Origin of the sequence: Achromobacter sp. ACM02 (assembly GCF_014851605.1) — a bacterium.
In the GTDB taxonomy this organism is placed as follows: domain Bacteria; phylum Pseudomonadota; class Gammaproteobacteria; order Burkholderiales; family Burkholderiaceae_B; genus Achromobacter; species Achromobacter aegrifaciens.
Window position 1 is genome coordinate 1 of the sequence record NZ_JACUZY010000010.1, and the last position, 227547, is coordinate 227547.

Below are 227547 nucleotides of genomic sequence, written 5' to 3' on the forward strand. Positions count from 1 at the left end.
GATTGGTGGGCGGCGTGAACGTGGCGGCTGGCGCGGGCGCCGGTGCGGGCGCGGGCGCCTCCGCCGGCGCGCCTCCCGCCACGGGAGGATCGGGCGGCACGAGCGGCGGCGCGGCCAACGGCGGACTGCTCGGTGGTTTGCTGGGCGGGGTGACGGGCAGCCTGACGGGCGGCACGGCGGCGGGCGGGTCTTCCGGCGGGACCGCCAACGGCGGCCTGCTGGGCGGACTGCTCGGCGGCCTGGCCGGCAAGAAGTAATCCATCGCAACCGCCAGGAACCCACATCATGCTGCAACAACAGACCTACTTTCACCACGAGCATGTGACCGGCATGGCTGAATCAGCAGTAAGCAACCGGCGGTCCGGCATGCTGGACGAAATCGTCCTGCTGCTGGGCCGGCAGTTCGCCGCCTACAACGCGGCATGCCAGTCGGCCCTGGCGGAGAAGCTGGGCATTCCCCTGGCGGATCTGAAGGCGCTGGAGCTGGTCATGGAGTTCGATGCCCTTCCAACCGGCCATCTGGCCCAGTTGATGGGCATCAGCTCCGGCGGCGCGACCGCCTTGATCAACCGGCTGGAGGCGGCCGGTTATGTCCAGCGCGGCCGCCACCCGCTGGACCGCCGGATGATCGTGATCCGGCCGGTCGAGGAATCGTGCCAGGCGCTGGCGCAGGAACGGCAGTGGATCGCCGAGGCCATCGCCACGACGGCGCGCGGGTATGACACCGCGGAACTGGAGGCAGTGCATGCGTTCCTGACGCGTTGCGGCCGCAGCCTGAAGCGCGACACCCTGGCCTGGCTGGAGACAGGCAGCGCGCATCAGGCCGGGTAGCAAGACGGCGGGGGCCTCCGCCCCCGCTGCTTCGAACGCCCGATCAGGCCGCTTCGCGCGGCCCGAAGTGCAGGCGCGGCACCGCGGCCAGCAACCTGCGCGTCATGTCCTGGCGCGGTTCGTGCAGAACCGCATCGGCCTGTCCCAATTCGATGATGCGCCCGCCGTCCATGACGGCGATGCGGTCCGCCAGATATTCGACCACGCCGAAGTTGTGCGTGATGAACAGGTAGGCGATGCCCAACTCTGCCTGCAGCTCGCGCAGCAGGTCCAGGATCTGGGCCTGCACGGAAACGTCCAGCGCCGATGTGGGCTCATCGCAGATCAACACTTTGGGCTCGACCGCCAGCGCCCGCGCAATGGCGATCCGTTGACGCTGGCCGCCCGAGAATTCATGCGGATAGCGCGCCAGGGTATTGGACGGCAGGCCCACACGCTCGATCAGCCTTGCGGCGTGCGTGCGGCGCGATTCCTTGTCCATGCCGCTGCGCAGGGACGCCAGCCCCTCATCCAGGATGTCGCCCACCCGCATGCGCGGGTCGAGCGAGGCATAGGGATCCTGGAACACGATCTGGATGTCCTGCCTCAGGCGCTGCAGCGTGCGCCGGTCCGCGGACAGCACGTCCTGCCCTTGCAGCATGGCCCGGCCTGAAACGCGTGCGCCGTCGATCAGGCGCAGCAGCGCCTTGCCCGTGGTGGTCTTGCCGCAGCCGGACTCGCCCAGCAAGGCCAGCGTCTCGCCCGCCTTCAGGGTGAAGGTCACGCCATCCACGGCCTTGACCCAGCTTGCGATGCGCCGCAGCGGCCCCTTGCGCACGGGGTAATGGACCTTCAGGTCCTGCACGTCCAGCACCACTGCCGCTTCGCCCGCCTGGGCGCTGGCGGCCAGCCGGGCCTCGTCGCGCGCCATGGCCTCGCGGCCGCTTGCCGTGAGCGGCGTGCCGCGCTTTTCAAACGTGGGGATCGCTTCGAACAACTGCCGCGCATAGGGATGTTTGGGTGCGCGGAAGAATTCCTCGGCGTCGGCGCTTTCAACGATCTCGCCGCCGCGCATCAGCGCCACATGATGGGCGACGTTCTTCACCACCGCGAGGTCGTGGGTGATCAGCAGCACCGCCATGCCCATTTCCCGCTGGATGTCGGCCAGCAGGTCCAGCACCTGCGCCTGCACCGTCACGTCCAGCGCGGTGGTGGGCTCGTCGGCGATGAGCAGCACAGGCTCGGCCGCCAGCGCGATGGCGATCATGACGCGCTGCTTCTGGCCGCCCGAGAACTGGAAGGGATAGTCGTCGATGCGCCGCTCGGGCTCCGGGATGCCTACCCGCCGCAGCCAGTCCACGGCTCGGGCGCGCGCCGCCGCGCCACGCAAGGGAGTATGGGCGATCAGCGTTTCGATGATCTGGTCGCCCACCCGCATGACCGGGTTCAGGCTGGTGGACGGCTCCTGGAAGATGATGCCGATGCGCCCGCCGCGCACGCCGCGCATGGCGCTTTCCGGCAGGCGGTTGAGGTCTTCTCCGTCCAGGTCGATCTGTCCGCCCACGATGCGGCCGGCGTCGGGCAGCAGGCGCAGGAGCGCCAGCGCCGTCATGCTCTTGCCGCACCCCGATTCGCCGACCAGCGCAAAGGTCTGGCGTCTGGAGATCGCCAGCTGCAGGCGCTTGACCGCATGCGTCATGCCGCTTTCGCCGGCGATATCGACGTCCAGGCCGTGCACTTCAAGCAAGGGAGCCTGGCTCATGGCGCATCTCCCGTACGGGACTGGCGCGTATCGGTCGCCAGGGCCGTGCGCGGTGCGCGGCCGAACAGGCCGAAGCGCGCCATGCGGCCGGGCTTGTAGCGGCGCGTACGCGGATCGAAGGCATCGCGCACCGCGTCGGCGAACAGGTTGGCGGCCAGCACCAGCGCCAGCATGAACAGGAATGCGGTCAAGAGGTTCCACCAGATCATCGGGTCTCGGGACATTTCCAGACGGGCGCCATCGATCATGGAGCCGAAGGAGTTCATGCTGGGATCCACGCCTATGCCCAGATAGGACAGCACCGCCTCGTACAGGACCAGCCCGGAAAATTCCAGCACCACGGTGATCAGGACCAGATGCGCCACATTGGGCAGCAGATGGCGGGTCATGATGCGCCAGTGCGAGACACCGAAGGCCCGCGCCGCCTGCACGTATTCCAGCTCGCGCAGCTTGAGGGTTTCGGCGCGCAGCAGGCGGCACAGCCCGGCCCAGCCCGTGAAACCCAGGATCATGCAGAGCAGGAACAGCCGCAGGTCGGCGCGCGCGGCCGAGGTGTCGAACAGGTCGGCGTGATTGTCGATGTACACCTGCATCATCAACGCGCAGGCGGCCACCAGCAGCACGCCCGGAATCGAGGTGATGGTGGTGTAGAGATACTGGATGCCGTCGTCGACCTTGCCCTTGAAATAACCGGCGGCGATGCCGAAGACGATGGCCGGCGGCAGCATGGCTATGGTGGTGAGGCTGCCGATGACCAGCGCGGTGCGGATGCTCTTGAGCGCCTGCCACAACACGTCGTTGCCGATGCGGTCGGTGCCCAGCGCGTGATAGCCGCTGGACAGGCCGGCCAAGGCGCCTGCCGTCAGGCACAGCAGCGTGAAGGTGACGGCCATGGCGCGCCAGGGCACGTCCGAAGCCGCCTCGTCGGCGGGCCTTGCGGCGCGCCGCCTGGCCAAGCCCGCATACATCAGCCCGATCACGACGGCGGACACCGCAAGCCCTGCGGCCAGGCCCAGCCCTAGCCGCTTGGCGACATCGCCCAGGTGGTCGCGATCGGCGTCCTCCAGATGCACGCCGGCCCCTCGCAGCCGGGGAAAGTCGCGCACCGGCTTGTCGTTGACGAGCATGGTTTCCTTGGTGAACTGCCGTATCGCCAAGGGCTCGGAATAGGTCTTTTCCGGCGTCGTCAGCACCGAGCCGGTGAGCAGCCCGTCCAGCGCCGAGCGCACCGCGGGCGCATAGGCCGGCGGTGCGTCGGCGGCCGCGCCGGGGGCCGGCGGCAGCAGCGGCCGGTAATGCACCGAGTCCAGCAGACCCACCACCACGAACGCGGCCAGGATCACCGCCGAGCACATGGCGGGCGTGTCGCGCGCCACGCGCGCCCAGGTCGCGCGCAGGTTCGGGCTGCGCCGCACGTGCCAGACATAGGCAAGCGCGCCCAGCACCATGAGCCACAGCGCGATATCGGTCCAGAGGAAGACGAACTTGGGCATGGCGGCTACTCGAATCGGACGCGGGGATCGGCCAGCGTGTAGGAAATGTCGGCCAGGATCAGCCCCACGATATAGAGGGCGGCGCCCAGGAACACCATGGCGCGCACGATGGAGAAGTCCTGCGCGTTGATGGCGTCGATGGTGTAGCTGCCCAGGCCGGGAATGCCGAAGAAGGACTCCGCGATCAGGCTGCCCATGAAGAGCAGCGGCAGCGCGGCCACCGTGCTGGTCAGGATGGGCAGCATGGCGTTGCGCAGCACGTGCCGGAACAGCACGATGCGTTCAGCCAGGCCCTTGGAGCGCGCGGTGCGCACATAGTCCTTGCCGATCTCCTCCAGGAACAGGGTGCGGTAGAAGCGCGCCTCCGGACCCAGCCGCGACACGATCGCGACCAGCACCGGCAACGCCAGGAACTTGACCACGTCCAGCCCGCCCGAAAAGCCCGAGAACGGCACCAGCCGCAGCAGCTTCGCAAAGACCCATTGGCCGGCGATGATGTAGAACAGGCTGGAGATGGACAGCAGCAGCACGCAGACCACCACGCCCCAGAAATCGAGCCGCGTGGCGCGGAAATACACCAGCGTCAGGGAAAAGACGATGCTGACGAAGAGCCCCAGGAAAAACGTAGGCACCGCCAGCGCCAGGCTGGGCCCCATGCGCGTCTTGATCTCGCGGCCGATGTCGCGTCCACCGTCCGACGCGCCGAAGTCCATGACCAGCAGAGGCACCGAACGCTGGTAGAACACCGTGTCGGTCAGCTGCGCCGCGCCTTGCGCCTTGGCGTTGAAGAACAGCGGTTTGTCGTAGCCGCGCTCGACCTTCCATTTCTCCACGGCTTCCTGGTTGGCGCGCTGCCCGCCGATGGCCAGCCGCGCCATGTCGTCGGGCGTATTCACGGCGAAGAACAGGATGAAGGTGAAAAGATTCACGCCGATCAGGATCAGCACGCCGTACAGCAACCGGCGGATCACGTAGCCGATCATGATTGATGCTCCTTGCCCAGGGCCGGCGCGAATGCCGTCTGCCGTTCACGCCGCTTCAGCGCCACATACGACGGCCATATCGCCAGCGCCAGCAACAGCGCGAACAGGCCTATGGGCCACCACCTCGGATAGTTCCACTCGTCGATCTTCTGCTGCCGCAGGACCGGGTCTATCTTCATGTACTGCAGCGTATTGCGCACCATCTGGGTCGGCTTGGCGTTGCCAACCCATTGCTGGTAGGCGCCGCCCGACATCGGAAAATAGCCGAACATCCAGGGCGCGTCGCGCTGCACGATGGCGGTCATCTTGGCGATGAGCTGTTCCTTTTCAGGGCCATCGTCCAGGAACTTCATCTGCTCGAAGAGGCGGTCGTATTCGGGGCTGGCGTAGTTGGCCGCGTTCTCGCCGCCGCCCTTGGCCTTGGCGTTGGGACCGTACAGCAGGAACAGGAAGTTCTCGGCGTCGGGATAGTCGGCGTTCCAGCCCCACAGGAAGATCTGCGCGGACCCGCGCATCATCTTGTCCTGGAAGCGGTTGTAGTCGGTGGCGCGCACGTCCAGCTGCACGCCGATCTTGGCCATCTGACGCCGCATCCAGTCGAACTGCGGATTGGAGCCGCCGCCCTGCATCGAGTCGTAATAGAGCACCAGCGGCGCACCGGTCTTGGCGTTGCGGCCGTCTGGGTAGCCGGCTTCGGCCAGCAGGCGGCGGGCCACGTCCACGGACTTGCGCACGGGCTTGCCGTCGACCAGGTTGTAGACCACGGGGTTCACGCCCTCGGGCGGTTCGCGGTAGCCGAGCACGCCCGGCGGCACCGGGCCGTAGGCCACTGAAGCCTGGCTGTTTTCGAACACCGCGACGTACTCTTCCCAGTCGAAGGCGATGCTGATGGCCTGGCGCAGCTTGCGGTTCCGTTCTTCCTGCTCCGGCGTGTCGCCCTTGCCCACCACTGGGTCCAGCCAGTTGAAGCCCATGTACCAGTTGGCGGTCTCGACGGTCGTGGGCAGCTTGATGCCGTGTTCGTTGTACAGGCGCGCCTTGTCCTGGCTGTCGCCCGCCGCGACCAGCATGGCCACGCCGTACTCGCCGCGCTCGATCTGCGGCACGTCGTAATAGCCCTGCAGGAACTTGCCGGTCAGCGGGATGGCTTCCTTTTCGACGCTGAATTCCGCGCGGTCGATGAAGGGCGTGGGCTTGCCGCAGTCGGCCAGCAGCCCCGCGGCCGCGTCGCCGGGCTCGCCTTCGCAGGGATAGGGTTCGCCGTGGAAGTTGGGGTTGCGGCCCAGCACGTGGCGGCGGTTCTGCAGCGACTCCACCAGCATGTAGGGGCCGGTGCCGACTGGCCAGGTATTGAACGACAGGTCGTGCGCCGCCATGCCGGGCTGGCTGTAGAAGCGGTCCGCTTCCCAGGGGATGGGCGCGGTGAAGGTCATGGCCAGCCAGTACTTGAACTGCGGGTACTTGCCGTTCACGCGGATGCGCAGCGTGTGCGGATCCAGCGCCTGCACGCCCGTAAAGCCGTCGGCCTCGCGCAGGTCCAGCCAGGGCGCACCGGCACCGCCCGGCATGTCTTGCCGCAGCGCCTGGTCGCGCTGGCGCAGCCGGTCCGCATACTCCTTCAGGCCCGTCACGTGCTCGGTCATGAGGCTGGAGATCGGCGACACCACGCGCGGGCTGACCAGGCGCCGGAACGCGTAGACGTAATCGTCGGCCGTCAGTTCGCGCGTGCCGGTGCGCGGGAAATCGGGAATGTAGAACTTGTCGTCCAGTTCGCCCGGCGCAAGCGGAAAGTAGTCGTAGCTGCCATCGGTCTTGCGGGCGAATGCCGGGTGCGGCGCGTAGCGCGCCCCCGGCCGGATCTTGATGTCGTAGATGCTTTGCGCGATCTGCTCGCCGGGCGCGTCGGCGGGCAACGTATTGCCCTGCGCATCCAGGTAGACGGGCGGGTCGATCGACGCCGCCGCGCGCGGCACCAGTTCGTAGGGCCGCTTCAGGTAGTGGTAGCCGTACAGCGTCTCATAGATGTTGTACGTATAAGGGGTCTCGTCGCCGGAATAAGAGCTGGCCGGATCCAGGTACTTCGGAGATCGCTTGACGAAGGCGGAAAACAGCGTGTTCTGGCTTTCGGCGCCGGACGGATAGGGGCTGTTGATGGGGCTTTCTTGCGAGCAGCCCGCCAACGCCAGCGACAGCAGCATGGCCGCCGCCCAGAGCCGCTTCAATGCACGCATGGAAACCTTCCCTTCGAATCGTTGCGACAGAGGATAGCAAACACGGGCCGGGGACCATACCCAGGCATCCCCCAGGGCTGGCGGCGCTCGGGCGCGGCGTTCCGGGCCGGCCCGCGCGGGTTCAACCGCACTGGCGCTGCCGCCAGCAGTCGTAGCGCCACTTCCAGGGTTGCATGGCGCCGGGCTGCGCCCACAGGCCGCGCCCGGCCGCCTTGGCCTGGCGCTGCAGGTCCGGCATGGCCCTGTCGCGCAGGTAGTCGCCCTGGCGCGCCGTATAGGCCCAGGCGTAGCCGGCCTCCACCTGCAGGCGGTTGGCCGAACGGCCGTCATCCAGGATCAGGGCGCAGACTTCCCGGCCGTACTGGTCCTTCTCGTAGCATTGCGCGCTTAGCGTCTTGCCCGCGACCAGGCCGGCCAGGTTCTTGCGCGCGGCCTCGGCATAGGGTTGCCCGGGCTGGTCGGACCCGTGGCCCTCTTCGGGCGCATCGATACTGTCCATGCGGATGCGGTGCTGACCGTCGGACGCGCGCAGCGTCACGGTGTCGCCGTCGGCCACGTTGACGATCATGCCGGTAAGCGTATAGCTGCCCTGCGGAATGCCGCCAGCCAGCGTCGCGCCGGGCCGGCCCTGGGCTGAAGGCGCCTGCCGTTCAGCCCGGTCCTGCCCCTCTCTTCCCGAAGGCTGCAGCCAGTTGACGATGGCGCCTGCCGCCGCAAGGATCACGGCGACGATCAGGGCGGTCAGCTTGCTGCCGCCGCGTAAAGGGGATTTGCCACGCACCAGCCAGGCTCCAGGAAGGAAAACGCAGGCAGTTTGCCATAAAGGCGAGGCGTGGAGTCGCCCGCTACAGCCACCCCGACTTGCGGAAGCGCCAATACAGGACCGAACAGATCGACACGATGACGCCCAGCGTGATCGGATAGCCCCAGGGCGATTTCAGTTCGGGCATGAATTCAAAGTTCATGCCGTAGATGCCGGCAATGGCCGTGGGCACCGCCAGGATGGCGGCCCAGGACGCCAGCTTGCGGGTGGTGTCGTTCTGCGCGGCCTGGCCTATCATCAGGCTGGCTTCAAAGGCGAAGGCCAGGGATTCGCGCAGCGAGTTGAAAAGTTCATCCACGCGCAGCACGCGGTCGGCGACTTCGCCGAAATACGGACGGGCATGCTCGTCCACCGCGGACATCTCGACCCGCGCCAGGCGTCGGCAGATTTCGGCCAGCGGCGACACCACGGTATGGATGCGCAGCAGGTCGCGGCGTTGCCGGTACAGCCTGCGGATGTCCGAGTCCTTGGCGCCTCGGATCAGCAGCTTCTGTTCGGCGCCTTCGACCACGGATTCGATCTTGCCGGCGGCGGCTACATAGCGATCCACCAGCCAGTCAAGCAGTTCGGAAGCCACATAGTCGCTGCCGCGCTTGAGCAGGTCGGGCGAGGCTTCCAGCCGTTCGCGCAAGGGGCTATGGCCGGCGGTGGCGCCGCGCCGCACCGTGACCAAAAAGCCATCGCCGATCAGGAACTGGGTCTCGCCGAAGATGGGGCGCTCGGCCTCGACCTCGACCGTGATGGCGACGATGAGGATCATGTTGCCGTAGTCGATGATCTTCGGCCGCCGGTGGGATTCCAGCATTTCTTCCTGGTTCTTGTCGCAGGCGCCAAGTTCGCTGGCGACCTTCGCCAGCACTTCCGGGCGCGGATTGCGCAGGCCGATCCACAGCATGCCGTGGTCCTGGCTGACGTACTGGGCGACTTCGTCGATGGGAACCTCGCGTTCCCGCCGTCCGTTCACATAGGCGATCGATGCGACGACCTCTCGTTTCGAGTCGTCGGCGGTATGTTCTTCAGTAGACATAAACACCCTTTTGCAATGCGATCCCTGCCGGACAGCTTATGCGTATCGGCCGATGATAGCCCAGCCTACGAGAACAGGTTCCGCACCCGCTTGGCCACGTCCACGCTGGGCGCTTGAGGCTCCTTCGGCGCGGCGCGCCCGGCGGGCAGGTCCGGCAGCTTGGGCAGGTGGTCGAACAGCGGCAGCATCGCATTGGTGATGTAGCGCGTGCGCGATCCGTAGACGTGCCGGTCGCCCATGCCGGTCTGCTGGTGCACGTAGAAGCGCTGCGGCACGATGAGCTGCAGGCGTTCCTTGGCGCGTGTCATCGCCACATACAACAGGCGGCGCTCTTCCTCGATTTCCTCGGCCGTGCCGGTGCTCATGTCCGACGGGATGCAGCCGTCCACCACGTTCAGGACATAGACCGCCTTCCATTCCTGTCCCTTGGCGGAATGGATGGTGGAAAGGATCATGTAGTCCTCGTCGCGATGCGGCGCGCCGGACTCGTCGCTGGTGGCGTCCGGCGGATCCAGCGTCAGTTCGGTCAGGAAGCGTTCGCGCGAGCCGTAGCCCGCGGCGATGCGCCCCAGCTGGTCCAGGTCGGCGCGGCGCACGCGCGCATCGTCATACAGGCGTTCCAGCTGCGCGCCATACCAGCGCAGGGCCAGGTCCACGTCGGCGGGCCATTTCAGCGCGGGGTCGCACAAGGCCGCATACGTATCGGCGAAAGCGCCCCACTCTTCCTGCGCCGCCGCGCCCGGCTTGAATTCGCGCAGCGCGCGCAGCGGTTCGGCGGAGGCGGACATGGCGTCCATCAGCTTGCCCGCCGTGGCCGGGCCGATGCCGGGCAGCAACTGCGCCACGCGAAAGCCCGCCATGCGGCCGCGCGGATTCTCCGCCCAGCGCAATAGCGACAACAGGTCCTTCACGTGCGCGGCCTCCAGGAAGCGCAGCCCGCCGAACTTCACGAAGGGAATGTTGCGGCGGGTCAGTTCGAGTTCCAGCGCGGCGCTGTGGCTGGCGGTGCGGAACAGCGCCGCCTGCGACTTGAGCGTGGCCCCGCCTTCGCGCTGCGCCAGCACCTGGTCGGCCACCCAGCGCGCCTGGCCGGCTTCGTCGCTGACCGTCACCAGTTCGGGCAGCTGGGACGACTGGCGATCGGTCCACAGGTCCTTGGCGTAACGTTCCGTGGCCAGGCCGATCACGGCATTGGACGCGTTCAGGATGGGCTGGGTGGAACGGTAGTTGCGGTCCAGCGTGATGACCCTGGCCGGGTTGGGAAACTGGTTCGGAAAGTCCAGGATGTTGCGCACCGTGGCCGCGCGGAACGAATAGATGGATTGGGCATCGTCGCCCACCACCGTCAGGCCGCGGCCGTCGGGCTTCATCGCCAGCAGGATGGCGGATTGCAAGCGGTTGGTGTCCTGGTATTCGTCCACCAGTACGTGGTCGAAGCGCGCGCCCACGTCGGCCGCGATGCCGGGGTCGCCCATCATCTCGGCCCAGTACAGCAGCAGGTCGTCGTAGTCCAGCACCTGCTGGTCCTGCTTGGCCGCGACGTAGGCGCGGAACAGGTTCTTGAGTTCCTCTTCCCATTGGGCGCACCAGGGGAAGGAGGTCTTCAGCACGTCGGCCACCGGGGTCTGGCTGTTGACCACGCGCGAATAGATGGCGAGGCAGGTGCCCTTGAGCGGAAAGCGCGACTTGGTGGACGACAGGCCCAGTTCGTGGCGCACCATGCCCATCAGGTCCTCGGCGTCGCCGCGGTCGTGGATGGTGAAGGCCTCGGACAGGCCGATGCGTTGCGCGCAATCGCGCAGCAGGCGCGCGCCGATGGCGTGGAAGGTGCCGGCCCAGGGCAGCGACGGCGCCTGCTGCGTGGCGCGCAGCCTCATCACCCGCTGCAGCACCGAGCCTACGCGCCGCTCCATTTCCAGCGCCGCGCGGCGCGAGAAGGTCAACAGCAGCATGCGCTGGGGATCGGCGCCGTTCAGAATCAGGTGCGCGACCCGGTGGGCCAGCGTATTGGTCTTGCCCGAGCCTGCCCCGGCGATCACCAGCAGGGGGCCGTCGTCTCCCGGCGCGCCGGCCACGCCGAATTCGGCGGCCTCGCGTTGGGCGGGGTTGAGATCGGCCAGGGGATCGGGGCGTTCGGCGGACGGGTTGGACGTATCGGTTTGGTCGGACATGGGGCGGGGCCGCAGCAAGGCAGCCGCTGAAAACGGCGAGCCCGGACATTGCCGGGCTTCGGATGAACACTGTATATTTATACAGAATTTTTTCAATAAAGTCTGATTCGCCTGTGGCCATGCGCCTCTTGACCGGCACCGCCTCCTGGACCGATCCCACCCTGCTGGCCTGCGGCCGCTTCTACCCGCCGGAGGTCCGCAGCGCCGAAGCGCGGCTGCGCTTCTATGCCTCGCGCTTTCCCATGGCCGAGGTCGATTCCAGCTATTACGCCATGCCCACGGCCGAAAACGCCTACTTGTGGGCGCAGCGCACGCCGGACGATTTCGTCTTCAACATCAAGGCCTTCCGGCTGTTCACCGGCCATCAGACGCCGCTATCCGCGCTGCCCGCGGACATCCGGCGCGAACTGCCCGATTGGCCGGAACCCGTCATTTACCACGACCGCATGCCCGCCGACCTGCGCGATGAACTCTGGCGCCGCTACCAGCTTGCGCTGGAACCCTTGCGCATGACGGGCAAGCTGGGCGCGGTGCATTTCCAGTTCCCGCCCTGGATCCGGCGCGACGCGCGCGGTCGGGCGCGGGTGGCCGACTGCGCGCGTCGCATGGAAGAACACCTGGTGTCGGTGGAATTCCGCCACCGCAGCTGGTTCGAGTCGCCCTCCGCCACCACGGACACCCTGGCCTTCGAACGCGATCTCGGCGTGGTCCATACGGTGGTCGATAGCCCCCAAGGCTTCGACAACACCGTGCCCGCGGTCTGGGAGTGCACCCATCCGGAGCTGACGCTGCTGCGCCTGCACGGACGCAATACGGCCGCCTGGAACGTGTCCGGCGCCGCGTCCTCGGGCCGCTTCCAATACGAATACTCGGAACAGGAGCTGGCCGAACTGGCCGAGCGCTTCGCGCGGCTGGCGGCGCAAAGCGCCCAGGCGCACGCGGTGTTCAACACCAACTTCGAAGACCAGGGCATGCGCAACGCCGCGGCCTTCGCGGCGGCGCTAGCGCCCGCCTGACGCCGCCAGCGCGACGGACGCGCGCGCCACTTCGTTCAGGCTGTCCAGCAGCACCTCGAATTTGCGCGCAATGTCGTGCTCCGGCACGCAGGCATAGCCCAGCAGCAGGCCCGGCCGGCGGCCCTCGTCGTTGACGTAGTAGCGCGACAGCGCGCGCGTAAGCACGCCCTTGCTGCGCGCCACATCCACCACGCGCAGATCGTCCATGTCCTCGGGCAGCGTCAGCACCAGATGCAGCCCCGCCATGCTGGCGTCGCGATGCAGCCAATCCGGCCCCAGCCTGCGTTCAATCAGATTGACCAGCATGGCGCGGCGGCGTCCGTACAGCATGCGCATGCGGCGGATGTGGGCGGCGTAGTGGCCTTCCGAGATGAACGTGGCCAGGGCCGCGTGCGTCATCAGGTGGCCCTCGCGGTAGAGCTCGGCGTGCGCTGCCTGGAACGCGGCGGTCAGGGTCTTGGGCAGCACCAGGTAGCCCACGCGCAGGCCCGGATACAAGGTCTTGCTGAAGGTTCCCATGTAGATCACGGGCGCGTCGGGTTCCAAGCCCAACAGCGAAGCGATGGGCCGGCCGGAGAAGCGGAATTCGCTGTCGTAGTCGTCTTCGATGATCCAGCTGCCGCTTTGCCGCGCCACCGCCAGCAACTGGCGCCGGCGCGTCAGCGACATGACCGGCCCCAGCGGATACTGGTGCGAGGGCGTGACGAAGATGAAACGCGGCGGCGTGCCCACGGTCTCCGGCAGGCGCATGCCCTCCTCGTCCACCGGCAGGTGCACGGTGTGCAGGCCGTTGGCCTGCAGCACGGTGCGCGCGCCCCAGTAGCCAGGATCCTCGACCCAGGCGGTCTCGCCGGCTTCGCCCAGGATGCGGGTGGTCAGGTCGATGGCCTGATGCGAGCCCTCGGTGATGATGATCTGCTCGGGATCGCAATCGATCGAGCGCGTCAGCGCCAGGTGCTGCGCCAGCGCCTCGCGCAGGGCCGGCAGCCCGCCGCCGTAGGCGTAGGTCAGCAGGTCGGGCGAGGGATTGCGCCACAGGGCGCTGAAAATGCGGCCGAACTTCTTGTGCGGGAATTCGGTCAGGTCGGGCACGCCGGGCATGAAGGCGCCCCACTGGTAGGGCGAGGCCGAGACGCCGTCGACGATGGCGGCGCCGCGCGGCGACAGCGCCGGGCGCGGCTGCGCGGGCGGCGGCTGGCGCTTGCGCCGGCCGCTGGCCAGGTAGGAATCCGGCACCGAGGCGTTGACGAAGGTGCCGTTGCCCTGGCGACTGCGGGTGTAGCCTTCAGCCAGCAGTTGGCTATAGACGTGGACCACGGTGTTGCGGGCGATGCCGAGCTCTGCCGCCAGGTCCCGCGAGGCGGGCAGGCGCGAGTCCGCGGCAATGGCTCCATCCAGGATGGCTTCGCGGATGCCGCGGTACAGCCGCTTGTTCATGGGCTCGCTGGAGCCGTCCGCCAGCCGCAGCTGCAGCAAGTCACCGACTATGGACCGCAATTGGTTCTACCCGATTTATAAAAGTGGTTCCCACAAATGGGGCCATCGTAGCATTAAATAAGGTTTTCCCGCCCCATCATGCTCGCAGAGGCTGAGATGAAGAATCAGGACCTGAATACCCGCCGTTCCCTGGCCACGCCCCGCGGCGTCGGCGTCATGTGCGACTTCTACGCGGTGCGCGCCGAAAACGCCACCCTGTGGGACACCAATGGCAAGGAATATATCGATTTCGCAGGCGGCATCGCCGTCCTGAACACGGGCCACCTGCACCCGAAGATCAAGGCCGCGGTCTCCGCGCAGCTGGACAACTTCACGCACACGGCCTACCAGATCGTGCCGTACGAAGGCTATGTCTCGCTGGCCGAGCGCATCAACCGCCTCGCCCCCATCGACGGCCTGAAGAAGAGCGCCTTCTTCACCACCGGCGTCGAAGCCGTCGAAAACGCCATCAAGATCGCGCGCTCGGCCACCGGCCGCTCGGGCGTCATCGCCTTCTCGGGTTCGTTCCACGGCCGCACCATGCTGGGCATGGCGCTGACCGGCAAGGTCGCCCCGTACAAGCTGTCGTTCGGTCCGATGCCGGGCGACATCTATCACGTGCCCTTCCCCAACGCCACCCAGTCCATCACCGTGGCGGACTCGCTCAAGGGGCTGGACCTGCTGTTCAAGTGCGACATCGATCCCAAGCGCGTCGCGGCCATCATTCTGGAACCTGTCCAGGGCGAAGGCGGCTTCAACATCACCCCGCCGGAACTGATGACGGCGCTGCGCAAGATCTGCGACGAACACGGCATCCTGCTGATCGCCGACGAAGTCCAGACCGGCTTCGGCCGCACCGGCAAGCTGTTCGCCATGGAACACCACTCGGTCCAGGCCGACCTGATCACCATGGCCAAGAGCCTGGGCGGCGGCTTCCCGATCTCGGGCGTGGTCGGCCGCGCCGACGTCATGGACGCGCCTGCGGCCGGCGGCCTGGGCGGCACCTACGCCGGCAACCCGCTGGCGGTCGCCGCGGCGCATGCCGTGCTGGACGTGATCGCCGAGGAAAAGCTGTGCGAACGCGCCGTCACCCTGGGCGACAAGCTGCGCGCGCACCTGGAAGGCCTGCGCGCCAAGGTGCCGGGCATCGCCGACGTGCGCGGCCTGGGCTCCATGGTCGCCCTGGAACTGAACGATCCCGCCACCGGCAAGCCGGACGCGGAAGCGGTCAAGCGTGTGCAAGCCCGCGCCATCGAAAAGGGCCTGATTTTGCTAAGCTGCGGTGTGTACGGCAACGTCCTGCGCTTCCTGTACCCCTTGACCATCCCCGACGCCCAGTTCGATCGCGCGCTGGCCATCCTGTCCGAGGCGCTCGCCGCCTGACGCACAGGACCTGAACTACCGGTATTCCGGCGGGCAGGCACAAGTTTTGCGGGCGTAGCGGATCTGCCGCCACGCCCGCAAGCGTTTCCTGGCCCACCGCTTCCCTTCAAGGAGACTCCAACAATGACCGCACTGACCCATCCCCTGGCGCGCCCCGATCTGCTGCGCGACGCCTGCTACATCGACGGCAAGTGGGTAGCCGCCGGCAACGGCCCGTCCATCCCCGTGGACAATCCCTCCACCGGCAAGACCATCGTGTCCGTGCCCAAGCTGGGCCGCAAGGAAGCCGAACAAGCCATCGCCAGCGCCGAGGCCGCCCTGCCCGCCTGGAGCGCCAAGACCGGCAAGGAACGCGCCGCGATCCTGCTGAAGTGGGCACAGCTCATGATGCAGAACCAGCAGGACCTGGCCGCCATCATGACGTCCGAACAGGGCAAGCCCGTGACCGAAGCCGCCGGCGAAATCGCCTATGCCGCCTCGTTCCTGGAGTGGTTCGGCGAAGAAGCCAAGCGCATCGACGGCGACATCCTGCAAAGCCCCAAGGCCGGCCAGCGCCTGATGGCGCTCAAGCAGCCCATCGGCGTCACCGCCGCCATCACGCCGTGGAACTTCCCGGCCGCCATGATCACCCGCAAGGTCGGCCCGGCCCTGGCCGCCGGCTGCACCATGGTGGTCAAGCCCGCGCAACAGACCCCGCTGACCGCGCTGGCGCTGGCCGTGCTGGCTGAAGAAGCCGGCGTGCCCGCTGGCGTGTTCCATGTCATCACCGGCAGCTCGCGCGAAATCGGCGCGGCCCTGTGCGAAAGCGACGTGGTGCGCAAGCTGAGCTTCACCGGCTCCACCGAAGTCGGCCGCACGCTGATGGAGCAGTGCGCGCCCACCATCAAGAAGCTGTCGCTGGAGCTGGGCGGCAACGCGCCCTTCATCGTGTTCGACGACGCCGACCTGGACCGCGCGGTCGACGGCATCCTGGCTTCCAAGTACCGCAATGCCGGCCAGACCTGCGTCTGCGCCAACCGCATCTACGTGCAGGCCGGCGTGTACGAAGAAATCGCCAAGCGCCTGGTCGCCAAGGTCGAAGCCATGAAGGTCGGCGACGGCTTCGCCGACGGCGTGACCCAGGGTCCGCTGATCGACAGCAGCGCCGTGGAAAAGGTACAGGAGCACATCGCCGACGCGACCGCGCACGGCGCCAAGGTCATCGCCGGCGGCAAGCCCCACGCGCTGGGCAGCACCTTCTTCGAACCGACCGTGGTGCGCGACGTGACCCAGTCGATGCGCTTCGCGACCGAGGAAACCTTCGGCCCGGTGGCCCCGCTGTTCCGCTTCGAAACCGAAGCGGAAGTCATCGGCATGGCCAACGACACCATCTTCGGCCTGGCCGCCTACTTCTTCACCCGCGACTACGCCCGCATCTGGCGCGTGTCCGAAGCGCTGGAGTACGGCATCGTCGGCATCAACACCGGCATCATCTCCAATGAAGTCGGCCCGTTCGGCGGCGTCAAGCAATCCGGCCTGGGCCGCGAAGGCTCGAAGTACGGCATCGAAGAGTACCTGGAGATCAAATACCTCTGCGTGGACCTGGGCGCCTGACGGCCCCTTGCGCGCCGCGGCCCCCGCAGGCTTCTGCCGGCGGGGGCCGCGCGCATTTGGCGCGCGGGTTTCCGGGAGTCCGATATGTGGCATCCCGCCCCGCGTCCGGCATGGTAGATTTGCGCGTTCCCTGACCGAACGAGTCCGTATGAGCAGAACCTTCACCCGCGAGGACACTCGCCGGCTTGCCGCCATCCTGGCCGAAACCGCGCAGACGGAAGTCATGCCGCGCTTTCGCAATCTGCCGGAAGGCGCTGTGCGCGGCAAAAGCTCCGCCCGCGACCTCGTGACCGACGCGGACGAAGCCGCCGAACGCCTGATCGCCGCGCGCCTGGCCAAGCTGCATCCGGGCGCCGTGCTGATCGGCGAAGAGGCCTCGGCCCGCAATCCCGCGCTGCTGAACATGCTGGTCGACGCCGACCTGGCCTTCCTGATCGACCCCATCGACGGCACCCGCAACTACGTCGCGGGCCTGCCTCTCTTCGGCATGATGATCGCCGCCTGCCATCGCGGCGACGTGATCGCGGGCGTCATCTACGACCCGGTCAGCCGAGACAGCGCGCTCGCCGTGCGCGGCGAAGGCGCCTGGATGGAATATGAAAACGGCAAGCAGGCCCAGCTCGCGGTGGCCAGCCCCGCGCCGCCCGAAGACATGGACGGCCTGATCTCGACCGGCGCCCTGCCCGAGCCGATGCGTACCACCGTCAACAGCAACCTGTCGCGCCTGGGCAGCACCGCCTCGCTGCGTTGCGCCGCGCATGAGTACCGCATGCTGGCCGCCGGGCACTGCCACATCGCGTTCTACAACCAATTGACGGCCTGGGACCACGCAGCCGGCTGGCTGCTGCACCGCGAAGCCGGCGGCTACGCGGCCCACTTCGACGGTTCTCCCTACAAGCCCACGCATCGCACCGGCGGCCTGCTGTATGCGCCGGACGCCGGCAGTTGGCACGCGGCCCGCAAGGCGCTAATGGGGGACATGGCGGACGCCCCCGAGACTTGACAAACGCTGCTCTAAAAAGGTCGAAAACTCGGGGTTATCCCTAGGAGTTATCCCCAGTTCCTGTGGACAACCCTATGGAAAGGTCTGTAACAGCCGAAAAAAACCTTTGCAGGGCAAGTACTTGCTTAGACCGGTCAAAAACCGGCCGGCCCCGGGGTGTGTTACAGCGCGTCCAGCGCCACGGCGCAAGGCAGTTCCACTTTCAGCGTCAGCATGCTGTCGGCGCGGGTGCGCCCCAGGTTGATGGCAGCTACCGGCATGCCGTTGCGCGACGCGGCGCTGACGAAGCGGTAGCCGGAATACACCATCAACGATGACCCCACCACCAGCACCGCGTCGGCGTTCATGAGGCCGGCGTTGGCGCGGTCCACGCGTTCGCGCGGCACGGTTTCACCAAAAAAGACCACGTCCGGCTTGACGATGCCGCGGCAGCGCGGACAGGGCGGCACCTGAAATTGCGCAAAGTCCTCGCCTTCCAGGTCGGCGTCGCCGTCAGGCGCATCCGTGGCATCCAGCAGCGTCCATTCCGGGTTGCCGTCCTGCAACGCCTCTTGCCATGCCTGGCGGCCGCCGCGCCAGTCGCAGGCCATGCAACGCACCTCGTCCAGCCGGCCGTGCAAGTCGACGACGTCGCGGCTGCCGGCGGCCTCGTGCAGGCCGTCGACGTTCTGCGTCACCAGCACCGAGACGCGGCCGCGCGATTCCAGCCGCGCCAGCGCCCGGTGCGAGGCATTGGGCTGCACATGGCCGAAACGGCGCCAGCCCACCATGCTGCGCGCCCAATAGCGCGCCCGCGCCAGTTCGCCGCCCATGAAGGTCTGCAGCGTCATGGGCGGCTTGCGCTTCCATTCGCCTTCGGTGTCGCGGTAGTCGGGGATGCCGGAATCGGTGCTGACGCCCGCCCCCGTCAGCACAAACAGCCGCGGGTGGCGGTCGACAAAGCCGCGCAGCGCGGCCAGATCAGAGACTCGTGTGTCCATCCAGGCTCCTCAGGGCCGGCCGTTACGCGGGCGCGCATCGGCGCCCGCGCGAAAAGGCGGCCGCTGCGCGAAAAGCTGCGGCCTCAAGCTGCTCAGCCGCCCAGGCCGCAGTCGGGCATGTCGCTGACCAGGCTGGCCTGCGTCACGTTGCTGCCCGGCGGCACGCTGCGGGTCAGCCAGACGTTGCCGCCGATGGTCGAACCCTTGCCGATGGTGACGCGGCCGAGAATCGTCGCGCCAGCGTAGATCACCACGTCGTCCTCGATCAAGGGGTGACGCGCCAGGCCTTTCTTGAGTTCGCCGTTTTCACCCGGCGGGAAGCGCTTGGCGCCCAGCGTGACCATCTGATAGAGGCGCACGCGGTCGCCGATGATGGCGGTCTCGCCGATCACGACGCCGGTGCCGTGGTCGATGAAGAAGCTGCGGCCAATGGTCGCGCCCGGGTGGATGTCTATGCCCGTATCCGCATGCGCGATTTCCGCCACGATGCGCGCCAGCATCGGCGCGCCCAGGCGGTACAGCACGTTGGCCAGACGGTGGTGGATCATCGCCGCCACGCCCGGATAGCACAGCAGGACCTCGTCCACATTGTGCGCGGCCGGGTCGCCCTGATAGGCGGCGGTCACGTCCAGGTCCAGCGCGGCGCGCACGCGCGGCAGCTCCGCGCCGAACTGGCGCACGATCTCGATGGCGCGCTGGCGCGCATCCGCGGGCTCGGTCTGTTCGGGCCGGCCCACGTACTGCAATTCAAGACAGACCTGGTGCAGCAGCGCGTCCAGCGCCGCGCCGATGGTATGGCCGACGTAGAAGTCCTCGACCTCTTCGCGCAGGTCGATGGGACCCAGGCGCATCGGGAACAGCGCGCCACAGAGATCCTTGACGATCTGGCGCAGGCTTTCCTGCGACGGGAATTCGCGCAGGCCGGCGTCTTCGCGCAGGCGGCCGCGGGGACCGCGCCAGGCCACGCGCGCTTCGCGCAGGCCGGACACGATGCTGTCCAGGTTCCAGTGGGCCGGCGCGCTGTAGGTCGGCCCGCTCATGACTGCAGCTCCTGCAGGAGGCCGGTAGAGGGATTGAATTCAAACATGGGTGCGCCTCGTTGACGGTGCACGGCCGCGGCGGCCAGGCCGCCGGGCAATGCTGCTTCGCAATATTTCCGTCAACTGTAACCGCTCGCGCCGGTTTCGAGGAATCCATCCGATACGGCGCAGGGGTTATGTCCCTGTGCCGAGGTCGTAGCCCTGAGGGTTGCCCTGCTGCCAGCGCCAGCCGTCCGCGCACATCGCATCCACGTCATGCGTGCTATGCCAGCCGAACAAGGAAGCCGCCAGCGTGGGATCGGTCCACATCTTTTCGACGTCGCCGGGACGCCTGGCCTGCGCCTGCACGGGAATGCGGCAGCCGTTGACCCGTTCGAACGCATGCACCAGCTCCAGCACGCTGGTGCCCTGCCCGGTACCCAGGTTGACCGCCACGAATCCGGGGTGGCGCTCCGAATAGGCCAGCGCCTGCACATGCCCCTGCGCCAGGTCCATCACGTGCAGATAGTCGCGCACGCCGGTGCCGTCGGCCGTCTCGTAGTCGTCGCCGAACACCCGCAGGAAAGGCTGGCGACCTACCGCCACCTGGGTGATGTACGGGAACAGGTTGTTCGGAATGTCGCGCGGACTTTCCCCGATCTGGCCGCTCGGATGCGCGCCGATGGGATTGAAGTAGCGCAACGTCACCGCGCTGAACGCGGGATCGGCCGTGCAGACATCGCGCAGCGCTTCCTCCACCATCAGCTTGGTGCGGCCGTAGGGGTTGGTTGGCGCCAGCGGATGCGCCTCGGTCAGCGGCAGGTAGCGGGGCTCGCCGTAGACTGTGGCCGAAGAACTGAACACCATGCGCGTCACGCCCGCCTCGCGCATGGCGCGCAGTAGCGTCACCGAGCCGCCGACGTTGTTGTCGTAGTACTTGAGCGGATCGGCAACCGACTCGCCCACCGCTTTGCTGCCGGCCAGATGCAGCACCGCCTGCACCGGCGCGCCGCGCGCTGCCGTCTCGGCCAGCACCGATTCGACCAGTCCAGGGCTGCGGATGTCCCCTTCCACCAGAGGAATCTCCACGCCGCAGAGGCGCTCGACGCGGCGCACGGCCTCGCGGCTGCCGTTGCTGAAGTTATCCAGCACCAGCGGCCGCTGGCCCGCCGCCAACATCGCGACCAGCGTGTGCGTGCCGATATAGCCGGCGCCGCCCGTCACCAACACATGCAGATCCGGCATGGTCTCCCTCACAGATGCGCCGCCACGCCAGGCACCCAGGCATGGCGCGGCCGCGGCGCCTGCGCATGGCTGCGGTAGCGGTCGATCCAGTACGAGGTGGACGCGTCGTGGCCCCAGTCCACCACGCCGGCCGACACCGGCACCGCCAGCTCGCGCTCGATGCCGGTGGCCAGGCGCTTGCCCAGTTCCACGCCCCACTGGTCGAAGGGATTGATGCCCCAGACCACGCTCTGCACGAACACCTTGTGCTCGTACAACGCCAGCAGCGCGCCCAGGCCGCGAGGATCCAGCTGGCGCAACACGATCAGGGTCGAAGGGCGCCCGCCCGGATGGACCATGTGCTGCGCCAGGCTCAGCGCACGCTCCTGGTCGTCGATGTGCGCCACGTCCATCAGCGCCTGCTCCAGGCATTTGCCGCGCAGCAACGCCTGGCGCTGCGCCAGGCAGTTGGCCAGCAGCATGCGGTGCGCATCGGGACTATCCGCATGGCCTTGCAGACTGGCGATGAAGTCCACCGGCGCGCCCTCTTCGCTTTGATGCAGCCACTGGAAGAAGGTGTGCTGGCCATCGGTGCCCGGCATGCCCCAGATGATGGGAGCCGTCGGCACGCCGACCGCCGCGCCGTCGCCCGCGACCCGTTTGCCCAGCGATTCCATTTCCAGCTGCTGCAAATAGGTGACCAGGTGCAGCAGCCGCGCGCTGTAGGCCGCGATGTTCAGCGAGTTGTGGCCCAGCACGCTGCAGTTGACCAGGCCCGCCAGCGCCAGCTGGATCGGCGCATTCGAGGCGAACGGCGCTTGCTGGAAATGCTGGTCCATGGCCTCGGCGCCCGCCCGCATGCCGATCAGCACGTCGGCGCCGACCGTCAGCGCGATCGACAGGCCGGCGACCGACCAGACCGAATAGCGCCCGCCCACCCAGTCGCACATCTTGAAGATCTGGCTGGACGGCACGCCCAGCGCGCGCGCCGCCGACACGTTGGCGGTGACCGCGGCCAGATGTTCCGACACGTCGGCCACGCCGCCCTGCTTGAGCCAGGCGATGGCCGCGCGCGCGTTGTGCAGCGTCTCGGCGGTGGTGAAGGACTTGGAAGACACCACCACCAGGCAGCGGCGCGGGTCCAGCCCGGCCACCGCATCATGGAACGCGTGTCCGTCGATGTTGGACACGAAGCGGATCTGACGGCGCTGCTGCGCCCCGCCAAACGCCTGGACCGCCAGGCGCGGTCCCCAATCGCTGCCGCCGATGCCGATATGCAGCACCGTGTTGAAATCGGCCGTCTGGTCCACCCGCCGCACGAAGTCCGTCATGCGCGAATGCTCGCAGACGGAGTCAGCGTCCTGGCCGTCAGGCTGTTCCCGCGTGCGCCCGGCGCGCAGCGCCGTATGCCATGCCGGTTTGCCTTCGGTCCAGTTGACCGGCTCGCCCGCGAACAATGCCTGGCGCGCATCCGCCACGCCGCGCGCCTGCAGCAGCGACATGGCCGCCGCTTCCAGCGCCGGCGACTGCCGTTGCATGCTCAGGTCCACGCAAAGACCCGCCGCCTCGATGACCTTCAGCGCCGCGCCGTCCAATTCCGCGCCGTGCGCGGCCTGCGCGAACGCCTGCCACTCCGGGCTGTCCGCCAGGCCCGAATTCGCCCTTAGCGCCTCAATCGCATACTTGGCCTTTCCCATCGCGTGATGCTCCTTAAAACGGTAAACGAACATGAGGGGCAATGCGTCGGAACGCGTTGCGGAAATCCTCCTCGATACGGGCCAATGCGGCCACGGTGTCCCCTTCAAAACGCAATACCACCGTCGGCGTGGTGTTGGACGGACGCGCCAGGCCGAAGCCGTCGGCGTAATCCACCCTGATGCCGTCCAGGTCGTTGATGGACTGCGCGCCGGGAAACTGTCCCTGCGCACGCAGCGCTTCCACCAGGTCGAACTGCTCGCCTTCGGCGGTTTCCAGCTTGATTTCGGGCGTAGCGCAGGACTGCGGCAGGCTTTCCAGCAGGGCCGAGGGATCCGGCGCGCCGGACAGGATCTCCAGCAGCCGGGCGGCGGCGTAGATGCCGTCGTCAAAGCCGTACCAGCGCTCCTTGAAAAAGATGTGGCCGCTCATCTCGCCGGCCAGCAGCGCGCCGGTCTCGCGCATCTTGGCCTTGATCAGCGAGTGCCCCGTCTTCCACATGGTGGCCTTGCCGCCCGCCTCGGTGATGGCGCGCGCCACGTGGCGGCTGCACTTGACGTCATAGAGGATCTCGGCGCCCGGATTGCGCGACAGCACGTCGCGCGCGAACAGGATCAGCTGGCGATCGGGCCAGATGATCTGCCCCGTCTTGGTCACCACGCCGAGCCGGTCGCCGTCGCCGTCGAACGCCAGGCCGACCTCGCAGTCGGAATAGCGCAGGCAATAGATCAGGTCCTGCAGGTTCTGCGGATCGGCCGGATCCGGGTGATGGCCCGGGAACGAGCCGTCGACCTCGCAGAACAGCTCGACCACTTCGCAGCCCAGGGCGCGGAACAGCGCCGGCGCCGCGGCGCCCGCCACGCCGTTGCCGCAATCGATGGCGATCTTCATCGGACGCGCCATGCGGATATCGCCCATCAGGCGCGCCGTGTAGCACGGCATGATCTGCATCTGCGTGCGTCCGCCCGAGGCGCTGGCCGATTCGATGGGCAGGCGCATCGCATCGCGCAGCGCGGTGATGCCTTCGCCATATAGCGAGGCGCCGTCCAGCACGATCTTGAAGCCGTTGTGTGCGGGCGGGTTGTGGCTGCCCGTGACCGCGATGCCCGCGCCCGTGTCCATCAGGCGCGTCGCGAAGTACACCATCGGCGTGGTCGCCATGCCGATGTCGATGACGTGCATGCCCGCCGAGCGCAGGCCCGCCTGCAAGGCGGCCGCCAGCTCGACGCTGCTCAGCCTGCCGTCCCTCCCCACCACGATGGACCGCGCTCCCTGTTCGCGGGCCTGGGTTCCCGCCGCCATCCCCAGGCTGTGCGCGAACCTCGCATCGATTTCTTCCGGCACCGTGCCGCGTATGTCATAAGCCTTGAAAACCGCATCCAGAATTTGCGGCGTGTCCCAGCCAAAAGTTCCGTGCATGCCAGTTTCTCCGGGTGGCGTTATTTAGGGCCGTTCTGTTTGAAATCGCCGTAATACGCCGCACGGGAGTAGCGGTAACTGCCGTACTTGGACCGGAAGCCGAAGCGTTCCGGCAGGAGCTTGAGGCCGTTGAAGAGCACGCCGTCCACCGGCGCGCCCGCCTGGATCAGGCGCTTGGCCGTCTCGCGGATCTCGCCCACGGTGTTCATGCCCGAACGCACCACCACCATCACCGCCGCCGCATGCGTGCCGACCACGGCCGCGTCCGGAGACGACAGCACGGGCGCCGTGTCCAGGATCACCATGTCGTACTGCGAGGCCAGTTCGCGCAGGGTTTCGCCGAACACCGGCGAGGCCAGCAACTCGGACGGGTCGAAGGTGACCGCGCCGGTGGCGATGAAGTCCACGCCCTCGGACACGCTGTGCTTGCGGACCTGGGTCAGCGGTATCGTGCCCGACAGCACTTCGAACAGGCCGTCTTCCTTGGGCACGCCAAAGTAGCGGTTGAGCTGGCCCTTGCGAAAGTCAGCGTCGATCAGCAGCACGCGCTTGCCCACGCCGCCCTGGATGAAGGCGAAGTTGGCCGACAGGAAGGACTTCCCCACGCCTGCCACGGGGCCGGTGAACATGACCATGTTGTTGGCCGACTGGCGCAGCGACGCCTGCAGCACGTTGCGGAACGACCTCAGGCTTTCGATGGGCGGCGCGTTGCCCTGGCTCTGCGCCAGCAGCGCAGGCACGCTGGCGTTCTTGCGCCGGCTGCGCCGCCACAGCTTGTCCTGCATGTCGCTATAGGGAATGGCGGCCAACACCGGCAGGCCGGTATGGCGTTCGACGTCGTCGGGTTCCGACAGTCCGCCGAACAGCGCATTGCGCACGAACGCGCACAGCATGCCGAAGATCAGGCCGAAGGCGGTCGCCACGCCGATGATGATGGCGGCCTTGGGACGCACCGGCTTGTCCGGCTGCACCGCCGAGTCCAGGATGCGCACGTTGCCCACCTTGCCGGCGCGGATCAGGCGCAGCTGCTGGGCGTTGTTGAGCAATGCCGTGTAGAGCTCGGTGTTGACGCGCACGTCGCGCACCAGGCGCACCACGTCCTGCTCCAGGTCAGGCAACTGGCGGATGTTGTTGCCGATGCGGTTGACGTCCCCGGTCAGCCCGGCGATCTGGCGGTCCAGCGCCACGATGCTGGGGTGGGTTGGCGCGAAGCGGGTGATCATCTCCTGGCGCTTGGAGCGCAGTTCCATAACCTTGGTCTGCGCATCCACCGATTGCGCAAGGATCAGCTTGGCTTCTTCGCTCAGGTCGATGGTGCCGCGCTTGTTGCGCAGGGAGTTGTACTTGGTCTCGGCCGCGTCCAGCTCGCCCTTGAGCACCGGCAGCTGCTGTTCAAGGAATACCAGCGACTTCTCGGCCTGCGCCGACTTGCGGTTCACGTTCTGCTGCACGTACTCCTGGCCGATCTGGTTGAGCACGGCAGTCGTCAGCGCGGGATCATTGCCTTCCAGCGTGACGCCGATCACCCCCGACGTGCGGCCGCGCTCGAAGATCCCCAGGCGCGCCTGCACATCCTCGATGGCTGCAAGGCGCGAGCTGCGCGACACCGTGAACTCGGTCCCGGGGCGTCCCGTCAGCGCGTCGATATGCACGTCCATCGCGCCGCCGCCAGGCAGCCGGAAATGCTCGGGCTTGCCCACGGTGCCGTTGAAGGTCGCGCCCGTGAACTTGTCGCTCAGCGTGTAGCGCCCTTCGCCCAGCGTGGTCACGCGAAAGGGCTTGCCCAGCCATTCGTTGGGCACGTCCAGCTGCGAGATCGCGATGGCTTCGCCGCCCCATGCATAACCGCCGCGCGGCAGGCTCGACGGATACGGCAGGCTTTCGTAGCGCTGCGCCAGCCATTCGCCGATCACGGGGAAATAGCGCGGCTTGGCCTGGATGTACAGCAGGAACTTGTCGACTGCGGGTCCAACCACCATGCGCGAACGCAGCACTTCCATTTCGCCCGAGGTCTCCGCCTTGGTATCGAACATGGAGGACACATCGCCGAGCAGGCTGCGGCTCTGCCCCTGCGGCATTTCCTCTTCCACCTGCACGATGATGTCGGCCGAGTACACCTTGGGCGTGATCATCACATAGGTAAGCGCCCCCAGTAATGCAAGCAGAGTGATCGCGATGATCATCCACCGGTTGGAGAAGATGGCGTCCACATGGGACGACAACGGAGTTTCCTGCTGGCGAGCCGGCACGGACGGCTCGAACGATTCGATGGGCAACGACATGCAGCTCTCCAAGAGAAGACGCCGCCGCGGTCGCGGCGTCCCCAGGCGTGGTTTAAGGCGGACTAATCTATGGACTTCACGGTCTGTACGGTCTGGGCGCTCGGGAACAGATTGCTGATGAAGCGGTTCCACCGCACCAGGGCCGCCGTATCCACGAACACCACGTCTTTGGGTTGCAACTCGAACTTCTCCGCCACCGCAAGAGTCTGCGGCGATCCGGCGTTCAGGTGGAACACCAGCGGCGTCGCTTGCTCAGTGCTGCGCACAACGAATATTTGAGACGGATTCGAGGTCAGCTGGTTCGGTCCTCCGGCCAAGCCCAGCGCCTCGGTCAACGACATGCGTCCGTCACGCATCACTGCCGCGGTGGGCAAGGTCACCTCGCCCATCACGAACACCTTGCTGTCATCGCGCGGCGTGACCCTGACGATGTCGCCGGACTTCAGCAGCACCTGGTTCAGGTCTTGGCCACGCTCGATCAGCGCAGGCACGTTCACGCGAGTACGGCGTCCGTCACGGATCACGTAGACTGCGCTGCGATCGCCCGTGGGCAGAATGCCTCCGGCCCTGTTGATCGCTTCCAACAGGGTCATCGGGATATCGTTGATCGCGATTGCGCCCGGCGTCTTCACTTCGCCATCGACGTAAACACGCTTGCTGCGATATCCCAGAACGCGTACGGTGATCTGCGGATCCTGGATGTACTTGCTCGAACTATTCACTATGAGATTGCGCGCCTGAAGTTCCGTCAACCCGGCCACTTTCAGCAATCCCGCATAGGGAAATTGGATATATCCAGTGGATGAAACCGTATAGCCCGGAATGCCCGAGGCGGTGTCTCCAATGGCTAGTTCCGTTACCCCAGTCCCGATGGCGTAGGTTTGCGTCGGAAGGACGAGTTCAGGGTGATCCCACACTACGATCGAGAGGATGTCTCCGGGCCCGATCAGGTACGGCCCGGACTTGCCGTAGAGCTTGTCGACGCCTTCGTTGTCGAGCAATGCCTGGCGCGCGCGCTGGTCTTCAAGCACCAGCGACGGCGTGATTTCCTTGATTACAGCCTTGGAGTTCGGATCCAGCGGATCCGCAAGTTGATTGGCGTCAAAGGTCATACCGGGAGACAAGGCGCAAGCGCCCAGCGAGGACACGAGCGCGATAGCTGCTATGCCTCGGCTCAACGTTCCGAAAAATGTCGTCATGGCAAATCCACTTGTGAATGACTTCGTTGCTTGGAGTGAGCCCGATGCGTAACGGGTTGCGACATTCCACTCTCTTTTCCTAGCCCCGCACATTCGACGGATGTCCTAAGCCTTCTCCTACATCGTTTGGAGGTTTCGGGTGCCTTGCGCACTCAATAAGATTTTGTCGGTAGCCACAAGCTTTGCGGCGGTGCACTGTCTTTGCCTTTCGCACGGCGGCTCCCCACGAACAGGAGTGCGCGATGGACCCGTCCCAAACGGACACGTCGTCTAGATTCAGCGGAGCAAGCTATCTCTATCGCTTGCTCGATGCCGCGATCGTGATCGCCTGCGGCCTGACTGCCACCGGCTTGAAATTCTCGGACGATGCCTTGGCGGATCCTCCGCAGATCCATCTGTTCCTTGTGTATCTGTGCGGCCTGGGCGTGGTCGCCATATTCCCGGCCTTCCGCCTCTATGTATCCTGGCGCGGCCGCCTGCTGACCGACCTGGTCGTGCGCAGCCTGGCGGCCTGGGCGCTGGTGTTCGCGCTGGGCATCTGCATCAGTTTTCTCATGCACCAGACCGCGGCGATATCGCGCATATGGGCGGCTACGTGGTTCGGCATGTCGGCGCTGACGCTGGCCGGCTTACGCATTGCGGTCTACGCGATCCTGGGCGCGGCGCGCGACCGCGGGCTGGACCGCAAGCGCGTACTGCTGGTGGGCTTTGGCGCGCTGGGCCATGACCTGTGGCGCCGCGTCGAGCAATACCGCGGCGCGGGCTACGAAGTGGCGGGCATCTATGCCGAGCCCCATGAGAACCTGCCGCCGCAAGTCCGCCGCCTGCATGACCTGGACGAGCTGCATGGCTTCGTGCATGAGCACAACGTCCGCGAGATCTGGATCGTGCTGCCGATGGAAGCGGGCCAGGAACTGCGCGAAGTCCTCTATCACCTGCGCAACGACCTGGTGGATATCCGCTGGATTCCCGATGTCATGTCGATCCAGCTGCTGGGGCACCGCATCGGCGAATTCCTGGGTCTGCCGGCCATACAGCTCAACAGCCTGCCGGCCGCCGGCGTGCGAGGCTGGGCCAAGGAACTCTTCGACCGCGGCTTCGCCTTCTGCGCGCTGATCGGGCTGTCGCCCGTGATGCTGACGGTGGCGATCCTGGTGAAGGCGACTTCGCGCGGCCCGGTGTTCTTCACCCAGCCTCGGCTGGGCGTGGACGGCAAGGTCTTCCATGTCTACAAGTTCCGCACCATGACAGTGCATCAGGAGCATGGCGTGGTCACCCAGGCCACGCGCAACGATGCCCGCGTCACGCGCATCGGCGGCTTCCTCAGGCGCACCAGCCTGGACGAACTGCCGCAGTTCCTGAATGTGCTGATGGGCGACATGTCGGTGGTGGGTCCGCGTCCGCACGCGCTGGAACACAACGAAATGTACAAGGACCTGGTGCAGCGCTACATGATGCGCCACCGCGTCAAGCCGGGCATCACGGGCTGGGCGCAGGTCAACGGCCTGCGCGGGCAGACGGACACGCTGCGCAAGATGAGCGACCGGGTCGAGTACGACATCTACTACATCCAGCACTGGACGTTCAGGATGGACCTGCAGATCATCGCCCGCACGGCGTTGTCGGGATGGACGGGCCGCAATGTCTACTAAACCCTTGGGATGGCCCGAGCAACGCAAGGCCGCGGCCCGCGACGGCTTGCTGGCGCAGGCGGAGTTCCGCCAGGCGGTAGAGATGTTGCCGCTGGTTTCCATCGACCTGCTGCTGCGCGATGCCGCGGGCCGCTACCTGACCGGCCTGCGGGCCAATCCCCCGGCCCAGGGCGCCTGGTTCGTGCCGGGCGGACGGATCCGCAAGAACGAGACCCTGCACGCCGCGCTGCGGCGCATCGCCCGCGACGAACTGGGCATCCCGGTCAGCGAGCTGGCCTGGACCCCGCGCGGCGTGTACGAACACTTCTATGGCACCAATTTTGCGGGTGAAGCCGGACGCTCCACCCACTACGTCGTCCTCGCCTATGAGGCCGAGCTTTCTTTGGACATTTCCAGCCTGCCCCAGGCCCAGCACCGCAGCTACCGCTGGCTGCCCGCGAAGGCCCTCGCCGCCGATCCCGGCGTGCACCCCTACACCCAGGCCTACTTCAAGGAGTGAGCGCCATGACCAATCCCCCTCCCCCGTACCGGGCAGTCATACTCTGCGGCGGTTCAGGCTCGCGCCTGTGGCCGCTGTCGCGCGAGCTGCTGCCCAAGCAGTTCATCCGTTTGACCGATGACCGCAGCCTGCTGCAGAACACCCTGCTGCGGCTCGGTTCGGCGGATGCGCAGGCCCGGCCCACCCTGGTCTGCAACGACGCGCACCGCTATATCGCGGCGGAGCAGGCGCTGGAGCTGGGCATCAAGGACGTGGAAGTGATCCTGGAGCCTTTCGCGCGCAACACGGCGCCGGCAATCGCCGCGGCCACCCTGCGCGCCATGCGCGACGGCGAGGACCCGGTCATGCTGATCATGCCGTCGGACCACGTGCTGGAAGACGGCGAGGTACTGCGCGCCGCCTTCGCCGAAGCCTACAAGGCCGCCTTGCAAGGCGCCCTGGTGACCTTCGGCATCACGCCCACCGCGCCGCTCAGCGGCTACGGCTACATCCAGGCGGACGAGCCCGGGGTCATGGCCCCCGCCCGCCGCGTGCGCCGTTTCGTTGAAAAGCCCTCGCCCGAGGTGGCGCAGCGCTTCATCGACGATGGCGGCTATTACTGGAACAGCGGCATGTTCGCCTTCCAGGCCTCGGTATTCCTGTCGGAAATGGCGCGCCTGGCGCCCAAGATGCTGGAACAGGTGCAGGCGGCGGTGGCCATCGGACATGGCGAGAATTCGCTTTTCCACCTGGACGGCCCGTCCTTCGAGGCCTGCCCCAGCGATTCCATGGACTACGCCATCATGGAGCGCACCGACAGCGCCGTGGTCATCCCGCTGGCCGCCTCGTGGAGCGATGTGGGCGCCTGGGACGCGGTCTGGGGTATCGCCCAGAAGACGGTGGAAGGCAACTCCACCACCGGCGACGTCATGGTGGAGGATTCGCGCAACTGCCTGATCCACTCCACCAGCCGGCTGGTGGCCTCGGTGGGCCTGGACGACATCGTCGTGATCGAAACCGCCGACGCCGTGCTGGTGGCGCACAAATCGCGCTCGCAGGACGTCAAGCGGCTGGTCGAGATCTTCAAGACGCAGCACCGCTCGGAACTGAACCATCACCGCGAAGTGCAGCGGCCCTGGGGATCCTACGACTCGGTCGGCCAGGGTCCGCGCTACCAGGTCAAGCGGATCACGGTGAAGCCCGGCGCGCGCCTGTCCTCGCAGATGCACCATCACCGGGCCGAGCATTGGATCGTGGTTTCCGGCACGGCGCGCATCTACAACGGCGACAAGCAATACCTGCTGACCGAGAACCAGTCGACCTACATCCCGCTGGGCGAGATCCACAGCCTGGAGAACCCGGGAAAGATCCCGCTGGAAATCATCGAGGTGCAATCGGGCGCCTACCTGGGTGAAGACGACATCGTCAGATTCCAGGACATGTATGGCCGGGTTTGAAAAAGAGGTGCCCCCGCCCTTCTTCAGACCGGGCATGGCCCGGATCTGCCTGCCTCTTGCCGGGCTGTTCTTCGCCGTACTGGTAACGATAGGCAACCTGCCGGGCCTGGCCGCCGAGATGTCGGACGCCTTTGGGGACAAGCGTCTGCATCTTGCGGCTTACGCCTTCCTGACCACGTTGATCTATTTCTCGGTCAACCGGCGCCCGGCGCTGACGGCCTTGGTGGCGATTGCCATGCTGGGTGCGCTGGATGAAGCAATCCAGTCCCTTTTTCCCTATCGACAGGCTGAATTATTAGACCTTTTGGCCGATATCTCAGCGGCTGGTGCAACAGTAATCTCATTGCACATTGGTACCGCAGCCTTCGGCTCCTTTCGTGCAGTCACTAAGTCTTAAGGATACAACCATGCCAAAACGGGCACTGATTACCGGCGTTACTGGCCAAGACGGGGCCTATCTGGCGGAGTTTCTGCTGGCCAAGGGCTATGAGGTCCACGGCATCAAGCGGCGTGCTTCGCTGTTCAATACCGCCCGGATCGACCATCTGTACCAGGATCCGCATGACCAGCCCCGCAATTTCGTGCTGCATCACGGCGACATGACCGACTCTTGCAGCCTGATCCGCATCGTGCAGTCGGTGCAGCCCGACGAGATCTACAACCTGGCCGCCCAAAGCCATGTCGGCGTCTCGTTCGAGGAACCCGAATACACGGCCAACGCCGACGGCCTGGGCACCCTGCGTCTCCTGGAAGCCATCCGCATCCTGAAACTGGAGAACAAGGCCCGCTTCTACCAGGCCTCCACCTCCGAGCTGTATGGCCTGGTGCAAGAGACGCCGCAAAAGGAAACCACGCCGTTCTATCCGCGCAGCCCGTATGCGGCGGCCAAGCTGTACGCCTACTGGATCAGCGTGAATTACCGCGAAGCCTATGGCATGTATGCCTGCAACGGCATCCTGTTCAACCACGAATCGCCCAAGCGCGGCGAGACCTTCGTCACGCGCAAGATCACCCGCGGCCTGGCCCGCATCGTGCTCGGCCTGCAGGAATGCCTGTACCTGGGCAACCTGTCCGCCCTGCGCGACTGGGGCCACGCCCGCGACTACGTCGAAATGCAATGGCTGATGCTGCAGCAGGACACGCCCGAGGACTACGTCATCGCGACCGGCATGCAATACAGCGTGCGCGAATTCATCAATACCGCCGCGCGCGAGCTGGGCATCCTGCTGGCCTGGGAAGGCGAAGGACTGGAAGAGACCGCCACCGTGCTGTTCTCGCCGGTCCATGACGTCAAGCCCGGCCAGGTCATCGTCCGGGTGGATCCGCGCTACTTCCGCCCGACGGAAGTGGAGACCCTGCTGGGCGATCCGACCAAGGCGCGCGAAAAGCTGGGATGGTCGCCCCGCACCTCCTTCGCGCAACTGGTCAAGGAAATGGTCGAGAGCGATCTGCGCGACGCCCGGCGCGATGCGCTGGTCGAGCAGAACGGCTACGAAATCTACGCCTACAAGGAGTAGCACGACATGACGAACCTGGAGCAACGCGTCTTCGTCGCCGGCCACCGCGGCATGGTGGGCGCCGCGATCACCCGCGAGCTGCAACGCCGCGGGTACCGCAACGTGCTGACCCGCGGCCGGGAAGAGCTGGATCTGGAAAACCAGAATCAGGTCAACCGCTTCTTCTCGACCACGCCGGTCGACGTGGTGTACCTGGCCGCGGCCAAGGTGGGCGGCATCCTCGCCAACCAGACGCATCCGGTGGAGTTCCTGTACAAGAACCTGATGATCCAGTGCAACGTGATCCGCGCCGCGTATGCGGCCGGCGTGCGCAAGCTGCTGTTTCTGGGTTCGTCATGCATCTATCCGCGCGAAGCTCCTCAGCCGATCCGCGAGGACGCCTTGCTGACGGGGCCGCTGGAGGCGACCAACGAGCCCTACGCCATCGCCAAGATCGCGGGCCTGAAGCTGTGCGAGGCCTATCAGCGCGAATTCGGCGCGCGCTTCATCTGCGCCATGCCGACCAATCTGTATGGCCAGCATGACAACTACGACCTGCAAAGCAGCCACGTGCTGCCCGCGCTGATCCGCAAATTCCACGAAGGGCGGGAATCTGGCCAGGAAAGCGTGAGCATCTGGGGCACCGGCGCGCCGCTGCGGGAGTTCCTGTACGTGGACGACCTGGCGCAGGCCTGCGTCATGCTGATGGAGCATCCGCAGGCGGAAGGCATCTACAACATCGGCGCCGGGCAGGACATCTCGATCGCCGACCTGGCCAGGCTGGTGGCCCGCGTTGTCGGCTACGAGGGCAACATCGTCTACGACAGCAGCAAGCCCGACGGCACGCCGCGCAAGCTGATGGACTCGGCCCGCATGCAGGCGCTGGGCTGGAAACCGGAGATCTCACTGACGCATGGCATCACGCTGGCCTACGGGCACTTCCTGCGTGAACGCACCCAGCATGCGCTGCCCGTGGCCTGACGGCCTCGCCAGAACCCCTATGCCCACAGGCCCCAGCCATGTTCGGATTCCTGAGGAAACACATCGCCGGCAATGCCTCCTTCTGGGGGCTGGTGGAGTATGGCATCGGCCCCGTCGCGGCGCTGGTGGCCTTGCCCATCCTGTTCCGGCAGCTGGGAACGGTGGGCTTCGGCCAGTACTCGATGATCATCGCCCTGGCCGGCTTCGGCAATGCCGCCAACCTGGGCGCGGCGGTGACGGCGACCAAGCTGGTTTCCGAGCGCATGCACGAACCGGGCGGCGCCTATCGCGCAGCCGGCGTAAGCATGTCGCTGATCGGCTGCGCGCTGGGGGTCGTGACCCTGGCCGCAGTGCTGCTGTGGGGAGTGGTGGGCCTGGGCTGGCCGGCGGCCACCTTCGGCGGCGTGGCGGTGACGATGCTTGCCATGCCCGCCCTGGCCATCTACCTGACGCAGCAATATGACCAACTGTTTTCCGGATGCCTGAAAGGGCGTGAAGACTTCCGCGCCACGGCGCTGTGCGAGGTCTTCAGCCGCACCGGCACGATGGGGCTGGCTTGCGCCACGGCCTGGCTGACGGCCTCCCCCACCTGGACCGGCCTGGCGCAGGCGCTGGGACTCCTGATCGCGGGCAGCGTGAAGATGCGCGTATTCGCGCGCACCTATGGACGCGTCCTGGTGCGCCCGGTGCGCGACCGCGCCGCCATGATGGACGCCTTCCGTTTCTCCCGCTGGTCCTGGCTGAACAGCCTGAGCGCCCTGGCCTTCGGTTCGGTGGACAGGGTGCTGGTCGGCAGTCTCATGGGCCCGGCGGCGCTGGCCATCTACACGGTCGGCGTGCAGGTCGGCCAGATCATCCATACCGCGTCGGTCGCGATCTTCCAGAAGGCCATGCCGCGCGTCACCCGCCTGTCGGTTTCGCCGCCCTATCCGGGCGCCGTCGAACGCGAGATCCGCCGCATGATGCTGTGGAACCTGGCTCTGTCGGCCAGCGCCACGCTGGCGGTGCTGGCGGTCAGTCATCCGCTTCTGAACCTGCTGCTGGGGGACAACGTCGCCAGCGGCCATCTGGGCACCTTCCAGTTGCTGATCGTGGCCTCCGGGCTGCTGTCCTTGAACGCCGCTGCGCACTTTTCCCTGCTGGGCCTGGGCAATTCACGCGCCGTCGCCATCCTGAACGGCCTGGGCGGCCTGGCGATGCTGTGCGTCATGGCGGGACTGGTACACGCGGCGGGGGAACACGCCGCGGCATGGGGCCGCATGGCCTACGCGGCGATCACGCTGGCCGGCGTGGCCCTCGCCATCCGTCAATCCCGCCCAGAATTTCCGGGCGCCTTGCCTGCGGCCACCCGTTAACTCATATGCTGAGGTCCTACATGCGCAAGCGTCATAACGAGTATTCACGTCAGCTCATCGACTTCGTCCGCGAGTTGCGGCCGCCGGCGCCGATTGCCGGCAGCCTGTTGCCGAAAGTGACCATCGTTACCCCCTCGTTCAACCAGGCCCGCTTCCTGGAGCGCACCATCCTGTCCGTGCTGAACCAGGGCTATCCGCGGCTGGAGTACATCATCATCGACGGCGGCTCCACCGACGGCAGCGTGGACATCATCCGCAAGTATGAGCGCTACCTGACGTACTGGGAGAGCACGCCCGACCGCGGCCAGTCGCATGCCATCAACAAGGGCTTCGAACGCGCCACCGGCGACTATGTGGGCTGGCAAAACTCCGACGACCTGTACTTCCCCGGCGCCTTGCGCAAGCTGGGCGCGGCCGCCTCCAAGGGACGCGCGCCCATCGTCAGCGGCAACCTGTTCGTGGCGGACGCCGACAACAAGATCTTCCGCAAGATCCATTACACGCCGGTCAACCGCGGCACGCTGACGGTGGTGAAGGCGTCCATCCCGAACCAGTCCGCGATCTTCCGCCGCGACCTGCTGCAGAAGTACGGGCTCCTGCAGGAGAGCATGCGCTACTGCATGGACCTGGAGCTGTGGAGCCGGCTGCTGCGCGAAGGCAAGAACCTGATCGTCCCGGACGCAATGGGCGTGTACACCGCCCATGACGAAACCAAGACGGCGCTGATGCAGGACGTGCTGCTCGAAGAGCGCGAGCAGATCGTCTCGCGCATCCGCCGCACGGAGCCGGGCCTGGGAAAGCTGTTCGAACTGTCGTGCCGGGCGTCCAAGGTGGCCGCCCACGCACGGCAGGGCGACCTGTCCTATCTGTTCGAAAAGCTGACCACCAGGATTTTCGGACGAGACGACTGGGCTTCGCACTAGCGCCTGTCCATACCGGGAAGAGCCACAATGACCACGCACCGCCGCTTATCGACCCTGCATCTGCTGGGCATGTTCGCCTTCACGGCGCTGGCCCTGAACGACGATCACTTCGTCCTGGGCGTCGGCAGCTTCAAGCTGTCGCCCTTCGATTTCCTGTTCGTCGCCATGCTGGTGGTCAAGATGCTGCGGCTCGCGGATCCCGCGGCCTATGCGCTGCCCCGCGGCATGCTGGGCATGCTGCTGGGAATCCAGTGCGTGTCGGTGATCTATCTGCTTCTGGTGTCGCTGCATCATCCCGGCATCGAGACCGGCGATGTCGCGCGGGACCTGCGCATCGTGTTCTATTTTCTGTGCACGCCCTTTCTTTGCTACAAGGACATCGACAGCCCGGCCGCCTACGCGGTGCTGCAGAAGTACATCGTGGCGGCCTGCCTGGCCGTGGCCACGCTGATGTTGGCCGAACAGCTGCAAGGCTTCAGCGTGGCGAATCCGCTGCGCAACGTGCGGCTGGGCGTATGGGCCATTCCGTTCGGCGTGGTGTCTCTGCTGTACTTCCGGCGCACGCTCAACGTTTCCGGACCCAAGGCTTACGCGCTGACGGTCTATATGCTGCTGGCCCTGGTGTTCTCGCTGAACCGCAGCCAATACCTGCAGCTGGCGATCTCGGTCTTCATCGCCGTGCTGTTGGGCGCGGGTCCCGAGATCCGGCGCCGCGCCGTGCTGGTCTTTGCGCCGGCGGCAGTCGCCGGGGTGCTGGTCTTCGCCGCGATCGGCTACCTGGACGTGCTCACCAATCGCATCTTCAGCGTCGAGCGCCTGGACGAGGACTCCAGCTACGGCGCGCGCGTCCAGGAAATGCAGGGGCAAATGGACTTCTTCGCGGAGAGTCCGGTGTTCGGCAAGGGCGCGGGCTTTCGCAGCTGGGTCATGGGCGAGAACGGCTTCGAGCTGAGCACCTTCGCCCACAACTCCTGGGCCTTCTACCTGATGAAATTCGGGGTGGTCGGCACCATCATGATCATGCTTCCGCCCGTGCTCATTCTGCTGCTCACGCTGTTGCGACGATATGCGCATCCGGGCCTGGAGCTGCACCGGCGATACCTGCTTGCCACCGCGCCTATCTATATCTTCATCGACTCGCTTTCCGGCGGCCTGGCCTATGCGCCCAAGACCGCCTTCACCGGGTTCCTGCTGTGCTATTGCCTGTCGCTCATGCGCAATGCCCAGATCATGCCCGTGCCAGAACAAAGAACGACATCCGCCCCCAGCCACCGCCCGGACGTTGCGCGCCGGACGCCAACTAGAGTGATCCCACATGCCTGATGTCTTGTTTGTCGCGCCAGACCTGCACGGCGGCGTAGGAAGATGTGTCGCCTTCATCGTGGATGCCTTGCCGGAACAAGGGGTGGATTCCGCCTTGTTCCTGCTGCGTTCGCGCATCCGCGAGTATCCCGTATCCAATCCGAAGGTGACCCGGGCGCTCCCTGTCAACGAATCCCCGACCGCGCTGCGGCTGATGCTGCCCGTGGCCTTTTTCAAGCTGCTCATGCAGATCCGGCGCGACAAGCCCGCCATCGTCTGCTCGCACGGCCTCTTGTGCAACATGCTGGTCGTGGCGGCCAAGAAGCTGCTGCGCGGCAAGTTCGCCACCGTCGCCTTCGAACACAGCAGCCCGGCCATCCACTACGGAGCCTCGCGCATGCGGCGCCTGAAATGCTGGCTGGTCAGCCAGACCTACCGGCGCCACGATGCGGTGGTGGGCGTGTCGCGCGGCGTCAAGGAAGACCTGGTCAGCATGTTTCCGCCGCTGCGCGGCAAGGTCCACACCATCTACAACGGCGTGCCGCTGGAAAATGTGCGCGCGCAGGGCGGCCGCGGCGGCGACGACCCCGCGCAGCCCGCCCCCTACCATGTGGTGGCCGTGGGCCGGCTCGAAGCAGTGAAGGATTACGCGACGCTGATCGACGCGGCCGCATTGCTGGATGACCCCGGCATCCGCTTCACCATCCTGGGCGAAGGATCCGAGCATGCCGCCCTGCAAAAACGCATCGATGAGCGCGGCTCGCGCAGCCCGGTCACCCTGGCGGGCCATATCGACAACCCGTTCCCGGTGATTGCGGGCGCCGGCGCATTCGCCCTGACCTCGCTGCGCGAGAGCTTCGGCAATGTGCTGGTGGAAGCGCTGTGCCTGGGCGTGCCAGTCATTTCCACCGACTGTCCCCATGGCCCGGCTGAAATCCTGGATTCCGGCCGCTACGGCCTGCTGGTTCCGGTGGGCGACGCCGCGGCCCTGGCCGAGGCGGTGCGCCGCCTGGCCTATGACGCGGAGATGCGTGAACGGTTTGCCGAGCAAGGCCCGGAACGCGCCGACGCCTTTTCCCTGGAACGGCACTGCCGCAACGTCATCGCCCTCTTCCGCCCGCTGATGCAGCGCGGCACGCCCTGAACAGGACAGCATCATGCAGAAGATACCGGTATCGGTCGTCGTCATGACGAAGAACGAGGAACGCAACATCAACAAGTGCCTGAAGGCGCTGGTCGAATTCGACGAAGTATTCGTGGTGGACTCCAACAGCACCGACGCGACCTGCGCGATGGCGACGGCGCTGGGTGCCAAGGTCTCGAACTTCCAGTGGAACGGCAAGTATCCCAAGAAGAAGCAGTGGTGCCTGGAACAGCTGCCGTTTTCGCACCCCGTGGTGCTGTACGTGGACGCGGACGAAGAGATGACGCCCGGCCTGGCCGCGGAAATACGCAAAGCCCTGCCGCGCTTCGCGGCGGGCGCGGGCGGCGCCTTCGTGCCGTTCGATTACGTCTTCTGCGGCAAGAAGCTGGAACACGGCCACCGCGTGTACAAGCTGGCCCTGTTGGCGCGCGACCGCTCGCGCTTCCTGGACTACGACGATCTCGACGTGGCGCATATGTGGGAGGTCGAAGGCCATTACCAGCCGCAGGTCGAAGGCGAAACCTTCGCCCTGCGCCAGCGCATGGTGCACAACGACCATGATTCGCTGTTCCACTACTTCGACAAGCACAACCGCTATTCCGATTGGGAAGCGAACCTGCGCACCAAGGGCCTGATGAACGATCCGCGCGAGGCCAACGTGGGCGCGCGCGCCCTGCTCAAGCGCATCTTCCAGGCCATGCCGTTCAAGGCGCCCATCTCGTTCCTGCATTCCTACGTGTTCCGCCTGGGCTTCCTGGACGGCAAGGCGGGCTACGACTACGCGGTGGCGCGCGCCATGTACTACTGGCAGATCCGCATCAAGACCGAAGAGATCCAGAAGGCGCGGCAGGCCAGCGCCGCCGCGGCGCGTGACGACGCCGTGGCGGGAGCCGCCAAATGAGCGCCCTGCAACAGCTCGACCGTTTTGCGCTGGCGCCCGGCCAGCGCGGCCGCTCCGCCCTGACGGTGCAGCTCTGGTGGACGGTGCAGGCGACGCTGTTCCGCTGGTCGCCGCAAGTTGCCTATGGCTTTCGCCGCTGGCTGCTGCGGTGCTTTGGCGCACGGGTCGGCCGCAAGGTGCTGATCCGGCCCACAGCCACCGTGACTTATCCATGGAAGGTCGAAATCGGCGACTACGCCTGGATTGGGGACGACGCGGTCATCTACAGCCTGGGTCCCATCCACATCGGCGCCCACGCCGTGGTGTCGCAGCGCAGCTACCTCTGCGCAGCAGACCACGATGCGGCGCAACCCGACTTTCCCTTGCGCGAACGCGCCGTGCGCATCGAGGACGGCGCGTGGGTGGCGACCGACGTGTTCATCGGCCCCGGCGTGACCGTCGGGCGTGAAGCCGTGATCGGCGCACGCAGCTCGGTGTTCCGCAACATGCCGCCCGCCATGGTGTGCCACGGCAACCCATGCCGTCCGATCCGCCCGCGCCAGGCTGGCCCGGCATGAAGATCCTCATCTACGGCATCAACTACGCGCCCGAACTCACCGGCATCGGCAAATACAGCGCCGAACTGGCCGAATGGCTGGCCGCGCGCGGCCACGAAGTCAGCGTGGTGACGGCCCCGCCCTACTATCCGCAGTGGCAGGTGCACGAAGGCTATCGCGCCAGCCGTTACCGCAAGGAAACCCTGCGCGGCGTCACCGTACGCCGCGCGCCGCTCTGGGTTCCCGGACGGCCGGGCGGCCTCAAGCGCCTGATCCACCTGGCCAGCTTCGCCCTGTCCAGCCTGCCCTCGCTGTTGCGCGCGGCCGCCGGGCGGCCGGACATCATCCTGGTGGTGGAGCCCGCGCTCTTCTGCGCGCCCGCCGCCTGGCTGGCGGCGCGGCTTTGCGGCGCCCGCGCCTGGCTGCACATCCAGGACTATGAAGTGGACGCCGCGTTCGAGCTGGGGCTGCTCAAGGGCGCCGGCCTGCGCGCCATGGTGCTCAGGGCCGAACGCTGGCTGATGCGCCGCTTCGACCGCGTGTCGACCATATCCAGCCGCATGCTGGACCTGGCGCGGGCCAAGGGCGTGGACCCGGGCCGCGCGGTGCTGCTGCCCAACTGGATCGATGTCGATGCGATTGCGCCGCGCGCCGGCGGCGGCAACTACCGCGCCGAACTGGGCATTCCGCACGACGCGATCGTTGCGCTTTATTCAGGCAACATGGGCGGCAAGCAGGGCCTGCAGACCCTGGCCGACGTGGCCCGCAGGCTCAGCCGCGAGACGCGCCTGTGGTTCGTCTTCTGCGGCCAGGGTCCTGAACGCGCGCCGCTGCAGCAGCAATGCGAGGGCCTGGCCCGCGTCGTCTTCCTGGACCTGCAGCCTGCCGAACGCCTGGGCGAATTGCTCAATACCGCCGACATCCATCTGCTGCCCCAACGCGCCGGCGCCGCCGACCTGGTGATGCCGTCCAAGCTGACTGGCATGCTGGCCAGCGGCCGGCCCGTGGTGTGCGGTGCCTCGCCCGGCACCGAGCTGGCCGGCGTGGTCGCGCGCTGCGGCCTGCTGACGCCGCCGGAAGACGGAGCGGCCATGGCCGAGGCGGTGCGCAAGCTCAGCTACAACGCGCAGATCCGCGAAACCCTGGGCGCCGCGGCGCGCCAGTATGCGCAGACGCATCTGCACGTGGACAGCGTGCTGGCTGCCGCGGAACAGGAATTCGAAGCGCTGATAGCGGCCAAGGGCAAACATGCGGCCCGCGGCGCGGGCGTTTGAACGTCCGCACGGCGCCGCACAAGCCTGCCGCATCTGCTGCGCGCAGGCCGTCAACGTTGCGATGAGTTCAATTTTCTCTTGGCGGTTGGCGACGGGTTACGCGCACTCGAGACCGATGCTCTTGCATCAAGTCTCTCGCGCTTGACCCATCCTACGCGTCTGGGTCGTGCTTGGCGGGCGCTGCGCCGTTGCCGCTTCTGACCAGTCCCATCTGCACCGCGATGTAGGCTGCCTCGGCCTGGTTACGCGCGTTCAGCTTCCAGTACAGCGTGCGCGCGTGGCTCTTCACGGTGGCCACCGAGATGCCGACCTGCTGGCCGATCTCCCGCATGGTCTTGCCCTGCACCAGCAATTGCAGGATCTCTTCCTGCCGTTGGGTCAGCTCCCTCAGCTCCTGGGTTGGCGGATGCGAGGCGCCCTGAGGTCGGGCCGCGGGCTGCGGATAGCATTCGCCGCCCGCCATGACGAGGCTGACCGCCGCCGCCAGCGCATCGGGGCTGGAGGCCTTGGGCATGTAGCCCGCGACGCCTGCCCGCGCACACGCCGCCATGACGCCCGGGTCCAGCACCGAATAAAGCACCAGCACCAGCCGCGGCATGAAGAACGCCATCGATTGGGACAGGAGTCCGACGTCCTGCTCGGCCAGGCCGCTGCAACCCATCACCAGCAACTCCACCGGGCGGTTGATCGAACTGGACATGGTGAGCAATTGGGCTGGCGAGATGGCCAGAATGTCGTCGGTGTTCCGCGCACGCTCCAGCACATGCTGGATCGCGACACGGAGCAGAGCGTAGTCTTCGATCAGTACGGTTGTCATCCCGGGGGGAACCTTGTGACGCATGGCCCATACACGGTTCCCATGACGCTGGCGCATCATTGCTGCAACGGCAGGCTGCTGGCGTCACCGACCTCACGGGAATCTCGTCCGCGGCACGGAATCGCGATGGCGAGGCGGAGTTGTTCGCCTTCTCGATCCAGTCTTGCGGACACAACCCATGCTATCAGCGGCTACGTTCGCTGAATCTCGTTCAGGAGGATGATTGGTGGAGGAATGCAGCAGCACTGCGACCGCGGATACTGCTGTGTATGAATTAGCCATGATGGCTATGCGCGCTCCCGGCAGCAACGGAACGCCTTCGTTCCAGGCTGCCGGGCAGGCCGCGCAAACCAATCCCGGCTACCCGAGCTTGCGCCCATAAAGCTGCCCGGCATCCACATCCCTGCCGTTCGGTTCATGCCATTCCAAGGTCGCGCCACGCTGCAGCGCCGCGTATACGGCTTCGCCCTTGTTCTTCACATGCAAGCGCTGGTAAAGCGTGCACGCATGCGTTTTGGCCGTGGCCACCGAAATGTTCAACATCCTGCTGACCGTCTTGATCGGATAGCCGCGCGCCAGCAACACCAGGACTTCGTATTGCCGCGGCGTGATCTGCAGCAGCTGCGCGCCGGCGCTGACGGGCATGGAACCCTTGCTGGCAGCGGCATCGTCGGCATCCCTGGCCGGCAAGGCGCAGACCGTTTGCGCGGGAGCCTGCAATGCCTGTTCGCTGGGGAAGCACTGCCCTCCCGCCATGACCAGGCGGATGGCCGCTTCAAGGATTTCCACCGATGCCGTCTTCATGAGGCAACCGTAGACGCTTGCCCCGGGCAACCCTTGTACCGGCATGGGCAGGGGCATGACGTCCGTCAGCAGCAGGATCCGCTTGGGCGTGAGCACGCGCTGGATTTCATGCAGCGCGCTCCACGCTTCGTCGGTATCCACCGGCAATCCATAGATCAACAGGTCGGCGCCCGCGTGCACGCCGTCCGCCTTGGAGATGTCAGCCAAACCCATCCCCTCGATTTCCCACACATCATCCAACTTGCTCAGAATCTGCCACAACCCCAACCGCAGGAGCGGATGGGCTTCAATCAGGACCATCTTGGCCATGGTGTCCTCCCGGTTTTTCGACGGGCCTAGAAGGGATCTTCGCTGTGCTGAAGACTATTTTTTTTCCAACCCTGCGATGCGAGTCCGCAATATTCCGGAATATCTAATGAAGCTGAACCGGAGCATTTGGGCTGGGAGACTTTGGTAGCCAACATAACGGATGGCATGGACCCATCTTATGGTTCGAAATTGTCAAAATCAAGACGTTTCGACTCGATATAATCCGACAAAAACAGAAATCATTCGTTAGCCTTAATCATCATCGTAAATCTGGACGAGACGCGCATCTCATCCATTCCGGCGCTAGGGTTTTCACCAGGAATTCCCCATGAGGAGCTTGCGCTTTCCCTATGGAAGATGCAGGTCCGGCGCGGGTCGCAGGCTAAGGCAGGCCGCTGTTACAGGCGTAAAAAAGCCGCGCCGCGGCATCCGCCGGGCGCGGCCTGGAAGTTCCGGAATCAGGACAATAACTGTCTATATGTTTCCGCGGACACATCAAGCCCGTGCGTCTTTCTCGTAATCGAAATATAGGTAACATTTTTATTTTTGCGTTTCCGGCACGATTTACTCCATATAGGCGAAGTCAAATACCGTATGCCCGCCCTGATGATGCCAATGGTGCATCGAAGCATGACGTTTTCTCAGGAAGCTCGCGTAGTGGATTTCGCCGTCCGTTTCCACATAGGTGGACGGCGTTAGTTCCTCTATCCGGTTCAACGACACGCCCTTGCCGTAGTGGCAGAAGCCCTGGTACTGGGCGCAGCGGATCACCTCTCCGCCAGGCGACACAACGATTCCGGCGTTGCGGGCCCGCATCGGGTTGCGCACGATGGGGTTGCAGGCATGCGGCGTCCACTCGGTCGAGCGCGGCGAATCCGAAAAGAAAGCGAATAATTCGTCGCAATGGCTTTGGCCGTCGGTCCGATCGATATTGGTTAATAACCACCAATATTCGCCGTGTTTGAAAATAATGGTATCGACGGCGGATATATTAGTCATCAAATTTACATCAAGCTCCCATTTGAGCGGAAAATCGGTGCATTTCCAGAGCTCTATACTGCGATTGCCGCAGGTCTCCGGCACCATGTAGGTGACGCCTTCGTGCTCGAATATATATGGGAATGACAGATGGTAGGGCAGGTTCAGGGCCGTGCCCAGCAGGCGGAAAGCCCCGTCGGAGTAGGTCGCAACCGAGATCGTGCCCTTGCGCGAGGTAAAATCGTAATCCTCGAAAAATATATACGGCTTTTTATCCTGGGTATATACAAACGGATCCGCGAAGAATCTTCCCTTGGGCGGCTGCAATACCATGGCCTCGGATACCACCGCCTGCTGCCGGGCAGAAGGAAACATGCCTATCCGCCAGCGCACATTGCGTTTCATGACGCGCCGCACAATCAAATCCGACATTAACCAGGCCTGACGCGCAATATATGCGGCGCTATCCCACTCCACCGGATCCTCGCGCCGCAAGCCGCTCATGATCTGCATGCCCGGCGGCGCAACGCCTTGCTTGACGCGGGCCAGCGCCTGCAGCGCGTCGTACACCATGAAATTGCCCAGGCTGAACGCGCGCGCCTGATTCTTCAACCAGAACACTTCGGTGTTGAAACTGCGCTGGTCCAGCAATTCGTCCTGGTCCTCCCGCGGCCCCACGCGCCAGAGCTTCACCGTGGTGTGATCTTCACGCTGATAGACCTCCCAGAAGCCGGCATAGCGGCTGGTCGCCACCGCAATATCCGAATAACTCAGCTGCCATACGCCCAGCCGCGCCCAGCCCGCCGTTTGTTCGCGGGTGGCAGGCGATGCGCCCAGCGTGATGACCAGGTCCAGGCCCAGCGCCGCAACCTGGCTTTGCACCTCGGCCGCGGGCATGCCAGGCGTCAACGACAGGACGGCAGCCGTATCCGATGACACGCTTTCCCGCATGTCGCGGCACGCAAGCGCCTGCCGCTGCTTTGCCGGCAGCAGCCGCGCTTCCAGGCGCGACAAGGCGCCAAACAACGCGCGCGCACCCAACCGGGGCGCTTTCTCGCCGCCCTCCTCACTCATCACCAGCAAAGCAGCGACTTCAAAATCCTGGCTATGCGTGAGCCAATCCACCATCTCATGCATCCAGCCGGGTTGCTCGTACCCGTCGACCAGCAGTCCCACTCTGTAGGTTTTCATTTCTCCTGCTCCTGTGCCAGGGCTTGTCGGCCTTCCGTCCGTTACGGCGAACGGACTAGGGCCTGTCATTGCGTATTCAGGGGCGCGACAGATTCAACTCCTCGCGCTGATACTGCGGGGTTTTGCGCCTCCCTTCCAGACCACATTCATCCTAGGTCGGCAGTCCGAGGACGAAAGGCTCAAGGTCATGCGCAAACACTAGGAAATCGTTACTCCCTCCGCATGAGTTTCGTCATCCCTCTGGTGGAGATTGGCGAGAATCCGGCCGGTCCTGAACGCGGGACTTGCGGCCCGCTAGTGGTAAACCCTATTGGGGATAGCCGAGGCTCGCGTCTCAGCCATCTCTCACGCATAATTGTTTTTAAACGAACGTTTGAATTCAACCTTATGCAAGAAATCAGACCGTCCCTCACCCGTGAATCCATCCTGGACACCGCCGAGGCCTTGTTTGCCCAACAAGGACACGATGGCACCTCGATGCGCCAGATCACCACGGCCGCCGGCGTCAATCTGGCGTCGGTGAACTATCACTTCGGCTCCAAGGAGTCACTCGTGCAGGCGGTGCTCAAACGTCGCCTTGAAGTGCTGAACCGCGAACGCTTGCGACTTTTGGATGAGCTGGAGGCGCAAGCCGAAGGCAGGCCCCTGAAGCCGTCGCAGATCGTGGACGCCTTTTTCGGCACGCTGCTGCGCCTGGCGGCCGATCCCGCGCAGGCCGGCAGCACCTTCCTGCCGCTGCTCGAACGCACCATGACGGATCCCTCCGACTTCATCCGCGCGCTGTTCGCGGAGGAGTACGCGGATGTGCTGGAGCGCTACCGCAACGCGCTGTTCGCAGCCCTGCCCGACGTGCCCCGCGCGGAAATCATGTGGCGCTTCCAGTTCATGCTGGGCGCCACCTCGTACGCCATCATCGGCACCGACCTGTTGCGCTCGGTCACGGGCTGGACCATCGACGACGCCGAACAACCGGATAACCCCAACCTGCTGCTGCCGCGCCTGATGAGCTTTCTGCTCGGCGGCCTGCGCTCGCCCCTGCCGCACGTGCCCTGAACGCCAAGCGCCCGCAGACGGAACAGAACCTCCACGGAGACAAGAAAATGAACGCAGTCATCTACGCTCTGGTCATCGTCGCGCTCCTGGCGGCGGTCTTGCTGGGCGTACGTCCGATCCGCCGCGCCCTTTTGTCGGCGCCGATCTTCAACCTGTACCGCAAGGTGCTGCCGCAGATGTCGGACACCGAGCGCGATGCGCTGGAGGCCGGTACGGTGTGGTGGGAAGGCGAACTGTTCCGCGGCCGGCCCGACTGGAGCCGCCTGCTGGCCTATCCCCGCCCGCGCCTGAACGATGACGAGCAGCGTTTCCTCGACGTCCAGGCCGAAGAGGCCTGCCGCATGGTCAACGACTGGCATGTCACGCAGGAAAGCCACGACCTGCCGACCGAGGTCTGGAGCTACCTGAAGACCCAGGGCTTCCTGGGCATGATCATTCCCAAGGAATACGGCGGCCTGGGGTTCTCGGCCTATGCCCATTCCGAAATCGTGACCAAGCTGTCCACGCGCTCGTCGGCGCTGGCGGTTTCAGTCATGGTGCCCAACTCGCTCGGCCCCGCCGAACTGCTGCTGCACTACGGCACCGACGACCAGAAGAACCACTACCTGCCGCGCCTGGCGCGCGGCGAGGAAGTGCCCGCCTTCGCGTTGACCAGCCCCTGGGCCGGCTCCGACGCCGCCGCCATCCCCGACAGCGGCATCGTCTGCAAGGGCGAATGGCAGGGCCGCGAAGTGATAGGCATGAGGGTCACCTGGGACAAGCGCTACATCACGCTGGCGCCTGTGTGCACCCTGCTGGGCCTGGCGTTCCGCCTGTACGATCCCGACGGCCTGCTGGGCGGCGCGAAAGACCTCGGCATCACTTGCGCGCTGGTGCCGCACGACCATCCGGGCGTGGACACCGGCCGCCGCCATTTCCCGCTGAACGCCATGTTCATGAACGGCCCCACGCGCGGCGCGGACGTCTTCATGCCGCTGGATTTCATCATCGGTGGTCCTGCCATGGCCGGCCAGGGCTGGCGCATGCTGATGGAATGCCTGGCGGCGGGACGCTCGATCTCGCTGCCCTCCTCCAACACCGGCATGTCCAAGCTGACGACCCGGGCGGTGGGCGGCTATGCGCGCGTGCGCAGCCAGTTCCGCACGCCCGTCGGCAAGTTCGAAGGCGTGGAGGAAGCGCTGGCGCGCATCGGCGGCAACACCTACATGATGGACGCCGCGCGCAGCATGACGGCAGGCGCGGTGGACCTGGGCGAAAAGCCATCGGTGGTGTCCGCCATCGTCAAGTACCACGTGACCGAACGCGCGCGCCAGGTCGTCAACGACGGCATGGACGTCATCGGCGGCAAGGGCATCTGCCTGGGCCCGTCCAACTTCCTGGGCCGCGCCTACCAGCAGATTCCGATCGGCATCACGGTGGAAGGGGCCAACATCCTCACGCGCAGCCTGATCATCTTCGGCCAGGGCGCGATCCGCTGCCATCCCTACGTGCTGGCTGAAATGCAGGCCGCGCAATCGTCCGACCGCAAGCAGGGCCTGGACGATTTCGACCGCGCCTTCTGGGGCCACGTGGGCTTCGTCGCGAAGAACAAGCTGCGCGCGCTGGGCACGGCGCTCACGGGCGCGCGCTGGGTCGGCGTCAACGCCGATGTCGCTCCCGAGATGAAGCGCTACTACCAGCTGCTCAGCCGCTACAGTGCCGCCTTCGCGCTGCTGGCGGACACCTCGATGCTGGTGCTGGGCGGCAGCCTCAAGCGCCGCGAGCGCCTGTCGGCGCGCCTGGGCGATGTGCTGTCGCAGATGTACCTGATCAGCGCCACGCTCAAGCGCTTCGAAGACGAAGGCCGCCAGGCGGCCGACGCGCCGCTGGCGCACTGGTCCATCCAGGACGCGCTGTACAAGCTGCAGGAAGCCGTCGAAGGCGTGCTGGACAACTACCCCAACCGTTTCGTGGCCTGGAGCCTGCGCCGCCTGGTCTTCCCCTGGGGCCGCACGCAAGCCCTGCCCTCGGACCAGTTGGGCCAGGACGTGGCGCGATTGCTGATCAATCCCAGCGCGACGCGCGACCGCCTGACCGCCGGCTGCCACCTGCCCGCGACCGAGGCCGAGCCGGTGGGCGCGATCGAGCTGGCGCTGGCCGCCACACTGGATGCCGAGCCCATCGAAGCCAAGATCCGCGAACTCGAAAAGCGCGGCGCGCTTGACGGCAATCCACAGGCCAACGTGCGCGATATCGCCGATGCCGCCTTCGCCATCGGCGGCATCACCGCCGAAGAATATGCAGTGGTGAAACGCCGCAACCGCTTGCGCGACACGGTGGTGAAAGTGGATGATTTCCCCTTTGATTTGCGCGCCGCGGACCAGGGCAGCCCCGCCGCCGAACGCAGGGCCGCCTGAACAGGAGGAATCGGATGGCATTCAAACCGGTTTACGTCGTCGACGGCGCCCGCACGCCTTTCCTGAAGGCGCGCACCGGCCCGGGCCCCTACTCCGCCGGCGATCTCGCAGTGCAGGCGGGACGCGCCCTGCTGCTGCGCCAGCCCTATGCGCCCACCGACCTGGACGAGGTCATCGTGGGTTGCGCCGCGCCTTCGCCCGACGAAGTGAACATCGGCCGCGTGATCGCGCTGCGCCTGGGCTGCGGCAACAAGGTGCCAGGCTGGACCGTCATGCGCAATTGCGCCTCGGGCATGCAAGCGCTGGATTCGGCGGTGGCCAACATCCAGTCCGGCCGTTCGGAGCTGGTGCTGGCCGGCGGCACGGATGCGCTGTCGCGCGCGCCGGTGCTGTATTCGGACGAGATGGTACGTTGGCTGGCCAGCTGGTATGCCGCGCGCGGCGCGCGCGCCAAGCTCGCGGCGCTGGGCCGTTTCCGGCTGCGCAATCTTGCGCCCGTCATCGGTCTGCTCAAGGGTCTGACCGATCCGGTGGTCGGCCTGTCCATGGGGCAGACTGCCGAGAACGTCGCGACCCGCTTCGGCATCGACCGCGCCGCGATGGACGCCTACGCGGCGCAGAGCCATGCTCGCGCGCGGGCGGCCCGCGCGGCCGGCGCCCTTGGCGAGATCTCGCCGCTGATCGACACGCAGGGCAAGCTGTATCCCGATGACGACGGCGTGCGCGACGACTCCACTCCCGAGAAGCTCGCCAAGCTCAAACCCGTCTTCGACAAGCCCTGGGGCAACATCACCGCGGGCAACAGCTCGCAAGTCACCGACGGCGCCGCCATGCTGGCCCTCGCTTCAGAGGAAGCGGTGCGCAAATGGAACCTGCGGCCGCTGGGCCGCATCCTCGACAGCCAATGGGCCGGCCTCGATCCCGCGCAGATGGGCCTGGGGCCGGTGCATGCGGCCACGCCCATCCTGCAGCGCCACGGGCTGGGCCTCAATGACCTGGACTTGTGGGAAATCAACGAGGCCTTCGCCGCCCAGGTGTTAGGCTGCCTGGCGGCCTGGCGCGACGATGCCTATTGCCAGGAACACTTCGGCACGCCGGCCTGGGGCGACCTCGACCCGGCCCGGCTCAACGTCGATGGCGGCGCGATCGCCATCGGGCATCCCGTGGGCGCTTCCGGCGCCCGCATCGTGCTGCACCTGCTGGCGGCCCTCAAGCGCCGCGGCGACAGGCGCGGCATGGCGGCCATCTGCATCGGCGGCGGCCAAGGCGGCGCGATGCTGGTCGAAACCCTGGACGAGGACCGCTCATGACGACTATCGACACGCTTGCGCACTGGCGCCTGGAGCGCGATGCCGACGGCCTGGCGTGGCTGACCTTCGACCGCGCCGGCAGCGCGGTCAATGCCTTGTCCGCCGACACCATGAGCGAACTTGCGGTGGTGCTGGACGCGCTGGACGCGGCCCCGCCCGCGGGCCTGGTGATCCGGTCTGGCAAATCCACGGGTTTTGTCGTGGGCGCTGACGTCAATGAATTCGCCAGCCTGGACACGCCCGAGCAGGCACGCGCGCTGGTGGCGCGCGGATGGGACCTGTTCAACCGACTGGCCGCGGTGCGCTATCCCACGCTGGCCCTGATCCAGGGCCACTGCCTGGGCGGCGGGCTCGAACTCGCGCTAGCCTGCCGCTACCGCCTGGTGGCGGACCAGCCGGGCACGTCGCTCGCCTTGCCCGAAGTCATGCTCGGCATCTTTCCCGGCTGGGGCGGCATGCTGCGCCTGCCGCGGCTGATCGGCGCACCGGCCGCGCTGGACATGATGCTGACCGGCCGAGGCGCCGACGCGCGCCGCGCTGCGGCGCTGGGCCTGGCGGACGCGCGCGTGCCGCCCCGCCTGCTGCTGGCCGCCGCGCGCCAGACCGTGCTGTCGCGCAAGGCGCCACGCCGCGCGCGCGGCTTCGGCGCCTGGGCCAACCGCTGGCCGCTCAAGGCCATCGTCGCCAACCGCGCCCGCAAGCAGATCGCGGCCAAGGATCCCCTGGGCCACTATCCGGCCGCGCCCGCCATCGTCGAGATCTGGGAAAAGCATGGCGGCAACGCCTTGCAGGCGCCTGCGCTGATCGAGCGCATCATTTCCTCCGACACCGCCCGCAACCTGCTGCGGGTGTTCCGCCTGCAGGAACGGCTGAAGGCCAACGGCAAGCAGGCCGGCATTGCCCCCGCGCGCCACGTGCACGTGGTCGGCGCCGGCGTGATGGGCGGCGACATCGCGGCCTGGTGCGCGCTCAAGGGCATGACGGTCACCTTGCAGGACCAGGACATGGCGCGCATCGCGCCCGCCATCAAGCGCGCCGCCCAGCTGTTCTCGCGCCGCCTGAAGGATCCGCGACTCGCGCGCGCGGCGTTCGACCGCCTGGTGCCGGATCCCGCAGGCGGCGGCGTGCCGCTGGCCGACATCGTCATCGAAGCCATCAGCGAACAGCCCGAAGCCAAGCGCGCGCTCTACCGCGCGCTGGAGCCGCGCATGAAGGCCGATGCGCTGCTCGCCACCAACACCTCCAGCCTGTCGCTGGAGACCTTGCGCGCGGATCTGGCGCAGCCCCAACGGCTGGTTGGCATCCACTTCTTCAATCCCGTGGCCAAGATGCCGCTGGTGGAGGTCGTGCACGCCGACGGCGACTCGGACGAGGCGCAAGCCCGCGCCTGCGCCTTCGTCGGCCAGATCGACAAGCTGGCGCTGCCGGTCAAGAGCGCGCCGGGCTTCCTGGTCAACGCCGTGCTGGCGCCCTACATGCTGCAGGCCATGCGCAGCGTGGACGAGGGCCTGGCGCCCGAAGCCGTGGACGCGGCCATGGTCGCATTCGGCATGCCGATGGGGCCGCTGGAGCTGGCCGATACCGTGGGGTTGGATATTGCCCGTGCGGCGGGCGCGGAACTTGCTGGCGGCGCCGAGCCGCCGCGCTGCCTGGCCGAGCGCCTGGCGCGCGGCGACCTGGGCAAGAAAAGCGGCCGCGGCTTCTACGCCTGGCGCGACGGCAAACCGGTCAAGGGCGCCAGCCAGTCCGGCGCGCCCGCCGGATTGGCGCAGCGCCTGATACAACCGCTGATCGACGCCACCCGCCAGCGCGTGGATGCGGGCATCGTCGCCGACGCCGACCTGGCCGACGCGGGCGTGATTTTCGGAACGGGGTTCGCGCCATTCACGGGCGGTCCCTTGCATTACCAAAGCAGCAACGCGGTGCGGAGTATAAGACCGGCTGAGGCCGATTAGGACCTGTACAACCTAAACCGGAACGACAAGACCGGCAGTGCCATAGAGACATCATCCATCACGAGGAGGCAGTACCATGAGCAGACGTTCATTGTCCCTGAGCACCTTGTCGGCCCTCGTGGTCGGCCTGGGCGCATCCACGGCAACGCACTCGGCCGGCTTTCAGCTCCTGGAGCAGAACGCCAGCGGCCTGGGCAACGCCTATGCAGGCTCTGCGGCGAATCCGGAGAACGCCAGCATCATCTATTACAACCCGGCCGGCATGACCTACCTGCCCGGCTTCAATGTGTCCGGCGGCGTCAACCTGATCAAGCCGTCATTCAAGTTTTCAGACAACGGCGACAGCCGCAACCCCAGCATTCCCGGCCTGCCGGGCACCGGACTGGGCGGATCGCGCCCGACCGGCGGCAACGGCGGCGACGCGGGCAACCTCGGCGTGGTGCCCAATATGTACGCCTCCTGGCAGTTGAACGAGCAATGGTTCATCGGCCTGGGCGTGGGCGCCCCGTTCGGGCTCATGACCGAGTACGACGACGGCTGGGTGGGCCAGTACCACTCCAACAAGTTCGAGATCAAGACGATCAACGTCAACCCCTCGATCGCCTACAAGGTCAACGAAAAGTTCTCCATGGGTTTTGGCGTGAACTGGCAGCACATCGACGCCAATTACAAGAAGAAGACCGTGCTGCCGGTTCCCGGCATGCCGCTGGGCACGACCGGCGACGCCGACCTGAATCTCAAGGGCGATGCCTGGGGCTGGAACGTGGGCTTCATGCTGCAACCCACCGAAGACACCCGCATCGGCCTGTCCTACCGCTCGAAGATCAAGCACACCGCGAAGGGCGACACCGACATCACCAGCATCTATCCGCGCGGCAACTCGGTGTCGTTCGACGCCAAGGCCACCGTGTCCCTGCCCGACACCCTGATCCTGAGCGCGGCGCACCAGCTGAACGAACGCTGGGAACTGCTGGGCGACGTCTCGTGGACCGGCTGGAGCAGCATTCCGAATCTGAAGATCCGCAACTCGGGGCCGGGTGCGCGCGACGACGACCTGCCGCTGAACTTCCGCGACAGCTGGCGCGTCGCGCTGGGCGCCAACTACAAGTTCGCGCCCAACTGGAAGTGGAAGGTCGGCGTCGCCTTCGACCAATCGCCCGTGTACAAGGAAGCCGACCGTCCGACCTCGCTGCCGGACAACGACCGCTACTGGCTTTCGACCGGTATTCAGTGGCAGGCCACCAAGGACACCACGCTGGACGTGGGCTATACCTATCTCTACCTGCGCAAGACGGACATCGACACCACGTCCGGCAACCAGCTGACCAAGGGCCGCGTGGCGGGCACCTATGACAGCAATGCCCACATCCTGGGCATACAGCTGTCGTCCCGCTTCTAACCCGCCCCGGATGGCGGTCCGGCCCGGTCCGGCCCGCCATTCGTTTTTTTCAGGAGACTGCCTTGAGCAAGTTCGTCGTCAAACACGTCGCCGTCCTGGGGGCCGGCGTCATGGGTGCGCAGATCGCCGCCCATCTGGCCAATGCCGGCGTGCCCGTCACGCTGTTCGACCTGGCCGCCCCCGAAGGCGACCGCAACGGCACGGTCAAGAAAGCGATCGCCGGCTTGAAGAAGCTGGAGCCCGCGCCCCTGGCCGGCGCGGCGCGCCTGGCGTACATCACGCCCGCCAACTACGACGACGACCTCGAACGCCTGCGCGGCTGCGACCTGGTCATCGAGGCCATCGCCGAGCGCATGGACTGGAAGACCGCGCTGTACGAGCGCATCGCGCCGCACGTGGCCCCGGGCGCCATCATCGCCTCCAATACATCGGGCCTGTCGATCGACGCGCTGGCCAACGCCCTGCCCGCGGGCCTGCGCGACCGCTTCTGCGGCATCCACTTCTTCAATCCGCCCCGCTACATGCGGCTGGTGGAAATCATCGCCACTTCGCACACCCAGCCCGCCGTGCTGGATCAGCTCGAAACCTGGCTGACCTCGACCCTGGGCAAGGGCGTGATCCGCGCGCTGGACACACCCAACTTCGTTGCCAACCGCATCGGCGTGTTCTCGATCCTGGCAGCCATGCACCACACGGCCCGCCTGGGCCTGGCGTTCGATGAGGTCGACGCCCTGACCGGCCCGAAGATCGGCCGCCCCAAGAGCGCCACCTACCGCACGGCCGACGTGGTCGGCCTGGACACGCTGGCCCACGTGGTCGGCACCATGGAAAAGAATCTGCCGGACGACCCCTGGCACCGCTATTTCAAGCTGCCCGAGTGGCTCTCCGCGCTGATCGCCAAGGGCGCATTGGGGCAAAAGACCGGCGCCGGCGTCTACCGCAAGCAGGGCCGCGAAATCCAGGTGCTGGACCTGAAGGCGCAGGACTATGTGCCCAGCGCCGGCAAGCTGGCCGACGAAGTCGCCGCCCTGCTCAAGGAACGCGACCCGGGCAAGCGCTTCGCCGCGCTGCGCGCGAGCAGCCATCCCCAGGCCCAGTTCCTCTGGAGCCTGTTCCGCGACATCTTCCACTACAGCGCCGTGCAACTCGAACACGTGGCCGACAATGCGCGCGACCTGGACCTGGCCATGCGCTGGGGCTTCGGCTGGGCCCAAGGTCCGTTCGAAACCTGGCAGGCCGCCGGCTGGCAGGCCATCGCCGCCGCGGTGGCCGAGGACATCGCCGCCGGCCAGGCCATGAGCGACGCGCCGCTGCCGGCCTGGGCGCTGGAACCCGGCCGCAATGGCGTGCATGCGCCCGAAGGCTCCTACTCCGCGCGTACCGGCCAGCTGAGCCCGCGTTCGACGCTGCCGGTGTACCGCCGCCAGTTGTTCCCCGAGCGTGTGTACGGCGAAGGCGCCAGCGAGCGCGGCGTCACGATCTGGGAAAACGAAGGCGTGCGCCTGTGGAACCTGCCGCAGGTCGACGCCGGCGTGGCCATCCTCTCGGTCACCTCCAAGAACCACACCCTGGGCGCGGAAGTGCTCGACGGCATCCTGCAGGCGGTGGCGCGCGCCGAACGCGAATACGACGGGCTGGTCATCTGGCATGACGCGCCCTTCGCCGTGGGCGCCAACCTGCAGCAGGTCTCCGAGGCCTGCGCCGCCGGGCTATGGGACATGCTGGAGGCCACGGTTGAAAAGTTCCAGCGCGCCTCGCAGTCGTTCAAGTACGCGCAGATTCCCACCGTGGCGGCCGTGCAGGGCATGGCGTTGGGCGGCGGCTGCGAATTCCTGATGCACGCCTCGCACCGGGTGCTGGCGCTGGAAAGCTATATCGGGCTGGTCGAGGCCGGCGTCGGGCTGATTCCGGCGGGCGGCGGCAGCAAGGAATTCGCCGGCCGCGCCGCGGCGCTGGCCGCCAAGACAGCCACGCCGGGCGAGGTCTTCCCCTATCTGCAACCGGTGTTCCAGACCATCGCCACGGCGCAGGTCGCCAAGAGCGCGCTGGAAGCCATCGCCACGGGCTTCGCCCGCGAGCATGACATCGTCGTGTTCCATCCGGACGAGCTGCTGTACGTCGCCATCGGCCAGGCCCGCGCCGCGGCCGAGGCCGGCTACACGCCGCCGCCCCGCTTGCGCGACATTCCGGTCGCGGGCCGCAATGGCATCGCCAACTTTGAAATGGTGCTGGTCAACATGCGCGAAGGCGGCATGATCAGCGCGCACGACTACCGCGTGGCGCGCAGCGCCGCCGTGGCCCTGTGCGGCGGCGAGGTCGACACCGGCGCCAAGGTGGACGAGGAATGGCTGCTGGCCGTGGAGCGCAAGGAATTCGTGGCGCTGCTGCGCACGCCTGAAACCCAGGCCCGCATCCGCCACACTCTCGACACCGGCAAGCCCCTGAGGAACTGACATGAGCAAGCAGATTCAAGACGCCTACATCGTCGCCGCCACGCGCCTGCCGGTGGGCAAGCGCAACGGCGCCTACATCACCACCCGTCCCGACGACATGCTGGCTGCCGCGCTCAATGGCGCGCTGGCGCAGGTCCCGGGCCTGGATGCCGCGCGCATCGATGACGTCATTGCCGGCTGCGCCATGCCGGAAGCCGAACAAGGCATGAACGTGGCCCGCATCGGCCTGTTGCTCGCCGGCCTGCCGCAAAGCGTGGCCGGCGTCACCGTGAACCGCTTCTGCGCATCAGGCCTGCAGGCGGTGGCCGATGCCGCGGCGCGCATCCGCACCGGCGAGGCCGACATCATGATCGGCGCAGGCACCGAATCCATGAGCGCCATGCCGCAGATCATGGGCAACAAGGTGTCGATGAACCCCGCCATCTTCGAACACCAGGAAAACATCGGCATGGCCTTCGGCATGGGCCTGACCGGCGAGAAGGTCGCCGAACGCTGGAAGGTCTCGCGCGAGGACCAGGACGCCTTCGCCCTGGCCTCGCACCAGAAGGCCTGCGCGGCCATCGCCGCCGGCCACTTCCGCGCCGAGATCACGCCTTATGAAACGGTGTCGCGCCAGCCCGGCGACGCCAGCGGCACGGTGCGCGTCGCGCGCCGCCTGGTCGAGACGGACGAAGGTCCCCGCCCGGACAGCAGCGCCGAGGCGCTGGCCCGCTTGAAGCCGGTGTTCGCCGCGCGCGGCAGCGTCACCGCCGGCAACAGCTCGCAGATGTCCGACGGCGCCGCCGCCGTGATCCTGGTGTCCGACCGCATCCTGCGCGAATTCAATCTGAGCCCGCTGGCGCGCTTTGCCGGCTTCGCCGTGGCCGGCGTACCGCCCGAAGTCATGGGCATCGGCCCGGTCGCCGCGATCCCCAAGGTGCTGCAACGCGCCGGCATCGGCCAGGACGCGCTGGACTGGATCGAACTGAACGAGGCCTTCGCCGCCCAATCGCTGGCGGTGATCCGCGAGCTGAAGCTGGATCCGGCCAAGGTGAATCCGCTGGGCGGGGCAATCGCGCTAGGCCACCCGTTGGGCGCCACGGGCGCGATCCGCACGGCCACCCTGACCCACGGCCTGCGCCGCACCGGCGGCAAGTACGGCCTGGTGACCATGTGCATCGGCACCGGCATGGGCGCGGCCGGCCTGTTCGAGGCGATGTAGGCGGAGCGGCGCGGAACATGAAGCCCTATTGGTTCAAGAACCTGTCGCCGACCTGGCGGGCGCGCCTGATGCGGGTGGGCTTCAACCTGCATCCCGCGTTCCGCGCCACCGGCGGCAAAGTGGTGCATGTATCCGCGGATTTCCATCACATCCGCATCAAGCTGCCGCTGCTGCGGCGTACCCGCAATATCGTCGGCTCGATGTACGGCGGTTCGCTGTTCGCGGTGACCGACGGCGCCCACCCCACGATGCTGATGTCCGCGCTGGGCGCGGACCACATCGTGTGGGACAAGGCGGCCACCATACGCTTCCGCAAGCCGGCGTACGCCACGCTGTATGCGGACTTCCGGCTCCCGCCCGACGAAATCGCGGAAATCCGCGCAATCCTCGCGCGCGACCATGAAACCACCCGGACCTATACGGTGGAACTCAAGGACCGCGACGGCGTGGTCTACGCCGTCGTGGAACGCACGATCTATATCGCAGACAAGAAGTTCTACAAGCAGAAGAACACTGGAGGAGAATCATGCGTCGCATCCCCGGAGGGCGAATCGCCGCCCTGAGCCTCATGCTTGCCGCCTGCCTGGCCGGCGCCCCCGCACAGGCCGCCGACGTCGAAGTCGCCGGCCTGCGCGTTCCGGACAGCCTGTCGGAAGGCGGCCGCGCGCTGGTGCTGAACGGCGCCGGCGTGCGCACCAAGTTCGTCGTCAAGGTCTACGTGGCGGCGCTGTACGCCACCGCGAAAAGCGGCGATGCGGCTGCGCTGGTCAACAGCGACGAGCCGCGCCGCATGCGCCTCTTGCTGCTGCGCGACGTCGACAGCAAAAGCCTGGACGAAGCCCTGCAGGACGGATTGCGCGACAATACATCAGCGCAAGAGCTGGCCGAGCTGAAGGCGCCGGCCGCCCGCCTGTCCGCCCTGATGGCGGAAATCGGCGCGGTGCGCGAAGGCGACGTGGTCGACCTGGATTTCGACGCCCGCGGCGTCGCGGTCACCGATAACGGCAAGCCGCAAGGCCGCATCGACAGCCCCGCGTTCGCGCGCGCCCTGCTGAGGGTCTGGCTGGGCGACAAACCCGCGCAAGCCTCCCTGAAAAAAGCCCTGCTGGGCGGCTAGGGCCCAAAGGCTCTCTTGCTGTACAGGCCACACACGGAAATCCGGCATATGGAACGAATCTGGCAGAAAAGCTACCCCGCGGGCGTGCCTGCGGACATCGAAATGGACGGCGTGACGACGCTGGTGTCGGTCGTGCGCGAAAGTTGCCGGCGCTACGCCGACAAGACCTCGTACATCAGCATGGGCAAGTCCCTCAGCTACGCCGAGCTCGACCGGCTGACGCGCGACTTCGCGGCCTGGCTGCACGCCAACGGCCTGGGCCGCGGCGACCGCGTCGCGCTCATGATGCCCAACCTGCTGCAATACCCCGTATGCCTGTTCGGCGCCTTGCGCGCCGGCTGCGTGGTGGTCAACTGCAACCCGCTCTATACCCCGCATGAGCTGCAGCACCAATTGGCCGATTCGGGCGCCCGCGTCATCGTGGTCGCCGACAACTTTGCCGCTACCGTGCAGAAGGCCCTGGACGGCACCGCGATAGAACGCGTGGTGGTGACGTCCATCGGCGAGCTGCTGGGACCGCTCAAGGGACGCCTGGTGGACTTCGTGGTCCGCCGCGTCAAGCGCATGGTGCCCGCGTGGTCGCTGCCCGGCGCCATCCGGCTGGGCGATGCGCTGCGCGCCGGCGCCGCCGCGCCCTTCACGGAAGTGGAACTGGACCAGCGCGACCTGGCCTGCCTGCAATACACCGGCGGCACCACCGGCGTGGCCAAGGCGGCCATGCTCACCCACGGCAATCTGGTGGCCAATCTGAGCCAGGCCTATGCCTGGGTCCGGCCGCTGGTGACCGAAGGCGAGGAGTGCATCGTGACCGCCTTGCCGCTGTATCACATCTTCGCGCTGACCGCGAACTGCCTGACCTTCATGAAGATGGGCGCCAGCAATTTGCTCATCATCAACCCGCGCGACATTCCCGGGCTGGTCAAGGAAATGCGCAAGGTGCCGTTCTCGGCCTTCACGGGCGTGAACACGCTGTTCAACGCCCTGCTCAACAACCCGGATTTCGCGCGCCTGGATTTCTCGCGGCTGCGCCTGACGATGGGCGGCGGCATGGCGGTGCAGCGCTCGGTGGCCGACCGCTGGCGCGCCGTCACCGGCCGCTCACTGGCGCAGGCCTATGGCCTGACCGAGACCTCGCCCGCGGTCACGATCAATCCGCTGGACGTGCAGGAGTTCACCGGTTCCATCGGCCTGCCCGTGCCATCCACCGACATTTCCATCCGCGACGATGCGGGCCAAGAACTGGGCGTGGGCGAGACCGGCGAAATCTGCGTGCGCGGTCCCCAGGTCACACAGGGCTACTGGCAACGGCCCGACGAAACCGCGCTGGTCCTGTATGCCGACGGGTTCCTGCGTACCGGCGACGTGGGTTACGTGGATGAAAAGGGCTATGTGTTCCTGGTGGACCGCAAGAAGGACATGATCCTGGTGTCCGGCTTCAACGTCTATCCCAACGAGGTCGAGGACGTGGCCGCGCTGCATCCCGGCGTGCGCGAAGTGGCGGCGGTGGGCGTGCCCGACGAGCGCTCAGGCGAAGCCGTGAAGCTGTATGTGATCCGCAAGGATCCGGCGTTGGACGCCGAGACCCTGATCGCGCATTGCCGCAAGCAGCTGACGGGCTACAAGGTGCCCCGCTACATCGAGTTCCGCGATGACCTGCCCCGCACCAACGTCGGCAAGATCCTGCGCCGCGAACTGAAACCGGCGGCGCAGGAAGCCGTGCAGGCGCAAGTCCGGCAGCCGGGTTAAGACTGGACAGCCGCCGGCTCGCGCCGAACGCGGGCCGGCGGCGGGGGCCAGCCCGGCCTACCACTGCCCGAAAAACACTCCGGCCCGCTTGTGGGCGTTGGTCGCCTTTTCCACGGCCTCGTCGCTGATGGTGGTACGGCGCTTGCCGCGCAGCATCCATTCCAGCAGCCGCTGGCACAGCTCCAGGCGCGTTTGCGCATGCGCGCTGCTCGCGCCCAGGTCCTGGAACTCGTCCGGATCGGCATGCAGGTCGAAAAGTTGTTCACGCTCGTCCAGCCAGTACACGTAGCGCCAGCGGTCCGTGCGCACCGACCAGGCGCGGGCGTTCTGCGGCGTCTTGCCGCACAACAGGCGGGCCTGGCGGAAGCTGTAGTCCAGCTCCGAATACACGCAATCGCGCCAAGGAGTCGCGCCATCGCGGCCGTGCAGCACGGTCTGCAATTCGCGGCCTTCCAGCCGATGGCCGGGTCCGGGCTTGCCCAGCGCGCGCAGCACCGTGGGCACCAGGTCCACGCTTTCCACCATGTCGTCCAACGCGCGGCCGCGCGTGGCGTCGGCCGCAGCCGAGGGGTCCATGACAATGAAGGGCACGCGCTGCACGGTGTCGTAGAACAACTCCTTTTCGCCCAGCCAATGGTCGCCGAGAAAATCGCCATGGTCCGCGGTGAACACGATGAGCGTGTTCTTCATCAGGCCCGCGCCTTCCATGTAGTCGAACAGCCGGCCCAGATGGTCGTCCAGCTGCCGGATCAGGCCCTGGTAGGCGGGACGCACCACGCGCACGCATTCGTCGGTCGAAAAGCTGACGCTCTCTTCCTGCTGCCGGTAGGCCGCGACCACCGGATGCGCGTTCTCCAGTTCTTCATGGTTGCGCCGCACTGGCAGGCATTGGTCCGGGGTGTAGCGCTTGTGGTAGGGATCCGGCGCCATGTAGGGCCAATGCGGTTTCACGTAGCTCAGGTGCAGCACCCAGGGCTGGCTGCCGCGCCGTTTCATGAAGTCCAGCGCCTGGTCCGTCATGTAGGCGGTCTCGGAATGCGGCTCGGCCACGCGTGCCGGCAGGTGCGCATTGCGCATGTTCCACCCGCTGACCACCTGCCCCGCGGCGTCGACCGCGGCGATCACGTAGTCGGTCCAGGGGTCCGCGCTGTCGTAGCCGTGGCGCCGCAGAAAGGCGGGATAGCCGCTTTCGTCGCCCGGCGTGTGGTGGCCGTCGTAGCGGTCCAGTTCGGTGAAGCCGCCGCGGCCAAGCAGCGCGCCCAGCTCCGAGGAACCATCGATCGACAGCCGCTCCATGCCGGCCTTGTCGGGGATGATGTGAGTCTTGCCGGCCAGAGCCAGTTCGCGGCCCTGCCCCGCCAGGTATTCGCCCAGCGTGATCTCGTTGACCGACAACGGCACGCGGTTCCAGGTGGCGCCGTGGCGCGAGGGATAGCGGCCGGTGTAGTAGCTCATGCGCGAAGGCCCGCACACGCCCGAGTTCACGAAGGCGCGGTCAAAGCGCACCCCGCGCGCGGCCAGCGCATCCAGGCTGGGCGTCTGCAGATAAGGATGGCCATAACAGCTCAGGTGGTCGGCCCGCAGCTGGTCGGCCATGATGAACAGCACGTTCTGCACATCGCTCATCGTCGTCCTCCTATTGCGTGGCCGTGAAGCCGGATGCACGCACCACGGGCTCCCACTGCTCGCGGTACGCAGTCAAGGCGTCGGCTGTGCCGCGCGCATCCAGCGATACCGGCTCCAGGTAGGCTGCGCGCACGGCCTCCTGCATAGCGGGCTCGCGCAACACCGCCGCGATGTCCGCGCCCAGCCTGTCGGCCTTGGCCTGCGGCATCGCTGCCGGTGCGAAGAAGGCGTTCCAGCCGTTTGCCGCAAGGTTCACCCCGCTTTCCTTGAAGGTGGGCACGTCCTTGAGTTCGGCATCGCGCGCCTCGCCGGACACGGCGAGGATGCGGATCTTGCCGGCGCGGTGCTGCGGCAGCAAGGTGTCCAGCGTGTCTATGCCCTGCGGCAGGATGCCGCCTATCAATTCGGAAATCAGCGGCGCCGATCCGCGGTATCCGACCACTTCCGGCTCCTGGCCCAGTTCACGTCCCAGCATCAGCGCAAAGAAGTGCGGCAGGCTGCCGGTGGCCGGCACGCCGACGGCGAACTGCTTGGGGTTCGCCTTCAGCCACTGCCGCAGGCCAGCCAGGTCCTGGATTGGCGAATTCGCCGCCACCGCCATCGCAAATTTATAGCTGCTGACCAGCGACACGGGCTTGAAGTCGCGCTGCGCGTCGTAGCCCGGTTGGGCATAGACCAGCGGCGCCACCACCATCACGGCCGGGTTCGCGAGCATCAGCACGTTCTGGCCGGCCGGCGCCGTGTGCAGGGCCTGCGCCGCGATGCGGCCGCCCGCCCCCGTCTTGTTCTCGACCACCACGGGCACGCCTACCCGATCCTTGAGCCGGTCCGCGACCAGCCGCGCAATGCGGTCCGAACTGCCGCCTGGCGGATAACCCACCACCACCGTCAGCGTCCCGTCCAGCGGGGCCTGCTGCGCGCCGGCCAACGGTGCGGCCCCCGCAAGTATTGCCGCCGCGGCAGCGCCCGATATCCATTTACGCATGGTCAACTCCTGGAGACAGCGGCCCGCTGTCGATTATGGTTGTCACTGCCTGGCCGATACTCAAATAGGAAAATTGACTTTAGCAACGCCCGTATTTGTTGATCTAATCCAGGACTTCCCATAACGATATGCAGCGCGAACTGCAACACCACCAGGAGGAGATGCCATGCCGACCGATTCCGCGTCCGGGCAGCGCCAGCTTTCGGACATGCTGATGTACCGGCTATACCAGGCATGGTCGCAATCGAATCCCGTATTCCTGCGCCTGTGCGAAGGACGCTTCGGCATCACGCGGCGCGAATGGCGGGTGCTGGCCTGTGCCGTCGAGGGCGGCATCATGAGTTCGGCTGAACTGGCGGCCGCTGCAAAACTGGATCTGGCGCGCACCTCGCGCACCCTGGGCGCGCTATGCGAAAAAGGCTGGCTGCGCCGCCTGCACGACAGCGCCGACCGCCGCGTGGTGCGTGTGGAAGCCACGGCCGAAGGCAGCACCCTGTACGACGCCTTGCTGCCCGAAGTCTCGCACCTGAACGACCTGCTGGTGCAGGACCTGAGCGCCGACGAGGTCGCCTTGCTGCGCGACCTTCTGGGCCGCATCGAACAGCGCGGCCGTCGCATGGCCGAGGGCAATATCGTCTCGGAAAAAGCCAGCCGGCGCGACGGCGGCACCCGCCGGCCGCGCCACGCCTGAGCCGTTCTGTCGCGCCTCGCCAACAGGCGAGCGGCTCCCTCGCGCCTTTCCCAGACCTCGCCAAGCTACTGATAGGACGGCGTTTTTCGTCGTCCACCTTACCGCCCGGCAAGCTTTGCACGGCTTTTTTACATCTGCGGACCGCGGATTTTCTGACATCTTTGATCTATTAAATTAATAATAGTTATCGTTGTCATTTGCATCCAAAATCGGCCGAACTCAGGCCGAAGGGGAAATCCGTTGAAACGCCACCCTGATCCCGCCGCCCGGCGCGCGCGGCCGCTGGTCCTGTTGCCTGCTGCCGCCGCGCTTGCCGCCTGCATGGGCGCCGCAGCGCAGGCCCAGCCCGCCGCATCCGGCGAACCCGCCACCATCCTGCCCGCCGTGCAGGTCACCGGCACCGGCGAAACCGCGACCAGTCCGGTAGAAGGCTACGTCGCCACGCGCAGCGCCACCGCGACCAAGACCGACACGCCCTTGTCCGAAACGCCGCAGGCCATCACCGTGATCCCGCGTGAACAGATCGTGGACCAGGGCGCGCAGAACATCCAGGACACCATGAACTACGCGGCCGGCGTGCGCCCCAACGCGTATGGCGTGGACAACCGCGCCGACTACGTGCGCGTCCGCGGCGTGGAGCCGGTGCAGTACCTGGACGGCCTGCGCCAGTACTTCAGCTTCAACAACCCGCGCACCGAGGTCTATGCGATGGAGCGCGTGGAAGTGCTGCGCGGCCCCGCCTCGATGCTGTACGGACAGGGCAGCACGGGCGGCATCGTCAACTTGGTCAGCAAACGCCCGCAGGAGGAAACGCAGCGCGAAATCGGCGTGGTGCTGGGCAATCACAACCGCCGCGAAATCCAGGCCGACCTCACGGGCTCGGCCAGCGAGGACGGCCAGTGGCTATACCGCGTGATCGCCGTGGGACGCGACAGCGATACCCAGGTCCAATACGCGCCGGACGACCGCCTGATGCTGGCGCCGTCCCTGACCTGGCGCCCCAGCGCAGCCACCTCGCTGACATTGCAGGCCACCTGGCAGAAGGATCGCGCCGGCACCACGCAATCCTTCCTGCCGTGGAGCGGCTCGGTGCAGGAAAATCCCAACGGCCGCATCCCGACCCGTCGCTTCGCCAGCGAACCGGGCTTCGACGCCTACGACACGGAGCAGTTCAGCGTCGGCTGGCTGTTCGAGCATCAGTTCAACGACACCTGGAAGGTGCGGCAGAACTTCCGCAATACGGTCAGCAGCGTCGACTACAAGACGCTCTATCCCAACGTCTACGGCGCGCGCCGCGGCGATTCCTACATCGATCCGGAACAGACCACCGTCGACCGCATTTTCTATGTCAACAAGCCGCGCATGCGCACGTTGCTGGCGGACCAGAACGTGGAAGGCAAGCTGAACTGGGGCCGCACGGAGCACACGGTGATCTTCGGCATGGATTATTCGCGCTACCGCGAGACCAGCCAGACGGCCAGCGGCGCGGGCTCGCCGCTGAATCTGTACCACCCCGTGTACGGCAACGTGCCCGAGTACGAACTGTCGGACAACCCCAAGATCAATCAGCAGCAGATCGGCTTCTACGCGCAGGACCAGATCAAATTCGACAAGAACTGGATTTTCCTGGCCGGCATCCGCCGCGACCGCGCCGACAGCACCACCGAAGGCCAGGACCGGGAAACCGACATGGCCACCACCAAGCGTTTCGGCCTCATGTATGCCGCTGACAACGGCTGGTCGCCCTACCTCAGCTACAGCGAATCGTTCACGCCCATCGCCGGCGCCGACTTCTACAACCAGCGCTGGAAGCCCATGCGCGGCAAACAGGTGGAGGCTGGCATCAAGTACATGCCGAAGGACGCCGACATCGAATTCACCGCGGCCGCCTATGACCTGCGCGAGAAGAATCGCCAGACCAACGACCCGGACAATCCCAACAACCAGATCCAGGCCGGCAAGACCCGTACCCGCGGCGTGGAGCTGGAACTGCGCGGCCGCGTCACCAAGGAACTGGACGTGATCGCCAACTATATCTACACCGACCTGGACCCGCAGCTTGAGGCCCAGCCCAAGCACATCGCCTCCATGTGGGGCAAGTACCGCTTCGCGCTGGCCGGCCAGCCCGGGTTCGCGGTGGGCGCGGGCGTGCGCTACCTGTCGGCGTTCCGCGACGGTGGCGCCCCGGAAACCCCGGCGGTCACGCTGTTCGACGCCATGCTCAGCTACGACAATGGCCCCTGGCGCTATGCGCTGAACGTGAACAACATCGCGGACCGCACTTATGAGGTGGTCTGCCTGGATCGCGGCGACTGCTTCTACGGCGCGCGCCGCACCGTCATGCTGAGCGGCGCCTACCGCTTCTAAAATCGGAACTGCCTCCGGGCCTGGGAACCTGTACGTACATGCTGTACGTACAGGTGTACACTACGGTTTTTCATCCCTGTTCAACCGTCTGACAGACGCGCGCTCGAACGTCTGCAACCTAGAAAAACCGTCCTGGAGACTCCGATAGTGTCGACCGAAACTTCCCGCTCGCCCTTTTTTGGCACGATGCAGAAAATCCCCGGTGGATTGATGCTGGTGCCGCTGATCCTGGGTTCCCTGATCGGCACCTTCGCTCCCGACGCCCTGGCGATCGGCGGGTTCACCACGGCACTGTTCAAGAACAGCGCCCTGCCCCTGATCGCGCTGCTGATCTTCGCCACCGGCACCCAGGTCAATGCGCGCACCGGCGGCCCCATCCTGGCCACCGCCGGCACCATCCTGCTGATGAAGACGCTGGTGCCCGCCACCCTCATCATCATCCTGGGCAGCTACGTCGGCCTGGACGGCGTGCTGGGCGTCTCCATCCTGGCGCTGCTGGCCGCCTTCGACAACAGCAACGGCGGCTTGTGGCTGGCCTATACCGGCCAGTACGGAGATGCCCGCGACCGCGGCGCCTATGTGGCCAGCGCGGTCAACGACGGCCCCTTCTTCAGCCTGCTGTTCCTGGGCGCCTCGGGCCTGGCCGACATCCCCATGATCGCCCTGGTGGCGGCGCTGGTGCCGTTCCTGCTGGGCGTGGTGGTCGGCAACCTGGACCCCAAGTGGCGCGACGTGCTCAAGCCCGTGCCCAACATCGTCATCCCGTTCTTCGCCTTCGCGCTGGGCACCGGCATCAACCTGGGCGCCGTGGTTTCCGGCGGCGTCAGCGGCCTGATCCTGGGCCTGATCATCAGCCCCATCACCGGCGGCCTGGTCTACCTGGGCTATCGCTACATCCTGCGCCGCGGCGGCAAGAGCGGCCTGGGCTTCGCAGCCGGCACCACCGCCGGCAACGCCATCGCGACCCCGGCCGTGGTGGCGGCCGCAGACCCCAACTTCCAGCAGTACGTGTCGACCGCCACCGCGCAGGTCGCCGCCTGCGTGCTGATCAGTTCGATCCTGGCGCCGATGCTGGCCTCGTACTTCCTCAAGCGCGCCGGCGAACTCAAATCCGAGGACGCCGACCCCACGGTCGCGCCCGCCCTGCGTGAAGCGCGCGGAGAGGCGCTTTGAATCCCGCCATCGCCATCGTCGCCGATGACCTGACCGGGTCCGGCGACACGGCGGTGCAGTTCGTGCGCGCCGGCTGGAACACCCATCTGTCCATCGGCGGCGCCGACGAGGCGCTGTCCGGTCCTGGCGCCGCCGGCGTGGAAGTGCTGGCGGTCACCACCAACAGCCGCCCCCTGTCGACCGCCGACGCGGCCGAAGTCGTCTGGCACAACGTGCGCCGCCTGCGCGCGGCCGGCGTCACACGCCTGTACAAGAAGGTGGATTCCACCTTGCGTGGCGCCTTCAAGGCCGAGATCGATGCGGCGCGCGAGGCCTGGGGTCCGGACACCATTGCGGTGATCTGCCCGGCTTTCCCGGCCACCGGCCGCACCGTCGAACAAGGCGTGCTCTACGTCAATGGCAAGCCCGTCACCGAGACCTCGGCGGCCACCGATCCGGTCACCCCCGTGACCGAAAGCCATATCCCCACCCTGCTGGGCTGCGCCCATGTGGCGGCGCAGGCAGGCGACACGCCGCAAACGCTGGCGGCGCGCATCCGCGCGGCCGGCAACACCGTGGTGGTTGACGCCGCCACCGAAGCCGACCTGGAACGCCTGGCGCGCGCCATCGGCTTGCTGGGCGTGCACGCCCTGCCCGTGGGCGCGGGCGGCCTTGCCGTACCGCTGGCCCGCGTTTGGGCCGGCGCCGACCAGACCGCGCCGGTCGTGGTGGTGGTGACCTCGCAGCACAGCGCGGCACGCGCACAAGCCGCGGCTCTGCAAGCCTCGGGCGCCGACACCTGGACGCCCTCGCTGGCCCAATTGGCCGACGACGCAGCATGGCAGGCCTGGAGCCAGCCGCTGCTGCAGGCGCATGCCCGGTCGCCCGCGCAAGCCGGCACGGTGCTGCTGCTGGCGCCCGAAGGCCAGTTGGACGGCCTGGATTCCGAGACCGTCGCCGAACGCCTGGGCGGCCTGGCCGCGCAATTGATCGCCAGCGCGAACGCGGCCGGCGTGGTCGCCACCGGCGGCGACGGCGCGCGCAGCGTGCTGGTGGCGCTGGGCGCCCGCGGCATCGCGCTGGTGGATGAAGTGATGGGCGGCGTGCCTTTGGGCACGCTGACCGGAGGCACGGCCGCCGGCCTGCCCGTGGTGACCAAGGCCGGCGGCTTTGGCACCGAAGATGTACTGGTTCGCGCGGTGCGCGCGATCCGCGACAGGAGATTCAAGCGATGACACAACCCCAACCGGGCAAACTGCCCCTGCTGGCCGTAACCCTGGGCGACGTGGCGGGCATCGGGCCGGAAATCACGGCCAAGATGCTGATGGGCCATGACGAACTGCGCCAGAAGGCCCGCCTGCTCGTGGTCGGCGACGTCGACGTGATGGCCAACGCCGTGCGCGGCCTGGGCGGCGACCCCGCCATCGTGCGCAAGCTGGACCGCGCGGCCGACTGCGCCAACACGCCCGGCACGATCGAAGTGCTGCAGGCCGGCCCGTCGCTGGCCCATGTAAAGCTGGGCGAGATCAGCGCGGACGCGGGCGACGGCTCGGTGCGCTTTGTCACCACGGCCTGCGCCCTGGCGCGCGCCGGCGAGGTCGACGGCATCGTCACCGCCCCGCTGAACAAGGCGGCCATGCACGCCGCCGGCCACAAGTGGCCCGGCCACACCGAACTGCTGGCGCACGAGTTCGGCGTCAAGACCTTCTCGCTGGTGCTGTCGGCCGGCGACCTCTACATTTTCCACGCCACCACTCACGTGTCGCTGCGCCAGGCCATCGAAGACCTGACCCCGGCGCGCATGCGCGCAGTGCTGCGCCTGGCCGGCTCGTTCGCCAAGGCGCTGGGCCGCGGCGACCAGCCGGTGGCAGTCTCGGGCCTGAATCCGCATGCCGGCGAAAACGGCATCTTCGGCACCGAAGACGCCGACATCCTGGCGCCCGCGGTGGCCGAAGCCAATGCCGCCGGCATCCTGGCCGCAGGTCCGATTCCGGCCGACGCGCTGTTCCCGCAAGCCGTGCGCGGCAAGTGGAAGTTCGTGATCGCCTGTTACCACGACCAGGGCCACGCGCCCTTCAAGGCGGTCTACGGCGACGACGGCGTCAACATCACGGTGGGCCTGCCCGTCGTGCGCGTGTCCGTCGACCACGGCACCGCCTTCGACATTGCCGGCCGCGGCATCGCCCGCGAGGACAGCCTGATCCTGGCCGCCGAGCGCGCCGCGCATCTGGCCCCGGGCTGGACGCATGTGTGGGAAACTGCGCGGGCACAAACCGGAGGTTGATTCCCATGGCGCCCGCCACGCACGACGCATTGCCCGTACTTGATCGCTCCGGCGATATCCCGCTGCACGCCCAGGTGGCGACCCTGCTGCGCGGATACATCCGCACGAACAAGCTCGCGGCCGGCGCCGTGCTGCCCAGCGAGGCGGCGCTGTGCGAACGCTTCGGCGTGGCGCGCAGCGTGGTGCGCCAGGCGCTGGCGGCCCTGGCCACCGAAGGCCTGATCCAGCGCGAAACCGGGCGTCCCGCCAGCGTGGCCGCGCCCCAGGAACACCGCCGGCTGGTACAGCGCTCCACCGGCCTGTACGAGCAGTTCGCGCAGTCCGGCGTGGCCCTGCAGACCCGCGTGCTCGCGTTCGCGCGCGCCGAGCCGCCCGCGGACGTAGCCGCCTTCTTCGGCACCACGCAATTGCTGATGCTGGAGCGTCTGCGCCATGTGGCCGACGCGCCGCTGGCCTACGTGCGCACCTGGCTGCCCGCCGATGCGGTACCGGGCCTGCGCGCCGAAGATCTCGCCGACGCGTCCCTGCATGGCGTGCTGACGCGCCGCTTCGGCTTGCGTCCAGGCGCCGGGCGCAATCAGATCCGGGCGGTTGCCGCCGACCAGACGCTGGCCGCACTGCTGGGCACGCAAGCCGGCACGCCGTTGCTGATGCTGCAAGGCCAGGGCATGGACCAGCATGGCCGCCCCCTGGAATGGTTCACCACCTGGCACCGCGCCGAACAACTGGTGTTCGACGTGGACGTCAGCATGGGTCATGAAAGCGTGCAGCCCCGGTTGCAGACGCCCGACACGCCCGCGGAGCCCTCGCCCGAGGGCCACGATCCGCTGGCGCGCGCCCAGGCCCTGGTGGCCGAGCTTTCCGCCGAACTGGCCAGGCTGCGCGCGCAGCCCTGAGGCGCGCAGCCCGCGCCGGCCGCTCTTGCTGCGGCCAAGACCCGGCCGCGCCGCAGTCCCCTGCGCCCTGCGGACGCTGCGACCCCTAGCCCAGCAGGTTGTCCCTCACGTGCAGCAGATGCCGCCGCACGGCCTCCATGGCCCGTTCGGCGTCCCGGTCATGCAGCGCATCGACGATCTCGCGATGCTCGACCTGATAGGCCTGGCGCCGCTCGGGCGTCAGGCTCCTGCGCTTCAAGGCGCCCCAGGTCGCCTGCGAGCGCGCCGCCGTCATCAGGGCGAACACTTTTTCGATGAAGAGATTGTGCGTGGCCGTGGCCATCAATTCGTGCAATTTGGCGTCCCAGATCTCGAACGCTTCGAAGCTGTCGGCGGCCTCGGCCCGCGCGCAGGCGTCCTGCATGGCGGCGAAATCGGCCGGGCTGCCGTGCTGCACCACCAAGGCCGCAATCGCCGGTTCCAGCACCAAGCGCGCCGCCATCAGTTCGGCCGGGCTGGTGGACAGCACTTCGGTGCGCAGCAGCCCTTCGGCCTGCGCCAGGACCGAGGGCGGATTGGCGTAGGTGCCGCTACCCACGCGCTGCGAAATCAAGCCTTCGACCTTCAAGTCGGCCAGGGTGCGGCGCACCGTTGAACGGCTGATGCCGAATTGTTCGCTCAGGGCGCGTTCCGTGGGCAGGCGATGGCCGGCGGGCCAGGCGCCGGATTGCAGATTTTCAATGATGACCGCGCGCAAGGCGGAAGCTTTGTCCATGGACCGTCCCAGAATGGCTAGCGGCCAGATGATACCAAAACAGACCAATACACGCCTAAAAAACTATTAATCCTGTTAGGAAAATTGGTTTACTTGGTATATCCTTCTCCGCAATTGGGCCTGATTACTCACTCAATTGGTACTTTTTGGTATTAAGCACGGGCGGCCGGACCGCCCAGGGAGCAAGCATGAAGATTGCAGTATTCCGGATCAACGGTGAACGCCGCATCGGCGTGGTTTCCGACGACGGCGGCAGCGTGACCGCCCTGGACTTCCCGCGCGAACTCGCAGCGGCCGGCGCGCTGACCGCCGTGGAGTGGCTGGCCGAAGGCCGCGCCCTGCCGGGCAAGATCGGCTCGTCCTACGGTTGGGACCAGGTGGAACATGAAGCGCCGCTGCCGGCGCAGCGGCGCAACCTGTTCTGCGTGGGCCGCAACTACCACGCCCACGCCAAGGAACTGCGCGACTCGGTTTTCAAGGACAACGACGCCAATCCCGAATCCTGGCCCATCGTGTTCACCAAGGTGCCGCAGACCGTGGTCGGCCCCTGGGCCGACGTGCAACTGCCCGTGGGCGTGTCCGACAAGATCGACTACGAAGCCGAACTGGCGGTGGTCATCGGCAAGGGCGGTCGCAACATTTCCCGCGCCGAGGCCATGAGCCACGTGATCGGCTACACGGTGGTCAACGACGTCACCGCGCGCGACGTGCAGATGCGCCACCAGCAATGGGATCTGGGCAAGTCCTTCGACACCTTCTGCCCCATGGGCCCCTGGCTGGTGACGGCCGATGAGCTGGACGGCCAGAAGACCCGCGTGCGCTGCTGGGTCAACGGCGAACTGCGCCAGGACGGCAATACCGAGGACCTGATCTTCGACATCCCCACGCTGATCGAAACCTGCTCGCGCGGCATCACGCTGTATCCGGGCGACGTCATCGCCACCGGCACGCCGGCCGGCGTGGGCCAGGGCCTGAATCCGCCTCGGTTCCTCAAGCACGGCGACGTGGTGCGCGTGGAAATCGACGGCATCGGACATATCGAAAACCGCTTCGTCTGAGTACAAGCCCCGGAATGAACACGGGGCGGCTCGGCAGCAGGAAGCACAAGGAGTGAGACATGAATCTGCGTTGCTACCGGGCGGCCGCGGCCGCCTTGCTATGGCTGGGAGCCGCGAATGCGCTGGCTGCCGGCTACCCTGAACGCCCCGTGACCATGGTGGTGCCCTTCCCGCCCGGCGGCGTCGCCGACACGATCGCGCGGCCGCTGGCCCAGGCCATGGGCGACAGGCTGGGCCAGGCCGTGGTCATCGAAAACAAGGGCGGCGCGGGCGGCGCCATCGGCATCGGCCAGGCCGGGCGCGCCAAGCCCGACGGCTATACGCTGCTGATGAGCCTGTCGTCGATTTCCATCCTGCCCGCAGCCGACCGCCTGCTGGAACGCAAGCCGGCCTATCAGCTGGACCAGTTCGTGCCGATTGCGCGCATCACCGCCGATCCCACCGTGCTGGTGGTGCGCGCGGACGCGCCGTACAGGACGCTGCAGGAATTCGTCGACGCGGCGAAGAAGCAGTCCGGCAAGTTCAGCTACGGCTCTTCCGGCATCTACGGCACCATGCACGTGCCGATGGAAATGCTGCAGAGCGCGGCCGGCATCAAGATGATGCATGTGCCCTTCACCGGCGCCGGCCCCGCAGTGCAGGCGCTGGTAGGCGGCCAGGTCGATGCCCTGGCCACCGGGCCGTCCAGCGTCATGCAGCTGATCCAGGCGGGGCGCGTCAGGGCGCTGGCGCATTGGGGCGACGGCAAGCTCGACAGCCTGCCGGACGTACCGTCCTTCAAATCGCAGGGCTACGACATCAGCTTCGTGCAGTGGTCAGGCGTATTCGCCCTGGCCGGCACGCCGCCGGCCGTCATCGACAAGCTGCGCCAAGCCGTCAAGGACGTCGCCAGCAATCCCGAAGTCCAGGCGCGCATCGCCGGCACTGGGAGCCCCGTGCAGTACCTGGACGCGCCCGCGTTCGACGCATACTGGAAGCAGGACACGGCCTCGCTGGAGACAGCGGTCAACCGGATCGGCAAGGTCGAATAGCGTAACGGGACGCCCGAGGCGTCCCTACGCTTCATGAACGCAGGCTGGCGGGCGCGAGCTGCCGCGCCAGCGCCTTGCGGTCGACCTTGCCCACCGCGTTCTCGGGCAGGCGCTCGATCCACAACACCTCGCGCGGCACGTAGATGCGGCCCAGGCGCGCCAGCACCTCGGCCTGTATGCCGGGCGCATCCGGCGCGGCCTCGCCCGCGCGCTGCACGAAGATCACGGGCACTTCGCCCAGGTCCTCGTCGGGCGCGCCCACCACGCAGCAGGCGGCCACGCCCGGCAGACCCGTCACTACCCCCTCGATCAGCGCCGGCGATATGTTCTCGCCGCCGCGGATGATCACGTCCTTGATGCGGCCGGTGATGCTCAGGTAGCCCTGCTCGTCGAAACGCCCCAAGTCTCCAGTGCGCAACAGCTGCGGCGCGCCCGCGTCGGCGCTGTCCACGCCCACATAGCCCAGCATCAGGCTGTCGCCCGCGATGCAGATCTCGCCTTCGCCGCCCGGCGCGGCCTCGCTGCCATCCGGCAGGCGCAAGGTCACGCTCTGGCCGGCCAGCACCGTGCCCACCGACCCCACGCGGCGCGCGGCGGGCGGGTTCATGGTCGAGGTGCAGGTGGCCTCCGAGAGGCCGTAGGACACCACCAGCGGGCAGCCCAGGAAGGCTTCGATGCGCCGGTGCAGCGCTTCGGTGATGGGCGCCGAACCGCAGCGCGCGAAGCGCAACGCGGCCAGGCTTGCGGGGTCGAACTCCAGTTCCAGCATGCGCGCATACATGGTGGGCACGCCGGTGATGAGGGTGGGCCGGAACGCGCGCAGCAAGCCCGGCATGTCTTCGGCCCGGAAGCGCCCCGCCAGCGCCACGCTGGCGCCCGCCAGCAACGGCGCGAAGATCTGGTTGTTGAGCGCGTTGGTGTGATGCAGCGGCATCACGTGCAGGAGCCGGTCTGCCGGCGTCAAGCCGGTGTGCGCCAGCACCCCGCGCGCGTTGTTCGCCAGCCCGCGGTGGCTCAACAGCACGCCCTTGGGATTGCCGGTGCTGCCGGAAGTGAAAAGCAGCAGGCCCGCGTCGCCGGGCTCGGCCTCGCCGCTGCCCGTCCAATCCAGCGGGCCTTGCGCCACGGCGGCGGCGTCCAGCAGGTGTTGCGGCGCCAGGCCGCTGGCCCGGGCCGTGGCCGCGTTGGCCGCGTCGTGCAGCATCCAGCCCAGACCCACCGCCGCCACGCGCCTGGCGGTCTCGGCGTCCGACAGGCGCGGCTCCAGGGGACACGGGCAGGCGCCCGCCGCCATCACGCCCAGGATCGCCAGCACCTGCGCCTGCGACCGCTCCATCGCGATCGCCACCTGGCTGCCGCGCGCCACGCCGGCGGCGCGCAAGCCGCCCGCGATGCGCCCGACCTCGCGCTGCAAGCCCGCATACGTCAAGGCGCCGTCCGCGGTCACGATGGCTGGCCGCCCGGCCCATTGCGGCTGGCTCCACAGGCGCGCGAACGCGGCCACCAGCGTGGCATCGGCGATCGTCATGGCAGTCTCCTAGCGCAGCGCGACGGCCGCGTCGCGTTCGAACTGCCCGTCGGGATCCAGCTCGCGCAAGGCGCGCGCCTCGGCTGCGCTGGGCAGCGCGGACGGCTCGGCGCCCGTCGCATCGAATTCGAACCCCGTGCGCTCGCGCACTTCAGACAGGCTGGATTCCGGGTGCCAGGACTGCAAGGCCAGCCGGCCGTCGCGCTTGACGAACACGGCGATCGGCGTGACCACGCCGTGGAAGCCGCCCCAGGAAGTCATGAAGTCCAGCTTCGGCACGAAGGTGCGCCGCGAGTGCTCGGTGCGCCAGGTGCAGGCGCGCCTGGCCGTGGGCAGCATCACCGCGCCGCCACCGCCGCCCGGCAGGCGCACCTTGGGCTCATGCCAGTCGCCGATGCAGGAGTTGTTGGCGCAGCCCGCGCCGTCGATCTGCGCCGCGCCCAGAAAGGTCAGATCCATACGGCCGCGCGTGCACAGGTCGTAGAAGTCTTCGTTGGAGAAGATCGACGCGGTGTGCTCGGCCAGTACCGGGTCGGAACTGGAGATCGGCACATGCGAGGGCCGCGGGTTCACGCCGCCGGCCACGTTGATGTAGACGAAGTCCCAATCGTAGGCGCGCTTGGCCAGCAGGCAGGCCAGCATGGGCATGGTGGAATTCACGCCGCTGAAGGTGATCTCGTCCGGCCGGATGAAACGCGCCAGATTGGTGACGATGTAGGAAAAACCCGACCATTGCTCAGCCATGCTGCACCTCCCGCGCTTCGGGCGCCGCAGCCATGTGCGCCTGCAGATCGCTGTGTTTGTCCATGTATGCCTCCACTGCCGGATAGTCGATGGCGTAGTCAGGCCAGCAGGATCCCGGCCATGCGCCCTGCGGCGCCACGGCATAGGCCTGCACCATGAAGAACGGCACCAGCGTGGATTCCGGATTGGCCTCGAACACCGCGCTGTCGACCACCTTCTCGGCCACCACCAGCACGCTGCCCGCGGCGCGCGACATGATGCGATCCCAATGCGCCGTGCCATGCACCCGCACATTGCCCAGCGCGTCCACCTCGGACGCATGGATCACGGCGAAGTCCGGCCGGATCGCCGGCACCACCCAGGTCTTCTGACCGCTGCCGTAGGGATCGTCCAGGCATTTCCAGCCATTGAGTTCGGGCAGGCCGCTGCCATGCAGGCCGCCGCAAGGCTGGAACGGCACGCCGAAGGCCGCCGCACGCAGGCCGGCCGTTAGGCTGGCGCACGCGTGTTCCTCAAGTTCGATTTCGCGCCGCTCCACCGCCTTGCGGTACCAGGGCGCCAGGCCAAAATTCCCTTCCATGGCGACGATGCCGGCGCGCACGCGGCGCAGCGCGCCCGCGCGGCACAGGATGTCCACGTCGTAGCCTGGCGACTGCTTGACCAGTTCCAGGTCGCGCCGGCCCTGCCGGATCAGTTCGCGCACGAAGGCGAACGGTCCGCGGTGCAGGAAGCTGCCGCCCAAGGCGATCGACGCGCCGTTGGGCACCAACGCCGCCAGCTCCGCCAGCGTGCACTGCTTGTTCTTCTGATTGAAACCCGATGCCATGATGTCTCCTTCCCTGCGTGTTCTTCTTAGGTCAACGCGCCTGCAGATAAGCCGCCACCCGCTCCTTCAATCCCGGCAGGGCGGCTGAGCGCACCAGGCGGGCGAGATCGGTATCCGGCGTTTCAGAGGACAGCGCCGCATACAGCTGGACACGGCTGGCGCAGCTCAGCGCTGACGCCGCGTCCAGCGCCTCGCGTTCGACGGCATGCCAATCCTGAGCGTCGGAAAGTCGGCTGGCGAAGCCGTCGCGCAAGGCTTCTTCCGCGCTGAACGTGGCCGCCTGCTCCAGCACCGCGCGCGCCCGCTCGGCGCCGACCAGGGCCGCGTAACGGCGCGTGCCCAGCACCAGGCCGAACTTCAGCCCAGGCATGCGGAACGTGGCATCGGGCGCGCTGACGCGCCACTTGCAAGCGCCGAACAAGTCCACGCCCGCGCCGAAGTTGCGGCCATGCGCCAACCCCAGCGTCAGGCACGGCGAAGCCGCCAGCCGCTGCAGCAGCATCTCGATGCGCACGAAGCGCAGCAGCAGGTCGCCTTCGCTCTGCTCCTGCCAACCTCCGAAGTCGAAGCCCGCGCTGAAATTCCTGCCCTCGCCCTTCAAGACGATGAGCTGGGCGCCGCCTGCCTCGGCCTCGTCCAATGCGGCGATCAGCGCCTCCACCAGCGGCGCCGACAGCGCATTCATCTTGTCGGGCCGCGCCAGCGTCAACACATGCGCCGCGCCCTGTTTGTCGATGCGCAGGACCTCGCTCATGCCGCCGTCTCCTTTCTGGCGGCGCGCAGCGCGCCCAGCACTTCATCGTTGTGTTCGCCCAAGGCCGGCGGCCGGCGGCGCAAGGCCGTGGTCTGGCCGTCAAAGCGCACCGGCAGGCCGAAGGTGCGCGTGCGCACGCCGTTGGGCAGGTCCACGGGCTGCACCCAACCCATGTGCTCGACCTGCGGATCCGCCAGCACCTCGGAATAGGTGTTGATGGGCGCACAAGGCACGCCCGCCGCACGGAAACGCGCCAGCCAGGTCTGCGCGTCCTCGGCTTCGAAGATCGCCTCGAGGATCTCGCGCAACGCCGTCTGGTTGCGCGCACGGGCGCTGGTGTCCGTAAAGCGCGGATCGGCCAGCAGGTCCTCGCGGCCTACCGTTGCGCAGACGTCCTTCCACAAGGCCTGGTTGCCCGCCGCCATGCCGAAGTAGCCGCCCTTGCAGCGGAATGCCTGATACGGCGCGTTGCGCGGATGGGCCGACCCCAGCTTGACCGGATCCTTGCCGCTGCCGAAGAACTCCGAGGTCTGCAAGGCCGCGATGCCCAAGGTGGCGCCCAGCATGGGCACGTCGATATGCGTGCCCTGCCCGCTGGCCTGGGCCGCGCGCAAGGCTGACGCGATGGCGAAGGCGCCGTACAGGCCGGCCGAAAAGTCCGCCACGGGCACGCCGCACTTCACGGGTTCGCCGCCCGCTTCGCCGGTCACGCTCATGATGCCGCTCATGGCCTGGATGGTCAGGTCGAAACCGCCTTCCTGCGAACGGGGCCCCGACTGGCCGTAGGCCGAGATCGAGCAATAGACCAGTTTGGGATTGGCCTCGCGCAGCTGCGCATAGCCCAGGCCCAGGCGGTCCATCACGCCCGGCCGGTTGTTCTCGATCAGCACGTCGGCGGCCAGCGCCAGATCGCGCGCCAAGGCCAGGTCGCCGGGATCCTTCAGGTTCAAGGTCACCGAACGCTTGTTGCGATTGAGGGAGGCGAAGTTTTCGCTGTAGCCGTCGGAAATGGGCGGCCAGCTGCGCAGCGTGTCGCCGCCTTCGGGGTTTTCGATCTTGATCACGTCGGCGCCCATGTCCGCCAATAACATGCCGCAAAAAGGCCCCGCCGCGACATTGCAAATCTCCAGCACCGTGATGCCGGCCAGCGCCGAACTGGGTGTCATGTCTGACCTCTCGTTATGAAAATTCAATATTTGGGACAAAGAAAACATTATAAGAGCTGACCTTCAAGGCTGGCATCATCCAGCCCATCTCTGGCGCATGCTTGTGTATTTTGGCGTCAATCCTAGTGCATTCCCTAGGTGATGTGCTTAATTGTTGACCAGCATAGCACCGTGTGGAATTCTAAGTAAATCATTTATTGATACTTGAATCCTATATTTTAGGATTTTAAAAAAAGGGCCGAGATGCTGCATAGGACGGCCCGCACCGACACCAAGGAGACTTCCATGAAAAAAATGTGGCGCATTGCCCTGACGGGCATGGTGCTGGCTTTGGCAGGCGGCGCGGCCGCGGCCGACAACTGGCCGACGAAACCCGTGCGCATGGTGGTCCCTTTCCCGCCCGGCGGCGCGACGGACGCGGCCGCGCGCATCTATGCGCAGCACCTGGGCGACTACCTGGGACAGAGCGTGGTGGTGGAAAACAAGGCGGGCGCGGGCGGAGAGATCGGCGCCGAGTACGTGGCCAAATCGCCCGCCGACGGCTACACCCTGCTGATGGGCGCCGTGGGCAGCCACGCAATCCATGCCGCCATGCCCGACAAGCCCGGCTACGACTTCGGCACCGCCTTCGTCGGCGTGTCGATGGCCACCAGCATGCCCATGGCCGTGGCGGTGAACAGCAGCAAGATTTCCGCGAAGAACGTGCAGGAGCTGATCGCCCTGGCCAAGAGCAAGCCCGGCACCATCACCTTTGGTTCGGCCGGCCCCGGCACGTCACAGCACATGGCAGGCGAACTCTTCCAGGTCGTCACCGGCACCCGGCTCATGCACGTGCCGTATCGCGGCAGCGGCCCCGCCATCACCGACCTGCTGGGCGGGCAGATCGACATGGTGATCGAAACGCTGCCGGCGCTGCTGCCCCAGGTCGCGACCGGCAAGATCCGCCTGCTGGGCGTCACCACCGCCACGCGCGCCACGGCGCTGCCGGACCTGCCCACGCTCGCCGAGCAGGGCGTAAAGGACTACTCGGTCGCGACCACCTACGCGCTGCTGGCTCCCGCGGGCACGCCGCCCGCCGTGGTGGAGAAGCTCTCGGCCGGCATGCAGAAGGCGGCGGCCATGGCTTCCGTGCAGCAGGCCGCACAGAAGCTGGGCGCCGACGCCGTGGCCACCACGCCCGCCGATACCAGCCGCGTGCTCAAGCAGGAAGTCGCCCGCTGGGCCGACGTGGTGCGCTTGTCGGCGGCCAAATGACGGCGCCCGACACGACACCGCAAGCGGCGGACCTGGCCATCGTCGGCGGCGGCTCGGTGGCCGTCAGCTTCCTCTATCAATTCCTGCTCTCGCTGGAACCTGCCGCTGGACGAGCGCTGACGATCGCGCTGTTCGAGCCGCAGGCCGAACCGGGCGCGGGCGAGGCCTACCAGAAGGATCTTCCCAGCAACCTGCTCAACATTCCCGCCGGCAACATGTCGGCGCGGGCCGATCACAGGATGGATTTCGTGGACTGGCTGCGCGCCCAGGATCCCGCCTGGCTGCGCGCGCAGGGCGCGGACTCGATAGCGCCGGCGGACTTCCTGCCGCGCCCGCTGTTCGGCGCCTACATGCGCGCAGTCTACGGACGGGCTTGCGGGCTAGCCCGCGCGCTGGGCATCACGCTCACGCACGTGCGCGGCCGGGTCCGCCGCGTGGCGCCGCTGCCTGGCGGAGGCGTGGGGGTCGAAGCGGAACCGGGTTCGCCCTTCCTGGCGCGTTACGCCGTGCTGTGCAACGGCAACCTGCCTTCGCAGGCGTTTCCGGAATTACGCGATGCGCCCGGCTACTTCAACAGCCCCTACCCGGTCCAGGCGCTGACCCGCGGCATCGCCGCCGACGCGCCCGTCTGCATCATCGGCACCAGCCTCAGCGCCGTGGACGCCATCGCCGCCTTGCAACAGACGGCCCATCGCGGCCCCATCCTGTGCGTATCGCGCAATGGCCGCCTGCCTTCCGTGCGCAGCCCCAACAACCGCGCGCCAGACACGCTGCAACAACTGAGCCCGAAGGGCGTTCCGCGCCTGGCCGCCAGGCATGGAGGCACACTGTCGCTGGACATCATCGTCACCGCGCTCCAGGAAGAAGTCCTGGCGCTGGGCGGCAGCCTGGAAGCCGCGGACGTGTTCGGCATGGAGGCCGAGGCCCACGTCGCACTGGACGAGGAGATACGTCGGTCCGGACAGGCCCCGCGCCCGTGGCAGGCGGTGGCGGCCGCGACCAATGCCGCCGTCGACCTGATCTGGCATCTCCTGCCGCAAGCCGAGCGCAGCCGCTTCCAGTCGCAATGGCGTTCGCTGTGGATGGCGCGGCGCGCCACCTTTCCGATGCGCAACGCATTGAAGCTGCAAGCCTTGTTCCAGAACGGCCAGCTGCAGGTCTGTGGCGGTTATCTGGACAGCCGCCACGATAGCGTCAGCGGCCTGTTCCACACGCGCTTGCGCGACGCGACGGGCGCCGTCTGCACTCATGCCAGCCGCTATCTGATCAATGCCACCAGCTTCTCGGTGGACACGCCGCGCACGCAGGACCCGCTGGTGTCCGCGCTATTGCGCGAGGGCCATGCGCAGCCCGATCCCCATGGCGGCCTGGCGCTGGACTATGCCACGGGATGCCTCAAAAACGCCGCAGGCGGGATCGAGCCGGATATCTCGGTGCTGGGTAGCCTCGCGGGCGGCACGTACTTCTGGACTACGTCCATGGATGTCAATGCGCGGCTGGCCCGCGATCAGGCGCAGCGCATCAGCGCGGCGCTGGCGCGGCCCGCTACTGGTCCAGATAGCCCCGGCGATAGCCCATCCCTTGCGAGATGGACTGGGCACAGGCAGCCACGTCCGGCGCCAGCTGCTTCATCCTAGCGGCGCTCAGACGGTCCAGCGGACCGGAGATGCCGATGGCGGCCACGGGCTGGTCCAGGCTGTTGAACAAGGTCACGGCCAGCCCGCCCACGCCTTCGCGCCATTCGCCGCGATTGACCGCATAGCCGGTGCGGGCGATCTTGCGCAGTTCGTCCTTCAAGAGCGGCATGGACACGATGGTCGACGGCGTATGACGCACGAGCTTGTCGGCGTAGCGCTCGACATAGCCTTCCGGCTGGTAGGCCAGCAACGCCTTGCCCGTGGCGACGGCATAGGCGGGCGCGCGTCCGCCCACCATCGAATAGGCGCGTATCGGCTGGGGGCTGTCGATCTTGTCGACGTAGACCACGTCGAAACCGTCGAGCACGGAAAGGTGCACGGTTTCGCCGGTCTGGTCGGCCAGCGTACGCATGTAGGGCGCGGCCAGCTTGCGCACGTCCAGTTGGGCAAGCTGACGCGCCGCCAGCTCGAACAGCCGGACCGCGCCGCGATAGCCGCCGCCGTCATCGTCCTTGGTCACATAGCCCGCATGTATCAGCGTCTGCAAGGTGCGGTGCGTGTTGCTGCGAGTCAGTCCGACCCGGGCGGCCAGCGCATCGATGGTGCGCGGCGGATTGTCCACGTCGGTCACCGCCTCCAGCACCATCAGACCTTTGAGCAGCGTCTTGTCCATTTTTTGTTTTCCTAATATTTAGGACAAGAAAATAGCATGGGACGCCGCGCGCGAACAGACCCTAGCGTGCGCCCCCGGCAATGGCGGCCCGCACGGCTTCCGAGCGGTCCCACAGGTTCGGCAAGCTGGCCGACGAATACCCCGACACGAAAGGCTTGGTCTGCCCGGTCGCGGGGTCATACACATGGCGCGACACGGCGCCGATGTTGCCGCCGTAGAGATGCACGCTGATCGATACGCGGTCCGCGTGGGCATTGGAGACCCGGTGGATGTCGCCTTCGGCGGGCGACAGGCGTTCTATGTCGCCCGGCTGCAAAGTGGTCGCGGCGCCCGCGGGCGCGACGCTGCCGTCCTTGCCGCGGACATAGCGTTGATTGACCTCGGCCCCGCGCAGCATGCCCACATAGCCCCAGACCTCGTGATCATGCACCGGCGTGAACTGGCCCGGCCCCCACACGAAACTCACCAGCGAAAAGCGCTCCAGGGGATCGCAGTGCAGCAGATACTGCTGGTAGTACTGCGGATGGGGCGCGGTACAGGCCTCGGGCAGCCAATCGTCATGGCGCACCAGGTCGGCGAATGCGGCCTGCAACTCCGGCGTCTGCGCCAGGCCTGTGGGCGTGGCCAGCCGGGTCGCCGCGGCGATGAAGCGGCGCAGCCTGTCCAGGCCGCCTTGAGATTCGGGCATTGCGTCTCTCCATGAATTCTGGAAATCCCAGATTGAAAAAATAGTATCCACGATTCAGGACAGACGCGCATGCTTGCCCCTGCCGCTACCCAGGTAATCGCGCTTGGCTCTTCTTGACAGGCCACGGGCCGCGCGAGCAGCGTATCGGACTGGCGGCAAGAATAAAAATGAAAAGCACGCATCTCGATATTCCTCCAGCGCCGCCGCGGCGCGCGTGCAGGCAGCGAGGGCTTCGGCGTCACCACTTGCAGCCCCGATCCGTAACGGTATCCGCCAACAGAAGCGGCAAGGCCAGCAAGCCCATGTCCGCATGGGCGTCCTTGCATGGCGGCCGCGCGCTCTTGGCGATGCCGCGCGCGATCTCGGATTGTTCGACCGGCGCTTTGGGTCCGAGTCGCACGACGGGCTCGCCACGTGCGCGCGGCATGCCCGCCGCTTGCGCATCTTCGGGGCGCCAACCGAAATCGCGCGAAAGATCCGCAGCGCCCGACGGTGGCACGGGTGTCCTGTCCAGCCTCGGCGCGGATGGCGCGGGTGTCCTGCGCGCGCCGGATCGTTGCCCTGCAGCCACGGCCGGCGACGGCGTGTCGACGCGGGCAGGCTGAGCAGGCGCCGATCCGGACGCAGGCTCGTCCTTCGCCGGCTGTTCCTGTGGCATGGGCGGCGACCGGGCGGGCAACAGATCCACGTAGAACGGCAATTCCGGCGCGCGCGCTGCGGGCTCTATCCGGTCGCGCCACCACAGCCCCGCCACCATCGCATGCAACGCGCACGACGCCAGCACGGCCCACCACGCCGCCCTGCTCGCGCGCGGTCGCGCATCCACGATTCCAGCCGCGGCCAGAGACATCGGCAACACTCGGACAGTACGCCCAAAACCCCGGGCAACGCGGCGATGATAGCCTCGCGCGGCGTGAAGATTTGTGAAGATGTTGAGGGCTGATGTGGCGCACAATGATCCGCTCAAGTCAGGCGAGGGGAAACCCCAAATCCCACCACCCGCACCCCGGGATACAGTGGCGGGATAGGTTTGGCCGTGGAGATTATCATTCCGTTTTCCTGGAGACTTCCCGACGTATTCGTGCGCTCGCCAGACGGTGTCTTGCACCGCGTGGTGCGCCACGCCACGACCGCGGAAACCATCGCCCAACTCGAGAGCATGCCCAGCAACTATCACCTGGACTGCGAGTGCATGCTCGACAACGGTGAAGCCCTGCATTGGATCGGCGACAACCAGTATCGCCAATTGAACGGCGGGGCCATTTTCACCGCCGAAATCGCTACCACCACGCCTCGCGGCGATTCCCGCAAGAGCGCTGCCGCCAAGAGCAGCCTGCGCGACGCCCGCAGAAAATCCGCCCCGCGCAAAACACCCGCGCAGGGGCAGAGTCATTTACCATTAGCTGTCGTCAATCTAAAAACCGGCAACGACTGGAGCCTGATACGCGCCTGGCGTGAGCATCTCAAAATCAGCACCGCTGATATGGCTGCACGACTGGGGGTGGACCACTCCATCTATATCGAACTGGAACGGCCGCGCCCGCGGCCCAGGCAGGTTATCCTGGACCGCGTATCCGAAGCCCTGGGCGTCACTCCCGACCAGCTCGACGATTCATTGTTTGGAGGGCACCTTCATTAGCGCCTGATGCGGGAACATCAAGCTTCCCGCCCTGGCATACTGAAGTGCCTGAACGACTTTGGCGCCGTATATCCAATGGCCCGCGCATGGAGGTATCGCATATGCTCGGCACCGCAAGACGATTGACCGACGTCCTCGCCACCGCGCCGGACGGCACGCTCTACCGCATTGAACGATTCGTCTCAGACCCCGACGCGTATTCCGCGCTGGGCACCTCGCGCTTCGATCCGAAGACGCATTGCGTATGCCGCACCAGCACGGGCGAAAAAGTCGCGTGGCTGGGCGGACAGACTTACCAGCTGCTCAAGAGTGGCACATCCTTGACGGCGGTGGACCGACGACGCCATTAGGCGCATGAGACCGGCGCCGCGCCTCACCGGGCGGCGCTTTCTCCACCCCAATTCCCCAGAACCGCGGCCCGACGCGCAATACTGCGCGCATCGGGCCGCAGGCTCTGCGTTTGAGCCAGATCAAGGAATTTCGGGCGCGCCCGGCAGTACGCTGGACATATATCCGGAAAGATCGGCGCCGCCATCGCGGCGCCCTCCGTCAACAGGCATTTCGCATGGCCAAGAAGTTTCCCTTGCACCCGAAGCACCCCGAACGCATATGCTGGGGCTGCGACCGCTATTGCGCCACCGACTCAATGGCCTGCGGCAACGGGTCCGGCCGCACCATGCATCCCGCAGAGACCCTGGGAGACGATTGGTACACGGTTGGAGACTGGGGATTCGACGACGAAGATGACAAGGCCCGAGACCAGGTCCGGGCCGCGGAACCAGCCTCCACGCACTGAAGCGCAATCCGCGCAGCAAAACAAAAAGGCCTTCGATCGAAGATCAAAGGCCTTTCCGTTTTCTTTCCATTTCATCCAAGCAAGAAGCTTGGCGCGCCCGGCAGGATTCGAACCTACGACCCCCTGGTTCGTAGCCAGGTACTCTATCCAGCTGAGCTACGGGCGCTCCGAAAGAGGCGTGTTTATACCATGAAAAATTAAGGGTGCGCAAATCGGACAGGCCGAAGCCTGTGTCCGCGCCGCGTCCGAATCACGCGCCCCCGATTCGTGGCCCGCCTCGGCCGCGCGATTCCTTCCACAAAACGCGCACAAAGGGAATAGTTCAGAAAGCCCGGTTCACTCGTCCGCGTTGCGAAATTTCACGCTTGGAAAAATAATTGGTTTCCTGTGCATATAGGACAAAAAATGCGCCCACGAGCGGAGAAGCAGCTTTTGCACAGGACCTCTCGCCGACGCCTGCAGTCGGGGCTCTCCTGCCCCCCATCTGTCAGAAGGAACTTGCATGGACACCAAGAATTCCTCGGGCGCGTTCGTTCTGGGCCTCGCTGCCGCGATCCTGGCCACAGGCTGTTCCACCGCTCCAAAAACAACGGAGTCCGGCTTCCTGTCGGATTACTCGCTTCTGCACCAGATGCCCGCCCCCGACGGCGGAACCCGCCTGGTCTACCTGAATCCTGATTTCAACGCGTCTCGCTATGCCGCGGTGTGGCTTGATCCGATCGAGTACTACCCGGAGCCTCAGCCATCCGCGGACGTTTCCATGGAAACCCTCACGGAGATACGCATGGCGGTCAACGAGACGCTGCGGCGCAAGGTCGGCGAACAGGTGAGGCTGGTCGATCGCGCCGGGCCCGGCGTCGCCCGTATCCGCATCGCCATCACCGCGGTGGGAACCTCGGAGCAAGCGCTGCGAGCCTATCAATACATTCCCGTCGCGTTAGTAATGACCGAGGCCCGCGCCGCCATGGAAGGAGGCATGGCGCGCAACGCCAGCGTCGCCATCGAGTCGCGGGTCACGGACAGTATGTCGGATGAATTGCTGTATGCGTCCGTGCGGGGTGGCACGGGCGAAAAGGTCGCCAACGCCACCCAGGGCGCGGGCGGCGTCCGCCTGTCCAAACTGCAGCCGCTGATCGATGAATGGACCTCGGGCGCAGCCCGGGAAATCGGCAAGTACGTACGACAACGCTAGAGCAAGGCATCTCGCGGCACAGCTTGGCCTGTGCCGCGGCACTTCGTGATTTTCAACCCATGAGTCCGTTGGAGTGATCCTATGAAGCTAACGCGCCGCACATTGAATGCAGGTGGTCTTGCTCTGCTCGCAACCAGCGCCCTGGGCGCCGCCGCCCGGGCCGCCGATGGCCTGATCGCGGATCTGCCCGAAGGCGACGAGCAGTTCGGACTGGCGACCGATGTCTACATCTACGCCTATCCCCTGGTGACCATGGAGATGACCAGAAGAGTCATCACCAACGTTGCGGAGCCCAAGGGCACGCGAGCGCCGATGGGGAATCTCATCAAGCTGCGCCAGTATCCCGACGCCAAGTTCCGCGACGTGACCGCGCCGAACGCCGACACGCTGTACACCACTTCCTTCTTTGACGTCGGCGACGAACCCTGGGTCGTCAGCCTGCCCGACATGAATGGACGCTATGCCCTGTTTCCGATGCTGGACGGCTGGACGACGGTGTTCGATGTGCCTGGCAAGCGCACCACGGGCACGGGTGCGCAAACCTTCGTGGTCAGCGGCCCCGGATGGGAGGGCTCGATTCCGCAAGGCATGGTCCAGTACAAATCTCCCACCAGCATCGTGTGGCTGCTGGGCCGCATCTACTGCACCGGCACGCCGGAAGACTATGCGCAAGTGCACAAGCTGCAGGACGAAGTGAAGCTCTGTCCCTTGAGCGCATGGGGCAAGGACTGGACTCCGCCCGCGGGCAAGGTCGACCCTGCGATAGACATGAAGACCTCGGTGCGCGAACAGGTCAACAACATGGACGCGGTCGAGTACTTCAGCTTGTTTGCGCAGCTGCTCAAGCGCAATCCGCCCAGCGCCGCCGACGCGCCCATCGTCGCAAAGATGGCTTCGATAGGCATCGTGCCAGGACAGGACTTCGACAAGAGCAAGCTCGACCCCGACATTGCGAAGCGCGTTCCGCAGGTGGGCTTCGGACGCATCATGACGCACTTCAAGTCCAGCGGTGGCGACATCCAGGACGTGGATGGCTGGGGCTTCACGACCAAGACGGGCATATACGGCACCAACTACCTCCAACGGGCGCTGGTCACCGCGATCGGCCTGGGCGCCAACCGCCCCCAGGACGCCGTTTATCCCACGTCCCTGAAGTCAGACACCGGCGCCATCAAGCGCACCTACAACGGCTCGGAGAAGTACGTGCTGACCTTCAAGAAGGGGCTTACGCCGCCAGTGTCGGGCTTCTGGTCGCTGACGATGTATGACGCGCGCTACTTTTTCGTCGACAACCCGCTGAACCGCTACTCGATCAGCGCGCGCCAGCCCCTGAAGGCCAAGCCCGACGGCTCGATCGACCTGTTCATACAGCATGAATCGCCCGGACCGGACATGGAGTCGAACTGGCTGCCTGCGCCCAAGGGCCCATTCATCCTGATGATGCGTCTTTACTGGCCCAATGAAAGCAACCCGTCGATCATCGACGGCTCCTGGACCATCCCTCCCGTAAGACGGGTCACCTGATACCTGGGTTACGCCGCACCGGCCCCTGGCCGGTTTTGCGCTCACCGCAGGCGTGATGGATGCGATTCATCACGCCTGCCGTTTGGGGAGGGTTTGCAATGAAAAAGAAAATCATGGGCTGCCTGATCTGCGGGCTGCTGCAAGCCGGGACTGCGCTGGGCGCCGAAGCGGAGCCCGCTTCCGCAGCGGGTACCGTGCCTTCGAACGAATGGCAATTCTCGGTCACGCCCTACTTCTGGGCTGCCGGCCTCTCCGGCAAGGTATCCCATTCGCGCTCGCCCGTCATCGACATCCACTCGGACTTCGACGAGCTGTTCGACAACCTCGACTTCGGCGCGATGCTCATCGGCGAGGCGCGCAAAGGACGCTACAGCGTATTCGGCGACCTGATCTACACCAAGATCGGCACACAGGGAGATACGCCGCGCGGCATCCTGGCCTCCAGTGCGGACGTAAAGGCATCCACGTTCGCGGGACTGCTCGGCGTCGGCTATTCCTTGCTGGAAAATTCACCGCATCAGCTGGACGTCGTCGCAGGCCTGCGCGTCTGGTCGGTCGACACCGACATCACGCTCAAGGGCTCGCACCTGAACGGCAGAACGCGCAGCGACGGCGCCACCTGGGTCGACGGCCTGGTGGGCGTGCGCGGAAACTACATGCTGAGCTCAAAGTACTACATCACCGGCTGGGGCCTGATCGGCGCGGGCGGCGCAGAAGCGGATTGGGATGTCGGCCTGGGTCTCGGCTACAACTTCAGCAAGAATGTCTCGGCGGCGATAGGCTATCGCGCAGTGGGCGTGGACTACAGCAGCGGCGGCTTCAAGTTCGACGCCGTGCTGCAAGGGCCGATGGCGGGCCTGACAATCCGCTTCTAGATGGCGGCGCAAAACAAAAAGGCCTTCGATACGAGATCAAAGGCCTTTCCATTTTCTTTGCTGTATTGGCCAAGTGAACTTGGCGCGCCCGGCAGGATTCGAACCTACGACCCCCTGGTTCGTAGCCAGGTACTCTATCCAGCTGAGCTACGGGCGCTCCGGCAAAGAGGCAAAATTATATCAGAAAATCTTGCCGTTTTTACTGCGTTTTCTACTGCACTTACTTCAAACTTGGCGCGCCCGGCAGGATTCGAACCTACGACCCCCTGGTTCGTAGCCAGGTACTCTATCCAGCTGAGCTACGGGCGCATTCGCGTTTGAAAGCAAGCCTTGAATAATAGCGTTATTTCGTGAAGCGCGCAAGTTGGGCACCGATTTATCCGACCACGGCGCCCGCGATGAACCGCAGTCAGGCGGCGTCCGCCCTTGCATCCATTCTTGCCAGCAACGCCCTCGCCTGCTCCACCACGTCGCCGTCATTGGGCCTGAATTCCAAGCGCAGCGCCTGCGGCAATTGCGTGAAGTGCGCATGGCAACTGCGCGCATAGGCCGGATCGTAGTGCCGGTCTATGAGTTCCTGCGCCAGCTCGGCGCGCGCGCCGCTGTCGACCAAGGCCAGCCAGCCGTTCACGCGCTCGCGGCTGTGCAGGCCGATCATGCGTTGAAGCTGCGCCTTGAATGTTGCAGGGTCGTCGAACAGATGGGCGTAGTCCTGCTGCAGAAAGGCCGCGCGATCCTCGCGGCTGGAACGGACCTCGATGCAGGGGCTCGCATGCACCGCCTTCAATAGCGCGGCAGGCAGCGCGACCGCGCCGATCTTGCGGCTCTCCGCTTCGACGAACACCGGCCGCGACGCATCGAACGCCCGCAAGCTCTGAGCAAGTCGCGTGTCGAAACCCTTTTGCGAGGGCTGCGCAACACCGGTCCAGGCGCCCAGCAGCGACCCGCGATGCGCGGCCAGGCGCTCCAGGTCCAGCGTCTGCGCGCCGGCCTCTCCCAATGCATTCAACAAGCGCGTCTTGCCGCTGCCAGTGGGCCCGGCCAGCACGATGTAGCGCAAGCCCGCGGGCAGGCTTTCCAGCGCGTCCAGCGTGGCCTGCCGATAGGTCTTGTAGCCGCCGTCCAGCTGCCGCGCGCGCCACCCGATCATGTTGAACATCGTCGTCATGGAGCCGGAACGCGTGCCCCCGCGCCAGCAATAGATCAACGGGCGCCAACCCTGGCGCCGATCGGCAAAGGTCGTATCCAGATGCGCGGCAATATTGCGCGCCACCAGCGCCGCACCGACGCGCGAGGCCTCGAAGGGCGAGACCTGCTTGTACAGCGTGCCCACCACCACGCGCTCTTCATTGCTCAGCACCGGCGCGTTGATCGCGCCGGGAATATGGTCATCGGCGAATTCGAGCGGCGTGCGCACATCGATGACTTCATCGAAATCGTTCAGCCGGTCTAGCGTGGCAAGCAGGTGTTTCAAGGGATCTGCGCCTGGAAGGGAATCAGCGATTTTCTCATGCGGCGCAGACCCGCCGCGAGCCCATGAAAAAACCCGCAATCACTTGCGCGATTGCGGGTTTTTTATCTCCGGTGCTGACCGAAGCCAGATCGGAGAGAATCTGGCGGAGATGGTGGGATTCGAACCCACGATGCAGTTTTTAGCCACATACTCCCTTAGCAGGGGAGCCCCTTCAGCCTCTCGGGCACATCTCCGAAGAGAACGAGATTCTAGCACGACTTTTTTCACTCTTGCCCGCTATCGGGCACTCATTGCAAAAAAAATCGTGCCGGAGTCTTGAATCAGGCCTTTTCGGCAGGCGCCTGGTCCAGGCCGAAGGCCTTGTGCAGCGCGCGCACGCCCAATTCCATGTACTTGTCGTCGATGATCACCGAGGTCTTGATCTCGCTGGTGCTGATCATCTGGATGTTGATGCCTTCTTGCGAAAGCGTCTGGAACATCAGGCTGGCCACGCCCACGTGCGAGCGCATGCCGATGCCGACGATGGAGACCTTGGCGACCTTCTCGTCGGTGGACAGTTCACGCGCGCCCACGGCGGGGATGACTTCGCGCTTGAGCAGATCAACGGCGCGGGCGAATTCGTTGCGGTTGACCGTGAACGAGAAGTCGGTCGTGCCAGCCACGGACTGGTTCTGCACGATCATGTCGACGTCGATGTTGGCGGCGGCGACCGGGCCCAGGATGGAGAAGGCGATGCCGGGCTTGTCCGGAACGGCCAGCAAGGTGATTTTGGCTTCGTCGCGGCTGAAGGCGATGCCGGAGACAACGGCGGCTTCCATTTTTTCGTCTTCCTCAAAAGTAATCAGCGTGCCCGAGACCATTTCTTCTGCGAGCGGGATAAGCGGGTCGGTCAGCGAGGACAGGACCCGGACCGGCACACGGTATTTGCCGGCGAATTCAACCGAACGGATTTGCAGGACCTTGGAGCCCAGCGATGCCATTTCCAGCATTTCCTCGAAGGAAACGACGGCCATGCGGCGCGCTTCGGGCACCACGCGCGGATCGGTCGTGTAGACGCCGTCCACGTCGGTGTAGATCAGGCATTCGTCGGCCTTGATGGCGGCCGCCACGGCCACGGCCGAGGTGTCGGAACCGCCGCGGCCCAGCGTGGTGATGTGGCCTTCCGGGTCAACGCCCTGGAAGCCCGTAACGATGACCACGCGGCCGGCGTCCAGATCGGCGCGGATGCGCTCGTCGTCGATCGACGAGATGCGCGCCTTGGTGAACGACGAATCGGTGCGCACAGGCACTTGCCAACCGGCATAGCTGCGCGCCGGCACGCCTTCGGCCTGCAGCGCGATGGCCAGCAGGCCGCTGCTGGCCTGTTCGCCGGTGGCGGCGATCATGTCGAGCTCGCGGCTGTCGGGCTGCGGCGTAATCTCGCGCGCCAAGCCGAGCAGGCGATTGGTCTCGCCCGCCATCGCCGACGGAACAACGACAACCTGGTGGCCGGCAGCGTGCCACTTCGCGACGCGACGCGCCACGTTCTTGATGCGCTCGACCGAGCCCATCGAAGTACCGCCATATTTGTGAACGATCAGGGACATCTCGTACTCTGGCTGGGAACCCGCCGCAAAAGGTTGACGGGCAAAGCCGTATATTCTAGCGCGGCGGTAAAAATTTGCGCAGCTTGTGCAAAATTCTGTCCACAGCGCGATTATTTGGGGACATTGGCGCCGCTGATCCGCTTATTCCCGGGGTTCGACCCAGACCCTGCCCCGGTGGCAGCGGATGACGTGGCCAGCCTGTTCCACCCGCAACTGGCGGTCATGGCCCAGGCTGTGCAACCCGCGCAGCTGACGCAGCAGATCGCGCATCCTGGCGTCGGTCGGCATGCGGGCGCCATTGCGTTCCAGCCAATGGCGCAGCACGTGCGCCTGCCGCGCCTCGGACAGCCCGCGCCACGCCTGCAGCGAAAAGCTGGCGCCGTCATCAGAAGGATCGAGCGCGGCGAAATCCTCCCGCGCCACCTCATCCAGAATCTCGGCCGCCTCGCCCATGTGGCGCGCGTGGCGCGCGACGATGGCGCGCCACCCGGGCCAGCGGGCATCGAGCGCCGGCGCCAGCAGTTCGCGCAGGGCAGCCCGGGTGTAGTGCGGATCGGTATTGGTGGGGTCCTGCACCGGACTCCAGCCGCTGGCTTGCGCCACCTCGTCCGCCGCATGCAGGATCGCTTCGCGGCCGATTTCCAGCCAGGGTCGCAGGTAGACCAGCCCATCGCGCCGGGACAGCGGCGCCATGGCTGCCATGCCGACCAGCCCGGTGCCGCGCAGCAGACGCAGCAGGACGGTTTCGGCCTGGTCGTTGCGATGATGGGCCAACAGGATATGCGTCACGCCCTGCTCTCGCGCCAATTGCGCCAGTGCGGCGTAGCGGGCGTCGCGCGCGGCCGCCTCGATGCCCTTGCCCGCGGCCTGCGCCACCTCCACGCGCGCCACCGACAGCGGCAGCGCGAGCATGTCCGCCAGCGTGCGCGCATGCTGCGTCCATGCGTCGGCGGCGTCCTGCAAGCCGTGGTGCACATGGAACAACGCCAGATCCATGTCGAGTTCTCGCGCCACGGGAGCCGTGTGCACGGCCAGCATGGCCGAATCGGCGCCGCCGCTCAACGCCACGGCGATGCGCGCCGGACGCTCGGGCAAGGCCAGCAAGGCGCGGCGCAAGGCCGCGGCAAGCTCGGCCGACACGGGAAGGGAATGAACTACGCCCGCCGAGGCCCGATGCGGAGGATCGGACGCTGGGCGGGCGTTCATGGCGGGATGGCGCGTGGCGCTAGGCCGCGGCGCCGGCGGGGATGCCGGCGCGCTGCCTGCTTCAGGCGCGCACTTCCTGGTAGGCGCCGTAGGACAGCAGGCGCTGGACGCGCTGCTCCACGAGCTGCTCGGGCGTCATGCCCTGGAGCTGGCGCAGGGCATCGCCCAGCGCGCGGCGCAACAGGCGGGCCATGACGCGCGGGTCGCGATGGGCGCCGCCCACCGGTTCGTTGACCACGCGGTCCACCAGGCCCAGGTCCTTCAGGCGCGGCGCGATGATGGCCAGGGCCTCGGCGGCTTCGGGCGCCTTGTCGGCGCTGCGCCACAGGATCGAGGCGCAGCCTTCCGGAGAAATAACGGCGTAGGTCGCGTACTGCAGCATCAGCACGGCATTGCCCACGGCGATGGCCAGGGCGCCGCCCGAGCCGCCTTCGCCGATGATGGTGCAGATCACGGGGACCTTGAGCTCGGCCATGGCATAGAGGTTGTGGCCGATGGCTTCGGACTGGCCGCGCTCTTCGGCGCCGATGCCGGGATAGGCGCCCGGGGTGTCCACGAACGTGAACACGGGGATGCCGAATTTCTCGGCCAGGCGCATTAGCCGCAGGGCCTTGCGATAGCCTTCCGGACGCGGCATGCCGAAATTGCGCGCGGCGCGTTCCTTGGTGTCGCGTCCCTTCTGGTGGCCGATGACCATGCAGGGCGTGCCGTTGAAGCGCGCCAGGCCGCCCACGATGGACTGGTCGTCGGCGTACATGCGGTCGCCGTGCAGCTCATGGAAGTCGGTGAACATTTCGCGCACGTAGTCCAGCGTGTAGGGACGCTGGGGATGGCGGGCGACCAGGGCCGTCTGCCAGGGCGTGAGCTTGGCGTAGATTTCCTTGGCCAAGGTCTGGCTCTTCTGCTGCAGACGTCCGATCTCGTCGGAGATGTCTACGGCCGAATCGGCCTGCACGTAGCGCAGCTGCTCGATCTTGTTTTCAAGCTCGGCGAGCGGTTGTTCGAATTCCAGAAATGTATTGCGCATGTAGTGTGGTTCCGTAGATGGGCTGCCTGGCTTGCGTCAGTATTGGACCGGAGTCGGATCCAGACTGCGCCACAGATACCAGGTCGCCACGGTACGCCAGGGTTGCCACGCCAACGAGACTTCGCGAGCCTCGAAGCGAGAGACAGGCTCGCCGCTGAAATAGTGTAGCGAGATTGCCTTGAGCAACCCGGGATCATCCAGCGGCAGGACATCAGGCCGCTGCAGATTGAAAATCAAAAACATCTCCGCCGTCCAGCGGCCTATGCCGCGGATGGCGGTCAATTCGGAAATGACGGCTTCGTCGTCCATTGCCGCCCATTTCTCGGGATGGACCCGGCGTTCGCCGAAATGCACGGCCAGGTCCAGCACGTACTCGGCCTTGCGCTGCGACAGCCCCGCCGCGCGCAGGCCCTCCAGGCCGACGCGCAGCACGGCGACGGGCGTCGGGCGCTTGCCCACGGCCTCGATGAACTGGGTCCAGACGGTGTCGGCCGCCTTGCTGGACACCTGCTGCCCGATGATCGCCCGCGCCAGCGTCACGAAAGGCGTGCCGCGCGAAGTCAGCCAGACTTCGGGATGCTGGGGAATGATCTTTTTCAGGATGCGGTCGCGCCGCATCAGGTGGGCTACGGCGGCTTCCCAGTACTCGGGCTTGGGAATCTCGAGGTCGACGGTGGACATGGCGGGCGGGTCCTGCGGGTTCAAGCGCGACGCCATTGCGTCACGCCGCCCGGCTTGTCGTCGAGTTCAATACCGGCTTCGCGCAGTTCCGCACGGATGCGGTCGGCTTCGGCGAAGTTGCGGGCGGCCTTGGCGGCCGCGCGCGCGTCGATCAGGGACTGGATGGCCTCGGCGTCCAGCGCACGGCGCTCGCCCTGCTCCATGGCGGCCGCCGAATAGCGCGTGGGCGACTGGAAATAGGCCGCGGGATCCTGCTGCAGCAGGCCCAGCAGGGACGCCAGCGCCTTCAACTGGCCGGCGCTGCGCGCGCTCTTGTTGCGGTTGGCGTCGGAGGCCAGTTCGAACAAGGCCGCGACCGCGCCCGAGCTGTTGAAGTCGTCGTCCATGGCCGCCTTGAAGGCCTGGGCCTGCGGCTCGTTCCAGTCGATGCCCTGCGTGTCAGCGGGCACATTCTGAAGCGCCTGGTACAGGCGGTCGAGCGCGTTCTGCGCGTCGATCAGGTTGTCCGGCGTGTAGTTCTGCGAGCTGCGGTAATGGTTGCGCACGATGAAGAAACGCACCATCTCCGCTTCGCGCGGGTTGACGCGGTAGACGGCCTGATCGGCCGCCGGTTCTTCCTGGGCGATGGTCTGGCGGATGGTGCGGAAATTGCCCAGGGACTTGGACATCTTGTCCGAATCGACCATGAGCGGGCCGCAGTGCATCCAGATGTTGGCCAGCGCGCCGCCGAAAGCGCCCTCGGTCTGGGCGATCTCGTTTTCATGGTGCGGAAATTTCAGGTCCGGACCGCCGCCGTGAATGTCCAGCGGCAGGCCCAGCAGCGACTTGCTCATGGCCGAGCACTCGATGTGCCAGCCCGGACGGCCCAGGCCATACGGCGATTCCCACTTGGTGTCGGCAGGCTCGTCGGCCTTGGCGGACTTCCACAGCACGAAATCCAGCGGATCGCGCTTGGCCGAACCCACGGCCACGCGCTCGCCGGCGCGCAGGTCATCCAGCGTCTTGCCGGACAGCTTGCCGTAGCCGGGAAAGCCGCGCACGGCGTAGTTCACGTCGCCGTCGTCGGCCTGGTAGGCCAGGCCGTTCTGCTCGAGCTTGCCGATGATGTCCAGCATCTCGCCGACGTACTCGGTCGCGCGCGGTTCGCGGTCCGGCGTCTGGACGCCCAGCGCACGCTCGTCGGCGTGCATGGCGTCGATGTAGAAGTCGGTGACTTCGCCGATGCGGCGGCCGGTCTCGACGGCGCGGCGGATGATCTTGTCGTCGATGTCCGTGATATTGCGCACATAGTCGACCGCCAGTCCGCTGGCGCGCAGCCAGCGCTGCACGACGTCGAACGACACCAGCATGCGGGCGTGGCCCAGATGGCAGAAGTCATAGACGGTCATGCCACACACGTACATGCGCACCTGACCAGCCTGGGCCGGCTTGAACGGTTCTTTGGTACGCGACAACGTGTTGTAGATTTGCAGCATGGCGCTTATAGGCTTTATCTAAGTTTTCCGTGGCGGTTGCGGAAAGTTGCTGCCGAAGGAAAATACCTTCGGCGCGTGCCGCCGGGTCGGATTCCAATCCCGCCGATTTCGGTACTGCGATTTCGGTCCCGCGGTTTCGATCCCGATCTCGGCCTCGGGCCATAATCCCACTGGCGCCGACCGCCCCGAACCCGCATTCCGAGCCCGCATTCCATCAACGATATCCCGGGGCTTCGTCCCCGATGTCGAGCCAAAACTCAACCGGGGCTAAAATGGCGGTCGTCAAGTATAGCAAGCGGCCCGGTCGCGCGCGTAAGCGTCGGCCTGCCAAGACTTTTAACGGATGCCCAAGTGACTATCAAGCCGCGCTTTCGCGTCGCCCTGCTCGCCCTGGCCCTTGCGGGCGCGCCGGTTGGAGCCTCTCTGGCCCAGTCGATGGCCGGCGGCGGGGGAACCAACCCCAACGCCAGCCGCACCACCCTGGACCCCATCCCGCCCGAGGGTGGCTGGGACAGTCTGGCCAAGCTGCTGGAAGCCGCCAAGCCCAGCGTCGACACCCGCCTGACGCCCTCGGCCTCGCAGATCACGACTTACATCGAGCGCCTGCTGAACCACGGCGACAACGAAGAAGCGCTTGCCATGATCGAAAAGCGCCAGGAACAGATCAAGGACCAGCGCGGCACCGACGTGCAACTGATGTTCCAGCACGCCCGCGCGCTGGCGGCCCTGAACCGCACCAACGAAGCCATCGACGTCTACACCGAGATGACCAACCGCTTTCCGGAGCTGCCGGAACCTTGGAACAACCTGGGGGCTCTATATGCAGGGCGCGGCGAACTCGACCGCGCGCAGGACGCCCTGTCGATGGCCCTGCGCGCCGATCCCAACTATGCCGCCGCCCGCGCCAATATGGGCGATCTGCAGCTTCTGCAGGCCTTGAACACCTACAAGAAGGCCGCCCGCGATGGCGTGCCCGGCATGCAGGAAAAGGTCCGCGAAGTCGAAACCATGCTGAAGGATAAACACGGCAAATGATGTCCCGCTACTCCCCCCTACACCTGCTGCGCCTGACGGCGTGCTCGTTCGCGCTGGCTGCATTCGCCCCAGCGCTCGTCAGCGCCGCCCCCGCGGCCAATTCCTCCACCTCCACCTCTGAAGGCACAAAAGCCATGAGCACCAACCCCCGCGTCAAGCTCCAAACGAACCAAGGCGACATGGTCATCACCCTGGATGCCGCCAAGGCGCCCAAGACCGTCGAAAACTTCCTGACCTACGTCAAGGAAGGTTTCTACAACGGCACGGTGTTCCATCGCGTGATCGATGGCTTCATGATCCAGGGCGGCGGCTTTGAGCCCGGCATGAAGCAGAAGCAGACCCATGCCCCCATCGAAAACGAGGCCAACAACGGCCTGAAGAACGACAAGTACACCCTGGCCATGGCCCGCACCAGCGATCCGCACTCGGCCACGGCGCAGTTCTTCATCAACGTGTCCAACAACGACTTCCTGAACTTCACCGCGCCCACGCCCAACGGCTGGGGCTATGCCGTGTTCGGCACCGTGACCGAAGGCACGGACGTGGTCGACAAGATCAAGGGCGTGAAGACCGGCAACAAGGGCTTCCACCAGAACGTCCCGAACGAAGACGTGATCATCGAGAAGGCCGAAGTTCTTGAATAAGATCGCGCTGTCCGGCCCCATCTGGCTGGCATCCGACCTGCATCTGGGACCGGCCACGCCGGCCACCTCGGAGGCCTTTCTGGCCTTCCTGGAGGCCGCGCGGGAGGAAGCCGGCGCCCTGCTGCTGCCGGGCGACATCTTCGACGCCTGGATCGGCGACGACGTGATCCGCGCCGCGCCGCCGTGGCTCGCCACGGCGCTGACGGCGCTGCGCGACACCGCCAGCCGGATTCCGGTCTGGCTGGGCCGCGGCAACCGCGACTTCCTCATCGGGGAAGAACTGGCCCAGGCCCTGGGCGCCAAGCTGCTGCCCGAACCGGCGCTGCTGGAAACGGATTACGGGCAAATCCTGCTGACCCATGGCGACGAGTTCTGTACGGACGATGCCGCCTACCAGCAGTTCCGCAAGATGGTCCGCGATCCGCGCTGGCAGGCCGAATTCCTGGCCAGGACGATCCCCGAACGCCTGGCGATGGCGCAGCAGGCCCGCGGCGAAAGCCAGGCCGCCAACCAGATGAAGTCCATGGAGATCATGGACGTCAACGCCGCCGCCATTGAATCCGTCTTCCGCGAGACGGGCGTGCGCGTGCTGGTGCATGGCCATACCCATCGCCCCGCCCGCCACGTGTTGGAAGTGGACGGCAAGAAGCGCGAGCGCTGGGTCCTGCCCGACTGGGACTGCGACCACGTGTCGCCCGCCCGCGGCGGCTGGCTGGTCATCGACCAGGACGGCCTGCAGTTCTACGACCTGGAAACAGAAGCGTAGCCCTCGGGCGCACCGTGACGGAAAACAGCAAGGGCCGCGCAAGCGGCCCTTGTCATTGCTGCTGCCGGCGAACCGCCGGCCACGCCATCAGCGCGTGAAGATCCAGGCCGCGACGACGCCGCCGAAGATGATCCGGTACCAGGCGAATACGCGGTAGGTATGGTTGGCGACAAAGCGCAGCACCGCGCGCACCACCACCATCGCGCTCAGGAACGCGGCGATGAAGCCCACCGCGATGCCCGACAGGTCGTGCTGGGTGAGCACGCCGAAGTTCTTGTACATGTCGTACACGGCCGCCCCCAGCATCGTGGGCATGGCCAGGAAGAACGAGAACTCGGTGGCCGTCTTGCGCTGGATGCCGGCGATCATGCCGCCGATGATGGTGGCGCCCGAGCGCGAGGTGCCCGGGATCATGGCCAGGCATTGCGCCACGCCCACGCCGAGGGCCTGCTTCCAGGAGATCTGCTCCAGCGTGCGGGCCGTGGCGCGCTCATCCGAGGCGGTATCGTCGGCCGCGCCCGGCATGTCGCCCGGCGTATGGTGCGTCTTGCGCTCCACGTACAGCATGATCAGGCCGCCCAGCACCAGGGTCACGACCACCACGGCCGGGTGATAGAAGATGCTCTTGATGGACTTGATGAAGATGGCGCCGACGACGGCGGCCGGCAGGAAGGCGATGATCAGGTTGCGGGTGAAAGCGACCTCGGTGGGCACCCCGGTCAGCGTGCCGCGGATCAGCGTCAGCAGGCGCGCGCGGAACACCCACATCACCGCCAGGATGGAGCCCAGCTGGATCACCACCTCGAATACCTTGCCCTGGCTGGATTCGAAATTGATCCAGTCGCCCACCAGGATAAGGTGGCCGGTGCTGGACACGGGAATGAATTCCGTCAGGCCCTCGATGATGCCCAGGACGAAAGCTTTGATCAGATATAGGGTGTTTTCGGTCACGATGGCAGGTCGGTCCAGTTAGTCGTTGGCTAGGGATTCGTCGTCCGCAAGCATTTCCTGCGGCCGCTTCTCGACGCGCACCAGCGCGATGCGGCGGCCGTCCATTTCCAGGACTTCAAAGCGGAAATGCTCATGGTGGATCTCGTACTCGCAGACGTCGCCCGGCTTGGGCAGGTGCCCGAAGCGCGACAGCAGGTACCCCGCCAGGGTTGAAAAATCCTGGGCGTCATCGACCAGGCCCTCGGTTTCCAGCACCTGCTCGACATGGTGCAGATCAGCCGCGCCGTCGATTTTCCAGGTGTTCTCGCCGTCGGCGACGATGTCGGGAAGCTCATCCTCGTCGGGGAACTCGCCGGCGATCGCCTCGAACACGTCGATCGGCGTCACCAGGCCCTCGATGGCGCCGAACTCGTCGGCCACCAGCACCAGCTGGCCGCGCGAACGCTTGAGCGTGTCCATCAGGCGCAGGATGCCGATGGACTCGTGCACGATGATGGGGTCGCGCAGACGGTTGCGGCGCACCCTGCCCTCGGTGATCAGGTCGGCCACCAGATCCTTGGCGCGGCCGATGCCCAGCACCTCGTCCAGGGAACCCCGGCAAACGGGGAAAAAGCTGTGCGGCGCCTCGGTCAGCTGGCGGCGGATGGTTTCCGGGTCGTCGTCGATGTTGATCCACGACACGTCCGTGCGCGGCGTCATGATCGAACGGATCGACCGCTCGGCCAGGGTCAACACGCCGCTGACCATATTGCGCTCCTCGACCCCGAAAGCCGGGATGGCCGGGCCGTTCGCGCTGGGCAGGTCGGGTTCGTCGGCAGGCGGACGCTTGCCCAGCATGCGCAGCACGGCGGAAGCGGTACGTTCGCGCATCGGCCGGCGCGCATCCAGCTTGAGCAGGTTGCGGCGCGCCACCTGGTTGAGCGCTTCGATGGCGACCGAGAAGCCGATAGCCGCGTACAGGTAGCCCTTGGGCACCTTGAAGCCGAAGGCTTCAGCCAGCAGCGAAAAGCCGATCATGAGCAGGAAGCCCAGGCACAGCACCACCACCGTGGGGTGGGCGTTGACGAAGCGCGTCAGCGGCTTGGACGCCAGCAGCATGATGCCGATGGCGATGATCACGGCAATCATCATGATGGCCAGGTGGTCCACCATGCCGACCGCGGTGATGACCGAGTCCAGCGAGAACACCGCGTCCAGCACCACGATCTGCGTGACAATCACCCAGAAGCTCGCGTACACGCGCGGCCCCGATGAGCCGCCGTGCTGGGAGCCCTCCAGGCGCTCATGTAGTTCCATGGTGCCCTTGAACAGCAGGAACAGGCCGCCGATCATCAGGATCAGGTCGCGGCCCGAGAACGACAGCGGGCCGATGGAAAACAGGGGGGTGGTCAGCGTGACCAGCCATGACATGACCGACAAGAGGCCTAGACGCATGATGAGCGCCAGGCTCAGGCCCATGATGCGCGCGCGGTCGCGTTGCGCAGGGGGCAGCTTGTCCGCCAGGATGGCGATGAAAATCAGGTTATCGATCCCCAGGACGATCTCAAGGACGACCAGGGTAAGCAAGCCGACCCACGCAGTAGGGTCCAGCAGCCACTCCATCAGGAGCTCCAGAAGTTACACGACCGGTAATCGTACATGGAAAATCCGTGACACGCCGGTGACGAACCCCGTCCTTATGCCTGAGGCGCACGCGGTTTAGGCCTGTAGAACCAGGACATCCGGGGTCTGGCGCCATTGCCGGAGCGGACAAAAAAAAACCGGCTTGCAGCCGGCTTTCAGGTCCAGGACAGCCAATCAGTCGCTGAGCTTGAGCGTGCCCTTCATCATGGCCCAGTGGCCCGGGAACGAGCAGAAGTAGGCATAGGCCTCGCCCGGGGTGAGCTTGGAAACGTCGAACGTAACCGAATCCGACTCGCCGCCGCCGATGACCTTGGTGTGGGCGATGACGCGGGTGTCTCCCGCCTTGACGTAATCCTGCGGCAGGCCGGCGTTCATGCCGTCGGTGGCCACGGCCGTCTTGTCGGCTTCCTTGGTCAGCACCCAGTTGTGGCCCATGGCGACCTTGGCCATTTTGCCGACGTGCTTGAGATGCACGGTGAATTGCTTGCAGCTTTTGTCGACAACCATTTCCTTCAGGTTGTACTGCATGGCGTCGTTGCTTTCTATGGTTGCTTCGCACTGAGCGGCCAACGCGGGCAGGCTGGCTGCGGACAGGGCGATGGCGAGGGTGGCTTTTGCCAGCATGGAGATTCTCCGTAAACGTTGGCGGCTCTTCCGACACGCGCGAGGCACATGCCTAGCGTCGCTGCCGCCACGCACAAGTCTATGGCGCAGCGCAAAGCGCGCTATTGACCGGCATCAATAGCGCCTCGTTCAACCTCTCCAAAACGGGGATATCCCCTACAAAACGCAGGGGCATTGCCTCCGCACGGTCCGCGCGCGTACGCCGATTGACAAACCGCAATACGACCGATGCCAAGCATTCTTAGGATGCCTGCAAACAAACACAATCAGCAGAGTACGAAAATGCAAGGCAGCACAGCGGCGGGGCGCGGGTTCAGTCGGTACAAGTGGTTCGTGCATGCAGTCTTTCTTTTCTTGCTGCTGCTGTCCTCGCAGGTCTTCAGCGCCGCTCAGGCCCAACGCCTGCCGGATTTCCTGGGCAGCATCCCCATCGGACAGATCTTCCCCGGCGCGGACCGCGCCGACCCGCCCGCCGGCAAGCCCATGGTTGCCAAGGTGTATGCGGGCACGCGCCAATTGGGCGTGGTCTATCTGACGTCCGACGTCGTCAACACCCGCGGCTACTCCAGCAAGCCCATCGACGTGCTGGTCGGCCTGGCCAACGACGGACGCATCGTCGGCGCGCGCCTCGTGGAGCACCACGAGCCCATCGTGCTCATCGGCATTCCGCAGTCCAAGGTCGACCATTTCATCAGCGGCTACGTCGGGCTGAACTTCGTGGACTCCCCTCCCCGCCATGGCGCCCCGCCGCCCGTGGACATCATCAGCGGCGCGACCGTCACGCTGATGGTGATCGGCGACAGCATCACGCGCTCGGCCATCGCCGTGGCGCGCGCCCATGGCATCGACAAGACCGCCACGGTGGCGCCGTCGGCCACGCCCGTTGCCGCCCGCGTCGTGGACGATGCGCGCGATGCCGTCCAGTCCTGGCAGGACCTGCTGGATGCCGGAGCGGTGCGCAATCTGCGGCTGAACCCGGAAGACGTGAATCAGGCCTTCCGCGCATCGGGCAGGAACGACGCCGCAGCCAATACAGAAGGCAGCACGGACGCGGACGGCTTCATCGACCTGTACGCCGCGCTGGTCAGCGTACCCGCGATCGGCCGCAGCCTGCTGGGCGACACGGAATGGCAGCGCCTGCAGGAGAGGCTCAAGCCCGGCCAGCAGGCCGTGCTGGTGGCCGGCAACGGCGCCTACTCGTTCAAGGGCTCGGGCTACGTGCGCGGCGGCATCTTCGACCGCATCGAGATCATCCAGGATGAAAGCAGCTTCCGCTTCCGCGACCGCAATCACCAGCGCCTGGCCGACGTGGCCGCGCAGGGCGCGCCCGCGTTCCGCGAAGTAGCCCTGTTCGTCGTGCCCGAGGACGCCGCGCTGGATCCGGTCGCGCCCTGGCGCCTGCAGCTGATGGTGCAACGCGTGCTCAGCGTCAGCGACAAGGCCTTCGTCACCTTCGACCTGAGCTATGAACTGCCGGCGGCCTATACCCGGCCGGTGGCGGGCGCGCAGGCATCCACCGCGCCCCCGCCGACTGCCGATCAAGCCGCCCCTGCCCAGACTGCGCAGGAAGAAGACGCCGCGCCCGCGCTATGGAAACAGATCTGGCGCGGCAAGGCCGGCCAGGTCGCCGTGCTGACGGTGGCGCTGCTGGTGCTGGTGGGCGTCTTCTTCTTCCAGGACCAGCTCGCCAGCCGTCCGCTGCTGCACGACCGCCTGCGGCTGGCGTTCCTGGCGTTCGCACTGTTCTGGATCGGCTGGTACGGCCAGGCCCAGCTCTCGGTGGTCAACGTTCTGACTTTCTTTTCGGCCATGCGCAGCGACTTCCGCTGGGAGTACTTCCTGATGGACCCGCTGGTGTTCATCCTGTGGTGCGCCACGGCCATCTCCATGGTCTTCTGGAACCGCGGCGCCTTCTGCGGCTGGTTATGCCCCTTCGGCGCGCTGCAGGAACTCAGCAACCGCGTCGCCCGCCGCCTGGGTGTGCGCCAGCTCAAGATCAGCCACGGCGTGAACCAGCGCCTGTCGACCCTGAAGTACGTAATCTTCCTGCTGCTGTTCGGCTTCTCCTTGTACGACCTGGCGCTGGCCGAACAGTTGTCCGAGGTCGAACCCTTCAAGACCGCGATCATCCTGCGCTTCATGCGCTACTGGCCGTTCGTCGCATTCGCCGTGGCGCTGCTGGCCGCCGGCCTGTTCGTGGAGCGCTTCTTCTGCCGCTATCTCTGTCCGCTGGGGGCCGCGCTGGCAATCCCTGCGCGGCTGCGCATCTTCAACTGGCTGCGCCGCTACCGCGACTGCGGCAATCCCTGTCAACGCTGCAATCTCGAATGTCCGGTACAGGCGATCGACCCCACCGGCGAGATCAATCCGAACGAGTGCATCCAATGCCTGCACTGCCAGATGCTCTACCACCACGAACAGAAGTGCCCACACCTGATCCAGAAGAAGGCCAAGCGGGAGCGCCGCCGCGCGCCCGCCGCCGAACCCGCCGAGCAGGTCATCGTCATGCACCGCGCGCCGAATCCGAATAGCGAACCTGGCGCCTGATCCCGCTTTCCGCACCGCGGCGCCCGGGGCGCCGTCCCTACCAAGGAGTTATCCATGTCAGACAAGAATCCCGACAAGGCCGGCCTCACCCGCCGCAGCTTCCTCGGCACCGCAGCCATCACGGGCGCCGCCGGCCTGGTGGCCGGGGCGCAGATCTCCACCGCCCACGGCAAGGATGCAAAGGGCGGCGCGAACGGCGTGCTGGGCCACGTCGCGCCCGGCGAGCTGGACGAATACTATGCCTTCAATTCCAGCGGCCAGTCGGGCGAGGTGCGCGTGCTGGGGCTGCCCTCCATGCGCGAACTGGTGCGCATCCCGGTCTTCAACCATTGCAGCGCCACCGGCTGGGGCCGCACCAATGAAAGCCGCAAGATCCTGACCGAAGGCCTCACGCCCGAAACCCGCGAGTACCTGAAGGACAAGGGCGGCGTCTTCATCAACGGCGACGCGCACCACCCGCACCTGTCCTTCACCGACCGCACCTACGACGGCCGCTATCTGTTCATCAACGACAAGGCCAACAACCGCGTCGCGCGCATCCGCCTGGATGTAATGAAGACGGACAAGATCACCGAGCTACCCAACGTCTCCGGCGTGCATGGCCTGCGGCCGCAGCGCTACCCGCGCACGGGCTACGTTTTCGCCAACGGCGAGCACATCATCCCGCTGCCCAACGACGGCAAGGTGACGGACGATCCCAAGAAGAACTTCTTCGCCATCTACACCGCCCTGGACGGCGACACCATGAAGGTCGCCTGGCAGGTGCTGGTCGACGGCAACCTGGACAACGGCGACGCCGACTACCAGGGCAAGTACTCGTTCTCCACCTGCTACAACTCGGAGAAGGGCGTCACGGTGGAAGAAGCCTCGGCCAACGAGCAGGACTGGGTCGTGGTGTTCAACATCAAGCGCATCGAGGAAGCCGTCAAGAATGGCGACTTCAAGATGATGGGCGGCGTGCCGGTCGTCGACGGACGCCACGGTTCCAAGTACACCCGCTACATCCCCGTGCCGAACTCGCCGCACGGCTGCAACGCTGCGCCCGACGGCATCCACCTGGTGCTCAACGGCAAGCTCTCGCCCACCGTCACGGTGCTGGACGTGCGCACGCTGGACGATCTGTTCGACGACAAGATCAAGCCGCGCGACTGCGTGGTGGCGGAGCCGCAGTTGGGCCTGGGGCCGCTGCACACGGCGTTCGACGGCCGCGGCAACGCCTACACCACGCTGTTCATCGACAGCCAGATGGTCAAGTGGAACATCGACAAGGCAAAACGCGCCTACAAGGGCGAAAAGGTCGACCCGATCATCCAGAAGCTGGACGTGCACTATCAGCCCGGTCACAACCATTCGACCATGGGCGAGACCCGCGAGGCCGACGGCAAATGGCTGGTGTCGCTGAACAAGTTCTCGAAGGACCGTTTCCTTAACGTCGGCCCGCTCAAGCCCGAGAACGACCAGCTCATCGACATTTCCGGCGACGAGATGAAGCTGGTGCATGACGGCCCCAGCTTCGCCGAGCCGCACGACATGTGCCTGGTGCACCGCTCCAAGGTCCATCCGGTAAGCGTCTGGAAGCGCGACGACCCGATGTGGGAAGACGCCCGCCAGATGGCCAAGAAGGACGGCGTTTCGCTGGACGATGCGGCCAAGGTCGTGCGCGACGGCAACAAGGTGCGCGTGTACATGATGGCGGTCGCGCCCATGTTCAGCATCAAGAAGTTCGAGGTCAACCAGGGCGACGAGGTCACCGTGGTGGTCACGAACATGGAAGTGATCGAGGACCTGACGCACGGCTTCACGCTCGAAGGCCATGGCATCGCCATGGAGATCGGGCCGCAGGCCACATCCTCGGTCACCTTCACGGCGGACCGGCCGGGCGTGTATTGGTACTACTGCCAGTGGTTTTGCCACGCCCTGCACATGGAGATGTCCGGCCAGATGGTCGTCCATCCCAAGAAGACCGCGTAGCGCATATGAAGCTCGCCGCAATCCTTGGGATGAGCGCAAGCAGGACCGCCGGCGCCGCGCTGCTGGCGGCCGCCGGGCTGGCGCTGTCGGGCGCGGCGGCCGCGGCGACCGTGGAGATCGCCGCGGCCGCCGACCTGACGGCGGCGATCGCCTCTGCCGCGGCCGGCGACGTGCTGCGGCTGGCGCCCGGCTCCTACGCCGGCGGCATCGTCATCGACAAGCCCCTGACGCTGGAAGGCCCCCAGGACCGTTCGGCCGTCATCGCCGGCACGCGCCAGGGGCGCACCGTCTGGGTCACGGCCGCGGACGTGTCGCTGCGCAACCTGACCGTCACGCGCTCCGGCCTGAGCCTGTCCGACATGGACGCCGGCATCTTCCTGGACCGCGAGGCGCACCGCGCGCTGGTGGAGCGCAACGACGTCCTGGACAACCTGGTCGGCGTGCACGTCTGGGGGCCAGCCGACGCTACCGTCCGCGGCAACCGCATCGTGGGCAACAAGGAGCTGCGCGTGGCCGAGAGAGGCAACGGCGTGACGCTGTGGAACACGCCAGGCACGCGCGTGCTGGACAACGACATATCCGCCGGCCGCGATGGCATCTTCGTCAACACCAGCAAGCTCAACACGTTCAGCGGCAACCGCTTCCACGACCTGCGCTACGCGGTGCACTACATGTACACCAACGATAGCGAGATCAGCGGCAATGTATCCACTGGCACCGACATCGCCTACGCCATCATGTATTCGCACCGGCTGGTGGTGCGCGACAACGTCGCGCTGGACAGCCAGGAGCAGGGCCTGATGCTGAACTACGCCAACCATTCCACGATCGCCAACAACACGGTGGACCGCGCCGGGAAATGCGTGTTCATCTACAACGCCAACCGCAACACCTTCCTGGACAACCATTTCTCCAACTGCGACATCGGCGTGCATTTCACGGCCGGGTCCGAAGGCAACCGGATCTCGGGCAACGCCTTCATCAACAACCGCAACCAGGTGAAGTACGTGGGCACGCGCACACTGGACTGGTCGGTGGACGGGCGCGGCAATTACTGGAGCGACAACACCGCGTTCGACCTGGACGGCGACGGCATCGCCGACACCGCCTACCGGCCGAACGACGTGGTCGACCAGTTGCTGTGGCGCGCGCCGGCGGCCCGCATTCTGCTGAACAGCCCGTCGATTTCCATCGTGCGCTGGGCCCAGTCGCAGTTTCCCGCCATCCTGCCAGGCGGCGTGATCGACAGCGCCCCGCTGATGCAGCCTCCGCCCACCGCAAGCACCAAGGAATCCCCATGAGCACCGACCTGGTGGCGCTTACCGGCGTCAGCAAGCACTATGGCGCGCATCAGGCCATCGACGGCCTGGACCTGCAGCTGCGCGAAGGCGAATGCGTTGCGCTCGCCGGACACAATGGCGCCGGCAAGAGCACGATGATCAAGCTCATCCTGGGCCTGATACGTCCCACCCGCGGCCGCGTCGCGATCTTCGGCCAGGACGCACACAGCCCCGCCGCGGCGCGCCTGCGCAGCCGGATCGGCTACCTGCCCGAGACCGTGGCGCTGCATCCCTCGATGACCGGCGAGGAAACCCTGGCGTTCTACGCCAGGCTCAAGCGCCAGCCGCTGTCGGGCAACGCCGCGCTGCTGGAGAAGGTCGGCATCGCCGGCGCCGCGCGCCGCCGCGTGGGCGGCTACTCCAAGGGCATGCGGCAGCGCCTGGCGCTGGCGCAGGCGCTGCTGGGCCAGCCCCGCGTGCTGCTGTTCGACGAGCCCACCACCGGCCTGGACCCCGCGTCGCGCCTGATGTTCTACGACATCGTCCACGAACTGCGCGCGGCCGGCGCCACGATACTGCTGAGCACGCACGCCCTGTCCGAACTGGCCGGCCATGCGGACCGCATCGTCGTGATGAAGGCGGGAAAAAAGATCGCCGACGGCGCGATGTCGGCGCTGCGGCGCTCCACCGGGCTGCCCATCCGCATCCGTCTGACCTTTGCCGATGCCAGCGCGCCGCCGCCCGGCGGCGATTGGCGCCGCATCGATGCCGGGCGCTTTGAACTGGCCTGCCCCGAGAGCGGCAAGGTCGAAGCGATCCGCGGCATCGGCGCGCTGTCGTCGGCCATCGCCGACCTCGACATCCAGGTCCCGGGCCTGGACGACATCTATGCACATCTGCTTGAACGGGAAGACGTATGAACGCGGTATGCACCATCATCGGCAAGGAAATCCGCGACGGCCTGCGCAATCGCTGGGTGCTGGCGACCGCCCTGCTGCTGGCCGCGCTGGCGCTGGCGCTGGGCCTTTTGGGCAGCTCGCCCACGGGCACCGTCAAGGCCGAGCCGCTGACCGTCACGGTGGTCAGCCTGTCCAGCCTGTCGATCTTCCTGGTGCCGCTCATTGCCATGCTGCTGGCCTATGACGCCGTGGTCGGCGAGGTCGACCGGGGCACGATGGCGCTGCTGCTCAGCTACCCGGTTTCGCGCAGCCAGGTATTGATCGGCAAATTCATCGGCCACCTGGCCATCCTGGCGCTGGCCACGGGCGCGGGCTACGGTTCCGCCGGGCTGGCGCTGCAATGGGCCTACGGCGGCCTGGACCCCAGCGCCTGGCAGCCGTTCGCCCTATTGATCGGCGCCAGCGTGCTGCTGGGCGCGAGCTTTCTCGCCATGGGCTACCTGATCAGTTCGCTGGTGCGCGAGCGCGCCACGGCCGCCGGCATCGCCGTCGGCGTCTGGCTGTTCTTCGTGGTGATCTACGACATGGCGCTGCTGGGCGTGCTGGCGGCCGACCAGGGCCGCCACGTCAGCCCCGGCCTGCTCAACGCGCTGCTGCTGCTCAACCCGTCCGACGTATACCGCCTGCTCAACCTGACGGGCTTCGAGAACATTTCGCTGTATGCCGGCATGGCGGGCGTGAGCGACCAGGCCAGCCTGCCGCTCGCCGCGCTGGTCGCGGCGCTGCTGCTGTGGATCGCCGTGCCGTTCCTGCTGGCGACCGCGGCTTTCAGGAACAAACCGCTATGAAATCCCTGCGACTCATGCTGGCCGCCTCCATCGTGCTGCTGGCCGCGGGCTGCGGCAGCGGCGCCGCGCCCGAAACCGCGCCTCCGCCGCAGGCCGTGACGACGGAGTCCGTCGGCCATTACTGCGGCATGGCGCTGAGCGAACACAACGGTCCCAAGGGACAGATATTCGTCAAGGGGCAGGCCGCGCCCGTGTGGTTCTCCTCGATCAAGCAGGTCTTCGCCTACACCCTGCTGCCCGAAGAACCCAAGGGCATCAGCGCCATCTACGTCAACGACATGTCCACCGCGGGCGCGGGCGGCGCGCCGGACCCGGCGGCCTGGATCGACGCGCGGCAGGCGTACTACGTCATCGAAGGCCGCTACATCGGCGGCATGGGCGCCGAAGATGCCATCCCCTTCTCCCGCCGCGACCATGCGCAGGCTTTCGCCGATACCCACGGCGGCCGCGTCGTCACCTTTGCCGACGTGCCGGAAAGCTATGTCTTCGCCCAATAGCCCGCGCCTCTACAGGCCTATCGCCATGAACCCTACCCGCCGCCGTTTCATCGGCATCGCCGCCGCAGCCAGCGCGCTGGCACTGGCCCCCGTCGCCGCGCGCCGCGCCGCCGCCTCGATTGCACCCGTCACCTGGCAAGGCACGGCGCTGGGGGCCGATGCCGAGCTGCGTCTCTACCATCCCGACGCCGCAGCGGCCCAGCGCCTGATCGCGCAGTCCTTGCAGGAACTGCGGCGGCTGGAAGCCATCTTCAGCCTCTATCGCGACGACAGCGCGCTTTCGCGTTTGAACCGCCAGGGCTTCCTGGACAATCCGCCGGCCGACTTGCTGCGGCTCTTGAGCGAAAGCCGGCGCTACAGCGAATTGACCTCAGGCATGTTCGATCCCACCGTGCAGCCGCTGTGGCAGCTGTATGCCGAACACTTCTCGCAGCCCGGCGCCGCCGCCGACGGTCCGCCGGCCCAGGCCATCGCGCAGGCGCTATCGCGCGTGTCGCATGCCGACGTGATGCTGGACGACAGCCGCATCGAACTGCTGCGGCCGGGCATGGGCATCACGCTCAACGGCATTGCCCAGGGCTACATCACCGACCGCGTCACCGATCTGCTCAGGCGCGGCGGGCTGGAACGGGCGCTGGTAGACATGGGCGAAATACAGGGGCTGGACGGCAGCGCTACGCCGCAGCCCTGGAAGGTCGGCATCGCCGACCCGCGCGACCCGGCGCGCCTGCTCGCCAGCGCCAGCATGACGAACCAGGCCCTGGCGACTTCCGGCGGCTATGGCACCGCCATCGACCCCGCGGGCCGGTACACGCATCTGTTCGATCCCCGCACCGGCCGCGCGCGGCCGCGATACCTGAGCGTGTCCGTCATGGCGCCGTCCGCGACCATGGCCGATGCCCTATCGACGGCTTTCTCGAACATGCCGCTGGAAACGACGCAGGCGGTGGTGCGGGAGCTGGGGCTGCGCGCGTGGTTTGTGGCGGAGGATGGGCAGTTGGTATTGCAGGGTCAGGCCGGCTGAGCCTGCGCCCGCGCATGAAAAAACCGGCCATGGCCGGTTTATTTCATTCTGGCGGAAGCGTTCCGCTTCAAGCTGCCGAAGGCGGATTCAGCGAGGACAGCATCTGCGTGAAGATCTTGGGGCTGGCGGCCAGCACGTTGCCGCTGTCCATCCAGCCTTGCTCGCCGTCGAAGTCGGCCACCAGGCCGCCGGCTTCCAGCACCATCAGGCTGCCTGCAGCCAGGTCCCAGGCCTTCAGGCCCACGCCGCAGAAGCCGTCCAGGCGGCCGCAGGCCACGTAGGCCAGGTCCAGCACGGTGGAGCCCAGGCGGCGCACGCCGGTGCTGCCTTCGGCCATCTGGCGGAAACGCGCGGAGCCTTGTTCCGGATCGCCGGAGTTGGGCCAGTGCGCGCCCAGCAGGGCCTCGTGGTAGCGGGTACGGCCCGAGACGCGCACGCGGCGGTCGTTCAGGAAGGTGCCGCTGCCACGGCTGGCCGTGAATAGTTCATTGCGGGTCGGGTCATAGATGACCGCCTGCGTGACCTGGCCGCGCTGCGTCAGCGCGATCGACACGGCGTAGTTGGGCAGGCCGTGGATGAAGTTGGTGGTGCCATCCAGGGGATCGATGATCCACTGGAATTCCGCCTGGTCGGGGCCTTGCAGGCCGAATTCCTCGCCCAGCACGGCGTGGTCCGGGTAAGCCGCGCGCAGCGTCTCGACGATCGACTCCTCGGCGGCGCGATCGACTTCCGTGACATAATCCCGCGGCCCCTTGCGAGCCACGCTGAGTCGTTCCAAATCCATGCTGGCACGGTTGATAATGGTGCCGGCACGCCGGGCCGCCTTGATGGCGATGTTGAGCATCGGGTGCATAAAATTCCGTACGAATGCGATGAGTTGGCTTGATGATAGGCCGCTTGCCGCCCCCCCGGTCCGCCGTTCCCCGACAGGGGGAAATCGACCCAAAAAACCAGGAAGGCACTAAGCCAAACGTGCCATTTTAAATGACTCAAGCATTTTCACGTGTTCGCTTCGTTATGGTGAACCCCAGCCACCCCGGAAACGTGGGTTCGGCGGCCCGCGCCATCAAGACGATGGGCTTCTCCGAACTGGTTCTGGTCGAGCCTAAATTTCCAGATGTAACAAGCCAGCCGGAGGCCGTGGCGCTCGCCAGCGGCGCGCTGGACGTGCTGGAAAATGCCCGCATCTACGGGTCCCTGGAAGAAGCGCTGGCCCCGGTCACCATGGCATTCGCGCTGACCGCGCGGGTACGCGACCTGGGCCCCCCGCCCTGCGACATCCGCCAGGCGGCCGAACTGGCCCGCGCCCACCTGGGCGAAACGGCCGAAGGCGTGGCCGCCGTGGTGCTGGGCACCGAACGCGCCGGGCTCACCAACGCCCAGATCGCGCTGTGCCACCGCATCTGCCATATCCCTGCCAACCCCGAGTACAGCTCGTTGAACGTGGCCCAGGCCCTGCAGCTGGCCGCCTGGGAGCTGCGCTACGCGCTGCTGGTGGACCAGGGCGCGGCGCTGCTGCCGGCCTCCACCGCGCAAGAGGCGCCGCGCGGCGCGGCGCCGGCTTCGGGCGAGGCAGTGCAGGCCTTCCTGGCGCACTGGGAAGAAGCGCTGGTCGGCGTGCAGTTCCTGGATCCTGCCCACCCCAAGAAGCTGATGCCGCGCATGCGGCACCTGTACTCCCGCCTTGCGCTGAGCCGCGACGAGGTGGACATGATGCGCGGTGTCTGCACCGCCATGCTGGCCACGGCGCGCCGCAACGGCGGGGCAAAAAAATAGGGGCGCAGGCTTACGCCTGTCCCCCAGCAAGGTTTGCCGGGCGGCTTGCCGCCCGGAAATCGAACATCAGTCCACCTTGGCGCCCGAGGCCTTGACCACGGGGGCCCAGCCTTCCACTTCCGACTTGATGAACTGGCCGAATTCGGCCGGCGTCGTCTTCACGCCCACGGCGCCCAGCTTCTCGAAGCTGAGCTGCACTTCGGGCTTGTCCAGGGCCTTGACCATGGCGGCGTTGAGCTTGTTCACGACTTCCGGCGGCGTGCCGGCGGGCGCGATCAGGCCGAACCACGAAGACACGTCGAAGTTGGCGAAACCGGATTCCTTCATGGTCGGCACGTCAGGCGCGCTCTTGGAGCGTTCGGTCGTGGTCACGGCCAGGGCGCGCAGCTTGCCCGACTGCACGTGGGGCCAGGCCGACGGCATGTTGTCGAACATGAACTGCACCTGGCCGCCGATCAGGTCGGTCACGGCCGGCGCGCTGCCCTTGTAGGGCACGTGCAGCACGTCGATGCCGGTCTGCATCTTGAAGAGCTCGCCCGCCATGTGGATGGACGTGCCGCTGCCGGACGAGGCGAACGCCAGCTTGCCGGGATTCTTCTTGGCGTAGTCCACCAGTTCCTGCACCGATTTCACGGGCACTGTCGGGTTCACCACCAGGATGTTCGGCACCTTGGCGCCCAGCGCCACCGGCGTGAAATCCTTGGTCAGGTCGAAATTGACGTTCTTGTACAGCGTCTGGTTGATGGCGCTGGTCACGGCCACGAACAGCAGCGTGTAGCCGTCGGGGTCTGCGCGCTTTACCTGGTCGGTGGCGATATTGCTGCCGGCGCCCGGCTTGTTCTCGACCACGAAGGACTGGCCGAGGCTTTCGGTCAGCTCCTTGGCCATGATGCGGGCGATCACGTCAGTGGTGCCGCCGGCGGAAAAACCGACCACGATGCGGACGGGCTTGTCGGGATAGGCGGCATGGGCCGAACCCATTGCGAATGCGCTTGCGGCGGTAGCCAGAAGGGTGGCGGCAATGCGCCGCAGTCCAGGCTTTTGACCTGTAGTCATAGAGTCTCCGTGCAGGTACTGTCCATTGAATGGACGATTTGAATTGTTCGATGCAGCATTCTGAGCTATACACATGCACTGCATCAAGGTAGAGTCCACAGCACGGACAGTGGTTTTCCCTTGAATATTCCGTAATAACCCGAGTTTTCAGAGATTTTCATGCAAGATAGCGACGCCGCGGCCGCGGGCCCACGCACATTGCGGCGCGGATTGGCCGTCCTGGCCGCCCTGCGGGACCAGGGCCCTGACGGCCTGAGCGTGACCGATATCGCCCGCCTCACGGGCATACAGCGTCCCACCATCTACCGCCTGCTGGCCGCCCTGCTGGATGCCGGGCTGGTGCTGGCCGTGACCGGCACCAAGAAGTACCGCGCCCAGTTGGCGGTGGACCCGGACACGCGCTCGCGCGACCCGCGCGTGCGCCAGCTGCTGCCCGTGCTGCGGCGCCTGGCCGATCGCACCGGCGACGCGGTATTCCTGGTAGTGCGCGAAGAGGACGACTCCATCAGCCTGCATCGCGAGATCGGCAGCTATCCGGTGCAGATCCTGGCCACCTACGCCGGCAAGCGCCAGCCGCTGGGGGTGGGATCGGGCGGCATGGCCTTGCTGGCCGCCCTGCCCGACGACGTTGCGCGCGGCATCGTCGAGCGCAACTCGGGCCGGCTGGACGAATACGGCGGCATGACGCCGCAGGAAATGTTCCGCCTGATCGAAAACACCCGCGCCCGCGGCTATTCCGTGGTGGGCAACCACGCGGTGCGCGGCGCGCTGGGCGTGGGCTGCGCGCTGCTGGACGCGCAGGGCGCGCCTATCCTGGCGGTCAGCGTCACGGCCATCATCGACCGCATGCCGGCCCAGCGCCAGCGCGAAATCGCCGGTTGGATCAAGAACGAACTGGCGCGCCTGTCCATGCAGGCCTGAGACCTGCTTGCCTCCGGCAAAAAAAGGGGCGCCCAGCGGGGCGCCCATTGTCATTCCAGGGAAAGCCGCCTGCTTCAGGCCGCGGCTCCCGGCTTGGCGTTCTGGATCTCGCGCATAGGGATCGGCGGCTGGAAGCCCGCGTCTTCCAGCGACTTGCGGATGTCCTGGTACAAGCCCCAGCGCAGGTCCCAGTACTTGGCCGACTCGGTCCATACCCGCACGTTCACGACCACGCCGTTCTCCTTGTAGTCGACCACCTTCACCAGCGGCTCAGGATCCTTCAGCGTTTCCGGGCGTGCGTCGACGATGGCGCGCAGCTTGGCCACCACCACTTCCAGGTTGTCGCCATAGCGCACCGGCACCGGGATATCCAGGCGGCGCGTCTTGTTGCGGCTGTAGTTGGTGATCGTGGCGTTCCACACCGTGCTGTTGGGCAAGGTCAGATGGATGCCGTCGACCTGGATCAGGCGCGTCAGGAAGAGGCCGACCTCTTCCACCGTGCCGTCCACGCCGGTGCTGAGCGCCACGTATTCGCCCGCGCGTATCGGGCGCAGGATCAACAGCATGATGCCGGCGGCGATGTTCTGCAGCGTGCCCTGCAAGGCCAGGCCCACGGCCAGGCCGGCTGCGCCCAGCACGGCGATCAGGCTGGCCGTCTGCACCCCGAAACGCGCCAGCACCGCAATCACGGTGAAGATGCGCACCGTCCAGACCACCGTGCTGTAGAACATGGGCACGATGGTCGGATCGATCTTCTTGGAGCGCGTCGCGGCGCGGCGGACCCAGCTGCCCAGCAGCGACGACACCCACCAGCCGATGATGAGGATCAGCAGCGCAACCGCCAGATTGAGGCCCAGGTCGACCAGCTTGGGAGCCCAGGCGTTAAATTCTTTCAAGGCTTCTTCCATGGATACTCCTGCGGAAAAGTTGAGGCCGCGCAGCGTCCCGGCAACGGACGCCTGGCGGCCTGAAAAAAGCAGCCGAAAACTTTATCAGATGGCGCTTGCGATAAGGGCCGCATCGCGGCCCCGTTGTGTCAAGCTTTGTAAGCACGCGGGTTCAGGCCCGCGCCGGAACTTTGCGGAAATGGTTGTCCCAGGAGACCTCGCGCGACGGCGCCAGCACGGGCTGCTCCTTGCCGGACGCGTCGGTGCGCAGCATCGCTCCCAGGCCGCTGCTCAGCAGGAAGCCGTCTCCGGCGGCCGGCGCCACGCCGCAGCCATCGGCCAGTTCGGTCGTGCCCAGGCAACGGCCGCTGGCCGCGTCCCAGTAGATCACCTGCCCGCCCACCGGGCTGGACGTCGCGACCACGGCGCCCGCGGCATCCACCGCCACCGAACCGACATAATTGCGCATCTGGCGCAGCGCCTGCGTGGGTCCTTCGAACAGTTCCAGCTGCGCGCCGCGCCTGTGCCGTCCCACCAGCGCCGGCCGGTCGGAGGCCGGACCCATGTACTGGCAGCCAAACCAGACGCAGCCGTCGGCGGCCAGCGCCAGGTGACGGATGGACAGGCGGTGCAAGGCGGGCTCCAGCTCCACTTTTTCCAGCAGCTCGCCGCTGGCCGCGTCGATGTAGGCCAGCGAGGGCCGCATCGTGTCCAGGTTGAGCTCCAGCTTGCCGTAGTCTGGATGCGTCAGGATGCCGCCGTTGGCGACGCACAGCGTCTTGCCGTCGGGCATCAGCACGACTTCATGCGGACCGATGCCGCCGCTGTCGAATTCGCCGATACGGCGGTATGCGCCCCCGGGCGAGGCGTCGTACAGCCCCAGCACGCCCCGGCCCGCTTCAAAATCGTTTTCGGTGGCGGCCAGCAGCCGGCCGCCGTCCACGTAGGCGCCATGGCCGAAGAAGTGGCGTTCCTCGTGCATGGGCAAGGCCTGGGGCTCGCCGCCGCGCAGCGAGAAGGCCAGCGCGAAGAAGCCCGGCTGGCGGCCGAAGACGACCGCGCGTTCCCCCGCGGCATCGATGGCGAAGCTGTGTCCGCGCGCGGGCATCGGCACCACCAGCCGGTCATGCCCGGCCGCGTCCAGCAGCGCGGTTTCGTCGCGCCCGCCGCGTTTGCGCGCGCTCAGGTACAGGACTTCGCCGTCTTTGGGCGCAGCCGCCAACGCCGCCGCCGGAGCCAGGCCCAGCGCGGCCGCAAGCGACAGGAAGCGGCGCCGGTCAATCGCCATCGAGCGCATTGAATCCGATCGTGACGCCCAGGGCCGGCGCCAGATTCTCGTCGACGATGGCCTTGGCGTTCTTCAGGGTCAGCGCCGCCAGCGTCAGTTGCCTGCGCCCGTCCTCCTGAGCCAGGGCCTGCTCCAACGGCGTTGGCACATCCAGCAGCGTGCGCGCCGCGCTGGCCAGTTCACCGCGCACGGACTCGGCCATCCAGGCATCGCCCTTGGGCAGCGCATAGGCGCCCGCCTGGTAGAAGGCCTGCAGCCCTTCCAGGTTGGCCGCCAGCAGGCGCGTGGACAGCTGGCTGCGCCAGAATGCGGCGCGCTTGGGCCGCGCCGCTTCCGGCGTGTCGCCCAGCACCGGCAGGATCTTCACGTCGCGTGCGAACTGCAATCCCGTGGAAAGCGACTTCATGGCCTCGGCCGCGATTTCCTGCTGGTCGCGGTACAGGTCGTTGCCGGCCTTGGGTTGCGCAAACTGCCGGCCGAAATCGCCTTCGGCGCTCCAGGCCTGGGCTACATCGCGCGAGATCTGCCTGACGTTGGCGACCACCGCCCGGGCGTAATCGCAGGCGTAGGTGCCGCCCTGCCCGCCATCCTGCCGCAGCAAGGCCGGCTCGCCGTACAACACGTATTCCAACGCGGGCAGGCCCTGCACGGCCACGCTGCGACCCGCTAGTGCACCGGGCACGAGCAAGGCGCCGTCCTGGGCGGCGATCAGCGCCTGTACCTGCTTGGGCATGACGCCGCGCGTATCGGGCCAGAACGCCAGGCGCTCGTAGCGGTTGGCCTGCACCAGCGGGCCGAAGCGCAGGAACTCGATGCCGGACCACGCCAGGGCCAGATTTTCGAAAGCCTCTTTGACGCGCTTCGCGTCGGCTGCACCGGGCTGCGCGCACCAGCCGCCCAGCGCGCCGTCCAGCGCCGACGCCGCGTCAACCATCCTGGCCACGGCGGGACGGGCGTAATCGCGCGCCAGGCGCTCGCCCAGGTCGGAGGGCGGCGCGGCCAGCGCGGCCGCGGGTGCGGCCAGGACCAGCGTCGCGGCCGCGGCGCGCTTGAACATCAGCTTTGCAAATCCGGCCATCACAGCGACTCCAGGAAACGAATGAGATCGGCGCGTTCTTCCGGCGTCATCGCCACCACGCGATCGCGCGCCGGCTTGGCCTCGCCGCCATGCCACAGCACGGCTTCCAGCAAGGTGCGCGCGCGTCCGTCATGCAGCCAGGTGGCATTGGGGTTCACGGTCTTGGTCAGGCCGATGCCCCACAGCGGCGGCGTGCGCCATTCGCGGCCATTGGCCAGCCCGTCCGATACGCCGTCGGCCAGATCGTCGCCCATGTCGTGCACCAGCATGTCGGTGTAAGGCCAGATCAGCTGGAAGCGATGCTCGGGCTGCTTGGCGTTGCGGCTGGTGACGTACTTGGGCACGTGGCAGGCGACGCAATTGGCTTCGTAAAACAGCTTCTTGCCGGCCAGCACCCGCGCATCGTCGGCGTCACGGCGCTGCGGTACGGCAAGGTTGGTGGAATAGATGGTGACGAAGTCCATCAGCTTGGCCGGCACTTCCTCGGGGCCGAAGCGCGGCTGCGCGCCGTGCGGCATGTCCAGGCACTGCTTCTGAGAAGGCGTGCAGTCGCCGGAATGCTGAGGGAACAGAGGCGTGGACAGCCCCATGTCGTTGGAGAAGGCGGCTGCGCTCTGCTGCTCGACCGTGGGTTGGCCGGCCTTCAGGTTGAAGCGGCCCAGTACGCGCGCGCCAGTGCGCGCGTCGGTGACCCAGTTGGCCTTGCCGACAATGCCGTCGCGCTTGTCCGCGCCCACGTTGGCCAGGATGTCGGCTTCGTGGATGGATTCCAGCAGGCCCAGGCCTATCATGGGCGGCGCCAGGCGCGGCGAGATCTGCGTGTCTGCACGCATCGGGCCATAGCCCAGGTTCTCGATGCGGTAGGCCGGCTTCATCAGGGTGACGGTTTCACCGCCGTTGAGCGCGACCGGGACCGGCTGGTATTCGATCTCCATGCGGCCTTCGGCGGGCAGGCCAGCGACCGCGAAGTTCTGCAGTTGCACGCCGTAAACGGGTTCGGGCAAGGCCGCGATCTCGCCCGGCGCGAGCTTGGGGTGGCCGCGGTCGGCGCCCTGCGGCACCGCCAGGCGCAGCAACAGCGCTACCGCATCGGTACGTTCCAAAGGATCGAAGCCCGGCACCGTGCCGCGTCCGTCCTTGGTGTGACAGGCCTGGCAGGAACGCGCATTGAAGAGCGGGCCCAGGCCATCGGACGCCTGCGTGGAGGCCGGCGCCGAGACCCAGTCCTTGCGAAACAGGCCGTTGCCGACCTGGAATTCCTGGCGCCCTTCGAAGCTCATGTTGGCCGACGGCTGCGAAAAGATGTCGGCGTTGATGAGTTTGTTGGTGGTGGCGGCCCCAGCCTGCATGGTCTCGAAGGTCTCGACCTTGGAGAAATCGCGCGTGGGCGCCGTGATGGCGGTCACGCGTTTCAGATCTTCGGGCGTGAGGTCGTCACGCCCGGTTGGAGCGGCGGCGGCGCCGGCATGGGCCGACGCCGCCAGTACGGCGGCTAAAACGAGTTTCACTTGAATACGGCGTCAGGTTTGTCCAGGCTATCGGAACCTTCGATGGCAACCTTGCCCAGGTCCAGCAGGGCGATCACGCGCTCCAGGCTGCGGGTCTGGTCGACCAGGCGGTCGATGGCGGCCTGGACCACGGCATTGCCTTCCTTGTTGCCGTCCGAAATCATCTGGTCGTAGGTTTCGACCGTTTCGGCGCGCGTCTTCATCGCCTGCATGGCGGCCACGGTGGCGTCCAGCTTGGCGCGAACCTCGGCATCCAGCTTGGGATCGCGCGCCTTCACCAGTTCCGACAGGCTGGCGCCCGAGACGGTCTTGCCGTCGATGCGGGTGTAGCTGCCCAGGTAGACGTTGCGGATGCCGATCTGGTCGTAGTAGTGCGAGTTGTGCGTATTGTCCGAGAAGCAGTCATGCTCTTCTTCGGGGTCATGCAGCATCAGGCCCAGCTTCATGCGTTCGCCGGCCAGCTCGCCGTAAGACAGGCTGCCCAGCCCGGTCAGCATGGCGATCAGGCCGGCCTTCGGATCTTCTTCGACGGCCTTGCGCGCGGCGCCGTCCTTCTTCCAGTTGCCGACCATCTCTTCCAGGTCCGTCACCAACAGATCGGTCACGGCCTTCAGGAACTGCACGCGGCGTTCGCAGTGGCCGCCCGTGCACTGCTTCGGATCGAAATCGGTGTGCGGACGGTTGCCGGCATGGCGTTCCTGCGGCGTGCCCTTGCGGTCTGCCGGCGCGGGGCCGGTGCCGTTCAGGTCCTGGCCCCACAGCAGGAATTCGATGGCGTGGTAGCCCGTGGCCACGTTGGCTTCGTTGCCGTCGGCTTCATGCAGCACCTCGGACAGCAGCTGGGGCGTGATCTTGCTGACGTCGACGGTCTTGCCGCCCACCGAGATCTTGGAATTGGCGATGACGTTGACGGCGTAGTAGGCGTTCTCGTCGTTTTCCGTGCCGTAGGAGGCGTCGACGTAGTCGATCAGGCCTTCGTCCAGCGGCCATGCGTTCACACGGCCTTCCCAATCGTCGACGATGGGGTTGCCGAAGCGGTACGCCTCGGTCTGCTGGTACGGCACGCGCGCCGCAAGCCAGGCCTCGCGCGCGGCCTTCAGCGTTTCGGCGCTGGGCTTGGCGATCAGGGCGTCGATGGCTGTGCGCAGGGCTTTGGCGGAAGTCAGCGAGTCTTCGTAGCCGGCCAGCGCCAGATCCGAATACGTGGCGACCACGGCCTTGGGCTCGGCCGCAGCCTGGGCCGTCCCCCCGAACACCGCAGCGGCCAACACCGCTCCCAACAACAACTTGCGCATCGACTCTCTCCCGTAACAGGAACGGATCCCGCCCCCACGGCGGCCCGCTCAACCTCGAATTTTGAGGATGAGAGTGTAAACAATTTTCGTTTGGTGTTCAGAATAAAGTCAGATACCTGACATTTCTTTGAACCGCAAGGCGCCGTCCGGACTCCAGTCCGGGCGGCGCCTGGCCGGCCTAGATGCGCCTCAGCGTTGCAACGGAGATTTCGCCGTTTCCCTGGCAGCCAGCACCGCCACCGCCGTCACGATCAGCGCCGCCGCCACGTACAGCGATATGGCAAAGGTCGAGTTCCAGGACTTGAACAGGCTGGCGATGATCAGCGGCGCGAACCCGCCGCCGACGATGCCGGCCAGGGTGTAGGCCAGGGACGAACCCGCATAGCGCACACGGCCCGGAAACTGCTCGGTGATGAAGGCGGCCTGCGGGCCGTACATCAGCGCGTGGATCAGCAGGCCCACCACGACGGCTGCGCAGATGGCGATGGGATGCGCGGTGTCCATCAGCACGAAGAAGACGAAGGCCCAGATCATGCCCAGTACCGCGCCCGCCAGATACACCGGACGGCGGCCGATCTTGTCTGACAGATGCCCGCACAGCGGCACCGCAATCGCGTTGAGCGCGGCGCCCAGCATGGTCGCGGTAAGCGCCATGGGCCGCGACAGGTGCAGCACCGTGGTGACGTAGGTCAGCGTGAACACCACCACCAACGCATAAAGCACGTCGGAGCCGATGCGCGAGCCACCCGCGATCAGCAGCTGCCGCCAGTACTGGCCCAGCACTTCCTTGATGGGCGTGGCGGCGGTTTCGCGCTTCTGCTCCATTTCCAGGAACACGGGCGTTTCCTCCACCCCGCGGCGCAGCCACAGGCCGAACAGCACCAGCGCCACGCTGGAGACGAAGGGCACGCGCCAACCCCAGGCCTGGAAGTCCTCGGGACTCAGGAAGGCCGAGACCGCGGCGATGAAGCCCGTGCCTATCAGCGTGCCGCAGGACGGACCGATCTGCGTGAAGGAAGCGTTGCGCCCGCGCTGGTCCGGCTTGCCATGCTCCATCGACAGCAGCACCGCGCCAGCCCATTCGCCGCCCAGCGCCACGCCCTGTACAAAGCGCAAGGCCACCAGGGCCACCGGCGCCCACACGCCCCAGGACGCGTAGGTCGGCAACAACCCCATCAGGCCGGTGGACACGCCCATGATGACCAGGGTGGCGACCAGGACGAACTTGCGTCCCAGCCGGTCGCCCAGGTGGCCAAAGACGAAGCCGCCCAGGGGCCGCGACACGTAGCCCACGGCATAGGTGGAAAACGCCAGGATCGTGCCCGTCAGCGGGTCGAAGGACGGAAAGAAGATGGCGTTGAATACCAGCGCAGCCATCAGGTTGTAGATTGTGAAGTCGTACCACTCCAGCGTGGTGCCGACCGAGCTGGCCAGGGCCAGCCTGCGCATCTTGTTGGGCGCTGCCGCGGTCTTGACCGCCGCGGCGCCGTATAGCGTTTGTTCAGCCATGGGATTCCCCTTGAATCGGATGTTTGGTGACTGGCCGCAATGGGCTCAGCGCAGGTCGGCGGCCGTCAGCTTCCAGCCCAGTTGCAGCAGCCAGGCGCTGGCCGGATCGGCATCGAAGGCGCGGCAAGCATCGTCGCGCAGCGCGCGCGCGGCGGCCGCGGAACTCGCTTCCGCCACGAACAGCGGCGCCAGCACGCGGTTTTCGGCGGACTCGCGCGGCAGCGGCGTGCTGAGCGCCGCGTCCGGCACCAGCAGGTAGGACTGCACGAAGCCGTCCGCCTGCGCCAGTTCGGCGCCCAGCGCCTGCGCCCGCGCCACCAGCGCTTCGCTGTCATTCGTCGCCGGCAGAGGCAGGACCGCAATCTCGCTGCCGGAGCCAAAGCCCGTCACGGCCCGCACGGCGCACACGCGGCGCATGGGGTCGCGCATGCGGTCCAGGTTGGTCACCGACCACTCGGTCTGGCGCTCGAACGCCTTGCGATAGTCCGCCGTGGTGAAGGCGGCCAGCGATTCGGTGCGATACAGGCCCAGATACTTGCGGCCGCCTGCGCGCGACAGGTAGCGCGCGCCCGACAGAAAGCCGGGGATGCGCACACGTTCTTCCACGTGTTCGCGGTCGTACCAGCGGTTGAAATCGGCTTCGTGGGCGGGGTCGGCGTCAGTGGCGACGAACAGCAGGCCGTGCGGCGGGAGAGTGGATTCGGTGCGCGTGCTCATGGGCGGAAGACAGGAAATTCCTTCGATTACGGAAGGCTCCATCTTCAGCCGGCCGGCTGCCCCGGGACAAACGAGTAATTCTTCTGCGCGGCAATAAAATTACTGAAAGACGCCCTAGGGATAACACTATTGCGCCGAACCCAATCGCGGCGCAGTGACCGAGGACGTGAACTGGTCGGAAGCGCGGCTGGCGAGTTCGGCAACCAGCCGGATCGCGTCCGACCCGGCGCTTTCCAGATAGCTCACCACCAGCAGCTGGGGCGGCACGGGGATGTCGCAGCGGATGATCTGCACCTCGCCTCGCGCCACGTATTCGTAGATGGGCGGCAGCGGCACCAGCGCCCGGCCGAAGCCGCTGCGCACCAGCCGCGCCAGCGCGGAGATCGAGCTGACGCAGTGCACTTTGCCCTGCGGCATGCCGACTTCGCGGTACAGGGCCTTGAGCGCCTCGTGCGGCTGCGATCCCGGGCTCATGGTCAGCACCGGCTCGCTCAGCAGCTGTTGCGCGCTCAGAGCGTCCTCGTCGCCGGCCGGTCCGACCCAGCCCATCTCCATTGGCAGGCAGGCGGTGCTGATGATGCCGCTGTCGTTCAGCAGGTCCGTCTGCAGCGCGATATCGAGCGTGCCCTCGCGCAAGCCCCGGTGCAGCGCGCGCGTGGTTTCGGAGGTGAGCTGGACCTCGATGCCCGGGTAGGTGGAGCGCAGATTGGTCAGGAAGCCGATCAGCCAGGTGTGCACCACGGTCTCGATGGCGCCGATACGCACCAGGCCGAAGACCTCGTCGCCGCCCTTGCCCAGCGACAGGATCTGCTGGCGGATCTCCAGCAGTCGTTCGCCATAGTCCAGCAGCCGGGTGCCGGTGGCCGTCAGCCTGAGCTCCTTGGCGTCGCGCTCGAACAGGCGCGCGCCTATGTCCTCTTCGAGCGACGCGATGCGATTGGCCACGGCGGCCTGGGTAATGTGCAGACGGTCGCTCGCCGCCCGGAAACTGCCCAGGCGCGCCGACCACAGAAAGGCTTCGACAAAACGCGTATTCATCTCGGTATGACGCAGCCAGGGCGTCGCGCAAGGGTTCACGAACCCGGAGCAGCACGCTCCGATCCGCCCACATGCTACGCCATCGCGCGCAGCGCGACACAGGGCTGGTTATGTCCCCTTCAATGGTGCGCCGTGCACCAATGTGGTTCAGGCGAGGCACCAGCGCGAGGCCGGCCCGCCACGCTCCCTGGGCGCCTGCCGCCCCGGACGAAGTTGGCACGGCTCTTGCTTGATGCCTGGTATGCCAGCTTGTCTACAAGCGCCACTTTCCTTGCACACCAGGAGCTCCCTCATGATCTACCGCAACGCGCCCCATGCCTTCAACGCCACCCGCCGCCGGCTGATCCAGGGCGCCGCGCTGGGCGCCGCGACGTTGACCGCGCCGGCGCTGACGCGCGCGCAGTCGGGACCCGTCATCCGCATCGGCTTCTGGCCCGTGGCGGCCGGCCTGCCGTTCTATGCGGCGCTGGAAAAGGGCTATTTCAAGGAGGCCGGGTTGAACGTCGAGCCGCTGAAATTCGCGGGCGCGCAGCAGGTCATGGAAGCCATGCTGGCCGGCCGCGCGGACGGCAGCGCCAACGGCACCGGCTCGGCCAACCTGGCCATCGGCGAGATCGCCTCGCCCGGCCTGTTCAAGATCTTTGCGTCCAATCCCAGCAACGCCAAGCACGTGCTGGACGAGTTCATCGTCGCGAAAGACAGTCCCATCAAATCCATCGCAGACCTCAAGGGGAAAAAGGTCGGATCTGGACCCGGCATCCAGAACGCCACGCTGGCCAAAGCAGTGCTGGAGCGCGCCGGCGCAACCGGGGCGACCGTGGTCGAGCTGGCGATAAGCCAGCACGTCGCCGCGGTCGCCGCCGGCCAGTTGGACGCCTGCTACACGCTGGAGCCAACGGGCACGGTGGGCAGGCTGAACGGCACCACCCGCGTGCTGGAATCGGGCGTCATCGCCAAGTACGTGCTGGGCGATCCGATGGCGCCGTGGTTCGGCGGGTCGGCATCGCTGACCACCGCCTTCCTGAAGAAGCATCCCGAGGAAAGCAGGAAATTCATCGCCGCCTATGCACGCGGCATCGAACTGATCCGCAGCAAGCCGGAAGAGGCCCGCCCCTACCTGAAGGGCTACACCGCCATCGAAGGTCCGATGACCGAGGAAGTGCCGCTGGCCGCCTACACCCTCTACAACGAGTTCACGCCCGGCGACATCCAGCACTTCCAGAAATTCTTCGACCTGTTCGCAGACAAGGGCGTCTTCGCCCAGAAGGTCGACGTCTCGACCATGCTCTACAAGGGCTAAGCCATGACCGCAACCACTGCAACAACCGCGGCCGGCCCGGCCGCGACAGCGCGGCCCCTGCGCAAATTCGACACGAGCCGCCTGCTGCCGCTGATCGGCCCGCTGGCGCTCTTCGTGGTGTGGGACCTGGTGGTGCGCCTGCAACTGGTCAGCCCTGTGCTGCTGCCCACGCCCAGCGCGGCGCTTGCGGCGCTGGTCAAGGGCATGGCGGGCGGCCCGCTGCTGGCGGACTTCCTGGCGTCGCTGAACCGCACACTGCAGGCCTTCCTCATCGCGGGCGTGATCGGCGTGCCGCTGGGCGTGCTGCTGGGCAGCAACGAAAAGGCTTATCGCAGCGTGGAGTTTCTGATTGATTTCTTCCGCTCCACGCCCTCTTCCGCGCTGATTCCGCTGTTCCTGATGATCTTCGGCGTCACCGACATGAACAAGATTGCCATCGCGGCCTTCGCGGCGGTGCTGGTGATCCTGTTCAACAGCGCTTACGGCGTCATCAACGCCCGCAAGCAGCGTGTCATGGCGGCGCGCGTGATGGGCGCGTCGCGCTGGCGCATCTTCAAGGACGTGCTGATCTGGGAAAGCCTGCAGCCCACGTTCGTGGGCCTGCGCAGCGGCGTGTCGATGGCGCTGGTCATCGTGATCGTGGCCGAAATGTTCATCGGCTCCGACAGCGGCCTGGGCAATCGCATCATCAATGCGCAGCAGGTGCTGAACGTGCGCGACATGTATGCGGCCATCCTCGCCGCCGGCGCGCTCGGCTATGTGCTGAACATTCTTTTTCTCGTGCTGGAAAAGCGCGTGGTCCACTGGAGCGGCCGCTGATGTCCACCGTCCTCAATCCCGTCATCGCCCCCGGCCCTACCGCCGCGCCGTTCGAGCCCGGCCCGCTGGGCACCCACATCACCATACGCGGGCTGACCAAGTACTTCGCCGGCTGGCCGCTGTACGAGGACTTCAACCTCGACATCCCCAAGGGCAAGATCGTCTCGGTGTTCGGCCCCAACGGCTGCGGCAAGTCGACGTTGATCAACATGATCGCCGGCCTGATTCCGATCGACTCGGGCGAGATCCTGTTCGACGGCAAGTCGCTGGCTCAGACCAAGATCGGCTACGTCTTCCAGAACTACCGCGAGGCCATGTTCCCGTGGCTGCGCACCATCGACAACATCGCCTATCCGCTGCGCCTGGAAGGCCGCAGCAAGGCCGAGGTGGATGCGCGGGTCGCCGAGCTGGTGGCCTCGTTCGACGTCAAGTTCGACCTGAACCGCTATCCCTATGAACTGTCCGGCGGACAGCAGCAGACCGCCTCGATCATGCGCGCGCTGGCGCCCGGACCGGAGGTGCTGTTCCTGGACGAGCCCTTCTCCGCGCTGGACTTCGAGATGACGCTGTTCATCCGCGAAAAGCTGCAGGAGGTCTTCATGCAGACCGGCACCACCATGCTGCTGGTGTCGCACGACCTGGAGGAAGCCGTGTACCTGGCCGACCAGGTGCTGCTGCTGACCAAGCGGCCCACCCGGGTCGCGGAGATCCTGGATTACCGCGACGCGCGCCCCCGCACGGTGGCGACGCTGTCAGAACCCAGCTTCATCGAAATGAAGAAGCTCAGCCTGGAAATCTTCCAGCGCGAAGTGCGCAAGTAAATCACCCGTACCGGAGAGTCCGCCATGACCCAGGAAACCATCGACCAATACGTGCGCAGCGCCCTGGCGCTGGCCGGCTATGCCTTGCGCGAGCAGGCCGTGGCCGACGTGGCGCAGCAGTTCGCGCGCATCCAGGACATCGCGGCCGGCTTCGTCGATGAGCCGCTGGCCGTGGAGCTGGAATCTGCCGCGGTGTTCCGCCCGTGAGCGGCCCCGCGCAGGATATCGCGCGCCAGGTCCGCGCCGGCGAACGCAGCGCAATGGCGGTGCTGGACGCCACGCTGGCGCGCGTGCGCGAGCGCGATCCGCGCTACAACTGCTTCACCGCCATCACCGAAAGCCGGGCGCGGCAGGAAGCGGCGGCCATCGACGCGCGCCGCGCCCGCGGCGAGCCGCTGCCGCCGCTGGCCGGCGTGCCCTATGCGGTCAAGAACCTGTTCGACATCGCCGACCAGGTCACCCTGGCCGGCGCGCGGGTCAACGCCTCCAACCCGCCCGCGCGGCGCGACGCCAGACTGGTCGAACGCATGCGCGAGGCCGGCGCGGTGCTGGTCGGCGCGCTGAACATGGACGAGCACGCTTATGGCTTCACCACGGAAAACAGCCACTACGGCCCCTGCCGCAACCCTCACGACACCACCCGCATCGCCGGCGGCTCGTCCGGCGGCAGCGCCGCCGCGGTCGCGGGCGGCCTGGTGCCGCTGACGCTGGGCTCGGACACCAACGGCTCGATCCGCGTGCCCGCCTCGCTGTGCGGCGTGTTCGGCCTGAAGCCCACCTTCGGCCGCTTGTCGCGCGCAGGCTCGTTTCCGTTCGTCGGCAGCCTCGACCACCTGGGGCCGTTCGCGGCCAGCGCCAGCGACCTTGCCGCCGCCTACGACGCGCTGCAGGGCATGGACGCCGACGACGTGGCCTGCGCCCAACGCCCGGCCGAACCCACGCTGGCGGCGCTGGCCGGCGGCATGCGCGGACTGCGGGTGGCGGTGCTGGGCGGCTACTTCGCCGAATGGGCCGGACCGCAGGCCCGCCGTGCCGTCGAGATCGCGGCGCACGCGCTGGACGCCACGTCTGTCGTCGAACTCCAGGGCGCGGCCCAAGCCCGCGCCGCGGCCTTCGTCATCAGCGCGGCGGAAGGCGGCGCCTTGCACCGCCGCAAGCTCGTTACGCACTATGACTACTACGAACCGCTGTCGCGCGACCGGCTGGTCGCAGGCAGCCTTGTGCCCGCAACCTGGGCGCAGCAGGCGCAGCGCATCCGCCATCGCGTCTATCGCGAAGCGCTGACGCTGTTCGAGCACTACGACGTACTGATCGCCCCCGCCACGCCGGTGCCGGCCACGCCCATCGGCGCAGACTGGCTGACACTGGCCGGCCAGCGGCTGCCGGCGCGCGCCAGCATGGGCATCCTGACGCAGCCGGTGTCGTGCATCGGGCTGCCGGTTTGCGCCGCGCCGGTCTGGCCCGAAGCCGGACAGGACGATCACCTGCCGTTGGGCGTGCAACTGATCGGCGCGCCATGGCGCGAAGCCGATTGCCTGCGCGCCGCACATGCGCTGCAGCAGGCCGGCATTGCCCGCCTCCGCTCTCTTTAACCACCGCTCCGAGGCCACCACATGGGAACCGCCTTCGCCGTCATCGACATACCGCGCACGCTGGCCGACACCGCCTACGGCACGCTGAAGCGGGACATCCTGGACTTCCGGCTGGCGCCGGGCGACCGCTTCACTGAAACCGAGATCGCCGACCGCCTGCAGGTCAGCCGCACGCCGGTGCGCGAGGCCCTGTTCCGGCTGGAGCGGGAAGGCTATCTGGAGGTGCGCCAGCGCAATGGCTGGCTGGTAAAGCCATTGGACTTCAACACGCTGGACCATTTCTACGAGCTGCGCAGCGTGCTGGAGGCGGCCGCGGTGCAGTCGCTGTGCGCAACGGCCAGCGCCGCCGAACGCCAGCGCGCGCTGCGCCCGCTGGCCGACATCTGGCTGGAGGACCCAAGCGAACGATCCGCCGACAGCGAGCGGCTGGCAGACCTGGACGAGCGCTTTCACATCGATCTGGTGGCCGCCGCAGGCAACCCCGAGATCGCGCGCGTGCACCGCGCAGCCACCGAGCGCATCCGCATCGTACGGCGCCTGGACTTCACGCTACCCGAACGCATCGGCAAGACCTACGAAGAGCACGCGGCCATACTCGACGCGGCGCTGGCCGGCGACGCCGCACGCTCGGTTGCGCTGCTGAACGCGCATATCCAGGGCAGCCAGGCGGCGGTGCGCAAGATCACGCTGCACCGGTTGTATTCCTCCCGCAGCGCGCGCGCGGCCTGAACCGGCCGCGCATGCCTGCTTCAGCTCGCCCGCAGCCAGCGCTGCAGCATGCGCGCCACCAGGGGCATGCAGATGAACACCATGACGGGCGTCAACGCTACGCTGGTGATCAGCACCCGCCAGAACACCGGCAAGAGGCTCAACGGTTCGCTGGCCAGCACGGAAAACGCCAGCAACACCGGAAAGTAAGCCAGCCAGATGCTGACGGCCTGCTTCCAGCGCGGCGGCGCGCTGGTCCTGGGCGCGAACCAGTCATCCGTGCCGCTGACGCGGCGCTCGTGGCTGGCGCGCACCAGCGACGCGCCACGTTCCAGCCACATGCGGCGCGGCAAGGAGTTTTCCCAGCGGGCGAGGCTGGCCGCGTCGGCAAAACGCAGGACGATCTGGTACTGGTCGCCGCCTTCGGCGGGCTGCAGCACGCCGGACCCGAGAAAGCCCGGGAAACCTGCCGCGAGGATCTCCCCCTGGCGCATCCAGGACAGGAAATCGCCATAGCGTTCGGGTGCGATGTGCCGGGTGACCAGCATGGTGACCGGGGCGGGAACGGTGGAACGGGACATGGCGGAACTCCTGGATCGGCGCGTAGCTTGTTATGCAGTATTAACCCTAGCAAGCGGCATGCCAGGATCGTCGCGCCGCGCTCCCCCGACGAGGCCGAAAGACCGCGGCCGCGGAGATGGGTGCGCCGCACCGCAAGACACACCACATTGGTGATTACCCCTATATTTCGCACCAGAACGGTGCCAACTGGAGCCGCAAGCATGGATATCAACCTGCCCGACGTCGTGGCGGAGGTCACAGCCGCCCTGGACCGCTACGAAACCGCCCTGGTGAACAACCAGGTGGAAGTGCTGGATGCGCTCTTCTGGAACAGCCCTCACACGCTGCGCTATGGCGCCGGCGAAAACCTCTACGGCTACGATGCCATCCGCGCCTTTCGCGCGGCGCGTTCGCCGCAAGGCCTGGCCCGCCGCGTGTTGCGCACGGTCGTCACCACCTACGGCCAGGATTTCGCGACGGCCAATCTGGAGTTCCAGCGCGACGGCAGCGACCGCATCGGCCGGCAAAGCCAGACCTGGATGCGCACGCCTGAAGGATGGCGCGTGGTCGCTGCCCATGTCAGCCTGATGAGCTGATGCGCCAGCCCGCGCGCAGCCGACATCAGCGCGTCATGATCATGAATAAACATATCCGCGATCGAGATTGAGCGGGCTTGCTTACAGGTCTACACTGACATTCCCGTCCACCCCTTGGAGCCTGCGCCCCATGAGCACCTACAAGATTGCCGTTTTCGTCGGAAGCCTGCGCGCTGCCTCGTTCAACCTGCGGCTGGCCCGCGCGCTGGAAAAGCTGGTGCCCGCGGACTTCAAGTTCGAATACGTGAGCCTGGGCGACGTGCCGCTCTACAACCAGGACAACGAAAACAACCTGCCCGGCCCCGCCGCCAAGCTCAAGCAGCAGATCGCCGACGCCCAGGGCATCCTGTTCGTGTCGCCCGAGCACAACCGCTCCGTGCCCGCCGCCATCAAGAACGCCATCGACTGGGGTTCGCGTCCCTGGGGCCAGAACTCCTGGACCGGCAAGGCCGTCGGCATCGTCGGCACTTCGCCCAGCGCTGCCGGCACCGCGTTGATGCAGCAACACCTGCGCAACATCCTGGCCGCCGAGGGCGCCAACGCCCTGACCACGCCCGAGGTCTTCCTGCAATACACGGAAGGCCTGGTCGATGACCAGTACAACATCACCAACGAAGGCACCCGCAAATTCCTGCAAGGCTGGGTGGACCGCTACGTGGACTGGATCAAGAAGTTCAACCCCTGATCGCCGCCGCTGCCGGCGCGGGCTCCTCCCGGCCGGCAGAGATCGCCCGTCTACCTCCGGGCGATCCAGCCCCCCGATACGTCGGGGGGCTTTTTTTTTGCAGCGACGACGGTCGCCGCTGGCGCATCCAATGCCGCCAGCGCACCGGCCCGCCGCCGGGCCGCCCCAAGGCGGGCCAGCCCCCCTCGGGGGGGCAGCAAGCGAGCGCAGCGAGTGCGGCGTGGGGGCTCACACTTATCCCCGCCAACTGTGGAGAAGGTTGAGGACAGCCTTGGGGCAGAATGAAAAATCCGTGCCCCGCCAAGCACTTGCAAGGGCCGGTCAAAAATTGCGCAATCATCCTTTTGGATGATTTTTGACGCACTTATCCACTGAAATCAGGATGCCCGGGCAGACTTCCGCGGCGGTCTCGCCTGAATGTGGATTTGTCCCCGCGTTCTGTGGAGAAGCATGAGGACAGTATGAGGGCAGGTCGGAAATTCCCTTGCATATCAAGCGCCTGCAAGGGGTGGTCAAAAATGGCCCAAATGCTGTATCGAGGCGCCGAGGTTGTCCCCGCCAAATGTGGATAAGCCTGAGGACAGTATGAGGGCAGGACGCAAAAAGCCTTGTGGGCCAAGCACTTGGAGGGGCCGCTCAAGAAACGCCCACAGCCGGCGGGTTCACGATGCCACGTCGGACCTTGAGCGCCGCAGCCACAAGCGAGACAGGCTTGTCCCCACCGAATGTGGACAAGCCTCTGAACAGTCGGATAACAAGCTGAAAAACTCCTTATCCGACAATCACTTGGAAGGCGTGCTCAAGAAAGAAGCAGCAAGCGGACTCACTCGTTCCCTTCCAGCCGCATGCCTATCTTCAAGCCGACCTGCCAGTACGCCACCTTGCCATCCTTGATATGGCCGCGCACTTCGGTGACTTCGAACCAATCCAGGTTGCGCAGCGTCTCGGAAGCGCGCGCGATGGCCTGCGTGATGGCGTCGTCGGTGGACTTGGTGGAAGAGCCCACCAGTTCGATTTGCTTGTAGACATGATTCGACATAGCTCGTCTCCGCTTAGGGGGGTGAGTCGTGCATCGTCGGTCTGGCGGCGGTGTTCCGGCGCTTACGACCGGCAATCCATTCGAACACACAGCATACGCCCACGGCGTTAGAGTGGTGTTACGAGTTCCGTCGCACCGGCCTCGGCGCGGCGGAGCCCGTTCCCGCAACGCAAGCAAGGAGGTGTCGTCATGCCTGAACGAAAAACCCTGGAACGAGCGGCGCGCGACAAACGGCAAGGAAAATCCGCTTCCACGCAGGCCGGAGAATTCGTGCGCGAGGAAATCGACCACGTGCGCGAAGGCAAACATGGCGTGCGGTCCACCAAGCAGGCCATCGCGATCGGGCTGTCCAAGGCGCGCCGCGCCGGCGTGGCCCTGCCTACGCCGAAGAAGGCCAGCGCGGCGACCAAGCGCAAGGCGAAGCAGGACAGCGACGCGTCTCATGATGGGCATGCCAAGTCCACCAAACGCGCCAAGGCCACCACCACCGCCCTGAAGAAGGAAAGCGCCAAGCCCGCTTCGCGCACCGCATTGTCGCGGCAGGCCAGCGCATCGGCCTCCAAGCGCAGCGCCGCTGCCCGCTCGGCCGCCGCCAAGAAGGCTGCCGCCACCAAGGGCGCTGCAGGCCGGTCCGCTGCCGCGAAGAAAGCCGCCCGCACGCGCGCGGCAAACCAACGGGCCAGCCACGCGCATTGAAGCCCCAGAAGACCGGCTAGCCCGCCTCGAAGGCCTTGAAGCGTTCGTGCAGGAATTCGCGCAGCCGCTTTACCGCCGGCGAGAGCAGCATGCGGTGCACGCACAGCAGGTATAGCGGCGAGGGCTCGCTGGTGTAGTCGGCCAGGACTTCGATGAGCCTGCCCGCCCGCAGGTCGGCCAGCACGTCAAAGCGCGACTTGTAGGCCAGGCCATGGCCAGCCAGGGCCCAGCGGCGCACCAGTTCGCCGTCGTCGCCGACGCGGTCGCCCTTGACCGGTATGGTGAGCGCGGCGCCCTCGTGCCGGAAGGCCCAGCGGTCGTGCAGGGTTTCGCCCAGCACGAAGGACAGGCAATTGTGACGGCGCAGGTCATCGGGCACCTGCGGCACGCCATGGCGCGCAAGGTATGCGGGCGAGGCGCACACCACGCGGCGGTTGTGCTCGGACAGCGGCAGGGCCACCAGTCCCGAGTCATTCGGCGTGCCATAGCGCACCGCCAGATCCACCGGCTGGCGGTACAGGTCGGCCAGGCGGTCGCTGATGCGCACCTGGAAATTGACGCGCGGATGCTGTTCCTGGAATTCGTCCAGCCACGGCAGCAGCACGTGGCGGCCCAGGTCGGACGGGATCGACAAGGACAGCGTGCCGGAGATCTCCGTCTTGTTGCGCGCTACGGCGTTCCTGCCCGCGTCCAGCGCCGACAGCGCCGCGCGGGCATGCTCCAGATAGCGTGCGCCGTCGCTGGTCAGCCTGAGGCTGCGCGTCGTACGCACGAACAGGCGCGCATCCAGGGCCTGCTCCAGCCGCTTGAGCGCGGCACTTGCGACTGCGGGCGTCAGGTCCAGTTCGCGCGCGGCGGCGGAAAAACTGCCTTGGTCCGCCGCCGCCATGAATATCTTCAGATCTTCGAACCGCACCATGCCGGCCTCATTTTCAAAAAATTATTGAAACTGACTGCGATGCTAGCCGCTTTTTCGCTGATTTGGGCTGGGTAATCATGGCTCCATTCCCCGACACGCAAGGAGTCCCCTTCATGAAAATCGAATTGAACGGCAAGAAAGCCCTGGTTACTGGATCGTCCGGCGGCATTGGCCTGGCCATCGCCGCGGGCCTGGCCGAGGCCGGCGCCGAAGTCGTGCTGCACGGCCGCAACGCCGACAAGCTGGCCCAGGCCGCCGCATCACTTGCCAAGCAGTTTCCCGCTGCGCGCGTGAGCACCGTGCAGGCTGATCTCGCCACTGCCGACGGCGCGGCCTCGATCTCGGCCGCCCATCCCGACGTCGACATCCTGATCAACAACGCCGGCTACTTCGCGCCCAAGTCCTTCACTGAAATCACGGATGACGACTGGCAGTACATGCTGGACACCAACGTCATGAGCGGCGTGCGCCTGTCGCGCTACTACCTGCCGCGCATGCTGGCCGCCGGCTGGGGCCGCATCGTGTTCATCTCCAGCGAGTCCGCGGTGCAGATCCCCGCGGAAATGATCCACTACGGCGTCAGCAAGACTGCCTTGCTGGGCGTGTCGCGCGGCCTGGCCGAACTGACCGCCGGCACCGGCGTCACGGTCAACGCGGTGCTGCCCGGCCCCACCCGCTCGGAAGGCGTGTCGGACTTCTTTGCCGAAATGGCCAAGGAACAAGGCGTCACGCAGGACCAGATGGAGCGCGACTTCATCGCCCAGCACCGCCCCACTTCGCTGCTGCGCCGCCTGGCCACCGTGGAAGAAGTGGCCAACATGGTCGTCTACACCTGCTCCACGCAAGCCGCCGCCACCAACGGCGCGGCGCTGCGCGTGGACGGCGGCGTGGTGCGTTCCATCATCTGATCCGGACAAGCCGCCATGAAAGCCATCGCCTATTTCAAGAACCTGCCCGCCGATCACCCGGAGGCGCTGCAAGACATCACCGTCGCCGACCCGGTGCCCGGCGACCATGACCTGCTGGTCGAAGTCCGCGCCATTTCGGTGAATCCGGTGGACGTGAAGATCCGCGCCAACCGCAAGCCCAAGGATGGCCAGGCCGAAGTCATAGGCTGGGACGCCGCCGGCGTGGTGCGCGCCGTGGGCGCAAAGACCAGCCTGTTCAAGCCGGGCGACCGCGTCTGGTATGCCGGCGCGCTGAACCGCCCCGGCGCCAACAGCGAGCTGCACGTGGTAGACGAACGCATCGTCGGCCGCATGCCCGACAGCCTGGACTACGCCCAGGCCGCGGCGCTGCCGCTGACCACGATCACCGCGTGGGAGCTGCTGTTCGACCGGCTGCGCGTGCTGGACAACGCCGCGCCCAGCCAGGGCAGCCTGCTGGTCATCGGCGCCGCGGGCGGCGTGGGATCCATCCTGGTGCAGCTGGCTCGCCAGCTGACCGGACTCACGGTGATCGGCACCGCCTCGCGTCCGGAAACCCAGGCTTGGGTGCGCGAGCTGGGCGCGCATCACGTGATCGATCACAGCCAGCCGCTGGCCGCTGAACTCAAGCGCATCGGCTTCGAACACGTCAGTCATATCGCCGGCCTGACCCAGACCGACCAGCATTTCGCGCAGATGGCCGAAGCAATTGCGCCGCAAGGCAAGATCGCCCTGATCGACGACCCCGCAGCCATCGACGTGCGCCTGCTCAAGTCCAAGTCGGCCTCGCTGCATTGGGAGTTCATGTTCGCGCGTCCGCTGCACGGCACGCCCGACATGATCGCGCAGCATGAACTGCTGAACCAGGCCGCCCGCCTGATCGACGAAGGCACGCTGCGCACCACCCTGGGCGCGCACTACGGCAAGATCAATGCCGAAAACCTGCGCCGGGCGCACGCCTTCATCGAAAGCGGCAAGGCGCAGGGCAAGATCGTGCTGGAAGGGTTCTAGGACCCGTGGGCCATGCCTCGCCGCTCACGGCGGCGGGGCATCTCGCAATTGCAAGCAGAACGCAGTACAAACTCGACTGCGCGCAAACGCATGCGCGACCCAATCGGGAGTCTCTTCTGCTCGACCACATTCTCAATCAGGCGCTTGAACCCGTGCTCTGGGGGATGGTGGCCTTCACCCTGCTGATGCTGCGGCTGGCTCCCTTGCAAGGATGGAAGGCCGCCATCGTCGCCGGCATCACGGCCGGACTGGTCTTCGACACGGTGCAGTTCCGCGTAGGGCCGCCGCGCCTATGGGACTCGCAAGTGCTGGGTTCGGTGCTGGCCGCCCTGCTGGCGGCCGCCGTGTTGGAGACGCTATTCCTTCTGTTGCGCCGCTCGCGAGCCGAGCGGGCCTGAAGCGCCCGGCCGGCATCCGGTCCGGACTGGACGCTGGACGCGCGGGCAATGCACCGGTCTAGGCGCGCCCTTCCCGCTTGGCGCGGGCGTGGGGATCATTGATCTCGGCTTCCAGTTCGGCGATCAGCCATTCCAACCAGCCATTTTCGCTGCGCGCGTAGACCACCGCGGCGGGCGTCTTGCCCGTGCGCCAGCCTGGCTGGTGTGCGTCCATCCACGCCCCCAGGCTTTTGTGCGGCGCCAGCAGGCCTGACAGCCACGACCACAGATAGTCGGGCACGTTGCGGCGGAATCCTTGCGCGCAGGCATAGAGGGTGGGCTCAAGCGGCAGATTGCCGGCGCGCGCCAGCCTTGCCTGCACACGGCGCAGCGTTTCGGCCGCGGCCTGCAATTGTTCGGTGCTGAGCTTTTTCATCGAAGGACTCCTGGACTTGGTTTGCCCGGATTATCGCCGCAGGCGGCGGCGCTTTCAAAGCGCCGCTTGCGGGCGTCAGGAACGCGCGGCCCGGGGCGGCTCCAGGCCAAACAACGCGGTCGCGGTAAAGCGCGCGCCGGGCTCGAGCGTCCGCATGCCGGTGCGGGTCTCGCCGCCCGCCGCCAGGTTGAACGCGTCCGCCACGTTGGTGACCGGCTCGACGCACAGGAACTCCGACCCGCCCGCCGTATAGACCACCAGGTGCGCAAACGCCGGGTCGGCGTGCAGCGATAGCTGATGTCCATCGGGCCAATGCAGGGTGGCTCGCCCCTCCCACTGCGACAGATAGGTATCGCAGCCGCTGGCCGAACGCCGCAGCTCGCGCACATGGACGGACTTGCTGCCATTGGGCAGGCCGTCGGCGTCCGCCGTCCACTCGCGGCGCGCATGCAGCGTGACGCGCTCGGCCGTGAAGTAGGGGTGCAGGCCCAGGCCGCAAGGCATGGGCGTGTCGCCGAGATTGACGATGGCAAGCGCCACGCTCAGGCCGCGCGCGTCCAGCTGATAGCGCTGCACGCATTCGAAAGGCCAAGGCCAGCCCAGCACGCCGGCGGGCTGCTCCAGCACCAGGTCGACGTTGTCCGGGCCGTGGCTGCGCACGCTCCATGGCTGATACAGGCCCGCGCCATGGATCGCATGGGGCCGGCCGGCTACCGACTGCAGCGCGTGCCTGGCGCCGTTGAAGGTGAACATGCCATCGCGGATGCGGTTGGAGTAAGGCGCCAGCGGATAGGAGCCTGCCCGCGGCCAGCGTCCCGCGGGCCACTGCGTGTCGGTCAGGGGCACGATCCAGTCATGGCCGCCGGTGGACAACCGCGTCAGGCGGCCGCCGCCGCCCGGCGCGAATTCGGCCTGGTGCGGACCGCTGGAGATGGTGATGCGCTCGCTGGCATCCAGCGTGGCCGGGGCTGATAGAACCTGCATGGATAAGAACTCCGGCGGCGGAAACAGGGCCGCGCGCTGCGATTGTGCCGTTTGCGGACGGGCGCGGGCAAGCAGGCCGGCCTGCTCATCCTGCCGCAGCGGCAACGCCGCACAATGCCAGCAGCCGCCCCAACGCCGGATTCTGGTTGGTCTGCAGCCACGCAATGCCGTGCTGCAGCTTAGGGGCGTCCGCGGGCAACGGCCGGAACACCACGCCCTCCATGTTGAAGGATTCGATGTCGCGCGGAATGATGGCCACGCCGGTGCCGGCCGCGACCAGGCACAGCAAAGTCTGGGAAGCCTCCGTTTCCCGCACCACGCGCGGCAGGAAGCCCGCCTCCAGGCAGATCGCATCCATGGCGCCGCGCAAGTGAAAGCCCTTGCCCGAGGGATAGGCAATGAACGGCTCCTGCGCCAGATCCGCGACACGCAATTTGGCCTTGGCGGCCAACGGATGCGCGTCGGCCAGCGCAATGGAAAACTCGCTGAGCATGAACTCGTGCGACACGATGTGCTTGCCCTCCAGCGGCAGAAAACACAAGGCCGCGTCCAGCGTGCCGTCCAGCAGCTTCAGGCGCAGTTCACCCGTGGGCAGCGGCCCCTGGATATCCAGCGCGATATCGCTGTAATGGCGCCGGCAATCGCGCACCAGCCCCGGCAGGCGCACATGGCTGGCGCGTCCGGTATAGCCCAGCCGCAGGCTGCCGGTCTCGCCCCGGTCAGCCTTGCGGCAGGCCTCCACCGCGCCATCGAGCTGCCGGAACATGGGCTGGATGCTATCCAGGAACACGCGGCCCGCCACCGTCAGCGTCACCTTCCGCGTACTGCGGTCGAACAGCTTCACGCCCAGCTCGTCTTCAAGTTCGCGGATGCGCTGGCTCAAGGGCGGTTGGGCGATGTGCAGGCGCAAGGCGGCCCGTGTGAAATTCAGTTCCGTGGCAAGGACCACGAAGCTCTGCAGGTGGCGCAATTCCATGAGTGGTTCCAAGGCTGCTGGCTATTTATATCTATCAAATATAAATCATGCATCGATAATAAATTGGACGACTCAATCTCCACGTCCTAACCTGCCACGCATTCCATAACGACACAGCGTGGAGACAAGCATGGCTGATCTTTCGGGGCGCGTGGCCCTGGTAACCGGTTCGACCAGCGGCATCGGCCTGGCGGTAGCGCGGCGCCTGGCGCGCTCCGGCGCGACCTTGGTGCTCAACGGCCTGGCCGACGCCTCGGCGGCCGACGCCCTCTGCGCCGAATTCCGCGATACCTATGGCGTTCCGGTCCGTTTCCAGCCCTGCGACCTGCGCAAGCCGGCCCAGATCGAGGCCATGATGGCCGAGCTGAACCAGGCCTACGGCGCGCTGGACATCCTGGTCAACAACGCCGGCATCCAGCACGTCAGCCAGATCGAAGCCTTTCCGGTCGACAAGTGGGACGACATGATCGCGGTCAACCTGTCCGCCAGCTTCCACACCATACGCACCGCGTTGCCTGCCATGCGCGCACGCAACTGGGGCCGCATCGTCAACATGGCGTCCATCAGCGGCTTGCGCGGCCGCGCCGGCAAGACCGGCTACAACGCCACCAAGCATGGCCTGATCGGCCTGACCAAATCGGTAGCGCTGGAAACCGCGCAGACCGCCATCACCTGCAATGCCATCTGCCCCGGCTGGGTGCATACGCCGCTGGTGCAGAAGCAGATCGACGCGCTGGCCGAGCGCGAAGGCCTGGACAATGCCGCAGCCACCAACAAGCTGCTGGGCCTGCGCCAGCCTTCGGGCAAGTTCGTCACTCTGGAGCAGATCGCCGGGCTGTGCGAATTCTTCTGCTCGCCCGACGCCGACGAAGTCCGGGGCGTGGCCTGGGCCATGGACGGCGGCACCACCGCGGCCTGAAGCCGCAACGACGGCCTTAGTTGAATATGCGCGCAGGCCGGGCCACAGCGCGCAGCGATACCGATAACGCCCGCGAGGAGTACAAGATGCTGGACCACACCCACGCGCCCACCGCCCAGAGCTGGGTCGACAGCGCAGACGGCCATCCGGATTTTCCGGTGCAGAACCTGCCGATGGGCGTGTTCCGCCGCGATGGCGGCGCGCCACGAATCGGCGTCGCCATCGGCGAGCAGGTGCTGGATGTCCGGGCCGCCGTGGAACTGGGCCTGCTGGAAGGGCTGGACCCGGCCACGCGCCAGGCGCTGTCGGCGCGCAGGCTCAACGATTGGATGGCTTTGCCCGCCGCCACCCGCAAGGCCGTGCGGCACGCGCTGTTCGCCCTGCTGGACGCCGCAAACCCCGGCCGCGCGCGGCACGAGGTCCAGGGCGCGCGCCTGCTGCATCCCCAGGCGCAGTGCGAACTGCTGCTGCCCGCGGACGTGGGCGACTACACCGATTTCTATGCCGGCATCCATCACGCGAGCCATGTGGGCAAACTGTTCCGCCCCAACAACCCGCTGATGCCGAACTACAGGCATGTGCCCATCGCCTATCATGGCCGCGCATCCTCCATCTGCCCGTCCGACACGCCCGTGCGGCGGCCGCACGGCCAGGTCAGGACCGCCGCCGGCGTCGATACCCCGGCCTTCCGGCCCTCGGCGCAACTGGACTTCGAACTGGAGCTGGCGATCTGGATCGGTCCCGGCAACGCGCTCGGAGAACCGGTGCCGCTGGAACTCGCCGCTGGCCACGTGGCCGGCTACGGCTTGCTGAATGACTGGTCCGCGCGCGATATCCAGGCCTGGGAATACCAGCCGCTGGGCCCCTTCCAGGGCAAGAATTTCGCGTCGACGGTTTCGCCCTGGATCGTGACCAGCGAGGCGCTGGCCCCGTTCCGCCGCGCCGCAATGGCGCGCGGCGACGCCGATCCCGAACTGCTGCCCTACCTGCGCAACGCCGAGGACGCTGCCACGGGCGGGCTGGAGATCGCACTGCAAGCATGGCTGTCCACGCCGCTCATGCGCGAACGCGCGCAGGCGCCGCGGCAGTTGTCCGCATCCGACGCGCGCCACCTGTACTGGACGCCCGCGCAGATGGTCGCGCAGCACACTCTGGGCGGCTGCAACCTGCGCCCGGGCGACCTGCTGGGCTCGGGCACCATCTCCACGCCCGACGAGAGCGGCCACGGCAGCCTGCTCGAACTGACGCACGGCGGCACGCAACCCATTACCCTGCCCTCGGGCGAAACCCGGCTGTTCCTGGAGGCCGGAGACGAAATCACCCTGACGGCCCATTGCAGCCGCGAGGGTTTCCAGCGCATCGGCTTCGGCGCAAGCCGCGCGCGCATCACCGATTGACGTTCAATACCAGGCATCCCGCTAGACCTGGAGACGGCCGGCAAGCCGGCGGCACACAAAGGAGGAATGACATGAAGAAGATCCTGGCAGCAGGCATGATGGTCCTGGCAAGCGCAGGCAGCGCCCCCGCGCTGGCGCAGGACTTTCCCAACCATCCGATCCGCCTGATCATCCCGTACTCCGCCGGCGGCGTCACCGACGTGGTCGGCCGCGCCCTGGCCGAGCAGTCCGGCAAGCGCCTGGGCCAGACCGTGGTGGTCGAGAACAAGACCGGCGCCAACGGCACGCTGGGCGCGACCCAGATGCTCAACACCGCACCCGACGGCTATACCGTCACCATGGTGCCCATCGGCATCTTCCGCATGCCGCACATCACCGGCACGCGCTACGACCCGGTCAAGGACCTGACCTACATCTCGATGATCGCCGGCTACAACTATTACGTAGCGGTCGCCGCGGACTCGCCCTGGAAGACGCTGGACGACCTGGTCGCCTACGCCAAGTCCAAGCCCGACACGATCTCCTACGGCACGCCGGGCGCCTACAGCAGCCAGCACATCGCCATGGTGCAACTGGGCGAAGCCGCCCAGGCCAAATGGACCCACGTGCCGTACAAGGGCGACGCCGACGCGCTGACCGCCATGCTGGGCGGCCACATCCAGGTGCTGGTCGGCGCCAGCACCATCCTGCCCTACGTAGCCTCGGGCAAGGTCCGCATCCTCGCGTCGCTGGGCGACAAGCGCTCCCCCGACCTGCCGGACGTCCCCACCCTGAAGGAAGCCGGCTATCCCGTGGTACACACCTCGCCCTTCGGCATCGCCGGCCCCAAGGACATGGACCCGGCCGTGATCGCCAAGCTCGACGGCGCCTTCCGCGACACGCTCAAGGATGAAGCCTTCCTGGCCCTGTTGCGCCAGTCTGGTGTGTCGCCGCAGTACATGGATACGGCTGCCTACACCAAGGCCGCCCACGCCAGCGCGGAGACGGAGCGCGAGGTAATCAAGAAGTTGGGGAACATCATGAACAAGTGATGTTCACGCCGCGCCAGCCTGCAACGGGTGTCCACGATAAGCAACACTATTTCAAATAGTTGCACATTCCATGAGACCCCCCGTGCTACGTTGAGTCGCAAGCCATTACACGGGTGATTCGTATTTGAATCTCCGATTGTCGGTTGCCTAGTTCCTACCCAGGTTGTTTCGCGAGTGCCCCGATGGAGGCGTGAATGCGTAACAGGCAGATGGAAGGATGCAATAGCGGCGCGGCGCCACTCCCGGCTGAGACATGGATGACGGCTCGCTGGCTGCTGCTGGGGTCGCTGTCATTGGGCGCGGCGGATGCCGTGGCGCAAACGACATGTCCGGCGGGACCCGTCACCCGCTCGGGAAGCGCATGCACGGTCACGCCAGGCAGCACCATCAATGTGCTTAGCGCAACCCAGCCCGGGCTGGACGCCGAGAACACCGGCGGCGCGATTACGGCCAGCGGAGTGCGCCTGAACCTGGGAGGCCCAGGGTCGACCACGCCACGCAACTATGTCGGCGCCATCGCAGGCAATGGCGGTCGCATCACTTTCAACAGCGGCACCATCGTCACGGTGCAAGCGGCGACAGGACAGCAAGGCCTGGTCGCATCGGGTGGCGGCAGCATTGCCACGGCCACGGGTTCCAGCATCACGCTGGGTCTGACCACCACGGTCAATGACAACATTGCCGTCCTTGCGACTGCTGGAGGCACCGTGCAAATGATCGCGTCCAGCGTCGCGACACAAGGTGCGGGCGGCGCGGGTAATCATGCGCTCTATGCCTCCGGCCCGGGAAGCTCGATTGCATTTACGGGCGGAACCGTCAGCACAGCCGGCCGAGGCTCATTCGGAGTCCGCGTCGACGCGGGCGCCACCGCAACCATCGGACCGGGCACATCGATCACAACCACCGGCACCATCACCTCCGGCGGTTCAGCCATCGGCAGCCATGGACTGTGGGCAAGCGGCACGGCCGTAGCCGGCGCTACGGTCGTGCCGAGCCGCATAGACGCGACCGGCGTCTCCATCGTCACCGGAGATCCCGCCGTCAGCACGGCCAGCGGCACCAGCGCCGCGGGGGTCCGCATCGAAAATGGAGCGGCCGTGTCATTGACCGACGTATCGATCAGCACACGCGGCTCCGGCACCACGATCAATCCGGCTGCCGGTGTTCTTGTCATGTCTGGCAGCAGCGTGCGCATGCAGGGAAACAACGTCATCACTGCGGCGGGACAATTCGGGCATGGCCTGTCGGTGCAAGGAGCGGGCTCCACTGCGATCGTCAACGGCGGCTCGTTCCAGGTGAATGGCACACGCTCCATTGCGCTGGATGTCTCGGCTGGCGGCGCGGTTACGGTGGATACAGCCAGCATCGCGGCGGGTAGCGGCGCTTCGATTGGCGCGCAGATCGACGGGACCGGCTCCATGTTGAATGCGACGAACACAACGATATCCGCATCGAACGCAACGGCGCACGCCCTACGAGCCAGCGCTGGCGCCACGGTCAATTTGTCGCAAGGGACGGTCACCAGCCGCGGGATAAATGCCAACGGAATCTTCGGCGCAAACTCGACGGTAGCCGTAGATAACGTCGGGGTGCTTACTACAGGCGACGGCAATGCAATGGGCGTCCTGGCCGACCTGGGCAGCGCCATAACCGTAACGAACTCATCCGTCGCTACTCAAGGAACCGTTTCTGCCGGCGACCGGCGTCCGCACGCGCTAGCAGCGCGCAATCCGGGCGCACAGCTCACAGTGCGAGGCAGTTCGGCTCAGACCGTGGGCGACGAAGCCATGGGGGTTGTCGCCGACGACGGCGGTTCGGTCAACCTGGAAAATGCGTCAGTCACCACCGCCGGCACGCTGGCGCTCGGCGCCTACGCTGTCGTTGAGCAGGCCGGGCCCCAATTTCCCGCCGCCATTTCGGCGCAAGGCTCCGCTATCAGGACCTTGGGCTCGCGCGCCTACGGCGCGATGGCTCAGCGCAGCTTCCTGGAAGCGCCGGCAACGATCAGCCTGCTCAACACCACAGTCGCCACCGAGGGCGCGGGCGCCGTGGGCCTGCGCGCGATCAGCGGCGGTGTCATCACATCCAGCGCCAGCAGCGTCGCCACATCGGGAGCCTCGGCGCACGGCGCCCTTGCCCGTGACGCCGGCAGTCTTATCACGATTGGGCAAACCCCCGTGACGGTGACGGGGCCGGAGGCTCATGGTGCCGTTGCGCAGAATGGCGGCCGGATCGTCGGCGACGGCGCCGTGATTCGCGTGAGCGGCGCCGCTGGCATGGGCTTGTTCGCGTTGGGAGATCCTGGACCGGCAGCGGAAATCGAACTGGCGCGATCCAGTGTCACCAGCGCAGCTGGACCGGCAATAGGCGTTGCCGGTCTGGCCAACGTCACGCTTACCGATACGGTTGTCTCCGGCAACGGCAACTGGCTGCGCGTCGCCACCATCGACGACTTTCCCTTGCTGGCGGGCCCCGACGCGCCATTGGGCGGAATACCCGATCCAGACACGCTGCTAAACAATCCGGTTGCTGCGCCACCGCCAATTCCGGCCGCCTCAATCCCGGGTCAAGCAAACATCACTGTCGTCGGTTCAACCCTGACCGGAGCCGCAACCACCGCGCCGGGCAGCGTATCGAACGTCGCGCTTCAGTCGAACACGCTATGGACGATGACTGGCAACTCCAACATTACCAACTTGACCAACACAGCAAGCCAGATCGTCTACTCGCCTCCCACCGCCAACGTCTACAAGACTCTGACAGTCTCGAACTACGTTGGCGGCGCGGGCAGCGTCGTCGCGCTGAATACCTTTCTTGCAGGCGACGGCGCGCCATCCGACCTGATCGTCATTTCAGGCGCGGCAACCGGACAGAGCGCCCTGCGCATCAGCAATACGGGAGGCCCGGGGGCTCTTACCCAGGCCAGCGGCATCAAGGTGGTCGACGCGGTGGGTGGCGGGACTACGGCGCCTTCCGCATTCACGCTTGCCGGCCGGGCCGTTGCAGGTCCTTACGAGTACCGGCTCTTCCGCGGCGGCGCGACGGCGGGAGAGGCCAATAACTGGTATCTGCGCTCTGAAAAAGATCCCGAGCCTCCTCCCCCGGTTCCTCCCGACCCGGTTCCTCCCGACCCGGTTCCTCCGGATCCTGGTCCTCCGGGTCCTGTACCCCCGGGGCCTCCCCCCGAACCGCCAGCCCCTCCAAAGCCTTTGTATCGTCCGGAAGTGGCGGCATATCTCGCCAACCAACGGCTGGCCGCGCAGATGTTCGTGCACAGCATGCACGACCGGCTGGGCGAACCGCAGTACATCGAAACCCAGCAGTTCGCCGACGACGACGACAAGCGGCGAGCACTGTGGCTCCGCATGACCGGAAAGTGGGACCGGACGCATAGCAAGAACGGAGAATTCGATGTCAGCAGCGACATGTTTCTCCTGCAAGGCGGCGGCGATCTTGCCCAATGGAAGCTCGGTTCGGAAACGGACCGCCTGCACCTGGGCGCGATGGCCGGCTTCGGCAACAGCCGCAGCACCGCGCGGGCTGACGGCAACCCCTACAAGGCCCGAGGCAGCGTCGAAGGCTATAGCGTCGGGCTTTATGGAACCTGGTTTGAAAACAACGAGACCAAATTGGGAACCTACGTCGACACCTGGTTCCAGTACGGCTGGTTCAAGAACAAGGTCGAAGGGGATAGTTTGCCGGACGTAAAGTACGACGCCCGAGGATGGGCGGTGTCGGGAGAGGTCGGCTACGCCTTCAAACTGCGCAACGATTGGGTTCTGGAACCGCAAGCGCAGTTGATCTACGTACGCTACGACCAGGACAGCGTTGCCGAATCCAACGGCACCAGCGTGGGCAGGGCCGACTCCAACGGTACGATCGGCCGTCTGGGTGTGCGCGCCCACCGCACCTACGAAATGAAGAATGGCCGGAAGATCCAGCCTTTCGTCACGCTGAACTGGTGGCATACGGACACGGACAGCTCGGTGTCATTCAATCAATTGCCCGTCGGCAGCCTGTATCCCCGTGACCGGTATGAGTTGAAGCTCGGTGTGCACGCGGATTTCACCAAGGGGTGGACCGGGTGGACAAACGTTGCGGCCTCCTGGGGCGCTCAGGATTACCGCCAATATGCGGCCAGGATCGGGGTCAAATACACATGGTGATGCGGCCTGGCCCCAGATTTTTCCGACCTGGCGGAATAGCTGGGGTGCGGCCGCCCCCTGTACGGGCCTTGGTACAGTCGGACCATGGAGATCCAGCCTTACAACGAACAGTTCACCGTGGCGGAATTCGACGCTCTGCCGGTTGCTGCGTAGCGGCAGATCGTCCTGCTCGTTCGTGCGCTCGTCATTTACCTGTGGTGCTCCCGGACGAAGCCACCAGCCTGGACTGATCCTATACAGGTCCTTCCGATAGGAGGGACCCTGTGCAGCCCCTATCCGCCCCTGAAGGAGGCCGAATACTTACTGAAGAAGTTCAGCCTTCCCGAAAAGCCGAAGGCCATGGGCAAATACGACATGTGGCCGAAGTATCGGGAGCGGTTCGTACGGCGGCCGCTAGGTTGTCTGCGTATCCAGATAGTAGAGCGAAGAAATCGTATTGTTATCGCCCGCGACTACAGGCGCCCCGTTAACGGACGAATCGGCAAATACAAACCCGCGAAAGGTTCCCACCTGGTCAATCACCTGCAACCCGGAATATGTATGTCCGACGTCGTCTGCTATATGCCCATTATTGTTGTAGTCGTGGCTGATTTGGTAGCAGACGCGTCCTGTTGTGAGCCCCGCATTTCCCAGAGGCTGCCCCAAATAGCTGAGCACCTGGTGTTGTGCTCCAGGGGTATCGTCCCAAAGCACATAGCGCAATACTCCGGTCGTCGTCACCAAAAACACGCTACCCAGGCTCATCGAGTCGATACCCACAGGTTCGTCCACTCCCAGCCACGAGTTATGCCGAATGACGCGCCCGTAAGGCAGATCCTTTTTCATGCCGTTGATGTCAGCACCAGAGGTAAAGCCGACATTTATCCCCCCAAAACCCCAACCAGCGTTTACTGCCGAAACGTCATACGCTCCACTTGGAAGTGAGTAAATCGAGCCTGCCACATAGTTAGCCTGCTGGAGTTCTATCTTCACCAATGTCGCATCTGCCCAGGTCACTCTCCATACTTCCACGCTGCTGCCGAAATCAATACGCACCTCATCGCTTCCCTGGAGCTGCCAGGTACCGAAAATGGTCGTTGCGATAGCGCCTGCATCACTAAACTTCCTCGAACCTTGCAGATATTGGTCTTGATCAAAGTTGTACGGATAGGATGGCTGATTGGCATAGCCAACTTTTCGGCCAACAGAGCCATAGTCCCCAGGAGAGTTTGGGCTCCACACCGGAGCGTCGCCTTGCCAGTACCAGAAATCGGAGCGCATCGTGCCCCCGGGTTGAAAGCTGTACATGCAAAGACGCGTGAAATGTACGCCACTCGGCAGCACCCCTTTCAACGTCACGGCATACCCACCCGGAAACGGATCGTTCTTTTTCATCATCACGCCAGACATAACTTTAGCCTCTCTAGTTGAATCGTTTAAACACTCATCCATTGAGAAATACTCATCGAGGCCGTAGATGAGCAGACGGCCTCAACTCTCGGCAACCACGCCGATTTCGTACATGAGACGCGGACATGCCATTCGCCATGAACCAGCGCCATACGCTCTACGCTCAGATCGAGCTGCAAAGGTCATTTATTCGCCACGCCGGTCTACCGCTCCAGCAATGGTTAGCAACCACAGCCGGCCGCTTGGCAGGGAGGCTTTGCAACAACCAGGGGCAGATGTGACGAGGCCGGGCGCAAGACAAATTGCGCCCCCCTCGCGCCTCGCCCGTTCCGGCCCGATACAATCACGGGCATGAATTCCGCAACGCAAAACACCGCCGCCGACGCCCACCCGGGCCATACCCCCATGATGCAGCAGTACCTCCGCCTGAAAGCGGAGGCCGGTCCCTTGCTGCTCTTCTACCGCATGGGGGACTTCTATGAAATGTTCTACGAAGACGCGGAGCGCGGCGCGCGTCTGCTGAACCTGACGCTGACCAAGCGCGGTTCGTCCAACGGCACGCCGATCCCGATGGCCGGGCTGCCGGTGCACGCCATGGAGCAGTACCTGGCGCGGCTGGTCGCCATGGGCGAGTCCATCGCCATCTGCGAGCAGATCGGCGATCCGGCGACCTCCAAGGGTCCGGTCGAGCGCCGCATCGTGCGCATCGTCACGCCCGGCACGCTGACCGACGACGCGCTGCTGCCGGCCAAGGCGGACCGCGCGCTGGCCGCCGTGTTCGTGGGCGGCACCGCGCGCGCGCCGCGCGCCGGGCTGGCCTGGCTGAACCTGGCCAGCGGCGAATTTCGCGTGACCGAATGCGCGCCGGCGCAGCTGGAATCCGAGCTGCACCGCATTGCGCCGGCCGAGATCGTCTGCGCCGACAGCGCAGAGTTCGACTTCCCCTTCGAAGGCGCGCGGGCCCGCGTGCCCGACTGGCACTTCGAAGCCGACAGCGCCCGCGCCCATCTGCTGGCGCACTTCAAGACCGATACGCTGGCGGGCTTCGACATCGAAGACATGCCGGCCGGCATTTGCGCCGCGGGCGCGCTGCTGCGCTACGCGGCACGCACCCAGTCGCAGGCCCTGGCCCACGTGCAGAGCCTGTCGGCGGAACGCCCCGGGCAGTACGTGCTGCTGGATCCGGTCACGCGCCGCAACCTGGAGCTGACGCAGACGCTGTCGGGCGAAGATTCGCCGACGCTGTTCTCGCTGCTGGACGGCTGCCGCACGCCCATGGGCAGCCGGCTGCTGCGCCGCTGGCTGCACCATCCGCTACGCGAGAACGAACAGGCGCTGGCGCGCCAGCAAGCCATCTCGGCGCTGCTGGCGGGCCGCATGGACATGGAACAGACCTTCGGCGCGGCCGGCTTCGGTTCGGCCGGGCTGCTGGAGTCCTTGCGCAGCGCATTGAACGCCTTCCCGGACATCGAACGCATCGCCGCCCGCCTGGCATTGCGTTCGGTGCGCCCGCGCGAACTGGCCAGCCTGCGGGACGCGCTGCAGGCCCTGCCGGCGCTGCGCGACCAGGTCGAGCCGATGGCGGATTCGCCGCGGCTGGGCGAACTGGTCTCGCACCTGTCGGTGGACCCGGCCCTGGCCGCCCTGCTGGTGCGCGCCATTGCCGCCGAACCCGCTGTCGCCATCCGCGACGGCGGCGTGCTGGCGGCGGGCTTCGACGCTGAACTGGACGAACTGCGCGGCCTCGCGGCCGACGGCGGCGACTTCCTGGTGCAGCTGGAAGCCCGCGAGCGCGAACGCACCGGCATCAGCAACCTGCGCGTGGAGTTCAACCGCGTGCATGGCTTCTACATCGAAGTCACCAAGGGCCAGACCGCCAAGGTGCCGGAGGATTACCGCCGCCGCCAGACGCTGAAGAACGCCGAACGCTACATCACGCCCGAGCTCAAGACCTGGGAAGACAAGGTGCTGTCCGCCCAGGACCGTTCGCTGGCTCGGGAAAAATGGTTGTTCGAGCAATTGCTCGATGTGCTGGCCGAACACGTGCGGCCGCTGTCAGACTGCGCCGCCGCGTTGGCCGAACTGGACGCGCTGGCCGCGCTGGCCGATCACGCGCGCCGCCACGACTGGATCGCGCCCGAACTGTCTGAGCAGGCCGACATCGACATCGATGCCGGCCGCCACCCGGTGGTGGAACACGCCATCGAGCGCTTCACGCCCAACGGCTGCCGGTTGGAGCCAGCGCGTCGGATGCTGCTGATCACCGGTCCGAACATGGGCGGTAAATCGACCTATATGCGGCAGGTGGCGCTGATCGTGCTGCTGGCGCGCATCGGCAGTTTCGTGCCCGCTTCGCGCGCCCGCATCGGCAAGATCGACCGCATCTTCACCCGTATCGGAGCGGCCGACGATCTGGCGGGCGGCCGCTCGACCTTCATGATGGAAATGACCGAGGCGGCCGCCATCCTGTCGGCCAGCACGCCCAACAGCCTGGTGCTGATGGACGAAATCGGCCGCGGTACGTCCACCTATGACGGCCTGGCGCTGGCCTGGGCCATCGCCTGCCGCCTGCTTGCCCACAATCGCGCGCTGACGCTGTTCGCCACCCACTATTTCGAGCTGACCCGCCTCCCCGCAGAACAGCCGGCCTCGGCCAACGTGCACCTGGCCGCGGCGGAATCGGCCGGCGGCATCGTGTTCCTGCACGAAGTGCGCGAAGGCCCCGCCAGCCGCAGCTACGGGATCCAGGTGGCGCAACGCGCGGGCGTGCCCGCCGCCGTGATCCGCCAAGCCTCGCGCGAACTGGAACGCCTGGAGGCGCAAGGCGCCCCCACGCCGCAGCTCGGCCTGTTCGCGGCCGCCGCTGACGCCGACGCCCAGGCCTATGCGGAAGCCGACCGTTCCGACGACCTCGAGGCCCTGGACGCCCTGCGCGAGGAACTCGCCGCCATCGACCCCGACAGCCTGACCCCGCGCGAAGCGCTGGACGCCCTCTACCGCCTGAAGAAGCACCTGCAATGAACCTCGACCATTCCTTGGCCCTGCTGGGCAACCAGAGCCCCAACAACTTCATGCGCCGCTACTGGCAGCGCAAGCCTCTCTTGATCCGCCAGGCCATCCCCGGCTTCAAGCCGCCGGTCACGATCGCCGCCATCAAGAAGCTGGCGCGCCGCGACGATGTGGAATCGCGCCTGATCTGGCGCGAGAACGGCGAATGGCAGATGGAGAACGGTCCCTTCGCGCGCCTGCCCAAGGACAATGAAGGCGACTGGACCTTGCTGGTGCAAAGCGTGGACCTGCACAGCGATGCCGCGTCCGAACTGATGCAGCTGTTCCGCTTCATCCCCGATGCGCGCCTGGACGACGTGATGATCAGCATCGCCAGCCATGGCGGCGGCGTGGGTCCGCATTTCGACAGCTACGACGTGTTCCTGCTGCAAGCGGCGGGCGAGCGTGAATGGCGCTATGGCCGCCAGAAGGACCTGTCGCTGGAACCGGGCCTGCCGCTGAAGATCCTGAGCCGTTTCGAGCCCGAAGAGACGGCCGTGCTGACGCCTGGCGACATGCTCTACCTGCCGCCGCAGGCGGCCCACGACGGCGTCGCCGTGGGCGACGGCTGCATGACGATTTCCATCGGTTTTCGCGCACCCACGCAGGCGACGCTGGCGCGCGGGCTGCTCGAAGCGGCCGCGGATCAGGTCATGGCGCGCGTCGGCCTCTTGGGCGGCCCCTATGGCGAGCCCGCCCTGCCCGGCCCGAAGCTGTCGGCCGTCTATCGCGATCCCGGCCAGCCCGCGGTCGACACCCCCGCCGCGCTGCCGGACGCGCTGGTGGCCGCCACGCTGGAAACCGTGGAAAAGCTGCGCTTCGACGATGCGCTGGCCTCGCGCTTCCTGGGCTGCTGGCTGACCGAGCCCAGCAATCTCAGCGTGTTCGACGCGCCCGAAGGCATGGACGTGGATCTGGAAGAAGACTGGCCCACCGCAGGCCGGCTGGTGCTGGACCGCCGCAGCCGCATGCTCTATCGCGGCAAGCAGCTCTTCATCAATGGCGAAACCGCCATGGTGCCCGCCGACGCCGCCCTGCGCACGCTGGCGGATGCGCGCAGCCTGGATTGCTCAGACCCATCCTGCGCTCGGTTGAGCGACGAAGCCCGCTCCTGCCTGGCGGATTGGCTGGATTCCGGCTGGATCCGCTACGTCGCGGCGTAGCATCCCGACACGGCCCCGTATCAGTCCTGTACAGAAGGAAATCAGGTCTGATACGCGGGACACATCAAGAAAGAGATAACACGAAGCTGAAAGGTTTGTTGCCGTTAGGATGCGACCTTTTTAACTTTCATACGCGTTGCGCCCGCGTGTTCCTGTAGCCTGACCTCTGGTTTCCCCTAATGGGGTTTCAAGAGTCGTCATCTACAGGAGTCTAAAAATGATGAGCAAAACCTTGATTATTGCCTCGGTGCTGGCCGTCGCGCTGAGCGCCTGCAACAAGAAGGAAGATGCCCCGGCGCCCGCGACCAACCCCGCTCCGGGCGCAAGCACGCCTGCCCCCACCACGACGCCCCCGGCCACTTCGCCGGCTCCGGCGCCCACGCCCAACACCACGCCGGGTGGCGGTTCGACCACCCCGGGCGGCTCGACCACGCCCGCGTCCTAATAAAAACTCAGCGACGAACCCCCGCTCTGAGGACGCAAGAAAAAGCCCTGGCTGCTACAGCCGGGGCTTTTTTGCGTCCAGAGGGCATATGCGCAAGGCGCAGCAACCGCAAGCCTTCGCGGCGGGAAGCTCGCCCTCCCTGCCGGCTCGCAAGATCTTCAAAGCGCCCAACAAAAAAAGAGGCCCCCGCAGGGGCCTCTCTTGCGCGGTGCTGCGCGTGAGCGCAGAACCGTCTGGTCTTACATCTTGTCCTTCAGCACGCTCAGCAGACGCTGGGCGGTGGCGCTGTTGTCGCGCGCGCCATTGGCATCCAGCACGGTCACCACGGTCTGGTCGCCGTTGGCAGCCAGGTGGATACGGTACTGCGGCGCCTCGGCCTTCTTGTCGCCCGAGAACATGCGGCTGAAGAAGCCCGGCTGGTCGATCTTCTCGCCCGTGTCGGTATCGACATAGCGGACGAAGTAGTCGCCAGCGGAGCGATCGCGGTCGTCCACGGCGAAGCCGCCGCCGTCCAGCGCCACGCCAACACGGCGCCATGCGCGGTCGAACGATTCGCTGACGAGCAGCGAGGCGCCCTGTGCGCGGACGTCCTGCTGCACGGCAGGCTTCTGCGGCGCGGCCTCGGCCTGCTGCACCAGCTTGCGGGCGTTGTCGACGTCGGAACCCAGGTAGACCATCATGCGGGCCAGCATGGCGGCGTTCAGGCCCGGATCTTCCTTGCCGTTCTGCCACTGCACCTGCATGCCGTCGCTGCCCACGCGCTTTTCAAGCATCTGGCGGTGGCTGACATAGACCTCGGTATGGCCATTGACGCGTTCGACACGGGTACGGAATTTCTCGCGTTCGCCGCTGTCCCAGGCCGATTCGAGAATCATGCCCAGCGCCTGACGCAGCCAGCTTTCCGGAATCTTGGCCCGGTTTTCAGCCCAGTCGGTTTCGATCAAGCCAGCGCCAGGATTGTTGCTGGCGACGGTAAAGCCGTTTTCGGTCCAGAAGTCCACCAGTCGCGGGAACACGTCTTCCGGCGGACGGTCCACCACCAGCCAACGCAGGTCGCCGTCGCGCTCGACGCGCATGTCCTGGCGGCCGGGCAACACGTTGCTCGTCTTGGGCTGGGTGGCTTGCGCCTGGCCCTGCTGCTGGAACTGCGAATAGGTGGTCGAGCCCGAAGCCGGCGCGCGATAGCGCGGATCGCTGTTGGCCTGGGTCAGGTCGGGCGGGATGCTGAGGGGCTCTCCACGCTGGGTGACTGCGCTCTTGTAATTGACGGACTCTTCATTGCCCAGGAATTGATTGACCTCGCTGCAGCCGGCCAACAACACCAGAGACATCAATGCCGACAAACCGGCATGACGTTTGTTCATACGTATCCTCACGATATTTAGAGCAGGCCCGTTTCCTGGAGCGCGGCACGCACGGTTGCGTGGTGCTGCGATCCCAGTTCAACCAGCGGCAGCCGGTAACCCAGTGCGCTGCGGCCCATTTCGGCCAACGCCCACTTCACGGGGATGGGGTTGGCTTCAACGAACAAAGCCTTGTTCAGACGCGCCAGGTGCGCGTTAAGTTCACGCACCTTGGGCACATTGCCGGCCAGGGCGGCGGCACAGAGCTCGCGCATGAGCTTGGGCGCCACGTTGGCCGTAACGGAAATATTGCCGCGCGCACCCAGCAGGATCAGGGCGGCGGCGGTGGGGTCATCGCCGCTGAAGACCTGGAAGCTGGCCGGCGCTTCGCGCAGCAGCAGGCCGCCGCGGGCGATGTCGCCCGTGGCGTCCTTGATGCCGATGATGCCCGGCACCTGCGCCAGGCGCAGGACCGTTTCGTTGCTCATGTCGGCAACGGTACGGCCCGGCACGTTGTACAGGATGGTGGGCAGATCGACGGCTTCCGCGATGGTGCGGAAGTGACGGTACAAACCCTCTTGCGAGGGCTTGTTGTAATAGGGAACGACCGACAGGCCGGCCTGCGCGCCCACGGCCTTGGCGTGGCGCGTCAGGTGGATGGCTTCGTCGGTGGAGTTGGCGCCCACGCCGGCGATGACCGGAATGCGGCCCGCAGCGTGTTCGACCGCGACGCGGATCAGCTCCGCATGTTCTTCCATGGAGACCGTGGGCGACTCCCCGGTGGTGCCGACCACCACCAGTGCGTCGGTTCCTTCCTGGATATGCCAGTCGATCAGCGACCGGTAGGCCGCGTAGTCCAGACTGCCGTCGGGCTGCATGGGAGTGACCAGAGCCACCATGCTGCCTTGGAAATTAACGCCTGCGGCGGTTGCAGGGGATGCCATAAATGTAGGGCTCCAAAACCCCGCGGCGGGATGCCCCGGGGCCAGAATCAATGAAACCGATGAGTTTAACGGATATTGGCTGAAATCCTACAGAAACCACTGGACGATGGTCGTCCCCAGAGAGAGTACCGGCCGCATCAATAGCCAGAGCACATCCGTCACCAGCAGGATGACGACGATCACCAGGCCATAAGGCTCGATTTTCGAGTATTGCCAGGCCAGGCGATTCGGTAGCAGGCTGAAAAGGATGCGTCCCCCGTCCAGCGGCAGGATGGGCAGCAGATTCAGGGCCATGAGCACGAGGTTGACGTTCACGCCGGCCACGGCCATCTCGAACCAGAACGATTCCTGCAGGCCAGACTCCAGGAAGATGCGCAGCGAAAACGCCCACAGGACCGCCATGAACAGGTTGGCGGCAGGCCCCGCCAGCGCCACCCACAGCATGTCCTGCTTGGGCCGGCGCAAGCGGCCGAAATCCACCGGCACAGGCTTGGCCCAGCCGAACAGCATGCCCGGACTACCCAAAAGCTTGGAGGCCAGCAGGATCGCCACCGGCACCAGCAGCGTGCCGACGGGATCGATATGCCGCGCAGGATTCAGGCTGATGCGTCCGGCCTGATAGGCCGTGGGATCGCCGAACATCCGCGCGACGTAGCCGTGCGCGGCTTCGTGCAAGGTGATGGCGAAGATGACCGGTATCGCGTAGACCGCAATGGTTTGGATGATGTCATTCATGGCGAACCGGATTGTAGATGAGCCGCGCGCCGGCGCATGCCGGCGTGCAGGTCGGCGCGGCGGGCGCGCTAGGCAAGACCGAGGGTGGCAGGATCGCCGCGTCCGACACGCACGACCACAGGCTCGTCGCCGGTGAGGTCTATCACGGTGGTGGGCGATTGCGGGCAAGCGCCCGCGTCGATGATGGCCGCCAGGGAGTGTTCGTAGCGTTCGCGGATTTCTTCCGCGTCGTTCAACGCTTCGGTCTCGTCCTTGGGGATGAGCGTGGTGGACAGCAAGGGCGCCCCCACCTGCTCCAGCAGGCCCAGCATGACGGGATGGTCCGGCACACGGATGCCGATGGTCTTGCGCGACGGATGCGACACGCGGCGCGGCACTTCCTTGGTCGCTTCGAGGATGAAGGTCCAGGGTCCCGGCGTCGCGGCCTTCAGCAACCGGTACTGGCGGTTGTCGACGCGCGCGAAGTGGCCGATTTCAGCCAGGTCGCGGCACAGCAGCGTGAGATGATGGCGTTCATCCAGGCCACGCAGGCGGCGCAGTCCGTCAGCGGCGTTCTTGTCGTCCAGCCGTGCGACCACGGCATAGCTCGAATCGGTAGGCACTGCGACCAGCCCGCCATCGGCCAGCCATTGGGCCGCCTGCTTCAGCAGGCGCGGTTGCGGATTCGCGGGATGAATATCGAAATACAAGGCCATGGGTTTATCCTAACACTCTTGAAGGCCGCTCAGTACAGAGCGGCGATGCAAAATGGCGGGAACGCCGACCCGCCCGGAGAAACAGTATGCGCCTTGATGACTCGCGCGAAAGCGACAATGTGGAAGACCGCCGTTCCAGCGGCCCACGCATCGGCGGCCGCGGCACCATCGGCATAGGCACGATCGTGCTGGCCCTGGTCGCCATGTATTTCGGCGTGGACCCCAGCGTGGTCCTGCAGATGGCCGAAGGCCCGCCCGTGCAGCAACAGCAGGGGCCCGCCACGCGTCCGCCCGCCAACGACAAACAGGCAGTGTTCGTCTCCAAGGTGCTGGGCGAAACCGAAGACACCTGGAGCGCCATTTTCCAGAAGGACCTGAACCGCCAATACGTGGCGCCCAAGCTGGTGCTGTTCCGCGGCGCCACGCCCACGGCCTGCGGCACCGGACAGTCGGCCATGGGGCCGTTCTACTGCCCGGGCGACAGCAAGGTGTACATCGACCTGGCGTTCTTCGACGAATTGCAGAACCGCTTCAAGGCGCCGGGCGATTTCGCCCAGGCCTATGTCATCGCGCATGAAGTCGGCCATCACGTCCAGCATCTGCTGGGCATCTCGGACCAGGTGGACAACCTGCGCCGCCGCAATCCCGCGCAGGCCAATGCATTGTCGGTGCGCATGGAACTGCAGGCCGACTGCTTCGCCGGCTTGTGGGCGCAGCGCGCCAACGCCGCCCGCAACATCCTGGAAAGCGGCGACGTGGAAGAGGCCCTGACCGCCGCCACCGCGATCGGCGACGACCGCCTGCAGAAGCAGAGCCAGGGCTATGTGGTGCCCGATTCCTTCACCCACGGCTCCTCGGCCCAGCGCGTGCGCTGGTTCAAGCGCGGCCTGGAGAGCGGCAGCATCAAGCAGTGCGACACGTTCGGCGCCAGCTCGCTATAGCCGCGACGCGCCGCCCTTGGGCTGTACATCCATACAGCAAAAAGGGCGGCGCAGTCTTCATCTTGTAAGATTACGCCCCCTCGCAGTGTTGCGCGTGCGCCCGCCGCCGCGCGGCGCTTGCCAGGCGCGCTGCCCGGCGCGCGCATTTCCAAGACCCTAGATCAGTTCCATGGCCAACAAGTTCGAACCGCTAATCACCGTTGATGAGGTGCAAGAGATTCTTGCCGAACCCAAGGAAACCGTAAAACCGATCGCCTGGGTGCCCAAGCCCGCCGCCAGCAATCTCCAATGGATGGAATTCGCCTGTGCCTGCCGGGTCAAGGGCGAAGTGCGTGAAGACGTGATCTTCCGCGCCACCTATCGCGGCGCGCGCACGGCCGTGCACGGCCAGGCCACGATTTTCCTGGCCGAAGCGTTCTGCGCCAGCCTCTTCGTAGGCCCGCACCGCGTGTTCGGCGTGGACACCGACGACTCCTTCCACACCAGCCTGGTGGGCGAAGGCCGGCCTCAGTACCGCAAGCCGCTTGCGGACCGCAGCCATGAACACATCTGGGTGGATGATGGCGAAGGTTATGCCGAGCCCATCGTGCCCGCCCTGCAGAATATCGGCGCGCTGATGCAGTACTTCCTGCCGCGGGCGAACCTGACGCTCACCGGCGGATTCGCGCATCCCCTCAAAGGCCGCCAAATCGAACTGATCCTATGAGCACTTTCCTGGAAGCCTCCGGCTGGACCGTCCTGCCGGCGGGCGAGCACGCCATCCGCGCCATATCGCCCATGACACTGGGCCTGGACGGGCAGCACGCGGCCTTCTTCATCGCGCATCCCGACGAGTCCACGTTCTACCTGACCGACGCCTGTGAGACCGCGATGCACGCGTCCAGCTACGGCATCGACCTGGCGGCCAAGCGCATCGACATCCTGAATGAAACCCCGGGCGTCAGCCTGGCGCACTTCGACCGCGACGGCGCCATCGTCGCCAGCGGTCCCAACGAGCAGCTGCAGGAAGCGCTGTGGGACGCGGTCAAGCTGGCGATGGCACTGTCGTTCCAGTGCGCCAAATGGATGCCGAAGTTCAGCCAGTTGCGCTTTCGCGCCCAGGTCGGGCGGGCGCTGGCGGCGGGCGTGGGCGTGAACCGCATGGTCAAGGGCGCGCGCGCCAAGGGCAGCAGCGGCCACACGGCCGATTTCGCCTTCGCCGTACGCGCCGCCAGCAGCACCGCGTTGACGTACATCGAACCGATCGCCCTGAAGGCCGGCAAGAAAATGGACTGGACGCAGGTCTACCAGACCCACGGCAAGATGTCGGACGTGAAGATGGCGGACGCGCGCAACTCGCGCATGGTCATCCTGGAGGACGGCGCCTCGGCCGAGGAATTCAAGAAGGCCGTGACCATCCTGGAACAGTCCGCGACCGTGCAGACGCTGGCCAAGACGCGCGATTGGCGGGAAGTCTTTTCCGGCTAGGACGGCGTCAGGCTGGCAGGTTGGTCAGGCCGTCGACGATTTCGCGGCCGTGCAGGATCGCTGCATGCACCGCTTCACGCGGACTGTAGACAAAACCGCCCTCGGCAAAACGCGGAACCGGATATTCGTCGCCGCCTTCGAGCACGGCGCCTGCCTGGACCACCATCACCGACGCTATGAATACGGGGCCGCTGGATTGCGCCTGAACCTCGGCGTCTGCGCCCCGGGACACTTTGGCCGTCAGCCGGTATCCCTTGTAGATCAAGTTGTTCTGATGCACTTCGGATGCCCTCTTTGTGCGATCCAGCATACCCCGCTTGACTATGACAGTTCGGATATGTTTTGTAACGATGGCAGAAAATAGAAACACTGTTGCATCGCGATAGGTACGTCCCCGTTTCCCAGGAACGCTACGCGCGGCCCATCCGCGCGCCGCATGTCCAGGGTTGACGCGGCTTGCGGCGCAACGCGGGGCGCTGCCGCAACCCGTCCCCACCCGGGTTCACGGGGATTTCCCTAGATCTGTTGCATATGCACACCTTATTGCAGGCTCATGCGGCGACATTCCGGTCCCGGCGCGCAGCGCTCGCGGCGGACTGCTCATCCGCTGGCCCGAAGAAGGCGGGAAACTGCTTTTCGCCCTTCTTCGTCACGCTCAACGCGCGCGAATCCAAGTCCTTGCTGATCCAGTCGCGGCGCGTCAGCGCCTCCAGCAGCGCCGCGCCCAAGGCGCCGCCCAGATGCGAGCGACGCTCGCTCCAGTCCAGGCAGGAGCAGGCGAAACGCCGCCGGCGTTGGCGCGCCTGCATCACGTCCACGCCTATCTGCGCCAGGGCCGCCTCGCCCAAAGGCGTCAGCAGGTAATCGCGCCCGTCCGCCGTCAGCCATTGGCGCGACAGCATCGCGTCATGGATGCGCACGGCCAGGGTGCCCGCCATGTGGTCATAACAGGTACGCGCCTCGCGCAGGGCCGAGGGCGTGCTGGGTTTGAACGGCACGCGCTCCGCGCCGGCCACCACCAGCAAGGCCTCCAGCGCATGTCCGACCTCGCCATTGGCCAGGCGGTAGTAGCGGTGCTTGCCCTGCACGGCCATTTCCACCAGCCCTTGTTCCCGCAGTCGCAGGAAATGGCTGCTGGCGGTGGAGGCGCCGATGTCGGCGGCGGCCGCCAGTTCGGTCGCGGTGCGGGCGCGGCCGTCCAGCAGCACGCACAGCATGCGCGCCCGGGCCGGATCGGCGATGGCGCCAGCCACGGCGGAAAGATTGATGTCGGCGAACTCGGATTCCATGATTCGTCACAGACCAAAGTGTTGTGTGCAGAGTCAAGCATACTGCGACTCAACGCAACAAGACAGCGGCCGGCCTGCCCGGACACCCATGCGCGCATCCCGGAAATTCTTTGGCTGGACAGTGCTTTACGCCACCTTCGTGCTGGCGATCTTCGGCTGGGGCGTCGGCTTCTACGGCCCGCCCGTGTTCCTGCATGCCGTGACGCAGCGTACCGGGTGGGGCGTGGCCCTGGTATCCGGCGCCGTCACGCTGCACTTTCTTTGCGGCACCCTGGTGGTCGCCAACCTGCCGCGGCTGTACCGGCGTTGCGGGGTGCCGGCGGTCACGCTGGGCGGCGCCGTGCTGCTCGCGTTCGGCGTGAGCGGCTGGGCCGCGGCCGCACAGCCCTGGCAGCTCTATGCGGCGGCGCTGCTCTCGGGCATGGGCTGGGTGACGCTGGGTGCCGCCGCCGTCAATGCGCTGATCTCACCCTGGTTCGTCCGCCGCCGCCCCGCCGCGCTGGGCATGGCCTACAACGGCGCCAGCGTCGGCGGCATCGTCTTTTCGCCCTTATGGGTTTACCTGATCGGCCAGGCAGGATTTGCCCAGGCGGCCTTGTGGGTAGGCGCGGCGATGGTGGCCGTGATCGCCGTGCTGTCGCGCAAGGTGTTTGCCCTGACGCCGCAACAGCTGGGCCAGGAGCCAGATGGCGCTTGCGCTGCAGCGCAGGCGCCGGCGGCCACGGCAGGCATCGCCTCGCCCGCGCCCGCGCCGGTGGCGGGCCTGTGGCGCAACCGCGCCTTTCTCACCCTGGCCGCCGGCATGGCGCTGGGCCTGTTCGCCCAGATCGGCCTGATCGCGCATCTGCTGTCCCTGCTGGCGCCGCTGCTGGGCGCACAGACCGCAGGCCTGGCAATGGGCCTGGCTACGGCCGCGGCCATCGGCGGGCGCACGCTCGTCGGTTGGCTGATGCCTGCCGGCACCGACCGGCGCAAAGTGGCCTGCCTGGCCTACGCCATCCAGATCGCCGGTTCATTGGTTCTGATGCTGGCCGCAGAGCACGCCTGGGCCATCTGGCTGGGCGTACTGCTGTTCGGATCAGGCATAGGGAACGCGACCTCGCTGCCGCCATTGATCGCGCAGACTGAGTTCGCCCGCGAAGACACGCAACGCGTGGTCCCGCTGATTGTCGCCATGTCGCAAGGCGCCTACGCCTTCGCGCCCGCGTCGTTCGGCATGCTGCGGGCATGGTCCGAACAGGCCGGGCAGCCACTGCTCTGGTTCCTGGCGGCGGCGGCCAGCCTGCAGGCCGCCGCCATCGCCTGTTTCGCGTTGGGGCGCGTTACTCCAGCCCGCCGCGGCGGGCAACCAGCCCAGCCATGACGGCATCGCCGTTTTCGCCGGCCAGGCCTTCGGCCACGCCGCGCCTATCGGCAACCGTTCGGTTCTGGCTGACCTTCCATTTGCCTTCGATGCGCGCAATGGGAATCTCCACGCCGACGATGGCGCGCATCTGGGCCGCGATGAAATCCGCCGGCGCGTCGGCCACGCGCCAGGGCTGCGCGCGCGCTTTCTCCTGGCTGTCGGTCAGCGCATCCAACTGGGCGCGCAGCCAGGCCGGATCATCCTGAATCACCGGCGCGCCCCAGACGTGCACGGCAACGAAGTTCCAGGTGGGCACGACCTTGTGCGTCTCGGCCTTGGTCGGGTACCACGACGGCGTGACGTAAGCCTGCGGTCCGTGGAATACGACCAGGCATTCGCGGCCCGAAGCAAGGTCGGCAAGCTGCGGGTTGGCGCGGGCCACATGCAGGCGCAATAAGCCATGCGGTCCTTCCGGATACAGCAGACAGGGAATGTGGTTCGCCATCAGCCCGCCCTCCCCGCTGGTCGTGAGCACGCCCAGCGGATGGGCGCGGATGAAATCGTGCTGGACTTCGAGCGAGTCTTCGCGAAAGGCGGACGGCAGGTACATGGCGGGTTCGGCGGTAGCGGCTGAAAACCACAACATACCGCCATCGTGGCTCCATTTCCAGGACCAGCTCAGGTTCTTTTCATGGAGCCAGCGGCATCAGGCTGGCAAGCGCTTTTCCAGCAGGATGGTGGTGAAGCCGCTGTCCCATTCCTCGTCAGGATAGGTATCGATCTCGGCATAGCCGTGCTTGCCGTAGAACTGGCGGCTGCGCATATTGAAGGAATCCGTCTCCAGCCGCGCCTGAGCAAATCCCGCAGCGCGGATGGCCGTTTCCATCCAGGCCAGCAATGCGCCGCCGACACCCTGCCCTTGCCTTGCGGGATGCACATGCAAGGCCCAGATGAAGTCGTTTTCCCAATCCGCCATGCCCGCCAGCACGCCGTCGATTTCGCACACCATGAAAAGGCTGCCCCTGGCGCTCACATACTGGCCCGTCTTGCCGCTTGCGCGAAACTGGGCGTCCCTTTCCGCCGTCATTTCCGGCATCCACGTGCTTTCGTAGGTGCGCATCAGCAGGTCTTCGAGCAAGACTGCGTCCTCAGGCCGGCTCGGCCTGATCATGAATTTCTGTTGTTGGTCCGTCATGCGCGGCAGTGTAGCAATGCCGCTCCCAAGGAGATGCGCGCGCTTATCGTCGCACGCGTTCGTATGCCTGGTTCATGCGATCCCGCGCCCCGGTTTCGTTGGCGTAGGCGCGGTCATAGTTGTCCAGGCAATCCTGGGTGGGATTCGGCCACTTGATCGCGGCGATCGCGGCGGTGAGCTCGTCGCGGGCCCGCTGCCAGTCCTTGACGGCGGCATACCATTGCTTGGCGGTGTCCATAGTTGTCTCCCTATGTTCACTCGTCCATCGTAGTCCCGCGGCGGCTTTCCGCGGCAGCTATTACGGCTTACCCGCAATGGAGTCTTCCACGCCCCGCCGATCTTTCGTTTCAGTTTTCCCAAAATGGAATTCTGCTTTGCAGCGAAACGGGGCTTCCACCCCTGCCAAAGCGGAAAATCCGGCGCGAAACGGGGCAATAATTGGGCCGCCCGCGACACGCGCACGGCCTTTCCATCTGCCGCGCCGGGCGCCATTTTCAGGAAGAGAAGAATATGAAGATCCGTCTCGCTCTGGCCGCCTGCTGTGCAGTGATCGGCCTTGCCGGCTGCACCAACCTGCCCAAGCCGCAGAACTATTCCACGTCCCTGGGTGAAAACCAGAGCCGGCTCAAGCAGGATCCCGACTGGAGCGCTGGCATGGTCTGGGTGCGCCCCGGTCCGCCCATCGGCAGCCAGTACCAGAAAAAACTCATTCTGGAACCGGTGCAATACATCCAGGGCGACCGACCGGACGAGCTGGACATGAAAGCCGATAGCGCCATGCGCGAGCGCGCGCTGGCCTACCTGAACGAAGCGATCCGGCGCGAGTTCGAACAAGCCGGCTACCAACTGCTGACACGGCCCGCGCCACACGCAATGCGCCTGAGCGCCGCCATCACCGGCACCTTCCGCAACGAGCGCGACCCCAGGATGATGGAATACATCCCCATCGGCTTCGTGATCGGCCAGACCGTCAAGGCGGCCGGCTACCGCGACCAGTCGGCGCGCCTGCTGCTCGAGGCCGCCCTGCGCGACGCCAATACCAACGAGCTGCTGATCACTTCGCTGGGCACGGTCACGGGCGGCAACCTCCCCGCTGACCGCAAGCCCACCGCGGACGACGTGCGCAGCGCCATCGACGACTGGGCGCGCAACGCGCGCGAACAGTTCGACCGCATCTGGCAGGAAGACCAGCCGGAAGCCGGTTAGAGGCTGCGCTCGCACCGACGGGAACTTCCTGTCAGAGTTGATAGGTCTTGATCCATCAAGGCGGAACAGAACGGGCCAAAGCGGGTCGAATTCATCGCGTTTTTCAACCGAAAATCACGATGTGATGAATATTGACGTCAACCCTCACTTACCCAGTGCCACGGCTAATGCTACTGTTCCGCCTGTGCAAGGAGTACATGCAATGGATCAGAAAACCAAGCCCTGGGCTTTTCCCAAGCCGCATCCGGAAAATACCCCGCGGGGCGAACGCAACAAACAGGAGTTCGACGCTCCTGCCCAAGACCCGAAACCCGCGCCCAAGCCACGCGCGAAGAAGGAGACGCCGGCCGCCAGCCGGGCTCGCACATGAGCCCGGCCGGGCGCCCCGGCCTGCTCCTCGAATAAGCTTATCCCGCCTGCCCATGGCCCAGCGCCCGCGTTCGCGATCAATGGCGCGCGTCTCGCGGAAACCAGCATGGCCATGATCGCCGATCCGCCGCTGCGAGGCAGCGGCAAGATTACCGGAGTGTTCTTCGACCCTGCAGGGGAAATCGCGGCCGTGGCCTCCGAGTTTCCCCTGCTCGCGAACCCTCGCGCCCGCGCGGCGTATGGCGGCCAGACGTTGCGCTATCGCGTGGCGCTGTACCGCCGCGGCAGTCCCATCCCGTTCGCGGCTTTCGACCAACTGCGCCATCCCGTCAACCACATCGCTTTCCATCCCACCCAATCCGTGGTCGCGATCGGCGCAGGCAGTTATGACGGCGGCTATCTGTTCGAAGGCGACCTGCTGGTCTGGGATTGGCGCAGCGGGCTCTCGCGCCGGTTCTTCCGCAACATCCCTGAAGTTGCGCATTGCGCCTTCACCCCCTCGGGCGACGGGATCGAGGCGTGGGTGCGGCCCTGGGACGAAGAATGGGAAGGGCTGCCCGACGATCCGCCCGACGCCGCATTCAGCACCTTGTTCGTCGTGCGCACGCCCTACGACGCGGCGACCTGGTCCGATGCCGGTCCCGGCGAACTGGAACTGTCAGGCAACGACATCGCGCCGGCAGAAGATCCCCCCGCGCCGGCGCCCGAGTCCCGCCTCGCGCAATGGCTAGGGCTGCCGCAACTGGGAAGCCGCAAGGCCATCCATGATCTTGCGTGGTTGGACGCCAAGCGCATCGCGGTAGCGCATGGCGGCTGCCTGCTGGAAATCCAAGACGTCGAAGACGGCCTGGTCGCCGCATACGCCGGCGCCGGCCATGGCGCCGAGATCATCCGGGCGGCGGGCATCCATGTACACGTCGTGGAACCCTCGAAGCGGCCCGACATGAAGTGGCACCAGGATTCCCGGCTGTATACGCTGACGGATGACCGGCTGGACCTCGTCGGCGAGTACGACGGCGAATACACGTTCTCCGCCTCCTCGCAAGGCGTATTGCTGGGCCGCAGGAACCGCAACCCCGCAGCCCGCAACGCGTGCGACCTGCTGCGCGACCTGGGCTCGGGCGCCGAACGGCGCGTGGACCTGGGCCACTACGACTGCTTCAACCACTACATCCGCATCAGCGGCGCGCCGTCGCCGTTCTGCGTGCAAGGCACGCCTGCAAGCTCCCACGAGGCCAAACGCCTGTGCATGGTCATGCCAGACGGCCGGGCCAAGCCGCTGTGGCCGGTGCTCAAGGCCAACGGCAAGCCCGACAGCCACGCCATGGAACTTGCCGGCTGCTACGTCGACGACGCGCAAGGCGCTGGCCTGGTCATCAGCGGGCGGCACTACGCTCCCGCCGTCAACGTCGCCTGCGCCGGCTTCATTTACCGCAAACCGCTGGACCGTGACCGCGAACTCTGGCGACATTCCACCACTGCCTCCGCCAGCGCGGTCGTCTTCATGCCCTGCCCCGGGCTGATCGCCGCCGCGTTCCTGGACGGCGGGCTGCTGTTGCTGGATGCCGCGTCGGGCGAGATCCGGTTGCGCGCCAGGATGCGGCTGGAAGGCCTGCCTGCATTGGTCTTCGCGCTGGATGCCCATGAGGAAAAACTGGCTCTGGGAACGGCGGATGGCCGGATCTCCATCATCGCGGTCGACGAACTGCTGGCGCGCGGCGCGGCGCAGGAATGGGTGGAAATCGGCTAAGCGTAATCCCCTAGGCCCGCGGCCCGCGACTGCCGCTATCCTCGCGGACGTATCTATCCGCGACTTCCCATGACCCCTCGTCTGGATCTGTATACCCTGCAGGTGTTCCTGGCCGTGCTGGAAGAAGGCAGCATCGCCGCGGCCGCCGCGCGCGAACATATCGCGCCATCGGCGCTATCGAAGCGCCTGTCCGAACTCGAACGCGTCCTGGACGTCCCATTGTTTCAGCGCCATGCGCGCGGCGTCGAACCGACCAGCGCCGCACACGCGTTGGCGCGGCGCGCACGCACGCTGCTACATCAAACCCAGGACCTGGCCGCCGAAATCCGCGACTACTCCGCCGGCCTGCGCGGCCGCGTGCGCGTCGCGGCCAACCTGTCTTCCATTGCGCAGTTCCTGCCGATGGAACTGCGCCGCTTCCTGACCCAGCACCCCAACGTGCAGATCGACCTGGAAGAGTCCGTCAGCGCCGGCGTCACCCGCGCGGTGATCGACAACGCCGCCGACATCGGCGTCTACACCCAATCCGACGACGAAAACGGGCTGGACAACTATCCCTACCACCGCGACGTCATGGCGCTGGTGACGCCCTCGGGACACCCCTTGTCGCGACACCGGCAGGTATCGTTCGCCGATACGCTGGACTATGACCACGTCGGCATGCACCGGGGCAGCGCCGCGAACTACCTGTTCACGCGCGAAGCCGCATCCATGAACCGTTCTCTGCGGCTGCGCTTCCAGGTCACCTCCTACGACGCGCTGGTGTCCATGGTGCGCGCGGACCTGGGAGTCGGCATCGTGCCCACCAAGGCCCTGTCCGCCTATGTGTGCGACGCGCTCTGCATCATTCCGCTGACTGACGCCTGGGCGCACCGCCAGCTCAAGTTGTGCGTGCGCAGCAATGAATCGCTATCGGGCGCCGCCCGGTTGCTGCTGGATCATCTAATCGCCGAAGCCGCAACGCAGCAATAGGACGCGCGAGCCTGCCCATGCGCGACGCCTGGCCCCCGAGCCATCGCGTTTCGCGATCCCCCGCCGAAGATTCACGATTTGTCCTGCCTGGGTCCATCGCAGAAGATGGTGGCCGACCACCCATGTCCCGGACATCGCCACGCGAAGCCCTCGCGGGCGCAGGATCCGGGCGCCAGGAGACGACCAGCCATGAGCCTTCCAGACCGAGTTGAAATCGTGGAAGTCGGCATGCGCGACGGACTGCAGATCGAATCCGAGTTCGTGCCCACCGACACCAAAATCCAGATCCTGAACGCGCTGATCGACGCGGGCGTGCGGCACTTCGAAGCCACCTCCTTCGTTTCACCCCGCGCCGTGCCGCAGATGCGCGACGCGCAGGAAGTCCTGCAGGGCGTGCGCAAACGTCCGGGCGTGGTGCTGGGCGCGCTGGCGCCCAACCGCAAGGGCGTCGAACGCGCCCTGCAATCGCAGGCCGACGAGATCGTCGTGTTCCTGTCCGCCACCGAGAGCCACAACACCAAGAACCTGAACCGCCCGGTCGAACAGTCGCTGCGCGACATCGAGGACATCGCGCAGCTGTTGAAGGACCACCCCATCAAACGCAAGGGCGCCATTGCCGTCGCTTTCGGCTGCCCCTTCGAAGGCGACGTGGACCTGGGCCGCATCCGGACCATCTTCGATCACTTCGCGCGCCAGGGCTTCGATGCCGTAACGTTGGGCGACACCACCGGCATGGCTACGCCCCGGCTGGTGCGTCACACGGTCGAGACGCTGCGGGCCGACCATCCCGGCGTCAAGATATCGCTGCACTTCCACAACACGCGCGGCATCGGCCTGGTGAACGTGGTGGAAGGCCTGCGCGCCGGCGTCACCTCCTACGAATCCTCGCTGGCTGGGTTGGGCGGCTGCCCGTTCGCGCCGGGCGCCACCGGCAACATCTGCACCGAAGACCTGGTCTACCTGCTGGACGAGATGGGCGTGGACAGCGGCATCGACCTGGGCGCGCTGATCAAGGTAGCCCAGCGGCTGGAAGGCATCGTCGGCCGCGGCCTGCCCGGCCAGCTGATGAAGGCGGGGCCGCGCCTGCGCCTGCATGACTATTCCGTAGCCGCCGGCGCGATCGGCTGAGGAGCCCCCATGGACAGCAAATCGAATGGCGGCGCGGCCATGGACCTGTCGGCGGTGCGCGAGACCGGCGTCAACTTGAACCGCCCCGAATGCGTGCTGAGCACGGCCGCGGGCGATCTCTACGTGTCCGACAAGGCCGGCGGCATACGCCACATCCTGCCCAGCGGCGACGCGCGCCTGATCGGCGCCCAGTCCGGACTGATACCCAACGGCTTCGCCCTGCTGCGCGACGGCTCGTTTGCCGTCGCCAACCTGGCCGACGACGGCGGCGTCTGGCGCGTGCAGCGCGACGGCACGGCGGAGCCCTACATCATGGAGATCGACGGCGTGGCCCTGCCCGGCGTCAACTTCGTCTGGCTGGACGAGCGCGAACGCCTGTGGATCTGCGTCAGCACCGTGCGTCGCGGCGACCATCAGTTCCGCCGCGACATCGCCGACGGCTTCATCGCCGTGCGCGACGAGCGCGGCACCCGCGTCGTGGCCCAGGACGTGCATTGGACCAACGAATGCCGCACCGATCCGGACGGCACGCACCTGTACGTCAACGAAACCTTCGGCCGGCGCCTGCTGCGCTTTCGCATCGGCGCCAACGGCGAACTGAGCGAACGCGCCGTCATCACCGAATTCGGCAAGGGTACCTATCCCGACGGCATGGCGGTCGATGAAGAGGGCCACATCTGGGTGGTCAGCGTGGTCTCCAACCGGGTCATACGCGTCAGCCCGCAAGGGCAGCAGCAGCTCATGCTGGAGGACGGCGACGCCGCGCACATCGACAGGCTGGAAGCCGAATACCTGGCCAATCGCCTGAGCCGCCCCATGGTTTACGACAACCATAGCAAGCGGCTGCAGAACATCACCAGCCTGGCGTTCGGGGGCCCAGAGCGCAAGACCGCCTACATGGGCTGCATCAATGGGTCCCGCCTGGCGGTGTTCGATTCGCCGGTCGCCGGGCTCAAGCCTGTGCACTGGAACTGGTAGGCCGGATCCGCATCCCGGAGGAGACATCATGCACAAGAAAATATCGCAGCAACTGGTCCGCGCCTCGGCAGCCCTGCTGGCGCTTTCGATCACCGCCGCCGGCGCGTTCGCGCCCGCTGGCCAGGCGCAGGCGCGGGAAATGAAGATCGCGACCATCGCCGCCTCCAACAGTCCCTGGGACCATGCCATGCGCGCCTTTGCCGAAGAGGCCGCCAGGCAATCCCAGAACGACCTGCAGGTGCACGTCTACACGGACGGGCAATTGGGCGACATCAGCAAGATCCTCTCGTCCATGCAGCTGGGCACGCTGGACATGGGCTACTTCGGCCTCGGGTCCGTGGTGTTCCTGCGCGGCGCCCAACCGCTGAACATCCTGTATGCGCCCTATCTGTTCAAGAGCGGCGAACAGGCCGAGCGCATCATCAACAGCGACGAGTTCGCGCAGATCTTCGATGACGTGGCCAAGAAATCCGGCGTGCGGGTGTTTGCGGCCTTCGGCATACGCTCGCCGCGTGCGCTGCAGACCGTATCGCGGCCCATCAACAAGCCCGAAGACGTCAAGGGCCTGAAGCTGCGCATTCCCGCCATTCCCATCCTGAAGTCCACCTTCGAAAAGCTGGGTGCGCAGGTCGTGCCGCTGGGCATGACCGAAATCTACACCGCGCTGGGCCGCGGCATGATAGACGGCCAGGACAACGGCTTTGATCTTTCGATCCCGCTGCGCTTCCACGAGGAAGCCAAGTACTGGGCGGCGACCGACCACGCCTACGAGCTGACGGGCTGGTTCATTTCCGAACGCGTCTGGCAAGGCCTGGACGCCAGGCAGCGCCAGGCGCTGACCGAGGCGGCCAAGGCGGGCGGCAAGGTCGCCACCCGCCTGGACCAGGAGCTGGACGACAACGCAGTCAAGCTCCTGAAGGAAGCCGGCGTTACCTACACGCAGCCCGACAAGGCCGCGTTCAAGGCGGCGCTGGCCACCGTCTACCAGCAGTACGAAGGCAAGGATTGGCCGGCCGGCATGGTCGAACGCATCCAGAAGATGCAGGAGTAAGCCATGGCCGCGCCCATGCCCGCGCCGACCGTGCGCGCCTCGTCCCACGCGGCCTCCGGCTGGCGCGGCCTGGCGCTGAGCGCCGACCGCGCCGTGTGCTGGATCGGCCGGCTGGCGGTTGCCCTGACCCTGGCCATGGTGCTGGTGTTCTGCTTCGCCCAGGTCCTGGACCGCTATCTGCTGAAGACGCAGTTCGACGCCTGGGACCAGGTCGCGCGCATCGGCATGCTGTGGTGCGCGTTTGTCGGCGCGGCCATGGCGTTGCGCGAGCGCCGCAACGTGGTCATAGACATCATCGACCGCCATCTGCCGGAACGCGTGCGGCGCGCGCGCGACCGCCTGTTCGACACCTGCCTGCTGGCGCTGGCCGCCACCCTGTTCTACAAGGGCCTGGACGTGGTCGCCGTGGGCAACTTCCAGGACATCGTCGGAACGCCTTTCACCTACGCCGTCAGCTACGCCTCGCTGACCGTGGGCATGGTGTTCTTCATGCTGTTCCTGGCCCTGCGCCTGCTCATCCCCGACGCCCCCGCGCCGCAGGACGCCTTCGCGCGCGGCGAGCCCGACACTCCGGGAACGCATCCATGATCCTCTTCTCCGTCGTGCTTTTCGTCGTGCTCATCCTGGCTGGTCTGGACATAGGCTTCGCGATGATCACCGCCGCCCTGATAGGCATGCTGTTCAAGGGCGGCGGCGGGGTCGATATCGCCCAGGCGCCGCTATCGATGCTGGGCGGCATAGACGAGACCGCCCTGGTCGCGATCCCCCTCTTCATCCTGGCCGGCGAACTGATGAACCGCGGCGGCGTCACGCTGCGGCTCATCAACTGGTCCATGGCCATGGTCGGGCATATGCGCGGCAGCCTGTCGCAAGTCTCGCTGACCACCAACCTGGTCATGGCAGGCATCAGCGGCTCCGCCGTGGCCGACGCCAGCGCCATCGGCACCGCCATGATCCCTTCGATGAAGCGCGAGGGCTACCGGCGCGGCTACCCCGAGGCGGTCATCGCCTGCGGGGCGATGCTGGGTCCCATCCTGCCCCCGTCGATCCCGATGATCGTCTATGCGGTGCTGGCCAACCTGTCCATCATCCGCCTGTTCCTGGCGGGCATCATTCCCGGCTTCATGCTGCTGGCGGGCTACATGGCCATATGCGCCTGGCAGGCGCGGCGCCACGGCTACCAATCGCGTCCGCGGGCCAGTTGGCCTGAGCGCGCCAGGGTGACGCGCGCGTCCATCTGGGCCTTGATGATGCCCGTCCTGATCATCGCCGGCATACGCTTCGGCCTGCTGACGGATACGGAGGCCGCGGCGTTCGTGGCCGTGTACGCCCTGCTCGTGGGCTTGGCCGTGTACCGGGAACTGAAGCCGGGCGAGCTGGGATCGGCGTTCTACTCGGCCGGGCGCACCATGGCCGTGGTGCTGTTCCTGCTGGCCGCCGCCGGTCCCTTCAGCTGGCTGATCAGCGAATCGCGCGTCGCGGCCACCATCGCCAAGGGCATCCTGGGCATCTCCGACCAGCCCTGGGTGGTGCTGCTGACGGTGAACGTGTTCCTGATCCTGGTGGGCAAGATCCTGGAGCCGCTGCCGGCCATGATCATCACGCTGCCAGCACTGCTGCCTATCGGCGCCCAGCTCGGCATGGACCCCATCCAGTACGCCATGATCCTGATCCTGAACCTGATGACGGGCATGCTGACGCCGCCGGTCGGCATCCTGCTGTTCGTCACGTCCGCCGTGGGCCGCACGCCGATAGGCCCCATCGTGCGCGAAATCGTGCCCTTCTTCATCTGGTCGCTGATCGTGCTCGCGCTGATCTGCGCCTTTCCTCCCCTGACCTTGTGGCTGCCGCGACTGGGCGGCTGACCAAAATCCAAGCAGATGCAAACCATGCCACTTACCGGAATCCGCGTCCTGGACCTGACCCGCATCATCTCCGGGCCGTACTGCACATCCATACTGGCCGACATGGGCGCCGAAGTGATCAAGATCGAAGCGCCCGGCGAAGGCGATCCCATTCGCCGCCAGGGCGTGCTCAAGGACGGCCTGAGCTGGTACTTCGCCAACTACAACCGCAACAAGCGGTCAGTGACACTGGACCTGTACAGCGCCGAAGGCAAGGACATCCTGCGCCAGCTGATACCCCACTGCGACGTCGTGATCGAGAACTACCGGCCCGGCATCATGGACAAGATGGGCTTCGGCGATGAAGCGCTGAAGGCGTTGCGGCCGGACATCATCCATTGCAGCATCAACGGCTTCGGCGCGTCCGGTCCCTATCGCGACCGGCCCGCCTTCGACTTCATCGCCCAGGCCATGAGCGGCTTCATGAGCCTGAACGGCGGCGAAGACGATCCGCCCATGCGCGCGGGGCCGCCCATCAGCGACCTGGCCGCCGGCCTGAACGGCGCGCTGGGCGTGGTGGCCGCGCTCTTGCGCCGCGAGCGCACCGGCCGCGGCGACTCCATCAGCGTCAGCCTGCTCTCCAGCATGATAGGGTTGCTCAGCTTCCAGGCATCGAACTACTTCGCCAGCGGCGAGCTGCCTCCGCGCACCGGCAACGACCACGGCATCGTCGCGCCCTACGGGCTGTTCGAGACGGCCGACGGCCAGGTCGCGATCGCTCCGTCCAACGATGCCATGTACGAGAAGCTGCTGGACGCGCTGGAACTGCCCGAACTGCGCGTGCATCCGGAATTCCAGGCCAACGCCGACCGCATGCTGAACCGCGCATCCATCAAGGCCGCCATCGAGGCCCGCACCCGCCAGAAGGACAGCCACTACTGGATCGAACGCCTAAACCAGTACGGCGTGCCCTGCGGGCAGGTGCTGAACCTGCAGGAAGTATTCGACGACCCGCAGGTAGCGGACCAGCAGATGGCCATGGACGTCGCCCATCCCGATGGCCAGCAGGTGCGCATGCTGGGCTTTCCGATCAAGTTCGCCGAAGCGCCCTGCCAGGTCCGCAGCGCCGCGCCCGCATTGGGCGCGGACACCGATGCGGTGCTGGAGGAATTGGGCCTGTCGCGCGACCGAATCAGGGAACTACGCGAACAAGGAACCGTCTAGCCAAACAGGGAGCTTGAAACCGCCCGCCGCAACCGAATCCGCAGTACGCGTCAGCAGCATCCGCAGCAACCGACGTCTGGCGATCACGACCGGACGCGCCCACCAAGGAATGGAGACCACAACCATGCTACGTGCCCTAATGTTCTCGGCCTGCGCGCTCGCCGCCTGCGCCCCCGCCGCCGCGCAGCAGTACCCGAACCAGCCCATCCGCGTCATCGTGCCGTTCACGCCTGGCGGCGGCACCGACTTCCTGTCGCGCACCGTCGCCGCCAAGCTGTCCGACTCGGTCAAATGGAACGTCGTCGCCGAGAACCGGCCCGGCGCCGGCGGCACCATAGGCATCACCACCGCCGCACGCGCCAAGCCCGACGGCTACGAAATCGTCATGGGCCAGGTCGACAACCTGGCCGTGGCGCCTTCGCTCTACACCAAGCTGGCCTATGACCCGGTCAAGGACTTCGAACCCATAGGCATCGTCGGTGAAGCCCCCCTGGTGGTCGTCGCAAGCAAGAACGGCCCGTACAAATCCCTCAAGGACCTGATCGCCGCCGCCAAGAAAGCGCCCGGGACCATCAATTACGGCTCGCCCGGCGCAGGCACCATCACGCACCTGGCCGCCGAACTGCTGCAGCTCCAGGCGGGCATCAAGCTCGTGCATGTGCCTTACAAGGGATCGGGTCCGGCCATGGCCGACCTGCTGGGCGGGCAGGTCCCCGTCATTTTCACGTCCATCCCCTCGGCCGCGCCGCAGATCAAGGCCGGCAGCGCCGTCCCGTTGGCCGTGACCTCCCTCAAGCGCAGCCCCGCCATGCCGGATGTGCCCACCGTCGCAGAATCCGGCTATCCGGACTTCGACGTGCGCGTATGGTACGGACTGCTTGCACCCGCCAACACGCCCAAGCCCATCATCCAGACGCTGAACACGGAACTCAACAAGATCCTCGCAATGAAAGACGTCCAGGATGCGCTGGCCGCGCAAGGCGCAACCGCCATGCCCACCACCCCCGCGCAGTTCTCCCAGACTATCGCCGCGGATTACAAGAAGTGGCGCGGCGTCATCCAGTCCGCCAACGTGAAGCTTGAATAGCCTTTGATCCAGGTCTTGCGGCGGCCATCGATCAATACCTCAAACCGCCGCAGCATTTCAACGCACACGCGGCCTCGAAAACAGCCTAGACCAAACGCATGCATCGCCTCATGCGTTTGCACGACGCTTCCCTGGGACGCGCCGCGCATGCGCTTGGATGATGGGCCGCAGCAGCATTGACAGGAATTTTGCCAGTCGAGACGATGACCTCAGCGCCACAGGTTTCAACGTGGCGCAAGTGAAGGAGGCTCATCATGTCAATCTCATGCAGACGACTGGAGGATGTGATTGCGGTCTCGGCAGCAGGAGACCAGTACCGGATCGAGCGACATATCATTCAAGAACCCGCGACGGACGAAAGTCCCGATCCACACATAGTGCTGCAATGCCGCCTCTCCACCGGCGGCGCCGTGATCTGGGAAGGGAAAGATGTGTACCGGCTGAAGTCAGGCGAAATCCTCAGACCAGTGAATCGGCGGAAGAAAAAGAGTCCTTTTGAAGGGTAGCGAAGAAAAGCCCGCGGCTTGCGCCTGCGGGCTTTTGTTTGGGAGGCGGGCAACTGCCCGCCACAACGTGGCACTCAGGCCATGCTCAAGCCCGCGTGGTGATGACGAAAGTATTCCCAGCGGCCGGCGTACCGTAGTACGTGGCTCGCCACTGCCCCGACGCGGTGCTCTGTTCGCCCCACATCTGTCCCAGCGTTCCGGTGGTGGTCGTAATGTCGGCCTTGACCATTGCGGGTTGCTCCGCGCTGTCGCAGATAGATTCGGCCAGTGAGGTTACGAAAGGATAATCGACTTGGGCGGCCGACAACGTGGCGTAACGCTCCGCGAGCGTATGGAGCGTGCCATCCGCGATCGGGCCATGGTCCTGGACTTGAACAGAATACCCAGTCATGTTGCCCGGAGAACTGGAAGTGCGAGGTTCCGGAAGAACGGTTGCATCATCATCGACATGATGCTTCATTGCTGCCGAATTCTCGGCCGAGCGCTTCAGTTGCTGTAGGGAAAGAGTTCTGATCGTCATGTGATATCTCCGGGAAATTTGCCGCTGCTGGGCTAGGGGGCATTCTCTGTTCGCGTATCAGGTCTACATGGCTTTCTCCTGGATGGACGAAAAAAAGCCCGCGGAGTGCGGGCTATCTGTTGCAGCATGACCTATCGGATCGCAGTCTCACGACGGGCCGAACCGGGATTTCTCCCAGCTCTGCACCGCCGCACGTTGCCGTGCCGCACACTCTCCGTACAACGCAACCAGCGCGATATAGCTGCGCGCCAGATCGTCCCAGCTATCGCTCGTCACCTCGGGCACTGGCGGGCACGGCTGCGCCAGGTTGGCCGGCAGAATTGGCCAGGCGGCCGGCCTCGTTGATGTGGCGCAGCCGCTCAGCGTCAATGCGGCAGCCAGCAGGTAAGGGACTCTGGACTTCGACACGGGTGTACCTTTCGATGATCTTGGGGCTGGCGTCGCGCAGCGCGGCAAGCGCGACTTCCAGGGATTCGGAGATTCCGCCCAGGCGCGCGGTCTGGCGCTGGAACTCGGTGAGCTCGGCCAGCGTATAGTCGGCGTTTGCCCGATCGACTCCGGCGCGGTACTGAACGGCGCCATACCAGCGCACACACAGGAAGACGGCGGCCACCAGGACGGCGCCGATCAGATACGGCGCCAACGCGCGCAGCGATGCGTTCATGCGCGACCCTTCCAGTTGCGTGGAATCTGGAAATGCGGGCCGTCTTTGAGCGTTTTCCAGTCGCCGCCCCACTCCACCGGCACGCCGAGCTCGGCCGCGCAGGCTTTGACCACCTGAGCCAGATCGGCGAAGGCCTGCCAGTTGTTCCAGGGAATCGCTCCAGCGATCAAAGGCGCCAGGTCGACGGCATGGCTCAAACCATCCGCCTGCGGCAAGTGGTAGCTGGCCAGCGTCTGGCTGGCACCCTTGGCTACGTTCTCGCGCTGTCGCGCGAGGGTTCGAACGCCTTCCACCACGGTGAAATCCATCGGCGTGCGCTGAATCGCCAATTTGACGATTGCGGCCAGGTCAGGATGTACGCCAACCAGACGGCTCAAGCTACGTTGGGACAGCTGAAACATGCCCACGGATGTAGTCTCCGGACGAATGGAACCATGCACCTCAAACCCCTTTTCCGCGTACCCGGTCGATTACAGCCTGCCACAGCGCGCCGATGGGGACCGTCTGTACCACCTCCCATCCGCGGGAGACGATGGCCATGCCGAACATGCCGGTCAGAAAGCCGGCCAACCCTTCTGGGATGCCGAGCAGCAGTGCCAGATACGGCGATGAGTAATAGGCGACCAATGAGCCGCTACCCGCCATGCTTAGACGCGCCGGCCACGACCCCTGCAGGTAGCGCATGGATACCACCGCGCCCAGCACGCCTGCGAGTTTTGCCGCAAGGGCGTCGAAATCTTGGAGGTCCAATTTCGCCTCCCTCATGGAAAAAAGCGCCTTGCGGCGGACTGGCATTTGATACCGGTTGAACCTGAACGACGCAGCTACGCATCCGTGATAGTGAATGAGCTGCCGGACTTGGTAATGGTTTTCACGTCCCTTTCCGGGTCATTCATATATGCATGGGCCGATTCTTCCGGTACCGGCAGGCCGTCTACGGGCCAGGAACCCGACTCCCGATAGCGGGACCGAAGGACGAATGCATAAAGCGCTCGGGTGTTGGCATCAAAGACATAAGGGAGAGCGGGATCGTAGTCCAGGAATTCGGTCTGGATTGGTTGGAAGGTCTCGGCCATGCTAGTTTCCTATGGCGATGAAATAGAATTCCGGCGCCTGTCCGGTTTCATAGCTGGTGCACCCGACTACCTGCAGCGAGGAGTTGGTGAAAGACGCGACGCTGATGCTATCCATGACATTCGGACTGTTTTGGATTTGCGGTATTGCCACCCAAGCGGCCGTCGGAAATGCCAATGGAAACGAGACAGAAGCAGATCCGGAGTAGTAGCTGCCGGTCGCAGTACCCATGTTCACGCTACCGCGTCCCCACTGGATAATGACACCACCAAGCCAGGAAGGCAGCGCCAGGTATCCGTTGATGCCCAGCGACATCGCCACGCCGAGCCGTAATTTTCTTGGCGTCACAATGGTCGCGTCATCGGCACCGGCATTCGTCTGCGCCGGCGTGGCAACCTTGGCGACGCCTATCACGCTTTCGGTGGCTTGCACCACCTTTCTTGCGATGGCCTGGAACACCTTGAACGGCGTCATCGCTCTTGTGTCATCCGTGCCTACCTCTGCTTCCGCGGTGGAGGCTATCCCCGCAGGCAGCGCGATCCAATTCGCCCCACCCGCATCCGGGTTTGCGGTGTTGTTCTCCACCAGGTTCAGCCAGTAGCCTGCGCCGACCGACTTTCTCAACATCGCGCCCTGCGGATACCCGCCAACGGCTGTGCTGAATGCAGAGTCATAGGGATACGCCCCTCCTGCCTGTTGCCATCGTGCGGCAGCGCTAAGAAAGTTCAGGATGCCATTGAAGTCAGCACCGTATGGCGGGACGCCACCCGCAGCCAACGGTGTCATCGTCAGCGGCGGAAAGCCATCCGTGAAAGACGCCGCCCCCGGCGTCACGCCAATCTGCGACGCAACCGGAATAGTGTTCTTCGTCCCGCTTTCCGCAAACGGGACGGCCGATTTGATAGGTGCATTGCTAGCTTGCATTGATAAGCCCCGAAGAAGTGAAAAGTACGCCCGAGCCGAACGGCTGCATTAGCGCCTCGTTGAATCCAAATGTGGTGGAAAGATCGACCTGCAGGATGTTCGCCAGCACCGCGGCCGGCTTGGGAATCGCGCCTGATTGAGTCAGGATGGCGATTTCGTGCGGCGCCAGCGCGAACTCGAACACGTAGCGGAATTCCATCCTCCCGGTGTCCGACACGTAGCAACGCCCCCGCCCCGCAAAGAGGTTCGACAGCAGCCGGTTCAAACTGGGCGACGTGCAATCCGAGATATTGGCCAGCGCCTTGACCAGGATCAGCGTGCGATACGCGTCATCGGCAAGCCGATATGTCTGCGTGGCCTGCTCGCCTGTGTAGAACGGCGCCTGATTGAAGGGCTGCCAATTCAGCGCCTCGTCAAACCCCAGATATGTGACGTCTCCCGGTATCGTCAACATCCGGCCGACGTCCACGATCCTGCCCCAGATGTCCAGCCCGAAGCCCTGCGCGGTCTCGACGTTCCAGACGAAGTCATGGAACGCGTCGAAATCGGCGTCAGGATTGATGTAGTCGTCCATGTTGTTGATCAACTGGACGAGCGTGGGGCTGTTGGCGTATTGACTGATAAGGGTCCGGGCCGCCAGCCCCGGCTTAGGCACGACGCTCATATCAATATCACCGCAATATCGTTGGCCGTGATCGTGGGCCGGCGGTTGATCGGAACGGCCAGGCTGGCGGCCGATGGCGTATCGGAGCCCAGAAGCAGGGACAGGATGGAGACCACCGGGCTCAGCGCCGAAATGGGCGCGTAGTAGCGGCTGGCATAAATGGTCGATCCGATGCGTGCGCGCTGCCCGCCATCTCCGCCGTTGAAGGCGTCCATGATCGCCTGCTTGGTCAAGGCAACGATGTCCGACGGCAGGGCCGGGTTGTCCGCCAGTTGCACCGCGAAACGCACGGGCAACGCGGCAGGGGTTTCCCATGTCACGACATACGACGGGTAGGGATAGGCATATCCCTCCTTGTCCTCCACGGTGTACGAGGTGTTGCCGTTGTAGTCGGAGCCATTGCTCTTCTTGCGCCAGATGGCGTCCGCGATGTCCGCCGCCTCGCCGCCCGTCACCGCGACCCAGATGGAGTGCGGACGCAGGACGACGCCGCCCACCGTCTTCGGCACGGAGAGATCGTTCTCCGTCACGTAGGCGTCGATGACGCCCTCCACGTTCGCCACGTTGGCGTAGATTGCGGGGATCGAGCCGCGGGCGTTCAGCGCTACCGACTGCCGCCGGCGCTCCTCGAACTCGGCCCGGCTTTCCACATGGCTGCCCACCGTCCCGGCATCCGCGTTCGACACCGAGTCCCAACCGGGAATGGCCTGATAGATCTGGTTCAGTGCGCCAGGCGCGCAATCCACCGGCCCGTCGACCGAGCAGGCGAATGGCAGGTCGACGCGTCCGCTGGCCGGTATCGTTCCCGCCTGCGTGCACAGGTACAGATTGCCATCCACCGCCTGCGCGCGCGCGCCCACCGGTATCGTCACGCCCGCCAGGCCCGTGCAGGTGGCGATGACGGCGGTGGGCGTACCGGGCTTGCGGTCCAGGAAGTAGATCCGCCCGATGGCGTCCTGCATCCGCCCTTGCGCATAAGCCGGGTCGACCTGGTTCACGTAGGACGCGAACTCGTTGTTCTTGTCGCCGATGATGGCGGTGGTGCTGGAGGCCAGCTGGCCCTGGGGCGTTTCCAGCGCGGGATTCAGCCCGCCACCGAAGGCCGCGTCCATGTCGGACAGGACGCCGGCAAGGATGGCGGATTCGTTGGGCAGCACCAGCCCTTCCGGCGTGAACTGCACGCGCGGCACTTTCGAGATGTTCGGCATGGTTTCCTCAGAAGCTGACGGTTTGCGTCGTTCCGTCTTGCAGGGTGATTGCGACATAGCCCGCCAGGGCGCGGTCGGTATAGGAGGTCAGCGTGCAGGCCGCGTCGGCCACGTCCGGGACCGTCAACGCGGCTCGCCGGACGTGTTCCCGCACCAGCGCCAGCGGCGGCTGATGGCCCAGGAATTCTTCCCAGTACGGAACGCCCGAGGCGGTGTTGTAGAACAGCTCCCCCTTGAAGAGCTTGATGGCGCTGGCGACGTCTTGCGCCACGGCGTAGGGCTTGGACGCCAGTGCGATATTCCCCGCGGCATCGAGCACCAGGTCCCAGGCCGTCCGGTCTAGCAGCATCGTGTTCAATTGGGCGCTCCTGTGTTTGCCGGCCCGCTCTGCACGCCGGAATGCGTGTGGGTGCTGCCCACGTCCTTGCCGTTGTTGCGCAGCGTACCCAGCGTGTGCATGTCGCCCTGCCAGGTAGACGTGCCGCCGAAGGATCCACCGCCTTGTTGCACCGTCCCGTTCAGCACGATCCGTGGAGAATTCAATGCGCACTGCGCGCTGGCGTTCAGTTCGATATTGGGCGCGGCCACCGTCACCTTCGAGGGCGACACGATGTGTATGCCGTCCGCCGTGAACTGCACGTACTGCACCGGGGTTCCATTCAACAGACCGCCGAAATACAGCCCGTCCGCCATGTCGTGGGACCGCCAGGAACCGGGGTTGTTCTGCGCCTTCGAGGTCTTCACCAGCGAGATGTCCCGATTCGCGAAAGCCGCCATCCCGATATCCCCGACCTTCGGGTCCAGGATGACGGCGTCCGCTCCGCCCTGAAGGCGAAAGTAGGGAAGACGATGCAGGACGCCATGCGGCACGGCATTGCCGGCGCCATCGAGCTGGTTGACGAGCGGCTGCACATCGACAAAGCCCACGGGCGATAGCCCGCCTGCATTCGTCACCGACACCACCTTGACCAGCGTCGCCGTGCTGACTCGGATCAGCGCCTGGCTGATCAGGAACTGCAAGGCGCCGAACTCGCTGTCACCCTGGCCGGCTTGCGCCAGCCCTGCGTATCCGTATTGCTTAGCCATTGAGATTCCTTTTGCATACGGCCATCGACTGCCAGACGCCGCCAGGCACCTCTGCCTCCAGCTTGTGGGACAAGCTCACAATGATCCACTCGCCATGCGCGGGTTCGACGGTGCTGATGACCTGCACTCTTTTTCCCAATCCGAGATGCGGGTTGTAGAGCGTCGTCAGTTGGAGCCCCTTGCTCGTAAACGCCGGATATCCGATCAACCCCGTTTCCGGCGCCACGAGAATCGGATCGCCCTTTCTGTATCCGCCCTCCGGCCAGACCGACAGGACGCCGCGGTCTATCGTGAAGTTGACCCGGGCGGCCTTCGCGCAACTGCGCAATTGGTCCATGTCGGTTCCGGAAAAATAGGGGTCGGCCAACACATAGTCCTCCCCGCTTTTTTCGCCCTTGTATCCCATCGATTTGGCGATATCACACATGATTTCTTGCGCCTTTTTCGCACCGGGAAACGACCTGGCGGATGCGGGCTTTACCTGCTTGGCCCCAGCCACCTCGGTCTTGACTGTGAATACGCCCCCCGCGGCCGCCTTGCCCTCTGCCCCCATTCCGTAACCACCCCAGGCCTCGACGATGTCTCCTTCGTAGACCACGCAGGGAACACCCGAGTCTCCCGCTGCGTCGATCCGGACAAGATTCTTTCCCCGGCGCTCCGTCATGACGGGTCCTATCGTCGTCAGTTTGTTCATCAGGTCTTGATTCAGTCCGTGGATCTGCAGGGTCATTGGACTGTTTTCGAATACGGTATGGAGAGGAATATCCACCGTCATCCTGTAGCCGCTGAGCGTCACATCCGGTCCCTGCTCATCGCCGAACTCCCCCTTGCCCAGGCTGATGGTCACGTCCAGCCGGCGTTTGATGAAGCTCATGGTTCCAAAGGCTCCAGGTATGCCAGGACGAAACGCGAACCGAGATCCTGATACCGCGGGTCGGCGTGGCCCTGGGTGTCCACAAAAACCAGATCGCCGACGAAGCCCAGGTAGGCAGACCGCAGCAGCCGTACCCGGTCATGGCAAAGCACCGTCGTCACGATGGGCGCATTGTCGAGTTCAAGATCCAGATAAAGTCCGGTCGACTTCTGGTAGACGGCGATCTGGCAGTTCTGCCCGGACAGCACGACGCTGAGCGTTTGCGCGGGAACGGGCCTCAAGGGAATTCTCTTCATTGGATCGGCTCCAAATCGGCCACCTTGTTCTGATCGCGCCGGGGATAGGCGTCAATCTCGAACGCCTGTACCTGGCCATTGCTCACTTCATTCGCGCCGCTGGGGTCCCGCGTGGCCGGCGATAGCTGGACGGCCGTCTGCCGGACTTCCTGCAGAGTCAGTTCAACGATCAGGAGGCTGGAGCCGTTCTTGTCGGCGCGGGTGTATGAGTACTTCACCAGATTGGCCGACGGATAGACGATCTCTGGCGTCGCCACTGAGTACAGCTCCGTGCCGCCGACGATGCGCTCCAGCACGGACAACATGACTTTGCGTGACACTGGATCGCCGCCATGCGCCAGCTTGATGGTCGCTTCGAACGGCGCATCGACCTTGTTGAAGGACGAGAATCCGCCCTGCTCAACCGGATGGCTGGATATCTGACCGCTCTGATTGAAGGTAATTCCAAGGAACGTCTCGAAGACCAGCATCTGCCGCCCATCGACGCCATACAGCCCCCAGCGAGGAGGACCGAAGATCCTGTCGGTCAGCGCCGCAAGCTCGAAGCTTGCCGGTTCGGAGACCGAAGGAAGGAACGCGGCGCGGAAGACTGCGGGGACGCCCGGACTGCTCGGAACATCGGGAAAAGGAATAAGCGGCATCAGAACATCCCCGTATTGCCTTGTTGGACGAGATTCTGGGAGCGCCCCACACGCCCCAAATCGCGAGCGACTCCCTCGCCGTCCGTCGCCTGCGTCATAACCGTAATGGGGCCGTGGATATGGGTTTCGGACGTATTGCTGGTGGTTGCGGTGCTGCTCGGGATGGCGGCAGCGCTGGCTTGGGCTGCCGCGACCGTCATAGCTGCAGCTGCGGCGCCTCGTTCCTGATCTTCGAGGAAAAGCGTCCCATAAATTGCCCCGGCAGCGGCTGCGAGCTTGCGCTCTTCGCTTGAGCTGGCCCCTTCGGACTTGTTCAATCCGAAGTGGCGGTACACGGCCACGCTGGCCTGGGCCGGGGTGGTGGCAGCGGCCAGATGTACTCCCGCCCTGCGCCTGGTGCTCTCCAACTCACTGGCGACGAAATCCAGTTGCTGTTCAACCGTGGACTCGCGCAGGTCCATGCCATATATGCGCTTGAAGTCGGCCTGGCGTCGCGGATTCCATAGTCCGATGCCGGCGGAAACGCCATCAGCGCCCACGGCCCTGGGGTCCAGGTTGCTTTGGGCCTGCAGGTTGGCCACCACCCCCACGGCCGCCTCCCGGGTGTAGTCCTTGGCCTCGAAGTACCTGACTGCGTCGAGAATTTCCTTGCGCTTCAGCGCGGGATTTCTCATCGCAGCCAGGTCTTCTTGCTCGCCCCCATTCAGATCTTCGCTAAACAGGAACAGCGCAGCGCCAGCCGCCGCGCGCCCAGCCAACTTCAACGCCGCAGGTCCCAAGCCTCTCAACGCACCCAGTCCACGCGCCGCGCCAGCGCCACCAAGGGTTCCGAGAGCCGTAGCCACGGCCCCCAAGGCAGATGCCAGGCTCAGCAGCGAATTTGCCCAGGAAAGAATCTTGAGCGCCCCCAGCGCTAGCAGGACGTTTTGCCATCCTCCCACCGCCTGCGCCGCCGAATCGACTGCATCAATGAACTTCACGATGGCCTGCGCCGCGCCGTCGACCCACTCGACGATTTCGTCTCGGTTCTCAAGCAGATAATCGCCCCAGCCCTGTGCGAGCGAGATAAGCCGCTCGAACGCCGGCATGAGCGCCAGCAGCACCTTGACGCTCACCGATTCAAAGGTATCGCGCAGATCCAGGTAACGGTCGCGCAGCTGCGAGGCAGCTTGCGCATCGCTACCGGAGATGGCGGCGCGCTTCTCCTGGACCTGAAGCAACCGCTCGAGCTCATCGGGCCCGCGCTTGAACAGATTGAACAGGCCCTCGTTGATACCCATGTCCTGGGCGGCCAGCGCGGCCTGGGCCCTGTCCTTCTGGTAAAGATCGGCAATGATCCTCGACCTGGCCAGAAGGTAGGTGTTCCCGTCCTTGAGGTCGCCGACATTGCCGCCGTTGCGGAAGAACCCGGGTAGCGAGTCCGCGGCGGATCCGCGGTTGAATCTGGCTACCTCGACCGAGGATTCCCTCAATTGGGCGGAAATGGCTTCCGCAGTTCCGCCAGCCCGCTCGGCCGCCTTCTGCCACGCGGACAGCCGCTCGGTGCTCATCTCCAGATTCTGGGCCGTTTGGCTCAGACCGGCCGCACCGGAGTAGCTATCCGCCGCAAAACGCTTCGGATCGAAACCCGCGGTGACGAGCAAGGCGTCGATGATGGTGGCCATGCAATTACCTCGGTTCAGCTAGGACGCGCCTGTTGTGTGCGTCCACCGCAATCACCTCAAGCAGGTTGTACAGGTCTTCGGCACCGTAGACCGTCTGCAGGTCGTGCAGCAGGCCCGGGTGCCGGGAAATCACCACGCCAATGATCCGGGGGATATTGGCGTAGCGAATCAGGCGCGCGCCGCCGTCGTGGACTTGGAGCCCGAAGTCGATGGGACGGCGGCCGTAAAAAAATCCAGGTGCAAGCCCAGGACTTTCTTGCGCAACGCGAACAGCGTCGCCACCTCCTCGACATCGCCTGACATGAGCTCGCGCGTCACGTTCGGGCTGGGCTGGATCTGGACGCAATCCATCATCTTTTCCAGCAGCGGCTTGGCGCTCTCGAAAGGCAGCTTGGCGATGGCCTTCATGCCCATGGCGGCCACACCGGCCAGCCCTGCCTCGGCGATGTTGTCCGGGATTTCCACCCCGGCGTTCATCAACGAAAACAGCGCCCGACCGGCCCATTCCTCGGCGTCGTAGGCAGAAAGCTCCGTCAGGATGAACACCTTGCCCTTGTCGCGCCCTTCGGCGCCAATGGTCAGGGTTATTTGCTTTCTGGCCATGTCACACCAGCGCCGGAGAGACGTTCTGCCAGGTGATCTGGAACGCCATGGGTTGGAGCATCGCCTTGGCATCCGGCGCCGGCGGAATCTGCGTCAGCACGCCGCGGGTCAGCGTGTACTTGCGGTCGATCGACGGGATGTTGAGGGTGCCGTTTGCATAAAACACTTCGCGGGCCGTTTCACTGGCTGCCATCCAGATCTCGAAGACGCGCATGGACGGGGAATCGGGCTGGATCGTGATGGTCTGCACGCGGGGAACCGGCACGTAGCCGGCCGACATGCGGCCGTCCACGCCCATGGTTACCTGCGCGGGCTTGGCAGCCTCGAAGGTGAAGGCGCTGTCGGAAGCGTAGCCCTCGATCTTCTGCGGCACCGGAAAAACGCCGCCCACCGCAAGCATCAGAACCGAGTTGGCACTGGTCAAAGTCGCCATGTTGAATCCTTAAAGAATGGCCAGCGAGGCCAGGGTGATCTGCTGGACGGAACCGCCGTCCAGGTACCAGAACGTCATGGGCGGGGTGCCGCGGGCCTCTCTCACCTGCGGCGTCGCGTCCTTGATCTGCAGATACCAGCCGCGGGTCTGGAGCGTGTCGGAGATATCCACACCGGCCTGGCTGTTGATCTGCGCCTTCTGCTGGCTCGACAGCGTCACGCCGGCGCGGATGGCGCCGAAGTTGACCGCGGCGTTGATCGGGTCCAGGCAGGCAGCGTCGATCAGCGTGTAGCCGTCGATGTTGTAGGGAATGGCGTTCACCTGGGTCAGCAGCGTCATCAGCGCCTGCTGAAACGCCGCGTTCAACCAGATCTGGTTGACGTAGGTGTCGACCCATTTCCAGTTGCCGCTGATCTGGCCCGGGTACAGGAAGCGGAAGCGGTCGTTGCTGGTGGCGTAGTCGCCGTAGAAGTTGTAGCCGTTGTTGATCAGCGTCTGAGCGGTGGTCGCGTCAGTCACGGAGAACGCGAGGCCCGACTGGCCCTTGAACGCCAGGGTGGCGCGGCCGTTGGTACGTTCGAAGTCGAGCGATGCAACGGCGCCCAGGACGAAGGCTGCATGCAGCACGTCCTTGTAGACCGGCACGGAGCCCGAGTATTCATTGGCGCTTACGACAGCCGCCCAGTTGGACGTGTTGCCCTGCTGGGTAGCGGTGATATCGGTGTCCCAGCCGACGTAGGCGTAGCGGTCGCCCTGGGCATTCGTCCACGCCGAAAACGCCACTTTGCCGGCCGTATCGGGCTCGAAGGTCGTCATGAACGCCGCCCAGTTCTGGGTCAGGTCGGTAATCCGGCCCATGTCCACCGCTGGAATGCCGGCCGCGGCGCCCAGCGACACCTTGGCGCCAGCGGCCTGCGTCAGCTTCAAGCCCGACGCGAGGGTGCCGCTGCCATAGGAGATCGTGCTGGCGACGCCATCGGTGGCCGAGACGATCACGAAAGCGGCACGCTGCGCATCGTAGGTGCAGGTGGCGCCCATGGCGGTGAACCCGGCTTCGATGATCGTGGCGGCGTTCGAGAAGCTCGTTGCCGTCGACAGGTCGATGCTGGCGGAGGTCTTCGCCACGCCGTCCACGGTCACCGTCAGGATGCCGGACAGCGCCTGCAGCTGGGTCAGCGTTACCGCGGCCATCGAGCCGCCGCGCAGATAGGCGGAAACCGCTGCCGCCGGATACTGGGCATACAACAGATTGCCCGGCTTGCGGGTCGAGTTGTCGAAGCCGTTGAAGTAGACGTCGGCCAGGGCGGCCTCGGTCGAGGTCGGACCGAAGAAGCGCTGTACGTCGCGCGGGGTCGCGAAACTCTGGACGGTGCCGATGGGGACGGCGGTATCGTGGGTCAGGATCAGGCCGTTCAAATCGAGCGCCGATCCGCCGGCGGAGATCACGCCAGGCACTACCTGGACGATTTCACTGGCGGGAATGGACATAGGATTAAGCTCCCGTAGGGTAGGTGGTGTCGGCCTCGATGAGGCCCACGTGAAGGTGATCCGCAAACTGCTGCGGCATGCTGATGGAAGGGTTGAACTGCAGGACGGCGTCGAACCACCACCGCTCGAAGGTCTGGCTTTCCCCGCTCTCGAAGGGCACTTGCTTGAGCTCGCCCGCGTACAGCGGCTGAGTTCGTCCCAGATTCCCCAGGAACTCGCACCCGTACTGGCTGCGCAGGGCGATCGAGAGCGTGAGCGCCAGGTCCAGGGCCCGCGCCCCGTAGCCATCCACGCGGGCAGACCATTGCGTGGCCTGGGTCATGATCCGCCTCCCCGCCGCAGGCGACGGATCGGCATAGGCCATGACCGGCACGGAAAGTCCCTGCGCCGCCAGCGGAGTGATGACGACGCACTCGCGCGGTGGCGCGGGAACCCAACCGGGTAGACCGCGGACTACGTCGCAGTCGACCAAGGTCTTGAAGAATGCGACGAGGTCCTCTACCAGCTGGTTTTCAGTGATGCTGATCTGAACGCTCATGGAGTTGGATTCCTGCTGAAGAAGACTGGCGCCGAAACATCGCGCCCAAATGCAAAAGCCCCGGCACGTGGCCGGGGCTGCATTTCGGGGTTGCATTTGTCAGGGGCGCAATGCCCCGGACAAATTGTGACCGATTGCGTGACCGTTGGAGCGGGGTCTTGTGACGGTTCCGTCACATGCAGTGCAAAGAAGTTCGCCCCCTGCCCCAGCAGTGAAAAAGCCGGGGCCACGCGCCCAAAACAAAAAGCCCCGGCGCGTGGCCAGGGCTGCATTTGCTTGGGGCGCAATGCCCCGGACCCATTGTGACCGATTGCGTGACCTATGGGGCGCGGTCTTGTGACGGAACCGTCACACGCCACGCGTAGGTTCGCCCGTGCCCGCCTTTCTCGGGCTCTTGAATCAGCACGCTGCCGGTATCCTGCAGCGCATCCATGGCCCGCTGGATGCCTCTTTGCAGGCGCGTCTTTTCGGGAACAGACAAAGGCCGGCCGCGTGACACATGACGGACCAGCTCCATCAAACGGAATGAGCGGCCGGGATAGCAGGCCATCAGATCCATCACCTCGTGCGCGTACTTCACGCCAGCCTCCTTTCCACCAGGCTGCGGAAAAGACCCAGGTACAGTTTGTATTCGGTTTCGGTCAGGGCCACGCCGGTCGTATCGGCAATCCAGTCCAGCGCCTTGGCGCGGCGCGCGCGGCCATCCAGCTGGCCGAACATCACATTCTTCTGCGGGTATTCGGCAATGATGATCATGCGCTCGTGCCAGGGCAGCGCGGCATGCATCGCCTCGACCTCCATGGCGTGGTGATGGTTGATGGGCCGGTAGTCCTCCTCTTCGGAAAGGTACACCTCCATGTTTCCCACCGTAGCGCCGGACCAGGTCCAGCGGGCCCAGTTCCAGATCAGATCGTCACCCGTCAATTTACTCATCAGCCACCTCGCATTGTTTACCTGTCTTGCCGCTGGAACCGTTCTGCAGACGGCCCTCCGTATCCTGGCTTTCGCCCTTGGCGCGCTTGAGCATGTCGGCGATGCCCTTGCTCGGGTGGTCGCCGCGCGCGATGCGCGCCTCCCACTTTTCGATCCAGCTCCGAGGCGGGCACCCACGGTCCCGCAGCACCTTTTGCGCGCCCATCTTCTTGAGTGCCGCCTCGGCCTCGGCGCGCGTGGCCAGCGTCTGGCCGGGCGCGGGCAGCGCTGGACGAGGCAGCGGGATATCCGCCCACACGCCCTTCGCCAGCTCCTCGTTCAGCGTCTTCTCCCAGCGCGCCTTGATGGCGCCGTAGGTGCAGCCCAGCAGATCCACCGTGCTGACGCCCACCGCGGCCCAGTACACCGCCGGATGCGACCAGACACCGGGCTCGCCGCGCCTGCGCGCGGACAGGCCACGCACGGCCTCGTGATAGGCCACTTCGGGAACCATCCACGGGCAACATAATTTGATGAACTGCGGCAGCGTCGGCGGCCATTCCTGGGTCAGGCAGGCGACCAGGCCGCGACGCACCTGCACCTCGTCCAGGCCCGCCAATTTCTGGTTCCATGAATCCTTCAGTTCACGGGCAGTCAGGCCCTGCCATTGCTGCGCGAACTTGGCGCCGTACATCAGCAGCATTTCATTGACCACCAGCGCGCCCATGGCGGCGGAAGGGATGTCAGCGGGTTGCATCGATCGTCCCCATGAACCGCTCGCGCGGCCGGCCGTCGTCGGCCAGTACTTCTCGCAGCTCCTCGGTCCAGTCGGCCAGGCGTTGCGCCCTGCCTGCCGGATGGCCCGCTGTAACAGGCGTGCGCGGAGGGAAGAGGCCCTGGTACCCGCCCGCGATGCTGTTCGCGATCACGGCCCCTGGCTGATGCCCTGCGGCCAGATAGGCGGCAAGCTGTTGCAGCTGACGCCTGGCGCCCTCCTGCGTCACCGGCTTTTTGCGCGCCTTGCGGTCGGCAATCCAACTGACCCAGTCCTCGCGGTCCAGCCAATCCGGCAGTTCGATCACGGACGCGTCGAATCCGGTCCCCCGCTTGCGGGAGGTGTGTTCTTTTGGTTCCTGGTTCTTGGTTCCTGGTTCTTGGTTAGCTTCCGATCCGCCATCTGCCGGGCCATGGCCGGGTTTCTCGTCGAAACCCATGGGAAACCCGCTGGGTTGTTCCGGATTGCGCTCTGCCAGCCTGGGCCGGCCGCCTCGCCGGCCGTTGGCCTTGGCAGTCTCGGCCTTGACGTGATACGCGGCAATCTCCACGTCCGCTCGTTTGTTGTGCCAATGGCCATCGCGCAACACGAAGAACTCGGCCAGCACCTGCGCGGCCGCCTCTCTTTCTTCTTCGCTACGGGCCCCCACCCACCGGAATACCTGCTGCAGGTTGTCCACGATGGGCTGCTCTTCGGCGTAGTACCGGCGCAGCAGGCGGCTGTAGATGGCATCTTCAAGCAAGCTCAGATGCGCCGTGGCCTGCGCGTAGTCACCGATGTTGTGGCTGTAGTAGTTCATGCGTGTTTTTGCATCCCCGCCAGTCTTACCTCGCTATCATTTTTAAATCTTAGAATGCTAAGATTCTAAATGCAAGCCAACTAAGATTGTTTTTGTTTAGCATCCTAAGATGACCTTTCAGAAGCGAATCACACAGGCGTTCAACGAGGAAGCGGCCCGCCGGGCAGACGCGGCCGAACCACGCCTTACCAAGACAGACCTATGGAAGGCAGCCGGCGCCTCTTCCGGCGCGGCGACGCATTGGTTCAATGGGTCCAACGGCATGGATATGGCGACCTGCATCAAGGTCGCCCCGCTGCTGCGCGTGAACGCGCAATGGCTATATGACGGCACCGCCCCGAAACTGCCTGCGAGCGATGGATCCCTGGCCGCAGCGGTGCTGGCGCCCCCTCCGTGGCCCTTCCCCGGCATCCCGGAAGAACAGGTGCGGGCATTGCCGCCGGATCAGCTGAACAAATTGCAGGGCGCGATTGCGTTGGCAATCGCGCAATTGAAGCTGGGGATTGACGTCTCCCCTGCTACCGCCGCGCCACAAATGCCGACGGTCCTGCGCAGCGACTCGCTGGTGGACACCTACTTGTCCCGAGACGAGTTCCCCATGCGCATCGATGGCCTGCCTGCAGCGCCCTGGGAAGGCGGCAAGACCACGCGCCAGACCGAACGCGAAGGCAGGGTCCGGATCAGCACCCAGAAAGGCGTGGTCGCCAATGTGGGCGTGGGCGAACCGCCCGCGGCCAACGACAGATTCGAGAAGGTCCCGGAACTGTCCGACGTGCGCCTGGCTGCGGGCGACCCCATCGAAAACCATGCCGAAGAACAGACCGGCATGATCCAGTTCCGCAAGTCTTTCCTCAGGTCGGTAGGCGCGGACAACGGCCGAGGCCGCGTGGTGTATGCGAAGGGCGACAGCATGGAGCCCGTCATCCGCGACGGCGCCGCGTTGCTGGTGGTCCCCAACGAAAGCCTGACGCTGCAGGACATCGCCGCCGGCGGGGTCTATGCCATCAACTACGACGGCAAGATGATCGTGAAGACGGTGGCCCGGGAACGGCTAACCGGGCAATGGGTGGCGCGGTCGTTCAATCCCTTGCACGATGACATCCCGCTGGAGAACGGGGCATCGGTGCGGGTGTTGGGGCGGGTTGTGTGGGCGGGGGCAAGATTGCGAGATGATGAGGCGGGGCGGTGGAGGGCTGAGTGAGGGGAGTCTCCAGGACCTTACGTTTCGGGTAGTAGCGGGAGTCAGTTCACTCCGGTGGCTTTTACTCGACCGGAATTTGACGCGCTCTTGCGCTGTGCGTTGCGGTGCAGGCCTGGCGCAATAGATCTCCGAAAGCGTAAGAATGGCGACCAATGAAAAAACACTTCGCTTTCGCGCAAGCAAAATCTTTCTGTCTCCTTCGGACGTGAAAATCCCGCTAAAGCGGGCAACAAATTCAGGCTTGTAATCCGATCCAAAGCTCATACAATCGGCAAGGCAGCACCCCTCGATTATTCCTTTATACGCCTTTGGAGACAAAATGTTCCGGAGACTTGCGAAGAAGCTGCTGCTTTCCGTTCCCGACATTCGCCGGTTGATAAAGGAGCGAGACACAGCTCAATCTGAGCGTGACGTAGCACGACGCGAGATTGAGGAACTTCGCCTCCGAATGGCATCCACCGAAAGCGAGCGCCGTGGCCTTACAGAACGATTGGCTCATGCACTCCCAGAACACTCCAAGACAGTCTTTTCCCACTGGGGTGAAGACTGTATCGAACAGTTTATCTTCCAGAATTTGAATACCGGTCGATATCTTGATATAGGCTGCTACCACCCCGCTCTGTACTCCAATACCATGGCCCTGTATCAGCGTGGATGGACAGGAGTCAACGTTGACCCGAATCCTTTCATGATCGAACAGTGCGGAAAATTCAGGCCCAAAGACACAAGTATCAACAAGGCGGTAGGTGCTAAGAAAGGCCACATGGAGTACTACAACTTCCACGATTGGGCCTCGAGTAATACCGCGAACAAGAACTTCGCTAAGGCTGTCGCCGCTGTCAGCGAGGTAGAGGTTCCCGCACCGACGCTGGTGGAGGTGCTGACCCTGGCGGACCTCATCAATGAGTACTTGCATGGGAAGGCGCCAGATTTTCTCAATATTGACGTTGAAGAATTGGATATCGAGGTGCTTGATTCTGGCGATTGGGAATCCCACAGGCCCTCAGTGGTAGCCGTCGAAGACATGAGCTTTGTTGCAGATCGACCGGCTGATTCCACTATCCACCGATTTATGCGAGAACGCGATTACATTCTCTTCTCGCGGTGCGTTTTCACCAGTCTTTACATCGAACGAACGTTCAACAACTCTGGCCCAAAGTTCCCCTGCTGATCCACCTATGTCGGATGTCCCATGGCTTCCGTGTTTTGGATCATGACTTTGCTCCATCTTCACGCCCGAAAAAAGATACCGTCTTACCCGTCAAGAGATTAGGCGTATCCCGAGAGATAGCATGGACACGCTTGAGCATACCGCAGCACAGATGGCCAGCTTTCTCATTGCAGCGCCGAGCACGGACATCTTGCCTGTACCGGCGTCCAGCAGTCGGACGTAGAGGGCTTGGACATGCGAGTGGGTGTCATGATCTATGCCGAGCGGCCTCTGGCTGTGAATGAAACGTCGGACCTGGACTTTTGCAAGCACCACACGCCTCCTCCGAGTCCATGGCAGGATGCCGATGAATTCGTGGGGAAACCTCAGAAGTCTGAAGCCTTTTTTTCAGAGCACCGGTAGTTCCCGCTGTCGGTAGGTACGTCGGAACAAAGAAATACCTCGCTTACGTTGTCCTTCCTGGCCCGATATAGAGTGCGTTTACACCGTGACCAAGGCTAAGGGGGATTCCAGCCATGTCCAGGGGCTGATGGCGAAGTTTGCCCTCCACCGGCCGCCGTCGTGCAGAATTCAGAGCGATGTGCCAGGACGACTTAAGCGCAGATGGGATCAGCGTGGGGTTTGCCAAAGCAAAGAAAGGAGAGACAGAGACGTGGCGTGGTCGAATGGACTTCTGCCCTGCAGGATCGGTTCAATGAACTGGGGAGCATTGAACGCCAGACTTCATGTTCGTTTGGCCGACTCGCCAGGGACACCCGTACACCGAGCAAGGCTTCAAAGCCATGTGGAATCGGATCATGGAAGACTGGCGCAAGCTCCCTGGAACCGAGCGGTTCACGCTCCACGATCTGCGTGGCCTACTACGTGACGGTGATGGTCGGCAGAGGCGAAAAGATCCCGAGACACACGCCAACCCTGCCACCACATGAAGGGCGTACGACCGGCGTCGAGCCGAGAAAATCAAGAATGCCTGATGTCACCAATAGGCGTTCTTGCCACCATCACATCAAATAAAAAAGGCACTTCGCCTTCGCGAAAGTGCCTTATCTTCATTGAATTCTTTGGGGTGGCTGATGGGGCTCGAACCCACGACAACCGGAATCACAATCCGGGACTCTACCAACTGAGCTACAGCCACCTCTGATACTGCTTTTCTTCCTTGCCGCGCTGCTTTTGAAAGCTGCTCAACAACGAAGAGGCCGAATTCTAGCACGTTTTTTTAATCCGTGTGAAACCGGCCCCGCCGGCCCACTTGCCAGCGCGGGCCACCTTGCTATCCTTCGCCATTGATCATCTACGGAGGCCGCGCTTACGCCATCGCCATGGACCGCATACACGCAATCTTGATCGATTACTGGCCCCATCTGGTGTTTGCCATCAGCATCGTGGCCGGAACGGGCGCGGCGGTGCATGCCGCGATGACCAAACAGGACGTGCGGGCGGCCATAGGCTGGGTGGGGGTGGCGCTGTTTTCGCCGCTGTTCGGCGCGTTGTTCTATTTCGTGGCGGGCATCAACCGGATCCGCAAGACGCGGCTGTCGCAGCAGCGCGATGAGGCGATGGTGGTGGATGCGGAGCAGGTCGAGACCGCGCCGGTGGACGTGGCGCCGATCTCGGGCCAGCAGTTCGCGTCGCTGAAGGTGCTGGGCGACCGCGTCAGCCGCTTCCGCCTGCTGGGCGGCAACGCGGTGCGGCCGCTGGCCGGCGGTGACGAGGCCTATCCGGCGATGCTGCAGGCGATCCGCGAAGCGCGCCACGCGGTGGCGATGCAGAGCTATATCTTCGACAACGACGCGATCGGGCGGGAGATGGCGCAGGCGCTGATCGAGGCGCGCGAGCGCGGGGTCGAGGTGCGGGTGCTGATCGACGCCATCGGTTCCAAGTATTCGCGGCCGCCCATCGTGCGCATGCTGTCGCGCGGCGGGGTGCCAGTGGCGCGCTTCATGACCAATCCGCTGGGCGTACTGCGCATGCCCTATGCCAACCTGCGCAGCCACCGCAAGGTGCTGGTGGTGGACGGACGCCTGGGCTTTACCGGAGGGATGAACGTGCGCGCGGCCTTCGTCAGCGCGCTGGCGGGCGATGGCACCAACCGCGATACGCACTTCCGGGTGGAAGGACCGATCGTGACGCAGCTGATGTCGGTGTTTGCGCACGATTGGAACTTCACGACGCACGAATCGCTGCCGGCCAGGCCCTGGTTCGATCCCGAGGCCTTGCCGCCGACGGGCGACGTGCCGATGCGCTGCGTGCCGTCCGGCCCGGACCGCGCGCTGGGCAGCACGCACAATATGCTGCTGGGCGCGCTGGCGGTGGCGCAGCGCCACGTGCGCATCCAGTCGCCCTACTTCCTGCCGGACCAGACGCTGATCGGCGCGCTGGCCACGGCCGCGCGGCGCGGCGTGGTGGTGGACATCGTGATTCCCGGGAAGAACAACCTGCGGCTGGTGGACTACGCGATGACAGCCCAGCTGGACCAGGTGGTGCGCACGGGCTGCCGGGTCTGGCGTTCGCATGGCGCGTTCGACCACTCCAAGCTGATGACGGTGGACGACGCGTGGGCCTATGTGGGTTCGTCCAACCTGGATCCGCGCAGCCTGCGGCTGAACTTCGAGCTGGATACTGAAATCTACGACCCCGGCGTGGCGCGCTGGATCGGCGCACGGGTCGACGGCTTGATCGCGCAGGGCCAGCGCGAGACGCTGGAGAACCTGCTGCGCGCGCCGTTCGCCAAGCGCCTGCGCAACAAGGTGATCTGGCTGGCTACGCCTTACTTGTAGACCCGCAAGAAGCTCAACCGTCGGAAGCCGGCGCGGGCGCGGCGCGCACCGCGAAGACCGCGTTGGCCTTGAGCATGACGCGGCCTTCGACCTGCAGCAGGCAGGTGGCGTAGATCAGACGGCGGCCCTGCTTGTCGATGCGGACATGGGCTTCGAGCCAGTCCCCGGGCTTGACCGGGTTCAGGTATTCCACCGACATCTGCACCGTGACCACCGAGGCCTGCGCCTGCTCGGCGATGGTATGGCCCAGCGCGCTGTCGGCCAGCGTGGCGAGCAGGCCGCCGTGTGCGATGGCGTGCATATTGGTGTGCGCCATCCCCACGCGCAGGGCCAGGACGCAATCGGCATCGCGCTTGTAGAGCGCGCCGAGGTCGGCCAGATGTTCCATGAAGGGGCTGCTGGGGCGCCAAGGCGCGAAACCGGAAGGAATGGAGTCTGTCATGCTCAAGCCTGGTTTTTTCACGCGGAATACCTCGAGTATCGCAAAGAAGTCTGCTGCCGGCACCGCTATCCGCAGACCTGTGATCGCGGCGCGGACGATCCGCAAGTCAGAGTAAGATTTACGCCATAACAAACCCCTACATGGCAGGAGCAGTGGAAGATGGCGAAAGTCGGCATGGTTGGTATCGGCCTCATGGGCCATGGCATTGCAAGCAATCTGGTCAAGCACGGGCACGCGCTGACCGTGCTTGAGCACCCGGGCAATCAGCCCCTGGACGCGCTGAAGGCCGCGGGCGCAACCAGCGTGACCGATGGCGCCACGCTGGCGGCCCAGTCTGACGTGATCATCCTCTGCGTTACCGGCAGCCCGCAGGTCGAGGCCGTGCTGCTGTCCGAGGGCGGCGTGCTGGCGGGCTTGCGTCCCGGTACGGTGATCATCGATTGCTCGACGGCGATCCCCTCTTCCACCGTCAAGGTGGCGCAGGCCGTGACGGAATCCGGCGGCCGCTTCCTCGATGCGCCGATGACGCGCACCCCCAAGGAAGCCGCCGAGGGCCGGCTCAATCTGCTGGTGGGCGGCGACGCCGCGCTGTTCGAGGAATGCAAGCCGCTGCTGGCCTGCTTCGCCGAGAACATCACGCACGCCGGCCCGATCGGCGCCGGCCATCGCATGAAGTTGCTGCACAACTACGTGTCGCTGGGCGTGGTCGCGCTGCTGTCGGAAGCCGCAGCTTGCGCGCTGCGCGCGGAGATCGATCCGGCGGTGTTCGCCGACGTGCTGGCCAAGGGCGGCGGCGGCGGCGTGGCACTGGAACGCATCAAGCCTTACCTGCTGGAACAGGATCCGTCCTCGCTGCGGTTCTTCATGTCGAATGCGCAGAAGGATTTGTCCTACTACAACACCATGGCCGCGGAAACGGGCGCGGTACGGGAAATCGGCGCGGCCGTGCAGCACACGTTCGACCAGGCCGTCACTCAGGGCGGCGGCGACCGCTACGTGCCGGAACTGGTATCGCTGTTGAAGGACCGCTAGGACAGTCCTGGAGACCATCGCATCCGGCGTCACGGATGCGATGGCAAACGCTGCGGACGGCATCGCCCACAGTCCGCGGGGATCAACGGCCGGCCACCGCTACCGCGCGCGGCAGGCCCCGCGCCGGCAGGCGCAAGGAAATCAGGGCCGCCGCCAACAGCAGCGCGCCCGCTGCCCCGAAGGCCACCCAATGCGTACCGAAGGTCTCGTAGGCCCAGCCGCCCAGCCATGAGCTGATCATGCCGCCGACCTGGTGGCCCAGGTAGACCAGTCCGTAAAGCACGCCCACCAGCCGCACGCCGTAGACGTCCGCAAGAATGGCCGACGACAGGGCGATGCTGCCAGCCCACGCGATGCCGCCCAGGGTGGCCGCTGCGTACAGTTCCCAATGCGCCCCCACCATGACCAGCGCGAAGAAACCCAGCCCGCGCACCAGATAGATCGCGGCCAGGATGGCGCGCCGTTCGACCTGGTCGGACATGCGCCCCAGCACCAGGGTGCTGAAGATGGCGACCAGGCCGATCAGGCCGATGCCCAGCGAACTGGTGGTGGCGTCAAAGCCATGGTCCATCAGCATGGGCACGCCGTGCGTGCCCAGCAGGTTCATGCTGAAACCACAGGCGAACAGGCCCAGCGCCACCTGCCAGAACGGCAGCGAGTTCAGCGCCGCGCGCACATTGGGCGCAGGCTGCTTCGCCGCGGCTTTGGCCGGTCCCGCCTTGTCGATGATCTGGTGCGGCAGCAGGTCGGTGTGCTCGGGCGCTTCATCGCGCATGACGAAGAGCGCCATCGGCACGGTCAGCAGCGCGAACAGCGCGGCGAAGCCCAGCAGCGTTTCCTGCCAGCCCACGGCCGAGATCGCGAAGGTCAGGGTCGGCGTCATCAGCGCGATGCCGGCCATGGAACCGGTGGACAGGAAGAACAGCGCCATGCCGCGCTGGCGCGTGAACCAGCGGCTGATCACCGGCGTCAACGCTACCGGGCTGGTGAAGCCCAGGCCGATGGACAGCGCCACGCCGAAGGACAGCAGGAATTCGATGGGGCCGCGCGCGTAGACCGTCCAGATGATCGACAACACGACGATGGCGGTGCCGGTCAGCAGCACGAAGCGGGTGCCGCGCGTGCCGACCAGATAACCCGCTACCGGCATGGCCAGTCCATAGCAGAGCATGCCGATCGCGACGATGCCGGACAGCGTACTGCGCGTGAAGCCCAGGGCGTCGGCGATGGGCAGGAAGAATGGCCCGACCCCCATGCGCAGGCCGACCGTCAACAGGGTGAGTACCGTAGCGGCGCCTACGATGTTCCAGCCGAAATACCAGCCGCCCGACTCTTGCTTCTCCACTTGCACTTCTCCTCGATATCTTCTTGTGGCCGCTTGGCGCGCCCAGGTTCGCCAGCGCCGCCCAAAAAGGCGCGGCGGGAGCGGGAAGAACGAGGCGTGCACCGGCTTGTCGTCTCCGGCGGCCTGACGACGCCGGACGCGTCATATTACTCCTGGCTATATGCCTGCTCCGCCCGGAATCCGGGAATCTGTTCGGTGAGCGGTCACCGAAGCGCTGTATAGTGCTCGCCATTTCGTCGCGCCCGAAGCAGACCGTGAAGTCCAAGACCTCGATGTTCGCCCTGTCCCGCCAGGAAATCGCGCTGGTGCTGGTCACCATGCTGTGGGGCAGCACCTTCCTCATCATCCACATCGCCATGCAGCACAGCGGACCGCTGTTCTTCGTGGGCGTGCGTTTCACCATCGCCGGCCTGATGGCGCTGCTGATGTTCCGCAAGCACATGGCTGCGATCACCCGCCAGGAGGTCGGCGCCGGCATCGCCATCGGCTGCGCCCTGTTCCTGGGCTACTTCCTGCAGACCTACGGCTTGCAGACCATCACCAGCAGCCAGTCCGCCTTCATCACGGCGATGTACGTGCCCATCGTGCCGCTGCTGCAATGGGCCGTGCTGAAGAAGCCGCCAGGCCTGATGAGCTGGGTGGGTGTGGCGCTGGCCTTCGCGGGCCTGATCCTGCTGGCGGGTCCGCAGGCGGGCGCGCTGAATTTCAGCGTGGGCGAAGCGGCCACGCTTGCCGGAGCCGCGGCGATCGCCGCGGAGATCATCCTGATCGGCCACTATGCCAAGAAGGTCGACAGCCGCCGCGTCACCTTCGTGCAGTTGTTGACGGCAGGCCTGGTGTCGTTCGCGCTGATGCCCGTGATGGGCGAAGCGGTGCCCGAATTCTCATGGCTGTGGGCGGGCGCGGCCATCGGCCTGGGACTGGCCAGTGCCATCATCCAGCTGACCATGAACTGGGCGCAGAAGTCGGTGCCTCCAACCCGGGCCACCGTCATCTATGCCGGCGAGCCTGTGTGGGGCGGCATCGTGGGACGCCTGGCCGGCGACCGGCTCCCGGCGCTGGCGTTGGTAGGCGCCGGCCTGATCGTGGCGGGCGTACTGGCAAGCGAGGCCAAGTTCACCCGCAGGAAAAAACCGCAAGCACAGGGCGCCGACTAGCGGGCCAGGCGCGCGATCACCCCGGCCTGCGCGGGGTACAGCCGTTGCAGGTCGGCGGCGTCGGCCAACTCGAACTCGCTGAACTCGAAGCCAGGCGCCACCGTGCAGCCGGCCAGCGCATAGCCGGCGGGGTCGGCCAATTCTGCCGCGAACCAACTGCCGGCCGGCACGACCGCCTGGAACGCGGCCTCAGGGTCCTTCAGCGCGTCGCCCAGCCGCAAGCAGCGGTAAGCGCCGTCCGGCGCCAGCACGTGGACTAGCAGCGCGCCGCCCGCATGGAAATGCCAGAGTTCGTCGGACCGGATGCGGTGCCAGGTCGACCAGGCGCCGTCGCATAGCAGGTAATAGATGGCGGTGCTGGCCGAGCGGCGCGCGCCGTCGCCGCGCGTCACGGCATCGGCGGCGCGATAGGTTTCGCGGTAGTAGCCGCCTTCGGGGTGCGGCAGCAGGTCCAGGCGGCGGATGAGATCGGCGGATGCGGTCATGGCGGGACGGGCGCGTAGAGGATGGCGCCAGTCTAGAACAAAGCCGCGCGTCCTAGGCCGCCTGCTCCAGAAACGCCTGCAGGGCGGGCACCGTGTTCAGCACATGCTGGCGCATGGCCGCTTCGCAACGCGCCGGGTCGCGCGTCTGCAACGCGGCGATCAATTCCTGGTGCGATTCGCGCACGCGCAGGACGCGGCCGGGCTGGGCCACCCACAGGCGCATATAGGGCTCGACGACGGAATGCAGCTCCGAGATCTGGCGCAGCAGGCGCGGCTGCTGGCAGAAGCTGCACAGGTATTCGTGGAATTCGCGATGCGCGGTGATCCAGTCCAGGTGTTCGCCCGGCCCCTGCTCCAGCTGTTCCAGCAGCAGCGCCAGGCGGCGGATATGCTCGGCGCCCATGTGCAGCACCGCGTTACGCATGGCCAGGCCTTCCAGCACGGACCGCATTTCGAACACTTCCAGCATTTCCTGCTGATTCAGGCCGCGCACCACCGCGCCGCGGTTGGCGCGGATCTCGACCAATCCTTCCGAGGCCAGCCGGCGCAGCGCGCCGCGTACCGGCATGCGGCTGGTACCGATTTCGGCCGCGACCACCTCGGGCACCAGGCGCTGGCCGGGCGCGTAGCGGCCCAGGCGGATTTCGCGCTGCAGATGCAGGTAGGCCTCGTCTTCGGCGCTGATGGCTGTCTTTTGGAATTGCAGCATTGGAGTCCCGGGGCTAGGGCCGACGGATAGGCCCACGAAAGCCGCCATGATAGATAACCGCAAAAATAACACAAATTGGATCCAGTGATCCATGGATGCAAATCCTAATGGCCTTGCATCGCCCACTTGCGTCTAATCCCTGCACGCACTCCATAACGCGATCAAGGGGAATTCATGAAGTTTCGTTTCATCCGGGCGCTGGCAGGCGCCGCCGCCGTGGCCTTTGCCGCCCAAGCGGGCGCCCAGGCGACCGACTGGCCGCAGCATCCGGTGCGCATCGTCGTGCCCTTCCAGGCCGGTTCCGCCACCGACCTGATTTCGCGCCAACTGGGCGCCGCGCTGTCGACGGAACTGGGCCAGCCCTTCGTCGTCGAAGCCCGTCCGGGCGCCGCGGCGGCTATCGGCAGCGCTTCGGTGGCACGCGCAACGCCCGACGGTTACACGCTGTTGATGGGCGGCCCCGCCGCCATCGTCACCAACCGCTTCCTGCAAAAGCGCCTGTCCTACGACCCCGACGCTTTCGCGCTGGTGTCCATGGTGGCGTACACCCCCAACATCCTGCTGGCCAATCCGTCGCAGCCGTTCAAGACCTTGCCGGAAATGGTGGCCTACGCCCGCGCCAACCCGGGCAAACTGACCTACGCCTCGTTCGGCACCGGCACGACTTCGCACATGGCGGGCGAAATGCTCAAGTCCGTGGCCGGCATCGACATCCTGCACGTGCCGTACAAGGGCGCCGGCGAAGCCATCCCCGCGCTGCTCAGCGGCCAGGTCTCGATGTACTTCGACACCATCATGACCGGCCTGCCCCAGGCCAAGAGCGGCGCGCTGCTGGCGCTGGGCATGTCCAACGCCAAGCGCTCGGCGCTGGCGCCCGAGATTCCCACGATCGCGGAACAGGGCTACGCCGGCTACGACATCGCGCCGTGGTACGGTCTGGTCGCGCCCGAAGGCACGCCCGCTCCGGTGCTCGACAAGCTCAACCGCGCCGTCAACAAAGTGCTTGCCGATCCGGCGCTGCGCAGTAAGCTCGCGGAAGCTGGCGCGGAGCCCCGCGGCGGCAGCCGCGAGGAATTCGCCGCCTTCATCAAGGCCGAAATCCCGCGCACCAAGCAGCTGATCGATCAGGCCGGCATCACGCCGCAGTAATTTTCACTACGAGTTCCCCGTTTCCATGTCCTTACCCTTCGATTGGTCTTTCCCCTACGCATCCCGGAAGATGCCGGTCCTGGCCGCCAACGCGGTCGCCACCAGCCAGCCGCTGGCGGCCCAAGCCGGGCTGCGCATGCTGCTGGCCGGCGGCAACGCCGTGGACAGCGCCATCGCCACCGCCATCGCGCTGACAGTGGTCGAACCCGTCATGAACGGCATCGGCGGCGACATGTTCGCGCTGGTCTGGCATGACGGCCAGCTGCATGGCCTGAACTCCAGCGGCTGCGCGCCCGCCGCGTGGACGCCGGAGTACTTCGCCGACCGCGACGCCATGCCCGGCACCGGCTGGGGCACGGTGACCGTGCCGGGCCAGGTCGCGGGGTGGAAGGCGCTGTCGGAGCGCTTCGGCAAGCTGCCTTTCGCGCAGTTGTTCGAACCCGCCATCGCCTATGCCGAGGAAGGGTTCGCGGTATCGCCCACCATCGCCCGCCAGTGGGCCACGCAAGCGCCCAAGCTGGCGCAGGAGCCAGGCTTTGCCGCCGCCTTCCTGCCCGAGGGCCGTGCGCCGCAGGCCGGCGAATGGTGGCGCTTTCCCGCGCAGGGCAAGACGCTGCGCGCCATCGCCGAAAGCGGCGGCGAGAGCTTCTACCGCGGCGAGCTCGCCCGCAAGATCGCCGACTTCGCGCGCCAGACCGGCGGCGCGCTCAGTGCCGAGGACCTGGCGGAGCACCGTCCCGAATGGGTCACGCCAATCTCGCAATCGTTCCGCGGCTACGAACTGCACGAGATCCCGCCCAGCGGCCAGGGCATCTCGGCGCTGATGGCGCTGGGCATGCTGGAACAGTTCGACCTGGAAAGCATGGGCCGCGACAGCGCGGACTACTACCACGTCAGCATCGAAGCGATGAAGCTGGCGTTCGCGGACCTGCACCACCACGTCGCCGATCCGCGCCACATGCGCACCAGCGCCGCCGCCCTGCAGGACCGCAGCTACCTGGCCGAGCGCGCGCGCCAGATTTCCATGGACCGCGCCAGCGTGCCGGTCGCGGGCACGCCCGCCACCGGCGGCACCGTGTACCTGACGGCGGCCGACGCCAGCGGCACCATGGTGTCCTTCATCCAGTCCAACTACCACGGCTTCGGTTCCGGCGTGGTGGTGCCCGACACCGGCATCAGCCTGCACAACCGCGGCCTGAACTTCGTGTTGACGCCCGGCCACGCCAATCAGGTCGCGCCGCGCAAGAAGCCGATGCACACCATCATCCCCGCCTTCGTCACGCGCGGCGGCCAGCCGCTGATGTCGTTCGGCGTGATGGGCGGATCGATGCAGGCCCAGGGCCATCTGCAAATGGTCACGCGCCTGGCGGCGTTCGGCCAGAACCCGCAGGCCATGAGCGACGCGCCGCGCTTCCGCGTGGAAAAAGGCCCGGTGGTCAATGTGGAATCGCACTTGCCGGCGGACGTGGTCGACGCGCTGCGCGCACGCGGCCACAACGTCGCCGTGGCGCCCGCCGACAGCCTGGAATTCGGTTCGGCGCAGCTGATCTGCCGCCTGCCGCAAGGCGGCTACGTGGCGGCGTCAGACTCGCGCCGCGACGGCCAGGCCGTCGGCTTCTGAGTCTGGCCGGGCCCGGATCCAGGCCCGGCCCTTGACGATAAAGCCATCGCCGCCGGCCTCCGGCGGCGATCTGCCGGCGTACCCGCGATCACCAAGACGTAGCGCCGGCTGCTGTAGACCGGCTCAAGCTCCACGCCCGTCTGCTCGCGCACTCGCCGCAGATCCGCTTTTTCCACTGCCAGGAATACCCTGCCGTCCTTGGGCAATACGGCCTCCAAACCTTCCAGCGGCACCCGTGCGGCCGCGCCCCGCGAGTAGTAGCGCGCCGAGAACGGCAGGCTGTCGACGAAGTAGAGCTTTTCGCCGGGCGCCATCAGCGCGTCGGCCCGGGCGACAAGGTGTTTTTCCGTTTTGAGCCGCTCCGGCTTGGCCAGCAGCAAGCCGCAGAAAACAATCACCGCAATCGGCCCCAACGCCATGCAGGCCGTCGCCACGCGGGCTGGCGCCAGGGCGCGGGCGCGGCTCAGGCATGCGCCTATCGCCAAGGCCAGCGGCGGCAAGGCCGGCAGCGCGTAGGTCCACAGGATGTTGCCCGACAGGGTGAAGAAGAGCGGCGTGGCCGCGCCCCAGGCCAACAGATAGGTCCAGCGTGGCCGGCGCAGCCATCTGCCGGCCCGCCGCACCGGCCCGCGCCAGCGTCGGGCAAGCAGCCAGACGCCAAACACTCCCCATGGCAACGACGCCACAATCCCGTCCAGCCAGATGGCGCCGTAGGGTCGGCTGTGCGCCGAGCCGTAGAGATCCCCGGTCCAGCCCGGATCCACGAAGCGCAGGACGTGCTCGCCCACGATGAAGTACTGGATGAAGCCCGGCGTCTTGATCTCCGCCGCCACGTACCAGGGCAACACCAGGACCGCCGTCATCACGCTTCCCGCCGCCCATGGCAGGCGCCGCAGGCTGGCCCGGACGTTCCCATGCCACAGCATCCAGGGCACGATGGCGCCCGCCACCAACACCACGGCCAGTGGTCCCTTGGACAACAGGCCGATCGCCAGTCCCAGGAAAAATCCGTAGCGCCAGAACCCCGCCGCCGGCCCGCGCGCCAGGATGAATGACGCCACGCTCAGCGTGACGCCCAGGGCAAGGAACGGATCGGTCAACACTGCCCCGGCCGCGACCAGGGGCAGGAACATGGATGCGTACACCAGCACGGTCCATCTGGCGGCCTGTAGCGTAAACAGGCGACGCCCCAGCGCATGAAGAATGGCAAGCATCGCCGCCGTGGCCAGCAGCGACGGCAGCCTGATGCTGAATTCGCTCAACCCCAGCAACCGGATCGACAGCGCCTCGGCCCAGAACCCCAACGGGGGCTTGCCCCAGAACGGCACGCCCGGTGCGAACCAGGGCGTGATCCAGTCGCCCGTTTCCGCCATCAGCCTGGCGATCTCCGCATAGCGTGGCTCGGACGTGTCGGCGAATGGCACCAGGACCATCGCCAAGAGGCGCACGCCCAGTATCGCCGCCAGCCCGGCGGCCATGGTCCGCGCGCTCAGCTGCAAGCCACATCCCTCCCATGGCCCGATGCCGCCATGCCCGCCGCTCCGCTGTGCTGCACGTCGCGCACCAGATAGACCGGCCGCTGCTTGCTTTCCATATAGGTCTTGCCCACGTACTCGCCCAACAGACCGATGGTGATGAGTTGCACGCCGCCCATGAAGGTCATCATCGCCATCAGCGAGGGATAGCCGGCGACGTCATCGCCGAACATCAGGGTCTTGAAGATGATGGCGGCGCCGAAGACCGCGCCGCCCAGGGCCGCGGCCGCTCCCAGCCCCGTCGCCCAGCGCAGGGGCGCGGTGGAGAACGAGGTGATGCCTTCCATGGCCAGGCGGAACAGCGCCAGGTAGCTCCATTTGGTGACGCCAGCGGCGCGGGGCTCGCGGTCGTAATCGATGATCCGGGTCGGCATGCCCACCCAGGCGTACAGGCCCTTCATGTAGCGGCACCGTTCGGGCAGCTGCAGCAGCGCCGTCACGGCGCGCCGGCTCATCAGCCGGAAATCGCCGGTGTCGGGCGGGATCGCGGCCTTGCTCAAGCGGCTCAGCAGCCTGTAGTAGGCATAGGCGGAAAACCGCTTCAGGACGCTTTCCCCCGCGCGGCTGCGCCGCCGCATGCTGACGACGTCGGCGCCCTCTTTCCAGGCCCGCACCATGGCGGGGATGGCCTCGGGCGGATCCTGCAGATCGGCATCCAGCATGATGACCGCGGCTCCGGCCGCATGTTCTATCCCTGCTGTCATCGCGGCCTCCTTGCCGAAATTCCGGCTCAGCCTGACCAGCTTGATGCCGCGTTCCTCGCGCAGCAGGGCCTGCAGGTATTCGGCGCTGCCGTCGCTGCTGCCGTCGTCGACGAACACGATCTCGTAGGACAGCCCCAACGTCTTCAAGACCCGCCGCAGGCGTTCGTGGCAGGCCGGCAGCACCTCCATTTCGTTGAGGAATGGAATGATGACGGATAGCTGTATCGGGCTGATTGAGCCCAGCACAGCGATATCGAGATCGGGTCTGGCATTCATCGGATCGCCTCCGTAACGGACCTACTCCCGGGCCAAGGCCGGTTTCGACAGTTCAAGTTCGTCGGCGTCGTCGTTCCTGTGCGCCAGGCGGTAAAGGGCCGGCAGTACCAGCAACGTGAGGATGGTGGAAGAGATGATGCCGCCGATCACCACGGTGGCCAGCGGACGCTGGACCTCGGCGCCCGTGCCGGTGGCGATCGCCATCGGCACGAAGCCCAGCGAGGCCACCAGCGCCGTCATCAGCACCGGACGCAGGCGCGTCAGCGCCCCGATACGCACGGCCTCGGCCACGGACTTGCCTTCCACGCGCAGGCCGCTGATGAACGACAGCATCACCAGGCCGTTCAGCACCGCTACGCCGCACAGCGCGATGAAGCCCACCGCGGCGGTTATGGACAACGGTATGCCGCGCATCCACAAGGCGATCACGCCGCCGGTCAGCGCGAAGGGGATACCGGTGAACACCAGCAACCCGTCCTTGACGTTGCCGAACATCGCGAACAGCAACGCGAACACCAGCACCAGCGCCGCCGGCACCACGATCTGCAGGCGCTTGGCCGCGGATTGCAACTGCTCGAAGGTGCCGCCCCAGGAGGTCCAGTAGCCCGCCGGCACCTGCACCTTTTGCCCGATGGCCACGGTGGCCTCGGACACGAACGTGCCCAGGTCGCGGCCGCGCACGTTGGCGCTGACCACGATGCGGCGCTTGCCGTCCTCGCGCGAGATCTGGTTGGGGCCCGGCGCCAGATCGAAGGTGGCGACCTCGCTCAGCGGGATGTAGGCGGCCTGCGCCTGCCCGTCCTGCCTGGGCAGGGCAATGGGCAGCTTCTTCAACGCGGACAGGTTCTCGCGCACGGTTTCGGGCAGACGCACCACGATGTCGAAGCGCCGGTCTCCCTGAAAAAAGGTCCCCGCCTCTCGACCTCCCACGGCGATGGCCAGCGTGTCCTGCACGTCCGCCATGCTCAGCCCGTAACGCGCGGCGCGGGCGCGGTCGATGTTGACCGTCAGCATCGGCAGCCCGGTGGTCTGCTCGACTTTCACTTCCGAAGCGCCCGGTATCGTCTGCAAGACCTCGGCGATCTCTGCTGCCGTACGATTCAGCACGTCGTTGTCATCGCCGAACACCTTCACCGCCACGTCGCTGCGCACGCCCGAGATCAGCTCGTTGAAGCGCAGCTGGATGGGCTGGGAGAACTCATAGTTGCTGCCGGGAACCTGGCTGGCTTCCTCCTGGATCGCCGCCAGCAGTTCGGCGCGGGTCTTCCTGGGGCTGGGCCACTGGTCCATCGGCTTGAGCATGATGTAGCCGTCGGAAATGCTGGGCGGCATGGCATCGGAGGCGATCTCCGCGGTGCCGGTGCGGGCGAACACGCGCTCGATCTCCGGGAACTTCTGCTTCAGCCTGGTCTCCAGTTGCTTCTGCATCTCGACTGACTGCGTGAGGCTGGTGCCCGGGATCCGCAGCGCCTGGATCGCCATGTCGCCTTCGTTCAGGTTGGGGATGAACTCGCTGCCCATGCGCGCCGCCAGCACCCCGCTCAACACCACCAAGACGGTTGCTCCCGCCAGGATCAGCGGCGTGCGGCGCAGCGCGACGTCGAGCAGGGGCTCGTAGCGGCGCTTGGCCCAGGCCATCAGGCGATTCTCCTTTTCGGAGACGTTGTTCCCCATGAACAGCGCCACGGCGGCCGGCACGAAGGTCACGGACAGGATCATCGCCCCCAGCAGCGCCAGCACCACGGTCAGCGCCATGGGATGGAACATGCGTCCTTCCACCCCGCTCAGGGCGAAGATCGGCAGGTACACGACCATGATGATCAACTGGCCGAACAGCAGCGGCCTGCGGGCCTCGCGCGCGGCCGCGAACACCTCGTGGAAGCGTTCGCTGCGCGTGAGCGGCCTGCCATGGTGCGCCCGCGCGTGGCTCAGGCGCCGCACGCAGTTCTCCACGATGACGACCGCGCCGTCGACGATGATGCCGAAGTCCAGCGCGCCCAGGCTCATCAGGTTGGCGCTGACCTTGTAGCTCACCATGCCGGTGAAGGTAAACAGCATGGACAGCGGGATGATCATCGCCGTGATCAGCGCCGCGCGGATGTTCCCCAGGAACACGAACAGGATGACGATGACCAGCGCCGCGCCTTCCAGCAGGTTCTTCTTGACGGTGGCGATGGCCTTGTCGATCAGGGTGGTGCGGTCGTAGACCGTCACCGCCTGCACGCCCGCCGGCAGCGATTTATTGATGGCTTCCAGCTTGACGGACACGGCTTGGGACACCGCGCGGCTGTTCTCGCCTATCAGCATGAACACCGTGCCCAGCACCACCTCCTCGCCGTTGCTGGTCGCCGCCCCCGTGCGCAGCTCGCGCCCGATGGACACCTCGGCCACGTCGCGTATCCGGATCGCCTGGCCCTCCACGGTTGCCAGCACCACGTCGCGGATGTCGTCCATGGACCGGACCTGCCCGGGCGCCCGGATCAGGTACTGCTCCCCCTTGCGTTCGATGTAGCCCGCACCGGTGTTGGCGTTGTTCCTGTCCAGCGCGGCCATGATGTCGGTCAGCGCCAGGCCGTAGGAGGCCAGCTTCTCGGTGCTGGGCGCTACCTGGTACTCCTTGGCATAGCCGCCGATGGCGTTGATCTCGGTGACCCCGGGAATATTGCGCAGCTGCGGCTTGATGATCCAGTCCTGGATCTCGCGCAGGTCCATGGGGGTGTAGGGTGTGCCGTCGGGTTTCCTGGCATCGTCCTGCGCCTCCACCGTCCACAAGTAGATCTCGCCCAGGCCCGAGGATATCGGCCCCATCATGGGCGTCACGCCTTCGGGCAAGTTTTCCTTCGCTTCCTGCAGGCGCTGGTTCACCAGCTGGCGGGCGAAATAGATGTCGGTGCCGTCCTTGAAGATAACGGTCACCTGCGACAGGCCATAGCGCGATAGCGAGCGCGTCTGCTGCAACCCCGGCAGGCCGGCCATCACCGTCTCTATCGGATAGGTGATGCGCTGCTCGGTCTCCAGCGGCGAGTACCCAGGCGCCCCGGCATTGATCTGGACCTGGACGTTGGTGATGTCCGGCACCGCGTCGATGGCGAGCCGGGAATAGTTGTAGACGCCGATGGCGGCCATGCCCAGGGTGACGAACAGCACCAGCCAGCGCTGCTCAATGGCGAAACGGATCAAGCGTTCAAACATGTTCCGCCCCGGCTCAGTGTGCGTGCTCGGCGCCGGCCTTGCCCAGCTCCGACTTGAGGACGAAGGTGTTCTCGACGGCATAGCGCGTACCGGGGGCAAGCCCAGACAGCACCTCTACCCGGTCATTCGAAGCCTTGCCCAGCTTCACCGGCTGCACCACAAAGCCGCCGGGCGCCTCCACGAACACGGCAGGCTGGTTGTCGATGGTCTGGACCGCGTCGGCCGCCACCGTCACCGCGGCGTCCGACATCCGCGTGACCACGTCGACGGAAACGAAAAGCCCTGGACGCCAGGCCATGTCCGGATTCTCCAGTGTGACGCGCGCAGTGGCCGTGCGCGTCTGCTGCCCCAGCAGCGAGCCGATGTACGAGACCGTGCCCTCGGCCTTGCCGGCGAACGCGGCGGAGCTCACGCTGGCCGCTTCGCCCACGCGTACATCCTGCAAATCCTTGGGCGCGATCACGAATTCGGCCCAGACGGTGCGCAGGTCCGACAAGGTGAAGATGCTGGCGTTGTCGGGCAAGGCTTCGCCCAGCGCGATGTGCTTTTCCACCACCACGCCGTCAAAGGGCGCGCGGATCTCCAGGCTGCCCAGGTCCTTGGAGCGCGGCTCGGCGCCCACGGTGCGCAATTTCTGCTCCGCGTTCTGCACGGCGATTTCCGCCTCCTGCAGCGCGGTGCGGGCCGCCTGGTAGTCCTGTTCCGCTGATACCTTTTCCTGCCACAGGCGCAGTTCGCGCCTGTGGGTCTGGGCGGCCAGGTCGCGCCGCTTGGCCGCCGCCAGCCATTCGCTGCGCAACTCGGACAGCGCCGAGCTGGACAAGACGGCCAGCAGTTCGCCCTTCTTGACCTGCTGGCCCAGGTCGGCCGACACGCTTTGCACCACGCCGGCCATGCGCGGCACCACGTGCGCGGTCCGGTCCGCATTGAACTTGATCTCGCCGGGGAACTGCGCCGATGTCGCCAGCGCGGCGGGCGCAGCGACCTCGGACTTGATGCCGGCCACCGCGATCTGCTCGGGCGTGAGCGCGATTTTTTCCTGTTCCTTCTCGGCCTGCTCGCCCTGCCCGGTCTCGGCATGTCCGTGTTCCGCCTCGCCTGCCGCCTGCGCCGGATACACGGACGCCAACAGCAGCGCCGCGCACAGGCCGGCCGCGGTCCACATCTTGGGGGGTTGCTTGCTCTTGTGCTTTGCCATTTTCTTATGCTCGTTTCAACGTCCGAGAATGCGGTCTATATCCGCGGAAGCCTGGTACACGGATGCCAGCACCGTCAGGTAGGCGATGTTTCCGTCGGAGAGGGTGCGCTGCGCGTCCAGCACTTCCAGGAAGCCGAACTTCCCCGCCTCGAAGCCTTTGCGCGCAGCCTCATAGGCCTGGGTGGCCCCCGGCAGCACGGCGCTCCGATACTCGCGCGCGGAACCCGCTGCCAGATCGAATCGGGTCACGGCCTGCAACAGTTCTCCCATCAGGCCGGATTCCAGCTCGCGGTATTGGTCCTGCGCCTTGTAGGCCTGCATGGTGGCGGCGTAGACATTGCCCTGGTTGCGGTCGAAGATCGGCAGCGGAATGGACACGCCAAGCTGGGCCTTGTCGCGGCCCGCTTCGTTGTCGCGGGCCACGCCGGCGCTCAGCGTGATGTCGGGAAAGCGCTTGCTCTTCTCGACTTCCAGCTGCGCCTGCCCCAGGTCAACGGCAAGCTTGCCGCCCTGCATCCTGGGCGATGCGGCCAGGCCTGCCCGCAACTCGTCTATCGACGCCCGTTCCGGCAATGCGTTCAGATCCGCGCCCACGCTGGCAAAACCCGGCTCTGCTTCGCCCCACAGCAGGCCGAGCTTGCGGCGTGCGCCCAGCAGCGCAGCCTCGGCCGCGCGCGCCTCGATGCGCGCGCTGGCCAACGCGACCTGGGCCTTGCTGCCCTCCAGTGGCGGCGCCTTGCCCGCGGCCACGCGCCTCTCCGCCAGCCGCAAGGCGCCGCTGGCGATATCCACGGTGCCGCGCGTCACGCGCACGGACTCCTGCGCCACCGCCACATCGAAATAGGCCGCGATGACTGCCGCGCGCAGGCCGGCCCGCGTGTCCGCGACGCCCTGGCGCGCCATGTCCCTGGACAGCTCAGCCGCCTTGACCCGCGCGGCGCGCTTGCCGCCGGTTTCCAGCGGGACGTTCAACATGGCGGTGGTGGTGCGCGTGGCCGATTGCGTGTCGTCCACGCTCACGTCGATGGAAGGGTTGGGCAGCACGCCCGCCTGCGTGAGCAGGCCCTCGCTCGCCGCGGCCTCGTTCTTCGCCGCGGCAAACCCGGGATTGCGTTCGAGCGCCGCGGCCAGGGCGCGCTCCAGCGTCAGCACGACACCGTTCTCGCTCTGCGCCGTGGGTACGGAAGTTCGGGCTGCGCCCGCGTTCTGCGCGGATGCGGCAGCAGACGCGGCGATCATCGAGGCCGCCAGGATCAGCGGCATAGCGGATACATGCATGGTTCAACCAGGAAAGGGGCGAGCCGGCAATGTATCCAGATGGGTTCGTCAATCGAGCGACAGAAAAATGACATTTCCGTAAGGTTCGCGGCCTTACGAAAACGTAATCAGGGCGTCGGCGAATTGACGGGCATGGGTCCGTAGAGTGTCACCGTCGCTACACAAACAGCGTGTATGCGCCTGACGCAACACCGCGACCGGCGCCGCGCTCAACCTGGGAGATATCCATGAAGACCAAAACCGTTACCGCTGCCCTCGCCCTGGGTTCCGCCCTGGCCCTTCCTTTTGCCGCCAGCGCATCGAGCACCTGGCACCAGACCAACACGGAGATCGGCTACGCCATCGCGCCGGACCACGCCGTCAGCGGCAAGACGCGCGACGAGGTGAAGACCGAATTGGCCGTGGCCAAGTCCGACCCGAAGCAGTGGTTTCTGACCAATCTGAACGCCGCCAAGCCGGGCTGGGCCAAGCAGGGTACCTCCCGAACCCGCGCCGACGCGATGGCGGAGCTGGAAGCCATGACGCCGGCCGAACGCGCCCGCCTGGACGAGATCTACACCCCGGGCTGAGCGCCGGGCCCGTGGCGCACGCGCCCCGCGTGCCCGCCGGCGCTGCGCAGGGCGGCTGGGCCGCCCTGTTTGCGTTTATTCCCCAGAACGATTCCGCCTAGAATAGACGCAGCATCCGAGGACTTCCGCGCACTCTTTTTATTTCCGCTGACATGAAAGTACTCGTAATCGAAGACGAAAAAAAACTCGCCGAGTACTTGCGGCGAGCGCTGACCGAACACAACTACGTGGTCGACGTGGCCCAGGACGGCGTCACCGGACTGCATCTGGTGCGTGAAAGCCAGTACGACCTGGTCCTGCTGGACGTGATGCTGCCCGCCATGGACGGCTTTTCGGTGCTGGCCGAGATCCGCAAGACCAGCCGCGTCCCCGTCCTGATGCTGACCGCGCGCGACAAGCTCGAAGATCGCGTCAAGGGCCTGCGCGACGGGGCCGACGACTACCTGGCCAAGCCTTTCGCCTTGTCGGAACTGCTGGCCCGCGTGCTGGCGCTGGGCCGGCGCAGCGGCCACGGCCAGACCGAGACCATCGCCCAGAACGTGCTGCGCATCGACGGGCTGGAACTGGACCTGCTGCGCCGGCGCGCCAGCCGCGACGGCGTGCGGCTGGACCTGACCGCCAAGGAATTCACCCTGCTGGCCCTGCTGATGCGCAAGCAAGGCGAAGTCCTGTCGCGGCTGGAGCTGGCCGAACAGGTGTGGGACATCAACTTCAACAGCAACACCAACGTGGTCGAAGTCGCGATCCGCCGCCTGCGCGGCAAGGTCGACGAACCCTTCGACAAGAAACTGCTGCACACCGTGCGCGGCATGGGCTACGTGCTGGAACCGCGGAGCGACTGATGCCCGGGCAGCGCCCCAAATCGCTGCACCGCTGGCTGTCGCGCTGGCTGGCGATCCAGACTTTCATCGCGCTCGGCCTGGTATGCGCGGTGGTCTATTACGCGACCAACCTCAACCTGGCCAGCCGCCAGGAAGCCTTGCTGCAGCAGAAGGTCGAGGTCGTACGGCACCTGGTCGAGGAAAACGCCGCCAGCCAGGACTCCACCCGCTTGCGCCACAAGCTCAGCGACTTCTTCTATGGCCGCCCCGATTTTTCGCTGGTGTTGGAGATCGACGGCGAAAAGGTCTACTACGGCAGCCCCATCGCCGGCGACAACGACTTCAAGCATGAGCGGCGCATCGCTTTCACGCTGCCCTTTCCCGGCGCGCCCGGCGACGCCATGAACGCCGAACTGGTGCTGGACATCTCCAGCGATATCCTCCTGCGCAAGGCGCTGGCCTGGACCTTGTTCGCCTGCGCCCTGGCCGGCGCCATCGTCGTGGCGGCGGTCGGAACCCTGCTGGTGCGCAGAGGGCTGGCGCCGCTGGACGCGCTGGGCAAGCAGGCCGCGCAGCTAGCCCCGGACCGCATCGGCGAACGGCTCGACGAAAGCGGCCAGCCCTGCGAGATCCGGCCCCTGGTGCGCCAGTTCAACGCCGTGCTGCAGCGGCTGGAGCGCGCCTACGTGCAGATGGAGGGATTCAATGCCGACGTGGCCCACGAGATGCGCACGCCACTCGCAACGCTGATCGGCGAGACCGAGCTGGCGCTGAGCACGCGCCCGTCGCCGCAGGCCTTGCGCGAAACGCTGGGTTCCAACCTGGAAGAACTGCAGCGTCTCTCCAGCATCGTCAACGACATGCTGTTCCTGTCGCAGGCCGACCGCGGCGCGCAGGCCCGGGGCAGCTGGCAGGCCAGCCTGGCCGCCATCGTCCAGGAGGTGACGCAATACCACGAGGCCGAGGCCCTGGACGCGGGGGTCGATATCGCGGTGGTGGGCGATGCGTCGGCACAAGTCGATCGCGCGCTGTTCCAGCGCGCCGTGTCGAACCTGGTCTCGAACGCGGTACGCTATGCAGCTCCCGGCAGCGTGATCGAGGTCGATATCTCCCGCGGCGACGCTGGCGAAATCCTGATCGCCGTGCGCAACACCGGCGAACCCATACCGGAAGAACATCTGCCACGGCTTTTCTACCGCTTCTACCGCAGCGACACCTCCCGCGAGTTCGATGCCAACCATCATGGACTGGGATTGGCCATCGTCGCCGCCATCGCCCGCATGCACGGCGGCCGCAGCTACGCCAGATCGGCCAACCGGACCACCGCCATAGGCTTCAGCATCGCGGCGGCCGACAGTACAGAAACCTGATTGGCGCTGTGGAAGCGCCCGGGCATGGACAATCTGTACCGCGGATCGCAGGAGCCGGACGTCTTCAGCCTAAAGTACGGCCGGTCCGCCGAAAGGCGGAAGCGGCCCGGCCTCAGTCCTCTTCGACAAACGCTTCTTCGCGCTTTTTGCGGATGTTCGGCAGCGCGACCAGCACGACCAGCACCACAGCCGCGCCCAGCAGGGACGCGGACAGCGGCCGTTCCACGAATGTCGTGAAATCGCCGCGCGACAACAACAGCGCGCGGCGGAAGTTCTCTTCCATCATCGGGCCGAGCACCAAGCCAAGCAGAAGCGGCGCGCCCTCGCAGCGCAGCTTGCTCCAGATGTAGCCGACGACCCCGAAGAAGGCCGTCATGTACAAATCGAAGGTGTTGTAGTTAAGCGAATACACCCCAATCGTGCAGAACACCAGAATCGCCGGAAACAGGACGCGGTAGGGAACCTTGAGCAGCTTGACCCAAAGCCCGACCAGCGGCAGGTTGAGGATGACCAGCATCAGGTTGCCGATCCACATCGATGCGATCAGGCCCCAGAACAGGTCGGGATGGCTGGTCATGACCTGGGGGCCGGGCTGGATGTTGTGGATGGTCATCGCGCCCACCATCAGCGCCATCACCGCGTTGCCCGGGATGCCCAACGTCAGCAAGGGGATGAACGACGTCTGCGCCCCCGCATTGTTGGCCGACTCCGGCCCGGCCAGGCCGGCCGGGTGGCCTTTGCCGAAACGCCCGGGTTCCTTGGACAGCTTCTTTTCCAGAGTGTAGGAAGCGAAGGCCGACAGCACCGAGCCGCCTCCGGGGAGGATGCCCAGCATCGACCCGACCGCGGTGCCGCGCACGATCGCGGGCGCCGCCTCGCGGACCTCCTGCCGGTTGGGATACAGCGAACCCACCTTGTCCGTGATCTCGACCCGCTTGTCCTTCAGTTCCAGGTTGTTCATGATCTCGGCAAAGCCGAACACACCCATCGCCACGATCGCGAAATTGATGCCGTCCTGCAGCTCCGGGATGCCGAAGTCATATCGGGCGACGCCCGAATTGACGTCCGTCCCAACCAGGCCGAGCAGCAGCCCCAACAGGATCATGCAGATCGCCTTGACCAGCGAGCCCGAAGCCAGCACCACCGCCCCGACCAGGCCCAGCGTCATCAGCGAGAAGTACTCGGCCGGCCCGAACTTGAACGCGACCTCGGCCAGCGGCGGCGCGAATGCCGCGATCAGCATGGTGGCCACAGAGCCCGCGAAGAAGGAGCCGATGGCGGCCAGCGACAGCGCGGCGCCGCCTCGGCCGTTGCGGGCCATCTGGTGGCCGTCGAGCACGGTGACGACCGCCGATGTCTCGCCTGGCAGGTTGACGAGTATGGCGGTGGTCGAGCCGCCGTACTGTGTCCCGTAGTAGATGCCCGCCAGCATGATCAGCCCCGCAACGGGCGGCAGCACATAGGTGATCGGCAGCAGCATCGCGATGGTGGGCACAGGGCCCAAGCCAGGCAACACGCCCACCAGCGTGCCCAGGACGCATCCCAACAGCGCATACAGCAGGTTCTCCGGCGTGAACGCCACGGAGAACCCCAGCATGAGGTTATCGATAAGTTCCATCCCCGCTCCTTGGTGTTTTTATCGTCATACGAAAATAGATCGTAGTGCGATATAAAAAGCCAAGAAACCCGGGTTTTTACGGACTGGAGATCGGTGAGATCAGGGCGGATCGGCGCGCTTGAACGCTGCGCGCGCCATCCGCCGTGGCGCGCAAGAAGGCCATGCCGCTGACGCGGCAAAGCCGTCCCGTCACATCGGCTTCAGGTCGACCTCTTTGGCGATCTTGCCAAAGGTTTCCAGGTCGCTCTTCACACGGGCCGTGGTCTCGGCCGGCGTGGACACGCGCGGAATCATCGCCAGGTCCAGCAGGCGCTGCTTCATTTCCGGCTTGGCGAACTCGCGCGCCAGGGCCTGCTGGATCTTGTCGACGATCTCGTCCGGCGTGCCCTTGGGCGCGGCCAGGCCGAACCAGGCGACCGCGGAGAACCCGGGCAGGCCGGCTTCTGGCGCGGTGGGCACATCGGGCAAGGCCGCCACGCGTTCCGGGTTCGTGACGAACAAGGGCCGCACCTTGCCTGCCTTGATGAAGGGCGTCTGCACGCCGGTATTGTCCAGCACCGCGTCGATATGGCCGCCCAGCAGGTCGTTCATGGCCGGGCTGCTGCCCTTGTAGGGCACGATGTTGACCTGCATGCCGGCGGCGCGCGCAAACATGAGTTGGGTCAGGTGTTGCTGGGTGCCCAGGCCGGCATTGCCGAAGGTGATCTTGTTCGGGTTCTTGCGGCCGTAGTCGATGAATTCCTTGAGATTCTTGGCGGGGAATTCATTGTTCGTGACCACCACGAAAGGCAGGTCGACCAGTACCGTGATCTGCTTGAAGTCTTCCAGCGGCTTGTAGCGCAGCTTGTAGACGTAGGGGTTGACGGCCATGGTGCCGCTCGCAGTCAACGCCAGCGTGTAGCCGTCCGGCTCGGCGCGCGAGACGAACTCGGTGCCCAGCACGCCGCCCGCGCCCGGCTTGGCCTCGACGATGGCCGGCTTGCCCAGTTCAGTCTGTAAAGCCTGCGCGGCGAAGCGCGCCAGCATGTCGGCGGACCCGCCCGTCGCGTAGGGCAGGACGATCGTGATCGGCTTGCTGGGATAGGTGTCCGCGGCCATCGCGGGCGCGGCGATCCCGGCCGCCAGACAGGCAGCGGCCAGAGTTTTCAGATGCTTGACCATCAATGATTTCCCCTCGTGGTGTATCGACTGCGCTTGCACCCGGGGAAGATTAAGCGGTCCCGCGTTATATGGCTAATCAACAATTAAAATAGATCTCTATCACCAATGTTGATAATCACCCAGGACTGCGATGCTGACCTCGATGGACTTGAACCTGCTGCGCATCTTCGATGCGGTCATGACCGAACGCAACGTCACGCGCGCGGCCTCCGCGCTGCACATGACGCAGCCCGCGGTCAGCAACGCCATCAACCGGCTGCGCCTGACCTTGAAGGATCCGCTGTTCGTGAAGATCCAGGGCGGCGTGCTGCCCACGCAGCGCGCCGAACTGCTGTGGCCCCCGATCCGCGACGCGCTGGCCCGCATCGCCGACACGCTGGAGCGCAACGATTTCGACCCGGCGCGTTCCGAGGCCGTGTTCCGCATGGCCATGTCCGACTACGTGGCGGACCAGGTCATCCGGCCGCTGTTCGTGGAGCAGCAGACGGTGGCGCCCAATGTCCGCATCCATCTGCATCCCTACTCGCTGGACAACGCCGGCGTGCTGCTGGAAAAAGGCGAAGTCGACATGGCGGCGGGCGTGTATTCGAACTTCGGTTCGTCCCTGCGCACCCTGCCGCTGGAAACGCTGACCTACGTCTGCGCCATGCGCAAGGGCCACCCGCTGCTGGCGCAGCCACGCTTCACGCTGGACAGCTTCCTGCGCGCGCGCCATCTGATGGTCAGCCTGCTGGGCACGCCGACCCTGATCGACCATGAGCTCGCGCCCCACGGCTACAAGCGCAACGTGGTGCTCACCATCAACCAGTTCGCCCTGGCGCCGCGCCTGCTGGCCGAAACCGACCTGATCTGCGTGGTGCCGCTGAACACCGTGCGCAACAGCCCCTACAGCCATCTGCTGGAAGCCGTCGAGGCGCCTTTCCCGTTCGCGCCGCGCACGGTCAACCTGATCTGGCATGAACGCTCGGACAACATCCCCGCGCATCGCTGGCTGCGCGAAGAGATACTCAAGGTCTGCCAGGCGCAAGGAATGGTGTTCGACCAGGCGCAGCCGGCAGAGTCCCATCCGTACTGATCCGTACCGACAAATCATTCACAACAGTGATAATCACTGATACCAATCTTTGATTGGACCGAATGATGGTGCGTCAATAGCATTCTGGTCATCCCACTCCCGGCGCCTTGCGCGCCAGCATCCTGGAGACCAGCGTGACCCAGACCGCATCCGCCCCGGGCGCCCGCCGTTTTCGCGTCGGCTTCGACGTAGGCGGCACGTTCACCGATTTCACCCTGCTCGCCGAGCACACCGGTGAACTGCATTATTTCAAGGTGCCTTCGACACCGCACGATCCGTCCGAGGCCATCCAGACGGGCCTGGCCCATCTAATCCGCGAACACGAGATCGCCGGCTCCGAGCTGGCGCACGTGGGCCACGGCACCACGGTGGCCACCAACATGGTCATCGAGCGCAGGGGTTCGCGCTGCGCGCTGGTCACCACCCGCGGCTTTCGCGACGTGCTGGAGATCGGCCGGCAGACACGCCCCCATCTGTACGACTACAACGTCACCAAGCCGCAACCCCTGGCGCCGCGCGAGTGGCGCTTCGAAGTGACCGAGCGCGTCGGCGCCGACGGTTCCGTGCTGCAGGCGCTGGACGAAGACGAGGTGGTGGCGGTGGCGCGCGAGCTGGCTGCAGCCCGCGTCGAATCGGTCGCCATCTGCTTCATGCACAGCTACCGCAACGATGCCCACGAACGCCGCACCCGCGACATCCTGGCCGAACACCTGCCGGGCGTCTATCTGAGCGTGTCCAGCGAGATCCTGCCGGAGTTCCGCGAATATGAACGCATGTCCACCACCGCGCTCAATGCCTATGTCGGCCCGCGCATGGCTGGCTACATGCGCAACCTGGTAAGTTCGGTGCGCGCCATGGGCGTGGCGGCCGAGCCGACCACGGTGCATTCCAATGGCGGTCTGATGTCGGTGGAATCGGTGCTGACGGCTCCGGTGCGCACCTGCGTTTCGGGCCCCGCCGCCGGCGTGATCGGCGCGACCGAACTGGGCCGCGTGGCTGCGCTGCCCAACCTGATCACCTTTGACGTGGGCGGGACCAGCACCGACGTGTCGCTGGTGGCCGAACTGCGGCCGTTGTTCACCTCCAGCCGCCTGGTGGCCGACTATCCGGTCAAGACCCAGATGGTGGACGTGCACGTCATCGGCGCGGGCGGCGGCAGCATCGCGCGCATCGACGACGCGGGCGCGCTCAAGGTCGGCCCGCAGAGCGCGGGTGCGGTGCCCGGCCCCATCGCCTACAACCGGGGCGGCCAGGTCGTGACCATCACCGACGCCCACGTCGTGCTGGGCCGGCTGAATCCAGTCGCGCTGCTGGAAGGCCGCATGGCCGTGCATGCGCGCCAGGCGCGCGAGGCGCTGGAGGCGCAGATCGCCCGCCCGCTGGGACTGAGCGTGGAAGAAGCCGCCTACGGCATTCTGCGCATCGCCAACTCCAACATGGCGCGCGCGGTACGCGCGGTCTCCACCGAACGGGGCCATGACATCCGCAAGTTCGCCCTCTGCGCCTTTGGCGGCGCGGGCGGCCTGCATGCCGCCGAACTGGCGCGCGATTGCGGCATCGGCACCCTGCTGATTCCGCAGGAGCCGGGCACCATGTGCGCGCGCGGCATCCTGCTGTCCGACATTTCCATGGACTTCGTGCAGACGCTGATGGCGCACGCCACCGCGGACGGCTGGACCGCCGTGCGGCAGGCGCTGGAAGCCCTGGCCGGCAAGGCGCGCGCCTGGCTGTCCAGCGAAGGCGTGAACGACTCGGAGCAGCGCCTGTCCGCTGTCATCGACGCACGCTACCAGGGCCAGAACTTCGAAATCGCCGTGCCGCTGGATGGCATGCAGCTGATGCCGCTGAATGAGTTCGTCGCGGCATTCAGCGCGGCGCACGTGCGCGAGTATGGCTATGACGCCGCCGGCCGTCCGGTGGAGATCGTCAATTGCCGGGTGCGCGCCATCGGCCTGGTGCCACGCGCGCCCCTGGCCCGCGTGCAAGGCGGCGAAAGCGTGGCCGGCGCCCTGAAGGAACGCCGCAACGTGTACTTCGAAGGGGCGGGCTGGGTGGACACGCCCATTCTGCGCCGCGCCCTGCTGCCGGTGGGCGTGCCCGTGGACGGTCCGGCCGTGATCGAGGAAATGAGCTCGACCACCGTCGTGCTGCCGGGCCAGCAGGCGCGCGCCGACGAATACGGCAACCTCGTCGTCAACCTCAACAGCTAAGGCGTACGCCATGACCAATCGATCGACTTCCGCTGCCGGCACGGACACCTTCGACCCCATCGAAATGGAGGTCTTCAGCAACCGCCTGCTGTCCATTACCGAGGAAATGGGCAACACGCTGATCCGTTCGTCCTTTTCCACCAACATCAAGGAGCGCAAGGATTGCTCCGTGGCGCTGTTCGACGCCGCCGGCCGCCTGGTAGCGCAGGCGGCCCACGTGCCGGTGCACCTGGGATCGTTGTCCGGCGGCATAGACGCCGTGCTGCGGCGCTACGGCGCGGCCGGCGTGCGTCCGGGCGACGCGTTCCTGTGCAACGACGCCTATCTGGCCGGCGGTACGCACGCGCCCGACATCACCGTCATCACTCCCATCTTTCACGAAGGCGTGCTGCGTTTCTTCGCGGCAAACATCGGCCACCATACCGACGTCGGCGGCGCCGTTCCCGGCTCCACGTCGCACCATCTGAAGACGGTTTGGGAGGAAGGCATCCGCCTGCCGGCCATGCGCATCGTGCGCGAGGGCGAGCTGGACATGGACCTGCTGGAGATGATTGCGCACAACACGCGCGAACCGGACAACCGCATGCACGATATCCGCGCCCAGATCGCCACCAACGACAAGGGCGCCAGGCTGATGCTGGAACTGGTGCAGCAGTCGGGCCTGGAGACCGTGCTGTCCGCCATCGACAGCATCATGGTGTACACCGAAAGACGCCTGCGCAACCGCATCGCACAACTGCCGACCGGGACCTATACCTTCACCGAGCGCATGGACGACGACGGCATGGGCGGCGATCCCGTCACCATCCAGGCCAACGTAGAGGCGCGCGACGGCCAGCTCCATGTCGATTTCACCGGCACCAGCAAGCAGGCGCGCGGCGCATTCAACCTGCCCGCCAGCGCCCTGAACGCCAGCGTCTACTTCGCGGTGAAGGCCATGCTCGACCCCGAGCTCATGCCCAACAACGGCCTGTTCCAGCCCATCACCATCACCGCCCCCGAGGGCACCATTACCAACCCGCGCTTTCCGGCGGCGGTGGGCGCGCGCGTCACCACCGCGCAGCGCGTGGCCGGCACGGTGATCGGCGCGCTGGGCCAGCTGTTGCCGCCAGACCGCGCCATGGCTTCGTGCAACGACGTCATGCCTTCCATGCTGTTCTCCGTGCCCATGCAGGACGGCAAGGGCACCTTCGTCTACCTGGAAACGCTGGGCGGCGGCGCGGGCGGACGCGCGCAGGGCGACGGCATGGACGGCATCCAGGTGCACGTGACCAATACCTCCAACCTGCCCGCCGAAGCGCTGGAGATCGAGTACCCGCTGCTGGTCGAGGAGTACGCGCTGGTCAACGACAGCGGCGGCGCGGGCCGCCACCGCGGCGGCATGGGCATCGCGCGCCAGATCCGTTCGCTGCATGATCAGCTGATCTGCACCATCCGCTGCGACGCCGCGCTGTTTGGCGCGGCCGGCCTGAACGGCGGCCTGGAGGGAGGCACCTCGCGCGTGATCCAGAACCCCGGCCGCGCCGACGAGCAGCGCCTGCCCAACAAGATCGCCAGCCACGGCCTGGCCAGCGGCCAGTCCGTGCGCCTGGAAACGCCCGGCGGCGGCGGCTACGGCGCGCCCGCTGACCGTAGCGCGACCGCCATCCGCAACGACGTGCTGGGCGGCAAGGTCAGCCGTGCCGCGGCCGAACGCGACTATGGCGCGGAACGCGTGGCGCTGGCGCTGCAAGGAGACGCGGCATGAACGCGCCTGCCCCCGGCGCCCGCAGCGGCGGCGAACTGCTGGTCGCGCAGCTGCAGGCCTATGGCGTGGAGCGCGTGTTCATGGTGCCGGGCGAAAGCTTCCTGCCATGCATCGATGCGCTCTACGCCCGGCGCGACGCGATCGAAGCGGTGGTCTGCCGCCAGGAAGGAGGCGCCGCCTACATGGCCGAGGCGCATGGCAAGCTGACCGGCCAGCCGGGCATCTGCTTTGTCTCGCGCGGCCCGGGCGCCACCAATGCGGCGATCGGCGTGCACACCGCAAGGGAAGACTCCACGCCCATGATCCTGTTCATCGGCCAGGTCGGCGGCGACACCGCCGACCGCCAATGCTTCCAGGAAGTGGACTACCGCGCCATGTACGCGCCGCTGGCGAAATGGGTCGCGCAGATCGAGCGGGCCGACCGCATTCCCGAATACCTGGCGCGCGCCTGGTCGATCGCCACTAGCGGACGCCCCGGGCCAGTGGTCCTCTCCCTGCCCGAAGACATGCTGTCCAGCGTCGCCGACGTGGCCCTGGCTGCCGCGCCACAGCCGCCCTGCGCCCGTCCGGCCGACGCCGACATGCTGCGCCTGCGTGACTTGCTGGAAGCGGCGGAGCGGCCCTTGCTGCTGCTGGGCGGCTCGCGCTGGCCGCAAGCCGCGCGCGAGGCCGTGCGCGACTTCGCGCTGCGCTTCGACCTGCCCGTGGCCACCGCCTGGCGACGCCTGGAGCTGTTCGACAACGACCATCCCAATTTCGTGGGCCAGGTCAGCGCCAGCATGCCCCCGCACCAGAAGCGCGCCGTCATGGACAGCGACCTCGTCATCGCGCTGGGCACCCGCCTGTGCGAACCGACGACCATCAACTATGAATGGCTGGCCTCGCCCACGCCGCGCCAGACGCTGATCCACATCCACCCGGACGCCAACGAGATCGGGCGGCTGTGCACGCCGGCGCTGGGCATGGTCGCCAGTGTGGACGGCTTCGCCCAGGCCGCATCGGGACTGGCGCCGACGCCGGGCTGGCAGCCGCGCCGCCGGGGCGCTGTAGCGGCCGCCGCAGCGCCCGCGCTGCCGCCCACGCCCGGCCCGCTGGACCTGAACGCGGCGGCGCGCCACGTCGCGGCCACGCTGCCGCGGCACTCCTGCGTCACGGTGGGCGCGGGAAATTACGCGCTCTATGCGCACCGGCACATCGCCTTCAAGGGACCGGGCAGCCAGCTTGCGCCCGCCGTCGGCGCCATGGGCTACGGCCTGCCCGCAGCCATCGCGGCCAAGCTGCGCGACCGCGATGCGGCCGTGGTCTGCTTCGCCGGCGACGGCTGTTTCCAGATGACCATGCAGGAGCTGGCCACCGCGGCGCAGTACCGGCTGGGCATTGTGGTGCTGGTCTTCAACAATGGCCTGTTCGGCACCATCCGCCTGCATCAGGAGCGCGCCTATCCCGGACGCGCCCTGGCGACGGAACTGGTCAACCCCGATTTCGCGCGGCTCGCGCACAGCTATGGCGGCTACGGCGCTGCGGTCGAGCGCACGGAGGATTTCGCGCCGGCCTATGATGCCGCGCTGGCGTATGCCCGGGAGCATCGCATGCCGGCCATCGTGGAGCTGCGCTACGACGCCGACATCATCCTGCCCGACCGCACCCTGTCGCAGTTGCGCCGCGCGGAGACCGCCGCATGAAACCGCTGCTGCGCCGCGTGTCGGCGCCCGAATCGACGCCGCTGCGCCTGACCTGGAACGGCTTGCCGCTGCAAGCCCATGAGGGCGACACCGTGCTGACGGCGTTGCTGCTGGCCGCGCAGCACCTGCGCGTCACCTTGGGCGAAGGCGCGCCGCGCGCCGGCTTCTGCCTGATGGGCGCCTGCCAGGATTGCTGGGTGCAGACGGCGGACGGCGCACGCCTGCGCGCCTGTTCCACCGCAGTCGAAGACGGCATGGAACTGGTCAGCGCCCAGCCCGGAGAACTCGCATGCAAATGAACCCGCCCGGCGCCGATGACTCGCCGCGCATGGTGGTGGTGGGCGCCGGGCCCGCGGGCGTGCGCGCCGCGCAGACGCTGCTGCGCCACGGCGTGCGTCCGGTGATCGTGGACGAAGCCGCCTTGCCTGGCGGCCAGATCTATCGCCAGGGCGCGGCCCCTCGCGGCACCGCGCGCCAGCGCTATGGCTTCGAATGGAAGCGCGCGCAGGCCATCCACGCGGCGGGCGCGGACCTGGCCGCCCGCGCCGACTATCGCGCCGCCACCGCGGTGTGGAATGCCGCCCCGGGCTGCCTGGACCTGGTCCGCGACGGCGAACTGGAAACCCTGCCCTATTCACGGCTGCTGCTCGCCACCGGCGCCACCGACCGAGTCCTGCCCTTCCCGGGCTGGACCCTGCCCGGCGTCTACTCGCTGGGCGGCGCGCAGATCGCGCTGAAGAGCCAGGGCTGTACGTTTGGGCCGCGCATCGTGTTCGCCGGCACTGGCCCCCTGCTCTATCTGGTCGCCTACCAATATGCGCGCGCCGGCGCCCAGGTGCAGGCCGTGCTGGACTGCGCGCCGCCAGGCAGCCAGGTCCGCGCCGCGCCGGCGCTGCTGAGCCAGCCCGGCATGTTGGCCAAAGGCATGTACTACCTGGGCTGGCTGCGCGCCCACGGCGTGCCGGTGCACCATGGCGCACGGCTGGATGCGGCCGAAGGCGCAGGCCGCGTCGAGCGCGCGCTTGCGACCCTGGGCGGCAAGCAGCGCGCCATTGCTTGCGACGCGCTTGCGGTCGGCCACGGGCTGCGCGCGGAAACGCAGCTTGCCGACCTGCTGGACTGCGCCTTCGACTTCGATGCCGCGCAGCGCGCCTGGCTGCCGCGCCGCGACCCGGACGGCCGCAGCACGGCGACCGGCGTCTATCTGGCCGGCGACGGCGCCGGCATCGGCGGCGCGGTCCTGGCCGAGCTTGCGGGCGAACGCGCCGCGCTGGCCATGCTGGCAGACAGCGGCATCGACGTCAGCGCCGCCAGGGTGCAGTGGCTGGCCCGCCGCCAGGCGCGCTGGGCGCAATTCCGCCGCGGCCTGGACCGGGCCTTTCCCCTGCCGGGCGCGGGCGCCGATTGCGACGACTCCGTCATGGTCTGCCGCTGCGAGGAAGTGCGCGCCGGCACGTTGCGCGCCGCGGCCGCGCAATACGCCATCCACGATCTCAACCGCTTGAAGGCGCTGACGCGCATCGGCATGGGCCTGTGCCAGGGACGCATGTGCCAGGCGGGCGCGGCCGAGCTGCTGGCCGACTGCCGCGGACTGGCCTTGGCGGACATAGGCCGGCTACGCGGGCAGGCGCCCGTGAAGCCCCTGAACCTGTCCATGCTCGGCAAGGTGGAACCATGAACCCGCTGCACACGGAAGTCGCCATCATCGGCGCCGGCCTGGTGGGCGCCAGCGCCGCCCTGGCGCTGCGCCGCATGGGGGTCGCCACGGCGCTGATCGACGGCGGCGCAAGCGGCGCACGCGCCAGCGGCGTCAACTTCGGTGGCGTACGCCGCCAGGGACGCTCGATCGAGCAGCTGTATCTGGCGCAGCGCGCACACGGCATCTGGTCGCGCCTGCCGGACCTCATCGGCACCGATGCGGAATACGTGCGCAGCGGCCACCTGAAGCTGGCGCGCTCCGAGTCCGACCTGGAGAAGCTTTGTGCCTACCGCGACAAGGTCAGCGACTTCGACCTGGGCCTGGAGATCATCGACGCCGCCGAGCTGCGTCGCCGCTTTCCCGCGCTGGGTCCGGGCATTGCCGGCGGCTCGCTATGTCCGGAGGATGGCCAGGCCAATCCGCGACTGGTCGCGCCCGCCTTCGCCCATGCCGCCGCGCGCGCCGGGGCAAGCCTGCTCGAACACTGCGCGATCGCGCAGGCGGACACCCAGGGTAGCGGCTTCCTGCTGACTGCCGCCGACGGCCGGCGCATACGCGCCGACACCGTCATCAATGCGGCGGGCGCCTGGGGCGCGGCGGTAGCCCGTTGGTTCGGCGACGACCTGCCCCTGCAGGTCAAGTATCCGACCATGCTGGTCACCGAGCCGCTCACGCCGCAGATCGGCGTGTCGTTGGGCGTGGAAGGAGGCGGCTTCTATGCCCGCCAGGTCGCGCGCGGCAATGTGGTCATGGGCGGCGGCTACGGCAGCGCGCTGCCGGGAGACCGCAGCCGGCCGGGCCGCGCCGCGCTCGCCGAACTCGGCCGCATCGCTCCGACCGTGGTCCCGGCGCTGGCCTGCGCCAGCGTGATCCGCTGCTGGTCAGGCATCGAAGGCTATTTCAACGACAAGAACCCGGTCATCGGCTTCAGCCCCAGAGTGCCGCGGCTGCTGCATGCTTTCGGCTTCTCGGGCGGGGGCTTTCAGATCGCGCCGGCGGTGGGCGAGGTCATCGCCGAAATGGCGATGGGACGCGGCGGCTTGATCATGGCGGAGAAGTTCTCGGCCAGCCGCTGGGAGGCCGCCCAGGCCTGATCGGTGCGAGAGCCTGGGCGCGGCCCTCACAGGCATGCGAGTTGCTCGCTTCCCGCGGGGCGGCATTTCCTGCCGCCATCCACGGCAAAGGAGCACTATCCATGGTCAGAAAATCCATAGTTCACGGCCTGGGCGCAGCAATGCTCGCCTTGGCGCTGGCAGGCTGCGCGGCGCAGGACGGTCATCGCAGCACGGGCCAGTACACCGATGACGTCACTACCACGGCGCGCGTGCGGGAGGCGCTGCTGAAGACGCCCAATTTACGGTCCAACACCATACAGGTTGAAACCTACCAGGGCGTGGTCCAGCTCAGCGGCTTTGCCGACAACGAAGACAGCGCGGCCTCCGCCGTCGGTGCGGCCCGGGGCGTGGCGGGCGTGAAGGAGATCCGCAACAACATCCAGGTGCGAAATCCGCAGTAATGCGCGGCGGCGCTCGGGAGGATGGGCCAGCCGGGCACGCGGCTTGCTGCGCAACGTCTCATAGAGCCCATTGCAGCCCTACGGAGAATCATCATGCCTGGCACGCCCGTCAACTCCCTGCCCGATCCCCAGACCGATCCCTCCCCCCGCCCCGACCTGGGTCCCAGCGATTCGTCGGACTCGGCCAGCGACCTGCCTCAGGACCTGGTCCATACCGATAGCGATGCTCAAGGCACAGGCGACCGCGAAAGCGCCAACCCGCGCGACCGCGACCACGAAGGCGCCGACATAGGCGCGGACCGGGTCACCGATGCAGACCATGCCGGCGTATCGCGCAAGCCGCCCGACCCGGTGCGCAACGGCGGCTAGGCCTGGCGATCGTCAACCGGAAAGCGCCATCCGCCATGGACGCGATCGAACGCATCGCCGCGTACATGCATGAACACGCCCTGACGCTGGTCACGGCGGAATCTTGCACGGCCGGCCTCATCGCCGCCACGCTGGCGGATGTGGCGGGCGCCGGTTCGCTGCTGGACTGCGCATTCGTGGTCTATTCCCCGCAGGCAAAGATGCGTTGCCTTGGGGTGACGCCCGCGACCCTGGCGCGGCATAACCTCACGAGCGAGCCGGTAGCGCGGGAGATGGCGCTGGGCGCATCGCGGCAAAGCCCGGCGCTGATCGCCATTTCCAATACAGGCGTCACCGACTCGGTCGACGACGACATTCCCGCTGGCACGCAGTGCTATGCCTGGGTCTTCAAGGCGGGCCAGGCCGATGCCGCGCCGGCAATCTACGCCGAAACCCGGCGCTTCTCCGGCAACCGCAACGGCATACGCCTGGCCAGCGCCCGCTATGCCCTGCAGCGTCTGGTGGAGTACCACGCCGAACTGACGGGCAAGCCCAAGCCCCGCTGAAGTCGCTGACGGGCGGGAACAGCGATTGCTGGTGGCTGCAGGCTCCCACCCATAACGGCGCACCGCGCCCAAATCTGGAGGTTTCCATGAAAACCCGCTATCTGACCGCCACGATCCTCGCCTCGCTGACGTTGGCTGCCGCCCATGCTGCGCAGGCGCAAACCGCGCCCGCCGCGCCTCCCACGGCCGCGGCAGCGAAACTGGACAGCGCCGACCGGGACTTCCTGGAGAACGCAGCCCAGGCCGGCCACCTGGAAGTCGCTGGCAGCAAGCTCGCTCTTGAAAAGGCCCGCGATCCGGACGTGAAGGCGTTTGCCCAGAAAATGATCGACGACCACGGCAAGGCCGGCCAGCAATTGGCCACGCTCGCGCAAGGCAAGGGTTATCAGGCGCCGACCGAACCCTCGCTGGTGCAGCAGGCAAAACTGAAGGCGCTGGGCTTGCGCGACGACAGCTTCGACAAGGCCTATGTGGACGAGATTGGCGTATCCGCGCACCAGGACGCGGTGAAGCTCTTCGAGAAAGCCTCGAACGACGTGAAGGATCCCGACGTCAAGCAATTCGCGATCGAGACCCTGCCGGTGCTGCAACAACACCTGGAAATGGCGACAGCCATGCAGCAACGCCTGGATGCCGCCAAGAAATAGGAGTCTTCCCCGAGATTTGGATACCAGCGAAGGAACAGATGCGCATACCTGCGGGCGCATCTGCAACCAGTGCGCTTGCTGCGGAACATGCATATGGATCGCGAGGAACTATTGGCACAAATGATCGCCACGCCAGCGGTCGACCGGGACTTCCATGACTGGCCCGAGGTACTGGCCAACTATGCGGAATGCCTGATGGCGCTGCAGCCCAGGCTGCAGCCCGAAGAGCTGGAAAGGCTGATACGGGTTGGCGCGGATTTCTATCGCACGCTGGCGCGCGCCGAACAATATCGGCACGCGTCAGTCTGGGACGAACCGCAGCCGTAACGCTCAACCATAGGAGCCATATGAGCGCCTGTGGTACGCCTCCCTGACGTAGCGCTTGAGTTCTGCCTCAACTGAAGAGACGGCGGCAGCTGGTTCCGCCTGCGGATCGAGCAAGCGCCGCGCTGCTTCGAGCGTGCGCCGCGCCCTCAGTTCACCTTCGCTCAAGATCTCGGCGGGCGCCGCCGTCGTATCGCGCTCTTTGTCCATGACGCTGCTCCTGAAGGCGGGCGGAATGCCGCCGCCTCGCTATCAGCAAACCACGTGCCCGCGCGGACGGCACGGCAATTGCTGCGTTGCGGCTTTCCTCCAGGAGACGGCATGCTCGCAAACTGGTTGCCTGAGGTCCGGGGCCTTTCGGACCATCCGCTGATGCTGTGGGCATTGGCGCTGACGGCGGGCGCCGCGTTGTTCTTCGCGCTGAGCGCCGCCTTGCGGATCACGCGGTCGCGGCTGCGGCAGCGCGCCGACACGCCAGGCCATCCTCTTGCGCGT

The 227547-nt window shown here is 66.1% G+C and carries 213 protein-coding genes and 5 tRNA genes (1 of these 218 only partly in view); 115 read left to right on the top strand and 103 right to left on the bottom strand.

Annotation, left to right across the window (positions count from 1 at the left end; translation table 11 throughout):
* A partial coding sequence (locus IB258_RS30550; RefSeq protein ID WP_192353378.1) for a hypothetical protein occupies positions 1–257 on the top strand: 257 nt, incomplete at its 5' end.
* Positions 258–285: 28 nt separating this feature from the next.
* A complete protein-coding gene (locus IB258_RS25880) occupies positions 286–831 on the top strand; it encodes a MarR family winged helix-turn-helix transcriptional regulator (RefSeq protein WP_054453029.1) in 546 nt (181 codons plus the stop codon).
* Positions 832–874: 43 nt separating this feature from the next.
* Here IB258_RS25880 and IB258_RS25885 read toward each other — a convergent pair whose 3' ends face one another.
* From IB258_RS25885 to IB258_RS25915, 7 genes are all read right to left on the bottom strand, one after another.
* Positions 875–2572: an ABC transporter ATP-binding protein gene (locus tag IB258_RS25885; RefSeq protein ID WP_054453030.1), complete on the bottom strand. Its 1698-nt coding sequence runs from the start codon at positions 2570–2572 to the stop codon at positions 875–877.
* On the bottom strand, positions 2569–4065 hold the full coding sequence (locus IB258_RS25890) for an ABC transporter permease (protein WP_192353379.1): 1497 nt from the start codon (positions 4063–4065) through the stop codon (positions 2569–2571). The genes IB258_RS25885 and IB258_RS25890 overlap by 4 nt, the downstream gene beginning before the upstream one ends.
* Positions 4066–4070: 5 nt before the next feature.
* A complete protein-coding gene (locus IB258_RS25895; RefSeq protein WP_054453034.1) occupies positions 4071–5048 on the bottom strand; it encodes an ABC transporter permease in 978 nt (325 codons plus the stop codon).
* A complete protein-coding gene (locus IB258_RS25900; RefSeq protein WP_119450021.1) occupies positions 5045–7279 on the bottom strand; it encodes an ABC transporter substrate-binding protein in 2235 nt (744 codons plus the stop codon). Before IB258_RS25900 ends, IB258_RS25895 begins: the two co-directional genes overlap by 4 nt.
* Positions 7280–7400: 121 nt before the next feature.
* Positions 7401–8060 (bottom strand): thermonuclease family protein, encoded by a 660-nt coding sequence (locus tag IB258_RS25905; protein WP_370539858.1) that lies wholly within the window; start codon positions 8058–8060, stop codon positions 7401–7403.
* Positions 8061–8124: 64 nt separating this feature from the next.
* A complete protein-coding gene (locus IB258_RS25910; protein ID WP_054453040.1) occupies positions 8125–9129 on the bottom strand; it encodes a magnesium and cobalt transport protein CorA in 1005 nt (334 codons plus the stop codon).
* 65 nt (positions 9130–9194) lie between these two features.
* On the bottom strand, positions 9195–11300 hold the full coding sequence (locus IB258_RS25915) for an ATP-dependent helicase (RefSeq protein WP_192353380.1): 2106 nt from the start codon (positions 11298–11300) through the stop codon (positions 9195–9197).
* A gap of 119 nt (positions 11301–11419) precedes the next feature.
* Here IB258_RS25915 and IB258_RS25920 point away from each other — a divergent pair, with 119 nt between their 5' ends.
* Positions 11420–12316 (top strand): DUF72 domain-containing protein, encoded by an 897-nt coding sequence (locus IB258_RS25920; protein ID WP_054453679.1) that lies wholly within the window; start codon positions 11420–11422, stop codon positions 12314–12316.
* Here the strand turns inward: IB258_RS25920 and IB258_RS25925 are convergent.
* Positions 12302–13813: a PLP-dependent aminotransferase family protein gene (locus tag IB258_RS25925; protein WP_367648240.1), complete on the bottom strand. Its 1512-nt coding sequence runs from the start codon at positions 13811–13813 to the stop codon at positions 12302–12304. The two genes, IB258_RS25920 and IB258_RS25925, sit on opposite strands and share 15 nt — an antisense overlap.
* Positions 13814–13909: 96 nt before the next feature.
* Here IB258_RS25925 and IB258_RS25930 point away from each other — a divergent pair, with 96 nt between their 5' ends.
* The 3 genes from IB258_RS25930 (at position 13910) to IB258_RS25940 (ending at position 17771) form a co-directional block, all read left to right on the top strand.
* Entirely contained in the window at positions 13910–15175 is a 1266-nt protein-coding gene (locus IB258_RS25930) for a 4-aminobutyrate--2-oxoglutarate transaminase (protein WP_192353381.1), read from the top strand.
* A gap of 123 nt (positions 15176–15298) precedes the next feature.
* Positions 15299–16768, top strand: a complete 1470-nt coding sequence (locus IB258_RS25935) for an NAD-dependent succinate-semialdehyde dehydrogenase (RefSeq protein WP_192353382.1) — start codon at positions 15299–15301, stop codon at positions 16766–16768.
* A gap of 148 nt (positions 16769–16916) precedes the next feature.
* Positions 16917–17771 (top strand): inositol monophosphatase family protein, encoded by an 855-nt coding sequence (locus IB258_RS25940; protein ID WP_054453047.1) that lies wholly within the window; start codon positions 16917–16919, stop codon positions 17769–17771.
* A 161-nt stretch (positions 17772–17932) separates the two neighbouring features.
* On the opposite strand, the gene IB258_RS25945 is transcribed toward IB258_RS25940, so the two are convergent.
* The 7 genes from IB258_RS25945 to IB258_RS25975 form a co-directional block, all read right to left on the bottom strand.
* Positions 17933–18751 carry an NAD-dependent protein deacetylase gene (locus IB258_RS25945; protein WP_119450025.1) on the bottom strand — a complete coding sequence of 273 codons (819 nt, stop codon included), beginning with the start codon at positions 18749–18751 and terminating at the stop codon, positions 17933–17935.
* A 92-nt stretch (positions 18752–18843) separates the two neighbouring features.
* Positions 18844–19791 (bottom strand): serine O-acetyltransferase EpsC, encoded by a 948-nt coding sequence (gene epsC, locus IB258_RS25950; protein WP_054453050.1) that lies wholly within the window; start codon positions 19789–19791, stop codon positions 18844–18846.
* A 174-nt stretch (positions 19792–19965) separates the two neighbouring features.
* Positions 19966–21015: a UDP-glucose 4-epimerase GalE gene (gene galE, locus IB258_RS25955; RefSeq protein WP_119450026.1), complete on the bottom strand. Its 1050-nt coding sequence runs from the start codon at positions 21013–21015 to the stop codon at positions 19966–19968.
* An 8-nt stretch (positions 21016–21023) separates the two neighbouring features.
* A complete protein-coding gene (gene pgi / locus IB258_RS25960) occupies positions 21024–22691 on the bottom strand; it encodes a glucose-6-phosphate isomerase (RefSeq protein ID WP_054453056.1) in 1668 nt (555 codons plus the stop codon).
* Positions 22692–22704: 13 nt separating this feature from the next.
* Positions 22705–24108: a phosphomannomutase/phosphoglucomutase gene (locus IB258_RS25965; RefSeq protein WP_054453058.1), complete on the bottom strand. Its 1404-nt coding sequence runs from the start codon at positions 24106–24108 to the stop codon at positions 22705–22707.
* A gap of 20 nt (positions 24109–24128) precedes the next feature.
* Positions 24129–26390: a GNVR domain-containing protein gene (locus IB258_RS25970; RefSeq protein WP_054453060.1), complete on the bottom strand. Its 2262-nt coding sequence runs from the start codon at positions 26388–26390 to the stop codon at positions 24129–24131.
* A gap of 62 nt (positions 26391–26452) precedes the next feature.
* Complete coding sequence (locus IB258_RS25975; RefSeq protein ID WP_054453063.1) at positions 26453–27589, bottom strand: polysaccharide biosynthesis/export family protein; 1137 nt, start codon at positions 27587–27589, stop codon at positions 26453–26455.
* A gap of 242 nt (positions 27590–27831) precedes the next feature.
* Between IB258_RS25975 and IB258_RS25980 the strand changes: the two genes are divergently transcribed.
* The 13 genes from IB258_RS25980 to IB258_RS26040 are packed head-to-tail and all read left to right on the top strand — an operon-like array spanning position 27832 to position 41088.
* Positions 27832–29241: an undecaprenyl-phosphate glucose phosphotransferase gene (locus tag IB258_RS25980; RefSeq protein ID WP_054453065.1), complete on the top strand. Its 1410-nt coding sequence runs from the start codon at positions 27832–27834 to the stop codon at positions 29239–29241.
* Between the two features lie 46 nt (positions 29242–29287).
* Entirely contained in the window at positions 29288–29740 is a 453-nt protein-coding gene (locus IB258_RS25985; protein WP_054453683.1) for a GDP-mannose mannosyl hydrolase, read from the top strand.
* A 5-nt stretch (positions 29741–29745) separates the two neighbouring features.
* Positions 29746–31176, top strand: coding sequence for a mannose-1-phosphate guanylyltransferase/mannose-6-phosphate isomerase (locus tag IB258_RS25990; RefSeq protein WP_054453067.1), 1431 nt, complete (start codon positions 29746–29748; stop codon positions 31174–31176).
* Between the two features lie 34 nt (positions 31177–31210).
* Entirely contained in the window at positions 31211–31573 is a 363-nt protein-coding gene (locus tag IB258_RS25995; protein WP_054453684.1) for a VanZ family protein, read from the top strand.
* 10 nt (positions 31574–31583) lie between these two features.
* A complete protein-coding gene (gmd, locus tag IB258_RS26000) occupies positions 31584–32693 on the top strand; it encodes a GDP-mannose 4,6-dehydratase (protein ID WP_054453069.1) in 1110 nt (369 codons plus the stop codon).
* 6 nt (positions 32694–32699) lie between these two features.
* Positions 32700–33653 (top strand): GDP-L-fucose synthase, encoded by a 954-nt coding sequence (locus IB258_RS26005; RefSeq protein ID WP_054453071.1) that lies wholly within the window; start codon positions 32700–32702, stop codon positions 33651–33653.
* A gap of 38 nt (positions 33654–33691) precedes the next feature.
* The gene (locus tag IB258_RS26010) at positions 33692–35008 is read left to right on the top strand and encodes an oligosaccharide flippase family protein (RefSeq protein ID WP_119450029.1); all 1317 of its coding nucleotides are present in this window, start codon (positions 33692–33694) and stop codon (positions 35006–35008) included.
* A 20-nt stretch (positions 35009–35028) separates the two neighbouring features.
* Entirely contained in the window at positions 35029–35931 is a 903-nt protein-coding gene (locus IB258_RS26015; protein ID WP_054453076.1) for a glycosyltransferase family 2 protein, read from the top strand.
* Positions 35932–35958: 27 nt separating this feature from the next.
* Positions 35959–37254: an O-antigen ligase family protein gene (locus IB258_RS26020; protein ID WP_054453079.1), complete on the top strand. Its 1296-nt coding sequence runs from the start codon at positions 35959–35961 to the stop codon at positions 37252–37254.
* On the top strand, positions 37247–38377 hold the full coding sequence (locus IB258_RS26025) for a glycosyltransferase (RefSeq protein ID WP_054453081.1): 1131 nt from the start codon (positions 37247–37249) through the stop codon (positions 38375–38377). The genes IB258_RS26020 and IB258_RS26025 overlap by 8 nt, the downstream gene beginning before the upstream one ends.
* A gap of 13 nt (positions 38378–38390) precedes the next feature.
* Entirely contained in the window at positions 38391–39278 is an 888-nt protein-coding gene (locus IB258_RS26030) for a glycosyltransferase family 2 protein (protein ID WP_192353383.1), read from the top strand.
* A complete protein-coding gene (locus IB258_RS26035; RefSeq protein WP_054453087.1) occupies positions 39275–39835 on the top strand; it encodes a putative colanic acid biosynthesis acetyltransferase in 561 nt (186 codons plus the stop codon). The genes IB258_RS26030 and IB258_RS26035 overlap by 4 nt, the downstream gene beginning before the upstream one ends.
* The gene (locus tag IB258_RS26040) at positions 39832–41088 is read left to right on the top strand and encodes a glycosyltransferase WbuB (RefSeq protein ID WP_054453686.1); all 1257 of its coding nucleotides are present in this window, start codon (positions 39832–39834) and stop codon (positions 41086–41088) included. The genes IB258_RS26035 and IB258_RS26040 overlap by 4 nt, the downstream gene beginning before the upstream one ends.
* Positions 41089–41239: 151 nt before the next feature.
* Here the strand turns inward: IB258_RS26040 and IB258_RS26045 are convergent, their stop codons facing one another.
* The 3 genes from IB258_RS26045 to IB258_RS26055 form a co-directional block, all read right to left on the bottom strand.
* The gene (locus tag IB258_RS26045) at positions 41240–41905 is read right to left on the bottom strand and encodes a response regulator transcription factor (RefSeq protein WP_054453089.1); all 666 of its coding nucleotides are present in this window, start codon (positions 41903–41905) and stop codon (positions 41240–41242) included.
* Positions 41906–42265: 360 nt separating this feature from the next.
* The gene (locus tag IB258_RS26050) at positions 42266–43018 is read right to left on the bottom strand and encodes a response regulator transcription factor (protein ID WP_054453091.1); all 753 of its coding nucleotides are present in this window, start codon (positions 43016–43018) and stop codon (positions 42266–42268) included.
* 564 nt (positions 43019–43582) lie between these two features.
* The gene (locus IB258_RS26055) at positions 43583–45187 is read right to left on the bottom strand and encodes a hypothetical protein (RefSeq protein WP_192353384.1); all 1605 of its coding nucleotides are present in this window, start codon (positions 45185–45187) and stop codon (positions 43583–43585) included.
* A 387-nt stretch (positions 45188–45574) separates the two neighbouring features.
* Here IB258_RS26055 and IB258_RS26060 point away from each other — a divergent pair, with 387 nt between their 5' ends.
* The 10 genes from IB258_RS26060 to IB258_RS26105 all read left to right on the top strand — a co-directional run bounded on the left by IB258_RS26060 (position 45575) and on the right by IB258_RS26105 (position 59817).
* Complete coding sequence (locus IB258_RS26060; RefSeq protein ID WP_192353385.1) at positions 45575–46240, top strand: TetR/AcrR family transcriptional regulator; 666 nt, start codon at positions 45575–45577, stop codon at positions 46238–46240.
* A 47-nt stretch (positions 46241–46287) separates the two neighbouring features.
* Positions 46288–48636 (top strand): acyl-CoA dehydrogenase, encoded by a 2349-nt coding sequence (locus IB258_RS26065; protein ID WP_192353386.1) that lies wholly within the window; start codon positions 46288–46290, stop codon positions 48634–48636.
* Between the two features lie 14 nt (positions 48637–48650).
* A complete protein-coding gene (locus IB258_RS26070) occupies positions 48651–49946 on the top strand; it encodes an acetyl-CoA C-acetyltransferase (RefSeq protein ID WP_192353387.1) in 1296 nt (431 codons plus the stop codon).
* Positions 49943–51901 carry a 3-hydroxyacyl-CoA dehydrogenase NAD-binding domain-containing protein gene (locus IB258_RS26075; protein WP_192353388.1) on the top strand — a complete coding sequence of 653 codons (1959 nt, stop codon included), beginning with the start codon at positions 49943–49945 and terminating at the stop codon, positions 51899–51901. The genes IB258_RS26070 and IB258_RS26075 overlap by 4 nt, the downstream gene beginning before the upstream one ends.
* 76 nt (positions 51902–51977) lie before the next feature.
* Positions 51978–53300, top strand: coding sequence for an OmpP1/FadL family transporter (locus tag IB258_RS26080; RefSeq protein WP_054453102.1), 1323 nt, complete (start codon positions 51978–51980; stop codon positions 53298–53300).
* A 62-nt stretch (positions 53301–53362) separates the two neighbouring features.
* Positions 53363–55753 (top strand): 3-hydroxyacyl-CoA dehydrogenase/enoyl-CoA hydratase family protein, encoded by a 2391-nt coding sequence (locus IB258_RS26085; RefSeq protein ID WP_119450034.1) that lies wholly within the window; start codon positions 53363–53365, stop codon positions 55751–55753.
* Between the two features lies 1 nt (position 55754).
* Positions 55755–56954 carry an acetyl-CoA C-acyltransferase gene (locus IB258_RS26090; protein WP_175164306.1) on the top strand — a complete coding sequence of 400 codons (1200 nt, stop codon included), beginning with the start codon at positions 55755–55757 and terminating at the stop codon, positions 56952–56954.
* 17 nt (positions 56955–56971) lie between these two features.
* Positions 56972–57517, top strand: a complete 546-nt coding sequence (locus IB258_RS26095) for a DUF4442 domain-containing protein (RefSeq protein WP_192353389.1) — start codon at positions 56972–56974, stop codon at positions 57515–57517.
* Positions 57481–58071 (top strand): chalcone isomerase family protein, encoded by a 591-nt coding sequence (locus tag IB258_RS26100; protein WP_175181881.1) that lies wholly within the window; start codon positions 57481–57483, stop codon positions 58069–58071. The genes IB258_RS26095 and IB258_RS26100 overlap by 37 nt, the downstream gene beginning before the upstream one ends.
* 48 nt (positions 58072–58119) lie before the next feature.
* The gene (locus IB258_RS26105; protein WP_119450037.1) at positions 58120–59817 is read left to right on the top strand and encodes an AMP-binding protein; all 1698 of its coding nucleotides are present in this window, start codon (positions 58120–58122) and stop codon (positions 59815–59817) included.
* 57 nt (positions 59818–59874) lie between these two features.
* Here the strand turns inward: IB258_RS26105 and IB258_RS26110 are convergent, their stop codons facing one another.
* Complete coding sequence (locus tag IB258_RS26110) at positions 59875–61443, bottom strand: sulfatase-like hydrolase/transferase (RefSeq protein ID WP_192353390.1); 1569 nt, start codon at positions 61441–61443, stop codon at positions 59875–59877.
* 10 nt (positions 61444–61453) lie between these two features.
* A complete protein-coding gene (locus IB258_RS26115; protein WP_054453116.1) occupies positions 61454–62428 on the bottom strand; it encodes a Bug family tripartite tricarboxylate transporter substrate binding protein in 975 nt (324 codons plus the stop codon).
* 166 nt (positions 62429–62594) lie between these two features.
* Here IB258_RS26115 and IB258_RS26120 point away from each other — a divergent pair, with 166 nt between their 5' ends.
* From IB258_RS26120 to IB258_RS26145, 6 genes are all read left to right on the top strand, one after another.
* Complete coding sequence (locus tag IB258_RS26120) at positions 62595–63119, top strand: MarR family winged helix-turn-helix transcriptional regulator (protein WP_054453118.1); 525 nt, start codon at positions 62595–62597, stop codon at positions 63117–63119.
* A gap of 321 nt (positions 63120–63440) precedes the next feature.
* On the top strand, positions 63441–65486 hold the full coding sequence (locus tag IB258_RS26125) for a TonB-dependent siderophore receptor (protein ID WP_225590530.1): 2046 nt from the start codon (positions 63441–63443) through the stop codon (positions 65484–65486).
* Positions 65487–65633: 147 nt separating this feature from the next.
* Complete coding sequence (locus IB258_RS26130) at positions 65634–66659, top strand: 2-keto-3-deoxygluconate permease (RefSeq protein WP_082400881.1); 1026 nt, start codon at positions 65634–65636, stop codon at positions 66657–66659.
* Entirely contained in the window at positions 66656–67873 is a 1218-nt protein-coding gene (dtnK, locus tag IB258_RS26135; protein WP_054453125.1) for a D-threonate kinase, read from the top strand. Before IB258_RS26130 ends, dtnK begins: the two co-directional genes overlap by 4 nt.
* Positions 67870–68922, top strand: coding sequence for a 4-hydroxythreonine-4-phosphate dehydrogenase PdxA (gene pdxA, locus IB258_RS26140; RefSeq protein ID WP_054453127.1), 1053 nt, complete (start codon positions 67870–67872; stop codon positions 68920–68922). The genes dtnK and pdxA overlap by 4 nt, the downstream gene beginning before the upstream one ends.
* 5 nt (positions 68923–68927) lie before the next feature.
* A complete protein-coding gene (locus IB258_RS26145; RefSeq protein WP_119450042.1) occupies positions 68928–69818 on the top strand; it encodes a GntR family transcriptional regulator in 891 nt (296 codons plus the stop codon).
* 85 nt (positions 69819–69903) lie between these two features.
* On the opposite strand, the gene IB258_RS26150 is transcribed toward IB258_RS26145, so the two are convergent.
* Positions 69904–70572 carry a FadR/GntR family transcriptional regulator gene (locus IB258_RS26150; RefSeq protein WP_054453132.1) on the bottom strand — a complete coding sequence of 223 codons (669 nt, stop codon included), beginning with the start codon at positions 70570–70572 and terminating at the stop codon, positions 69904–69906.
* 188 nt (positions 70573–70760) lie between these two features.
* On the opposite strand from IB258_RS26150, the gene IB258_RS26155 reads away from it, so the two are divergent.
* Complete coding sequence (locus tag IB258_RS26155) at positions 70761–71630, top strand: fumarylacetoacetate hydrolase family protein (protein ID WP_054453133.1); 870 nt, start codon at positions 70761–70763, stop codon at positions 71628–71630.
* A 59-nt stretch (positions 71631–71689) separates the two neighbouring features.
* A complete protein-coding gene (locus IB258_RS26160; protein ID WP_192353391.1) occupies positions 71690–72661 on the top strand; it encodes a tripartite tricarboxylate transporter substrate binding protein in 972 nt (323 codons plus the stop codon).
* Positions 72662–72692: 31 nt separating this feature from the next.
* Here IB258_RS26160 and IB258_RS26165 read toward each other — a convergent pair whose 3' ends face one another.
* Genes IB258_RS26165 through IB258_RS26185 form a run of 5 tightly spaced genes read right to left on the bottom strand, consistent with a single transcriptional unit; the run spans position 72693 to position 77679 of the window.
* On the bottom strand, positions 72693–74189 hold the full coding sequence (locus tag IB258_RS26165; protein WP_054453137.1) for a class I adenylate-forming enzyme family protein: 1497 nt from the start codon (positions 74187–74189) through the stop codon (positions 72693–72695).
* A 9-nt stretch (positions 74190–74198) separates the two neighbouring features.
* Entirely contained in the window at positions 74199–74933 is a 735-nt protein-coding gene (locus tag IB258_RS26170; protein ID WP_054453138.1) for a CoA-transferase subunit beta, read from the bottom strand.
* On the bottom strand, positions 74926–75759 hold the full coding sequence (locus IB258_RS26175) for a CoA transferase subunit A (RefSeq protein ID WP_054453140.1): 834 nt from the start codon (positions 75757–75759) through the stop codon (positions 74926–74928). The genes IB258_RS26170 and IB258_RS26175 overlap by 8 nt, the downstream gene beginning before the upstream one ends.
* 31 nt (positions 75760–75790) lie before the next feature.
* The gene (locus tag IB258_RS26180) at positions 75791–76513 is read right to left on the bottom strand and encodes an enoyl-CoA hydratase/isomerase family protein (RefSeq protein ID WP_054453143.1); all 723 of its coding nucleotides are present in this window, start codon (positions 76511–76513) and stop codon (positions 75791–75793) included.
* Positions 76510–77679 carry a CaiB/BaiF CoA-transferase family protein gene (locus IB258_RS26185; protein WP_192353392.1) on the bottom strand — a complete coding sequence of 390 codons (1170 nt, stop codon included), beginning with the start codon at positions 77677–77679 and terminating at the stop codon, positions 76510–76512. The genes IB258_RS26180 and IB258_RS26185 overlap by 4 nt, the downstream gene beginning before the upstream one ends.
* A gap of 285 nt (positions 77680–77964) precedes the next feature.
* Here IB258_RS26185 and IB258_RS26190 point away from each other — a divergent pair, with 285 nt between their 5' ends.
* Positions 77965–78933: a tripartite tricarboxylate transporter substrate binding protein gene (locus tag IB258_RS26190; RefSeq protein WP_054453146.1), complete on the top strand. Its 969-nt coding sequence runs from the start codon at positions 77965–77967 to the stop codon at positions 78931–78933.
* Complete coding sequence (locus tag IB258_RS26195; protein ID WP_192353393.1) at positions 78930–80570, top strand: FAD/NAD(P)-binding protein; 1641 nt, start codon at positions 78930–78932, stop codon at positions 80568–80570. The genes IB258_RS26190 and IB258_RS26195 overlap by 4 nt, the downstream gene beginning before the upstream one ends.
* Here the strand turns inward: IB258_RS26195 and IB258_RS26200 are convergent.
* The 3 genes from IB258_RS26200 to IB258_RS26210 form a co-directional block, all read right to left on the bottom strand.
* Positions 80479–81243 carry an IclR family transcriptional regulator gene (locus IB258_RS26200; RefSeq protein ID WP_082400883.1) on the bottom strand — a complete coding sequence of 255 codons (765 nt, stop codon included), beginning with the start codon at positions 81241–81243 and terminating at the stop codon, positions 80479–80481. The two genes, IB258_RS26195 and IB258_RS26200, sit on opposite strands and share 92 nt — an antisense overlap.
* Positions 81244–81304: 61 nt before the next feature.
* Positions 81305–81931, bottom strand: coding sequence for a cysteine dioxygenase (locus IB258_RS26205; protein ID WP_192353394.1), 627 nt, complete (start codon positions 81929–81931; stop codon positions 81305–81307).
* Positions 81932–82169: 238 nt separating this feature from the next.
* Positions 82170–82781 carry a hypothetical protein gene (locus tag IB258_RS26210; protein WP_175164069.1) on the bottom strand — a complete coding sequence of 204 codons (612 nt, stop codon included), beginning with the start codon at positions 82779–82781 and terminating at the stop codon, positions 82170–82172.
* 186 nt (positions 82782–82967) lie between these two features.
* Between IB258_RS26210 and IB258_RS26215 the strand changes: the two genes are divergently transcribed.
* From IB258_RS26215 to IB258_RS26225, 3 genes are all read left to right on the top strand, one after another.
* Entirely contained in the window at positions 82968–83570 is a 603-nt protein-coding gene (locus tag IB258_RS26215) for a helix-turn-helix domain-containing protein (RefSeq protein WP_054453692.1), read from the top strand.
* Positions 83571–83692: 122 nt separating this feature from the next.
* On the top strand, positions 83693–83920 hold the full coding sequence (locus IB258_RS26220) for a hypothetical protein (RefSeq protein WP_054453154.1): 228 nt from the start codon (positions 83693–83695) through the stop codon (positions 83918–83920).
* Positions 83921–84135: 215 nt separating this feature from the next.
* Positions 84136–84366 carry a DUF3079 domain-containing protein gene (locus tag IB258_RS26225; RefSeq protein ID WP_054453156.1) on the top strand — a complete coding sequence of 77 codons (231 nt, stop codon included), beginning with the start codon at positions 84136–84138 and terminating at the stop codon, positions 84364–84366.
* A gap of 89 nt (positions 84367–84455) precedes the next feature.
* On the opposite strand, the gene IB258_RS26230 is transcribed toward IB258_RS26225, so the two are convergent.
* A tRNA-Arg gene (locus IB258_RS26230) sits at positions 84456–84532 on the bottom strand.
* A gap of 336 nt (positions 84533–84868) precedes the next feature.
* Here IB258_RS26230 and IB258_RS26235 point away from each other — a divergent pair.
* The 3 genes from IB258_RS26235 (at position 84869) to IB258_RS26245 (ending at position 87957) form a co-directional block, all read left to right on the top strand.
* Complete coding sequence (locus IB258_RS26235) at positions 84869–85558, top strand: DUF3313 domain-containing protein (protein ID WP_054453158.1); 690 nt, start codon at positions 84869–84871, stop codon at positions 85556–85558.
* An 81-nt stretch (positions 85559–85639) separates the two neighbouring features.
* Positions 85640–87082, top strand: coding sequence for a DUF1254 domain-containing protein (locus IB258_RS26240; protein WP_054453160.1), 1443 nt, complete (start codon positions 85640–85642; stop codon positions 87080–87082).
* A gap of 98 nt (positions 87083–87180) precedes the next feature.
* Positions 87181–87957, top strand: a complete 777-nt coding sequence (locus IB258_RS26245; protein WP_054453162.1) for a hypothetical protein — start codon at positions 87181–87183, stop codon at positions 87955–87957.
* A gap of 80 nt (positions 87958–88037) precedes the next feature.
* On the opposite strand, the gene IB258_RS26250 is transcribed toward IB258_RS26245, so the two are convergent.
* The 9 genes from IB258_RS26250 to cysS form a co-directional block, all read right to left on the bottom strand.
* A tRNA-Arg gene (locus IB258_RS26250) sits at positions 88038–88114 on the bottom strand.
* Positions 88115–88189: 75 nt separating this feature from the next.
* Positions 88190–88266, bottom strand: a tRNA-Arg gene (locus IB258_RS26255).
* Between the two features lie 100 nt (positions 88267–88366).
* Positions 88367–89431: a tRNA 2-selenouridine(34) synthase MnmH gene (mnmH, locus tag IB258_RS26260; RefSeq protein WP_192353395.1), complete on the bottom strand. Its 1065-nt coding sequence runs from the start codon at positions 89429–89431 to the stop codon at positions 88367–88369.
* Positions 89432–89571: 140 nt separating this feature from the next.
* Positions 89572–89664: transfer RNA gene (locus IB258_RS26265), tRNA-Ser, on the bottom strand.
* Between the two features lie 87 nt (positions 89665–89751).
* The gene (locus IB258_RS26270) at positions 89752–91017 is read right to left on the bottom strand and encodes an aspartate kinase (protein WP_054453165.1); all 1266 of its coding nucleotides are present in this window, start codon (positions 91015–91017) and stop codon (positions 89752–89754) included.
* Positions 91018–91158: 141 nt separating this feature from the next.
* Entirely contained in the window at positions 91159–92133 is a 975-nt protein-coding gene (gene tilS / locus IB258_RS26275) for a tRNA lysidine(34) synthetase TilS (protein WP_370539860.1), read from the bottom strand.
* A 151-nt stretch (positions 92134–92284) separates the two neighbouring features.
* Complete coding sequence (locus IB258_RS26280) at positions 92285–93250, bottom strand: acetyl-CoA carboxylase carboxyltransferase subunit alpha (protein WP_042794478.1); 966 nt, start codon at positions 93248–93250, stop codon at positions 92285–92287.
* Positions 93251–93286: 36 nt separating this feature from the next.
* Positions 93287–93931, bottom strand: coding sequence for a DNA-3-methyladenine glycosylase (locus IB258_RS26285; protein WP_054453697.1), 645 nt, complete (start codon positions 93929–93931; stop codon positions 93287–93289).
* A gap of 20 nt (positions 93932–93951) precedes the next feature.
* Positions 93952–95406, bottom strand: coding sequence for a cysteine--tRNA ligase (cysS, locus tag IB258_RS26290; protein WP_175164063.1), 1455 nt, complete (start codon positions 95404–95406; stop codon positions 93952–93954).
* A 351-nt stretch (positions 95407–95757) separates the two neighbouring features.
* On the opposite strand from cysS, the gene IB258_RS26295 reads away from it, so the two are divergent.
* The 3 genes from IB258_RS26295 (at position 95758) to IB258_RS26305 (ending at position 97851) form a co-directional block, all read left to right on the top strand.
* Positions 95758–96441 (top strand): tetratricopeptide repeat protein, encoded by a 684-nt coding sequence (locus tag IB258_RS26295; RefSeq protein WP_054453172.1) that lies wholly within the window; start codon positions 95758–95760, stop codon positions 96439–96441.
* Between the two features lie 134 nt (positions 96442–96575).
* Entirely contained in the window at positions 96576–97085 is a 510-nt protein-coding gene (locus IB258_RS26300) for a peptidylprolyl isomerase (protein ID WP_042794482.1), read from the top strand.
* Positions 97078–97851: a UDP-2,3-diacylglucosamine diphosphatase gene (locus IB258_RS26305; RefSeq protein WP_175214153.1), complete on the top strand. Its 774-nt coding sequence runs from the start codon at positions 97078–97080 to the stop codon at positions 97849–97851. Before IB258_RS26300 ends, IB258_RS26305 begins: the two co-directional genes overlap by 8 nt.
* Positions 97852–97938: 87 nt before the next feature.
* Here the strand turns inward: IB258_RS26305 and IB258_RS26310 are convergent, their stop codons facing one another.
* The 3 genes from IB258_RS26310 to azu form a co-directional block, all read right to left on the bottom strand.
* The gene (locus IB258_RS26310) at positions 97939–98802 is read right to left on the bottom strand and encodes an undecaprenyl-diphosphate phosphatase (protein WP_054453176.1); all 864 of its coding nucleotides are present in this window, start codon (positions 98800–98802) and stop codon (positions 97939–97941) included.
* Between the two features lie 18 nt (positions 98803–98820).
* Positions 98821–100404: a TerC family protein gene (locus tag IB258_RS26315; protein WP_054453178.1), complete on the bottom strand. Its 1584-nt coding sequence runs from the start codon at positions 100402–100404 to the stop codon at positions 98821–98823.
* Positions 100405–100599: 195 nt separating this feature from the next.
* Positions 100600–101049, bottom strand: coding sequence for an azurin (azu, locus tag IB258_RS26320; RefSeq protein ID WP_054453180.1), 450 nt, complete (start codon positions 101047–101049; stop codon positions 100600–100602).
* 282 nt (positions 101050–101331) lie between these two features.
* Here azu and IB258_RS26325 point away from each other — a divergent pair, with 282 nt between their 5' ends.
* Genes IB258_RS26325 through IB258_RS26355 form a run of 7 tightly spaced genes read left to right on the top strand, consistent with a single transcriptional unit; the run spans position 101332 to position 110115 of the window.
* Entirely contained in the window at positions 101332–103596 is a 2265-nt protein-coding gene (locus IB258_RS26325; protein ID WP_225590522.1) for a NosR/NirI family protein, read from the top strand.
* A 54-nt stretch (positions 103597–103650) separates the two neighbouring features.
* Positions 103651–105567, top strand: coding sequence for a TAT-dependent nitrous-oxide reductase (gene nosZ / locus IB258_RS26330; RefSeq protein ID WP_054453182.1), 1917 nt, complete (start codon positions 103651–103653; stop codon positions 105565–105567).
* A gap of 29 nt (positions 105568–105596) precedes the next feature.
* Entirely contained in the window at positions 105597–106868 is a 1272-nt protein-coding gene (locus tag IB258_RS26335) for a nitrous oxide reductase family maturation protein NosD (RefSeq protein ID WP_225590523.1), read from the top strand.
* Positions 106865–107767 (top strand): ABC transporter ATP-binding protein, encoded by a 903-nt coding sequence (locus IB258_RS26340; protein ID WP_192353396.1) that lies wholly within the window; start codon positions 106865–106867, stop codon positions 107765–107767. Before IB258_RS26335 ends, IB258_RS26340 begins: the two co-directional genes overlap by 4 nt.
* Positions 107764–108594, top strand: coding sequence for an ABC transporter permease (locus tag IB258_RS26345; RefSeq protein ID WP_192353397.1), 831 nt, complete (start codon positions 107764–107766; stop codon positions 108592–108594). The genes IB258_RS26340 and IB258_RS26345 overlap by 4 nt, the downstream gene beginning before the upstream one ends.
* Positions 108591–109091 carry a nitrous oxide reductase accessory protein NosL gene (locus IB258_RS26350; RefSeq protein WP_054453193.1) on the top strand — a complete coding sequence of 167 codons (501 nt, stop codon included), beginning with the start codon at positions 108591–108593 and terminating at the stop codon, positions 109089–109091. Before IB258_RS26345 ends, IB258_RS26350 begins: the two co-directional genes overlap by 4 nt.
* A 25-nt stretch (positions 109092–109116) precedes the next feature.
* A complete protein-coding gene (locus tag IB258_RS26355) occupies positions 109117–110115 on the top strand; it encodes an FAD:protein FMN transferase (protein ID WP_054453704.1) in 999 nt (332 codons plus the stop codon).
* Between the two features lie 67 nt (positions 110116–110182).
* Here IB258_RS26355 and IB258_RS26360 read toward each other — a convergent pair whose 3' ends face one another.
* On the bottom strand, positions 110183–110968 hold the full coding sequence (locus IB258_RS26360) for an inositol monophosphatase family protein (RefSeq protein WP_054453195.1): 786 nt from the start codon (positions 110966–110968) through the stop codon (positions 110183–110185).
* 131 nt (positions 110969–111099) lie between these two features.
* Between IB258_RS26360 and IB258_RS26365 the strand changes: the two genes are divergently transcribed.
* Positions 111100–111891 carry an RNA methyltransferase gene (locus IB258_RS26365; protein WP_119450064.1) on the top strand — a complete coding sequence of 264 codons (792 nt, stop codon included), beginning with the start codon at positions 111100–111102 and terminating at the stop codon, positions 111889–111891.
* Positions 111892–111957: 66 nt separating this feature from the next.
* Here IB258_RS26365 and IB258_RS26370 read toward each other — a convergent pair whose 3' ends face one another.
* Positions 111958–112947, bottom strand: a complete 990-nt coding sequence (locus tag IB258_RS26370) for a tripartite tricarboxylate transporter substrate binding protein (protein ID WP_054453198.1) — start codon at positions 112945–112947, stop codon at positions 111958–111960.
* Between the two features lie 159 nt (positions 112948–113106).
* Here IB258_RS26370 and IB258_RS26375 point away from each other — a divergent pair, with 159 nt between their 5' ends.
* A complete protein-coding gene (locus IB258_RS26375) occupies positions 113107–113868 on the top strand; it encodes an IclR family transcriptional regulator (protein WP_054453200.1) in 762 nt (253 codons plus the stop codon).
* A 74-nt stretch (positions 113869–113942) separates the two neighbouring features.
* Here IB258_RS26375 and IB258_RS26380 read toward each other — a convergent pair whose 3' ends face one another.
* From IB258_RS26380 to IB258_RS26415, 8 genes are all read right to left on the bottom strand, one after another.
* Complete coding sequence (locus IB258_RS26380; RefSeq protein ID WP_054453202.1) at positions 113943–114776, bottom strand: mechanosensitive ion channel family protein; 834 nt, start codon at positions 114774–114776, stop codon at positions 113943–113945.
* 151 nt (positions 114777–114927) lie between these two features.
* Positions 114928–116043 (bottom strand): DUF1513 domain-containing protein, encoded by a 1116-nt coding sequence (locus tag IB258_RS26385; protein ID WP_054453204.1) that lies wholly within the window; start codon positions 116041–116043, stop codon positions 114928–114930.
* Complete coding sequence (locus tag IB258_RS26390) at positions 116033–117121, bottom strand: imelysin family protein (RefSeq protein ID WP_192353398.1); 1089 nt, start codon at positions 117119–117121, stop codon at positions 116033–116035. The genes IB258_RS26385 and IB258_RS26390 overlap by 11 nt, the downstream gene beginning before the upstream one ends.
* Entirely contained in the window at positions 117121–118629 is a 1509-nt protein-coding gene (locus IB258_RS26395) for a di-heme oxidoredictase family protein (RefSeq protein ID WP_119450067.1), read from the bottom strand. Before IB258_RS26395 ends, IB258_RS26390 begins: the two co-directional genes overlap by 1 nt.
* Positions 118626–119924 (bottom strand): imelysin family protein, encoded by a 1299-nt coding sequence (locus IB258_RS26400; protein WP_054453210.1) that lies wholly within the window; start codon positions 119922–119924, stop codon positions 118626–118628. The genes IB258_RS26395 and IB258_RS26400 overlap by 4 nt, the downstream gene beginning before the upstream one ends.
* 189 nt (positions 119925–120113) lie before the next feature.
* The gene (locus IB258_RS26405; RefSeq protein WP_054453211.1) at positions 120114–121433 is read right to left on the bottom strand and encodes an MFS transporter; all 1320 of its coding nucleotides are present in this window, start codon (positions 121431–121433) and stop codon (positions 120114–120116) included.
* Positions 121434–121478: 45 nt separating this feature from the next.
* Positions 121479–122150 carry a DUF4286 family protein gene (locus IB258_RS26410; protein WP_192353399.1) on the bottom strand — a complete coding sequence of 224 codons (672 nt, stop codon included), beginning with the start codon at positions 122148–122150 and terminating at the stop codon, positions 121479–121481.
* Positions 122151–122276: 126 nt separating this feature from the next.
* Entirely contained in the window at positions 122277–123188 is a 912-nt protein-coding gene (locus IB258_RS26415) for a LysR family transcriptional regulator (RefSeq protein WP_054453214.1), read from the bottom strand.
* Positions 123189–123480: 292 nt separating this feature from the next.
* Here IB258_RS26415 and IB258_RS26420 point away from each other — a divergent pair, with 292 nt between their 5' ends.
* From IB258_RS26420 to IB258_RS26445, 6 genes are read left to right on the top strand one after another with little or no spacing between them, the layout of a single operon-like run.
* The gene (locus IB258_RS26420; protein WP_192353400.1) at positions 123481–124488 is read left to right on the top strand and encodes an ABC transporter substrate-binding protein; all 1008 of its coding nucleotides are present in this window, start codon (positions 123481–123483) and stop codon (positions 124486–124488) included.
* Between the two features lie 3 nt (positions 124489–124491).
* Complete coding sequence (locus tag IB258_RS26425; RefSeq protein WP_054453219.1) at positions 124492–125307, top strand: ABC transporter permease; 816 nt, start codon at positions 124492–124494, stop codon at positions 125305–125307.
* On the top strand, positions 125307–126128 hold the full coding sequence (locus IB258_RS26430; protein ID WP_192353401.1) for an ABC transporter ATP-binding protein: 822 nt from the start codon (positions 125307–125309) through the stop codon (positions 126126–126128). Before IB258_RS26425 ends, IB258_RS26430 begins: the two co-directional genes overlap by 1 nt.
* 24 nt (positions 126129–126152) lie before the next feature.
* The gene (locus IB258_RS26435) at positions 126153–126335 is read left to right on the top strand and encodes a DUF4089 domain-containing protein (protein WP_054453222.1); all 183 of its coding nucleotides are present in this window, start codon (positions 126153–126155) and stop codon (positions 126333–126335) included.
* The gene (locus IB258_RS26440) at positions 126332–127720 is read left to right on the top strand and encodes an AtzE family amidohydrolase (protein ID WP_082400888.1); all 1389 of its coding nucleotides are present in this window, start codon (positions 126332–126334) and stop codon (positions 127718–127720) included. The genes IB258_RS26435 and IB258_RS26440 overlap by 4 nt, the downstream gene beginning before the upstream one ends.
* A 21-nt stretch (positions 127721–127741) precedes the next feature.
* A complete protein-coding gene (locus tag IB258_RS26445; protein WP_192353402.1) occupies positions 127742–128449 on the top strand; it encodes a GntR family transcriptional regulator in 708 nt (235 codons plus the stop codon).
* Between the two features lie 20 nt (positions 128450–128469).
* Here the strand turns inward: IB258_RS26445 and IB258_RS26450 are convergent, their stop codons facing one another.
* Positions 128470–129009, bottom strand: a complete 540-nt coding sequence (locus tag IB258_RS26450; protein ID WP_054453226.1) for an antibiotic biosynthesis monooxygenase — start codon at positions 129007–129009, stop codon at positions 128470–128472.
* A 201-nt stretch (positions 129010–129210) separates the two neighbouring features.
* Between IB258_RS26450 and hpxZ the strand changes: the two genes are divergently transcribed.
* A complete protein-coding gene (gene hpxZ / locus IB258_RS26455) occupies positions 129211–129585 on the top strand; it encodes an oxalurate catabolism protein HpxZ (protein WP_054453228.1) in 375 nt (124 codons plus the stop codon).
* A gap of 130 nt (positions 129586–129715) precedes the next feature.
* The gene (locus IB258_RS26460; RefSeq protein WP_054453230.1) at positions 129716–130270 is read left to right on the top strand and encodes an NADPH-dependent FMN reductase; all 555 of its coding nucleotides are present in this window, start codon (positions 129716–129718) and stop codon (positions 130268–130270) included.
* Between the two features lie 823 nt (positions 130271–131093).
* Here the strand turns inward: IB258_RS26460 and IB258_RS26465 are convergent.
* On the bottom strand, positions 131094–131309 hold the full coding sequence (locus IB258_RS26465) for a dodecin (protein ID WP_054453233.1): 216 nt from the start codon (positions 131307–131309) through the stop codon (positions 131094–131096).
* Between the two features lie 189 nt (positions 131310–131498).
* On the opposite strand from IB258_RS26465, the gene IB258_RS26470 reads away from it, so the two are divergent.
* On the top strand, positions 131499–132005 hold the full coding sequence (locus tag IB258_RS26470; RefSeq protein WP_054453235.1) for a DUF6496 domain-containing protein: 507 nt from the start codon (positions 131499–131501) through the stop codon (positions 132003–132005).
* A gap of 16 nt (positions 132006–132021) precedes the next feature.
* Here IB258_RS26470 and IB258_RS26475 read toward each other — a convergent pair whose 3' ends face one another.
* Positions 132022–132924: a LysR family transcriptional regulator gene (locus IB258_RS26475; protein ID WP_054453237.1), complete on the bottom strand. Its 903-nt coding sequence runs from the start codon at positions 132922–132924 to the stop codon at positions 132022–132024.
* 113 nt (positions 132925–133037) lie between these two features.
* On the opposite strand from IB258_RS26475, the gene IB258_RS26480 reads away from it, so the two are divergent.
* From IB258_RS26480 to IB258_RS26490, 3 genes are all read left to right on the top strand, one after another.
* Complete coding sequence (locus IB258_RS26480) at positions 133038–133832, top strand: SDR family NAD(P)-dependent oxidoreductase (protein WP_119450069.1); 795 nt, start codon at positions 133038–133040, stop codon at positions 133830–133832.
* A gap of 15 nt (positions 133833–133847) precedes the next feature.
* Positions 133848–134861, top strand: coding sequence for a zinc-binding alcohol dehydrogenase family protein (locus IB258_RS26485; RefSeq protein WP_054453241.1), 1014 nt, complete (start codon positions 133848–133850; stop codon positions 134859–134861).
* A gap of 164 nt (positions 134862–135025) precedes the next feature.
* The gene (locus IB258_RS26490; protein WP_054453243.1) at positions 135026–135259 is read left to right on the top strand and encodes a hypothetical protein; all 234 of its coding nucleotides are present in this window, start codon (positions 135026–135028) and stop codon (positions 135257–135259) included.
* A gap of 58 nt (positions 135260–135317) precedes the next feature.
* On the opposite strand, the gene IB258_RS26495 is transcribed toward IB258_RS26490, so the two are convergent.
* The 3 genes from IB258_RS26495 to IB258_RS26505 all read right to left on the bottom strand — a co-directional run bounded on the left by IB258_RS26495 (position 135318) and on the right by IB258_RS26505 (position 137634).
* On the bottom strand, positions 135318–135674 hold the full coding sequence (locus tag IB258_RS26495) for a hypothetical protein (protein WP_054453246.1): 357 nt from the start codon (positions 135672–135674) through the stop codon (positions 135318–135320).
* Positions 135675–135749: 75 nt separating this feature from the next.
* Positions 135750–136658, bottom strand: coding sequence for an aldose 1-epimerase (locus IB258_RS26500; protein ID WP_192353403.1), 909 nt, complete (start codon positions 136656–136658; stop codon positions 135750–135752).
* Between the two features lie 85 nt (positions 136659–136743).
* Entirely contained in the window at positions 136744–137634 is an 891-nt protein-coding gene (locus tag IB258_RS26505; RefSeq protein ID WP_192353404.1) for a LysR substrate-binding domain-containing protein, read from the bottom strand.
* A gap of 130 nt (positions 137635–137764) precedes the next feature.
* On the opposite strand from IB258_RS26505, the gene IB258_RS26510 reads away from it, so the two are divergent.
* The 4 genes from IB258_RS26510 (at position 137765) to IB258_RS26525 (ending at position 145147) form a co-directional block, all read left to right on the top strand.
* Positions 137765–138553 carry a 3-hydroxybutyrate dehydrogenase gene (locus IB258_RS26510; protein WP_054453250.1) on the top strand — a complete coding sequence of 263 codons (789 nt, stop codon included), beginning with the start codon at positions 137765–137767 and terminating at the stop codon, positions 138551–138553.
* Positions 138554–138639: 86 nt separating this feature from the next.
* Positions 138640–139950, top strand: coding sequence for a fumarylacetoacetase (gene fahA / locus IB258_RS26515; protein ID WP_192353405.1), 1311 nt, complete (start codon positions 138640–138642; stop codon positions 139948–139950).
* Between the two features lie 71 nt (positions 139951–140021).
* Complete coding sequence (locus tag IB258_RS26520) at positions 140022–140981, top strand: tripartite tricarboxylate transporter substrate binding protein (protein WP_125471996.1); 960 nt, start codon at positions 140022–140024, stop codon at positions 140979–140981.
* Positions 140982–141238: 257 nt separating this feature from the next.
* Positions 141239–145147 carry an autotransporter outer membrane beta-barrel domain-containing protein gene (locus tag IB258_RS26525; RefSeq protein WP_192353406.1) on the top strand — a complete coding sequence of 1303 codons (3909 nt, stop codon included), beginning with the start codon at positions 141239–141241 and terminating at the stop codon, positions 145145–145147.
* 393 nt (positions 145148–145540) lie between these two features.
* Here the strand turns inward: IB258_RS26525 and IB258_RS26530 are convergent, their stop codons facing one another.
* On the bottom strand, positions 145541–146536 hold the full coding sequence (locus IB258_RS26530) for a hypothetical protein (protein ID WP_192353407.1): 996 nt from the start codon (positions 146534–146536) through the stop codon (positions 145541–145543).
* 351 nt (positions 146537–146887) lie between these two features.
* On the opposite strand from IB258_RS26530, the gene mutS reads away from it, so the two are divergent.
* The 3 genes from mutS (at position 146888) to IB258_RS26545 (ending at position 151192) form a co-directional block, all read left to right on the top strand.
* The gene (gene mutS, locus IB258_RS26535; protein WP_225590524.1) at positions 146888–149557 is read left to right on the top strand and encodes a DNA mismatch repair protein MutS; all 2670 of its coding nucleotides are present in this window, start codon (positions 146888–146890) and stop codon (positions 149555–149557) included.
* Positions 149554–150747: a cupin domain-containing protein gene (locus IB258_RS26540; RefSeq protein WP_192353408.1), complete on the top strand. Its 1194-nt coding sequence runs from the start codon at positions 149554–149556 to the stop codon at positions 150745–150747. The genes mutS and IB258_RS26540 overlap by 4 nt, the downstream gene beginning before the upstream one ends.
* A gap of 217 nt (positions 150748–150964) precedes the next feature.
* Positions 150965–151192: a hypothetical protein gene (locus IB258_RS26545; RefSeq protein ID WP_013395215.1), complete on the top strand. Its 228-nt coding sequence runs from the start codon at positions 150965–150967 to the stop codon at positions 151190–151192.
* 239 nt (positions 151193–151431) lie between these two features.
* On the opposite strand, the gene bamC is transcribed toward IB258_RS26545, so the two are convergent.
* The 4 genes from bamC to IB258_RS26565 form a co-directional block, all read right to left on the bottom strand.
* Positions 151432–152556, bottom strand: a complete 1125-nt coding sequence (gene bamC, locus IB258_RS26550; RefSeq protein ID WP_054453258.1) for an outer membrane protein assembly factor BamC — start codon at positions 152554–152556, stop codon at positions 151432–151434.
* A gap of 17 nt (positions 152557–152573) precedes the next feature.
* On the bottom strand, positions 152574–153479 hold the full coding sequence (gene dapA / locus IB258_RS26555; protein WP_054453260.1) for a 4-hydroxy-tetrahydrodipicolinate synthase: 906 nt from the start codon (positions 153477–153479) through the stop codon (positions 152574–152576).
* 87 nt (positions 153480–153566) lie between these two features.
* Complete coding sequence (locus IB258_RS26560; protein ID WP_054453262.1) at positions 153567–154214, bottom strand: site-2 protease family protein; 648 nt, start codon at positions 154212–154214, stop codon at positions 153567–153569.
* Between the two features lie 68 nt (positions 154215–154282).
* Complete coding sequence (locus IB258_RS26565; protein WP_054453264.1) at positions 154283–154909, bottom strand: L-threonylcarbamoyladenylate synthase; 627 nt, start codon at positions 154907–154909, stop codon at positions 154283–154285.
* Between the two features lie 86 nt (positions 154910–154995).
* Here IB258_RS26565 and IB258_RS26570 point away from each other — a divergent pair, with 86 nt between their 5' ends.
* From IB258_RS26570 to IB258_RS26580, 3 genes are all read left to right on the top strand, one after another.
* Entirely contained in the window at positions 154996–155850 is an 855-nt protein-coding gene (locus IB258_RS26570; protein ID WP_054453266.1) for a neutral zinc metallopeptidase, read from the top strand.
* 169 nt (positions 155851–156019) lie between these two features.
* Entirely contained in the window at positions 156020–156556 is a 537-nt protein-coding gene (locus IB258_RS26575; RefSeq protein WP_054453268.1) for a hypothetical protein, read from the top strand.
* Positions 156553–157317: a DUF1828 domain-containing protein gene (locus tag IB258_RS26580; protein WP_054453270.1), complete on the top strand. Its 765-nt coding sequence runs from the start codon at positions 156553–156555 to the stop codon at positions 157315–157317. Before IB258_RS26575 ends, IB258_RS26580 begins: the two co-directional genes overlap by 4 nt.
* Before the next feature lie 7 nt (positions 157318–157324).
* Here IB258_RS26580 and IB258_RS26585 read toward each other — a convergent pair whose 3' ends face one another.
* Together IB258_RS26585 and IB258_RS26590 are read right to left on the bottom strand one after the other, a co-directional pair.
* Positions 157325–157597 carry a hypothetical protein gene (locus IB258_RS26585; protein ID WP_054453716.1) on the bottom strand — a complete coding sequence of 91 codons (273 nt, stop codon included), beginning with the start codon at positions 157595–157597 and terminating at the stop codon, positions 157325–157327.
* Between the two features lie 271 nt (positions 157598–157868).
* The gene (locus IB258_RS26590) at positions 157869–158606 is read right to left on the bottom strand and encodes a helix-turn-helix transcriptional regulator (RefSeq protein ID WP_119450075.1); all 738 of its coding nucleotides are present in this window, start codon (positions 158604–158606) and stop codon (positions 157869–157871) included.
* 88 nt (positions 158607–158694) lie between these two features.
* Here IB258_RS26590 and IB258_RS26595 point away from each other — a divergent pair, with 88 nt between their 5' ends.
* On the top strand, positions 158695–159969 hold the full coding sequence (locus tag IB258_RS26595) for an MFS transporter (protein WP_192353409.1): 1275 nt from the start codon (positions 158695–158697) through the stop codon (positions 159967–159969).
* Here IB258_RS26595 and IB258_RS26600 read toward each other — a convergent pair.
* The 3 genes from IB258_RS26600 to IB258_RS26610 all read right to left on the bottom strand — a co-directional run bounded on the left by IB258_RS26600 (position 159929) and on the right by IB258_RS26610 (position 161384).
* Positions 159929–160561 (bottom strand): FMN-binding negative transcriptional regulator, encoded by a 633-nt coding sequence (locus tag IB258_RS26600; protein WP_175181886.1) that lies wholly within the window; start codon positions 160559–160561, stop codon positions 159929–159931. The two genes, IB258_RS26595 and IB258_RS26600, sit on opposite strands and share 41 nt — an antisense overlap.
* Positions 160562–160657: 96 nt before the next feature.
* The gene (locus IB258_RS26605) at positions 160658–161146 is read right to left on the bottom strand and encodes a GNAT family N-acetyltransferase (RefSeq protein WP_054453276.1); all 489 of its coding nucleotides are present in this window, start codon (positions 161144–161146) and stop codon (positions 160658–160660) included.
* Between the two features lie 43 nt (positions 161147–161189).
* On the bottom strand, positions 161190–161384 hold the full coding sequence (locus IB258_RS26610) for a hypothetical protein (protein ID WP_054453278.1): 195 nt from the start codon (positions 161382–161384) through the stop codon (positions 161190–161192).
* Positions 161385–161656: 272 nt separating this feature from the next.
* On the opposite strand from IB258_RS26610, the gene IB258_RS26615 reads away from it, so the two are divergent.
* From IB258_RS26615 to IB258_RS26670, 12 genes are all read left to right on the top strand, one after another.
* Positions 161657–162352 (top strand): DUF3313 domain-containing protein, encoded by a 696-nt coding sequence (locus IB258_RS26615; protein WP_054453280.1) that lies wholly within the window; start codon positions 161657–161659, stop codon positions 162350–162352.
* A 202-nt stretch (positions 162353–162554) separates the two neighbouring features.
* Positions 162555–162722 (top strand): hypothetical protein, encoded by a 168-nt coding sequence (locus IB258_RS26620; protein ID WP_165867876.1) that lies wholly within the window; start codon positions 162555–162557, stop codon positions 162720–162722.
* Positions 162723–162827: 105 nt separating this feature from the next.
* On the top strand, positions 162828–164471 hold the full coding sequence (locus IB258_RS26625; protein ID WP_192353410.1) for a hypothetical protein: 1644 nt from the start codon (positions 162828–162830) through the stop codon (positions 164469–164471).
* 69 nt (positions 164472–164540) lie between these two features.
* Positions 164541–165443 (top strand): LysR family transcriptional regulator, encoded by a 903-nt coding sequence (locus IB258_RS26630; protein WP_192353411.1) that lies wholly within the window; start codon positions 164541–164543, stop codon positions 165441–165443.
* Between the two features lie 189 nt (positions 165444–165632).
* Positions 165633–166571, top strand: a complete 939-nt coding sequence (locus tag IB258_RS26635; protein WP_192353412.1) for a hydroxymethylglutaryl-CoA lyase — start codon at positions 165633–165635, stop codon at positions 166569–166571.
* A gap of 9 nt (positions 166572–166580) precedes the next feature.
* Complete coding sequence (locus IB258_RS26640) at positions 166581–167549, top strand: SMP-30/gluconolactonase/LRE family protein (protein WP_192353413.1); 969 nt, start codon at positions 166581–166583, stop codon at positions 167547–167549.
* Positions 167550–167577: 28 nt separating this feature from the next.
* Positions 167578–168600 (top strand): TRAP transporter substrate-binding protein, encoded by a 1023-nt coding sequence (locus tag IB258_RS26645; RefSeq protein ID WP_166738421.1) that lies wholly within the window; start codon positions 167578–167580, stop codon positions 168598–168600.
* Between the two features lie 3 nt (positions 168601–168603).
* Positions 168604–169188: a TRAP transporter small permease gene (locus IB258_RS26650; protein ID WP_119450078.1), complete on the top strand. Its 585-nt coding sequence runs from the start codon at positions 168604–168606 to the stop codon at positions 169186–169188.
* Positions 169185–170465 carry a TRAP transporter large permease gene (locus IB258_RS26655; RefSeq protein ID WP_054453293.1) on the top strand — a complete coding sequence of 427 codons (1281 nt, stop codon included), beginning with the start codon at positions 169185–169187 and terminating at the stop codon, positions 170463–170465. The genes IB258_RS26650 and IB258_RS26655 overlap by 4 nt, the downstream gene beginning before the upstream one ends.
* 24 nt (positions 170466–170489) lie before the next feature.
* Positions 170490–171668 carry a CaiB/BaiF CoA-transferase family protein gene (locus tag IB258_RS26660; protein ID WP_225589088.1) on the top strand — a complete coding sequence of 393 codons (1179 nt, stop codon included), beginning with the start codon at positions 170490–170492 and terminating at the stop codon, positions 171666–171668.
* Between the two features lie 124 nt (positions 171669–171792).
* Entirely contained in the window at positions 171793–172755 is a 963-nt protein-coding gene (locus IB258_RS26665; protein WP_054453299.1) for a tripartite tricarboxylate transporter substrate binding protein, read from the top strand.
* 254 nt (positions 172756–173009) lie between these two features.
* Complete coding sequence (locus IB258_RS26670) at positions 173010–173261, top strand: hypothetical protein (RefSeq protein WP_125472828.1); 252 nt, start codon at positions 173010–173012, stop codon at positions 173259–173261.
* An 85-nt stretch (positions 173262–173346) separates the two neighbouring features.
* Here the strand turns inward: IB258_RS26670 and IB258_RS26675 are convergent, their stop codons facing one another.
* The 22 genes from IB258_RS26675 to IB258_RS26780 all read right to left on the bottom strand — a co-directional run bounded on the left by IB258_RS26675 (position 173347) and on the right by IB258_RS26780 (position 188424).
* On the bottom strand, positions 173347–173781 hold the full coding sequence (locus IB258_RS26675; RefSeq protein ID WP_192353414.1) for a hypothetical protein: 435 nt from the start codon (positions 173779–173781) through the stop codon (positions 173347–173349).
* 262 nt (positions 173782–174043) lie between these two features.
* On the bottom strand, positions 174044–174445 hold the full coding sequence (locus IB258_RS26680; protein ID WP_192353415.1) for a hypothetical protein: 402 nt from the start codon (positions 174443–174445) through the stop codon (positions 174044–174046).
* Complete coding sequence (locus tag IB258_RS26685; RefSeq protein ID WP_175181853.1) at positions 174442–174852, bottom strand: M15 family metallopeptidase; 411 nt, start codon at positions 174850–174852, stop codon at positions 174442–174444. Before IB258_RS26685 ends, IB258_RS26680 begins: the two co-directional genes overlap by 4 nt.
* A gap of 34 nt (positions 174853–174886) precedes the next feature.
* Positions 174887–175195: a hypothetical protein gene (locus IB258_RS26690; protein ID WP_175161715.1), complete on the bottom strand. Its 309-nt coding sequence runs from the start codon at positions 175193–175195 to the stop codon at positions 174887–174889.
* A gap of 74 nt (positions 175196–175269) precedes the next feature.
* Positions 175270–175521, bottom strand: a complete 252-nt coding sequence (locus IB258_RS26695; RefSeq protein WP_175161713.1) for a hypothetical protein — start codon at positions 175519–175521, stop codon at positions 175270–175272.
* Between the two features lies 1 nt (position 175522).
* Complete coding sequence (locus IB258_RS26700) at positions 175523–176443, bottom strand: hypothetical protein (protein ID WP_192353416.1); 921 nt, start codon at positions 176441–176443, stop codon at positions 175523–175525.
* Entirely contained in the window at positions 176433–177107 is a 675-nt protein-coding gene (locus IB258_RS26705) for a DUF2612 domain-containing protein (RefSeq protein WP_175161709.1), read from the bottom strand. The genes IB258_RS26700 and IB258_RS26705 overlap by 11 nt, the downstream gene beginning before the upstream one ends.
* The gene (locus IB258_RS26710; RefSeq protein WP_192353417.1) at positions 177104–178315 is read right to left on the bottom strand and encodes a baseplate J/gp47 family protein; all 1212 of its coding nucleotides are present in this window, start codon (positions 178313–178315) and stop codon (positions 177104–177106) included. The genes IB258_RS26705 and IB258_RS26710 overlap by 4 nt, the downstream gene beginning before the upstream one ends.
* 7 nt (positions 178316–178322) lie before the next feature.
* A complete protein-coding gene (locus tag IB258_RS26715; protein ID WP_225589106.1) occupies positions 178323–178664 on the bottom strand; it encodes a hypothetical protein in 342 nt (113 codons plus the stop codon).
* Between the two features lie 5 nt (positions 178665–178669).
* Positions 178670–179401, bottom strand: coding sequence for an oxidoreductase (locus IB258_RS26720; protein ID WP_125472836.1), 732 nt, complete (start codon positions 179399–179401; stop codon positions 178670–178672).
* Positions 179394–180275 (bottom strand): hypothetical protein, encoded by an 882-nt coding sequence (locus IB258_RS26725; RefSeq protein WP_192353418.1) that lies wholly within the window; start codon positions 180273–180275, stop codon positions 179394–179396. The genes IB258_RS26720 and IB258_RS26725 overlap by 8 nt, the downstream gene beginning before the upstream one ends.
* A complete protein-coding gene (locus IB258_RS26730) occupies positions 180272–180571 on the bottom strand; it encodes a hypothetical protein (RefSeq protein ID WP_175161700.1) in 300 nt (99 codons plus the stop codon). Before IB258_RS26730 ends, IB258_RS26725 begins: the two co-directional genes overlap by 4 nt.
* On the bottom strand, positions 180568–181212 hold the full coding sequence (locus IB258_RS26735; protein ID WP_192353419.1) for a phage baseplate protein: 645 nt from the start codon (positions 181210–181212) through the stop codon (positions 180568–180570). The genes IB258_RS26730 and IB258_RS26735 overlap by 4 nt, the downstream gene beginning before the upstream one ends.
* A complete protein-coding gene (locus tag IB258_RS26740) occupies positions 181212–182876 on the bottom strand; it encodes a phage tail tip lysozyme (protein ID WP_192353420.1) in 1665 nt (554 codons plus the stop codon). The genes IB258_RS26735 and IB258_RS26740 overlap by 1 nt, the downstream gene beginning before the upstream one ends.
* A gap of 168 nt (positions 182877–183044) precedes the next feature.
* Positions 183045–183479 (bottom strand): hypothetical protein, encoded by a 435-nt coding sequence (locus IB258_RS26745; protein WP_054453326.1) that lies wholly within the window; start codon positions 183477–183479, stop codon positions 183045–183047.
* A gap of 1 nt (position 183480) precedes the next feature.
* A complete protein-coding gene (locus tag IB258_RS26750) occupies positions 183481–183912 on the bottom strand; it encodes a hypothetical protein (protein ID WP_054453328.1) in 432 nt (143 codons plus the stop codon).
* A gap of 9 nt (positions 183913–183921) precedes the next feature.
* The gene (locus IB258_RS26755) at positions 183922–185400 is read right to left on the bottom strand and encodes a DUF3383 domain-containing protein (RefSeq protein ID WP_192353421.1); all 1479 of its coding nucleotides are present in this window, start codon (positions 185398–185400) and stop codon (positions 183922–183924) included.
* Between the two features lie 4 nt (positions 185401–185404).
* On the bottom strand, positions 185405–185938 hold the full coding sequence (locus IB258_RS26760) for a hypothetical protein (protein WP_192353422.1): 534 nt from the start codon (positions 185936–185938) through the stop codon (positions 185405–185407).
* A gap of 319 nt (positions 185939–186257) precedes the next feature.
* Positions 186258–186518: a hypothetical protein gene (locus IB258_RS26765; RefSeq protein ID WP_054453334.1), complete on the bottom strand. Its 261-nt coding sequence runs from the start codon at positions 186516–186518 to the stop codon at positions 186258–186260.
* Positions 186515–186871, bottom strand: coding sequence for a hypothetical protein (locus IB258_RS26770; RefSeq protein ID WP_054453336.1), 357 nt, complete (start codon positions 186869–186871; stop codon positions 186515–186517). The genes IB258_RS26765 and IB258_RS26770 overlap by 4 nt, the downstream gene beginning before the upstream one ends.
* On the bottom strand, positions 186864–187607 hold the full coding sequence (locus IB258_RS26775; RefSeq protein WP_125472844.1) for a hypothetical protein: 744 nt from the start codon (positions 187605–187607) through the stop codon (positions 186864–186866). Before IB258_RS26775 ends, IB258_RS26770 begins: the two co-directional genes overlap by 8 nt.
* Positions 187594–188424 (bottom strand): YdaU family protein, encoded by an 831-nt coding sequence (locus IB258_RS26780; RefSeq protein WP_192353423.1) that lies wholly within the window; start codon positions 188422–188424, stop codon positions 187594–187596. Before IB258_RS26780 ends, IB258_RS26775 begins: the two co-directional genes overlap by 14 nt.
* A gap of 109 nt (positions 188425–188533) precedes the next feature.
* Between IB258_RS26780 and IB258_RS26785 the strand changes: the two genes are divergently transcribed.
* Both IB258_RS26785 and IB258_RS26790 read left to right on the top strand, forming a co-directional pair.
* The gene (locus tag IB258_RS26785; protein WP_175161681.1) at positions 188534–189625 is read left to right on the top strand and encodes a helix-turn-helix transcriptional regulator; all 1092 of its coding nucleotides are present in this window, start codon (positions 188534–188536) and stop codon (positions 189623–189625) included.
* Between the two features lie 448 nt (positions 189626–190073).
* A complete protein-coding gene (locus tag IB258_RS26790) occupies positions 190074–190796 on the top strand; it encodes an FkbM family methyltransferase (protein ID WP_181953321.1) in 723 nt (240 codons plus the stop codon).
* A 1062-nt stretch (positions 190797–191858) separates the two neighbouring features.
* Here the strand turns inward: IB258_RS26790 and IB258_RS26795 are convergent.
* Positions 191859–191934 (bottom strand) — tRNA-His (locus IB258_RS26795).
* 184 nt (positions 191935–192118) lie between these two features.
* Between IB258_RS26795 and cls the strand changes: the two genes are divergently transcribed.
* Positions 192119–193576, top strand: coding sequence for a cardiolipin synthase (gene cls / locus IB258_RS26800; RefSeq protein WP_175161679.1), 1458 nt, complete (start codon positions 192119–192121; stop codon positions 193574–193576).
* Positions 193577–193589: 13 nt separating this feature from the next.
* On the opposite strand, the gene IB258_RS26805 is transcribed toward cls, so the two are convergent.
* Positions 193590–194018, bottom strand: a complete 429-nt coding sequence (locus IB258_RS26805; RefSeq protein WP_054453468.1) for a PaaI family thioesterase — start codon at positions 194016–194018, stop codon at positions 193590–193592.
* Between the two features lie 159 nt (positions 194019–194177).
* Between IB258_RS26805 and IB258_RS26810 the strand changes: the two genes are divergently transcribed.
* Positions 194178–195050: an NAD(P)-dependent oxidoreductase gene (locus IB258_RS26810; RefSeq protein WP_119449596.1), complete on the top strand. Its 873-nt coding sequence runs from the start codon at positions 194178–194180 to the stop codon at positions 195048–195050.
* Positions 195051–195132: 82 nt separating this feature from the next.
* Here IB258_RS26810 and IB258_RS26815 read toward each other — a convergent pair whose 3' ends face one another.
* Positions 195133–196395, bottom strand: a complete 1263-nt coding sequence (locus IB258_RS26815) for an MFS transporter (RefSeq protein WP_054453472.1) — start codon at positions 196393–196395, stop codon at positions 195133–195135.
* Positions 196396–196667: 272 nt separating this feature from the next.
* On the opposite strand from IB258_RS26815, the gene IB258_RS26820 reads away from it, so the two are divergent.
* On the top strand, positions 196668–197552 hold the full coding sequence (locus tag IB258_RS26820; protein ID WP_192353452.1) for a DMT family transporter: 885 nt from the start codon (positions 196668–196670) through the stop codon (positions 197550–197552).
* Here IB258_RS26820 and IB258_RS26825 read toward each other — a convergent pair.
* Both IB258_RS26825 and IB258_RS26830 read right to left on the bottom strand, forming a co-directional pair.
* A complete protein-coding gene (locus tag IB258_RS26825; protein WP_175161657.1) occupies positions 197549–198037 on the bottom strand; it encodes a cupin domain-containing protein in 489 nt (162 codons plus the stop codon). The two genes, IB258_RS26820 and IB258_RS26825, sit on opposite strands and share 4 nt — an antisense overlap.
* Before the next feature lie 52 nt (positions 198038–198089).
* Positions 198090–198746, bottom strand: a complete 657-nt coding sequence (locus tag IB258_RS26830) for a GntR family transcriptional regulator (RefSeq protein ID WP_175161655.1) — start codon at positions 198744–198746, stop codon at positions 198090–198092.
* Positions 198747–198920: 174 nt separating this feature from the next.
* Between IB258_RS26830 and IB258_RS26835 the strand changes: the two genes are divergently transcribed.
* Positions 198921–199895, top strand: coding sequence for a tripartite tricarboxylate transporter substrate binding protein (locus tag IB258_RS26835; RefSeq protein WP_054453478.1), 975 nt, complete (start codon positions 198921–198923; stop codon positions 199893–199895).
* A 25-nt stretch (positions 199896–199920) separates the two neighbouring features.
* Positions 199921–201516 (top strand): gamma-glutamyltransferase, encoded by a 1596-nt coding sequence (gene ggt / locus IB258_RS26840; RefSeq protein WP_225590526.1) that lies wholly within the window; start codon positions 199921–199923, stop codon positions 201514–201516.
* Here the strand turns inward: ggt and IB258_RS26845 are convergent.
* The 5 genes from IB258_RS26845 to IB258_RS26865 are packed head-to-tail and all read right to left on the bottom strand — an operon-like array spanning position 201465 to position 209699.
* Positions 201465–203015: a glycosyltransferase family 39 protein gene (locus tag IB258_RS26845; protein ID WP_192353424.1), complete on the bottom strand. Its 1551-nt coding sequence runs from the start codon at positions 203013–203015 to the stop codon at positions 201465–201467. The genes ggt and IB258_RS26845 overlap by 52 nt on opposite strands.
* Positions 203006–204031: a glycosyltransferase family 2 protein gene (locus tag IB258_RS26850; RefSeq protein ID WP_192353425.1), complete on the bottom strand. Its 1026-nt coding sequence runs from the start codon at positions 204029–204031 to the stop codon at positions 203006–203008. Before IB258_RS26850 ends, IB258_RS26845 begins: the two co-directional genes overlap by 10 nt.
* A gap of 21 nt (positions 204032–204052) precedes the next feature.
* Positions 204053–207223, bottom strand: coding sequence for a CusA/CzcA family heavy metal efflux RND transporter (locus tag IB258_RS26855; RefSeq protein ID WP_192353426.1), 3171 nt, complete (start codon positions 207221–207223; stop codon positions 204053–204055).
* 13 nt (positions 207224–207236) lie between these two features.
* Positions 207237–208421: an efflux RND transporter periplasmic adaptor subunit gene (locus IB258_RS26860; protein WP_054453485.1), complete on the bottom strand. Its 1185-nt coding sequence runs from the start codon at positions 208419–208421 to the stop codon at positions 207237–207239.
* A gap of 15 nt (positions 208422–208436) precedes the next feature.
* Positions 208437–209699, bottom strand: a complete 1263-nt coding sequence (locus tag IB258_RS26865) for a TolC family protein (protein WP_192353427.1) — start codon at positions 209697–209699, stop codon at positions 208437–208439.
* Between the two features lie 227 nt (positions 209700–209926).
* On the opposite strand from IB258_RS26865, the gene IB258_RS26870 reads away from it, so the two are divergent.
* The 3 genes from IB258_RS26870 (at position 209927) to IB258_RS26880 (ending at position 212459) form a co-directional block, all read left to right on the top strand.
* Positions 209927–210268 (top strand): DUF4148 domain-containing protein, encoded by a 342-nt coding sequence (locus tag IB258_RS26870; protein WP_119449588.1) that lies wholly within the window; start codon positions 209927–209929, stop codon positions 210266–210268.
* A 152-nt stretch (positions 210269–210420) separates the two neighbouring features.
* Complete coding sequence (locus tag IB258_RS26875; protein WP_054453490.1) at positions 210421–211110, top strand: heavy metal response regulator transcription factor; 690 nt, start codon at positions 210421–210423, stop codon at positions 211108–211110.
* Entirely contained in the window at positions 211110–212459 is a 1350-nt protein-coding gene (locus IB258_RS26880; RefSeq protein ID WP_054453491.1) for a heavy metal sensor histidine kinase, read from the top strand. Before IB258_RS26875 ends, IB258_RS26880 begins: the two co-directional genes overlap by 1 nt.
* Before the next feature lie 112 nt (positions 212460–212571).
* Here IB258_RS26880 and IB258_RS26885 read toward each other — a convergent pair whose 3' ends face one another.
* Together IB258_RS26885 and IB258_RS26890 are read right to left on the bottom strand one after the other, a co-directional pair.
* Positions 212572–214077 carry a tripartite tricarboxylate transporter permease gene (locus IB258_RS26885; protein ID WP_192330847.1) on the bottom strand — a complete coding sequence of 502 codons (1506 nt, stop codon included), beginning with the start codon at positions 214075–214077 and terminating at the stop codon, positions 212572–212574.
* A gap of 189 nt (positions 214078–214266) precedes the next feature.
* The gene (locus tag IB258_RS26890) at positions 214267–215238 is read right to left on the bottom strand and encodes a tripartite tricarboxylate transporter substrate binding protein (RefSeq protein ID WP_175161621.1); all 972 of its coding nucleotides are present in this window, start codon (positions 215236–215238) and stop codon (positions 214267–214269) included.
* 130 nt (positions 215239–215368) lie between these two features.
* Here IB258_RS26890 and IB258_RS26895 point away from each other — a divergent pair, with 130 nt between their 5' ends.
* From IB258_RS26895 to IB258_RS26950, 12 genes are all read left to right on the top strand, one after another.
* Positions 215369–216313, top strand: a complete 945-nt coding sequence (locus IB258_RS26895) for a LysR family transcriptional regulator (RefSeq protein ID WP_054453496.1) — start codon at positions 215369–215371, stop codon at positions 216311–216313.
* 134 nt (positions 216314–216447) lie between these two features.
* Complete coding sequence (locus tag IB258_RS26900; RefSeq protein WP_192353428.1) at positions 216448–218523, top strand: hydantoinase/oxoprolinase family protein; 2076 nt, start codon at positions 216448–216450, stop codon at positions 218521–218523.
* 10 nt (positions 218524–218533) lie between these two features.
* A complete protein-coding gene (locus IB258_RS26905) occupies positions 218534–220270 on the top strand; it encodes a hydantoinase B/oxoprolinase family protein (RefSeq protein ID WP_192353429.1) in 1737 nt (578 codons plus the stop codon).
* Positions 220267–221952 carry a thiamine pyrophosphate-dependent enzyme gene (locus IB258_RS26910; RefSeq protein WP_192353430.1) on the top strand — a complete coding sequence of 562 codons (1686 nt, stop codon included), beginning with the start codon at positions 220267–220269 and terminating at the stop codon, positions 221950–221952. The genes IB258_RS26905 and IB258_RS26910 overlap by 4 nt, the downstream gene beginning before the upstream one ends.
* The gene (locus IB258_RS26915; RefSeq protein WP_119449583.1) at positions 221949–222251 is read left to right on the top strand and encodes a (2Fe-2S)-binding protein; all 303 of its coding nucleotides are present in this window, start codon (positions 221949–221951) and stop codon (positions 222249–222251) included. The genes IB258_RS26910 and IB258_RS26915 overlap by 4 nt, the downstream gene beginning before the upstream one ends.
* The gene (locus IB258_RS26920; RefSeq protein ID WP_054453501.1) at positions 222242–223630 is read left to right on the top strand and encodes an NAD(P)/FAD-dependent oxidoreductase; all 1389 of its coding nucleotides are present in this window, start codon (positions 222242–222244) and stop codon (positions 223628–223630) included. Before IB258_RS26915 ends, IB258_RS26920 begins: the two co-directional genes overlap by 10 nt.
* Positions 223627–224745, top strand: coding sequence for an FAD-binding oxidoreductase (locus IB258_RS26925; RefSeq protein WP_192353431.1), 1119 nt, complete (start codon positions 223627–223629; stop codon positions 224743–224745). The genes IB258_RS26920 and IB258_RS26925 overlap by 4 nt, the downstream gene beginning before the upstream one ends.
* A 101-nt stretch (positions 224746–224846) precedes the next feature.
* A complete protein-coding gene (locus tag IB258_RS26930; protein WP_054453503.1) occupies positions 224847–225167 on the top strand; it encodes a BON domain-containing protein in 321 nt (106 codons plus the stop codon).
* A 93-nt stretch (positions 225168–225260) separates the two neighbouring features.
* Positions 225261–225536, top strand: a complete 276-nt coding sequence (locus IB258_RS26935) for a hypothetical protein (protein ID WP_054453505.1) — start codon at positions 225261–225263, stop codon at positions 225534–225536.
* Positions 225537–225571: 35 nt separating this feature from the next.
* A complete protein-coding gene (locus IB258_RS26940) occupies positions 225572–226081 on the top strand; it encodes a CinA family protein (RefSeq protein ID WP_054453507.1) in 510 nt (169 codons plus the stop codon).
* Between the two features lie 86 nt (positions 226082–226167).
* Positions 226168–226728 (top strand): DUF4142 domain-containing protein, encoded by a 561-nt coding sequence (locus IB258_RS26945; protein WP_119449578.1) that lies wholly within the window; start codon positions 226168–226170, stop codon positions 226726–226728.
* 93 nt (positions 226729–226821) lie between these two features.
* A complete protein-coding gene (locus IB258_RS26950) occupies positions 226822–227055 on the top strand; it encodes a hypothetical protein (protein ID WP_054453510.1) in 234 nt (77 codons plus the stop codon).
* 3 nt (positions 227056–227058) lie between these two features.
* Here IB258_RS26950 and IB258_RS26955 read toward each other — a convergent pair whose 3' ends face one another.
* On the bottom strand, positions 227059–227262 hold the full coding sequence (locus tag IB258_RS26955) for a hypothetical protein (protein ID WP_054453512.1): 204 nt from the start codon (positions 227260–227262) through the stop codon (positions 227059–227061).
* 111 nt (positions 227263–227373) lie between these two features.
* On the opposite strand from IB258_RS26955, the gene IB258_RS26960 reads away from it, so the two are divergent.
* On the top strand, positions 227374–227547 hold the 5' end (the start) of the coding sequence (locus IB258_RS26960) for a mechanosensitive ion channel family protein (protein WP_119449577.1). 912 nt of this gene lie beyond the right edge of the window; 174 of the gene's 1086 nt are visible here — the first part of the coding sequence; its start codon is at positions 227374–227376; the stop codon falls past the right edge of the window.

Excerpts from the sequence above, each read along its gene's own strand:
- IB258_RS26600 (WP_175181886.1), bottom strand. The coding sequence starts at position 160,561 with ATGTACCTGCCGTCCGCCTTTCGCGAAGACTCGCTCGAAGTCCAGCAC.
- IB258_RS26695 (WP_175161713.1), bottom strand. The coding sequence starts at position 175,521 with ATGGCCGAGACCTTCCAACCAATCCAGACCGAATTCCTGGACTACGAT.
- cls (WP_175161679.1), top strand. The coding sequence starts at position 192,119 with ATGGACCGCATACACGCAATCTTGATCGATTACTGGCCCCATCTGGTG.
- ggt (WP_225590526.1), top strand. The coding sequence starts at position 199,921 with ATGTCCTTACCCTTCGATTGGTCTTTCCCCTACGCATCCCGGAAGATG.
- IB258_RS26785 (WP_175161681.1), top strand. The coding sequence starts at position 188,534 with ATGACCTTTCAGAAGCGAATCACACAGGCGTTCAACGAGGAAGCGGCC.
- IB258_RS26270 (WP_054453165.1), bottom strand. The coding sequence starts at position 91,017 with ATGTCCCTGATCGTTCACAAATATGGCGGTACTTCGATGGGCTCGGTC.
- IB258_RS26100 (WP_175181881.1), top strand. The coding sequence starts at position 57,481 with ATGCGTCGCATCCCCGGAGGGCGAATCGCCGCCCTGAGCCTCATGCTT.
- IB258_RS25940 (WP_054453047.1), top strand. The coding sequence starts at position 16,917 with ATGAGCAGAACCTTCACCCGCGAGGACACTCGCCGGCTTGCCGCCATC.
- IB258_RS26120 (WP_054453118.1), top strand. The coding sequence starts at position 62,595 with ATGCCGACCGATTCCGCGTCCGGGCAGCGCCAGCTTTCGGACATGCTG.
- IB258_RS26580 (WP_054453270.1), top strand. The coding sequence starts at position 156,553 with ATGAGCACTTTCCTGGAAGCCTCCGGCTGGACCGTCCTGCCGGCGGGC.
- IB258_RS26790 (WP_181953321.1), top strand. The coding sequence starts at position 190,074 with ATGGCATCCACCGAAAGCGAGCGCCGTGGCCTTACAGAACGATTGGCT.
- IB258_RS25880 (WP_054453029.1), top strand. The coding sequence starts at position 286 with ATGCTGCAACAACAGACCTACTTTCACCACGAGCATGTGACCGGCATG.
- cysS (WP_175164063.1), bottom strand. The coding sequence starts at position 95,406 with ATGCTGCAAATCTACAACACGTTGTCGCGTACCAAAGAACCGTTCAAG.
- IB258_RS26475 (WP_054453237.1), bottom strand. The coding sequence starts at position 132,924 with ATGGTGCGGTTCGAAGATCTGAAGATATTCATGGCGGCGGCGGACCAA.
- IB258_RS26445 (WP_192353402.1), top strand. The coding sequence starts at position 127,742 with ATGGGAACCGCCTTCGCCGTCATCGACATACCGCGCACGCTGGCCGAC.
- IB258_RS26525 (WP_192353406.1), top strand. The coding sequence starts at position 141,239 with ATGACGGCTCGCTGGCTGCTGCTGGGGTCGCTGTCATTGGGCGCGGCG.
- pgi (WP_054453056.1), bottom strand. The coding sequence starts at position 22,691 with ATGGGAAAGGCCAAGTATGCGATTGAGGCGCTAAGGGCGAATTCGGGC.
- IB258_RS25935 (WP_192353382.1), top strand. The coding sequence starts at position 15,299 with ATGACCGCACTGACCCATCCCCTGGCGCGCCCCGATCTGCTGCGCGAC.
- IB258_RS26090 (WP_175164306.1), top strand. The coding sequence starts at position 55,755 with ATGAGCAAGCAGATTCAAGACGCCTACATCGTCGCCGCCACGCGCCTG.
- IB258_RS25990 (WP_054453067.1), top strand. The coding sequence starts at position 29,746 with ATGACCAATCCCCCTCCCCCGTACCGGGCAGTCATACTCTGCGGCGGT.
- IB258_RS26355 (WP_054453704.1), top strand. The coding sequence starts at position 109,117 with ATGAACCCTACCCGCCGCCGTTTCATCGGCATCGCCGCCGCAGCCAGC.
- IB258_RS26865 (WP_192353427.1), bottom strand. The coding sequence starts at position 209,699 with ATGCATGTATCCGCTATGCCGCTGATCCTGGCGGCCTCGATGATCGCC.
- IB258_RS26350 (WP_054453193.1), top strand. The coding sequence starts at position 108,591 with ATGAAATCCCTGCGACTCATGCTGGCCGCCTCCATCGTGCTGCTGGCC.
- IB258_RS26615 (WP_054453280.1), top strand. The coding sequence starts at position 161,657 with ATGAAGATCCGTCTCGCTCTGGCCGCCTGCTGTGCAGTGATCGGCCTT.
- IB258_RS25885 (WP_054453030.1), bottom strand. The coding sequence starts at position 2,572 with ATGAGCCAGGCTCCCTTGCTTGAAGTGCACGGCCTGGACGTCGATATC.
- IB258_RS26610 (WP_054453278.1), bottom strand. The coding sequence starts at position 161,384 with ATGGACACCGCCAAGCAATGGTATGCCGCCGTCAAGGACTGGCAGCGG.
- IB258_RS26115 (WP_054453116.1), bottom strand. The coding sequence starts at position 62,428 with ATGCGTAAATGGATATCGGGCGCTGCCGCGGCGGCAATACTTGCGGGG.
- IB258_RS26145 (WP_119450042.1), top strand. The coding sequence starts at position 68,928 with ATGGCGCCCGCCACGCACGACGCATTGCCCGTACTTGATCGCTCCGGC.
- IB258_RS26835 (WP_054453478.1), top strand. The coding sequence starts at position 198,921 with ATGAAGTTTCGTTTCATCCGGGCGCTGGCAGGCGCCGCCGCCGTGGCC.
- IB258_RS26650 (WP_119450078.1), top strand. The coding sequence starts at position 168,604 with ATGGCCGCGCCCATGCCCGCGCCGACCGTGCGCGCCTCGTCCCACGCG.
- IB258_RS26915 (WP_119449583.1), top strand. The coding sequence starts at position 221,949 with ATGAAACCGCTGCTGCGCCGCGTGTCGGCGCCCGAATCGACGCCGCTG.
- nosZ (WP_054453182.1), top strand. The coding sequence starts at position 103,651 with ATGTCAGACAAGAATCCCGACAAGGCCGGCCTCACCCGCCGCAGCTTC.
- IB258_RS26890 (WP_175161621.1), bottom strand. The coding sequence starts at position 215,238 with ATGGTCAAGCATCTGAAAACTCTGGCCGCTGCCTGTCTGGCGGCCGGG.
- IB258_RS26195 (WP_192353393.1), top strand. The coding sequence starts at position 78,930 with ATGACGGCGCCCGACACGACACCGCAAGCGGCGGACCTGGCCATCGTC.
- bamC (WP_054453258.1), bottom strand. The coding sequence starts at position 152,556 with ATGAACAAACGTCATGCCGGTTTGTCGGCATTGATGTCTCTGGTGTTG.
- IB258_RS26035 (WP_054453087.1), top strand. The coding sequence starts at position 39,275 with ATGAGCGCCCTGCAACAGCTCGACCGTTTTGCGCTGGCGCCCGGCCAG.
- IB258_RS26805 (WP_054453468.1), bottom strand. The coding sequence starts at position 194,018 with ATGACAGACTCCATTCCTTCCGGTTTCGCGCCTTGGCGCCCCAGCAGC.
- IB258_RS26010 (WP_119450029.1), top strand. The coding sequence starts at position 33,692 with ATGTTCGGATTCCTGAGGAAACACATCGCCGGCAATGCCTCCTTCTGG.
- IB258_RS26780 (WP_192353423.1), bottom strand. The coding sequence starts at position 188,424 with ATGAACTACTACAGCCACAACATCGGTGACTACGCGCAGGCCACGGCG.
- IB258_RS26665 (WP_054453299.1), top strand. The coding sequence starts at position 171,793 with ATGCTACGTGCCCTAATGTTCTCGGCCTGCGCGCTCGCCGCCTGCGCC.
- IB258_RS26875 (WP_054453490.1), top strand. The coding sequence starts at position 210,421 with ATGAAAGTACTCGTAATCGAAGACGAAAAAAAACTCGCCGAGTACTTG.
- IB258_RS26760 (WP_192353422.1), bottom strand. The coding sequence starts at position 185,938 with ATGAGCGTTCAGATCAGCATCACTGAAAACCAGCTGGTAGAGGACCTC.
- IB258_RS26300 (WP_042794482.1), top strand. The coding sequence starts at position 96,576 with ATGAGCACCAACCCCCGCGTCAAGCTCCAAACGAACCAAGGCGACATG.
- IB258_RS25995 (WP_054453684.1), top strand. The coding sequence starts at position 31,211 with ATGGCCCGGATCTGCCTGCCTCTTGCCGGGCTGTTCTTCGCCGTACTG.
- IB258_RS26005 (WP_054453071.1), top strand. The coding sequence starts at position 32,700 with ATGACGAACCTGGAGCAACGCGTCTTCGTCGCCGGCCACCGCGGCATG.
- IB258_RS26660 (WP_225589088.1), top strand. The coding sequence starts at position 170,490 with ATGCCACTTACCGGAATCCGCGTCCTGGACCTGACCCGCATCATCTCC.
- IB258_RS26285 (WP_054453697.1), bottom strand. The coding sequence starts at position 93,931 with ATGTCCACCGTCGACCTCGAGATTCCCAAGCCCGAGTACTGGGAAGCC.
- IB258_RS26045 (WP_054453089.1), bottom strand. The coding sequence starts at position 41,905 with ATGACAACCGTACTGATCGAAGACTACGCTCTGCTCCGTGTCGCGATC.
- IB258_RS26925 (WP_192353431.1), top strand. The coding sequence starts at position 223,627 with ATGAACCCGCTGCACACGGAAGTCGCCATCATCGGCGCCGGCCTGGTG.
- IB258_RS26825 (WP_175161657.1), bottom strand. The coding sequence starts at position 198,037 with ATGACCGCATCCGCCGATCTCATCCGCCGCCTGGACCTGCTGCCGCAC.
- IB258_RS26460 (WP_054453230.1), top strand. The coding sequence starts at position 129,716 with ATGAGCACCTACAAGATTGCCGTTTTCGTCGGAAGCCTGCGCGCTGCC.
- IB258_RS26945 (WP_119449578.1), top strand. The coding sequence starts at position 226,168 with ATGAAAACCCGCTATCTGACCGCCACGATCCTCGCCTCGCTGACGTTG.
- IB258_RS26030 (WP_192353383.1), top strand. The coding sequence starts at position 38,391 with ATGCAGAAGATACCGGTATCGGTCGTCGTCATGACGAAGAACGAGGAA.
- IB258_RS26810 (WP_119449596.1), top strand. The coding sequence starts at position 194,178 with ATGGCGAAAGTCGGCATGGTTGGTATCGGCCTCATGGGCCATGGCATT.
- IB258_RS26540 (WP_192353408.1), top strand. The coding sequence starts at position 149,554 with ATGAACCTCGACCATTCCTTGGCCCTGCTGGGCAACCAGAGCCCCAAC.
- IB258_RS26955 (WP_054453512.1), bottom strand. The coding sequence starts at position 227,262 with ATGGACAAAGAGCGCGATACGACGGCGGCGCCCGCCGAGATCTTGAGC.
- IB258_RS26620 (WP_165867876.1), top strand. The coding sequence starts at position 162,555 with ATGGATCAGAAAACCAAGCCCTGGGCTTTTCCCAAGCCGCATCCGGAA.
- IB258_RS26560 (WP_054453262.1), bottom strand. The coding sequence starts at position 154,214 with ATGAATGACATCATCCAAACCATTGCGGTCTACGCGATACCGGTCATC.
- IB258_RS26745 (WP_054453326.1), bottom strand. The coding sequence starts at position 183,479 with ATGGCCAGAAAGCAAATAACCCTGACCATTGGCGCCGAAGGGCGCGAC.
- IB258_RS26075 (WP_192353388.1), top strand. The coding sequence starts at position 49,943 with ATGACGACTATCGACACGCTTGCGCACTGGCGCCTGGAGCGCGATGCC.
- hpxZ (WP_054453228.1), top strand. The coding sequence starts at position 129,211 with ATGGATATCAACCTGCCCGACGTCGTGGCGGAGGTCACAGCCGCCCTG.
- IB258_RS26770 (WP_054453336.1), bottom strand. The coding sequence starts at position 186,871 with ATGAGTAAATTGACGGGTGACGATCTGATCTGGAACTGGGCCCGCTGG.
- IB258_RS26055 (WP_192353384.1), bottom strand. The coding sequence starts at position 45,187 with ATGAAAACCTACAGAGTGGGACTGCTGGTCGACGGGTACGAGCAACCC.
- IB258_RS26155 (WP_054453133.1), top strand. The coding sequence starts at position 70,761 with ATGAAGATTGCAGTATTCCGGATCAACGGTGAACGCCGCATCGGCGTG.
- IB258_RS26735 (WP_192353419.1), bottom strand. The coding sequence starts at position 181,212 with ATGCCGCTTATTCCTTTTCCCGATGTTCCGAGCAGTCCGGGCGTCCCC.
- IB258_RS26470 (WP_054453235.1), top strand. The coding sequence starts at position 131,499 with ATGCCTGAACGAAAAACCCTGGAACGAGCGGCGCGCGACAAACGGCAA.
- IB258_RS25965 (WP_054453058.1), bottom strand. The coding sequence starts at position 24,108 with ATGCACGGAACTTTTGGCTGGGACACGCCGCAAATTCTGGATGCGGTT.
- IB258_RS25980 (WP_054453065.1), top strand. The coding sequence starts at position 27,832 with ATGGACCCGTCCCAAACGGACACGTCGTCTAGATTCAGCGGAGCAAGC.
- IB258_RS26060 (WP_192353385.1), top strand. The coding sequence starts at position 45,575 with ATGCAAGAAATCAGACCGTCCCTCACCCGTGAATCCATCCTGGACACC.
- IB258_RS26935 (WP_054453505.1), top strand. The coding sequence starts at position 225,261 with ATGCCTGGCACGCCCGTCAACTCCCTGCCCGATCCCCAGACCGATCCC.
- IB258_RS26740 (WP_192353420.1), bottom strand. The coding sequence starts at position 182,876 with ATGGCCACCATCATCGACGCCTTGCTCGTCACCGCGGGTTTCGATCCG.
- IB258_RS26190 (WP_054453146.1), top strand. The coding sequence starts at position 77,965 with ATGAAAAAAATGTGGCGCATTGCCCTGACGGGCATGGTGCTGGCTTTG.
- IB258_RS26340 (WP_192353396.1), top strand. The coding sequence starts at position 106,865 with ATGAGCACCGACCTGGTGGCGCTTACCGGCGTCAGCAAGCACTATGGC.
- IB258_RS26605 (WP_054453276.1), bottom strand. The coding sequence starts at position 161,146 with ATGACGGACCAACAACAGAAATTCATGATCAGGCCGAGCCGGCCTGAG.
- dapA (WP_054453260.1), bottom strand. The coding sequence starts at position 153,479 with ATGGCATCCCCTGCAACCGCCGCAGGCGTTAATTTCCAAGGCAGCATG.
- gmd (WP_054453069.1), top strand. The coding sequence starts at position 31,584 with ATGCCAAAACGGGCACTGATTACCGGCGTTACTGGCCAAGACGGGGCC.
- IB258_RS26755 (WP_192353421.1), bottom strand. The coding sequence starts at position 185,400 with ATGTCCATTCCCGCCAGTGAAATCGTCCAGGTAGTGCCTGGCGTGATC.
- IB258_RS25975 (WP_054453063.1), bottom strand. The coding sequence starts at position 27,589 with ATGACGACATTTTTCGGAACGTTGAGCCGAGGCATAGCAGCTATCGCG.
- IB258_RS26850 (WP_192353425.1), bottom strand. The coding sequence starts at position 204,031 with ATGAATGCCAGACCCGATCTCGATATCGCTGTGCTGGGCTCAATCAGC.
- IB258_RS26240 (WP_054453160.1), top strand. The coding sequence starts at position 85,640 with ATGAAGCTAACGCGCCGCACATTGAATGCAGGTGGTCTTGCTCTGCTC.
- IB258_RS26565 (WP_054453264.1), bottom strand. The coding sequence starts at position 154,909 with ATGGCCTTGTATTTCGATATTCATCCCGCGAATCCGCAACCGCGCCTG.
- IB258_RS26435 (WP_054453222.1), top strand. The coding sequence starts at position 126,153 with ATGACCCAGGAAACCATCGACCAATACGTGCGCAGCGCCCTGGCGCTG.
- IB258_RS26895 (WP_054453496.1), top strand. The coding sequence starts at position 215,369 with ATGCTGACCTCGATGGACTTGAACCTGCTGCGCATCTTCGATGCGGTC.
- IB258_RS26590 (WP_119450075.1), bottom strand. The coding sequence starts at position 158,606 with ATGGAATCCGAGTTCGCCGACATCAATCTTTCCGCCGTGGCTGGCGCC.
- IB258_RS26675 (WP_192353414.1), bottom strand. The coding sequence starts at position 173,781 with ATGACGATCAGAACTCTTTCCCTACAGCAACTGAAGCGCTCGGCCGAG.
- IB258_RS26390 (WP_192353398.1), bottom strand. The coding sequence starts at position 117,121 with ATGGCCGGATTTGCAAAGCTGATGTTCAAGCGCGCCGCGGCCGCGACG.
- IB258_RS26420 (WP_192353400.1), top strand. The coding sequence starts at position 123,481 with ATGATCTACCGCAACGCGCCCCATGCCTTCAACGCCACCCGCCGCCGG.
- mutS (WP_225590524.1), top strand. The coding sequence starts at position 146,888 with ATGAATTCCGCAACGCAAAACACCGCCGCCGACGCCCACCCGGGCCAT.
- IB258_RS26405 (WP_054453211.1), bottom strand. The coding sequence starts at position 121,433 with ATGGCTGAACAAACGCTATACGGCGCCGCGGCGGTCAAGACCGCGGCA.
- IB258_RS25945 (WP_119450025.1), bottom strand. The coding sequence starts at position 18,751 with ATGGACACACGAGTCTCTGATCTGGCCGCGCTGCGCGGCTTTGTCGAC.
- IB258_RS26385 (WP_054453204.1), bottom strand. The coding sequence starts at position 116,043 with ATGGCGATTGACCGGCGCCGCTTCCTGTCGCTTGCGGCCGCGCTGGGC.
- IB258_RS26855 (WP_192353426.1), bottom strand. The coding sequence starts at position 207,223 with ATGTTTGAACGCTTGATCCGTTTCGCCATTGAGCAGCGCTGGCTGGTG.
- IB258_RS26380 (WP_054453202.1), bottom strand. The coding sequence starts at position 114,776 with ATGGAAGAAGCCTTGAAAGAATTTAACGCCTGGGCTCCCAAGCTGGTC.
- IB258_RS26705 (WP_175161709.1), bottom strand. The coding sequence starts at position 177,107 with ATGAGCGTCGTGCCTAAGCCGGGGCTGGCGGCCCGGACCCTTATCAGT.
- IB258_RS26370 (WP_054453198.1), bottom strand. The coding sequence starts at position 112,947 with ATGACTACAGGTCAAAAGCCTGGACTGCGGCGCATTGCCGCCACCCTT.
- IB258_RS26360 (WP_054453195.1), bottom strand. The coding sequence starts at position 110,968 with ATGCACCCGATGCTCAACATCGCCATCAAGGCGGCCCGGCGTGCCGGC.
- IB258_RS26105 (WP_119450037.1), top strand. The coding sequence starts at position 58,120 with ATGGAACGAATCTGGCAGAAAAGCTACCCCGCGGGCGTGCCTGCGGAC.
- IB258_RS26750 (WP_054453328.1), bottom strand. The coding sequence starts at position 183,912 with ATGGCGACTTTGACCAGTGCCAACTCGGTTCTGATGCTTGCGGTGGGC.
- IB258_RS25970 (WP_054453060.1), bottom strand. The coding sequence starts at position 26,390 with ATGTCGTTGCCCATCGAATCGTTCGAGCCGTCCGTGCCGGCTCGCCAG.
- IB258_RS26930 (WP_054453503.1), top strand. The coding sequence starts at position 224,847 with ATGGTCAGAAAATCCATAGTTCACGGCCTGGGCGCAGCAATGCTCGCC.
- IB258_RS26830 (WP_175161655.1), bottom strand. The coding sequence starts at position 198,746 with ATGCTGCAATTCCAAAAGACAGCCATCAGCGCCGAAGACGAGGCCTAC.
- IB258_RS26510 (WP_054453250.1), top strand. The coding sequence starts at position 137,765 with ATGGCTGATCTTTCGGGGCGCGTGGCCCTGGTAACCGGTTCGACCAGC.
- IB258_RS26185 (WP_192353392.1), bottom strand. The coding sequence starts at position 77,679 with ATGACACCCAGTTCGGCGCTGGCCGGCATCACGGTGCTGGAGATTTGC.
- IB258_RS26110 (WP_192353390.1), bottom strand. The coding sequence starts at position 61,443 with ATGAGCGATGTGCAGAACGTGCTGTTCATCATGGCCGACCAGCTGCGG.
- IB258_RS26095 (WP_192353389.1), top strand. The coding sequence starts at position 56,972 with ATGAAGCCCTATTGGTTCAAGAACCTGTCGCCGACCTGGCGGGCGCGC.
- IB258_RS26245 (WP_054453162.1), top strand. The coding sequence starts at position 87,181 with ATGAAAAAGAAAATCATGGGCTGCCTGATCTGCGGGCTGCTGCAAGCC.
- IB258_RS26225 (WP_054453156.1), top strand. The coding sequence starts at position 84,136 with ATGGCCAAGAAGTTTCCCTTGCACCCGAAGCACCCCGAACGCATATGC.
- IB258_RS26175 (WP_054453140.1), bottom strand. The coding sequence starts at position 75,759 with ATGGCATCGGGTTTCAATCAGAAGAACAAGCAGTGCACGCTGGCGGAG.
- IB258_RS26410 (WP_192353399.1), bottom strand. The coding sequence starts at position 122,150 with ATGAGCACGCGCACCGAATCCACTCTCCCGCCGCACGGCCTGCTGTTC.
- IB258_RS26700 (WP_192353416.1), bottom strand. The coding sequence starts at position 176,443 with ATGCAAGCTAGCAATGCACCTATCAAATCGGCCGTCCCGTTTGCGGAA.
- IB258_RS26200 (WP_082400883.1), bottom strand. The coding sequence starts at position 81,243 with ATGGACAAGACGCTGCTCAAAGGTCTGATGGTGCTGGAGGCGGTGACC.
- azu (WP_054453180.1), bottom strand. The coding sequence starts at position 101,049 with ATGCTGGCAAAAGCCACCCTCGCCATCGCCCTGTCCGCAGCCAGCCTG.
- IB258_RS26920 (WP_054453501.1), top strand. The coding sequence starts at position 222,242 with ATGCAAATGAACCCGCCCGGCGCCGATGACTCGCCGCGCATGGTGGTG.
- IB258_RS26080 (WP_054453102.1), top strand. The coding sequence starts at position 51,978 with ATGAGCAGACGTTCATTGTCCCTGAGCACCTTGTCGGCCCTCGTGGTC.
- IB258_RS26485 (WP_054453241.1), top strand. The coding sequence starts at position 133,848 with ATGAAAGCCATCGCCTATTTCAAGAACCTGCCCGCCGATCACCCGGAG.
- IB258_RS26880 (WP_054453491.1), top strand. The coding sequence starts at position 211,110 with ATGCCCGGGCAGCGCCCCAAATCGCTGCACCGCTGGCTGTCGCGCTGG.
- IB258_RS26500 (WP_192353403.1), bottom strand. The coding sequence starts at position 136,658 with ATGCAGGTTCTATCAGCCCCGGCCACGCTGGATGCCAGCGAGCGCATC.
- IB258_RS26570 (WP_054453266.1), top strand. The coding sequence starts at position 154,996 with ATGCGCCTTGATGACTCGCGCGAAAGCGACAATGTGGAAGACCGCCGT.
- IB258_RS25890 (WP_192353379.1), bottom strand. The coding sequence starts at position 4,065 with ATGCCCAAGTTCGTCTTCCTCTGGACCGATATCGCGCTGTGGCTCATG.
- IB258_RS26415 (WP_054453214.1), bottom strand. The coding sequence starts at position 123,188 with ATGAATACGCGTTTTGTCGAAGCCTTTCTGTGGTCGGCGCGCCTGGGC.
- epsC (WP_054453050.1), bottom strand. The coding sequence starts at position 19,791 with ATGAGCGGGCCGACCTACAGCGCGCCGGCCCACTGGAACCTGGACAGC.
- IB258_RS26050 (WP_054453091.1), bottom strand. The coding sequence starts at position 43,018 with ATGGCCAAGATGGTCCTGATTGAAGCCCATCCGCTCCTGCGGTTGGGG.
- fahA (WP_192353405.1), top strand. The coding sequence starts at position 138,640 with ATGCTGGACCACACCCACGCGCCCACCGCCCAGAGCTGGGTCGACAGC.
- IB258_RS26730 (WP_175161700.1), bottom strand. The coding sequence starts at position 180,571 with ATGAAGAGAATTCCCTTGAGGCCCGTTCCCGCGCAAACGCTCAGCGTC.
- IB258_RS26180 (WP_054453143.1), bottom strand. The coding sequence starts at position 76,513 with ATGAGCGAGGTCCTGCGCATCGACAAACAGGGCGCGGCGCATGTGTTG.
- IB258_RS26280 (WP_042794478.1), bottom strand. The coding sequence starts at position 93,250 with ATGCGCAATACATTTCTGGAATTCGAACAACCGCTCGCCGAGCTTGAA.
- IB258_RS26715 (WP_225589106.1), bottom strand. The coding sequence starts at position 178,664 with ATGCTGCTAGACCGGACGGCCTGGGACCTGGTGCTCGATGCCGCGGGG.
- IB258_RS25900 (WP_119450021.1), bottom strand. The coding sequence starts at position 7,279 with ATGCGTGCATTGAAGCGGCTCTGGGCGGCGGCCATGCTGCTGTCGCTG.
- IB258_RS26025 (WP_054453081.1), top strand. The coding sequence starts at position 37,247 with ATGCCTGATGTCTTGTTTGTCGCGCCAGACCTGCACGGCGGCGTAGGA.
- IB258_RS26670 (WP_125472828.1), top strand. The coding sequence starts at position 173,010 with ATGTCAATCTCATGCAGACGACTGGAGGATGTGATTGCGGTCTCGGCA.
- IB258_RS26335 (WP_225590523.1), top strand. The coding sequence starts at position 105,597 with ATGAGCGCAAGCAGGACCGCCGGCGCCGCGCTGCTGGCGGCCGCCGGG.
- IB258_RS25895 (WP_054453034.1), bottom strand. The coding sequence starts at position 5,048 with ATGATCGGCTACGTGATCCGCCGGTTGCTGTACGGCGTGCTGATCCTG.
- IB258_RS26465 (WP_054453233.1), bottom strand. The coding sequence starts at position 131,309 with ATGTCGAATCATGTCTACAAGCAAATCGAACTGGTGGGCTCTTCCACC.
- IB258_RS26480 (WP_119450069.1), top strand. The coding sequence starts at position 133,038 with ATGAAAATCGAATTGAACGGCAAGAAAGCCCTGGTTACTGGATCGTCC.
- IB258_RS26720 (WP_125472836.1), bottom strand. The coding sequence starts at position 179,401 with ATGGCTAAGCAATACGGATACGCAGGGCTGGCGCAAGCCGGCCAGGGT.
- IB258_RS26070 (WP_192353387.1), top strand. The coding sequence starts at position 48,651 with ATGGCATTCAAACCGGTTTACGTCGTCGACGGCGCCCGCACGCCTTTC.
- IB258_RS26210 (WP_175164069.1), bottom strand. The coding sequence starts at position 82,781 with ATGTCTCTGGCCGCGGCTGGAATCGTGGATGCGCGACCGCGCGCGAGC.
- IB258_RS26345 (WP_192353397.1), top strand. The coding sequence starts at position 107,764 with ATGAACGCGGTATGCACCATCATCGGCAAGGAAATCCGCGACGGCCTG.
- IB258_RS26520 (WP_125471996.1), top strand. The coding sequence starts at position 140,022 with ATGAAGAAGATCCTGGCAGCAGGCATGATGGTCCTGGCAAGCGCAGGC.
- IB258_RS26325 (WP_225590522.1), top strand. The coding sequence starts at position 101,332 with ATGCAAGGCAGCACAGCGGCGGGGCGCGGGTTCAGTCGGTACAAGTGG.
- IB258_RS26870 (WP_119449588.1), top strand. The coding sequence starts at position 209,927 with ATGAAGACCAAAACCGTTACCGCTGCCCTCGCCCTGGGTTCCGCCCTG.
- IB258_RS26950 (WP_054453510.1), top strand. The coding sequence starts at position 226,822 with ATGGATCGCGAGGAACTATTGGCACAAATGATCGCCACGCCAGCGGTC.
- IB258_RS26490 (WP_054453243.1), top strand. The coding sequence starts at position 135,026 with ATGGTGGCCTTCACCCTGCTGATGCTGCGGCTGGCTCCCTTGCAAGGA.
- IB258_RS26165 (WP_054453137.1), bottom strand. The coding sequence starts at position 74,189 with ATGACGATCGCCGATGCCACGCTGGTGGCCGCGTTCGCGCGCCTGTGG.
- IB258_RS26530 (WP_192353407.1), bottom strand. The coding sequence starts at position 146,536 with ATGTCTGGCGTGATGATGAAAAAGAACGATCCGTTTCCGGGTGGGTAT.
- IB258_RS26150 (WP_054453132.1), bottom strand. The coding sequence starts at position 70,572 with ATGGACAAAGCTTCCGCCTTGCGCGCGGTCATCATTGAAAATCTGCAA.
- IB258_RS26860 (WP_054453485.1), bottom strand. The coding sequence starts at position 208,421 with ATGGCAAAGCACAAGAGCAAGCAACCCCCCAAGATGTGGACCGCGGCC.
- IB258_RS26940 (WP_054453507.1), top strand. The coding sequence starts at position 225,572 with ATGGACGCGATCGAACGCATCGCCGCGTACATGCATGAACACGCCCTG.
- IB258_RS26885 (WP_192330847.1), bottom strand. The coding sequence starts at position 214,077 with ATGGAACTTATCGATAACCTCATGCTGGGGTTCTCCGTGGCGTTCACG.
- IB258_RS26450 (WP_054453226.1), bottom strand. The coding sequence starts at position 129,009 with ATGTCCCGTTCCACCGTTCCCGCCCCGGTCACCATGCTGGTCACCCGG.
- galE (WP_119450026.1), bottom strand. The coding sequence starts at position 21,015 with ATGCCGGATCTGCATGTGTTGGTGACGGGCGGCGCCGGCTATATCGGC.
- IB258_RS26205 (WP_192353394.1), bottom strand. The coding sequence starts at position 81,931 with ATGCCCGAATCTCAAGGCGGCCTGGACAGGCTGCGCCGCTTCATCGCC.
- IB258_RS26595 (WP_192353409.1), top strand. The coding sequence starts at position 158,695 with ATGCGCGCATCCCGGAAATTCTTTGGCTGGACAGTGCTTTACGCCACC.
- IB258_RS25915 (WP_192353380.1), bottom strand. The coding sequence starts at position 11,300 with ATGTCCGACCAAACCGATACGTCCAACCCGTCCGCCGAACGCCCCGAT.
- IB258_RS26375 (WP_054453200.1), top strand. The coding sequence starts at position 113,107 with ATGCAAGATAGCGACGCCGCGGCCGCGGGCCCACGCACATTGCGGCGC.
- IB258_RS26235 (WP_054453158.1), top strand. The coding sequence starts at position 84,869 with ATGGACACCAAGAATTCCTCGGGCGCGTTCGTTCTGGGCCTCGCTGCC.
- IB258_RS26505 (WP_192353404.1), bottom strand. The coding sequence starts at position 137,634 with ATGGAATTGCGCCACCTGCAGAGCTTCGTGGTCCTTGCCACGGAACTG.
- IB258_RS26640 (WP_192353413.1), top strand. The coding sequence starts at position 166,581 with ATGGACAGCAAATCGAATGGCGGCGCGGCCATGGACCTGTCGGCGGTG.
- pdxA (WP_054453127.1), top strand. The coding sequence starts at position 67,870 with ATGACACAACCCCAACCGGGCAAACTGCCCCTGCTGGCCGTAACCCTG.
- IB258_RS26710 (WP_192353417.1), bottom strand. The coding sequence starts at position 178,315 with ATGCCGAACATCTCGAAAGTGCCGCGCGTGCAGTTCACGCCGGAAGGG.
- IB258_RS25910 (WP_054453040.1), bottom strand. The coding sequence starts at position 9,129 with ATGTCTACTGAAGAACATACCGCCGACGACTCGAAACGAGAGGTCGTC.
- IB258_RS26015 (WP_054453076.1), top strand. The coding sequence starts at position 35,029 with ATGCGCAAGCGTCATAACGAGTATTCACGTCAGCTCATCGACTTCGTC.
- IB258_RS26125 (WP_225590530.1), top strand. The coding sequence starts at position 63,441 with ATGGGCGCCGCAGCGCAGGCCCAGCCCGCCGCATCCGGCGAACCCGCC.
- IB258_RS26425 (WP_054453219.1), top strand. The coding sequence starts at position 124,492 with ATGACCGCAACCACTGCAACAACCGCGGCCGGCCCGGCCGCGACAGCG.
- IB258_RS26040 (WP_054453686.1), top strand. The coding sequence starts at position 39,832 with ATGAAGATCCTCATCTACGGCATCAACTACGCGCCCGAACTCACCGGC.
- IB258_RS26545 (WP_013395215.1), top strand. The coding sequence starts at position 150,965 with ATGATGAGCAAAACCTTGATTATTGCCTCGGTGCTGGCCGTCGCGCTG.
- IB258_RS26910 (WP_192353430.1), top strand. The coding sequence starts at position 220,267 with ATGAACGCGCCTGCCCCCGGCGCCCGCAGCGGCGGCGAACTGCTGGTC.
- IB258_RS26495 (WP_054453246.1), bottom strand. The coding sequence starts at position 135,674 with ATGAAAAAGCTCAGCACCGAACAATTGCAGGCCGCGGCCGAAACGCTG.
- IB258_RS26430 (WP_192353401.1), top strand. The coding sequence starts at position 125,307 with ATGTCCACCGTCCTCAATCCCGTCATCGCCCCCGGCCCTACCGCCGCG.
- IB258_RS25920 (WP_054453679.1), top strand. The coding sequence starts at position 11,420 with ATGCGCCTCTTGACCGGCACCGCCTCCTGGACCGATCCCACCCTGCTG.
- IB258_RS26160 (WP_192353391.1), top strand. The coding sequence starts at position 71,690 with ATGAATCTGCGTTGCTACCGGGCGGCCGCGGCCGCCTTGCTATGGCTG.
- IB258_RS26630 (WP_192353411.1), top strand. The coding sequence starts at position 164,541 with ATGACCCCTCGTCTGGATCTGTATACCCTGCAGGTGTTCCTGGCCGTG.
- IB258_RS26655 (WP_054453293.1), top strand. The coding sequence starts at position 169,185 with ATGATCCTCTTCTCCGTCGTGCTTTTCGTCGTGCTCATCCTGGCTGGT.
- IB258_RS26625 (WP_192353410.1), top strand. The coding sequence starts at position 162,828 with ATGGCCATGATCGCCGATCCGCCGCTGCGAGGCAGCGGCAAGATTACC.
- IB258_RS26170 (WP_054453138.1), bottom strand. The coding sequence starts at position 74,933 with ATGGCTGAGCAATGGTCGGGTTTTTCCTACATCGTCACCAATCTGGCG.
- IB258_RS26905 (WP_192353429.1), top strand. The coding sequence starts at position 218,534 with ATGACCAATCGATCGACTTCCGCTGCCGGCACGGACACCTTCGACCCC.
- IB258_RS26645 (WP_166738421.1), top strand. The coding sequence starts at position 167,578 with ATGCACAAGAAAATATCGCAGCAACTGGTCCGCGCCTCGGCAGCCCTG.
- IB258_RS26065 (WP_192353386.1), top strand. The coding sequence starts at position 46,288 with ATGAACGCAGTCATCTACGCTCTGGTCATCGTCGCGCTCCTGGCGGCG.
- IB258_RS26680 (WP_192353415.1), bottom strand. The coding sequence starts at position 174,445 with ATGAACGCATCGCTGCGCGCGTTGGCGCCGTATCTGATCGGCGCCGTC.
- IB258_RS26575 (WP_054453268.1), top strand. The coding sequence starts at position 156,020 with ATGGCCAACAAGTTCGAACCGCTAATCACCGTTGATGAGGTGCAAGAG.
- IB258_RS26400 (WP_054453210.1), bottom strand. The coding sequence starts at position 119,924 with ATGCGCAAGTTGTTGTTGGGAGCGGTGTTGGCCGCTGCGGTGTTCGGG.
- IB258_RS26635 (WP_192353412.1), top strand. The coding sequence starts at position 165,633 with ATGAGCCTTCCAGACCGAGTTGAAATCGTGGAAGTCGGCATGCGCGAC.
- IB258_RS26315 (WP_054453178.1), bottom strand. The coding sequence starts at position 100,404 with ATGGAGTGGCTGCTGGACCCTACTGCGTGGGTCGGCTTGCTTACCCTG.
- IB258_RS26020 (WP_054453079.1), top strand. The coding sequence starts at position 35,959 with ATGACCACGCACCGCCGCTTATCGACCCTGCATCTGCTGGGCATGTTC.
- IB258_RS26775 (WP_125472844.1), bottom strand. The coding sequence starts at position 187,607 with ATGCAACCCGCTGACATCCCTTCCGCCGCCATGGGCGCGCTGGTGGTC.
- IB258_RS26365 (WP_119450064.1), top strand. The coding sequence starts at position 111,100 with ATGACTCAAGCATTTTCACGTGTTCGCTTCGTTATGGTGAACCCCAGC.
- IB258_RS25930 (WP_192353381.1), top strand. The coding sequence starts at position 13,910 with ATGAAGAATCAGGACCTGAATACCCGCCGTTCCCTGGCCACGCCCCGC.
- IB258_RS26725 (WP_192353418.1), bottom strand. The coding sequence starts at position 180,275 with ATGAGCTTCATCAAACGCCGGCTGGACGTGACCATCAGCCTGGGCAAG.
- IB258_RS26820 (WP_192353452.1), top strand. The coding sequence starts at position 196,668 with ATGTTCGCCCTGTCCCGCCAGGAAATCGCGCTGGTGCTGGTCACCATG.